The organism is Streptomyces yokosukanensis, assembly GCF_001514035.1.
Lineage (GTDB): Bacteria > Actinomycetota > Actinomycetes > Streptomycetales > Streptomycetaceae > Streptomyces > Streptomyces yokosukanensis.
Window position 1 is genome coordinate 114,634 of the sequence record NZ_KQ948217.1, and the last position, 212,069, is coordinate 326,702.

Here is a 212,069-nt window from a genome sequence, read left to right on the forward strand (position 1 = left end):
CGCGGGCTGGATGTCATTGAGGAAACGCACGTGCTGCACATCCCAGTCGTTCAGAGGCGACCCCCGGACAGGTGTGCCAGGGGGAAAGAGCACGTACTTCATTCTCCCATGTCCGCGCCGTTGTCACGCCCCCACGGAACCTCCAGGGTGACCGCCGATCTTCTAGGATGATCCTCCAAGGCGCGAACCGCCCAGGGCCAGCACGACGGCCAGCGCGGGTGTCCGGTCCACCGCTTCTGCGAACACGTCCTGGGCCGTCCGCCACTCGCCGGGCCGCGCCTCGCTGTACGGCTGCCAGCCGCGGACGACGATCAACAGGCCTTGTTCGACGGCTCCCTCGGGCCAGACGGTGTGGTCGCAGAGGGAGTCGACCAGCGCGTCCCAGTTGCGCCCGAACCAGTCGGGCAGCGCCAGCGCCCGGGCGGCCCGGTCCATCAGCCCGGCCTTGTCGGTGACACCGTCGAGGTCCAGGGTGACGACGAGCCGCCCCGTCAGGTCGGTCGGGTCTTCGCTCATCTCAGCACCGCCCGGAACGAGTTGTAGTGATCATCGGTGTAGTAGATCTCCCCGCCCTGCCCGGTGACGATGCGCCGGGCCCCACGATCGCGCGAGCCGGGCGTCTTGACGGTGTACTCGTGGTAGTAGCCGCGCCGGTGCCCCGGCAGACGGCCCTCGTAGTTCCCGAAGACGACGCCGTCCTTGGCGTACGGGAAGGGGCCGCCCCTGTCGATGCGGGCGAGCGCGGTGCGGGCCTCGGCCGGGAGCCGGGACTCCCTGACCGTGCCCATCCCGTGCGCCCACGCCGGTGCGGACGCGCTGGTGCCGGCCGGACGCGGACCCGTGGCCGTCCCGGCGCCGGAGCCCGGCCCCGACCCGGACGAGCACCCCGCGAGCAAGGCGGCGAGAACGACGGCCAGGAGTCCGACGAGCGCACGGGGCACCGTCAGGGACCGTCCGGGAGCGAGGGGCGGCATCAGAGGCCGTCCTGCCCTGTGGGGCCGTGGGAGAGGGATGAACCGCAGCGACATGCCGACGATGCTGCCACGCCCGTCCGGCCGCGACGGCTCCGCGACCCACCGCGACCGTCCTCACCACAGCCTCCCCCGCGCCCCGCTGCAGCGGCTTGCCCCGCCCCCCTGAACCCCACGAACCCGCCATGGGACACGCCCCATGACGGGCCGCGCGGGCCTGTCAGATGCCGTCCGGGTCGGCCCGGCCGAGCGTCGGCTTCGGCGTCGGACCCGCCGTCATCAGATAGTCCGCGGCGGAGGTGTCCGTCACCAGGCTGGTGACCAGCCCCGACCGCAGCACCGCGTCGATCGCGGACGCCTTGCGCTGCCCACCGGCGATCGCCACGACCTCCGGGATACGGCGCAGCTGGTCGGCCTTGACCGTGATGCACCGCTCCCCCAGGTCCCGCCCGATCCGGCGCCCGTCGGCGTCGAAGAGGTGCGCGGCCATCTCGGCGGCCACGCCGAGCGAGGCGTAGTGCGCCCGCTCCTCGTCGCTGAGCATGTCGTGCACCGTCGAGATGCCCGGCTCCCAGGAACCGATGGAGACACAGGCGACCGTGACCTTGTCGAAGTACTCGAAGGCCCGGGCGATCCCGGTCTGGTTGCGCAGGGCCGCAGCGGTGGCGGCGTCCGGCAGCAGCATCGGCGCGTAGATCGGGTGGGCGTCGCCGCCCGACACCTGGGCGGCGCGGCGGACGGCCTCGACCGAGCCGCGCTCCGAGGTCCCGGCGTCGTACACGCCCGTCAGCTGCACGACCGTGCACGGCGGCAGCCGGTCGAGCGCCGCCGCCATGTGGATGGTGGACCGGCCCCAGGCCAGCCCGAGCACGTCTCCCTCGTCGACGAGCTCGCCGAGCAGGTCGGCGGCGACCTCGCCGAGGTTCTCGGGGTCGGGAGTCTCCTCGGCCTCGGCCGGGGACTCGACCACCACGGCGTGCCTCAGGCCGTAGCGGGCGCGGAGCGCGTCGGAGCGCTCGGCGTCCAGCTCGGCCGGGACACGGATCTCGATGCGTACGAGATCCCGTTCGAGAGCCGTCTCCAGGACCCGGGCCACCTTGAAGCGGCTGACGCCGAACTCCTCCGCGATCTGGATCTTGGACTTGCCCTCGAGGTAGAAGCGGCGGGCCATGGCCGCCGCCTGCACCAGCTCTGCGGGTCCCATCCGCATGGCTGACCGGCCCGCCGACATACCCGACACGGCGATCTCCTCACTGCTGTTCACACTCTGGATTCGCCGTTCATCCTTGCAGATTCGGCGCTACGGATCTGCCCTGATCGGGGCCGTTCCCTTAACCGTTCACGTAGCCGTGGCTCAGTGGTCGCATGCCCACGAGGCCTTGGCGGTGGCCGCTGCCGCCTGACTGCGCAGGGCACGGACCGCCTCCGCCGGGTCCTGCGCGCCGTACACGGCCGAGCCGGCGACGAACACGTCCGCTCCCGCGTCCGCGCACCGCTCGATCGTCGAGGCCGAGACACCGCCGTCCACCTGGAGCCACAGCTGCAGGCCGTGCTTGCCGATCAGCTCACGGGTGCGGCGGATCTTGGGCAGCATGATGTCGAGGAACGCCTGGCCGCCGAAGCCGGGCTCGACCGTCATGATCAGCAGCATGTCGAGTTCCGGGAGGAGGTCCTCGTACGGCTCGATCGGCGTCGCCGGCTTCAGCGCCATGGAGGCGCGGGCGCCCTTGGCGCGGATCTCCCGGGCGAGCCGCACGGGTGCGGCGGCCGCCTCCACGTGGAAGGTGACGGAGGAGGCGCCCGCCTCGACGTACTGGGGTGCCCAGCGGTCGGGGTCCTCGATCATCAGGTGGCAGTCCAGCGGGGTGTCCGTCGCACGGGCCAGGGACTCCACCACCGGCACACCGAGCGTGAGGTTCGGGACGAAGTGGTTGTCCATGACGTCGACATGGAGCCAGTCGGCGCCTTGGACCGCCTTGGCCTCCTCCGCGAGGCGGGCGAAGTCGGCGGACAGGATGCTGGGGTTGATCTGCACGGCCATGCCCCAAGACTGCCATGTCCGGGGCACGAATGTTCGCGCCGGTCCACAGGCGATACCGATCATCGTACTTTCATGGCCGCCTGTGGATGACGCTCGACGCGTCCGCGGCCTCAGGCGGTACGGCGGATGAGCGCCAGATACATCGCGTCGGTGCCGTGCACATGGGGCCAGAGCTGCACGTCCGGCCCGTCGCCGAGCGCCGGGACACCGGGCAGCATCGGACGGGCGTCGATCAGCTCGCAGCCCGGGCGCTGCTTGAGCACGTCGGCGACGACCGCGCGGGTCTCGGCCAGGTGCGGTGAGCAGGTCGCGTAGCCGACGATCCCGCCGACGCGCACCGAGTCGAGCGCGGTGCGCAGCAGGGCACGCTGCAGCGGCGCGAAGTTGTCCAGGTCCTCCGGGCGGCGCCGCCAGCGGGCCTCGGGGCGCCGGCGCAGCGCGCCGAGCCCGGTGCACGGCACGTCCATCAGCACCCGGTCGAAGGTGCCGGGCTGCCACGGCGGCCGGGTCCCGTCGGCCGCGATGACCTGGTACGGCCCCGGGTTGCCGGCCAGCGCCTTGGCGACCAGCCCCGCCCGGTGCGGCTGCTTCTCGGAGGCGAGCAGCGTGGCGCCCCGCTCGGCGGCGAGGGCGGCCAGCAGCGCGGCCTTGCCGCCGGGCCCCGCGCACCCGTCCAGCCACCTGGTGTCGGACCCCTCGACGGGCGCGCCCGCGAGCGCCAGGGCGACCAACTGGCTGCCCTCGTCCTGCACGCCGGCCCGGCCCTCGCGGACGGCCTGCACCGCGCCCGGCTCACCGCCCTCGGCGAGCCGCACCGCGTACGGCGACCAGCGCCCCGGTACGGCCGCCTCCTCGCGCAGCAGTTCCTCGGTGGTGGCCCGGCCCGGCCGCGCGACCAGGGTCACCTCGGGCCGCTCGTTGTCGGCCTCCAGCAGGTCCTCGATACCGGCGCGCCCGCCGCCGAGGGAGTCCCAGAGCGCGGAGACGACCCAGCGGGGGTGCGAGTGGACGACGGCCAGGTGGTCCTCGGCGTCCTCGTCGTACGGCGGCGCGACCTTCTCCAGCCATCCGTCGAGGTCGTGCTGCGCGACCTTGCGCAGTACTGCGTTGACGAACTTGGCCCGCCCGTCGCCGAGCACCACCCGCGCCAGCTCGACCGAGGCGGACACGGCGGCGTGCGTCGGAATCCGCGTCCCGAGCAGCTGGTGCGCACCGAGGCTGAGCACGTCGAGCACCGGCGGGTCGACCTCGCGCAGCGGCCGGTCGACGCAGGCGGCGATCACCGCGTCGTACGTGCCCTGCCGCCGCAGCGTGCCGTACACCAGCTCGGTGGCGAGGGCCGCGTCCCGCGCGTCGAAGTTCTCCGGCCCCTCCTTCTCACGCGCCTTGCGCAGCAGCGGAGGCAGCACGAGGTTGGCGTACGCGTCCCGCTCGTCGACCGCGCGCAGCGCCTCGAAGGCCAGGATGCGGACGGGGTCCTTCTGCGGACGGCGGTAGGGCTTGGCGGGCCTGCGCGGCCGCCGGGACTGCTCGCTCACGAAAAAGGTGCTCCGGATGTATCAGGAAGGGGTGCGCATCCCAGCCTACGTCGATGCACCGTCAGACCCTTCGACCGGGCCCTCAGCCGCCGAGCGCCTCGCTCTCGGTGATGCGCACGCCGCGGGCCCAGTCGGCGGCCCGCATCGGCTTCTTGCCCTGCGCCTGCACCCAGAGCAGCTCGACGGCGTACGAGCCGGTGCCCACGTGCACGCTGTTCTTGCCGATCGCCATCCGCCCCGGCGCGAGGTCGGTGCGCTCGGGCACGGGCGTGACGTGGATGAGCTTGAGGCGCTCGCCGCGCAAGGTGGTCCAGGCGCCGGGCGCCGGGGTGCAGCCGCGCACGACCCGGTCGACGCGCAGCGCGGGCGCGGCCCAGTCGACCCTGGCGTCCTCGACGGTGATCTTCGGCGCGACGGTGATGCCCTCGGCCGGCTGCGGTACGGCCTTCAGCGAGCCGTCCTCGATGCCGTCCATGGTCGCGGCGAGCAGCCCGGCGCCGGCGAAGGCGAGCCGGGTGAGCAGATCGCCGCTGGTGTCGGTGGCCCTGACCTCCTCGGTCACGGTGCCGTAGACGGGCCCGGAGTCCAGTCCCTCCTCGATGAGGAAGGTGGAGGCGCCGGTGATCTCGTCACCCGCCATGATCGCGTGCTGCACCGGAGCCGCCCCGCGCCAGGCGGGCAGCAGCGAGAAGTGCAGGTTGACCCAGCCGTGGGCCGGTACGTCGAGGGCGACCCTCGGCAGCAGGGCGCCGTAGGCGACGACCGGGCAGCAGTCCGGGCCGATCTCCTTCAGCCGCTCCAGGAACTCGGGATCCCGCGGCTTGAGGGGCTTGAGGACCTCGATCCCGGCCTCCTCGGCCCGCTCGGCCACGGGCGACGCGACCAGCCTGCGCCCGCGCCCGGCCGGCGCGTCGGGCCGCGTGACGACGGCGGCCACCTCGTGCCGCCCGGAGGCGATCAGAGCGTCCAGAGCGGGAACGGCGACCTCGGGGGTACCGGCGAAGACGAGCTTCATGGGCGGGATCGGGCCTCTCGGGCGGGGGTGGGACGGGCAGCGCACCAGTCTATGGCCCCGAGGGGACAGACGGGTGAGGACCGCGTACGCGTGGCCGTCAGCGGCGCGGAACCGCCGCCGGTCGTCCGGCCCTTGCGGCCGACGGGAACCGGGGGGTGCGCGGACGCCGCAGCACCCCGGGCGCACGCCCGGACGACCGGCGTACGCATATGCCGGTACGCCCCCACCCCGTGACCAGCGGAGCGCGCACGCGTTGGTCAAGAAAGAGTTGACCACCTGGGGCCGCTGTGGCGGCCCAATTCCTTTCAACGCCGGTTCGAGAGGCTTGTTCATGGCCGACCACGCAACCCACGACGCCCAGGCCCGGGCCAGCCTGCACTTGCTGGTGCGGGACATCGAACGGGTCCGCCGGCAGGTGGACGCGCTGCGCACGCTCACCGCCCAGCTGGGAAATGTCTACCGTCCGCGCCGCTCCGGCCCGTCCACGGGCTTCGTCGTCTACGGACGCGCCCCCGCCCCGACGGTGCGCCTTGCCCAGGAACTCCGGGACAGTGTCGAAACCCTGGTCACGGCCGCCGTGGACTTCGACCGCTCACTCGGCTTCTCGTGGGACGCGGTGGGCTCGGCGCTCGGAGTCACCAAGCAGGCGGTGCACCGCCGTTACGGCGCCCGCCGCGCCGCGACCCAGGCGGCTGCCGAGGCCGAGCGCGGCCCGGAGCCCTCCGGGACCCGCACGCTCAATGCGAACACCGCGCTGCCCACGGTCCCGACGGTCCCCGCGGCCCGTTCGATGCCCACGCAGCCGACGGCGGGCAGCTCCGCCCTGCGCGACGACGCCCGTCCGACGGCCTTCCCCGGCCCGCGCAACGGCTGACACCTCGCGCCGCCCTCCCGGGGACACCGCACATCCGGGAGGGCCAGACGTCCGCGCCGACACGGCGCCCCGGACATCCGACGCCGTCCGCCTCGCTCCGCGCGGCTCCCGGCAGGGCCCGGCTTGCTTCGACGGCCGCCCTCAGCCGATGTCCGCCGGATCGATCCGCACCCGCACCGCCTCCCCGCTCCCCCGTGCCATGCGCGCGGCCTGAGCGGCCTTCAGCGCGGCGGCCAACGCGGCCCCGCTGCCCGGCGGTACCCGCACCAGTGCCCGGTCCCAGTGCTCGCCCGGCGGCGGCGCTCCGGGCCTGCGAGGCCGTCCGGGCGGCGACGGCGGTACGGGCACCGGTCCCAACACTTCCGCGTCCGAGGGCAGTTCGACCGAGGCCAGGAACTCGGCGAGGGCCTCCGGTGTCCCGGAGACGGCCGCCATCCGCGACACCGGCGGGAAGCCCAGCTCGGCCCGCTCGGCCAGTTCCCGCACCGCGTGCCCGACGGGGTCCCACCGCACCAGGGCCTGCACGGGCCGCAGCGTCGGCTCGGCCACCACGACCACCGTGCCCCCCTCGCTCTGCGGCCGTACCAGCGCGCCCGCCGCGATCCAGCGGCGCAACGCGTCCTCACCGGCCCGCAGGTCCGGTCGTACGAGCATCGCCCATCCGTCCAGCAGCAGGGCCGCCGCATAGCCGCCCTCCGCGACGGGTTCGGCGCCCGGGGTGCTCACGACCAGGGCGGGCGTCTCCGGCACCGTGTCCAGCACATGCTCCCGCCCCGAGGTGCGCACCGGGACGGCGGGAAAGGCGCGCCCCAGTTCCTCGGCCGTCCGCCGCGCCCCCACGATCTGGGCCCGCAGCCGGAAGCCGCCGCATTCCGGGCAGTGCCACGCGCTCTCCTCGCGCCCGCACCAGCCGCACCGCAGCACCCCCGCGTCCTGGCCCTGGAGCGGCCCGGAGCAGTGCCGGCAGCGGGCGGGCGCCCGGCACTGGGCGCAGGCCATGCGGGGCGCGTAACCGCGCCGGGGCACCTGCACCAGCACCGGCCCGTGCCGCAGCCCCTCGCGGGCCGTCTGCCAGGCGAGGGTCGGCAGCCGGGCGGCGCGGGCCGCCTCGTCGCGTGCGAGGTCGTCGTCCCCGACCGTCCTGACCAGCGGCGCGGCCCGGCGGACCTGCTCCCGGCCGGCGATCAGCGGCCGGGCCCAGCCGCTCTCCACGAGCTGGGCGGCCTCGACGGTGCAGCCGAATCCGCCGAGCAGGAAGGCGCACTGGTCCAGCGCGGCGCGCAGCAGCAGCACATCGCGCGCGTGCGGCTGCGGGGCGTGCTGCTCGCTGTGGCTGTCGTCGCCGTCGTCCCAGACGGCGACGAGCCCGAGGTCCTGCACGGGCGCGAACATGGCCGCCCGCGTACCGACCACGGCGCGTACGGAGCCCCGGCGCACCGCGAGCCACTGCGCGTACCGCTTCTCGGGCCCGGCGTCGGCCGTGAGCAGCGCATGCCGCCCGGTGCCGAGCAGCGCGGTGAGCGCGGCATCGACCCGCGCGGCGGCCCGTCCGTCCGGTACGACGACGAGGGCGCCGCGTCCCGAGGCGAGGGTGGCGGCGACGGCGCGGGCCAGCTCCTCGCTCCACAGCGGGCCCGGCAGCGCGTTCCAGACAGCCCTGGGCGATCCGCCGCAGGCCAGCGCGTCCAGGAACGCGCCGCCGTGCTCGTACCTCCCGAAGGAAGCCGTCTCCGGCGCCGTCGGCGGGGGCAGCGGCGCGGGCGACGGCCGCTGCTCGGCGCGCGCGTTGCGCGGCGGTACGGCCAGCTGGAGCACATCGGCGAGGCTTCCGGCGTACCGGTCGGCGACGGCTCGCGCGAGGCACAGCAGTTCCTCGCTCAGCACCGGCTCCGGCGAGACGACCTGGGCGAGGGCGGCCAGCGGTCCGCTGTAGTCGGACTCGGCCCGCCGCTCGACGAGGAACCCGTCGATGAGCCCGCCGCCCTCGCGGCGCCCCTCGCGCACCCGGTGCCGCCCGGCCCCGAACCGCACCCGCACCCGCACGCCGGGCTGTGCCTGCGCGTCCAGCTCCTCGGGCACCGCGTAGTCGAAGTACCGGTCGAGGTGCAGGACGCCCTTGTCGACCAGCACCCGCGCGACGGGCAGGTCCTTCGCAAGCGCGGCGCCCCGCCAGGTCCGCGGCTTGGCGCGGGGTGTCTTCGCCTTGCGCACGCTCTCCCGGATGAGCGCGAGCTGCTCCGGCGGCGCCTGTGCGGCCCCGCCGTCCCCCTCTGCCCCGGGATCCCCGTTCTCGCTGCTCACGCTTGCATTCTTACCAAACAGCACTGACACCCGGCGTCCGTCCACCGGTACCCGCCCGGCGCCGCCCGGCTCACCGAGGCGTGCTGATGCCACCGAGGCCCGGCCCCCGAAGGGAGGCCGGGCCTCGGTGGTGAGCCGGTTCGCCGGCCCTGGGGCTTACAGGCCCACGGCGTTGCGCAGGGCGTCCACGCGGTCCGTGCGCTCCCAGGTGAAGTCCGGCAGCTCGCGGCCGAAGTGGCCGTAGGCAGCCGTCTGGGAGTAGATCGGGCGCAGCAGGTCCAGGTCGCGGATGATCGCGGCCGGACGGAGGTCGAAGACCTCGTCGATCGCCTTCTCGATCTTCTCGGTCTCGACCTTGTTCGTGCCGAAGGTCTCCACGAACAGACCGACCGGCTCGGCCTTGCCGATCGCGTACGCGACCTGCACCTCGCAGCGCGAGGCGAGCCCGGCCGCGACGACGTTCTTGGCGACCCAGCGCATCGCGTAGGCGGCCGAGCGGTCCACCTTGGACGGGTCCTTGCCGGAGAAGGCGCCGCCGCCGTGGCGGGCCATGCCGCCGTAGGTGTCGATGATGATCTTGCGGCCGGTCAGACCGGCGTCGCCCATCGGGCCGCCGATCTCGAAGCGGCCGGTCGGGTTGACCAGCAGGCGGTAGCCCTCGGTGTCCAGCTTGATGCCCTCGTCCAGCAGGGCCTTCAGCTCCGGCTCCACCACGAACTCGCGGATGTCGGGCGCCAGCAGCGACTCCAGGTCGATGTCGCTCGCGTGCTGGGAGGAGACGACCACGGTGTCCAGGCGTACGGCCTTGTCGCCGTCGTACTCGATGGTGACCTGCGTCTTGCCGTCCGGGCGCAGGTAGGGGATGGTGCCGTTCTTGCGGACCTCGGACAGCCGCTTCGACAGGCGGTGCGCCAGGAAGATCGGCAGCGGCATCAGGGTCGGCGTCTCGTCGGACGCGTAGCCGAACATCAGGCCCTGGTCGCCCGCGCCCTGCTGGTCCAGCTCGTCGCGTTCGTCACTGCCGGCAGCACCCACGACCCGGGACTCGTACGCCGTGTCGACGCCCTGCGCGATGTCCGGGGACTGCGCGCCGATCGACACCGACACACCGCAGGAAGCGCCGTCGAAGCCCTTCTTGGAGGAGTCGTAACCGATCTCCAGGATCTTGCTGCGGACCAGGGTCGCGATGTCCGCGTACGCCTTGGTCGTCACCTCGCCGGCCACGTGCACCAGGCCGGTGGTGATGAGCGTTTCGACGGCGACCCGGGAGGTCGGGTCCTCGCGCAGAAGCGCGTCGAGAATGGTGTCGCTGATCTGGTCAGCGATCTTGTCGGGGTGACCCTCGGTCACGGACTCCGAGGTGAACAGGCGACGGGACACAACGCTCCCTGTGGTTGCAGCGGCTGCTGGCTGATCATTTGCGGACGACGCACGGGGCTGCGCCTGGCGTCGCCGTGAACAGTTTATCGGTCGCACTCGGCCGATGGGCCACCCGTCTCGCCTCTCGGGAACGCTGTGACCTGCGGCACGGGCATTCTGCACAATGCCGGGCGGCCTTGGCCAGGGCCGCCACACCCGATTTGATCGGTCATCGAGCCCGACGTCAACGGGCCCTCACGATCTCACCGGCACGCGCCGGGGGCGCGCGGGGCTCAGCCGAGCCGCCCCACGACCAGGTCCCAGACGGTGTCGGCCAGCGCTTCCTTGGGGCCGTGCGGCACCGGTGTCTCGCTGCCGTCGGCGCCCAGCACCACGGCCTCGTTCTCCTCGGAACCGAAGGTCTTGCGCTCCCCCACCTCGTTGACGACGAGCAGGTCGCAGCCTTTTCGGGCGAGCTTGGTGCGGCCGTTGGCGAGGACGTCGTCGGTCTCGGCGGCGAAGCCGACGACCACCTGGCCGGGGCGGGCCCGGTCGGCCGAGATCTCCGCGAGGATGTCCGGATTTCGCACCAGGACGATCGGGTCGGGGTCGCGACCGTCCTTCTTCTTGATCTTGCCGGTGGCGTAGCTCTCCGGCCGGAAGTCGGCGACTGCGGCCGCCATGACGACCGCGTCGGCGTCCGCCGCCGCCTTCAGGACGGCCTCGCGCAGCTGGACGGCCGTGCCGACCGGTACGACGTCCACGCCCGCCGGGTCGGGCAGCCCGGCGTTGGCCGCGATGAGCGTGACCCGGGCGCCGCGGGCGGCGGCGGTGCGGGCGAGGGCGTAGCCCTGCTTTCCGGAGGAGCGGTTGCCGAGGAAGCGGACCGGGTCGAGGGGCTCGCGGGTGCCGCCGGCGGAGACGACGACATGCCGCCCCTTGAGGTCGGGCTCGGCGACGCCCCGCGCCAGCACCCGGCGGCAGACCTCGAAGATCTCCGCCGGGTCGGGCAGCCGGCCCTTGCCGGTGTCGACGCCGGTGAGCCGGCCGACGGCGGGCTCGATGACGACGGCGCCGCGGCGGCGCAGCGTGGCCACATTCTCCTGGGTGGCCGGGTGCTCCCACATCTCCGTGTGCATCGCGGGCGCGAAGACCACCGGGCAGCGGGCGGTCAGGAGCGTGTTGGTCAGCAGGTCGTCGGCGAGGCCGTGGGCGGCCTTGGCGAGCATGTCGGCCGTGGCGGGTGCGACGACCACCAGGTCGGCGTGCTGGCCGATGCGGACGTGCGGGACCTCGTGGACGTCGTCCCAGACCTCCGTCGAGACGGGGTTGCCGGACAGGGCGGACCAGGTGGCGGCGCCGACGAAGTGCAACGCGGAGGCGGTGGGCACCACGCGAACGTCGTGACCCGACTCCGTGAACCTTCTCAGCAGCTCACAGGCCTTGTACGCGGCGATGCCGCCACTGACCCCCAGAACGACCTTGGGCTTGTCCACCGTCTCTCCCCGGCTCGGCAACGTACGAGACCATCACACACCACAGGCCCGGCAATGTGCTGCCGGGCCTGTGGACAAGTCGATTCGCAGTCTGAAAGTACTACTGCGAGTACTGCTGCATGTACTACTGCGCGGGGCCCTCGATGGCCTCGGACGTCAGCAGCCCCGCGTTGATCTCGCGCAGCGCGATCGAGAGCGGCTTCTCGTGGACGTGGGTGTCGACGAGCGGACCGACGTACTCGAGGAGGCCCTCGCCGAGCTGGGAGTAGTACGCGTTGATCTGACGCGCGCGCTTGGCGGCGTAGATCACAAGGCTGTACTTGGAGTCGGTGGCCTCAAGCAACTCGTCGATCGGCGGGTTGATGATGCCCTCGGGCGCGGTGATGGAAGAGGACACGCTCTACCTTCCGAAAGAGGGAAAAAGATCAGTCACGATCACACAACGTCCACCAAGGCTAGCAGCTCGCGCGCCACGTCCTCGACGGAGGTGTTGACCAGGGTCGTATCGAACTCCGGCTCGGCCGCCAGCTCGGTCCTGGCCGCCTCGAGCCGGCGCTCGATGACCTCGGGCGGCTCGGTGCCCCGGCCGGTCAGCCTGCGCACCAGCTCCTCCCAGGAGGGCGGAGCCAGGAACACCAGCTGAGCGTCGGACATCGACTCCCGCACCTGCCGGGCGCCCTGGAGGTCGATCTCCAGCAGGACCGGCTCGCCGTTGTCCAGCCGCTCCAGGACGGCCGCGCGAGGCGTGCCGTAGCGGTTGCCGGCGAACTCGGCCCACTCCAGCAGCTCGCCGTTGGCGATCAGCTTGTCCATCTCCTCGTCGGTGACGAAGAAGTAGTGGACTCCGTGCCGCTCACCGGGGCGCGGCTTACGGGTGGTGGCCGACACCGAGAGCCAGACCTCGGGGTGTTCCTTGCGCATATGGGCGACGACCGTGCTCTTGCCGACCCCCGAGGGGCCGGAGAGCACGGTCAGCCGCGGACGTTCACTCATGCAGCGATTATTCCAGCAATCCCGGGGTGCCCGGGACTCCCTGTCCGACTCCCCGGCTGCCGGGGAGGGGACTCAGGAGCCGGTGCTGCCGAACTCACGCTCCAGAGAAGCGATCTGGTTGGAACCGAGACCGCGCACGCGGCGGCTCTCGGAGATGCCCAGACGCTCCATGATCTGCTTGGCGCGGACCTTGCCCACGCCCGGCAGGGACTCGAGCAGTGCGGAGACCTTCATCTTGCCGATGACGTCGTTCTCCTGACCCTGCTTGATGACCTCGTGCAGGGAGGCGCCGGAGTGCTTGAGTCGATTCTTGACCTCGGCCCGCTCCCGGCGAGCCGCGGCGGCCTTTTCGAGCGCGGCTGCGCGCTGTTCGGGGGTAAGGGGCGGAAGAGCCACGCCTACGTCACCTCGGATGTCGAACTGTCGGATACGGACCGGTGAGGAACCTAGTCGCCCCACACCTGGCGAGCCACGAGCAACACGCTTCGCCCGTTCACTCTGCTCGGAGACTAGCGGTCAAGTCCGCCAGAGTCAGCGAGAACAGCGGAAAAGTCCTGGTCAGCCTCCGCCAGGCCGGATATTTCAGACATAATGCCCCCGATTTGAGGATGTATTCACAATCAAGTCGCCGGTCCGCCGCTCACCAGGGACGTACGTCGGAGGACTCAGGCGCCCCCGACGGCGACCTGGATCTCCTGCGCGAAGCGCTCGGCGGACGCGCGCAGCGCCCCGGTGTCCGGGCCGTGCCGGAGCACACCCCGGCTGACGTTCGGAACCACGTTGTGCAGCGCCGCTCCGAACACCTTCGGAAGGTCGGCCGGCGTCGCGCCCTGCGCGCCGACACCGGGCGCGAGGAGCGGGCCGTTGATGGCGAGGTCGTAGGACGACAGGTCGCCGACGGTGGCGCCGACGACGGCGCCGAAGGAGCCGAGCGGCTCCTCCCCCGCGTTCTCGGCGGCCAGGTGGGCCAGCATGGTCGCGCCGACGGTGCGGCCGTCCGCGCGAACCGCGTGCTGCACCTCGGGACCCTCCGGGTTCGAGGTCAGCGCCAGCACGAACAGGCCGGCGCCGGTCTCCCGGGCCAGCGCCACGGCCGGGCTGAGCGAGCCGTAGCCGAGGTAGGGCGAGACGGTCAGGGCGTCGCAGAACAGCGGGGCGTCCTTGTGCAGGAAGGCCTCGGCGTACCCGGCCATGGTCGAGCCGATGTCGCCGCGCTTGGCGTCCATCACGACGAGGGTGCCGGCCGCGCGTGCCTCCTGGACCACCTTCTCCAGGACGGCGACGCCGCGCGAGCCGAACCGCTCGAAGAAGGCGCTCTGCGGCTTCATCACGGCGACCCGGTCGGCCACGGCCTCGACGACCGTGCGGCTGAACCGCTCCAGACCGGCCACGTCGTCGTCGAGACCCCACTCGGCGAGCAGGGAGGCGTGCGGGTCGATGCCGACGCACAGCGGGCCGCGCTCGTCCATGGCGCGGCGCAGCCGGGCGCCGAAGGGCTCGTAAGACGTCATGCGGACTTCCTCACGTCGGCGCCGACCGCGTCGGCGAGGGTGGCGTACGGGCTGGTGCGCAGGCGGGCGGCAAGGCCCTTGTGGATCGTGCGGGACCAGAAGGGGCCCTCGTAGATGAAGGCGCTGTACCCCTGGATCAGCGTGGCACCGGCCAGGATGCGCTGCCAGGCGTCCTCGGCGGTCTCGATGCCGCCGACGCCCACCAGCGTGATCCGGTCGCCCACGCGCGCGTACAGACGGCGCAGGACCTCCAGGGAGCGCGCCTTGAGCGGGGCGCCGGACAGGCCTCCGGTCTCCTTCACCAGCGCGGGGTCGCAGGTCAGGCCGAGGCTCTCGCGCGCGATGGTGGTGTTGGTGGCGATGATGCCGTCCAGGCCCAGCTCCACGGCCAGGTCGGCGACGGCGTCGACGTCCTCGTCGGCGAGGTCCGGGGCGATCTTCACGAGCAGCGGGACGCGCCGGCCCGCGACCGTACGGTCGGCTGCCTCGCGCACGGCGGTCAGCAGCGGGCGCAGCGCCTCGGTGGCCTGGAGGTTGCGCAGGCCGGGCGTGTTCGGCGAGGAGACGTTGACGACCAGGTAGTCGGCGTACGGCGCGAGGCGCTCGGCGGACTTCACGTAGTCGGCGACGGCCTCCGCCTCCGGGACGACCTTCGTCTTGCCGATGTTGACGCCCACGACCGTCCTGAAGACCGGCCGGCGCGTGGCGAGGCGGGCCGCCACGGCCAGCGAGCCGTCGTTGTTGAAGCCCATGCGGTTGATGAGCGCCCGGTCCGCGACGAGGCGGAAGAGCCGCTTCTTGGGGTTGCCGGGCTGCGGCTCGCCGGTGACCGTGCCGATCTCGACGTGGTCGAAGCCGAGCATCGACATGCCGTCGATCGCGACGGCGTTCTTGTCGAAGCCGGCGGCGAGCCCGAAGGGGCCGTGCATGCGCAGCCCGAAGGCCTCCGTACGCAGCTCCTTGCGGCGGGGCGCGAGGGCGGCCGCGGCGAAGGTGCGCAGCACGGGGATGCGGGCGGCGCAGCGGATCCAGCGGAAGGCCAGGTGGTGGGCCTGCTCGGGGTCCATGTGCTTGAAAACGAGGTTGAAAAAGATCTTGTACATGGTGTCCTCATGAAGAGGGGGACACCGTTTCCGGTGTCCCCCTCGGGGCTGCTAGGGGGTGTCGTTTGGATCATCCCGGCGTCGCGGGGTCCGGCACGCACATCTGCCGCGTTGTCGTCACTCGCCGACGCTCCCCCACGCTCGACCGTGCTCGCGCGGGGGGACCCCCACCGTCGACTCCCTCCTCCGCCGTGCAACTGCACGCACCAGACCCCGCTCGGGTCGGCCGGTCCGCACCGTTCGTCACGGCCGGCCTGATCCAAACAACGCCCCCTAGTCGCGGGCCGCGGTCAGGTGTTCCGCGTGTTCCTGGAGCGAACGGACGCCTACGTCCCCGTGGTTGAGGGCGTCGATGCCCTGGACCGCCGCGGCGAGCGCCTGGACCGTGGTCAGGCACGGCACGGAGCGGGCCACAGCGGCCGTACGGATGTCGTAGCCGTCGAGGCGGCCGCCGGTGCCGTACGGCGTGTTGACGATGAGGTCGACCTCGCCGTCGTGGATCAGCTGGACGATGGTCCGCTCGCCGCCCGGACCGGTGCCCTCGGACTGCTTGCGCACGACGGTGGCGTTGATGCCGTTGCGCTTGAGGACCTCGGCGGTGCCGGAGGTGGCGAGCAGCTCGAAGCCGTGCGCGACCAGCTCGCGGGCCGGGAAGATCATCGAGCGCTTGTCGCGGTTGGCGACCGAGATGAACGCGCGGCCCTTGGTGGGCAGCGGGCCGTAGGCACCCGCCTGCGACTTGGCGTACGCCGTGCCGAAGACGGAGTCGATGCCCATGACCTCGCCGGTGGAGCGCATCTCCGGGCCGAGGACGGTGTCGACGCCGCGGCCCTGGATGTCGCGGAAGCGCGACCACGGCATGACCGCCTCCTTCACCGAGATCGGTGCGTCCAGCGGCAGCTCACCGCCGTCGCCGGTCTGCGGCAGCAGGCCCTCGGCGCGCAGCTCGGCGATGGTGGCGCCCAGCGAGATCCGGGCGGCGGCCTTCGCGAGCGGCACCGCGGTCGCCTTCGAGGTGAAGGGGACGGTGCGGGAGGCGCGCGGATTGGCCTCGAGGACGTAGAGGATGTCGCCGGCCATGGCGAACTGGATGTTGATCAGGCCGCGGACCCCGACGCCCTTGGCGATGGCCTCGGTGGAGGCGCGCAGGCGCTTGATGTCGAAGCCGCCGAGGGTGATCGGGGGCAGGGCACAGGCGGAGTCGCCGGAGTGGATGCCGGCCTCCTCGATGTGCTCCATCACGCCGCCCAGGTACAGCTCCTCGCCGTCGTAGAGCGCGTCGACGTCGATCTCGATGGCGTCGTCCAGGAAGCGGTCGACGAGGACCGGCCGGGAGGGGCTGATCTCGGTCGACTCGGCGATGTAGGACGCGAGGCGGGTCTCGTCGTAGACGATCTCCATGCCCCGGCCGCCGAGCACGTACGACGGCCGGACGAGGACCGGGTAGCCGATCTCGTCGGCGATCGCCTTGGCTTCCGCGAAGGTCGTGGCGGTGCCGTGCTTCGGGGCGGGCAGGCCCGCCTCGGCCAGGACCCGGCCGAAGGCGCCCCGGTCCTCGGCGGCGTGGATGGCCTCCGGGGACGTGCCGACGATCGGCACGCCGTTGTCCTTCAGGGCCTGGGAGAGGCCCAGCGGGGTCTGGCCGCCCAGCTGCACGATGACGCCCGCGACCGGGCCGGCCTGCCGCTCGGCGTGGACGACCTCGAGGACGTCCTCCAGCGTCAGCGGCTCGAAGTACAGCCGGTCGGAGGTGTCGTAGTCGGTGGAGACGGTCTCCGGGTTGCAGTTGACCATCACCGTCTCGTAGCCCGCGTCGCTCAGTGCGAAGGAGGCGTGGACACAGGAGTAGTCGAACTCGATGCCCTGGCCGATGCGGTTCGGGCCGGAGCCGAGGATGATGACGGCCGGCTTCTCGCGGCTCGCGACCTCGGACTCCTCGTCGTAGGCGGAGTAGAAGTACGGCGTCTTCGCGGCGAACTCGGCGGCGCAGGTGTCGACCGTCTTGTAGACCGGGCGGATGCCGAGGGCGTGCCGGACCTCGCGGACGACGTCCTCGCGCAGGCCCCGGATCTCGGCGATCTGGCTGTCGGAGAAGCCGTGCCGCTTGGCCTCGGCGAGCAGCTCGGCGGTCAGCTCGGGTGCCTCGGCCAGCTCGTCCGCGATCTCCTTGATCAGGAAGAGCTGGTCCACGAACCACGGGTCGATCTTCGTGTAGGAGAAGATCTCCTCCGGGGTGGCGCCCGCGCGGATGGCCTGCATGACCGTGTTGATGCGGCCGTCGGTCGGGCGTACGGCCTCGCGCAGCAGCGTGTCCTTGTCGCCGGTCTCGCCGACGAAGGTGAACTGGCTGCCCTTCTTCTCCAGCGAGCGCAGCGCCTTCTGGAAGGCCTCGGGGAAGTTGCGGCCGATGGCCATGGCCTCGCCGACCGACTTCATGGTGGTGGTCAGCGTGGAGTCGGCCTGAGGGAACTTCTCGAACGCGAAGCGCGGGGCCTTCACGACCACGTAGTCGAGCGTCGGCTCGAAGGAGGCCGGGGTCTCCTGCGTGATGTCGTTGGGGATCTCGTCCAGCGTGTAGCCGACGGCCAGCTTGGCGGCGATCTTCGCGATCGGGAAGCCGGTCGCCTTGGAGGCGAGCGCCGAGGACCGCGACACGCGCGGGTTCATCTCGATGACGATCACACGACCGTCCTCGGGGTCGACCGCGAACTGGATGTTGCAGCCGCCGGTGTCGACACCGACCTCGCGGATGACGGCGATGCCGATGTCGCGCAGGATCTGGTACTCGCGGTCGGTCAGCGTCATCGCGGGCGCGACGGTGATCGAGTCACCGGTGTGCACGCCCATCGGGTCGAAGTTCTCGATGGAGCAGACGACCACGACGTTGTCGTGCTTGTCGCGCATCAGCTCCAGCTCGTACTCCTTCCAGCCGAGGATGGACTCCTCCAGGAGCACCTCGGTCGTCGGCGAGAGGGTGAGGCCCTGGCCGGCGATGCGGCGCAGCTCGTCCTCGTCGTGCGCGAAACCGGAGCCGGCGCCGCCCATGGTGAAGGACGGGCGGACGACGACCGGGTAGCCGCCGAGGGTCTCGACGCCCGCGAGGACGTCGTCCATGGAGTGGCAGATCACCGAGCGGGCGGACTCGCCGTGCCCGGTCTTGCGCCGGACCTCCTCCACGACGTCCTTGAACAGGTCGCGGTCCTCGCCCTTGTGGATGGCCTCGGGCTTGGCGCCGATCAGCTCGACGCCGTACTTCTCCAGCACGCCGTTGTCGTGCAGGGAGATCGCGGTGTTCAGGGCCGTCTGACCGCCCAGGGTGGGCAGCAGGGCGTCGGGGCGCTCCTTGGCGATGATCTTCTCGACGAACTCCGGGGTGATCGGCTCGACGTACGTGGCGTCGGCGATCTCCGGGTCGGTCATGATCGTCGCCGGGTTGGAGTTGACCAGGACGACGCGCAGGCCCTCGGCCTTGAGGACACGGCACGCCTGCGTGCCGGAGTAGTCGAACTCGGCGGCCTGACCGATGACGATCGGGCCGGAGCCGATGACCAGGACGGACTGGATATCGGTGCGCTTAGGCACGCTGGCCCTCCATCAGGGAAACGAAGCGGTCGAACAGGTAGGCGGCGTCATGCGGGCCCGCTGCCGCTTCGGGGTGGTACTGGACGGAGAAGGCCGGCTGGTCGAGCAGCTGCAGCCCCTCCACGACGTCGTCGTTGAGACAGACGTGCGAGACCTCGGCGCGGCCGAACGCGGTCTCGCTGACCCGGTCGAGCGGCGCGTCCACGGCGAAGCCGTGGTTGTGCGCGGTGACCTCGACCTTGCCGGTCGTACGGTCCTGGACCGGCTGGTTGATGCCGCGGTGGCCGTACTTCAGCTTGTAGGTGCCGAAGCCGAGCGCGCGGCCGAGGATCTGGTTGCCGAAGCAGATGCCGAACAGCGGCGTCCTGCGCTCCAGGACGGCGGTCATCAGCGCGACCGGGCCGTCGGCCGTGGCCGGGTCGCCGGGACCGTTGGAGAAGAACACGCCGTCCGGGCCGACGGCGTAGATGTCGTCGGCCGTGGCGGTGGCGGGCAGGACGTGCACCTCGATGCCGCGCTCGGCCATGCGGTGCGGGGTCATGCCCTTGATGCCGAGGTCGATCGCGGCGACGGTGAACTTCTTCTCGCCGATCGCCGGGACGACGTACGCCTCCTTGGTCGCGACCTCCTCGTAGAGGCTCGCGCCCTTCATGTGCGGCTGGGCCTGCACGCGCGTGAGCAGCTCGGCCTCGGCGGCGATCGTCTCGCCGGAGAAGATGCCGGCGCGCATGGAGCCGCGCTCCCGCAGATGGCGGGTGAGGGCGCGGGTGTCGATCCCGGAGATGCCGACCACGCCCTGCGCGACCAGCTCGTCGTCCAGGGAGCGCTTGGCGCGCCAGTTGGACGGCACGCGCGCGGGGTCGCGCACGACGTAGCCGGAGACCCAGATGCGGCTCGACTCGTCGTCCTCGTCGTTCCAGCCCGTGTTGCCGATCTGCGGGGCCGTCGCGACGACGATCTGGCGGTCGTAGGACGGGTCGGTCAGGGTTTCCTGGTAGCCGGTCATACCGGTGGAGAACACGGCCTCGCCGAAGGTCTCCCCCACGGCCCCGTAGGCACGGCCGCGGAAGATGCGGCCGTCCTCCAGGACGAGTACGGCGGGAACCTTGGCGGCTCCCCTGGTGGAGGTCGTCATCGTGCGCCTTCCGTGTCGTTGATCATCTGGTTCAGGGTGTCGACCCATTCGGTGTGCTCGGCCGCGTGGTCGGAGCGGAAGCCGGAGTCGATCAGCTTGTCGCCGAGCGCCCAGGTCACCACCAGCAGGCCGCCCTCGGTGAGGACCTTGCCGGCGATGCCCTTGTCCAGCCGGGCCCCGCGCAGTGCGGCGGTGGGGACGAAGAAGTCGTTCGCTCCGGGGCGCTCGACCTCCAGGCCCGCCTCCGTCAGGGTGAGCTGGGCCCGGCTGCGGGTGCCGAGGCCATGGGCCACGATGCGGTCCAGCCACTGCCCGGCGGTGGTGGAGCCGTGGTAGCGGCCGCTCAGCTCAAGTTTCGCCGGGCCGGTCTCCTCCGGCGCGCTGGGCGGCGCGGGCAGGTCGCTCTGCAGGGTGCCGCGCCACTTCCAGCCCTCGCGCATCAGCCAGTAGACGAGCGCGATGAACAGGACGAGTCCGACGAGCCAGCCGATACGGGCCGGCCAGTCGGTGACGGCGGCCGACTTCTTGGCCTCCGCGAGCAGGATTACAGGTGTCACGTCAGCTTCCCGTCGACGAGCGTGGCCTTGCCCCGCAGCCACGTGTGCGTCACACGGCCCGGCAGCTCACGCCCCTGGTAGGGGGTGTTGCGGCTGCGCGAGGCGAAGCCCGCGGGGTCCACCTGGCCACGGTATTCCGTGTCGACCAGGGTGAGGTTGGCGGGCTCACCGGCCGAGACGGGACGGCCGTGCCCGGTGGCCTGTCCGATCTGCGCGGGCTTGACGGACATACGGTCGGCGACGCCGGCCCAGTCCAGCAGGCCCGTGTCGACCATGGTCTCCTGGACCACTGACAGCGCGGTCTCCAGCCCCACCATCCCCATGGCGGCCGCGGCCCACTCGCAGTCCTTGTCCTCGTGCGGGTGCGGGGCGTGGTCGGTGGCGACGATGTCGATCGTGCCGTCGGCGAGCGCCTCGCGCAGGGCGTGCACGTCCCGCTCGGTGCGCAGCGGCGGGTTGACCTTGTAGACGGGGTTGTACGTGCGCACCAGCTCGTCGGTGAGGAGCAGGTGGTGCGGGGTGACCTCGGCGGTGACGGCGATGCCGCGGGACTTGGCCCAGCGGACGATCTCCACCGAGCCGGCGGTCGACAGGTGGCAGATGTGGACGCGGGAGCCGACGTGCTCGGCGAGCAGGACGTCCCGGGCGATGATCGATTCTTCGGCCACCGCCGGCCAGCCGCCGAGCCCCAGCTCGGCGGAGACGATGCCCTCGTTCATCTGGGCGCCCTCGGTGAGGCGCGGCTCCTGGGCGTGCTGGGCGACGACACCGCCGAAGGCCTTCACGTACTCCAGCGCGCGCCGCATGATCACCGCGTCGTCCACGCACTTGCCGTCGTCGGAGAAGACGGTGACGCCGGCGGCGGACTCGTGCATGGCGCCCAGCTCGGCGAGCTTCCTGCCCTCCAGGCCGACGGTGACGGCACCGATGGGCTGTACGTCGCAGTAGCCGTGCTCCTGGCCGAGCCGGTAGACCTGCTCGACGACACCGGCGGTGTCGGCGACCGGGAAGGTGTTGGCCATGGCGAAGACGGCGGTGTAGCCGCCGGAGGCGGCCGCGCGGGTGCCGGTCAGGACCGTCTCGGAGTCCTCACGGCCCGGCTCGCGCAGGTGGGTGTGCAGGTCGACGAGGCCGGGGAGCAGCACCTTGCCGGCGGCCTCGACGACCTCGGCGCCCTCGGCGGACAGGCCCGTGCCGACGGCCTCGATGACCTCGCCGTCGATCAGGACGTCCTGCGGCTCGCCGCCGAGCACCTTCGCACCACGGATCAGGATCTTGCTCATGGGTCTTACTTCTCCTCGTTGGTGCGGGCGTTGGTGACGGCGGGCTCGTTGCCGCCGAGCAGCAGGTACAGCACGGCCATGCGGATGGAGACGCCGTTGGCGACCTGCTCGACGACGGTGCAGCGGTCGGAGTCGGCGACCTCGGCGGTGATCTCCATGCCGCGGACCATCGGGCCGGGGTGCATCACGATGGCGTGCCCGGGCATCTTCGCCATGCGCTCGCCGTCGAGGCCGTAGCGGCGCGAGTACTCGCGCTCGGTCGGGAAGAACGCGGCGTTCATCCGCTCGCGCTGGACCCGGAGCATCATCACCGCGTCGGACTTGGGCAGCACGCTGTCGAGGTCGTACGACACCTCGCACGGCCAGGTCCCGACGCCGACCGGCACCAGGGTGGGCGGGGCGACCAGGGTGACCTCGGCGCCGAGGGTGTGCAGCAGGTCGACGTTGGAGCGGGCGACCCGGCTGTGCAGGACGTCGCCGACGATGGTGATCCGCTTGCCGGACAGGTCCTGGCCGAGCCCGGCGTCCCGGCCGATCAGCCGGCGGCGCATGGTGAACGCGTCCAGCAGGGCCTGGGTGGGGTGCTGGTGGGTGCCGTCGCCGGCGTTGATGACGGCCGCGTCGATCCAGCCGGAGTTCGCGAGGCGGTACGGGGCTCCGGAGGCGCCGTGCCGGATGACGACGGCGTCGACCCCCATGGCCTCCAGGGTCTGGGCGGTGTCCTTCAGGGACTCGCCCTTGGAGACGCTCGACCCCTTGGCGGTGAAGTTGATGACGTCGGCGGACAGGCGCTTCTCGGCGGCCTCGAAGGAGATCCGCGTGCGCGTGGAGTCCTCGAAGAAGAGGTTGACGATCGTGCGGCCGCGCAGGGTCGGCAGTTTCTTGATCGGCCGGTCGGCTACCCGGGCCATCTCCTCGGCGGTGTCGAGGATCAGGACGGCGTCGTCGCGGGTGAGGTCGGCGGCCGAGATGAGATGACGCTGCATCTGTCAGGCTCCGTAAGGCAGTTCAATGGGGAGATTCGGGGCAAACGGGCGCGTGTGCGGGTACGCCGAAGCGGCCTTGCGCGCCTGGCTTGCTACTGGTCGGTCTGCTTCACACCGAGCAGCACGGTGTCGCGACCGTCCTCCTCGGCGAGCTGGACCTTGACCGTCTCCCGCAGCGACGTGGGGAGGTTCTTGCCGACGTAGTCGGCGCGGATCGGCAGTTCGCGGTGGCCTCTGTCGACCAGGACCGCGAGCTGGACCGCGCGGGGGCGCCCGATGTCGTTCAGGGCGTCGAGGGCGGCGCGGATGGTGCGGCCGGAGAAGAGCACGTCGTCGACGAGGACGACCAGCTTGCCGTCGATGCCGTCACCGGGGATCTCGGTGCGGGCCAGCGCACGCGGCGGGTGCATGCGCAGGTCGTCGCGGTACATGGTGATGTCGAGCGAGCCGACCGGGATCTTGCGGTCGGTGATCTGCGCCAGCTTGACGGCGAGCCGCTGGGCGAGGAAGACGCCCCGCGTGGGAATGCCGAGAAGCACCACGTCGTCGGCGCCCTTGGCGCGCTCGACGATCTCGTGCGCGATACGGGTCAGCACCCGCGCGATGTCGGGGCCTTCGAGAACGGGCCGCGCATCGGACGCGTGCGCAGTTGCGTGCGATTCCTGCTTGTCCATACGAAACGGACCTCCTTCTCCGCCTCACGGGACGGACCTTAAAGGACGTCGGATTTGCGCCATCCACGGTAGCAGGTCATGGGGAGGCCTCGATCACCGCTCCCTCACCCGGTTGGCCTAATCGGCTGCCACTACCACGGAAGAGTCGGTGTGGACCATCCGGCTTGACGCAGAAGAGTCACGCTGCGTAACCTCACAGTGAGTTACCAGCCGCGCGGCGGGAACACCCTCCGGCCGCGTCGACACAGTGTCCGGGGAGCTATATGTCCAGCGAATACGCCAAACAGCTCGGGGCCAAGCTCCGGGCCATCCGCACCCAGCAGGGCCTTTCCCTCCACGGTGTCGAAGAGAAGTCCCAGGGGCGCTGGAAGGCCGTGGTCGTGGGGTCGTACGAGCGTGGCGACCGCGCGGTGACCGTACAGCGCCTGGCCGAGCTGGCCGATTTCTATGGCGTTCCCGTACAGGAGCTGCTGCCGGGCACCACGCCGGGCGGGGCCGCCGAGCCGCCGCCGAAGCTGGTCCTGGACCTGGAGCGCCTTGCCACCGTGCCGGCCGAGAAGGCGGGCCCCCTGCAGCGCTACGCGGCCACGATCCAGTCCCAGCGCGGTGACTACAACGGCAAGGTGCTCTCCATCCGCCAGGACGACCTGCGCACCCTGGCCGTGATCTACGACCAGTCCCCCTCGGTCCTCACCGAGCAGCTGATCAGCTGGGGCGTCCTGGACGCGGACGCCCGTCGCGCGGTGGCCACTCACGAAGAGGCCTGAGCCGCTCGACATCTGAGCAGAAACGTGCCGCCGGGGTGGCCGGAACTCTATGGTTCCGGCCACCCCGGCGGCGTTTTCACGACCGTTGCGGCGCCGCTGTCACGGCCGCATGCGGCCCTGCTGCGGCGCCGGGGTCGAGACATGGCGAAGGGGCGCGGCGAACCGCGGGCCCGGCCACGGACAACCCGCAACGGCCGTGCCACCGCAGTTCCGCGGCGCCCCTCTTTCCGCCTAGGCCCGGCGAAGCGAAGGCTTGAGCTCCTTCAGCCGGCCGAGCAGGCCGTTCACGAAGGCCGGCGACTCGTCGGTCGAGAACTCCTTCGCCAACTGCACCATCTCGTCCAGGACGACGGCGTCCGGGGTCTCGTCGACCCAGATCAGCTCGTACGCGCCCAGCCGCAGGATGTTGCGGTCCACGACCGGCATCCGGTCGAGCGTCCAGCCGACCGCGTACTGGGCGATCAGCTCGTCGATCCGCTTCGCGTATGCGGCGTAGCCCTCGACCAGCTGCATCGTGTACTCGCTGACCGGCGGCTGCCGGGTGTCGGACCGGGACAGCCGGATCCAGTCCGCGAGGACCGTCAGGACGTCGGTGCCGCGCTGGTCGCCCTCGAAGAGGATCTGGAAGGCGCGCTTGCGGGCCGTGTTGCGGGCAGCCACGGTTAGCTGTTCACCCGGCCGAGGTAGTCGCTGGTGCGGGTGTCGACCTTGATCTTCTCGCCGGTGGTGATGAAGAGCGGGACCTGGATCTGGTAGCCGGTCTCCAGGATGGCGGGCTTGGTGCCACCGGTGGAGCGGTCGCCCTGGACGCCCGGCTCGGTCTCCTGGATGGTCAGCTCGACGGCCGCGGGCAGCTCGACGAAGAGCACCTCGCCCTCGTGCGTGGCGACGGTGGCGGTGAAGCCCTCGATCAGGAAGTTGGCGGCGTCGCCGACGGCCTTCCGGTCGATCATGAGCTGGTCGTAGGTCTCCATGTCCATGAAGACGAAGTACTCGCCATCCATGTACGAGAACTGCATGTCGCGCTTGTCGACGGTGGCCGTCTCGACCTTGACGCCGGCGTTGAAGGTCTTGTCGACAACCTTGCCGGACAGCACGTTCTTCAGCTTGGTGCGCACGAAGGCCGGGCCCTTGCCGGGCTTGACGTGCTGGAACTCGACGACGGACCAGAGCTGGCCGCCTTCGAGCTTGAGCACCAGGCCGTTCTTGAGGTCGTTCGTGGAAGCCACGGTTGCGGAATCTCCTGGACTGACGTACGACCCCGGGTCACGCGCTACAGCGCGAGCAGCTCCTTGGTCGTGATGGTGAGTAGCTCGGGTCCGCCGTCCGCCTCGGGGCGTACGACGAGCGTGTCATCGATCCGGACACCGCCCCGGCCCGGGAGGTGGACCCCCGGTTCGACGGTGACCGGCACGCAAGCGTCCAGTTTACCCATGGACGCGGGCGCCAACTGCGGGTCCTCGTCGATTTCGAGTCCCACACCGTGTCCGGTCAGCGGTGGCAGGGCCTCCGCATAGCCTGCGGAGTCCAGTACGTGGCGTGCCGCGCGGTCCACGTCACGGTAGGCCGCGCCCGGTGCCAGGGACTCGCGTCCGGCGCGCTGGGCGGCGAAGACGAGGTCGTACAGCTCGATCTGCCAGTCGGCTGGCGAGGTGCCGATGACGAAGGTGCGGCCGATCTCGCAGCGGTAGCCGCGGTAGGCCGCGCCCAGGCACACGGTGAGGAAATCGCCCTCCTCCACCCGCCGGTCGGTGGGGCGGTGAGCGGGGCGGCCGGAGTTCGGCCCCGTGGCGACGGAGGTGGCGAAGGCTGGTCCGTCGGCGCCGTGGTCGACCAGGCGGCGCTCCAGCTCCAGCGCCAGGTGCCGCTCGGTGCGGCCGACCAGGATCGACTCCAGCAGCTCGCCGAGTGCCTGGTCGGCGATCTCGGCGCCGATGCGGAGGCAGGAGATCTCCTCCTCGTCCTTGACCACCCGGAGCTGCTCCACGGCTCCGCCGAGGTCGCCGAGGCGCAGACCGGGGGCGACGGAGGCGACGGCTCTGTGCCGGGTGACCGTGAGGTGGTGTTCCTCGACGGCCATGGAGTCGGCGCCCTGGGCCACCGCCAGGTCCGCTGCCGCGACCGCGGCGTCGCCGCCGGCACCGGCGCCGGCGCCGTTCGGCGGGAGGACGAGCAGGCGCAGGTTCTCGTCCGGCCGGCCTTCGTAGGGACGGTCCTCGGGCGGGCCCGTGCAGACGAGGAGGTCCTCGCGCTTGCCGAGCAGCAGTGCGGAGCCCCGTGGGGCCGCGGCGGCGAGATAGCGCACGTTGGCCGGGCGGGTGACGAGCGCTGCCGTGGTGCCGGCCGCGCTGACGTGGTCTCTCAGCCGGGATCGGCGGGTCGCGTACACCTCTGACATGAGATGAGCGTAGGAGTTTTGTGGCGGTTATGCCGATTCGTGGGGGCCGAGTGGGGTGGAGGGGTGGTGCCGTGGTGTGCCGGGGGCGGGTGCGCGGGGCCGGTCGCGCCCGCGCCGCGCAGCCGCATGCCGAGACGGCCCCCGCACGCCTTGGGCGGGGCCCCTCACCCCGTGCTCACCAGGTCGGAGGGCTTGCTATCGCTCTCGCCAGCACCTCGTCCAGGACCCTGGCCGTGGCGGGGACGTCCAGCTGGGAGTTGTCGATGATCGGCAGGCCCGAGCCGTACCAGCCGGCCATCCGGCCGTGGATGCGGGCCACCTCCTCGTCGGTGAGGCGGCGGTTGCCGGTGCGTTCGGCGTTGCGGTCCAGGACGATGTCCAGGCCCGGCAGGAGGACGACCGGGAGCAGACCGGGGCCCACATGACGCTTCCAGCCGCCGAGGCCGACCACCGGGCGGTCCGGGAAGACGGCGTCGTCCAAAATGCAGGAGATGCCGTTGGCGAGGAAGTTGCGGGCGGCGAACCCGCAGGTGCGACGGGCCAGGCGGTACTGGGCCTCGGAGTTGTCGTTCCACCCCGACTGGGGGTCGGCGAAGCCCGAGCGGACCCATTCGCGTACGTCGTCCAGGCTGATGTGCGCGGTGGGCACGCGGCGGTGCTCCGCCCAGTATTTGGCGACGCTGGTCTTGCCCGCACCGGCCGGGCCGATCAGCAGGACGGCCAGGGTGGTGGTCACAGGATCGGGGACCGCGGCGGGAGCGGGGGGCGCCGTCGGCACGCCGACCGGGCCGCCGGGCGGCAGCGGTACATGGCCGGTGGTGTCGGGGGCGGGCGGGGCGACGGCGGGCTGCGGGGCAGGGGGCTGGGCGACGGGAGGCTGGGGCGCGGGGGATCGCGGCGGCGCCGGCGGGACGGCGCCGGTCGGCGGCGGGAAGCCCGGTGGCGGGGACACGGGGGCGGGCCCCTGGGCGGCACCCGGGTGGGGGCCCGGGTGGTGCGCGGCCGACGCCCAGCCGGCGTGCGGCACCTGCCCCGGCCGGTGGGGCGGCGGCAGCGGAGACCCCACTGCGTGCTGCATCCGTTGCCACTCCGTCTCGTCGTCTTCGGCTCGTTCGCCTCCGGGGCGCCGCGGTATTCCGATGTGCGGCTACCGCCGCCCGGCGGTGTCGACAGCCCGATCGTGCTCAGCCCTTCGGGCCTCCGCGCCCCCCCATGGCCTCCCGACACCGACGCGCCGCTCCGGCTCACTCGCGCGAGCAGTTCGTGCAGGCAGCGGAGCGGACCCCGCTGCCTACCGAACGGTACCGTCCCCCGCCGTCATTTGGTGAAACGGTCGGGGGCAGCCTGAAGTGCCCGTTCCGCAAAGGAAGTCGAGGTCAGGAATCGGGCGGACGGAACAGCCGCGGACTTACTGGCCCACTTCCCCGTACGCGGCGAGCAGGACGGCCGGGTCCGGTCCCTCCAGGACGGTCGGCTTGGCCAGGCCGTCGAGGACGATGAAGCGGAGCAGGTCGCCCCGGGACTTCTTGTCGATCTTCATCGTCTCCAGCAGCTTGGGCCACTGGTCGTAGCGGTAGTGCAGCGGGAGACCGACCGATTCGAGCACCGTACGGTGGCGGTCCGCCGTCGCGTCGTCCAACCGGCCCGCCAGCCGGCCCAGTTCGGCGGCGAAGTGCATGCCGACCGCGACCGCGGCGCCGTGCCGCCACTTGTAGCGCTCGTTCTGCTCGATGGCGTGGCCGAGCGTGTGGCCGTAGTTGAGGATCTCGCGCAGGCCCGACTCCTTCAGGTCCGACGAGACGACCTCCGCCTTCACCCGGATCGAGCGCTCGATCAGCTCGGCCGTGTGCGGACCCTGGGGGGTCCGCGCGGCCTCGGGGTCGGACTCGATCAGCTCCAGGATCACCGGGTCGGCGATGAAGCCGGCCTTGATGACCTCGGCGAGCCCGGAGACGTAGTCGTTGACCGGCAGGGAGTCCAGCGCGGCCAGGTCGCACAGGACGCCGGCCGGCGGGTGGAAGGCGCCGACGAGGTTCTTGCCCTCGGCGGTGTTGATGCCGGTCTTGCCGCCGACCGCCGCGTCCACCATGGCGAGCACGGTGGTCGGGACGGCGATCCAGCGCACGCCGCGCAGCCAGGTCGCGGCGACGAAACCGGCGAGGTCGGTGGTCGCGCCGCCGCCCACACCGACGACGGCGTCGGTGCGGGTGAACCCCGACTGGCCGAGCGCCTTCCAGCAGTAGGCGGCGACCTCGGCGGTCTTGGCCTCCTCGGCGTTCGGCACCTGGATGGCGATGGCCTCGTAACCCTGATCGGCCAGATCGGCCCGGAGCGCGTCACCGGTCTCGGCGAGCGCCTCCGGGTGGATCACGGCGACCCGCTTGGTCCTCGGACCGATCAACCCGGTCAGCTCGCCCAACAGTTGCCGGCCGATCAGCACCTCGTAGGGGTCGGTTCCCGCCGTACCGGCGACCTGGATCCGGGTGACTGCCTCGCTCATGCTTCCTTCAGCTCCAGTGCGTCAAGGGCGGCTTGGGTGACCTCTTCGGGGGTACGGCCGTCCGTCGCGACGACGGCCGTGGCGACCTCCTCGTACAGGTGCCGCCTGGCCTCCATCAGCTCGCGCCACTGCTTGCGCGGGTTGACCGCGAGAAGCGGCCGGGCCACGTTCAGCCCGGTGCGCTTGGCGGCCTCCTCCACGTCCATCGAGAGGTAGACCACCCGGCGCCCGGCGAGCAGGGCGCGCGTGTCGGGGTCCAGGACGGAGCCGCCGCCGAGCGCGAGGACGCCGTCGTGCTCGGCGAGCGCGCTGTGCACGGCCCTCTTCTCGATCGCCCGGAAGACGGGCTCGCCCTCGTCGACGAAGATCTCGGCGATGGTGCGGCCCTGGGCTGCGACGATGTCGTCGTCGGTGTCCCGGTAGCCGACCCCGAGCCGCTCGGCGAGCAGCCGGCCGACGGTGGACTTGCCGACACCCATCGGGCCGACCACGACGACCGCGGTCACGGCGTTCACCGGATCTGCAGGTTGTCGAGGTACGACCGCACGTTGCGGCGGGTCTCGGGCACGGAGTCGCCGCCGAACTTCTCCGCGACCGCGTCCGCGAGGACCAGCGCGACCATCGCCTCGGCGACGATGCCGGCGGCCGGCACGGCGGAGACGTCGGAGCGCTGGTGGTGGGCCTGGGTGGCCTCGCCGGTGGTCACGTCGACCGTCTTCAGGGCGCGCGGCACGGTCGCGATCGGCTTCATCGCGGCCCGCACCCGCAGCAGCTCACCCGTGGTCAGGCCGCCTTCGGTGCCGCCGGCGCGGCCGGAGACGCGCCGGATGCCCTCCGGCGTGTTGACGATCTCGTCGTGCGCCTGGGAGCCGGGCACCCGCGCCAGTTCGAAGCCGTCACCGATCTCGACGCCCTTGATCGCCTGGATGCCCATCAGGGCACCGGCGAGCCGGGCGTCCAGCTTGCGGTCCCAGTGCACGTGCGAGCCGAGGCCGACCGGAACGCCGTACGCCAGCACCTCGACGACGCCGCCGAGCGTGTCGCCGTCCTTGTGGGCCTGGTCGACCTCCGCGACCATCGCCTTCGACGCGTCCGCGTCCAGGCAGCGCAGCGGGTCGGCGTCCAGCTTGTCCACGTCGGCCGGCGTCGGGTACACACCCTGCGGAGCCTTCACGGAGCACAGCTCGACGACGTGCGAGACGATCTCGATGCCGGCCGTCTCCTTCAGGTACGACCGGGCGACGGCGCCCAGCGCCACCCGCGCCGCGGTCTCCCGCGCCGACGCGCGCTCCAGGATCGGCCGGGCCTCGTCGAAGCCGTACTTCTGCATGCCCGCCAGGTCGGCGTGACCGGGACGCGGCCGGGTCAGCGGGGCGTTGCGGGCAAGACCGGCGAGGATCTCGGGATCCACCGGGTCGGCGGCCATGACTTGGTCCCACTTGGGCCACTCGGTGTTGCCCACCATGATCGCCACCGGGGAGCCGAGGGTCAGTCCGTGCCGGACACCGCCGAGGAAGGTGACCTCGTCGCGCTCGAACTTCATGCGCGCACCGCGGCCATAACCGAGCCGCCGCCGCGCCAGATGGTCGGCGACCATCTCCGTCGTGATCGGCACGCCGGCGGGAAGACCCTCCAGCGTCGCGACAAGTGCGGGACCGTGGGACTCCCCCGCGGTCAGCCAACGCAGCCTGCTCAACGATGCTCCTCAGTGCTCGCGCCCTGGTACTACTGCCCTGCGTACGCGCGTCCTCGCGTACGGCGACGGCCCGACCGGGTGCGCGGCCCCGGTCCGCCACCTCCGATCCTCCCACGTCCGGGCCCCGAACCCGGCCGCCGGTCCAGTAGACGGACGCGGATATGTCAGGTCAGCGTTCGGCGAGCGCCTTCCCGCCGGCCCGGCGCATGGCGTCCAGCGGCGCCGGGGAGCGGCCGGTCATCTGCTCGACCTGGAGGACTGCCTGGTGCACCAGCAGATCCAGGCCGCTGACCACGGCACCGCCGAACATGGACCAGCGGGCCGCCAGCTCGGTGGGCCAGGGGTCGTAGAGGACGTCGAACAGGGCGGCGGGGCGCTCGGGTACGGCGGCGGCGAGGGCGTCGGTCGTACCGGCCGGCGTGGTGGCGATCACCAGTGGGGCGTCCAGCGCCTTTGCGGCGTCCGACCAGTCCGCCGTACGCACCTCCACGTCGAGCCGTTCGCCCCACCGGCGCATCTCGGCGGCGCGGGCCTCGCTGCGGACATAGGCGACGACCTCGCCGGTGCAGATCCGGGCGAGGGCACCGAGCGCGGAGGAGGCGGTGGCACCGGCGCCGAGGATCGCGGCGGAGTCGACCTGTTCGATGCCGTGCTCGCGCAGCGCGGCCACTATGCCCGGAATGTCGGTGTTGTCGCCGAGGCGACGGCCGTCCTCCGTGAAGACGACGGTGTTGACCGCGTCGACGGACGCGGCCGTCTCGCTGATCTCGTCCAGCAGGGGGATGACCGCCCGCTTCAGCGGCATGGTCAGCGACAGCCCCGCCCACTGCGGTCCGACCGTCTCCAAGAAGCCGGGCAGTGCGGCCTCGTCCACCTCGAAGCGGTCGTACGACCACTCGGTGAGCCCGAGGGCGTCGTACGCGGCCCGGTGCAGCACCGGCGAGAGGGAGTGGGCGATGGGCTTGCCGAGGACGGCTGCCCGGCGGGCGTCAGTTGCCCGAGTTGGCATTGAACTTTTCCTTGAGCTGCTGGAATTCGGCATTGGTCTTGGCGAATTCGGTGTCGTTCACACCGTCGGTCGCCACGAAATACATCCAGCCGTCGTGGGTCGGATTCAGTGCCGCCTTCAGCGCGTCCTCGCCGGGATTGCCGATCGGACCGGGCGGAAGTCCCTTGTGGGTGTAGGTGTTGTACGGGTTGCGGTTTCCATTGATCTCCTTCTCGGAGATATGGATGTTGCTCGTGCCCTTGAGGTAGTTGTACGTCGAGTCGAACTGCAGCAGCTGGTTCGTCTCGTGGTTCGTGGGTTTGAGACGGTTGTAGACCACTTCCGCCATCTTGCGGAAGTCGTCGTGCGTCTTGCCCTCCGCCTGCACCAGGCTCGCGACGATGACCAGCTGGAACGCATTGTTCAGGCCCAGCGCCTGCGCCTTCGCGGTGAGACCGTAGGAGTCGTACTTGGACTTGGCCTCCGCGACCATCTGCTTCAGGACGCTGTCCGGCTTCATGCCCTTGGCGGCCGGATAGGTGCCCGGGAAGAGGAAACCCTCGAGCGGGTCCTTGACCTCGCCGGTGTTCTGCGCCCAGGCCGGCACGCCGAAGGTCTTGTATTCCTTCTGAGCCGTCTTCTGGGTGGTGCCGTCGGCGAGTTCGAGTTTCTTGTCGATCGCCTCGTAGACGCCCACATTCCGCTCGCCCGGAGTCACCACGACATTGTTCTGGCTCTTCGGATCCAGCATCATCTTCACCGCGCTGGCGGCCGACATCTGTTTCCTGAGGAGGTACGCACCGGCCTGGATGCTGTTGCCGCCCTGGGTGTCGTTCTGCGCGTGCACGAAAGCCTCGGCGCTCTTGACGACACCGGCTTCCTTGAGACGGTTGCCGATGTCCCAGCCGCCCGCGCCCTTGGGGATCTCGACCGTCACCGCCTCGCCGGTGCCGCTGCCCGCGTAGTCCGGGGCCGGGGCGAAACGATTTTGGTAGAACTGGTAGCCGAAGTATCCGGCTCCGGCGAGGCCGCCGCCGAAGACCAGCACGACCACCATGCAGGCACAGCCTGTGCGCCCCTTCTTGCCCTTCTTGCCGGACTTCGTCCCCTTGCCGCGTCGGTCACGACGGCTCTGGAGTTCATACGCCTCGTCGTCGTCATCGCCGCCGCCGCCCGTGAAGAAGGGGTGCTGCTCCTCCTCGTCGGGCGCGAACTCCGGTTCCGGTTCCGCCTCGGGGCGTCGGCGGCCGGGGGGCTGCGGCGGTGGGTAGGCGTCCTCGGTGCCGTAGTGGTCGGGCTGCTCCCCGCCGTAGGCGCCGGGCTGCTGGCCGTAGGGGTCGCCAGGGTCGGGAGCGTAGGGCACCTGGCCGTGCGGGCCGGCCGCGTTCCAGGCGCCGGGCTGCTGGTACTGCTGCTGGGGGGCGTGGCCGGCGTACTGCTCACGGCCCTGTTCGTCGTAGTACGGATACTGCCCCTGGCCGTACCCGGACTGCTGACCCTGGGGCCAGTCGCCGTACTGCGGCTGCTGGGGATAGTGCGGCTGCGGGCCGCCCTGGGGGGACTGCTGACCGCCGTAAGGGGACTGCTGACCGCCGTGGGTCTGCTGCCCTCCCCATCCGCCGTCCCCGTACAACGGGTCCTCCGGATGCCACGGTTCGGGGTGTGGGCCCCGGCCATACTCAGTCATCGATCCCCTAGAGCCGCGAGGCCGAGCGGTCGCCGACCGGTGGGCCCGCTTCCGTTCCGCCTCTTGCTGTGCGCCGACTGTTCGAACACCGGCGCATCGCGCGGAACGTTACCGTATCGCGATCAGATGACCACTTCGACGCCCTCGCCGGGTGCTTTACCTGACACCCGTTCGGATTCCAGGGCCTGCTGGAGGATGATCACAGCGGCTGCCTGGTCGATGACGGCCCGCCCCTTCTTCGATTTCACCCCCGAGGCGCGCAGTCCCTGACTGGCCGTCACGGTCGTCATCCGCTCGTCCACCAGGCGCACCGGCACCGGTTTGATGCCGTTCGCCAACTCCTGGGCGAAGGCACGGACCTTGACCGCTGCCGGGCCCTCGCCCCCCTTGAGGGAGCGAGGGAGGCCGACGACGACCTCGATCGGTTCGTACTCCTCCACCAGTTGACGCAACCGGCGGTGGGCGGCGGGGATGTCCCGGCCGGGGACGGTCTCCACCGGGGTGGCGAGGATGCCGTCGGGGTCGCACGAGGCGACCCCGATCCGGGCGTCCCCGACGTCGATGGAGAGTCGACGTCCTCTACGCATTTTCCGACCGTTTCCTTACTCGTCGGTCACTTGGCGGTGTCGGCGACAAGGCGCTCGACGGCTTCGACGGCCTCGCCGACGGCGGCCGGGTTCTGGCCGCCGCCCTGGGCCACGTCCGGCTTGCCGCCACCGCCGCCGCCGAGGGTCTTGGCGGCGGTACGGACCAGGTCACCGGCCTTGAGGCCGCGCTCACGGGCGGCCTCGTTGGTGGCGATGACGGTCAGCGGCTTGCCGCCCATGACCGTGAAAAGGGCCACAACCGCGGCCCGGCCGCCCTGGATGCGACCGCGCACGTCGAGAACGAGCTTGCGCAGGTCGTCGGGGGTGGTGCCGTCCGGGACCCGGCCGGTGACGACGGCCACACCGCGCACGTCCTTGGCGGACTCGGCGAGACCGGCGGCGGCCTGCAGCACCTTCTCGGCGCGGAACTTCTCGATCTCCTTCTCGGCGTCCTTCAGCTTGCCGAGCATCGAGGAGACCTTCTCCGGCAGCTCCTCCGGGCGGCCCTTGAGCAGCTCGGTCAGCTGGTTGACGACCGTGTGCTCACGGGCGAGGAAGTTGTAGGCGTCCACGCCGACCAGGGCCTCGATACGACGGACACCCGAGCCGATGGAGGACTCGCCGAGCAGCTTCACCAGGCCCAGCTGGGCGGTGTTGTGCACGTGCGTGCCGCCGCACAGCTCCTTGGAGAAGTCGCCGATGGTCACGACACGGACCCGCTCGCCGTACTTCTCGCCGAACTCGGCGATGGCGCCCTGCTTCTTGGCCTCGTCGATGCCCATGACCTCGGCGTGCACGTCCAGGTCGCGGGCGAGCACCTCGTTGATCTTCTGCTCGACGTCGGTCATCACGGCCGTCGGCACGGCGGACGGCGAACCGAAGTCGAAGCGGAAGCGGCCGGGCTGGTTCTCGGAACCGGCCTGGGCGGCCGTCGGGCCGAGGGCGTCGCGCAGGGCCTGGTGGGTGAGGTGCGTGGCCGAGTGGGCGCGGGCGATGGCCTTGCGGCGGCGGGCGTCGATCGAGGCGTGGGCCTTGGCGCCGACGGTCACCTCGCCGACCTGGACGACGCCCTTGTGGACGTACACCCCCGGGACCGGCTTCTGGCAGTCGCGGATCTCGATGACGGCACCGGAGTCGACCTTGATCCGGCCGGTGTCGCCGATCTGGCCGCCGCCCTCGGCGTAGAACGGGGTGCGGTCGAGGACGATCTCGACCTCGTCGCCCTCGGCGGCGGCGGGGGACGAGGCGCCGTCGACCAGGATGCCGACGATCGTGGACTCGCCCTCGGTGTCGCCGTAGCCGATGAAGTCGGTCTCGCCGACCTTGTCGGCGATCTCCCGGTAGGCACCGGCACCGGCGTGCCCGGTCTTCTTGGCCTGGGCGTCGGCCTTGGCGCGCTCCCGCTGCTCCTTCATCAGGCGGCGGAAGCCGTCCTCGTCCACGGACAGGCCCTGCTCGGCGGCCATCTCCAGGGTGAGGTCGATCGGGAAGCCCCAGGTGTCGTGGAGCAGGAAGGCCTTGTCGCCGGAGAGGACCGTGCCACCGGACTGCTTGGTCTCGGTGACGGCGGTGTCGAGGATGTTGGTGCCGGCCTTCAGCGTCTTGAGGAAGGCGTTCTCCTCGGCGACGGCGACCTTCTCGATGCGCTCGCGGTCGGTGAGCAGCTCGGGGTACTGCTGGCCCATCATCCGGATCACGGTGTCGATCAGGTCGAGGACGACCGGGCCGGTGGCGCCCAGCAGGCGCATGTTGCGGATGGCGCGGCGCATGATGCGGCGCAGGACGTAGCCGCGGCCCTCGTTGCCCGGCGTGACGCCGTCGCCGATGAGCATCACGGACGTACGCATGTGGTCGGTGACCACGCGCAGGGAGACGTCCGAGTCGTGGGCCTCGCCGTAGCGGACGCCGGTCAGCTCGGTGGCCTTGTCGATGACGGCCATGGAGGTGTCGATCTCGTACATGTTCTGCACGCCCTGCAGAATCATGGCGAGCCGCTCGAGCCCCAGACCGGTGTCGATGTTCTTGCTCGGCAGCTCTCCGAGGATCTCGAAGTTGTCCTTGCCGATGCCCTCGCCGCGCTCGAACTGCATGAAGACGAGGTTCCAGATCTCCACGTACCGCTCGTCGTTGACGGCGGGGCCGCCCTCGACGCCGAACTCGGGGCCGCGGTCGTAGTTGATCTCGGAACAGGGGCCGCACGGGCCGGGCACGCCCATGGACCAGTAGTTGTCCTTCATGCCGAGGCGCTGGATGCGCTCCTTGGGCACGCCGACGACCTCGTGCCAGATGCGCTCGGCCTCGTCGTCGTCCTTGTAGACGGTGATCCACAGGCGCTCGGGGTCGAGGCCGTAACCGCCCTTGTCCTGGGCGCTGGTGAGCAGCTCCCAGGCGTGCTTGATGGCGCCTTCCTTGAAGTAGTCGCCGAAGGAGAAGTTGCCGCACATCTGGAAGAACGTGCCGTGGCGGGTGGTCTTGCCGACCTCTTCGATGTCGGGCGTGCGCACGCACTTCTGCACGCTGGTGGCGCGCGGGAACGGCGGCTTGACCTCGCCCAGGAAGTAGGGCTTGAAGGGCACCATGCCGGCGGGGACGAGGAGCAGAGTCGGGTCGTCCGCGATGAGCGACGCCGAAGGGACGACGGTGTGCCCGCGCTCCTCGAAGAAGCTCAGCCAGCGGCGGCGGATCTCAGCCGACTCCATCAGTGGTCCTCATTCCGGTTGTACGAGTACGTCGGGGCTTCGATGTACTTCGGTGTGCTGCGGTTGGTGCTGTGGTCGTTCTCGATGGCGGTGAAGCGCCGGGGCGCCGGGAGTTCGGGGTTCTCGTGGATCCCGAGGGCCTCCTCCAGCTCGGACTCCCGTTGGGCCATGTTGTCGCGGACGTCGAGGGCGAAGCCCACCGCGCGGTCCTTCAGTCGCTGACCGGTCTCCAGGGCCTTGTTCGCCGCGGTCGCGGCGAGGTTCTCCGGGGTCAGTTGCTTGAGCTTGCGGTTGACCTTGGTGGTGGCCCATACACCGGCGGCGACACCTGTGGTGAACCAGAACGTACGGCGGAACATCGCTCGGTCTCAGTCCCTCTCCCCGCGGCGGTTTCGCTTGCGTCGTGCGGCAGGGATCGTGCGGCCCACGATCACGGTACGCCGGGGCGCCTTCGCGGGCACGTCCTCCTTGCGGCCGCCCAGCGCCCGGCGCACGCCGTAGCCGAAGGCCGCGACCTTGACCAGGGGGCCGCCGAAGGTGGAGGCGACGGTGCTCGACAGCGCGGAGGCGTTCGACGCGACCTCCTGGACGTCGGAGGCGATCGCGTCGACGCGGTCGATCTGGGTCTGCGCGGAACGCACGGTGGCGGAGGCGTCGGCGAGCAACGGGACGGCCTGTTCGGTCACGTCCGCCACCAGCTTGGTGGTCGCCTTGAGCGTCTGGGCCAGCCTCGCGAGAGCCACCGCGAGGAAGGAGACCAGGATCGCCCAGAAGACGGCCACCAGGATCCCGGCCACCTCTCCACCGGACACTGCGCGCACCCGCTCCCTGAAACGTGCCTCACCATTGAAAAAGTCGTGTCCGAGCCTATCGCGCCGGGGCCGGGGCTCCGTACCGGATTACCGGGTGCGCGCGGGCGGAGTTGCGAGAAGCGATTGTACGCATTGAACACACTTCAGTACGCTCCGTGTCCCATGCGAGGTCCTCAGCGCCCAGATCCGTTCACCGACGGCGATCCGCCCCTGGAACTGACCACGTTCGTCGGGCGCTCGGCCGAACTCGCCGAGCTGACGGCCCTGCTCGGCCGGGCACGGCTGGTGACCGTGACCGGGGTCGGCGGCGTCGGCAAGTCCCGGCTGGCCGCGCGGGTCGCCGCCGGATGGGAGTCCGCCCGCGGGCGGGTGGAGCTGGCGCCGGTACGCGATCCGCAGTTCGTGGAGTACGCGGTGGCGGAGGCGCTGGGGCTGACCGACCACACCGCCCGGCTGCCCCGGGAGACGCTGCTGGAGCATCTCACCGGCCGTCCGGCCCTGTTGGTACTGGACGGCTTCGAGCATCTCGTCCAGGCCTGTGCCGAGCTGACGGCGGAGCTGCTGCGCAGGCTGCCGCAGCTGCGGGTGCTGGCCGTGGGGCGCCGTCCGCTGGGCCTGGCGGGCGAACGGCTGTCACCGCTGGCACCGCTCGGCGAGGACGAGGCGGTGGAACTGTTCACCGACCGGGCCCGGGAGCAGGGGCTGGAGGTGGCCGACAGTCCTCAGGTGCGCGAGCTGTGCCGACGGCTGGAGGGGCTCCCGCTGGCGCTGGAGCTGGCGGCCGGGCGGCTGCGGACGCTGTCCCCGGCGCAGTTGCTGGAGCGGCTGGACGACCGGTTCCGGCTGCTGAGCGCGGGCGGCCGGGACGGAGTGCCGCGCCCGGTCCCCGGCGGGCCCCCGTGCCGGCATCAGACGCTGCGCACGGCGATCGGCTGGAGCCACGAGCTGTGCACGCCGGCCGAGCGACTGCTGTGGGCCCGGCTCTCGGTGTTCGCGCAGACCTTCGACCTGGAGGCGGCCGAGTACACGTGCAGCGGGGACGGGCTGCCCGCCGAGGACGTGCTCGACGCGCTGTCGGAGCTGCTGGCCCAGTCGGTCGTCACCCGCGAGGAGACCCCGGCCGGCCCCCGCTACCGGATGCTGGACACCGTCCGCGCCTACGGCGCCGACTGGCTGGAGGGGATCGGGGACGCGGGCCGGCTGCGCCGGCGGCACCGGGACTGGTACCTGGGCCTTGCGACCTGGTGCGAGCTGGACTGGTTCTCGCCCCGGCAGGACGAGGTCGCCACCCGCGTCGAGGCGGAGCTGCCCAATCTGCGGGCGGCCCTGGAGTTCTGTCTGACGGAGCCGGAGGATGCCCATCTCGGGCAGTACCTCGCCGGATCGCTCTGGTTCTGCTGGGTCGGCTGCGGCCGGCTCGCGGAGGGCCGGCGCTGGCTGGCACGCTGCGTCGAGCTGGAGTCGGAGTACGAGCAGTCGCGGCTGAAGGCGCTGTGGGTGCTCGGCTATGTGGCGATCCTCCAGGGCGACACCGTGCCGGCGCTGGCGGCGCTGCGCGAGTGCCGGGAGCAGGCCGAGCGGGTCGACGATCCGACGGCGGTGGCCTACGCCGAGCACCGCACCGGCTGTCTGGCCCTGGTCACCGATGACATGGCCCGTGCGGAAACGCTGCTGCGGTCGGCGCTGGACCGCTATCAGCAGATCGGCGAACTCAACAGCAATGTGCTGATGGGCCAGGTGGAGCTGGCGATGGCGCGGGCCTTCCAGGGGGATCTGCCGGACGCGGTGCGGTTGTGCGAGGACGTGCGCCGGGTGTGCGAGGACCACGGGGAGCGCTGGGCCCGCAGTTACGCGCTGTATGTGCTGGCGTACGCGGCCTGGCTGGACGACGCACAGGACAGGGCCCGCGAGCTGCTCACGGAGTGTCTGCGCAACGCGCACGCCTTCCACGATCTGCTCGGCTCGGTGCTGTCGCTGGAACTGCTGGCCCTGGTGACGGCGGCCGACGGTGAGCCGGCCGAGGCGGCGCTGCTGCAGGGCGCGGCGGGCCGGATGTGGCCGTCGGTGGGGCTCCCGCTGTTCGGCTCGGCGTACTACAACGCCCCGCACGAGCGCTGCGCGGCGATGGCACGGCAGGCGCTGGGGGACGCCCGGTACGAGGAGTGCGTGCGTGAAGGTGGCCGACTCGACCGCGCCACGGCCGTGGCGCGTGGACTGGGGCGTGCGGGAGGACGGCCGCTGGACGCGCTGCCGGCGCCGCGCGAGGCGGTGCCGCAGGGCGGCCGGGGCGCGAACCGCGCTGAGGCCGCCGATGAACACGCGGCTGACTCCGCGCGCGGCTGACGCGCCGAGCGGCCGGCCCACGCCGACCGGTTTCGATGTCCGGAATGCACGAACCCGCCGCCTCGCCCGCCCGGCAGGGCCGGGTGGGGAGACGGCGGGCTGAGTCGCTGCGCCGGGGCTGGGATCAGCGGGCGTAGTACTCGACGACGAGCTGCTCGTCGCAGATCACCGGGATCTCCTTGCGGTTCGGCTCACGGTCCAGGCGGAACGCCAGGGCCTTGAGGTTCACCTGCAGGTAGCGCGGGGTCTCACCCTCGGGGGCGAAGCCACCCTCGCGGGCGATCTGGAAGAGCGTCTTGTCCTTGGAGCGGTCGCGGACCTGCACGACGTCGTCCGGACGCACGACGAAGGACGGCTTGTCGACCTTCTTGCCGTTGACCTGGATGTGGCCGTGGACGACCATCTGGCGGGCCTGGTAGATCGTGCGGGCGATGCCCGAACGCAGGATCAGCGCGTCGAGACGGCGCTCCAGCTCGATGATCAGGGCCTCGCCGGTCTTGCCCTGGACCTTGGAGGCACGCTCGTAGGCGCGGACGAGCTGGCGCTCGGACACGTCGTACTGCGCGCGCAGACGCTGCTTCTCGAGCAGACGGACCTTGTAGTCCGAGTTCTGCTTGCGGCCGCGGCCGTGCTCACCCGGCGGGTAGGGACGGGCCTCGAAGTACTTGACGGCCTTCGGGGTCAGCGCGATGCCGAGGGCACGCGACTTCTTGACCTTGGGACGGGACTGGTTCGCCACTGTCTCTGATCTCTTTCGTAGTTTCCGGCTTGTCAGAGTCGAGGGAGGTCGCCTCCGCAGCCGGGGAAACCCGCCGGGTCCGCCTGGGACCTGCCGGGCAGCCGCTCCCCTGGTCTGGGCACAACGTGCAGTACGCGAGAGGCCCACCGACCGTCCCGGGATCCCGGGTGGTGATGGGCTGCCCGCGACACCGTTCGACGGTGCGCGACGCTCCTGGAACCTCGCGTCCTCGCGGTCGTGGGGTTCCGGCTGGATGTCCCGCTCTGACTGCGCGGGACTCAGCACTTCGGGCAAGTCTACAGGGCGCTCAGGACCGCCTGCGACCAAGGTGTTTACGGGTCCACTCCACCGCGTCCGCGTATCGCGCCTCGGTGCCGTGGCGGGTCGGGGTGTAGTACTCGCGGTCCTTCAGGGCGTCCGGGGCGTACTGCTGCTGGGCGATGCCTTCGGGCAGGTCGTGCGGATACACGTACCCCTGGGCGTGGCCGAGTGCGGCGGCCCCCTTGTAGTGCCCGTCGCGCAGATGCGGTGGGACCGGTCCGGCGAGGCCCTTGCGCACGTCCTCCATGGCGGCGCCGATCGCGGTGGTCGCCGAGTTGGACTTGGGGGCGAGCGCGAGGGCGATGGTGGCGTGGCTGAGGGTGAGGGCGGCCTCGGGGAAGCCGATCATCGCGACGGCCTGGGCCGCGGCGACGGCGACGGGCAGGGCGTTCGGGTCGGCCAGGCCGATGTCCTCGCTGGCGGAGATCATCAGGCGGCGGGCGATGAAGCGGGGGTCCTCGCCGGCCTCGATCATGCGGGCCAGGTAGTGCAGGGCCGCGTCGACGTCGGAGCCTCTGATGGACTTGATGAGGGCGCTGGCGACGTCGTAGTGCTGGTCGCCGTCGCGGTCGTACTTCACCGCGGCGCGGTCGACGGTCTGCTCCAGCGTCGCGAGGCCGATCTCGCCCTCGCCCTGGTCGAGGGCGGCTCCGGCGGCGGCCTCCAGGGCGGTCAGGGCCCGGCGGGCGTCGCCGCCGGCGATGCGCAGCAGGTGCTCCTCGGTGTCCTCGGGAAGACCGACCGAGTCCTTCAGGCCGCGCTCGTCGGTCAGGGCGCGCCGCAGCAGCGCGCGGATGTCGCCGTCGGTGAGCGGTTCGAGCGTCAGCAGCAGCGAGCGGGACAGCAGGGGCGAGATCACCGAGAAGTACGGGTTCTCCGTGGTGGCCGCGATCAGGGTCACCCAGCGGTTCTCGACGGCCGGGAGCAGGGAGTCCTGCTGGGCCTTGCTGAAGCGGTGGATCTCGTCCAGGAAGAGGACGGTCTCTTTGCCGAAGCCACCGGTGGCGCGGCGGGCGCCGTCGATGACCGCGCGGACCTCCTTGACGCCCGCGGTGATCGCGGACAGCTCCACGAAGCGCTTGTTCGTCGCCTTGGAGACGACGTAGGCGAGCGTGGTCTTGCCGGTGCCTGGCGGGCCCCAGAGGATCACCGAGGACGGTCCGGCGGGGCCGCCGGAGCCCTCGCCGACCAGTCGGCGCAGCGGGGAGCCGGGCCCCAGCAGATGCTGCTGGCCCACGACCTCGTCGAGGGTGCGTGGGCGCATCCGCACCGCAAGCGGGCTGCCCGCCGGGTCCTTTTCCTGGCGTTCTTCTGCTGCGGCGGTGAACAGGTCGGGTTCCACGTCCAAAACCCTAAATCACCGCACTGACAACGCGGCCGGCCGGGCTCAGGCCCAGAGCTGGCTGCCCCAGCGGGTCAGGATCAGCATGGCGATGACACCGCAGTGGGTGACCGGGACGACCCAGGTGAACTCGCCGAGGAACCGCTTCAGCCAGCCCGGCGCGGGCAGGAAGTCGTTGCGGACGTTGAACGAGGTCACGTACCAGAACATGGTGATCGTGGCGACCCAGGCCAGCGAGCACCACAGGCACAGCGCGTTGATCCGGTACAGGGACTGGAACTGCAGCCAGGTGACGAAGCAGACACCGAAGAGCGTGCCGAAGTTGAAGGTCAGCCAGTACCAGCGCGGGAAGCGGGCGCGGGTCAGCAGGCTCATGCCGACGCAGATGACGATGCCGTAGCAGATCAGGCCGAGCATGGGGTTCGGGAAGCCGAAGACGGCCGCCTGCTTGCTCTCCATGACGCTGCCGCAGGACACGATCGGGTTGACGCTGCAGCCCGGCGTGAACGTCTTCCCGACGGCCTTCGCCTCGAGGATCTTGTTCTTGTCGATGGTGATGACCCAGGCGGCCAGCAGTCCGGCCGCCCCGGTGATCACCATCAGCAGGGCAAAGGCACGGCTGCCACCCACCGTGCGCGGGGTGTCGGCGGCACGTTCGGGACCCGACTCCGTGGAGGCGTCGTTGACTGTCGTCTTGCTCATCACGCCGATTCCGTCACTTGAGAGTTTGACCATCTTCGGGCACGGCTCATTGTGCCGCACGCATGCGTGTGTCCACCGTTCGCAGGACATAAGGACGTACGCACACAGGCCCCGGACCGTTCGGTTCCGGCCGATGTTCAAGGGCATGACAGCACACGCGAACGAACGGCGCCGTCACGTGCACCACAGTGGGGATCCTGCCGGGCCACCGGTCAGGGGCGTCGGCGCGGTCACGGTACTCGGCGCGGACCCGGCGACGGGCACACGCGTGTGACGGTTCGGTACGGGAATCGTCCGGCAGGACGAATCGGCGCCCGCCGAGTTGACGGTGCGCGAGAGGGGACGGCATCTCGCCCGCTCCCACCCGCGCCGGCACGGAAAAGGGCGCCGGACGAGTCCGGCGCCCTGCCCGTCGTCAGCCGAGCCGCGATTCCAGTTCCGCGACGATCTCGTCGACCCCGACGGCCGTCTGCTCTCCGGACTCCATGTCCTTCAGCTGGACGACGCCGTCGGCGAGGTCGCGCTCGCCGGCCACGATCGCATAGCGGGCCCCGCTGCGGTTGGCGTTCTTCATGGCGCCCTTCAGGCCCTTGCCGCCGTACGCGAAGTCCGCCGCGACGCCCACCTTGCGCAGCTCGGTGATCTTCGCGAACAGCACGCGGCGGGCCTCCTCGCCGAGCGGCACGGCATAGACCGACGTCGTGGACGGCAGGTCCAGCTCGATGCCCTCCGCCTCCAGGGCGAGGACCGTGCGGTCGACGCCGAGGGCCCAGCCGACGGACGGCAGCGCCGGGCCGCCGATCATCTCGGACAGGCCGTCGTAGCGACCGCCGCCGCCCACCGCGGACTGCGCGCCCAGACCGTCGTGCACGAACTCGAAGGTGGTGCGGGTGTAGTAGTCCAGGCCGCGCACCAGCTTCGGGTCGTCCTCGAAGGCCACGCCCGCCGCGGTGATCAGCTCGCGGACCTCCTCGTGGTACGCCTTGCACGCGTCGCACAGGTAGTCACGCAGCAGCGGCGCGCCGGTGAGCTGCTTCTGGACCGACTCGCGCTTGTCGTCGAGGACGCGCAGCGGGTTGATCTCCGCGCGGCGCAGGGTGTCCTCGTCCAGGTCCAGGCCGTGCAGGAAGTCCTGCAGCGCGGCCCGGTACACCGGCCGGCATTCCTTGTCGCCGAGGCTGTTCAGCAGGATGCGGAAGCCACGCAGGCCCAGCGAGCGGTACGCCTGGTCGGCCAGGATGATCAGCTCGGCGTCCAGCGCCGGGTCCTCCGCGCCGATCGCCTCGGCACCGACCTGCGAGAAGTGCCTGTAACGGCCCTTCTGGGGGCGCTCGTAGCGATACTGCGACCCTGAATACCAGACCTTCACCGGGAGGTTGCCGCTCTTGTAGAGGTTGGCCTCCAGCACCGCCCGCAGGACGGGCGCCGTGGTCTCCGGGCGCAGGGCGAGCCTGTCGCCGCCCTTGGTCTCGAAGACGTACATCTCCTTGGTCACGATGTCGGTGGACTCACCGACACCGCGCGCGAACAGTTCGACGTTCTCGAAGCCGGGCGTCTCGATGTAGCCGTAGCCGGAGTTGCGCAGCGGAGCGGCGATGGCCTCGCGGACGGCCAGGTACGCGGCGGAGTCCGGCGGGATCAGGTCGTACGTGCCCTTGGGGGCCTGGAAGGTACTCACGAAAGCTCTCTCGTCACATTCCTCGTCGGGGAGCCCCGGGGGCTCCCTGGCCGGCCGCCACCTGCCGCAGATAGGGGTTGGTGGCGCGCTCCTGGCCGATGGTCGTCTGGGGGCCGTGGCCGGACAGGACCACGGTGGAGTCGTCGAGCGGCAGGCACACCCGGGCCAGCGACTCGAGCATGTCCGCCATGGATCCGCCCGGCATGTCGGTGCGTCCGATGGAGCCGGCGAACAGCAGATCCCCGGAGAAGAAGACCGACGGGATGTCGGTGTTCTCGGGCATCCGGAACGTCACCGACCCCTTGGTATGGCCCGGCGCGTGCGCGACGGAGAACGAGAGGCCCGCCAGCTCGAGCGTGGTGCCGTGCGTCAGCTCCCGGACGTCGTCCGGCTCCCCCACGGTCAGCTCGCCCAACAGCGGCATGCCGATCGACCGCCCGAGCGCCTTCTCGGGGTCGCTCATCATGTAGCGGTCCTCGGGGTGGATCCAGGCCGGTACGTCGTGCGCACCGCAGACCGGGACGACCGAGGCCACATGGTCGATGTGGCCGTGGGTCAGGACGACGGCGACGGGCTTGAGCCGATGCTTCTTCAGCGCTTCCTCGACGCCTCCGGCGGCCTGGTGGCCGGGGTCGATGATCACGCACTCCTCACCGGCGGCGGGGGCGACGAGATAACAGTTCGTCCCCCAGGCCCCGGCGGGGAACCCGGCAATGAGCACGATCGTCCTTCGTAGTGTCGATTACTGGCGGCTTCAGCCGCAGTCAGAGACTACCGGCGCTGCCGTTTCCTCAGCGAACCCATATACGGTACGGGGCTACACACAGCGGTCGGCTCACGAGAACGCACGCGTACCGGTCGACACACGACACGCATGAGGAGAGAACCCGGTGGTCAGCCAGGAGCAGCGGCGGCGTCAGCTCGCCCGGGAGAAGTTCTTGCGGCAGCAGCAGCGGCGCACCCAGGCGCGTCGCAAGGCGCGCATGCGCAACTCCGTGATCGCGTCGGTACTGGGCGTGATCGTGATCGGCAGTGTGGCGCTCTACACGACCGGCGTGCTGAAGGACGGCGGCGACGACAAGAAGAACACCGCCGCCGACGTCAGCCCCAGCGCCTCGCCGACCAGCAAGGCCCCGGACCCGTGCGCGAAGCCGGCGGCCGGCTCGGCGAAGAAGCTGACCTGGAAGAAGGAGCCGGCGACGACGATCGACACGTCGGCGAAGTACTCGATGAAGCTCGCCACGACGTGCGGTGACATCGACATCGACCTGAAGACGGCGGCGGCCCCGCACACGGTGAACTCGTTCGCCTTCCTCGCGGGCAAGGGCTTCTTCGACCACACGAAGTGCCACCGTCTGGTGACGAGCGGGATCTACGTGCTCCAGTGCGGCGACCCGCAGGGCACCGGGATGGGCGGTCCGGGTTACACGCTCCCGGACGAGAACCTGAAGGACAAGAGCCTGAAGGGCAACACCTACCCAGCGGGCACGGTGGCGTTGGCCAACACCGGCCAGAAGCACACCGGTGGCAGCCAGTTCTTCCTGGTCTACAAGGACAGCCCGCTGCCGCCCCAGTACACCCCGTTCGGCACGATCTCGGACGCGGGCATGAAGGTGCTGAAGAAGATCGCCGCCGCCGGCGCGCAGCCGGCCGACCCGACGTCGGGCAACACCGCCCCGAATGCGACCGTAGTGATCAACAAGGCGACGGTGACGAAGTCCTGACGCCTTCCTGAAGTTCAAGACGGCCAACTGCGGAATTTCGGTCGCGCTGGATGCGGACAGGCAACCCGCTGGTCGCCTATGTTGGCCGTGACGAAACTGTGGACGATGCCCGGGGCGCCGAAACCCCCCACGGGCATCATGTGGAGGAGGCGCTGTGAGCAGCGACCCGTGGGGCCGCGTCGACGAGACGGGGACCGTGTACGTGCGTACGGCCGACGGCGAGCAGGTCGTCGGATCCTGGGCGGCCGGCTCCCCCGAGGAGGCGCTGACCTACTTCGAGCGCAAGTACGAGGGCCTGGTTGTCGAGATCGGCCTCCTCGAGAAGCGAGTGCAGACCACCGATCTGTCGGCGAAGGACGCCCAGACCGCGATCGGCCATCTGCGCGAGCAGGTCGACGCGCACCACGCGGTCGGCGACCTGGACGCGCTGCGGGGCCGGCTGGACAAGCTCGTGGCGAGCGTCGAGGAGCGGCGCGAGGAGCGCAAGCAGCAGCGGGCCAAGCAGTCCGACGAGGCCCGCAAGTCCAAGGAGGACCTGGTCACCGAGGCGGAGCAGCTGGCGCAGTCCGACCAGTGGCGGGCCGCCGGTGAACGGCTCAGGGCGCTGGTGGACACCTGGAAGGGTCTGCCGCGGCTGGACCGCAAGTCCGACGACGAGTTGTGGCATCGCTTCTCGCATGCCCGCTCGGCGTTCTCCAAGCGGCGCAAGGCGCACTTCGCGCAGCTGGACGCGCAGCGCGAGGAGGCCCGCCGGACCAAGGAGCGGCTGGTCGCCGAGGCCGAGTCGCTCTCGGGCTCGACAGACTGGGGTCCGACGGCGGCCCGCTACCGCGAGCTGATGACGCAGTGGAAGTCTGCGGGCCGTGCCCAGCGCGAGCACGAGGACGACCTGTGGAACCGCTTCCGCGGTGCCCAGGACGTGTTCTTCGCCGCCCGCAGCTCGGTGTTCGCCGAGCGGGACGCGGAGCAGTCCGAGAACCTGAAGCTGAAGGAGGAACTGGCCGAGGAGGCCGAGAAGATCCTCCCGGTCACGGATCTCAAGACCTCCCGGGCCGCCTTCCGTTCGATCAACGAGCGCTGGGAGGCCATCGGACACGTCCCGCGGGACGCGCGTGCGAAGGTCGAGGGCCGGATGCACGCCGTGGAGCGGGCGATCCAGGAGGCCGAGGAGGCCGAGTGGCGCCGGACGAACCCGGAGGCACGCGCGCGTGCCGAGGGTCTGACCGGCCAGCTGCAGGCCGCCGTGGACAAGCTGAGGGCGCAGATCGACCAGGCCCGCGCCCAGGGCAACAGCTCCAAGGCCGACAAGCTGGAGCGCGAGCTGGAGGGCCGCCAGGCGCTCCTGGACCAGGCGCTGAAGGGCTTGCAGGAGTTCGGCGGCTGACACCTGCCTGGAGTGGCCGTGTCGGCGGCTGAGCAGCCGACGGACGGCCTTCTGTCCCGGCCCGAGGCGGCCCGGTGGTGTTGTACCCCGGGCCGCCTCGGCCGTTTCCGGCGGCTCCTCGGGGGGTTTGGGGGGCTGAGCGGATCGGCGACGACGGTGCAGTGCCGTGCGGGCAGCCCCCACACGGTCGGGTCGCACAGCTCCGCCGCGCGATCCACCACTTTCGCCTCGACCGCGGGCAGCTGGGGCAGTTGGCGGCAGGAGGCGGTGCCGACGAGGACGGCCTGCGATCGCGCCGGGTCAGGCAGTAGCGCCATCGCCTCCGGGCTCCTCGGGACCCGGGGGCGGGAGGATGCCGTGCGGCCGGGTGCCGTCGAGCAGCTCGACGACGTGTCTGGCTCTCCCGCCCGTGGACGCCCCTACGACCGGCTGCGTCCCGAGGTCACACGGTAGACGTCGTACACGCCTTCCACGCCCCGTACGGCCTTCAGGACGTGGCCGAGGTGCTTCGGGTCGCCCATCTCGAAGGTGAAGCGGGAGGTGGCCACGCGGTCGCGGGAGGTCTGGACAGCCGCGGAGAGGATGTTGACGTGCTGGTCGGACAGGACGCGGGTGACGTCCGAGAGCAGCCGCGAGCGGTCCAGCGCCTCGACCTGGATGGCGACCAGGAAGACCGACGACTGGGTGGGCGCCCACTCGACGTCGAGGATGCGCTCGGGCTCGCGCGACAGTGACTCGACGTTGACGCAGTCGCTGCGGTGAACCGATACGCCGCTACCGCGCGTGACGAATCCGATGATGGGGTCGCCGGGTACGGGCGTGCAGCAGCGGGCCAGCTTGACCCACACGTCGTCCACACCCTTGACGACGACACCCGGGTCGGCGCTGGAGCGGCGCTTGCGGCTGCGGGTGCGCGACGGCGGGACCGCCTCGTCGATCTCCTCGGTGGCCGCCTCCTCGCCGCCGAGCGCCTGGACGAGCTTCTGCACGATGTTCTGTGCGGAGACATGGCCCTCGCCGATCGCCGCGTACAGCGCGGAGATGTCCGAGTACCGCATCTCGTGCGCGAGCGTGACGAGGGAGTCGCCGGTGAGGATCCGCTGGATCGGCAGGTTCTGCTTGCGCATCGCCCGGACGATCGCGTCCTTGCCCTGCTCGATCGCCTCGTCCCGGCGCTCCTTGGAGAACCAGGCCCGGATCTTGTTGCGCGCCCGCGGCGACTTGACGAAGCCCAGCCAGTCGCGGGACGGCCCGGCGCCGGCGGCCTTGGAGGTGAAGACCTCCACCAAGTCGCCGTTGTCCAGGGTGGATTCGAGCGGTACGAGGCGGCCGTTGACCCGCGCCCCTATGGTGCGGTGGCCGACCTCGGTGTGGACGGCGTACGCGAAGTCGACGGGCGTGGCCCCCGCGGGCAGGGCGATGACATCGCCCTTGGGGGTGAAGACGAAGACCTCGTTGCGGGACAGGTCGAAGCGCAGGGACTCCAGGAACTCGCCGGGGTCCTCGGTCTCCTTCTGCCAGTCCAGCAACTGCCGCAGCCACGCCATGTCGTTGATGGCGTCCTTGTCCTTGCCGGAGGCCTTGGGCACGTCCGTGCGCACCTTGGAGGCGCCGGCGACGGCCTCCTGCTTGTACTTCCAGTGCGCGGCGATGCCGTACTCGGCGCGGCGGTGCATGTCGAAGGTGCGGATCTGCAGTTCGACCGGCTTGCCGTTGGGCCCGATGACCGTCGTGTGCAGCGACTGGTACATGTTGAACTTGGGCATCGCGATGTAGTCCTTGAACCGGCCGGGGACCGGGTTCCATCGCGCGTGCACGGTGCCGAGGGCGGCGTAGCAGTCCCTGACCGTGTCGACCAGGACACGGATGCCCACCAGGTCGTAGATCTCCGCGAAGTCACGGCCGCGGACGATCATCTTCTGGTAGACGCTGTAGTAGTGCTTCGGGCGGCCGGTGACGGTCGCCTTGATGCGGGCGGCGCGCAGGTCGGCCTGGACCTCGTCGGTCACTATGGCCAGGTACTCGTCACGCTTCGGCGCCCTTTCGGCCACCAGCCGTACGATCTCGTCGTACATCTTGGGGTAGAGGATCGCGAAGGCGAGGTCCTCCAGCTCCCACTTGATGGTGTTCATGCCGAGGCGGTGGGCGAGGGGCGCGTAGATCTCCAGGGTCTCGCGCGCCTTCTTCTCCTGCTTCTCGCGCTTCAGGTAGCGCATGGTGCGCATGTTGTGCAGGCGGTCGGCGAGCTTGATGACCAGGACGCGCGGGTCCTTGGCCATCGCCACGACCATCTTGCGCACGGTCTCGGCCTGCGCCGCCTCGCCGAACTTGACCTTGTCCAACTTGGTGACGCCGTCCACCAGCAGGGCCACGGTGTCGCCGAAGTCGCGGCGCAGCTGGTCGAGGCCGTACTCGGTGTCCTCGACGGTGTCGTGCAGCAGCCCCGCCATGAGAGTGGCCGGATCCATGCCCAGCTCGGCGAGGATCGTGGTGACGGCGAGCGGGTGTGTGATGTACGGGTCGCCGCTCTTGCGCTTCTGGCCGCGGTGCCAGCGCTCGGCGACCTGGTAGGCGCGCTCGATCTGGCGCAGCGTGGAGTTCTCGATCTTGGGGTCGTTGCTGCGCACTATGCGCAGCAGGGGCTCCAGGACCGGGTTGTACGGGTTGGCCCGCTGCACGCCGAGACGGGCGAGGCGGGCGCGGACGCGGTTGGAGGAGCCGGTGCGGGTGGGCTGCACTGCGGGCTGACGCACCACGGGCGGCTGCACCGGCCGCTCGGCCGAGGCGGGTCCCTTGGCTCGACCGGCGTCGAGCGTGGGGGACGGCTTGGGACGTGTGGCCTCGGCAGCCTTCTCGACGGGCGCGGACTGGGCGTGCTCGATCGGCCCGCGGGTGTCGTTCTTCGCGTCGGACGCGTGCGGCGCGGGCTTGGCCGCGGGCGCCGAGGCGGACTCGGGCTTGGCGGCGGTCAGTGGCTGGGCCTCGTCTGGCAAGAGGGCTCCTCGTGCGCGATCCGGGTCCCCCGGTCAGGCTCCGGAGACCCCATGGTAGCGATCCTGCGGCTGGTCATCGCCTTCAGGCGGAAGTGAGGACCGTTCACTGCTGAAACACGGGAGGCCTCCGACGGATTCCGCGAGGTGGATTCCGGGTGTTCAGAGGGCATGCGAGGGGTGTCCCGCACGTGGCGGTCGTCGATGCCCGCCGCATGCGTACGGCCGCCCCGGTGCGGTACCGGGACGGCCGTACGACGAACAGGACGGGGCGGATCAGACCTGGAGCAGTGCCTCCAGCGGGGCCCCGCCGAGGGCCGGCTCCAGGCGGGCACGGCCGGCGAGGAAGCCCAGCTCCATCAGGACCGCCAGGCCCGCGATCTCGGCGCCGGCGCGCTGGATCAGCTGGATCGCGGCCTCGGCGGTGCCTCCCGTGGCCAGGACGTCGTCCACGATCAGGACGCGGTCGCTCGCGACCAGGTCCTCCGCGTGCACCTCGATCTCGGCCGAGCCGTACTCCAGGTCGTACGCCTGCCGCAGCGTGGCTCCGGGCAGCTTGCCGGCCTTGCGGACCGGGATGAACCCGAGGCCCGCGCGGACGGCGACGGGGGCGCCGAGGATGAAGCCCCGGGCCTCCAGACCGACGATCTTGGTCGCGCCGGCGTTCGTGGCGATCTCGGCCAGCGCGTCGGTGAGCGCCGTGAACGCGGCCGGGTCCGCCAGCAGCGGCGTGATGTCCTTGAACATCACGCCCGGCTCGGGGTAGTCGGCGACGTCTCGGATACGGCTGAGGAGCAGTTCCTCGATGTCGGTCATCGGCGCTTCCCGGAAGGTCGGCCGCGGCCGCGGCCGCGGGACGCGGGCTGATTGCGGGGGCCCACGACGGCGGCGGCGGAGTCGTCGGAGTCGTCGTCCGCCGCGGCGCGGTCGGCCACGAGGTCCTCCTCGGCGGCGGCCTGGGCGCGCTTGGCCAGGACCCGCTTGCGCAGCGCCTTCATCGCCGGCTCGCGCTCCTTGAGGTCGGCGACGAGCGGCGTGGCGATGAAGATCGAGGAGTACGCGCCGGCCGCGAGGCCGACGAACAGCGACAGCGAGATGTCGTTCAGCGTGCCGGCGCCGAGGAAGCCGCCGCCGATGAACAGCAGGCCGGCCACCGGCAGCAGCGCGACGACCGTGGTGTTGATCGACCGGACCAGGGTGCCGTTGATCGACTGGTTGGCGATGTCGCTGTAGGTGAGGCGGTTCTGCTTGGTGATGTCCTTCGTCTGCTCCTTGAGGGAGTCGAAGACGACGACCGTGTCGTAGAGCGAGTAACCGAGGATGGTCAGCAGACCGATGACCGTACCGGGCGTGACCTCGAAGCCGACCAGGGCGTAGATACCGGTCGTGATGGTGATGTCGTGGATCAGCGCGACCAGGGCCGCCACGGCCATGCGCCATTCGAAGGCGATGGCCAGGTAGATCACCACGAGCACCATGAAGATCGCCAGGCCCTCCCAGGCCTTGTTGGCGATCTGCTGGCCCCAGCTCGGGCCGACCAGGTCGGCGGCGAGCTTCTCGGGGTTGAGGTTCAGGTCCTTGGCCAGCTCCTGCTTGATCCTGTCGGACTGGCCGGTGTCGATACCGGCGATCTGGATGCGCAGGCTGCCGTTGCCGAGCTTCTGCACGATCGCCTCGTGGCCGGAGGCGTCCTTGGCGTAGTTCTCCGCCTGGGCCACCGAGGTGCTCATCTTGGTCGGCGTCGTGAAGACGGCACCGCCCTTGAACTCGATGCCCATGTTCAGGCCGCGCACCGCCAGGCCGACGATGGCCGTGATGGTGATCAGGATGGAGACGCCGTACCAGATCTTGCGCTTGCCGACGAAGTCGTACGAGATCTCGCCGCGGTGCAGTCGAGCGCCGAGGTTACCGAGTTTCGACATCGCTCAGGCCTCCTTCGGGTCGACAGAGCCGGCGCCAGGACCGGCGGGACGGCGGGTGCGGCGCAGCGGCGCCTTGGCCCCCAGGCTCTTCGGGTCGAGGCCGGACCACTTGTGTCCGTTCGCGAAGAACGTGCGGCGGGCGAGCAGCGTCATCAGCGGCTTGGTGAAGAAGAAGACGACCACCACGTCGAGCACGGTGGTCAGGCCGAGCGTGAACGCGAAGCCCTGGACCTTGCCGACGGTCACGACGAACAGGACGGCGGCGGCGAGGAACGACACGAAGTCGGAGACCAGGATGGTGCGCCGGGCGCGCGGCCAGGCCCGCTCGACGGCGGGGCGCAGGGAGCGGCCCTCGCGGATCTCGTCCCGGATGCGTTCGAAGTACACGATGAACGAGTCCGCGGTGATACCGATCGCGACGATGGCACCACAGACGGCCGGCAGGTTCAGCGCGAAGTGGATGGCCGGGCCGAGCAGCGACATGATCACGTAGGTAAGGATCGCCGAGACCAGCAGCGAGGCCATGGCGACGAGCGACAGACCCCGGTAGTAGACCACCAGATAGAGCACGACGAGCGCGAGGCCGATGGCGCCGGCGACCAGACCGGCGTGCAGCTGCTCACCGCCGAGCGCGGCGGTCACGGTGGTGACGGACTGCTCCTGGAAGGAGAGCGGCAGGGCGCCGTACGACAGCATGTTGGCGAGGCTCTGGGCCTCCTGCTGGGTGAAGCTGCCGGAGATCTCCGCCTGACCACCGGTGATGGCCTGCTTCACGAACGGGCTGGAGACGACCTCGCCGTCGAGGACGATGCCGAACTCGTTCTGCGGTTCCTGCTTCTGGGCCAGCTCGCCGGTGATGTCCGCGAACTTCTTGGAGCCGCTGGAGGTGAAGTTCATGACGACCTGCCAGCCGGCGGCGCCCTGGGTGTCGAAGCGGGCCGCGGCGTTCTTGACCTCGGTGCCGTCGACGGCGGCCGGGCCGAGCACGTACTTGTACCAGGTGTTCTTGATCTGGCCGCAGGCCACCGTGGGATCGCTCGGCTTGGCGGCGCCGCCCACCTTGGCCCGCTGGTCGGGCTTCGTGCAGTCCAGGGCGGCGTACTGGGCCTGGAGCTTGGCTGCGGCCGCGGCGGCGCCGCTGGCCGAGGGAGTGGGCGACGGCTTGCCACTGCCGGAGGCGGAGCCGCTCGGCGTGGGGGTCGGGCCGGCCTTCAGGGCGTCGGTGACGGCGCGGCCCTGGGAGGTCGCCGAGGCCGTGGGGGACGCGGTGGAGGACGAGGACGCCTTCTCCTTGGAGGAGGCGCTGCCGGAGGGGCTCGCGCCCGGCTTCGGCGCGGAGCTGCCGCTGGAGGAGGCGCTCGGCGACGGGCTCTGCCCGGCGCCGCTGGGCTCGGTGGCCAGGACCGGGCGGAAGTACAGCTTGGCAGTGGTGCCGACCTGCTGCTGGGCCTCCTTGGAGTTGGTGCCCTTGGGGATGTTGACGATGATGTTGTCGTTCCCCTGGGTCTGCACCTCCGCCTCGGAGACGCCGAGACCGTTGACACGGCGGTTCATGATGTCGACCGCGGTGTCCATGTTGGCCTTGTTGATCGCGGACCCCTGGTCGGCCTTCGCCTTGAGCGTGATGCTCGTGCCACCGGCGAGGTCGATGCCGAGACGCGGAGTGGTGTTCCCGGAGAGGAACATGCCTCCGGTGAGCGCCACGATGGCGATCAGGATGAGGGCCAGCGAGCGCCCTGGCTTGCTCTGGGCGCTCGCACTCCGGCCCCTCTTAGGTGCTGCCACCTTCTCGTACTCCCTCTCGGGCCGCTCCGCGCCTGGTCGGCGCGGTCGGCCATGACATGGTGTCGGGCTGCTCCGTACGGGAAACAGACGCCCGGTGGTGCGCGGGGCGGATTATGCCGCGCGACGCACCACCGGGGCGTGACTACTTCGCGTCGGAATCGCCGTCGGTCTTCTTCGGCTCGTCCTCCGCCTTGGCCTCGGCGGCCTCGGCCGCGTCGGTGCTGTCCTCGCCAGCATCCTTCTTACCCAGGTCGACGGCCTTGTCGTCGGAGGCGGCGGCAGCGGGCGAGTCGGACTCGTCGGTCTCGGTGAGGGAGGACGCGTCGTCCGGGACGATGTCGGCGTCGGACTTCAGGTCGTGCTCGATGCCGTGGACGATGCGGTTGTACTCGTCGTCGCTGAGGACGGCGCCGATCGCGTTCTTGGCGAAGAGGAGCTCGACGCCGGGCCCGGCGTCGAGGAGGACCGTCTCCTCGTGGACCTCCTTGACCGTCGCGTACACCCCCCCGATCGTGCGGACACCGGAGCCGGGCTGCATCTCGTTCCGCATGTTCGCGGCCTGCTGCTGCTTCTTCTTGGCCGAACGCGTCATCAGGAACATGGCCGCGATGAGCACGATGAACGGGAGAAGGGTATAGGCATTCACGGGACGGAATTTCCTTCGCGCGACCGCGCGGGTGAGCGGCCTGTTTGATGGGGGCTGGTCGGCACCGCCCGCAAAGGCGGCATCGGCGGAGTCTAAGCGAGTCCGCGCGCATGGAACAACGCTCAGCATGGCACCTGGGTTCCTGCTCGGGCCAATGCCTTCGCCGTCACGGAGACATCACGGAGACATCACGGGCACCACCGCGCCGTCAGGTGCCGAACAGGTCCTGTTGTCCGTTTCCCCCGGTCGCCTGGCGGGGCGGAGTCAGGCCGAGGTGCGCCCAGGCAGCGGGCGTCGCGACCCGGCCGCGCGGGGTGCGGGCGAGCAGTCCCTCGCGGACGAGGAAGGGCTCGGCGACCTCCTCGACGGTCTCGCGCTCCTCCCCCACCGCGACGGCGAGCGTGGACAGGCCGACCGGGCCGCCGCCGAACAGTTTCAGCAGGGCATTCAGCACCGCGCGGTCGAGGCGGTCGAGGCCGCGCGCGTCGACCTCGTACACGGCGAGCGCGGCCTCGGCGATCTCCCGGGTGATCAGGCCGTCCGCCTTGACCTGCGCATAGTCGCGGACGCGGCGCAGCAGGCGGTTGGCGATACGGGGTGTGCCGCGGGAACGGCCGGCGATCTCGGCGGCGCCGTCCGGATCGATCTCGACGTCCAGCAGATTCGCCGAGCGGTGCACGACGCGCTCCAGTTCGCGCGGCTCGTAGAACTCCATGTGCGCGGTGAAGCCGAAGCGGTCGCGCAGCGGGGGCGGCAGCAGGCCCGCGCGCGTGGTCGCGCCGACCAGCGTGAACGGCGGCAGCTCCAGCGGGATGGCGGTGGCGCCGGGGCCCTTGCCGACGATGACGTCGACGCGGAAGTCCTCCATCGCCATGTACAGCATCTCCTCGGCGGGCCGGGACATGCGGTGGATCTCGTCGAGGAAGAGGACCTCGCCCTCCTGGAGGGAGGAGAGGATCGCGGCGAGGTCGCCCGCGTGCTGGATGGCCGGGCCGGAGGTGATGCGGATGGGGGCGCCCATCTCGGCCGCGATGATCATCGACAGGGTCGTCTTGCCCAGCCCGGGGGCGCCCGAGAGCAGCACATGGTCGGCCGTGGCCCCGCGCGCGCGTGCGGCCCGCAGGACGAGGTCGAGCTGTTCGCGGACCTTCTCCTGGCCGATGAACTCGCCGAGGTCCTTGGGGCGCAGGGCGGCCTCGACGGCCTGGTCCTCCCCGTCGGCGGACGCACCGACGAGCCGCTCGGAGGCGGGGGTGTCGATGGAATCGTCCCAGTTCATATGAGTGTGCCTCGATCGTCGTGGGTCAGCGTCGCAGGGGTCAGCGCGCGCGGTTCAGGGTCTGCAGGGCGGCCTTCAGCAGCTGGCCCACCTGGGGCGGCACGCCCGCGGCCTCGGCCTGGGGGGCCACGGCGGCGACCGCCTCGTCGGCCTCGCGGGTGGCGTAGCCGAGGCCGATGAGGGCCGCGTGCAGCTGGTCGCGCCAGCCCTGGGTGACCGGCGCGCCGATCGCGGGGGCCGTACCGACGGGCTCGCCGAGCCTGTCCTTCAGCTCCAGCAGCAGCTTCTGCGCGCCCTTCTTGCCGATGCCGGGGACGGCGGTGAGCGCCTTCTCGTCGCTGGTGGCGACGGCGCGGCGCAGCGCGTCCGGATGGTGCACGGCGAGCATGGCCTGGGCCAGTCGCGGGCCGACGCCGCTCGCGGTCTGCAGCAGCTCGAAGACCTGGCGCTCGTCGTCGTCGCAGAAGCCGTACAGGGTCAGCGAGTCCTCGCGGACCACGAGTGAGGTGTGCAGCTTGGCGGGCCGGCCGACGCGGAGCGCGGAGAGTGTGTTCGGCGTGCACTGGACGGCCATGCCGACGCCGCCGACCTCGACGACCGCGGCATCGGGAGCGAGTGCGGCGACCGTGCCGCTGACGAAGGCGATCATGCCGTACGGCCTTTCGTTGCGTTGAGTGTGTGGCGGGCGACGGCCTGCTGGAGCCGGTTCTGGGCGGGGGCGCGCCAGATGTGGCAGATGGCGAGCGCGAGGGCGTCGGCGGCGTCGGCCGGCTTGGGCGGTGCGGAGAGCCGCAGCAGCCGGGTGACCATGGCGCCGACCTGTGCCTTGTCGGCGCGTCCGCTGCCGGTGACGGCGGCCTTGACCTCGCTCGGGGTGTGCAGGGCGACGGGGATCCCGCGCCGGGCGGCGCACAGCATGGCCACGGCGCTGGCCTGGGCGGTGCCCATCACGGTGCGTACGTTGTGCTGGCTGAAGACGCGCTCGACGGCGACGAACTCGGGCCGGTGCTCGTCCAGCCACTCCTCCATGCCCTGCTCGATCGCGACGAGGCGGTGGCTGAGGTCGGCGTCCGCGGGTGTGCGGACGACACCGACGCCGAGCATGGTGAGCGGGCGGCCCGCGACGCCCTCGACGACACCGACACCGCACCGGGTCAGCCCGGGGTCCACCCCCAGTACGCGCACCGCGCCCCCTCCCCTCGATCGCCTGTTTGTGCAGGCTATCGGTTGCCGCTGACAACGCCGTGCACCGGCGCCCGGCACGGCGACGGGCCGACGGGTTGTCCCGTCGGCCCGTGAGACCTGCGCAGCTCGTGGCGGTGTTACGCGTCGACCTTCTCCATGATCTCGTCGCTGACGTCGAAGTTCGCGAAGACGTTCTGCACATCGTCGCTGTCCTCGATGGCGTCGATCAGCTTGAAGATCTTCTTGGCGCCCTCCTCGTCCAGCTCGACCTGCATGGTCGGGACGAAGTTGGCCTCGGCGGAGTCGTAGTCGATGCCGGACTCCTGGAGGGCGGTGCGGACCGCGACCAGGTCGGTGGCCTCGCTGAGCACCTCGAAGGACTCGCCGAGGTCGTTGACCTCCTCGGCGCCCGCCTCCAGGACGGCACCGAGGACGTCGTCCTCGGTCAGCTCGCCCTTGGGGACGATGACGACGCCCTTGCGGTTGAAGAGGTACGACACCGAACCCGGGTCGGCCATGGAGCCGCCGTTGCGGGTCATGGCGACACGGACGTCGGAGGCGGCGCGGTTGCGGTTGTCGGTGAGGCACTCGATGAGCACGGCGACACCGTTGGGGCCGTAGCCCTCGTACATGATCGTCTCGTAGTCGGCGCCGCCGGCCTCGAGACCGCCACCGCGCTTGATCGCGGAGTCGATGTTCTTGTTCGGCACCGACTGCTTCTTGGCCTTCTGGACGGCGTCGTAGAGCGTCGGGTTGCCCTCGAGGTCGACGCCGCCCATACGCGCCGCGACCTCGATGTTCTTGATCAGCTTCGCGAAGAGCTTGCCGCGCTTGGCGTCGATCACGGCCTTCTTGTGCTTCGTCGTAGCCCATTTAGAGTGGCCGGACATCTGCCTGTCTCCTTCGCGTAACCCATCTCTGCAACGAACTCCAGAGATCCTACAAGGACTCCGGTGTCCGGTTGGCGCGCACCATGTCGACGAACAGCGCGTGCACGCGGTGATCGCCGGTCAGTTCCGGGTGGAACGACGTGGCGAGCGCGTTGCCCTGGCGGACGGCGACGATGTGGCCGCCGTGCTCGGCGAGCACCTCGGCCCCGGCGCCCACGGACTCCACCCAGGGGGCGCGGATGAAGACGCCCTCCACAGGATCGCCCGCGATGCCCCGCACGTCGACCGCGGCCTCGAACGACTCGTTCTGCCGCCCGAAGGCGTTGCGGCGCACGATCATGTCGATGCCGCCGATGGTCTCCTGGCCCGAGCGCGGGTCGAGGATCTTGTCGGCGAGCATGATCATTCCGGCGCAGGTGCCGTAGACGGGCATGCCGGCCTGCACGCGCGCGCGGAGGGGCTCCATCACACCGAAGAGGACAGCGAGTTTGGAGATGGTGGTGGACTCGCCGCCGGGCAGGACGAGACCGTCGACCTCGGCGAGTTCCTCGGGGCGCCGCACCGGCCTGGCCACGGCGTCGGCCGCGGCCAGGGCGATGAGGTGCTCCCGTACGTCGCCCTGGAGGGCCAGGACGCCTATGACGGGGGTGTTCATGTGTGTCAGTGCCTTACCAGCCGCGGTTGGCGTAGCGCTCGGCCTCGGGAAGGGTGTCGCAGTTGATGCCGACCATGGCCTCGCCCAGGTTGCGGGACGCGTCCGCGATGATCTTCGGGTCGTCGTAGAAGGTGGTGGCCTTCACGATGGCGGCGGCGCGCTTGGCCGGGTCGCCGGACTTGAAGATGCCGGAGCCCACGAAGACACCCTCGGCGCCGAGCTGGCGCATCAGGGCCGCGTCGGCCGGGGTGGCGACGCCACCGGCGGAGAACAGCACGACCGGGAGCTTGCCCAGCTCGGCGACCTCCTTGACCAGCTCGTACGGGGCGCGCAGCTCCTTGGCGGCGGCGTACAGCTCGTGGTTGTCGAAGCCGCGCAGGCGGGCGATCTCGTTCTTGATCTGGCGCAGGTGCCGGACGGCCTCGACGACGTTGCCGGTGCCGGCCTCGCCCTTGGAGCGGATCATCGCGGCGCCCTCGGCGATGCGGCGCAGGGCCTCGCCCAGGTTGGTGGCGCCGCAGACGAACGGCGTGGTGAAGGACCACTTGTCGGAGTGGTTGACCTCGTCGGCCGGGGTGAGGACCTCGGACTCGTCGATGTAGTCGACACCGAGGGACTGCAGCACCTGGGCCTCGACGAAGTGGCCGATGCGGGACTTGGCCATGACCGGGATCGAGACGGCGTCGATGATGCCCTCGATCATGTCCGGGTCGGACATACGGGCCACGCCGCCGTCCTTGCGGATGTCGGCCGGGACCCGCTCCAGGGCCATGACGGCGACGGCACCCGCGTCCTCGGCGATCTTCGCCTGCTCCGGGGTGACGACGTCCATGATCACGCCGCCCTTGAGCTGCTCGGCCATACCGCGCTTCACTCGGGCGGTGCCGGTCTCGGGAGCCTGGTTCTCGGTGGTGGACACGGGTGACCTCGCTGATGTGAAAGAGGGCTTCTGCTGTCACGAGGAAACGCGAGTGGACCAGGCCACAGCAAGGGCCAATGGCAAGCCGGTGGATCCTTTTCGTCCACCGGGGGTTCAGCCGGCCCGCCACCTGGGGTTCAGACAGCCCTCCGTCCGGGGCCCGGCCTGCTCCCGGTGCGGGTCAGGCGGCCCTCTCCACCAGAGCCGCGGGGGGCTCGTCGTCCATCTCGAAGGCCAGCGGGAACGGGGCGTGGCCGGCCAGCCGGAACCAGCGGACCTTGCGGTGCTCGCGCAGCCTGCGGGCGGCCCCCACGGCGTCGTTGTGGAACCGGCGGGCCATCGGGACCCGGCGCACCGCCTCGGCCAGCTCACCGGCCGCCTGCTCGCCGCCCGGAGCCTCCCGCACGGCCTCCACCTGGGCCGGGTCCTCGAACACCGCGCGCAGCGCCTGGCTCAGCTCGCTCTCGGCGACCTCCCGCTGCTCCTCCTCGGCCTGCCGGGCCGCGTGCGCGGCCTCGTACAGCACGATCGAGGCGGCCGGGTCCAGCACCCCCGAGGTCGCGAGCTCCTGCGCGACGGAAGCCCGGCGCAGCAGCTGTGCGTCGAGCGCGGCCCGTGCGGCGTCCATGCGCACGTGCAGCCGGTCCAGCCGCCCGGCCGTCCAGCTCAGGTACACGCCGATCGCGACGAGTGCGACGAGGATCCAGATGAGGGTTGCGGTCACCGCCGAAGGCTACCGGCTGCCGGCGGGCGCCCTTGCGGGCCGTCCCGCACCGGCCCCGGGCACCGTGTGACTGCCCGGCACCGCCCCGAACGCTCCCGCGGTCGGTCCCACGCCGCCCGAGACGCTCCCCCGACGGTGCGGCGCCGCCCCGGACACTCCCGCCGTCAGTCCCGCACCGCCCCGGACACTCCCGCCGTCAGTCGCGCGCCAGTCCGAACCGGGCCCGCAGGCCCGTCGCGCGCTCGTCCGCCGCGACCGCCGCCGCTCCGGCGGTCACCGTCTCGTACACGGACAGGATGTCCGCGCCGACCGTCGACCAGTCGAACCGCCGCACATGGGCGCTGCCGCGGTCGCGCAGCTCGGCGCGCCGGGCCGGGTCCGCCAGCAGCCGCACGGCCGCCTCGGCGAGCGCGTCGGCGTCCTCGTTGGCGAAGACCTCGCCCGCCTCGCCCTGGTCGAGGACCTGTACGAAGGCGTCCAGGTCGGAGGCGAGCACGGGCGCGCCCGCCGACATCGCCTCGACCAGGATGATGCCGAAGCTCTCGCCGCCGGTGTTGGGCGCGACGTACAGGTCGATGCTGCGCAGGAAGCGCGCCTTGTCCTCGTCGCTGATCATGCCGAGGAACTCCACCCGCGAGCGCAGTTCCTTCGGCAGGTCCTCGACCGCCGCCTCCTCGTCCCCGCGGCCGGCGACCAGCAGCCGGGCCCCCGGGCGGGCGGCCAGGATCTTCGGCAGGGCCTCCATCAGCACCGGCAGGCCCTTGCGGGGCTCGTCGATCCGGCCGATGAAGCCGATCGTCTCCCCCTGCCACTCCGGCTTCGGCTCGGCCTCGGCGAAGAAGTCCACGTCGACGCCGTTGGGGATGACCACCGCGTCCCCGCCGAGGTGCTCGACCAGGGTGCGGCGGGCGTACTCGCTGACCGCGATCCGCGCGCTGATCTTCTCCAGGGCCGCCTGGAGGATGGAGTACGCGGCGATCATGGCGCGCGAGCGCGGGTTGGAGGTGTGGAAGGTGGCCACGATCGGGCCGGAGGCCGCCCAGCAGGTCAGCAGGCCCAGCGAGGGCGAGGTCGGCTCGTGGATGTGGACCACGTCGAAGGCGCCCTCGTGCAGCCAGCGACGCACCCGCGCGGCGGACAGGAAACCGAAGTTCAGCCGGGCCACCGAGCCGTTGTACGGCACCGGGACCGCGCGGCCGGCCGAGACGACGTACGGCGGCAGCGGTGTGTCGTCGTCGGCCGGGGCGAGGACGGACACGTCGTGGCCGAGGCGGATGAAGTACTCGGCGAGGTCGCGGATGTGGAACTGGACGCCGCCGGGCACGTCCCAGGAGTACGGGCAGACGATCCCGATTCTCACGAGGGTCCCTTCGCGGGGTCGAGGTCGGCGAGCCACAGCCGCTGCAGCATGTGCCAGTCCTCCGGATGGTCGGCGATCCCGGTGGCGAAGGCGTCGGCCAGCGCCTGCGTCATGACAGACGTCTTCTCGGCCCGCGTACCTGACTCGGGCACCTCGACCGGGGGATGCACCTGGCCGCGCATGATCGGCGAGTCGTCGTACCAGAGGGTGACCGGCAGCAGCAGGGCGCCGGTCTGCTGGGCGAGCAGCGCCGGGCCCGCGGGCATCCGGGTGGTCTCGCCGAAGAAGTCGACCTCCACGCCGGAGGCGGACAGGTCCCGGTCGGCGACCAGGCAGACCAGTCCGCCCTCGCGCAGCCGCCGGGCCAGGGTGCCGAAGGCGGAGCCGCCGCTGTGCGGCAGGACCTCCATCCCGAGGCCCTCGCGGTAGGCGACGAAACGGTCGTACAGCGTCTCCGGCTTGAGCCGTTCGGCGACCGTCGTGAACGGCGTCTCCAGCTTGGTGGTGACCCAGGCGCCGGCCAGGTCGTAGTTGGCCATGTGCGGCAGCGCGAGGATCACGCCCTGCCCGGAGGCCAGCCCGTCGGTGAGGAAGTGGATGTCCTTGGGGTCGAAGCCGCTCTTCACGCGCGCGGTGCTCCAGGCCGGCAGCCGGAAGGACTCCATCCAGTAGCGCAGGTACGAGCGCATGCCCGCGCGCGACAGCTCGGCGAGGCGCTCGGGCGTGGCGCCTCGCACCACGCGCGCGTAGTTGGACTCGAGGCGCTCCACGCCCTTGCCGCGCTGCTTCCAGGCGAGGTCGGCGATCGTCCGGCCGAGGCGGACCGCGACGGGTTCGGGGAGCTTCTTGACGGTGCTCCAGCCGAGCCCGTACAGCCCGTCGGTGAGACGTTCGGCGGCGCTCACTTCGCGGCCTCGCCGGCGCTCTGCCGGGCCGCCTCCTCCGCCTCGGCGGACTCGCGGCGGACGGTGACGACACGCTGGACCAGCGTGATGAGGCTGCCGACGGCGACGATCCACAGGGCGATCGGCAGCAGCCACTGGATGCCCGGCACACCGAACGTGTGCAGGCCCGCGAAACCTGCCGCGACCAGCGAGATCACCAGCCGCTCGGCACGCTCGACGAGCCCGTTCACGGCGACCGGCAGCCCGATCGACTCGCCCCGCGCCTTGGTGTACGACACCACCTGGCCGCTGGCCAGGCAGAAGATCGAGACGGCGCACAGGACGTTGTCGTTCCCGTTGCCCGCGTACCAGAGCGCGAAGCCGCCGAAGATCGCGCCGTCGGCCACCCGGTCGAGAGTGGAGTCCAGGAAGGCACCCCAGCGGCTGGAGCGGCCCAGCTGGCGGGCCATGTTGCCGTCGACCAGGTCGGAGAAGACGAACAGGGTGATCACGACCGTGCCCCAGAAGAACTCGCCCCGGGGGTAGAAGACCAGCGCGCCCGCCACCACACCGGCGGTGCCGATGAGCGTGACCGTGTCGGGGCTCACCCCCCGCCGGATGAGAAACGCGGCGAACGGTGTGAGGACACGCGTGAAAAATGCACGCGCGTACTTGTTCAGCATGGCCTTCCCGACGGTCGTGTCGCCGCGGCCCCTGGTGGCCCCCGGCTGGCCCATCGTAGCCAGGCGCGCGCGTACGTGACGGGCGGGCACCCGCAGCCCGTGGCGCGAACCGGCGTACGCCGCCGTGCGCGGGGCGCGCGAGGTGCGCTCGGTGCCCGTGGCTGTCGTTCGTATGGACGCAGCGTGACGGGAGTGGAAAGCTCGTATAACCGCGGGCGTCGCCGGAGCCGCCACACCACGCGGGTCCCGCGCGTCCGCGCCCACAGTGACCTCACCGTGCACGGGAGGCAGGATCATGGGCGACAAGGCACAGACACACCACCCCGGGGCCGCCGGCAGGGCTCTGGAGGCCGACCAGCCCGCGTCTGTACGGAATGTGGTGCTGGTCGGCCACTCCGGTTCGGGCAAGACGACTCTGGTGGAGGCCCTCGCGCTGAGTGCGGGGGCGGTGAACCGGGCGGGCCGCGTGGAGGACGGCGGCACCGTCTCGGACTACGACGAGATCGAGCACCGGCAGCAGCGCTCCGTACAGCTGTCCCTGGTGCCGGTCGAATGGGAGGGCATCAAGATCAACCTCCTCGACACTCCCGGATACGCCGACTTCGTCGGGGAGCTGAGGGCCGGTCTGCGCGCCGCGGACGCGGCCCTCTTCATCGTCTCGGCCTCCGACGGCGTGGACGGCTCGACCCGGATGGTGTGGGAGGAGTGCGCGGCCGTCGGCATGCCGCGCGCGATCGTGATCACGCACCTGGAGGCCGCGCGGGCGGACTTCGAGGAGATGACCCGCCGCTGCGCGGAGGCGTTCGGCGGGGACGACCCGGACGCCGTGCTCCCGCTGTACCTGCCGTTGCGCGCCCCCGAGGGCCCCGACGGGCACGCGCCCGTGACCGGGCTGGTCGGGCTGCTGTCGCGGAAGCTGTTCGACTACTCCACCGGGGAGCGCAAGGAGTCCGAGCCCGGCGCGGAGCAGCTGCCGGGCATCGAGGAGGCCCGCAACCGGCTGATCGAGGGGATCATCGCCGAGAGCGAGGACGAGACCCTCATGGACCGCTATCTCGGCGGTGAGCAGGTCGACGTCGGGACGCTGATCGAGGACCTGGAGCGGGCGGTGGCCCGCGGCTCCTTCTTCCCGGTCCTGGCCGCCGCCCCCGCGGCCGAGGGCGCGCGGCAGGGGCTCGGCACGGTCGAGCTGCTGGAGCTGGTCACCGGCGGATTCCCGACCCCGTTCGAGCACCCGCTGCCGGGCATCAGCACCATCGACGGCAAGCCGCGCGAGCTGAAGCCCTGCGACACCGGCGGTCCGCTGGTCGCCGAGGTCGTGAAGACCGCCTCCGACCCCTACGTCGGCCGCGTCTCCCTGGTCCGCATCTTCTCCGGCACCCTGCGCCCCGACCAGACGGTGCACGTCTCCGGGCACGGGCTGGAGGACCGCGGCCACGAGGACCATGACGTCGACGAGAAGATCGGCGCCCTGGCCATGCCCTTCGGCAAGCAGCAGCGCCCGGTGACGCACGCCGTCGCCGGCGACCTGGTGTGCGTGGCCAAGCTCGGGCGCGCCGAGACCGGGGACACGCTCTCCGCGAAGGACGACCCGCTGCTGATGGAGCCCTGGCGGATGCCCGACCCGCTGCTGCCGCTCGCGATCCAGGCGCACAGCAAGGCCGACGAGGACAAGCTCTCGCAGGGCCTGTCCCGCCTGGTGGCCGAGGACCCGACGATGCGTCTGGAGCAGAACCCGGACACCCACCAGGTGGTCCTGTGGTGCCTGGGCGAGGCGCACGCGGACGTCGCCATGGAACGGCTGCGCAGCCGCTACGGCGTCCAGGTCGACGTCGTCCCGCACCGGGTCTCCCTGCGTGAGACGTTCGCGCACAAGGCCACCGGGCGCGGGCGGCATGTGAAGCAGTCCGGCGGGCACGGGCAGTACGCCATCTGCGAGATCGAGGTGGAGCCGCTGCCGGGCGGCTCGGGCGTCGAGTTCGTGGACAAGGTGGTCGGCGGCGCCGTACCGCGCCAGTTCATCCCGTCCGTGGAGAAGGGCATACGGGCTCAGGCCGCCAAGGGCGTCGCCGCCGGCTATCAGCTGGTGGACGTGCGGGTCACGCTGCTGGACGGCAAGGCGCACTCGGTGGACTCCTCCGACGCCGCCTTCCAGACCGCGGGCGCGCTCGCGCTGCGCGAGGCCGCGGCGGACGCGAAGATCCATCTGCTGGAGCCGGTGGCCGAGGTGTCCGTGCTGGTCGGCGACGACTACGTGGGCGCGGTGATGAGCGACCTGTCCGGCAGGCGCGGCCGGGTGCTCGGCACCGAGCAGGTGGGCTCGGAGCGGACCCTGATCCGGGCGGAGGTGCCCGAGTTCGAGATCGGCCGGTACGCGGTCGACCTGCGCTCGCTGTCGCACGGCACGGCGCGCTTCGACCGCGCCTACGCCCGGCACGAGCCGATGCCGGCGCAGATCGCCGAGCGGATCCGCGAACAGGCGGGCGAGAACGCCTAGTCCACGGCGCTCGGCAGGGAGCGCGGGCGGGCGGCTTCGGCCGTCCGCCCGCGGGTTGTCGGTGGCGGCGGATACGCTGATCACCTGATCACGTCATGCCGAAGTCGTCCGGTCATGACGGGCGATCGGCACGACAGCCTGTTCAACAGGTGTGCGGAGCAAGGAAGTCGGGAAGGCCGCAGAGACGACGCCGGCGGCCGAGGGGGCGGGAATGTCGTTGGGAACGGAGTGGGACGGGCCCCAGGTGCCCGTCCTGGGCGACGAGGGCCAGGCGGCGACCTCCGCGCTGGCCTCCGCCGCCTACCGGGACAGCCTGATCGAGGAGATCAAGAAGGCCGACAACGAATGGCATCAGTCGACGGTCAAGGCCGGCCGGATCGCACTGCTGCGCCCCAATCTGGGTGAGGCCTTCTCCCGGGCCGTGGTCGCCCGGATGCTCGCTCCCGGCCGCAAGCCGCTCATCCAGTCCTTCGGCTCCGAGCCCCAGTTCGTCGTCGAGCACTGCCTCGCGGCCAACAACATCCGCCGGGAGCGCGACAACCGCCTCACCGCCGTGACGCTCGTGTGCGGCGTGCTCTTCCTGCCCGGACTGATCGCCTGGCTGCTGGTCTTCCAGCTGCGCACGTACATCGCCAAGCGCGACGACAAGCGGGCCGGGACGCTCGCCACCGTCCTGCTGCTCGTCGTCGGAGTGCTCGCCGCGCTGTTCCTGATCAAGATGCCGTTCCACGGCTTCTGGGCCTGGTACGCCCGCGCGTGCGTCGCCCTCCCCGTCCTCGGCTGGTTCTGGGCCAAGCGGATCTGCGAGGGCACGGCCAAGGACCTGCGGGCCCGCTGGGACGGCCTGCTCTCGGGCACCAGCGTCGGCGCCAAGGTCCCCGAGGCCGTGCCGCGGGGACCCGACCAGACCGCGGCCGAGGAGCTGCGCCAGTCGCTGGCCCGGCTCACCGCCGAGCAGCAGTCCAACTCGGTCTTCTACGCCGGCCCCAAGGGCATACTCGGCATGGGCACCCGCTGGGGCGCCTGGCAGCTCGCCGAGGACCTGGTGCCCGCCGACCCGACCCGGGAGATCCACCCCTTCCGCAGCTGGGACGTCGTACGCGCGATCCACGACCAGCTCGCCCGGCTGGAGCGCGGCCCGCTGAACACCGGCGGCTTCCCCAAGCCGTCCGTCAAGCACTGGATCGTCACGCCGATCGGCGAGAAGGCCGGCGCGGTGTCCCGGCCCGAGGGCACCGACGTCGAGGCCTTCCAGGTCAAGCCGCACGCGATACAGGACATCTGCAACAAGCAGCAGTTCGGCAGCGGCGACCGGCACTACCTGGGCGTGCAGTGGACGCTGTGGGACGGGCAGCTGATCCTCACCATGCTGATCACGGTGACGGTGCTGCACGAGACGCTGCGGATCGAGGTGACGGGACATGCGCTCGGACCGGTGAACTCGCTGTTCACCTCCAAGCCGGAGGCACCGACCAAGGAGGTCTCCAAGTCCCTCAAGCCCTGGGAGACCCGCACGGTCAAGCTGCCGCTGGTGGGCACCGACGAGGTGGTGCGCCTCGCCACGCGCGCCCCGCTGACCTGGTACCCGCCGCTGCTCAACTGGCTCGGCGGCTCGCTGGCCCTGCCCGAACCGTTCGGTCTGCGGCACGCCTGGGCCGACCAGCCGTGGCGGCACCGCTTCATGGCCGACGACGCGCTGCGCGCCGCCACTCCGGTGCTGCGCGTGGTCCACTCGGCGGCGATCAGGGTGCTGCGGGAGAACGGCGTGGACACGGACAAGTTCGGCACGCGCTCGGGCATGCTCAGCGGCCTGGTCCAGGACCCGACGCCGAGGAAGGCGGACCTGTACGACGCGTGAGGGGTGCCCTCCGCGCAGAGGGCACCGCCTGGCCTCAGGCCGACCAGGCCTCCGCCAGCATCTTCCGCGTGTCGGCCAGCAGCTGCGGCAGCACCTTGGTGTGGCCGACGACCGGCATGAAGTTCGTGTCGCCGCCCCAGCGCGGGACGATGTGCTGGTGCAGATGGGCGGCGATGCCGGCGCCCGCGACCGTGCCCTGGTTCATGCCGATGTTGAAGCCGTGCGCACCGGACGCGGTGCGCAGCGCGGTCATGGCCTGCTTCGTCAGCTCGGCCAGCTCGGCGGTCTCCGGCCCGGTCAGCTCGGTGTAGTCGGCGACGTGCCGGTAGGGCACGGTCATCAGATGGCCGCCGTTGTACGGGTAGAGGTTGAGGACGGCGTACACATGGTCGCCGCGCCGGACGATCAGTCCGTCCTCGTCGGACTTGGCCGGGATCGAGCAGAAGGGACAGCCGTCGTCGGCCCCCGGACCGCTCGGCTTGTTCTCGCCCTGGATGTAGGCCATCCGGTGGGGCGTCCACAGGCGCTGGAACGCGTCCTGCGTCCCCACTCCGATCTGCTGTTCCGGCTCACTCGTCATGCTAGGCAGCATATGGCTTCGCCCGTTCCCGGCGTGTCGCCGGGGCGGCCGGAAGCCGGTGTCCGGCCAAGCTTGGCCGGTGGACGACGACAGCCGAGCGGCGCGCTGGGAGCAGCGCGCCGAGATCCCCCTCTTCCTGGCGGCGCTGGTCTACCTGGCCGCGTACGCCACGCATGTCCTGGCCACGGACATGCCCGCCTTCTGGCACGTCGTGTGCCTGTCCGTGATCCTCGGCCTCTGGCTGCTGTTCGCCGCGGACTACGTGGTGCGCTGGCGGCTCAGCGGCCAGGGCCTGCGGTTCGTCCCCGCGCACGTCCTGGACACGGCGGTGGTCCTCCTGCCGCTGCTGCGCCCGCTGCGGATCGTCCCGCTGTACGACGCCGTTCAGCGGAAGGCCGGGGAGCCCCGGCTCTCCCTGCACGCGCGGGTGATCTCCTACGCCGGCCTGTCCACCGTGCTGCTCGGCTTCGTCGGCGCGCTCGCGGTCTACCAGGCGGAACGCGGGGCGCCCGACGCCACCATGCGTACGTTCGGGGACGCCGTCTGGTGGGCCGCCTCGACGCTCACGACGGTCGGCTACGGCGACATCACACCGGTCACCGCGCTCGGCCGGGTGATCGCGTGCGCCATGATGGCCGCCGGCCTCGCCCTGCTCGGCGCGGTGACGGGCTCGTTCTCGTCCTGGCTGATGCGGACCTTCTACCGGGAGGGCGACGAAAGGCCCCCGGGGAGGTGATCCCCGGGGGCCTTCGGCTCAGCCGGTTCAGACCTGGACCCGCTCCTGAACGACCTGGGCGATCTTCGCGATGGCCTCGTCGAACGGGATGCCGTTCTCCTGCGAGCCGTCGCGGTAGCGGAACGACACGGAGCCGTTCGACATGTCCTCGTCGCCGGCGATGACCATGAAGGGCACCTTCTGCTTCTGTGCGTTGCGGATCTTCTTCTGCATCCGGTCCGAGGAGGAGTCCACCTCGACGCGCAGGCCCTTCTTCCGGGCCGCCGCCGCGAACTTCTCCAGGTACTCGACGTGGCCGTCGCCGATCGGGATGCCGAGCGCCTGGACCGGGGCCAGCCACGCCGGGAACGCGCCCGCGTAGTGCTCCAGGAGCACCGCGAAGAACCGCTCGATCGAGCCGAACAGCGCGCGGTGGATCATGACCGGGCGCTGCTTGGAGCCGTCCGGGCCGGTGTACTCCAGGTTGAAGCGCTCGGGCAGGTTGAAGTCGAGCTGGATGGTCGACATCTGCCAGGTCCGGCCGATGGCGTCCTTGGTCTGCACGGAGATCTTCGGGCCGTAGAAGGCGGCGCCGCCCGGGTCCGGGACGAGGGGCAGGCCCTGCTTCTCGGCGACCTGGCGCAGCGTCTCGGTCGCTTCCTCCCAGACCTCGTCGGAGCCGACGAACTTCTCCGGGTCCTTGGTGGACAGCTCCAGGTAGAAGTCGGTCAGGCCGTAGTCGCGCAGCAGACCGAGGACGAAGGTGAGCGTCTTGTCCAGTTCCTCGGACATCTGCTCACGGGTGCAGTAGATGTGCGCGTCGTCCTGGGTGAAGCCGCGGGCACGGGTGAGGCCGTGCACGACGCCCGACTTCTCGTACCGGTACACGGTCCCGAACTCGAAGAGGCGCAGCGGCAGTTCGCGGTACGAGCGGCCGCGCGCGTCGAAGATCAGGTTGTGCATCGGGCAGTTCATGGGCTTGAGGTAGTAGTCCACGCCCTCGTCGAGCTGCATGGGCGGGTACATGCCCTCGGCGTACCAGTCCAGGTGCCCGGACGTCTCGAAGAGCTTCCCCTTCGTCGCGTGCGGGGTGTAGACGAACTCGTAGCCCTCTTCCTCGTGGCGGCGGCGCGAGTAGTCCTCCATGACCCGGCGGATGATGCCGCCCTTGGGATGGAAGACCGCGAGGCCGGAGCCGATCTGCTCCGGGATGGAGAACAGGTCCAGCTCGGTGCCGAGCTTGCGGTGGTCGCGCTTCTCGGCCTCGGCGAGGAAGTCCAGGTACCCCTTCAGCTCGTCCTTGGACGGCCAGGCGGTGCCGTAGATGCGCTGGAGCATCGGGTTCTTCTCGCTGCCGCGCCAGTAGGCGGCGGCGTTGCGCATCAGCTTGAACGCCGGGATGAGGCGGGTGGAGGGCAGGTGCGGACCGCGGCAGAGGTCCTTCCAGCACAGCTCGCCGGTCTTGGCGTCCAGGTTGTCGTAGATCGTCAGCTCGCCGGCGCCGACCTCGACGTCCGCGCCGTCGTCGCTGGAGGCGGAGCCCTTGAGGCCGATCAGCTCCAGCTTGTACGGCTCGTCCGCCAGCTCCTCGCGGGCCGCCTCGTCGGTGACGACGCGGCGGGAGAAGCGCTGGCCGCGCTTCTGGATCTCCTGCATCTTCTTCTCGATGGCCTTGAGGTCCTCGGGCGTGAACGGCTTCTCGACGTCGAAGTCGTAGTAGAAGCCGTCCTTGACCGGCGGGCCGATGCCCAGCTTGGCCTCGGGGAAGATCTCCTGCACGGCCTGGGCCATGACGTGCGCGGTGGAGTGGCGCAGGATGTTCAGGCCGTCCTCGGACGAGATCTCGACGCCCTCGACGGTCTCGCCGTCCTTGATCTCGTAGTTGAGGTCCTTCAGCTCGCCGCCCACACGCGCGGCGACGATCGAACGCTCGCCCGCGAAGAGGTCGGCGGCCGTGGTGCCCGTCGTCACCACGCGCTCGTCCCGCTCGGAATCGCGTTGGATGATCACACGGACGTCTGACACCGGTCTCTCCTGACTGAAGGTGGGGTGCGGCGTCGTACCAGGAACGCGCGCACAGGCGATCGTACCGACCCGACGGCACCCACCGCGAAACGGTCACCCACAGTCCGCGCGCACCCACGCCGCATCCGCGCCGCACGCGCGCCCTCAGCCCTGGTCCTCGTAGGCCTCCCCGCACGCCTCCTCGAAGAAGTCCAGGTTCTCCTGGAGGGCCTTCATCAGCCGGTCCCGCTCGGCCTCGTCGACCTGCACGGGCACGACCCCAGTGGCGCCGGTGAGCCGGCGGAAGCCGCCCCGGCGCTCCAGCCGGCCGTGCACCCGCACGGGAACTCCGACGAGGTGGGCGTGGCCGGCGATGCGGTAGTCCTCCTCGTCCAGGGTGACGCGGATGTGCGGCACCTCGGCGCCCGCGAGGACGCGCAGCCGTACGGTGCCCTCGCCGCCGGGCCCGGAGCGGCGCATACGGACGACGGCGCCGGTGATGCGGACCGGCACGGAGGGTTCCTCGCGCAGATAGCGGGCGGCGGCCTCGCGCAGGACGGGCAGGTCGCCGGGGGAGAACTCGACGGGTTCCGCGGAGGGGGCGCACCCCTCGGGAACGCCGGCGCCGGGTGCCCAGGCGACGGCGATCCGGGCGCCCTCGGTGCCCCGGACGAGCGCGGCCAGCGCCTCGGTCAGCTCGCGGCTGACGCCGGCCTCGACGGCGCCGTCGAAGGCGTCCATGCCGCCGGTGGCCCGCTGGTAGTCGATGGCCTCGCGGGCGGCGCACAGGGCCTGGTGGAGGCGGACGGCGAGGGGCCGGCCGGTGGGCACGGGCGCGAAGGCGGTGAGGTGGCGGCCCTCCGCGGCGGGGCCGACGAGGACGTCCTCCAGGAGCGCGGCGGCGGCGCGGCGGTGCCGGGCGCCGTAGTACCCGGCACGCGCGCGGGTGGACAGCGCGGCGGCGAGGAGCATCTGCCGGGCGGCGCCGCGCAGTTGCTCGTCGGCCGTCCAGGGCGCGGCGCCGACCGGTCCGCTCGGGGTGTCGCGCCACCAGCGGATCTCGTCGCTGGGCACGGCGAGGGAGATCAGCACCTCGCGGGCGGCCGGCGTCTCGCTGCGGGCGAGGGCGTCGAGGGCCTCGCCCAGCAGGTCGTCGCTGTCGGGGAAGGCACGGCTCTCCGGCACCAGCAGGCTGGTGCCGCCGCCGCCCGGCCCCGGTGGGGTCCAGCGGCCGTAGCGTCCCGGGGCTCCGCCGCGCCGCTGCCAGCCGTGCCGGTGCAGCAGGGCACCGAGCACGGTGGGGTCGACCTGGGCGGGGTCGGGGGGCCGGTGCCAGGCGAGGTCGTCCGGATGCGGCCGGACCTGGCGTGGCAGCTCCTCCTGCGGGCGGATCCTCATGGCCTGCCTCCCGTCCCGACCCGCGTCATGATCTCGCAGAGCGCCCGGTCGTCGAAGATGCGCGAGGTCGGTATCCGCACGGTGGTCCGGTGCCGGCCGGTGATGGGGTGGCCGGCGAGGTTGACCCAGTAGCAGCAGTGCCTGAGGTCGAGCCGGTCGTGGCTGGCGCGCAGCCAGTCGTCCTGCGAGCGCGGGACGAGCATGACGACCAGGATCTTGTGCACCGAGACCGGGGTGCGGGCGAGCTTGCGCAGATGGTCGTTGTCGAGGGTGAAGGAGAAGGAGCGCCCCGGAGGGTTGGGCGCGACCTGGTACGTGGCCTTCAGCTGCACCTTGATGGTGACCTCGTCGTCGACCGTGTGCCCCGGTGCGCTGTGGCTGACGTGCCAGTCGATGCCGTTGTCCGGGAAGGGCTGGGACAGCGAGCATCCCGCTGCGGCGGCGACCGCGTGCAGATAGCCGACCTGCAGTGTCTCCATGCACGCCGTGGTGGCGAGCGTGCCGCGGACGGTGCCCGGGCGATCGGGCAGCAGCCCGCCCCGCTCGGGCTGCGCTATGGCCATGACCAACAGCCTTCCAAGCAATGAGTGTCCCCGCTGCGGGCTGCTGAACTGCAAAGACCCGTACTCCTGTTGTCTCCTGCCGGCGTACGGCGCAAACGGCCCGGGTATCACCAAACGGGCAGAAGACGGAACGTCATCTGCGGTGGGTGAACGAGGAGTTGGGTTCAGATGACGACCTGGTACGAGGGGCCGCTGGCCGCCTTCGACACGGAGACGACGGGCGTGGACGTCGAGACCGACCGGATCGTGTCGGCCGCCGTCGTCGTCCAGGACGCGCCGGGGACCCGGCCACGGGTCTGCCGCTGGCTGGTCGACCCGGGTGTGCCGGTGCCGGAGGCGGCGACGGCGGTGCACGGGCTGACGGAGGAACACCTGCAGCACAACGGCCGCTGGCCGGCGCCGGTCATGTACGAGATAGCCGAACAGCTGGCGGAGCACGCGGCGATGGGCCGCCCGCTGGTGGTGATGAACGCGCCGTTCGATCTGACGCTGCTGGACCGGGAGTTGCGCCGGCACCGGGCGTCGTCGCTGGACCGCTGGTTCGAGTCGGTGCCGCTGCTGGTGCTGGACCCGCGGGTGCTGGACAAGCACCTGGACCGCTATCGCAAGGGCCGCCGCACACTGACCGACCTGTGCGCGCACTACGGCGTGACGCTGCAGGGCGCGCACGAGGCCGCGGCGGACGCGCTGGCCTCCCTGGACGTCGTACGGGCCCTGGGCCGCCGTTTCGCGACCCGGCTGGAGCGCCTGACCCCCGCCGAGTTGCACACGCTTCAGGCCAACTGGCACGCGGCGCAGGCCCGCGGGCTGCAGGCCTGGTTCGCGCGCAGCGGCTCGGAGGAGATCGTCAGCACGGACTGGCCGCTGCGCCCGGAACTGCCGGCAGCGGCGTGAACACGCGGAAGGCCGGCCCGCAGATGCGGACCGGCCTTCTCCGGGTGGGCGATACTGGGTTCGAACCAGTGACCTCTTCGGTGTGAACGAAGCGCTCTCCCACTGAGCTAATCGCCCGGGAACGCACTGAACAATACAGGCCCGGACGCCGATCCTTCAAACCGCTTCCAGGTGGCGGAGCAGCCCGCGCCGCCCGGCGGCCATCATCAGCCGGTGGTTGAGGCGGAAGACCGGCCGTCCCGGCACGGCGAACCACCTGAGCAGGGGCTTGCGTACGTGCACGACCTGGTCGTAGCGGGCGAGGGTGCCGCAGCCGTCGGCGGTGACCGTCCAGCGGGCCCAGCCGTCGATGTCCCCGGACATGGCGATCCGAAGGATCCCGGCGTCCGGGTCGCGGTCCGTCTCGTGTGCGGTGAAGGTCACGGCGTACGGCAGGACCGACCGGATGGTCAGCACGCCGGTGGAGTCGTCCAGCCGGGTCACCGCCCGCACCTGCGGCCACCAGCGGGGATAGTCCTCGGGCCGCTCCAGCACGGCGTACACGGCCGCCGGCGGGGCGGGCAGGGACCACAGGCTGAGGAAGCGGTAACGGTTGCAGTCCATGGGGTGAGTCTGCCCGTACGGACCCGGACAAGGCCGCATAAATCTGAGTACGCGTACTCATGCGCGGTGCCGTGAGCCGGGCCACACTCGGGCGGGGCGAGCGCCGCCGCCCGTGCGACGGCGCTCCCTCCCGGCCCGACGGACGCGCTGAGCGAGGAGATCGCGCAGGCCTGTACGCCGCGTACTGCCCGGTGCTCGCGAGGGCGCCCCGGCCGCGGCGTGGGGGCCGACGGGAATTCCGAGCTGTTTTCGATCGGCATCGCCGACCTTCGGCACAGCGTCCGGGAAGTGATCCGGAGTCAGATTACCTGCCTGAATCCACGACGTGAGATCGAGTAGAATTCCTCGCTTGTCGTACTTCCGAAGAAAGGTGACGGCATTTCGGAAAAAGTCCGCGGGGATTTCCGCCGGGGGCCTGGGTCCGGAACTTCTCACAGAACGATTGATACGTCTGAAAGTCGGTCTTGACCGACGGTCCGGTCGATCTTCCGGGCCCACCCCTCGCCGCCCCACCCCACCAAGAGTGACGGATCGTCACCGACCCACCTTCGGAAGCGCCTTCGCCCGGTCCCGGTCCATGTTCCGGTAGCGGTTCAGCGCCCCGCTCATGCCGGTCCGCTCGAACTCCCCGGCCAGGACGTCGAGGTCGCCCTCGCCCAGCCAGGCCGGGAGCTGATCGGCGGGGAAGCGCTCCCGCCCAGTGTGCCGCCGCGACCGACGAAGTGCGGGTCGGGGGCGCCGGGCGCGGGCAGGGTGTCGGCGGACAGGGGCGCACAGAAGCCCGCGAGCCAGCCGCGCACATCGGGCTCGATCTCCGCCTCGGCCCGGCCCGGCCCGGCCCGGCTGCTGGAAGTACGAGACGTAGAACTCCTCGTCGCCGCCCATGCGGGCGAAGACCTCGCTGGGTCGCGGGCCGCCGGGCGGGCTGTACTGCACGCCCGGCAGGCCCACGGCGCGAAACACGTCGGGCCTGGTCAGCGCCGAGGTGGCGGCGATCGTCGCGCCCCAGTCGTGCCCGACCAGCACCGCCGGCCGTGGCCCCGGACGTCCACGGCCACGGCACGGTGGCCGGCGGCGGCCAGGACCGGCGGCTGGTGCCGCCAGGAGTACCAGGACTCCGGGAACCCGTGCACCAGCAGCACGAGCGGACCACGTCCCTGCTCCACCAGATGCACCCGCCCGGCCGGAGACGGCACGACGCGGTGGACGGCGGGGACCGCGGATGCGGGGGGACTGGGGGCGGAAAGGCCGGTGGCGGCGCTCTCACAGACGGTGTTGGCAATGGTGAGGCGGCCGGGACCGCTGCGGTCACAGCCGGTGTTGACCATGGTGCGTCGGGCGGCGAGGCGGGCACGAGGGATGTTGCCGGTTCGGCAAAAGGCGGGGGCGGGAGGCGGCAGCCCGGAGCGCACCTCGCGCTCGGCGGTGGCCGCCGAGAGGGCGCGCAGGGCCGGATTGGGCGCGGACACGCCAACGGCCCACCTGCTGATTCGCAGATGGGCTGTTGGTCCGGGTGGGCGATACTGGGTTCGAACCAGTGACCTCTTCGGTGTGAACGAAGCGCTCTCCCACTGAGCTAATCGCCCGGGCGCAGGAAGAACATTACCCCATGTCAGGGGGTGGTTCCGACCAGAGGTCGAGGCGCCGGGCGACCAGGCCGCGCGGTCGGATCACTGATCGTTGATCTTCCACGGCATCACGAGGCCGAACTTCCACAGGTAGATCCCGAGCAGCACACCCACGATCACCAGCCCGATCACGGTCAGTGTGATGTTGCGGCGGCGCACCTTGGGGTCGAGAGCCCGCTGGGCGGCCTCGGTGACCTTGCGCTTGGTCCACCGGAGCACGAGCTGCGCCCAGACGAACTCGGTCGCCCAGATCGCCATGCCGCCGAAGATCACCACCCAGCCGGGTCCCGGCAGCGGCAGCATGACGATGCCCGCGCCGACGACGGCGAGGCCGATCACGAAGACGCCGACCTGCCAGCTGAGATGCAGCAGCCGACGGGCCTTGACGAACTGCGGCGCCCGGGAGCCGAGCCCGTCGCCGCCAGCGGTCCTGTCCTCGGTCCTGGCCTCCCGCACGGCCTCCTGCCGGTCCGCCTTCGCCCTGTCCGTCGCCACGGCGGCCTCGCCCGGCTCGTCACTCCCCGTATTCATACAGACAAACCCTACCGGAGTGAATCCAGTCACCGGAATGGTCGTAGATCTCGTACGAGTTCTCGGCCGGAAGAGTTACGTAAACACACGCAAAACCCTCAGAGGGGTTTACAACGGCATCGTAGGTGGCATGTCGATTTCGCCGACGTGCGAATCCCCGAGCGCACACTGAGCGAAAGGCCCTGGCGCTTATGAACACCACGGTCAGCTGCGAGCTGCACCTGCGCCTCGTTGTGTCGAGCGAGTCCTCCCTGCCTGTCCCCGCAGGCCTGCGGTACGACACGGCCGACCCCTACGCCGTGCACGCCACCTTCCACACCGGAGCCGAGGAGACCGTCGAGTGGGTGTTCGCCCGCGACCTCCTCGCCGAGGGGCTTCATCGGCCCACCGGCACCGGCGACGTCCGAGTCTGGCCGTCGCGCAGCCATGGTCAGGGCGTCGTCTGCATCGCCCTCAGCTCTCCGGAGGGGGAGGCACTGCTCGAGGCCCCGGCGCGGGCCCTGGAGTCCTTCCTGAAGCGAACCGACGCCGCCGTGCCGCCCGGCACGGAACACCGGCACTTCGATCTGGATCAGGAGCTCTCGCACATCCTGGCGGAAAGCTAGGTCGCGCCCATCGAAAGCAGCCCGGCGCCGTCCACTCGGGGAGACGGCTCGGGCCAGGACAACCGCAAACGGCACAGCAGAGCGCCGTCACCGTGAGCGCCTCACGGGACGGCGCCGAGCTGTGCGCGCCCGGCTCCGCCCCGAAGGCGTGACCCGCCCCCGCCGCAGCGGCGCGGGAACCGCTGCGGGCGTCCCGGCGTTGTACCGGCAGTCGAGGTCGGGCGGAGCACGGTGCGGCGGGCGGGGTTGTCGCTACCATCGGCCAGCATCGGCGGGCGTCCGCCCGACCCCCAGGCCAGGGAGCGAAACGTGCTGATCACCCACGACACCCGGTGTGCCCTCGACACCGTGGTGGATCTGGTGAACACCGCGCCGGAGGACGACGCGGCGGCCGACGGACTGCCCGACGTCCCCGCTCTCGCGGATTTCGTACGAAACCACGAGATCAGCGACGTCGGCGTGCTGTCGGATTTCGATCTCTCGGCGGTGCGCCGGATCCGGGGGCGCTTCGCGGCGATCTTCGCCGCGCCGGACGCCCGCGGCGCCGCAGTACTGATCAACGAGCTGGTCGCCGCGGCGGGCACCACCCCGCGCCTGACGGACCACGACGGCTACGACTGGCATGTGCACTACTTCGCACCCGGCGCCTCGGTCGCCGATCATGTCGCCGCCGACTGCGGGATGGCCCTGGCCTTCTTCGTGGTCGCCGGGGAGCAGGAGCGGCTGCGGCGCTGTGAGGCACCGGACTGCCGGCGCGCCTTCGTCGATCTCTCCCGCAACCGCTCGCGCCGCTACTGCGACAGCCGCACCTGCGGCAACCGGCTGCACGTGGCCGCCTACCGGGCCCGCCGAAAGGAAGCGACCGGCTGACGGACCGGCGACGGGCGAAGCCGCGACGGACCGGACACACCGCGGCCGGGGCGGGTACGGACAGGCGGGCGAGGCGGGCGACGTCGGTCCCGGCGGGTGGCGCCGGGACGGACGTGTACGGCTCACAGCAACAGCAGGTCGTGCAGCGCAGCCATGAGGAGCAGACACCCGATCACCGCAAGGAAGATCATCAGCGGTGGCTGGGATAGGGCGAAAAGGCACCCGCGCGGCTCGTCCTTCGGCGGCGCGGCCTCGCTCTCGGTCGTGTCCAGCATCTCGCGGAGATCATGACCCACGCAGGGCCCTGAGCGCGATCAACACACCACCGATATGCGGGAGTTGCCGTATATCGCGCCGTCTCGTCCGACTTGCTTCGGGTTGTGAACGGTTCCGGACGTGCGCGCGACCCTCTGTGTCGTTTCGGTCCGAGCCGGTCCGAGCGGGTCGTCAGGGCTGCGGGACGACCGCGCCGCTATGCGCGCGTCATATGCCGTGCTTCTTGAGGATGGCCTCGATGTCGCTGAAGTCCTCGCCGGAGCCGGTGGCGCGCGGGGCGGTGGCCGACCCGGTGGCGGGGCGCTTGCCCGCGCCCAGGGAGGGTGCGGAGGCCCTCGGGGCCACGGCCTCGGCCTGATCGCCGCGGGCCGCTCTGCGCTCTGCGCGGGTGCCACCGCGCCGGCGTTCGACCGCGCGTGTGCCCGCGAACAGGAGCCAGGCCGCGCCCAGCACCCCGAAGCCGGCCCAGGCGGTGGGGCTGAAGGCGGTGTCGGCGAGCCAGCCGACGACCCCGGTCATCACCAGGCCGACCGGCACCAGCGAGTAGGCCGCGATGCGGGTCGCCGCGAGGAAGCGCTTGCGGTAAGCCGTGACCACCGCGATGCCCAGGCCCGCCGCGGACGCGGCGGAGCAGACGGTCTCGGCAATCATCCGGTCCTCCTGGCGGGCTCGGTCGGGTGGCGGGGCACTCGACGAACGCGGCGCACCGACACGACGTACCGCCTCCGTCCCCTCCATCCTGCACCGCCTCGTCCTCCCGATGCCACGGTCCCGCAGGACATCAGGGACATCTCCGGGTCGTCTCCTCCCGGGGTGCCGGTGGCGCCGTACCCCTCCTCCGCCGCCGTCCCCGCCAGCGCCCCCGCGCGGCCGCCTCCTCCGTGAACGCCGCCCCGGTCCGACGACGGCCGCCGTACCGTCCCGGTTGGGTCGCCCGCGTCCGGCCTGGAAGACTGGTCGGCATGAGCGACTCCTCCCCCGAACGCGCCGACGTCGTCGTTCTCGACGTCTGGTGCGAACTGCAGTGCCCCGACTGCCGCACCGCCCTGGACGACGTCCGCGCCCTGCGCGCCCGCTACGGCGACCGGCTGGAGCTGCGGCTGCGGCACTTCCCGCTGGAGAAGCACAAGCACGCCTTCGCCGCCGCACAGGCCGCCGAGGAGGCACTGGAGCAGGGCGAGGGCTGGCCGTACGTGGAGGCCGTGCTGGCGCGGGTCGAAGAGCTGGACGGGAAGGGGGAACCCTTCCTGGTCGAGGTGGCTCGGGAACTGGGCCTGGACGCCGAGGAGTTCGACACCGCGCTGATCGACGGCCGGCACATCCTGATCGTGGACGCCGACCAGGCCGAGGGCAAGGCAATCGGCGTGACCGGCACCCCGACGTACGTCATCGGCGGCGAACGCCTCGACGGCGGCAAGAGCCAGGAGGGTCTGCGCGAGCGCGTCGAGGAGATCGCCGACCGGCTGCTGGGCGGCGAGGAGGCCTGAACCCCGCGCGAGGTTCGCCTCGTGGCGCCCCGTCGTCCTCGCCCGCGTCCGCGACGCGCGGCCATCAGGCCGCGCCGCGCCTACAGCAGGGGCTTGGCGAGAGCGTGGGCCGTCGTCTCGTAGCCGAGTGACTCGTACAGCCGCTCGGCCGGGGTGTTGCCCGCGTGCACATTGAGGCCGAGGACCGGCCGGCCGGCCTCGACGGCCTGGCGTTCGGCCAGCAGCATGAGCGTACGGCCGTGGCCCCGGCCGCGGTGGGCCGCGTCGGACTCGACGTCGAACACGAACGCCCCGCCCTCCTGCAGTGCCAGCCACAGCGTGCCCACCCGGGCGCCTTCGTGCTCCAGGACGGTGAAGAGCATGCCGTCGGTCGCGAGCCCGCGCGGCAGCAGTTGTTCGTGGTCGCTGCGGGCCTTGTCGCGGGCCGCGGCCTCGGGGACACCGCGCTCGATCCACATGCGCGCGTAGTCCTCGCGCGCATGCTCCTCCCAAGCGTCGAATTCGGCTTCGGTCATGGACCGCGCGCTGCTGCCCGTCGGCAGGTCGGGCGGCGTGGCGCCGAGGCGCTTCTCCATGCGGCGGCTGCGTGGTGTGTAGCCGAGGGCGCCGAACAGCCGCAGGGCCGTGTCCGCCGAGGCGGGGACGGTCGTCTCGATCTGCGTGCAGCCCCAGCCGCGTGCCACCTCCTCGGCGGCGAGCGCGGCCACCGTGCCACGGCCGCGCCGTCGGTCGGGCTCGGCTATGCGCAGGTCGCTGACGCGTGCCATCGCCGGGCCGAAGGACGGCGAGGTGCCGAGGTGGATCTCGCCGACAGGACGGCTGTTCACGCATACCTGGTAGCGCCGGGAGCGGGTGCCGTCGGGGTTCTTCTGGAGCGGCTCGAGCGGCCGCAGGGTCGTGGTCATCACTGGTGTTCTACCCGCGGCCGACCGCCGAGTCAGCCCGTTTTCCCGGGCCGCGGCCGCCGGACGGGCCGTGCCCGGCTCAGGGGTCCAGGTCGTGCCCGGACCGCTCGTCGAAGATCCGCATGGCCTTGGCGGTGACCGGGCCCGGGGTGCCGGGCAGCTCGCGGTCGTCGATCCGGTGCACGGCCTGGACGTCCCGCAGGGTCGAGGTGAGGAAGACCTCGTCGGCGCGGCGCAGCACGTCGAGCGGCAGGTCGGTCTCCTTGGCGCCCGTCCACTCCACGGCCAGCGCGCGGGTGATGCCGGGGAGGCAGCCCGAGGCGACGGGTGGGGTGTGGATCTCGCCGTCCAGGACGACGAAGACGTTCGACCCGGTGCCCTCGCAGAGCTGACCGACCGTGTTCCCGAACAGCGCCTCGGAGGCCCCGTGTTCATGGGCGCGGGCGAGGGCGACGACGTTCTCGGCGTAGGAGGTGGTCTTCAGGCCGGTGAGGGCGCCGCGCTCGTTGCGGGTCCACGGGACGGTGATCACGGCGGTGGTGTCGGGACGGCGGGTGGTCGCGCCGACGGCGACGACGAGGGTGGGACCGTGCTCGCCGCGGTCGGAGCCGAGCGGGCCGTGGCCGCCGGTGTAGGTGATCCGCAGCCGGCCGAGCGGCATCGGGTTCGCCTCCAGGACCGCCGCGCAGGCCTCACGGACCTCGTCGTGGTCGGGGTCGGGCAGGCCGAGGCCGCGGGCCGAGCGGGTCAGCCGGTCCAGGTGCCGGGTGAGGGCGAAGGGCGTGCCCCAGGCCGCCTTCACCGTCTCGAAGATGCCGTCGCCGACGGTCAGCCCGTGATCGAAGACGGAGACGCGGGCGGAGTCCTGGTCCCGCAGCTCGCCGTCCAGCCAGATCCTCATGCGATCACCTCTCCGCTCGCCTCGTACACTCCCGACGCTATCGCGAGCAGCCGGGACGCCTTCAGCTCGGTCTCCTGCCACTCCCCCTCGGGGTCCGACCCCCAGGTGATGCCGGCACCGGTGCCGAAGCGCAGGGCGCCCTCGGCGCGGTCGATCCAGAAGGTGCGGATGCCCACGGCCAGCTCGCCGACGCCCCGGTCGGCGTCGACCCAGCCGATGCCGCCGCAGTACGGCCCGCGCGGGGCGGTCTCCAGGGCCTCGATGATCCGCAGGGCGCTCGACTTCGGCGCACCCGTCACCGAGCCGGGCGGAAAGGCGGCCGCGAGCAGCTCCGGCCAGCCGGCCCCGGCCCGCAGCTCACCGCGGACCATGGAGACCAGGTGCACCAGACCCGGATGCTTCTCGACGGCGCACAGGTCGGGAACGGTCACGGTGCCTGCCGTGCTGACGCGCCCGATGTCGTTGCGGACCAGGTCCACGATCATCACGTTCTCGGCGTAGTCCTTCTCCAGAAGGTCCGCCTCCGTGCGTCCGGTGCCCTTGATCGGTCCGGACTCCACGACACGGCCGTCCCGGCGCAGGAACAGCTCGGGCGAGGCGGTGGCGATCTCCACCCCGTGCTCCGGCAGCCGGATCGTCCCGGCGTACGGCGCCGGGTTGCCGCGGGCCAGCAGCGCGGCCAGGGCGTCCACGTCGGCGTCCGGGGCGACCGGCGCGCTGACCACCCGGCAGAGGTTGGCCTGGTAGACCTCGCCGGCCGCGATGTGCGCGCGGATCCGGCGGACGGCCGCCGTGTACGCGGCCCGGTCCAGGGAGGAGGTCCAGTCCTGCGCCGCCGGGCCCCGCCAGCCGCCCGGCACCGGCGCGGGCACCGGCTCCGCACGGACGTCGGCGAAGCGTGCGCAGGTCAGCCGCCCCTCGAAGTCCGCGCAGACGGCCCAGAAGCCTGTGGAGTCCAGGGCGGCGGGGTCACTGGTGACGTCCAGGAGCCGGGTGGCGACGCGGTCGCCGAAGCGGGCCAGAGCGGGGAGCTGGGGAGGGTGCTGGAACACGTGGACGAGTCTAGGCGGGTGTCCGAAAGGTGGCGCCGGGATGACCCCGAGGGGGCCCTGACCACGTCGTCCTCAGGACGCGACGCGGACACCCTGCGCAAACGCGTTTTTGTGCTGGCCCGGGAATCCGCTAGAGTTCAACACGTCGCCGGGACGCGCAAGCGGACCGAAACGACAGGCGGACGTAGCTCAGTTGGTAGAGCGCAACCTTGCCAAGGTTGAGGTCGCGAGTTCGAGCCTCGTCGTCCGCTCGAAGGAAGAAGGGGTCATCCCGATCCCCTACACTCCTGGTGGAGTGGCCGAGAGGCGAGGCAACGGCCTGCAAAGCCGTCTACACGGGTTCAAATCCCGTCTCCACCTCCAAGGACGATTAGCTCAGCGGGAGAGCGCTTCCCTGACACGGAAGAGGTCACTGGTTCAATCCCAGTATCGTCCACTGGATCTTCTCGCAAGATCCACGGGTCTTCTCGAAGGTCCCCACCCGCGCGATTAGCTCAGCGGGAGAGCGCTTCCCTGACACGGAAGAGGTCACTGGTTCAATCCCAGTATCGCGCACCGACTGTGACCCCAGGGTCACGTCTCGCGGACGATTAGCTCAGCGGGAGAGCGCTTCCCTGACACGGAAGAGGTCACTGGTTCAATCCCAGTATCGTCCACACATCAAGAAGCCCCCGGCCGTCTCGGCCGGGGGCTTCTTCGTGGGCTCAGCTGGAGAAGAGCATGTGGGCCCAGCTCTTGTGGCCGTGGTGACCATGGTGGCCGTACTGCCCGTGGCCACCGCCGTGGTGACCGCCGTGCGGGGCACCCCAGGCGGGCGCGGGCGGGGCCGGGTACGCCTGCGGGGCGGGCGGCGCCGGCGGGACGGACTTGGACCACTGGGCCTCCAGCTGGGTCAGCGCCTCCAGCTCGCCGTAGTCCAGGAAGATGCCGCGACAGCCGCTGCACTGCTCGATCTGGACGCCATTGCGGTTGTAGGTGTGCATCGGCGCATGGCACTTCGGACACTGCATGGTCGGCTCAACTCCTCGCCGGTCGGTACTGCTTCGCGCTTCCCCAGGACAGACTCCGTCCAGTCCCGGGCGGTTGCAGCTTAGCCCGTGTGTTCGGATACCAACTGGTGTGGAATCGGGGCCATTCGGACACATGCCCCGACGAGCTGCTGTTCCACTTCGTCCAGCTCGCGGCCGGCCGCGAGGGCCTTGGCGAGGGCGAGGGCGGCCGTCTGCACGGTCAGCGCGCGGGCCGGGACGTCCAGGACGGGCCAGGGGTCGCCGGCCATGGGCACGGCGGGGCCGCCGGCCCGCTGGTACGCGCCGAGGAAACGGGTCCACTCGTCGGGCGGGAGAAGCCCGCAGGCGTACCAGGCGGCGGGGCGGGCGAGGTCCCAGGCCGGGACGCCGACCCCCAGGTCGTCGACGTCGATCAGGCGCCAGGGGCCGTCCGGCGCGGGGTGGCGGACGAGCTGGCCGAGGTGCAGGTCACCGTGGCAGAGGGTGGGGGTGCCGGGCATGGGAGCCTCCGCACGGGCCCAGGCGGGCAGGGCGGCCCAGGCCTGCAGGACGGGACCGGCCGCCGGATGGGGCGCGCCCCGCAGGGCGGTCCGCAGCCGGCTTATGGCCCGGGCGGCCTTGGCGGGGCCGCGCATCGGGGGCAGCCCGTCGAGCGGGGCCGCGCGGTGCAGGTGGGCGAGGAGGGCGCCGGTGGCCTCCCAGGGGGCCGCCTCCGGGGTGTCGGGGTCCACCGGGGCGCCGTACGGCCAGAAGGTCACCAGGCGGTCCCCCAGCGGGGCGGGCGCCAGGTCGAGCGGGGGCAGGAGGGCGTCGGGGAGGCGGGCGGCCATGGCCAGGCGGAGGCTCAGCTCGGCGGGGTCCGTCCCCGGGGCATGGGCCTTCGCGACGGTGTCGGCGTGCCGTACGACGGTGGCGTCCGGGCGTTCGGCAAGCGCACCGCCGCCGCAGGGGCAGGGGGCGTCACCGGTGCTGCCCGGGTGGGCCGCGGCTCTGACCTTCGCGGTGAGCGCGGGGAGGAGGGTCAAGGGGGGCCTCTGCGGTCGGGGGGTGAGGGTGAGCGTACGACGGTTTCGGGGGCGCGGGCTCACGGGTGCCCTGCGCCGCAGCCGCGACCGGGAGGGGTGCGGCCTTCCACGGCACGCGCGGGTGCCGCGGTTGCGGGTGCAGTGGCCGCGGACGTCTGGGGGGGGCGGGAAACTGCGCGACCGACGACGACTGCGCCGTCGGCCGACTGCTCCTGAGCCGTCGACGGCCCACGGCCGACTCGGCGAGCGGCCACAACTGTCTCGCCGACCGGCCACGACGACTGCCTCGTCGACCGGCCACGACAACTGCCTCGTTGATCAGTCACGGCCGACTCCGCGACCGGCCACGACAACTGCCTCGTCGATCACCCACGACCGGCTCGGCGACCGGCCACGACGGGCCTGCGGCCGCACGCGGTCTCGAACGGCCCGGCGGGTGGGCGCGCGCCCTCCGAACGGCGCAATGCCGGCGCAGCTCCCCAGCTGCGCCGGCATTCGTGCCGTCCGCCGCACCCCCGTCCCCACGGGGTTTCCTGGATGGATGTCCCCACCCGGACCGCTCTTCCGGGCCTGGGGTCGCCGCTCAGCGCCCCAGCATCGCACCCACGGACGACGCCTGTGTGGCCACCGTCTCCCAGCCGTCGAAGACGAGCAGGAGCAGGGCCGCCAGGGGAAGGGCCATGAGCGTCGCCACCAAGGGGTGGCGGCGACCCGTCCGGCGGGATGCGAACGTCGTGCGTCGCGGTGCCGTGTGGGCCATGGTCCCTCTCCTGACCGTGTCGGTTGTCATCGGCAGCGGCGGGTGTCTGACCTCGGGGGACGAGTGCTGCACCCGCCGCTTGACCTCAAATCTAGGCGCGGGGCGGGCACCGGGCGTCATGCCTTCGTACCGATTGCCGGGCCTCCCGGAGGATGAGCCATGACCTGGGAAGTACTCCCCTGGGTGGAGAAGCCGTACGGGGTCTCGGGGTCTTCCCGGAGGGGGCGCCCGCTGTGTCCGATCATGTCCGACGCACCGGTGGGCCCGAAGGACCCGTGCTCGGCCCTGCCCGAGGCGCCCGACAGGCCGGGAGGAGTGACTTCGATCACTTGGAGTCGAGATGGGACATATGCTGTGTCGGGCTCGTGATCCACCCCGCGCCCGGGTCTTCCGACGACCCCCACCGCCCGTCCGGCGGGTGCCCGACCCGTCGTCACCCGCCGTCCCGCCACATCAACACCCTTGGCACCAGGATCGGTTGAAGGAACCGATGCCCCAATGCCCCACAAGCCGCCGACTTCCTGACCGTGTTTCATCTTCAACGGGACACCGGCACAATCCACCCGGCCCGGAGGGCGCGGCCTCTGCGCGCCGACGGCCATGGAAACGTAAGCTGTGCCACGTCACAGGGACCGGGCAGCGGGGATGAACATGGCGATGATGCGCCTGAGGCGCGAGGACCCGCGCGTCGTCGGCTCGTTCAGGCTTCACCGACGGCTCGGCGCGGGCGGGATGGGCGTGGTCTACCTCGGCTCCGACAAGAAGGGGCAGCGGGTCGCGCTGAAGGTGATCCGGCCCGATCTGGCGGAGGATCAGGAGTTCCGGTCGCGGTTCGCCCGTGAGGTCTCGGCGGCTCGGCGGATCAGGGGCGGCTGCACGGCCCGGCTGGTCGCCGCGGACCTGGAGGCCGAGCGGCCCTGGTTCGCCACGCAGTACGTGCCCGGCCCCTCCCTGCACGACAAGGTCGCCGACGAGGGCCCGCTCGGCGCGGCCGACACCGCGGCGATCGGCGCGGCGCTCTCCGAGGGCCTGGTCGCCGTGCACGAGGCCGGTGTGGTCCACCGGGACCTCAAGCCCTCCAACATCCTGCTGTCCCCGAAGGGGCCGCGGATCATCGACTTCGGCATCGCCTGGGCCACCGGCGCCTCCACCCTCACCCACGTCGGCACGGCGGTCGGCTCCCCCGGCTTCCTCGCACCCGAGCAGGTGCGCGGCGCGGCCGTCACCCCGGCGACCGACGTCTTCTCGCTCGGCGCGACGCTCGCGTACTCCTCCACCGGCGACTCGCCCTTCGGACACGGCAGTTCCGAGGTGATGCTGTACCGGGTGGTGCACGAGGAGGCGCAGCTGCACGGCGTACCGGACGCGCTCGCCCCGCTGCTCCGGGCCTGCCTGGCGAAGGACCCCGACGAACGGCCCAGCACGCTGCAGCTGTCGCTGCGGCTCAAGGAGATCGCCACCCGGGAGGCGCAGGGCCTGGCCGACGTACGGCCGCCCGCGCCGCGCGCCGCGGAGGCGGACCGGCCCACCGGGCGGCTCGTGGACACCTACCCCGACCAGCAGCGCACCCAGCGCCGCACCTCCCCGACCACGCCGGTGCCGCGCGGTGGAGCCCCCTCCCGTGGCGCCGTACCGGCGCGCGGTCCGGCGCCCTCGCGGGGCGGCGGGCCGCGCGCCGGCGGTACGGGTGCCCCGGCACGGCCGGGCTCGGCGCGCCCGGCTCCTCCGGCGCCGCGCAGCGCCGGGGGGCGGTCGGGTGGCGGCCGTCCCGCCGCGCGCGGCGGTTCGGGGCGGTCCGCGCCACGGACGACGAGCACCGGGCGGCGGCCGGCCAATCCCCGGCTGCTGCGCCAGCGGCTGTTCGTCTTCGTGGTGGTGACGCTGCTCGTGGCGCTCGGCATCGCGGTGGCGCAGGGCTGCCAGGGTCCCGCGCGCGGGCTCGGCGACGACAACGGCCGGCGCCCGGAGCGCGCGCAGCAGGGCTATCCGTCGGCGGACACCGACCCGTCGGCCGACGCCGACCCTGCGACCGACACGGTCCCCTCGACCGACGCGGCCCCCTCGCCCGGCACCGGCCGACCGGTGCCGGACAGGCACACCTCGCCGGTGCCGGACAGGCACCCCTCGCCGATGCCGCGCGGGCACACGCCACCGGTGCCCAGCCGCGAGGAGTCGACGCAGAACCGGGACTTCGGGAGGTAGCCGACGGCCCCGAGGACCGGTCGGCCGAGGCGCGAGCGGCAGGCGGCAGGCGGCAATCCGGCGAGGCGGGTCAGGACTCCGGTCGGCCGGTGGCCACCGCGTAGAAGGCGACCGCCGCGGCCGCGCCCACGTTGAGCGAGTCGACGCCGTGGGACATCGGGATGCGGACCCATTCGTCGGCGGCGACCAGGGCCTGGGTGGACAGTCCGTCGCCCTCGGCGCCGAGCATCAGGGCGACCCGGTCCATCTTGTGCGGGGCGGCCTCGTCGAGGGGGCGGGCCTTCTCGTCCGGGGTGAGCGCGAGCAGCGTGAAGCCGGCCTCGCGAACCGACTCCAGGCCCTTGGGCCAGGTCTCCAGACGGGCGTACGGCACCGAGAACACCGCGCCCATGGACACCTTGACGCTACGGCGGTACAGCGGGTCGGCGCAGTCGGGCGACAGCAGGACCGCGTCCATGCCGAGGGCTGCCGCCGAGCGGAAGATCGCACCGCCCATCTTCGGTTTGGGTCTACAACGGGGCCGTCCTGAAGCACCCTGTCCTCTCCGGACAGTGACACGAAAGGAACGCTCACACTTCCGTTCGATCCACTGTGATGAGCTTGGCCTTACGGGCTTCCGAGGCTTGTGACGGGGTCTGCGCTTGCCTTCAGGTAGCACTCGCAGCCGTGACCTTTCGATCCTCGATGACCACTTGCTCGGCCAAGGGCATAGGATCGCGACGCTTCCGGCCGCGCGGCACGAGAGCCACCTCCAACAGGGCCTCCACGAGGTTCCGCTGACGCTCCAGGGGCAGTTCGACCCACTGCCCCTTGACCCTTGAGGTTCCAAGGTCTAGCCCGATGAGCAAGTCGCCTCCAGCAACTTTCTTGAGTGGAAGCTCGGCCTCCTTCAGCTTCTCTCGGGCCGCCGTGGTCGCTGTAGTGAACTGCTCGACCGTCATCAGGTCAGCGGCGAGAAGCTTGGCGAGTTGATCGAGCTTGGCCCTCTGCCTCTCGGCTTCCGCCTTGGCCGCGTCGACCTCGTCGATCCCTGAGGGTACCAGCAGGCCAAGTGCATCCGGACGAGACAGCCGATCAATCATGTCGCCGTGCGTACGCATTTCGGCATACTCGCGGTTCGTATGGACGTGCGACATCCGACACGAGTACGTCAGCTCCCCCCGGTTCGAGGCTGCCCGCACCGTCTCCCCGCACTTCTGGCACCGCGCAATGCCTGTAAGAAGGGATTGAGGCTTGCGCCCGCTGCGCCCGGCGTTCTCGCCCTTCTTCCGCCTTGGATCCCCGAGCAGCTGGACCAGCGCGAGATACTCCTCCAGCTCCAGGATCTTCTGCCAGACTCCCGTGCCTACCTCGTCGCCGTTGTAGACGCGGATACCGGCGTACCGGGGGTTCACGAGGACGTTCTTCACCCCACGCGCAGACCAGCCAGCCTTCGGCTTGCGCTTCCCCTTCTCCCAGCCGATCTCCGCGCGCGACGAGATGAGCCCCGCGGCACTCCACTCGCGTGCAACCTCGGCCAGCGCCTTACCGGCGAGTACGTCGCCTGCAGCCTTGCGTATGGCGTCAGCTTCCCTCGGTATGACAGTGATCCGGTCGTTCTCGTAGCCGAAGGGGCGGACTCCCCCGAAGTGGACATCGCCTTCAGCGGCTCGTGCAGCGTTGGCCAGCCTCTGCCGCGCTGCCTTCCGCTCGACCTCGGCACGGGCGACCGCCGCTAGGATGCGCGCCACCATTCGGCCTACATCCGTGGTCAGGTCGATGTCGCCCGAGGCGGTCGCAACGCCAACGCCAGCGTCCTCGGCGAGGAGGATGAGCTCCTCCAAGTCAAGCATCGAGCGAGTCATACGGTCGATGTGCCAGGCGACGATGATGTCCACCGCGCGGGCCTCGACCATGGCCAGAACCGACTTCCAAGCCGGCCGCTCCTTGCCGGTTGAGGCCGAGATCGAATTGTCGACCTGCTCGTCCACCACGGTCCATCCGCGCAGCTCACAGAGCCTTCGGCAGGCTTCGAGTTGCCGCTCGACCGAGCGTCTCTCCCCAGTGACATCTAGGGAAACGCGCGCGTAGATTGCTACGCGCTTGCTTCGGAAAGTCTCGGGCGCTTCCACCGGTAATCCTCAATCTGGCGTCAGGCCGCCAGTGTGTGTTTCTTTCGGGTGGGGGCGAGCAGCGTGCGTATAAGGCGGCATTGCTCGCTGGTGAGCGGTGGGGGCGGGTCAGTTTCCCTACGGCGCCTCGCGATCTCGATCGCCTCATCCAGAGAGAGCTTCACAGTGCCGCTCGGCCGTCCATGGGCCATGGGCCCCACTTCGTGGGCAGCGGCGCGGAGGGGTGTTCCTCTGGTTTCTCGGCGCACATCTCGATCTCCGTAGGTGGACCCCACTTTTCGCGTCTCGTCAGAGACCTCGTCGATCGTCAGCTTTTGCCCATTTCGAACCTCTAGCGCCATGACGTCACCTCGCGATTCCGGATAGACGCGGAGTCGGCGAGCAAGTCAGAAGCAGCGGCCAGCTCGGGGTGAAAGAGGGCAGGGGGTATCGCGGATCGGCACATGAGGTGGTGTTCCTTACGGAGGAGGAGCGCGGGGCGAAAGACCGGAATCAACGACGCCGGGAACCCACGTCAGCTCGGCACAGGTACCGCTGGGCGGCTGAGGATTTCAAGCCAGTAGCAGGCAGCAGCCGCTCATTACCTCCTGTCGCCTATGCGGCACTCCCTACGGCGTCCGCTACGGCTCCACCGCCAAGCACAACCGCTGCGAACACTCTCAATGGTCTTCACGAACGACCATTTGCCCAACCACCGATCTTCGGCTATATTCCGCGCCCGCGCAGGCAGGCTCGCGAACTCCTTCCGGCATACGAAGCTCAGAAAGTCGGCCGCTAGGACCGAAGCGCAGGGGTCTCGTCATCAGCGACGAGACCCAGCAGGTGGTCGGCAGTAAGGCGGTCAAGGTTTTGGGCTACAGCTCGCTCGGAGATGCCCACGGCTCTGGCAACGTGACGAGTTGATCCGCCGGGATGCCTCGCGATGTGCGCGATGACTTCGCGGTCGCGGCGGTAGCCGCCTTGCAGCAGATCCTCGCTAAACAGCCCGGCCGCAGCGCAGTGGACAGGGATCCGTAGTCCTGCGTCTGCTGGGCGGTCCATGCGTTCGTGGCGCCGAGCGCCAGCAGGACAGGTGCAGTGAAGCGGGCGGATCGGAAGGTTCGAGACAGGTGGACCTCCATGAGACAGGGGTTTGGCTGCGAGTCCGAGTGGCGCAGGCCGTGGGCTTTCGAGGCGGCCAGCCGACAAGCCGTCCGCTCCAGGAGCCCGCATCCCTTCACTGACCTGGTGTTTTCGGGGACGTTGTACGTTGACATGGTTCCGGAGGAGGTTCCAGTCCCTAGGGGCTCTTTCTCGTCTGCCGTGGGCGGATGTGTCCTTTGACATTGAAGTCAGTCGCTTTGTCATCCAATCGAGGCGTTTGACAACGAACCCAGTCGTTTCGGCTTTTGTGACAGTGAACCTAGTCGTGTGGAGTGAGCACGCTGGGGGTGTTGTATGGCCGTACCGGCTGGGGCGGACGGGGCCGTGCCGTACGTCGAGGTGTCGTGTGTGGAAGGCAAGCGCGATCGTCGGCGGCGTCCGCTGTTGGACTGCGTGTCGGTCAGGTTCGAGTACGCGAGGCCGGTACGGCCGTTTCGGTGGCCGCCGGGTGGGCGCTGGTTCCCGGGCTGGTACTGGGCGGCGACGACCGGGCAGCTTGTCGGTTTCGAGTCGTGGCTGGAGCGGGACCGTCTCATGCTCATGGACTTCGATCCCGCGGTGGTGGGTGTCGCTTCCCAGCCGTTCTGGCTGTACTGGCACGACGGTACGCGTGAGCGTCGGCATGCCCCGGACTTCTTCGTGCGCCGTGCGGATGGCTCGGCCGTGGTCGTCGACGTCCGCGCCGACGACTGCATCGCACCGCGCGATGCCGAGGCGTTCGAGGTGACGCGCAGGGCCTGCGCGGAAGCCGGGTGGGGCTTCGAGCGGGTGGGGACGCCGGAGGCGGTGCTGCTGGCGAACGTGCGGTGGCTGTCGCGTTACCGTCACCCCCGCTGTCGGCAGGGTCCGGTCGCGGCCCGGCTGATGGAGGTCTTCTCGCAGCCGGGGCCGCTGTTGTCCGGGGCCGACAGGGCCGGCGACCGGCTGGCGACGCTGCCCGTGTTGTTCCACCTGCTGTGGAGGCAGGAGCTGTCCGCCGAGGCGATGGCGGTCGAACTGCTGAGCCCGCGCACGGTGGTGCACCTGGCCGACGGGGGTGCCCGATGAAGGAGGAAAGGCAACGGGTTCCGCCGACCGCCCGGATTGCCGAGTTCCCCAAGAAGGCTGCTGACCAGGCTCGTTGGTGGGAGGGGCATATTTTGGAGGTGCTGCACGGTCTGCCGCCGGATGCCCCCCAGGGGGCGGTGCCACGACCGGAGTTCGACCCCAGGCTGCACTCGCTGGCCGAACGCGAACGCGCCAAGGCTGCCGAGCTGAGGGCGGCGGGCCACCGGGTGACGGCCAGTGGCCTCAAGCAGCGGCGTCATCGCTATCGACGCGACGGGCTGGTCGGGCTGGCCGACGGCCGGACGGCCAAGCAGATGCCTCCCTTCGGCCGAATTTCCCCGGTGGTGATCGACGGGATGCGGCAGGCGATTGCCGAGACGGCTGACGCCTCCTCGCGGACGATCGGATTCATCATCTGGCGGACCAGGCAGATCGTGGCGTCCCGCGAGGATGGCGACGGCATCGAGTGGCCCCACGAGCGCACGCTTTATCGGCTGTTCGACAAACTGGCGGCCGGGACGCATGCGACCGGCTCGGCGACTACGCGCCGCTCGCTGCGTGCGCGTCCGGCCGGCCCGTTCGGGGAGGTGCCGGCCATCGCTCCGGGCGAGTTGATGCAGATCGACTCCAGTCCGCTGGATGTCCTGGTGCGCCTCGACGACGGCATCGCGGAGAAGGTCGAGTTGACTGCGCTAGTCGATATCGCGTCCAGGTCGATCACTGCTGCGGTGCTGCGGCCGACGACGAAGGCGGCCGACGCCTCCGCCCTGGTGGCCCGCAGCATCACGCCGGAGATGATGCGTCCGGGCTGGCCGGAGTCGCTGCGCATGTCCCGGTCGGTGCTGCCGCACCGCCGGCTGCTGGCCTTGGACGAACGGCTGGAGCATGCGGCGGCGAGGCCGGTGATCGTTCCGGAGACGGTCGTCTGCGACCACGGCAAGGTGTTCATCTCGAACAACTTCCGGGCTTCCTGCCGCTTCTTGGGCATCACGCTGCAGCCGACGCACAAGGCGTCGCCCTTCGAGAAGGGAGTGATCGAGAAGACCCTGGGGTCGGTGGCGACGCTGTTCGCGCAGTTCGTCACGGGCTACACCGGCCGGTCGGTGGACCGCCGCGGCCGGCACCTGGAGGACGGGCCGTTGTGGTCGCTGCCCGAGCTGCAGGACCTGCTGGACGAGTGGATCGTCGCGGTCTGGCAGAACCGGCCGCATGACGCCCTGCGCGACCCGGACGCGCCGAAGCGGGCTTTCTCGCCGAACGAGAGGTACGCGATGCTGCTGGAGTCGAGCGGCTACGTTGCGGCCCCGATGAGCGGTGAGGACTACGTCGAGCTGCTGCCGGAACGGTGGCAGGCGATCAACGCCTACGGCATCATGATCAACCACCGCACTTACGACAGCCCGGCGTTGAACCCGCTGCGCCGTCAGCGCTCCGGCGTCGCGGAGAAGAACGGCTTGTGGGAGATCCACCACGATCCCTACGACGTCTCCCGGATCTGGGTACGCGACCGACGCGGCGAGGGGGACCGGTGGATCACCGTGTTCTGGCGGCACCTGCACCGCGTCGGCGTCCCGTTCGGCGAAATGGCCTGGGACCACGCCCGCCGACAGGCCCCGGAGCATTGGAACGAGGCACAGATCGCGGACGCGGCAGCCGCCCTGCTCCAGCGCGCCCACGATGGCCCCCGGGATGAGAAGGACGCCCCGGCTAGACAGTCTCAGAAAGATCGCCGGGTCGCCGCCCGCACCCGGGCGACCGCCCCAGGCCGGGAGACCCCCGATCCGCCAACTGACAGCGCCCCGGTGGATGAGGACACAGACACCGCGTCGGCGAAGGTCACCCCGCTCGGTCTGTTCGACCCGCTCGCCAACCCCTGGAGGCGCCCGTGACCCCATCCATGCCGGCAGCCCGGCGCCCCGCATTGCGGGAGGCCGACGCCGAGGCCGGCCGACAGCTGAACACCCTGACCGGATGGCGCAGATTCATCGACGGGCCACCCGCACCCCCGGCCCTGTCATCCCGAAGCGCTTGGCAGCGGATGTCAGCGTCCGAGCGGAACCTCTACGACGAAGACCGCCTGGACCATCACGCCCGCATGCTGACGATCGCCACCTCGTTCGTCGAGAAGACGGCGATCTGTGGCCGCCGCCTGGTCCTGCTCAACCGCCACGCGATCAGCGCCCGCCGCGGGCTGATCGTTTCCGGCCCCGCAGGCACCGGCAAGACCATCGCCATCACCCAGCTGGGACACTCCCACGAACTCCTCGACCAGGCCCGGCACCCCCACCTCACCGACCGCATCCCGGTCGTCTATGTCACCGTGCCGCCTGCCGCGACCGCCCGCATGATCGCAACCGAGTTCGCCCGATTCCTGGGCCTGCCGGTGCGGGCCCGCTCGAACATGACCGACATCATCGAGGCCGTCGTCGGTGTCTGCACCGACACGCGCACCGGCCTGGTACTGGTCGACGAACTCCACAACATCTCACTCACCAGCCGCCACGGCGCCGAAGTCGCCGACACGCTCAAGTACTTCTCCGAGCGCCTGCCCGCCACCTTCATCTACGCCGGCATCGACATCGCCGAATCCAGCCTGCTGTCCGGGACACGCGGCGCCCAGATCTCCGGCCGCTTCACCCTCATCCCCTCCCGCCCCTTCCCCTACAACAGCGAATGGAAGGGCCTGGTCGCCACCATGGAGGACACCCTGCGGCTGCACCACCACCGCCCAGGCACGCTCACCGGCCTGGACCGCTTCCTGCACGACCACACCGGCGGCATGATCGGATCACTCTCCCACGCCATCCGCGGAGCCGCGCTCGACGCCATCCTCACCGGCACCGAGAAGATCACCAAGAAGAGCCTCCAGGACATTCCGCTCGACCACACCGCCCACACCACGGCGTCGCTGGCCACGAAGACTGCAACATGCCGATGAAGAGCGAACTACCACCCCGGGTTGCACCGCTGCCGGTCCGGCTGCGCCCCTGCCTGGGGGAATCCGCGAACTCCTACATCCGGCGCCTGGCGCGCGCCAACCATCTCAAGCCGAGCTTCCTGCACTGCTATCTCTGCGGCCCACCGCAGTGGTTCGGCAAGCCGCTCCTCGAGCACCTCGCTACGGCCGCAGGCCACCCGCCCGAAGCACTCGAACGCGCCCTTGCTGACGCCAACGCCCTCGGCGGCACGAACCGACCACGTCGGCGCCTCCCCAGGAAGAATCCCTTCACCGGGCACCGGGACCTGGCCGACCGCATCGCTCAGGAAGCCCTGAACGGCACGCCGATCCGCACGCTCGCAAAGCGCCACAACCTCAGCTGCTGGGACATCCGCTTCGCCCTGGAGATCCCACGCCTGACCACCACACTGATGGGTCCGCTGACCGACCCGATCACAGGCGCACTCGCCGACCTGATCGAGAACATGATCAGAAAGAACCTCAGCGGACGGCAGATCTGGATGGAACTCATGGACCACCACGACTACGTGGTCACCTACGACAGCATCCACCACTACATCCGGCACACCCGATCCCGTGACAGCGAGCAACGCAACAGGGCACTGGATCGTGAGTACGCAACCGGAGCGCCAACGGCCCTGTCGCACACAGGAAACAGAAGCACCAGGCCAGAGTAGGTCTACCCACATCCGGAAGGCCGCTCTACTCTACGCTTCGAGCAGGACAGCATCACTCGCCCAACGCTGTCCTCCCGGAAGCGAACACGGCCGGGAAAGACTCCCGCGTCGTCCCGGCCACCGGCGAGGACACCCCGCGCGAGGCTCGTTGAGGGAGGGGCTCAGGCACTCGCGCACACGGCCGTCGCCGGACCGCCGACAACAGACCGGCGGCGGCCGCCACAGTGAGCCCAGCAGGGTCTCGGCCAAGAGCACGGTGTCCAGGGCGCCTACCCCAAACGGAAACCCCCATGCCATCATCATGCGCCACTTGACGCATCCCCCCTCGATGCACCACAACGGGCCATATGGCAGGGAAGTACAACTCGACTGACTCGCAGGAGCGGCTGTCCATCCAGGACGCGTCCACCAGCGACCATCACGTCCTGCTGCGGCTCGCCGGCGACTTGGACTACGCCACCATCCCCGCTCTCTGCGACACGGTCGTGGACATCATGTCCGACGGCAAACGGCACCTCGTCCTGGACCTCTCCAAGATCACCTGGTGCGACAACGCCAGCCTCTACACCCTGCTCGGCATCCGCAGCGCGCTCCAGCACGCCGACGGAAGCCTCGCCCTCACGGCGGCAAGCCCCGCCATCCACCAGGCACTCGAACGCACCAGCCTCAATCCCCGCCTGCCCCTCGCCACCGGGATCGACCGTGTCCCGCCACAAGCAGGCGGGCCCCCAACCAGCGAATGAATGGTCAGCCTCCCCCCTTGACATCCAACCCAGTCGCCCCAGGTCAGCGCACTGCACGCGACTATCTTCGATGTCAAAGGACAGGATGCCGGGCGGCGAAGGTGCGTTCGGGGCAGTCCCGTTGGGCACCGTCCAGCCGGGGGCGTTCAGGATTCGACGGTGGCGGCGAGCTATGAGAAGGGCTCGTGCGGGACTGCCGGCTCCAACACAAGGGCGGCCGTGGCGAGCACACCCGGGTCATCACCTTCGGCCTGACCGGGCTGCTGTCGCATCCACGCTTCCTAGCCGAGTGTCGCGGATGCTGCGGCCTGGTGCGTCGGCTGGCTCAGATGACCATCGTGCCAGCGACGGCTGGCCCGAGGTGCTCGAGCTAGACGACACCTCGCCGCGCCAGACCGGCCCCGCCATACACGGGCTCGCCCGGCTCAGGGACGCTCTCCACGAACTCGGACCGGGCCTCACCCTCCGCGGCGGGGTCGACGCCACCAGCCTGCTGGAACGAGCCGAGCCGCTGTCGGAGCACGGCTTTCACTGTCTGCTCTACCACCGTCGGCCCAGCGGCAGCTGGGGGTGGCGCACCTACGTCGTGACCGATCCGAGCCCGAGCAAGACCGCGCTGTGCCTGCTGGCACTCTCCACGGTCGCCTCCGGGACCGGCCCCGGAGGCGAACCCGCGTACCACGACATGCTCCTGGACACGGGAGGGGTCTACGGCCAGGTACAGAAGAAGGGGCTGCCCGAAGCGGTGGCGGAGGCCAGGCAGTGGCTGCGCAACCACCACCGCTTGCGGCCGGGGCCCGCGAGCACCGACGGTTCCCGAAATGCTAGGTACAGCACCGCCAGAGCCGAGCCGCGGGACGGAGCACGGGTTCAGGCTAAGAGGAAACCCAGCTCAGCTTGCGCGGACGCGCTCGAGAAGGTCGTTGACGCCGTCGGCTCCGGCGTACCTCTTGAATCCAGGCGTAAGGTCGCGTACCAGGGCCACGCAGCGCGGGGCGCCGATCTTCTTGGCCAAGGTGAGCGACTGCATCGCGGCAGCTGCGGCCTGGTCGGCGTCGCCCGCCCGAAGAAGGCTGCCCGCCTCGTAGCTGAGGAACACAGCCCGCGTTTTGTCGCGGGCGCCAGGAAGCAGAGCTGTGCCCTCCTCGATCAGCTCGCGGGCGCGCTCCGGTTCGCCGAGGTCGAGCAGGCATTGCCCCGAATCCACCAACAGATCGGCGGGAGACATCCACGAGCACCATGCCGGCGGTTCACCTGCAGTCCTCGCCAGCTCCTGTTCGGCTGTGGCCAGGGAGCGGCGGCAAGTGTATGCCTCGCCAAGCGCAGCCTGGGCGCGTGCGAGGCGAAGGTGCAGCAGCGAGCGGGCGGTGGGGTGTTCCGTGCGCAGGACGGCGCTATCGAGGATCTGCGCGGCAGTCTTCGGATCCTTCAGCCAGGTGGCCTGGTAGGCGAGGTCCGACATGATGCCGGCGCCGAGGTCGCGGTCGCCGGAGGCGTGGGCGCTGTGCAGGGCTCCGTGCCAGAAGCGGCTGGCTGCGGCGTGCTTGCCCTGGTCGAAGCGGTGCCAGCCGACGGTGGAGGACATACGCGCGGCCAGGGTGTGGAGGCGCTGACCGACGGGTTGGGTGTAGTTGCCGCCTTCGATCAGGTCGGTCACGGTCGTCAGGTGGGCGTCGAGGAGCGTGCGCGTATGCTGGCGCTGCTCGGTGATGAGACCGGTGAGCTTCTGCCCGGTGGCTTCCAGCAGGTCGACGAGTTCGGCATCGACGGGTTTGCCGTCCAGCGCGGCTGCCAGGGTTTGGGGCTCGGTGCTGGCCCACTGGTGGGCGAGGCCGACCAGGGCTGCGGAGCTGTAGGTCAGGAACGTGCGGCGGTCCATGGAGGTTCGCAGGGCCTCTCGAAGAGCAGGAACGGTGCTGTTGGGCCCGAGGGGTATGGAGCTGTCGCGGCCGGGCAGCCAGTGAGGCCAGCCGAGCGTGGTAGCGAGGCTCTGGTCGATCTCGAACACATCGGCGAGGAGCATCTGGGAGTCGTCATCGGGGGTGGCCCGGTTGTTCTCCCAGTTCCAGATCCGCTGCCGGTCCACGCCGGACCGAAATCCTCGCCGTAGCGCGGCCCGCCGGACCCGGCGGGCGAGTTCGGGCTGGGACCATCCACGCTCGATCCGGGCGTGGGCGATCGGGTGGCGGATCAGGTCGTCCACGGGAGCCATCCCATCATCCTGCGTGACCAGAAGCGTACTGCGCGTGGCGCGGGACTACACCGGAACTACGCCCAACTCCTGTCCTGGGTCGAACTGTTGAGCTGTACTCCCAGAAGATCCCCGCTGCCGGGGCGGGGCGGAAACCCCGGAGAGGAGGTACGGCATGAGCGAGTCGAAGAAGACCGCGACGCCGAAGGTGACCGCCGAGGCGGTGCGGACCCTGCAGCGTCGTGTGAAGGCGTTCGCCGCGACCGGTGCCACCAGCCACGCGCCGACCACGTACCACCGGTGACGCGCACCTGCTGGTGAGTAGACGGCGGCCGGGGACGCCGTAACCGTCCCCGGCCGCTCCTGCCCGCACGTTCCACGACCACGCAAGAGGAGAAGCACAATGGCCGCTCCCGCCGGGCTGGAGCTGACGTTCCTGGGCCACCAGACGTGGCACATTACCGACGGCCTGTCCACGGTACTACTCGACCCGATCCTGGCCGAAGCCTTCGGTGCAGGGAACCTGCAATTCCCCATCTGGCCGCCCCGCAGCGTCGACGTCGCAGCGATGCCGCTGCCGGACGCGGTGATCCTCAGCCACGAGCACCTGGACCACTTCCACCTGCCCTCTCTGAACCTGCTACCGAAGACCGTCCCGGTGTACACCGGCATAACGACGCCGGCCGCCGTCACCGACGCCATCGAGGTACTCGGCTTCACCGTGCACCGCCTCAACCACACCACGCCCCTGACCGTCGGCGACATCGAGATCACCCTCTATCCAGCTGGCGCCCGCACCCTGTTCTGGGAGCAGCGCGTCGCCCAGCCCCTGGTCCGGCTCGCCGGCTCCACGGGCAACGACGTGTTCATCGGCGTCGATGCCGACGTCTCGGACCTCTACATCGAGCAGCTGGCCGACGGGACGCTGGCGCCCCCGCGCCTGGCGATCGTGTCCAACAACGCGCAGACCGTCCCGTACGGGGCGCTCGGCGCGGACAACAACCTGCTGCCCGGCATGGACGGCCCACGCAACCGCAAGACCGGCATCAGCATCCTGAACGGCCTGCTGATCGACTACTGCAAACCGCTCGACGGCGTGGCGGACGTCGCGCTCTGCGGCAACGGGTTCACAGCCCCGCGCAGCCCCCACGGCCCGTTCCTCTACGCGGACCACGCCGCACTCGCCGATGCCGCCAATGCCCTCCAGCACCTCTTCCGCGTGCACGGCCCGCGCCCCGGGGACCGGCTCACCGTTTCGCGCGGCGCCGGCCCCATCACCACCTCCCGCGCCGCGTGGGTCCAGCTCGACCAGGCCGCCGAGGCCCGTGCCGCGGAAGAGCAGCGGTCCTTCCTCGCCGACCCGAAGGAGGTGGAGCCCACCCCGATCACCGCGCCCCTGCCGGAAGAGGAATGGGAGACGGCACAGACTCTGCTCGCGGAGGAACTGCCGCGAATGGCCCGAGAGTTGATCGCGACCCGGATGGGTGCCCTGGCCTCGGGCATCCACGACTACCTCCACGGCCCGGTCGGCTCCCGCCGCGCCGTGCTGCGGCTGCTCGACCCGCCCGGCGTCGAGGGCAGCATCGAGTCCTACGCCTGGAACATCACCGGGCCCGCCTGGGAGCTGGTGTCGTCCACCAGCCGCGAAGAGGCCATGGCGGCCTATCCGTTCGGCATCGAGATCTTCTACCAGGACCTGATCGCCGTTTTCCAGGGCCGCGCTCAGATCTGGGACGTCGTCGGCGGCTCGTACCAGGGCTGGCACATCGGCGAACCGCTCGACTCCCCGGTGTACGCCCTGTTCGCCGTCTACGGCGAGCACCAACGCCCCGACCTGGCCGCCCGCTGCTACGAACACAGCCTCACCGCGCTCGGCTACATCCAGGGCGCCACAGCATGAGCACCCCCCTGGCCGGGCCACTCGCCGGCGCCGCCCGCGTGCGGCCCGACGGGTGGCTCGCCACCGCGCTCACCACCGACCCTGACCAGGCGGAGGCCCAAGCCCGCTCCCTGATCTACCGCCATCACCCGGCCGCACCCGGGCCGGTGCGCTGCCTGACCGCCCGCTACCGCACCGCGACCTTCACCCTCGGTGCCCCGCCCCGCCAGCTCCTCAAGCGCCACGGCGACGAGGCCGCCTACCTCGGCGAGGTCCTCGCCTACCAACTCCTTGAGGGCGAACAGGTCCTGCCTGAGCTGCACAGCTCCAGCGACACCTGCCGCACCCTGATGGTCGACTTCCTCGAGGAGATAGCGGACATCGACCACGAGGACGGATTCGAGGAGTTGATCGCCGCCGTCGCGGCCATCCACACCGCCCCTGCCCGATGGCCCGAGCACATCGCCCAGACCATGAGCCCCTGGCGCCTGGCCAGTACAACCGCCTCGCCGGTCCCGGCATGGATCCGTGATCCAGCAGCGTGGCAGGATCTGCTGCAGCTGACGGCCAGCGCGCACGGCGAAGGCCATGTGCCTCTGGGCCATCTCGACCTCAAGGCCGACCACTGCCGGCGTCGCCCCGACGGACGCCTTGCTCTGGTCGACGCCGAGACCTTGCGCCCGGACCTGACGGGACTACCGGACCTGATCACCCTCGCCTACCTCGGACAGGTGGAAGGGCGCACGCTGGCCCCGCGCTGGGCCCGCCAGGCATACCGTCGTCACACCAACGATCTCGGCGCCCAGTGGACCGACGCCGGCCTCGTGCGCGCGCTGACCGCGTTCGCCACGGCCACCGGCCTCACCTCACTGCACGGCGTCGACCAGTGACCGACGGAGGCACCCGTGTTCAACGGCATCCGCGCCATCATGATCTTCGCCGAAGACCCCGAGAAGTCCGCCCGCTGGTGGAGCAACATCCTCGGCTCCGAAGTCCACCTCGACGTCGACGGCGATGCCGTCTACGCCTGGCTCGACGTCGCCGGCGTCGAGTTCGGCTTCCACCCCCTGGACGAGAAGCGCAACCGGCGCGGCGGCAGCCCCGTGCCGTACTGGGCTGTCGACGACGTCGACGCCGTACGACAGCGCCTTCTCGACGCCGGCTGCACCCACCACCGCGGCCCCCTCGACGTCGGCGACGGCACCGGCCGAAAGATTGCACAGCTCACCGACCCATTCGGCAACGTGATCGGCATCGACGGATTCTGACACCCCACGGAGGGCACCCATGCGCCACTGGCCGCTCACCCGGCTCACGCTCACCACCCCTGACCTGGTCTTGCGCGTCCCCGACGACGAGCAGCTCGACGAACTCGCACAGGTGGCGGCCGACGGCGTTGTCCCACCCGGCGCCGTGTACTTCCCACAGCCCTGGGCCTCCGGCACCCCCGAGCAGACCGCCCGCAACATCGTCCAGAACCACTGGTGGGCCCGCGGCGACTGGCGCGAGGACAACTGGCGCCTCCTCCTCGCTGTCTTCCGCGACGGCCGGGTCATCGGGCAGCAGAACCTCTCCGCCCGCGACTTCCGCATCACGCGCGAGGCCCGCACCGGCTTCTGGCTCGGCCTCCGTTTCCAGGGCCGCGGCTTCGGCACCCAGATGCGCGCCGCCGCCCTCCACCTCGCCTTCGCCTACCTCGGCGCCGAGCGGGTCACCTCCACCGCCTTCGCGGACAACGCCGCCTCCCGCCGCGTCTCCGAGAAGTTCGGATACGAGCCCAACGGTGTGCGACGCCTCGCCGTCGACCAGCACCTAGTCGAGGCCCACGAAGCCGTCCTCACCGTCGAACGGTGGCACGGGCAGCCCCAACAGCCCACCCTGGTCGAAGGCTTCGACGAATGCCAGCACGTGTTCGGAGTCCCTACAGCGCCCGAACCCATCGACGTCGTTCTGCACCTGTAACGCAGGCGATGCTGTGCTCCCATCTGCAGCACCCGGAGACTTAGCTCCAGACAGCGGCGACACCGCGTTGAGCAAGGTGGCCACCACGCCAAGGCCAGCCAGCGGAGCGTCGGCCAAGTAGATGAAGCACACCCCGGGCAAGGACGGCGACCCATACGCTGGTCAGATGGATGCAGCCGGCGACAAAGTCAGCGCCCGCACGCGCAACCGAATGCGAGAACTCAGCTCGGCGATCAAACTGGCCGATCTCGACGCTTGCTGGGCCGCAGGTGGGTTCACCCGAGTTCCGGTCCCCGAAGGCAGGTCCGGCGGTGCACGCAAGGCCCTGTTCGACTCCTACGCCGACGGTGTCTCCTGGGGCGACGAGGAAGAGGTCCAGCGGGCACTGGGCGTGTTCGAGGCGATGCTCCGCCGCCACCGCCCCGACGAGCCCTCCCCGTACTGGGAGAAGACCCTGGCAGAGATCGCTGAGGAGTTCGCCCACGACGGCTATGAAATCAGTCCGTCTCTCAAGATCCTCGGCATAGGAGACTGGCGCCCCGAGCATGCACGAGAAGACGACCTTGCGTACAAGGAAGCGCTCCGCCTCCTTCGCGGAGCCCGCAACCAGATGGAGCGACTGCATCGCCTAACGAAGGGCATGGTCGAAGAGCGGCTGCGCGACATCCTGCTCGTGGCCCTGAACGCCTACTTCGAAGGCCGCGGTACCGGCGAGACCTACAACGGCGACGGCAAGAACGACATCTTGGTCAGAGTTGGGGAGCGCAACATACTGATCGCGGAGTGCAAGATCTGGGACGGGGCAAAGTCGATCTCCGACGCCTTGGACCAACTGTTCCGGTACGTGGACAACGGCGCCACACGCACAGCGCTGATCGTCTTCTTCCGCACAAATGACCCCGGGCCACTCATCGCGAGGGCAGTCGACGCCATCGAGAACCACCCGAACCATGAGTCCACCGACCGAACCCTGGTCGAACACCACCAGCAGTGGTCCTTCAAGAACCACGGGAACGGCAATCCCGGCACTGCCACTCGCGCAACAGTTGCATTCATCCCCTTCGTCATCGCCTGACCCAAAGGGCAAGGCAGCAAGCCCAGACCTCAGGGGCGTGCTCGGGACATCGCCATGCCGAGCTTCCTCCAGGCTCAGCAGACTCCATGTACAGATCCGACAGTGGAAGCACCATGCTGTCCGACGCACCCGCCGTGGTGGACTCGTTCTCCCTCCCTCACAGCGCCCCAGCCTCCGAGACCACCGAGGCGACGTGAAACAACCCGCCCACGTGGGACAACTGGAAGAAGAAGTGACCACCGCCGGCGACTCTCCCGCCCCGGGGGCGCCGCCGGCCCCGCACAGGCCCACCTCGCTGGAAGGCATCACGATGGCAACCCGCACGATCCGCCGCACGAGCGTCACCCTGCCCTCGCTGGACGAGCCCGGCCTGTACCTGTCCAACGTGACGTCACTCGAAGGCGGCCGTGGCCGAGTCGCGGAGTTCCACTACGGCGACGCGACCCTGCGTGCCCTCGACCTAGCCGACGCGCAGCTGATCGACGGACGCATCTCCGCGCTCAAGATCCAGCGCGCCCGGTTCGAGAAGCTCCGCGTCGACTCGGTGGAATTCACCGGCTGCGACCTGTCCTCCCTGCACTGGTCCGACAGCAAGATCACCCGCGTCGTCTTCCGGGACTGCAAACTGATGGGCGCCACCTTGGAGGACATCACCCTCGACGAGGTGCTGTTCGAGAACTGCAAGCTCGACTACAGCACCCTCCGCCTCCGTGCCACCGGTCCGGTGATCTTCTCCCAGTGCTCCCTGCGGGAGACTACATTCCACACGGCCGACCTGAGGACCGCAGCGTTCGACGACTGCGATCTGCGGCTCGCCGAGTTCAACGGCGGCACGTACCGCGGCATGGATCTGCGCGGCAACAACCTCGCACAGCTCCGCGGCATCGCCTCGCTCAAGCAGGTGACTATCGACCGAGCCCAGACGCTACAACTTGCCGAGGCACTTGCCGCGGAGTGGGACGTCACCTACGGCGAAGACCTCGACGACAAGTAGCCACACCCGCCCTCGGGAGGCTGGCCATGGGGCCACGGCTCGCATTCGAAACGTTCGACGACATGCGCAGCAGGTGCGAAACAGCAACAGTGCGACAAATCCATGGCGAGCCCGGCTACGACTACGGCGCCGTCCTTCCCACTAGCGACTGGGAACCCGTCACCACCCGCGAGGCCGAACGGCTCCGCCCCGACAGCGCAACGCCAACCAGCGTCCTGGTCGAACTCGTCCACCAACCACTGCCTGACCTCGACCCGGACGACCTGGCGGGCCGCCTCGAAACAGCCGCACGCCTCGACCCACTTGATGGCCGCTGGCCCACCAAACTCCTGGGCTGCACGTCCAGCCCCGGCAACTGGACCACCACCACCGAGGATTCCGCCATCGGCCGCCGCATCGGCCTGCACGTCGACAACTTCGACCGGCTGCCCTACGCCAGGCGCCACGAGGGCCGCCGGCGGCTCTGCCTCAACCTCGGCCCCGGTACGCGCTACCTGCTCATCGGCGACCACGACGTACAGCACATTTGCCGCACACTCCACGCGGATCTGGATCGGCACTACCCCCACACCGAGGACATACGCCGGTACGTCACCGCGGGGCACCCTCTGCACTGCCTGCGCGTCCGCCTCGAACCGGGCGACGGGTACATCGCTGCCACAGAACTCCTGCCCCACGACGGCTCCACCGCCGGAACCGCCCAGCCCTCCATCGCTGCCTTCTGGCTCGGACATCCACCACACGCGAAGTGACTGAGCAACCGCCTCCTCGACCCGTGTTCCAGGAGGCCGGCCTGCGGACTCGACGCTCGTCCGCCGACCTGTCACCCCACAGCCTGCCACCGCCACGGACGTGACCCTTGCAGGCCCCGAACACACGCGATGCGATAGCGAGCTTGGTCGAGCGCGTCCGGGGCGTGGTCCGCGATCTGGACTGCGAAGGTCACGAGGCGCAGCTCTCTGATGCCGCGAAGCGTCGGATAGCCGGCCCAGGTCCTGACGTCATAACCGTAGAGCTCGCAATAGGCTGTATACCGCTCCTCTGAGAGTGTGCCGAAGGTGTCATATGCGACGGCGGTCGACGTCAGGTCCCACTCGGGCGGGCCAAGCGAGGTGCGTTCGAAGTCCATGAGGAGCGCCGCCTCGTCGGTCACAGCGCAATTGCCGCCCCAAGCGTCGCCGTGGATCACACAATGTGGCCGTCCAGCGGGGAGCTGGCCCCACTGGTGCTGGAGTTCGTCGAGCCGGTTGAGGAGCCACTTCCGGTCGTCGTCACTCACCGAGCGTGCCGCGGCGAGACGGTCGGCGACACGGACAAAGGGCTGAAGCCGACCTATGGGAAAAGACGGCGCAGGCAACTCGTGCATCCGGCGCAGGAGTGGCGCAAGGTCGGCCTCGGTGCCGTGTCGGTGCGGCGGGAGAAGTTCCCAGAACGTCGCCGCGCGTCCGTCGGCATGAACGGGTTGTTCCCATGGCATGGGCCGCACTGCAGGGACGTTGTTCTCGGCGAGCCATCGCGCCACAGCCACTTCGCGCGCTGCTGCTGATTCCTGACCAGCTCGGGCGATGCGAACCACTACTCCGCCGGGGATCTTCCAGAGGTCGTTCTCGGCCAGCCGGATCGGCTCGGCGCCCTCTGGGGACAGCCCGGCGGCGGCCGTCACATCTTGGAGCACAAGGAATGACTCTTCGGTCCGCGTCGGCGTCATACGAGGACCGTAGTGGTGATCCGCTCCCGCAATTCGGCCACCTCTGACTTCCGGGCGTATCTGGCAGACGCCTTGGCCAAGTCCTGGACATCGGAAACAGCGCGGTTGGAGCGAAGTCGCCCCACTTCATCCATGGCTCGGTGCGCGACAGCCACAGCACGCTGTGGGTCGCCAGTGGCCATAATCAGCGTGGCGAGCTTGGTGCCCGAGAGAGCACGCGAGCGAACATATTCGTCCGTGTGTCCCTCGATGGCAGCCCTCAACCGACGTGCTGCCATCGCAGGGGACTGCCCTGGCAGCAAAGCGATGTCGAACAACGCATGCCCGGAGTCCCCGTAGTGCTGGGCTTCGTCGTAGTACGCCATCCACGCGGCGTCCTCACCATTCCGCGCGCCTGCGAACACGTCGTCTGACTGGCCGATGGCGGCCAAGGTCTCGGTCGGGTTCTGCATCTTCGCCCAGGCTCTGGCCCTGGCGTTGTGGAGCATGGCCTGTTCGCGGTGCGTGAGTCGATCGGAGCGCACGAGACCGTTCTCAGCATGGGTGAGGCCCGCGTCGGGTCGGCCGCACCAGATTTCGTGGCGTGCCTGCCAGTTGAGCGCATTGGCCCGAAGGTGCCAGTTGCCGGCTTGCTCGGCGCACCACGTTCCGAACTGGAGCAGGTGCGTCGCGTCCTCGTGCTCGTAGGCGTCGAATGCCGAGGCGCCCATCACGATCGAGAGGCGGCCGACTGCGGTGTACAGGTCTGCATCCAGTTCCGGCGGGCGCTTCAAGGTGAGCAGGTCCTTGGCCCAGATGAACAGCCCGATTGAGGACCTGCGGGCGATCCCGCCTCCGCCATAGAGGTTGTCCCATCCGGCGAGGGTGTTGGCGGCGGTTCGTACCTGTTCAATGTCCTCCGGCCGGACGACCGTGGGGAGTGCCTTTGGTCCTGTCTTGGGGAGAAGGTCGGTGAACATTCCGGGGCCAAGGGCGGCTATGCCAGTGAGGGCGAAGAGGGAACGGCGCTCCACGGGTGAAAGACTCCGATCCGGAAGGACGGGCAGGTGCTCTCCAAGGATGCCCTTGGCCAATCCACCGAAGCCGTCGAGCAAGGGTTCGGTTTTCGGTTTGTCCGCATCAACCCGCTGCGCACCCGCTTCCTCTTCGACCAGACGCCACAGCCGCACGAGTGCGCCTCCCGCGTCTAAGGCATCATCCAGCAACCTGGCCAGGGCAGCGTCGCACGGGCGCTCGTTCTTCTCGATGCGCTCGATCGAAGTGCCGCTGAGGTGCACTTTTGCCCCCAGCGCCTTGGACGACAGGCCCCGGGCCCTCCGCCAGTTTCGTAGCTCCTTGCCCCACCAATCTCGCGCCGACAGCGTCTCATCCAGGGGCCTGGGCTTTTGCGGCACGGCTATCCCCCTTCGACGCCCTGATGCGGACAACGTTCTGCGTTCCCATTGTCCGCATCAGCAATCCCTCGCACAGACTTTTCTTCGGACTGAGCCACCAGTGCTCCCTGTGGATTTCCCACCCATCTAGGGGGATTGACGGAATCGCCGTGTGTTGGTGCAGGTGCGGCCCGGAGCCAGGGGCTCCGGGCCGCACGACCGTGTCGTAACGTCAGCCGTGCGGAAGAGCCTCGTGCCGCCGCAGGCTCGTCGTGAAGGCGCCCCACACTTCAGTCGCGAAGGCGACGTGCGGGGCGTTCGGCTTCTTGGAGTCTCGGACCCAAGCGCCGTCGGGCATGTCAGCGAGCTCCACGCATTCGGCGTTGGGGCTGCCGCTGTAACTGCTCTTGCGCCACATGGGTTCTTGGGGCTGCTCGGCCACGGATGTATCCCTCGTTACTTCTGGTTTCGCAGGTGCTTCTTACGGGCCTCGGCGATCAGCTCGGCCGAGGAGTCAGGGTCCAGCGCCTCCTGGCGCAGGAAGGTACGGACGTTGTCGTACTGCTGGCGTGCTCCCCCCTCTTCGAGGAACAGCGACCCGACCGCGGTCTCGACGAAGATGACGTCGAGCGAAGGCTCGGCTCCGCCGTAGACGATGAAGCTGGTCAGCGCCGCGCTGTACGCGCCTTGGTCGAACGGGAGCACCTGAATGGTGACGTTCCGCTCCTGCCTCCGGTCGAGCAGGAGATCCAACTGGTCGGCCATGACGTCCGGCCCACCGACCTTGCGGCAGAGCACGCTCTCGTCCAGGACTACGTGATACGCCGGCGGAGAGTCACGCGTGAGGATCTTCTGCCGCTGCATCCTCATGTCGAGGAACTCCGTGATGGCCTCGGGTTCCAGACTGTTTCCCGGCGTGGCCTTGATCGCCTCGGCGTACTGCTTGGTCTGCAGGAGACCGGGGACCACTCCGGTTGTGAACTGCCAGATCGAAGGGGCTTCGTTCTCTATGGGCAGCAGGATCCGCATGGGGTCGGAGAGCTTGCCGGCGAGCGGGACCCACCACCCGTCGGTGATCTTGCTGTTCTTTGCCAGGTCAATCAGCTCAAGCGTCTCCTCCTCCGAGGCGCGGTACACCTCGGCCAGCGCCTTGACCTGGTTCCAGCGTACGTTCCCTTTGCCCTGCTCGTAGCGGCTGACCGTGGCCTTCGACACTCCGGCCTGTTCGCCTGCCACCTCGGCTGACAGGCCGCTCGCCCTTCTGAGCGCAAGGAGGCGGAACCCCAGTGTGCGCCGACGCTGGGTTGGTCCCGCGCCGGACTGCCCAGGTGCCTCGTCTGACACTGCCGACTGGTTCGTCATGCTGGCGCTCCTCTTGTGCGAGTGCAGCCAGTGTCCTTGCTGGCGTGTAGCAGCCACAAGGACGTTACACGGCGGAACAGCCGTTGGTTACGGCTTACTGAGGGCTCGTAGGGGCCATGCGGACACTTGCACCGCGAGCGTTACATGGAGAGAGATCCCGAGCCATACTCCAATCCGATCGCCACGGAAGGCAGTTGGCTCAGAGCCCTGAGTGACCTCGCCGTGGGGGCCGTCGCCCACAGGGTGACGGCTCCTCGCGAGGGCACTTTCCCAACGGCCCTCTCCACACCCCCGCGAAAGCCCAGCCGGGGGTTGGTCGATCGCTGCCGATCTGCGTCAGCGAGGTGAGCGTATGGCAAGCATGAGCGACAACGGCGCGGGCGCGGAGCCGACGGGGGCTCGCACCGGAATGTGCAGAGAGATGGCTCCGGGTTTGGAAAACGAGCACAGGAAGATCCCGCGCCCCCGCCCGGCCTCAGTCGTTACGCTCTGCGACTGGAGCCTTGACGCGTCGGTGACGGTGGAGGCGGCTGAGGGGCAAGCAGTGATGCCCTCGGTCGGGGGGCGGCGGCTACTCGGCTGCGATGCAGCGGAATCCGGTGTCGTTGTCCTTCATAGTGGAGTTGGCGGCGTTCTCAAGTGCTGGCGCGGCCCGCTGGAACGGGCTGCTGAACGCCGACCCCTTCAACTGGTACCGGTCCGGGCCGTCGGTACCTGGTGTCGAGCACCACTCCCACACGTTGCCACACATGTCGAACGCCCCGTACGGGCTAACGCCGGACTGGTACCGGAACACGGGCGTCGTCGCGTCTATACCGGTCTCGGCGACGTTCGCCTTGGCGGCCGTGGGCTCGTTGCCCCACGGGTAGATGCGCCCGCGCGGTCCGCGGGCTGCTTTCTCCCACTGCCGGGCGCTGGGCAGCGCCTTGCCCGCCCAGCGGGCGTAGGCAGCCGCGTCGCGCCAGGTCACCCACACAACTGGGTGGGTGACCAAGGTGACGGGGCAGCGGCCTCCGGGCCAGTGCTGTGGTGGCCGGTACCCGGTGGCCAGCACAAACCTCGCGTAGTCCTCGTTCGTCGTCGGATAGACGTCGATGAGGTACGGCTCCAGCCACACCGACCGCTTGTCCGGGCCGGAGAGGTAGATGCCTTCTTCGACGGGGACCATCAACTTCCCGTCAACGGAGTGGCGGCGGGTGCGCGAGTCAGCCCTAAGCAGTTCCTCGGCTCGCTCGTCGTGCTCGGCTGCGGCCCGCTCGGTGAGCAGCGCAGCGAACCGCTGCTGCACCGCAAGGTCGGCCTGGGCAAGAAGCGTGTCGAGGGCCGCCTGGTTGCCGAGTTCAAGCTCGATGGTCTCGCCCCGGCGCTTCCATCGTGGGACCTGGCGAGGGTTCACCCCGACCAGCTCGGCGAAGTCCTTGCCCTTCTTCCGCATGGCCTGGCGCAGCAGTTCGGCTTCCCGGCCGGTCCACCTGGTCACCCCCGTCATGTCCTTGTCCTACAGGGTCTCGCCGGGGATGGACAGGTACGTCTCCTGAAGCTGGCTCAAGACCGGGTGTTCAGTGGGGAGATCGGTGTTGTCGATCGCAGACAGCGGCCGTACACCGATGCTCGTGTTCGTCGCGAAGGCAGCTGCCATACCCTTGGCTTGGTCCAGCGTGACAGTGGCCACGCGGTATTTGGCGTGCTCCTGGAGCAGGGCCATGGTGACGCCGGGCAGTACGGGGGCCTGCGGCCACACGACGTTACCGTCCTGATCGATGAACCCCACGTTCCAGGTGCCGCCCTCGGACACAAGTCCGTCGCGGCCGACGAACAGGGCGTCGCCGAAGCCAGCGAGTTGCGCCGTACGGCGGGCGTGCAGGGCACCAAAGAGGCCGCAGTGCTTCACCTCGGGCAGATCACGCTCGTACGGCACAGTCATGGCACGCAACGGTGCCGGAGGCAGCGCGCCGGCGCCGCGCACGGACACCATGATGTGCGGCTCGTCCGCGTCCGCGGGGTGCCCCATCTCCACCTTCGGGTCGTAGATCGTGACGCGGACAACACACGGAGCCGTCCACTCCTCCAAGCCCTGATGGACGTACTCACGGACACGTCCAGTGTCCAGGCCCGTGCCCCACACGATCCTGCTGTCCCGCACGAGGCGTTCCATGTGCAGCGTCAGACCGCGGATCGTGCCGTCCTCGCTTACACGCATGGACGTGAAGTGCCCGACGTTGGTCAGGGCCAGGGGGAACACTTCGTCTGCGGATACGGGCTTTCCGTCAAGAGTCACCATGCGCCCCAGCATGTCAGGACCATCCGCTGCGGCGGCACCCCGAGCGCAGTTACTGACGGGTCAACGTCATCTGAAAGTCATTCCCAAGCCCTTGCCGCACGGTGTTCGCTTGTCACCGCGCGAACACGCCCGGTGATCATCGAGACGGGCGTGCCACGCGACTCTGCGGCGTCGCTTGCCGCACGCTCCCCCACACCGCCCGTCTGGGAGGCCCCGATGAGCCCCGCCACAACCGTCGCGCCCGCCGCCGCGAAGCCACCGGTGCCGCAGACGTTGCGCGTCTTCGAGATGGCCTTCAAGTCGGCGGTCTGTGTCGGGCGGCGCGGCGAGCACAAAATTCAGATGACCGTCGCGTCGCTGCGGCCTGACGCGACGACACGGTGGCCCGAACCGCCGACCGACGGCCTGGTGCCTGAACGAGGGGCCTTGTTCACCAGCCCGGCCCCGCCGGCCCGCTGTCTGACCGAAGCCTGCACCATCCTCGCGCCCAGCCCGGAACGGACCCCCTTGTCCAAGGCCGCGTCCGCTGTCCGGTCGGTCCTGCGCTCCCCCCAGAGGACGTGATGACGACGACAGCCGTACGGACGCCTCGCGCGGTTCTCCGCCGCGACGGGGACGTGATGAATGAGAGATTCCCCGTCACTCCACGCCGGCGGGGCGAGCCGCCCCGACCCGAGGACGCATCCCGAGTAGGCATCATGCGCCGAATCACCAAGGCTCGGCTCAAATACTGCGGCCTCGGGGCAATGACCGAGGACGTGTTGGTGCTTGTCTCCGAACTGGTCACCAACTCGATCCTGCACAGCGGCACCACGGAGATCAGCCTGAAGGTGACCCTCCAAGAAGGCCGCTTGCGCATCAACGTCCACGACGGCATAGAGGGCAGCATCAAGCCCAAGCAGCCAAATGACAGCGCCGAGTCGGGGCGGGGCCTCGCGCTCGTCAGCGCCCTGGTCCAGGAGAACGGCGGAGAATGGGGCGTCAGCGAAGACGGCACCACCGTCTGGTGTCTCCTCCTCGCAAGGGAGGAACGCAAGTGACCTCCACTGCCCTCACCCGCCGCGGCAGCGACGGTGCGCCTGGCTGGGACCACCCCGTGGAGCCCGCCAGGCTGCCGGAAGAAGCCGCCATGCACAAAGCCCTTGCGAAGATCCGCGCCTGGACCCCGTACGACGGCGACGCCGTCCTGGACGACGTGGCGGACGCCCTCGACACCGTCGCGACGCCCGACGACAGGGTCGAGGAACTGGGGCTGCGCCTCCGCGGACACCTCATGCATCTCGTAGGCGCCGCCCTCAACTACGTCGCCGAGGAGAAAGACCAGCCCGAACCGCGCATTAAGCAGGCGCGCTACTTGCGCGAGCAGGAGATTCCGGGCGACTACCAGCAGGCCCTCGGCCACCTGCGCCAAATGGGTTGGGCCGTGAACGAGCTGCTGGACCTCCTGGTCGAGCACGAGATCATGAAGACGCCGGACTCCCTGAAGGATGGCTCGCTACCGGTGTTCGCCGAGGCACAGCCCCTCGTGGCACCCGGCACCAAGACAGGGCTGGCCGTGGCCAGTGCGTCCATCGTGGTCCTTGACCAGACGCAGGGGGGCCGGCCATGACGGTTCTCGTACGCCCCGAACTACCGGCGGGTGCCGGCCCTCTGTCTGCGCCAGAACGGCGTGCACTCGCTCTGGCCGCGCTGGGTCACGACGGCTCAGAGATCACGGGGAAGCTGGCCGAGGAGAAGTACCGAATTTCTGCGGCCGGCCTGGGACCGATCTGGGCCACGGCGGCAAAGAAACTCGGCGCCGAACGCGTCCGGCCGCAGGGCCGGCAGCCAGAACTCGTCTTTCGCGCGCGTGTCCATGGCGTCCTTGACCTTCCGGACCCAGAGAACGCCGACTGGCTGCCCCCCGACGTCCTCGGCTACGTCCAAGCGCTGGCTCGCGGCAGGACCCTGAAGCAGTACGCAGAGGACGACCTGCACACGGCAGTCTGGGACGTGGAGGAGATCGCCAAGCAGGCGCGGAAGATGCTCGGTGGAGCACCCACTCAGGCAAGTCTGGTCTACCGGGCGCTGCCACAGCTGCTCCGCACCGTGCAGCCGCCGGTCGAGCACGCAGGGACAGATCTCCTGCCCGCTGTGCGGTCATCGCCGATCGCCGCCAGCCTCCAGACTGACCTGCCCAGCGACGAAATCCGCGCCGTGAGGGTGGGCCGGGTATGGATTCGTGCCATGCTTCCGGCGCTCGGCTGGATGGGTTCTACTCTCCAAGCCGCTGAGGTGGTCGCGCGGTTGGTTTCCAACGGAGTACGCCACGGCTTACCTGATCACGCGACGACGCACACGCTCCTCCTGCGCGCCGCCGTAGACGAGACAGGCAATCTCCTCATCGACGTGACCGATCTCAACCGGTCATTCCCCGACTTCGAGGCCGCAGTTCGAGGAGAACGGGGCCGCGGCCTTCGGCAGATCACGCAACTGGGCGCCACAGTATCCAGGTTCCTGCACCACGAAGGCCCCGGGAAAACCGTTCGTGCCGTACTCTCCCTCGGGCCGGTGGACCACTGATGCCAACACAGCACCAATGGAACGGCAAGCACCTGCACGGTCCCGGTGATCGCATGGCTGCCCTGGCCCCCTCCGTTGCCGATGTCTCCGAGGCCCTGGCGAACGTCGAAACGGTGCTCGCCTGGGACCTCCAGGGCCCCGGCCTCCGGACCAACTGGCAACGCCGCGATGGACGGCGTCGAGGAATCCACCGAGTACGGCCGGATTGTCGCCGACGACCTGAGTACCCAGTGCCTCAACGTCGCCGCCGGCCGACGCCGGGCACCCTCCTCCTCTCCATCGTCACCTGCGCACTCCTGGCCGTCCTTCTCCGGCCCAGGAGCGGACGGCAGCCGACTCCAGCCATGCAGCAGCTCGCAGCTGAGGAAGATCAGCGGTTCGCGCCGCTGTGCTGGCAAATCACCCATGCACGCAAAGGAGTTCTGACGTGAGCGCGACCGCCAGCATGTCCCAGAGCAGCGCCCTGCCACGATGCGCGGGCGAAGGAGCCCTGATGGCGGAGCGGCTGGCAGATCCGGCGCTCGTCGAGGCGGCCGTGGAGATCAAGCTAGGCAACGGCGAATCCTGTGACACCTGCCTGGCTGTCCCGCTGGGCGGCCGACGGGTGGCCGGGGAAATCACCGTGACCGGCTGGAGCCAGGCTCTGATCGTCTTGCTGGCCCTGGAGGGCAAGCAAGGGTTCCCGGATCTGAGGGACGGCAGTTACAGCAGCGCGATCGACGCGCCGCGCACCATCCGCTGGGGTCTGCGTACCCACGCTGAGGGGCCGCGGCAACGGGCCAGGATGTGGGGCTACCACGACGCAGGTGTACAGGCATACGTGGCCGAGCAGACCCGCGACGACCCCCGGATCCCCGTCACACCGCTGCCCGCGCTCCCCGCGGCCCCCAGCGTGGCACGGATCTACGATCTGCTCCTCGGCCGCCGTGGGGACAGCTACATGGCCGACAGAGCGTTCCTCCGCTCGCTCGCGCCGGCCGACGCCGAGGCCCTGTCCACAGCTGCTGTCGTCAACCGCACGCACCTGCCCGCCGTGGTCAGCCACCTCACCGCCCTCGGTATCGACCAGTTCCTCGACCTGGGGTCCGGACTGCCGGCTGCCACCGACTTCCGGCCCAGCGACAACCCCCTGCATGCCCCGCTCCACGCCATCGTGGCCCGGCACCGCGACACGGCGCGTGTGGTCTACGCCGACCACGATCGCACCCTCTTCGGCTTCAGCCGCGCGGTGCTGTCAGAGCACCCGATGAAGCCGCAGTGCGTCCAGGGCGACATCCGGTACATGCGTCGGTTTCTCACCTCGGGCCGGGTGCAGCACCTGCTGGACTGGAGCCGTCCGATCGCGGTGCTGGTGCACGACGTCCTGCCCTGGATCGGCACCGACACGATCGTGAAGAGATTGCTGGCCGTACTCAGGGAGCAACTTCCGCCGGGCAGCGCGGTGTCCATCACCCATGCCGCTGATCTCGGCGAGAACCGCATGAGCCGGTTCACCAAGGCGTTCCGCGCGGCGGGAATCGCCTACAAGCCGCGTGATCACGCCTTCGTCGAGGCACTGTTCGGGGGCTGGCCCCTGGAGTCGCCGGGACTCGTACCCACCAACCGTTGGCACCCCGGTCACCCGCACGCCGCTCTCGCCCCCCACGAGGCTGGCGCGCTCGCCGGGCTCGCTTTCAAACCGGAGCCGATCGCCGGGGAGACGAAGTCCGCCGTCGTTCGGCCGGGCGTCGCCTCGTCGACGCAGTCCAGTGCGGAGTCTGACCATGGCCAAGCGCTCACAGCGGCCCGACATCGCCAGCATCCTTCTTGACCGCGCGGAAGCACAAGTCCTGCCGGTCAGGACGGCGCTCGCCACAACTCGAGCGACGCCAGCGCTGTGGCTGGAAGAGCGGCAGATCGCTGCCCAGATCTTGTTCGTCGCCACCGTCGCCATCGGAAATCAGGCCCTGCTGTTGTATGCCCACCACTGAGAGGACGCACGATGCCCCACCTGCCGCCGCGCGAGCCCGGCGCTGCCCTTCGCGTTGTAGAGGACAAGGCCCCGCCCACGCCGGGCATGACCCTGTTCGGCGTCCAGTCTGGTGAGGTCCTGGCCAGTAACCCGAGCAGGCTGGCCAGGCTGTGGGAGGGACAAGCCGGGGTCCGAGGCCCGGAGCCGGCCGCATGAACACGGTGAGCACCCTGAGCGTGGTGCATGAGCGGCAGACGCCGGAGTACTGGGACGCGATGTACGCCAAGGGCTACCGGGTACCCGATCCGTCGCCGTTCGAGCGTCAGATGTTCCGGAATTACGCGGCCGTGAAGTCCGGGCAGCGCGTCGTCGACGTCGGCTGCGGCCAGGGCCGTATGGCCGCGCACATGGCCACCTGGGGCCTGACCGTGAGGGCCTTCGACTTCAGCAGCGTGGCCATCGAGCACGCGCAGGCCAGCCACCAGGACCACGGGGACTTGCTGATGTTCGCCCGCCACGACTTCAACGCCGACGCAACCCCGGGCGCGCTGGAGCCGGGCTCCGTCGACATCATGGTGTGCCGGCACAGCCTGGAGTTCCTGGACCAGCCCCGCTTCCTCACCGACGTGCGACGCTGGCTGACCCGCTCGGGCGTGCTGCAGATCACGACGCACCGCGCAGAGCTGATGCCGCCGACTGCCCCACACCGTGGCCTGACCGAGCGGCAGATCGAAACACTGCGTTCTGGCTGGCAGTTCATGACGACCTACGGCCTGGACGGCAGCGGCAGCCTGATCGGAATCGTGCTGCGCGGTCCTTGCTGAAGACTCCCGCTTCCTGGCTTCCTGTCGGGCGTCACGCCAGCCAGGAAGCGGGGCTGATCGGCCGGCACGGGGAGCCCTCCCACCCCGCCTGGCGCTCCGTGCCGGCCCCTGACCACTGACCCAACCCGACGCGGGCGGGCGCACGCCGCACCTGGACGGCGCAGCCCGCCCGTCCCCACCGAGGAGGAACAAGCAGTGAAAAGGCCGGACCTGGCAAATGAGTTGAAGGAGCGCCAGGAGCGAGACCAGACGGCCAGGCATCGCATGCTGGAGTCACGGCTCCCGGAGGACTCCGCGGCGGTGAGGGCCATCGACATGGACAACACAGCTTGGCTGAAGGCCGTCGTGTCGGCGCACGGCTGGCCGGGCGTGGACCTCGTCGGTGAGGAAGGCGCCGATGCCGCGTGGCTGATCACGCAGCACGCCGACCACGACACCCAGTTCCAGCGCCGCGCGCTGGAACTGCTGACCCACGCAGCGCTCGCCGGTGATGTGCCGGCCCGGCACTTCGCCCTTCTCACCGACCGGGTCCGGGTCGCCGACGGACCGCAGGTGTACGGCACGCAGTACGAACAGGACGGCGCCGGCAACGTTGTAGGGGCTTACCTGGTCGAGGACCCGGAGCGCCTGGACGAACGGCGGATGGCGCTCGGCCTGGAGCCGCAGGACGTGTATGACCGGCAACTCCGCGCGGTGCATGAGCGGAACTGACCACCAGCCCCGGACGGGTGCCTGGACCTGACACGCAGGTGCCCGCCCGTTCCATCCCTGGAAGAAGCTTTTGTCGATCATCGACAGCAAGAGCAGTCTCGGTAGCGGATGACGGCCCGTCGGCTCCAGGGGCTGATCAGCGCCGGGAAGCCTCATACGTCACACAGATTTCAGCCGTCAGCCATTCGACCAAGTCTCGCCGCTCGAGGACGGCCACAACCCAGCGCCCACGCGTTCGAGCCTTGCCATGCAACAACCGATCTTCATAACACTCCTGTCAGGGTTTGGGATTCACGCCCAGCAAACCCTGACATCGAGTCTTCTCCATGTTCTTGCTGACCAGAGAGAGAGGCCGGAAGGCTGTGCACGTGAATGTCAGCGATGTCCGAGGGATGGGTGACATGCGCAAACCGCAGTTACGGGTGACCGTGAACTCCCGTTGCAAGAGGAGCTGCTACTACTGCCGACCCTCGGGCGAGGCAGTAGCCACCGAGTCGGGAACCGATCTGGCCCCCGACCACCTGGTCGCCGTAGCCGCCGCCGCGAAGAGCCAGGGCGTCGATGCCATCAAGCTGACCGGTGGAGACCCGGCCCTCTACGAGCCGCTCGTCGACACCGTGTCCCGCCTTCGGCAGGAGGCCGGCATGAGCGAGGTCGAGGTCATCTCCCGGCACCCGCGGATCGGCGAACTCGCACCGGCCCTGGCCGAGGCAGGGGTGACCCTCTTCAACGTCTCCCTGGACACCCTGGACGCGCAGCTCCACAGGGAGATCTGCGGCGTCGACGACCACGCCGAAGTGCTCGCCGCGATCAGGGCGTGCGTCGCCACTGGCGTCCCGGTGAAGGTGAACGTGGTGGTGATGTCCGGTATCAACACCCCGGAGATCGAGGCCCTGATCGAGTTCTGTGAGGACGCCGGCGTCCACAGTGTGAAGCTGCTCGACATCATCAAAGATCTCAACGAGTCCAGCGAGAGCTTCGCCCGGCGTCTGGAGATCAAGCGACAGCTCCGGCTTCCGGACCTGTACGTGCCGCTGGAGGAGCTGGCCGGCGATCTGCGGGTGCGGGCCATCGACGAGGAAGTCCTCCAGCAGGGCGGCCTCGGGCACCCCATGACCGTGTTCACGATGCCCTCGGGCACCAAGGTCGTGATCAAGGACTCCAACGCCGGCGCCTGGTACGGATCGGTCTGCCGGGGCTGTCCTCTGTTCCCCTGCCACGACGCGCTGATGGCCCTGCGGCTGACGGCCGATGCCCGACTGCAGTTCTGCCTGCTGCGCGAGGACGTGACCGTCGACCTCGCCGCGCTGCTGGACAAGGGCGACAGTGAGGGCCTGGCCGCGCAGCTGGAGGCGGCCTTCGAGATGTATGCCGCCTCCTATTTCCGTCCCGGCGACGCGACCCCCCAGCATCTGGTCGAGGCCGGCCGATGAGCGTCTACATGGGGCTGCCAGGCGGCCTGACTCAGTCCCCGGTCATCCCTCCCCGGCAGGAGACGACCGGCCGGCCCACCGTCATCCTCGCCTACCCGAAGATCGACCATGAGAAGGACTACGTCTACCACTGGATGCCGTTCTCGCTACTCACTCTAGCCAAGCCGCTGATGGCCAGTGGCCTGGTCGACGTGGTGCTGTTCGACGGCAACCAGCAGGACGCGGCGGCATGGGAGCGCCTCCTGGACGAGCACCTTGAGCGCGCCGTGTGCATCGGGGTGAGCATCATGACCGGCGGTGGGCAGATCGGGCACGCCCTGGACATGGTGCGCGCGGCGAAGCAACACCCGTTCTGTCCCCCGGTCGTCTTCGGCGGCCCGCACGTGAATGTGCAGCCCGAGCAGACTGCGGCGCATCCACTGGTCGACGCCGTCCTCCAGGGGCCCGGCGAGAACTCCATGGTCGAGTACGTGAAGGCGCTGCTCGGCCGCACCCCGCGTCGCCTGGTCCCGGGCCTGCGCATTGACGAGGGTGGGTGCGTGGTGTGCGGGACGGTCAACCCGCCGCGGACGGGGAACCTCGGCGCCTACCCGTGGTCGCTGCTGGACGTCGCCCAGTACATCCGTGACGACCCGACGGTGGCCTCCCGAACGCTGAACTACGTGTCCAGCAAGGGGTGCGTGTACAGGTGCAAGTTCTGCTTCGAACTGACCTACCAACGTAAGTACTCGGCGATGGCCGCCCAGGACCTCCTCGACGACATCGCCGCGCTGCAGGCCGCCTACGACATCAACGGCGTGAAATTCTACGACGCGGACTGGTTCGTGAACCTGCGCCGGGCGATCGGGTTCTGCGACGGTCTGATCGACCGCGGCCTGGACCTGCGCTGGGCGGCCAGCATCAACCCCAACGACATCCGCAAAGCCCGCCGGGCAAAACTCCCTCTGCTGGAGCGGATCGCCGAGAGCGGCTGCTCCCGGCTGCTGATGGGAGTGGAGTCCGGCAACGACCGGGTCCTGAACGAGGTGGTGCACAAGGAGATCACCCGCGCGCAGATCCTCGATGTGGCCGGCCACATCGCGCGGCACGGCATCCTCGGCTCCTACACGTTCATCGTCGGGTTCCCCGACGAGACCGAGGCCGAGATGGAGGACACCTACTCCCTGATGCAGGAACTGCGGCAGCTGGACCCGGTACCCGAGACGCGTGTACACCTGTTCGCCCCCTATCCGGGCACACCGCTGTGGGAGCAGGCCATTCAGCACGGCTTCACCGCTCCCGCGTCCCTGGAGCAGTGGTCGACGTTCGACTACTACACCTCGCTGACTCCCTGGACCAGCGAGGCGACCGCCGCCCGGGCCAGGCAGGAAACCCGTATGCGGCTGGCCCCCGCACGCTAGCCCCCCTACTGTCACCCCATGCACTCGGGTCACCACCGATCGTGCGCGGGTTGCCCAAGCTCACCGTTAAGGAGAGAACTCCGTTGAGCACCGCCCGACTTCTGCCCGCGCCCCTCGCCAAGGGCGGCCGTATCGGCATCGTCACCGTGTCCGCGCCCGAACCGGCCGCACATCCGGAGATCTTCGACCGCGGCGTGGAGCGGCTGCGTGGCCGCGGCTACGAACCCGTCATCGCTGCCCATGCTGCGACCCGCGATGGCTATCGCGCCGGCAGCGAGGCGCAGCTCGTAGACGACCTGCATGCCTTCATGTCCGACCCCGGCATCGACGCGGTGGTATGCGCAGGTGGCGGGAAGAACGCCAACCGGCTTCTGCGCGGCCTGGATTACGGGCTGATCGCCGCTCACCCCAAGCCGATCGTGGGCGTGAGCGACCCGAGCCTGCTGCTGAACGCGATCACCGCCCGCACCGGCATGCCGACCTTCCACGGCCCCGCCGTGCTGTGGGATTTCGGTTCCGCCGACGCCCCCGCCGCCACGGGCGACCACTTCGCCTCGGTCCTCGCCGGGGACGCCACGGCCGCGCGGATCGAGGGGCCACTCGCCTGGGCTCGCACCGGCTCCGCCCAGGGGCACCTGGTCGCCGGCTGCCTGTCCTCCCTGCGCTGCCTGCTGGGCACGGTATGGGAGCCGGACTGGAACGGCGCTGTCCTGGCCTGGGAGGACGCGTTCAAGCCCGTCGAGCTGCTGGACCAGACCCTCACCCACTTCCGCGACCGGGGCGTCCTCGACCAGATCGCCGGCATGGTCGTCGGCGAGCTGGTGAACTGCGAGCCCTCCGGCGGACTGGGGGCTCACGAGATGGTCATGGACCTGTGCGCCGATTACACCTTCCCCATCGCCTTCGGGCTGCCGTTCGGCCACACCCCGCTCAAGAACACCCTGCCGATCGGCGCCGAGGTCCTCCTCAACAGCGACGCCGAACACGCCCTGACCATCACCTCCCCCTGGACAGCCCGGGGAGGCGAGCAGGGATGACCATCCCGAAGCAGGAACGGCGCCTGTACGGCACGCTGCTCAAGGAGCACCCCGACGAGCGGAACCTGCTGCTGACCAAGGCGGATCTGCTGGGCGCTGTGCGAGCCTGGCTGCACGAGGCGGGCTACACCGAAGCAGCCACACCGGTGCTGTGCGCGGCGAGGGAGAGCGCGCCGATTCCGCAGTTCTCCACCCGCCACCCGTTCACCGGGGAGAGCTTCCACCTCAAGCACTCGGCTGAGGAACACCTACGGCGCCTGGTCGTCAGCGTCGACCGCGTCTACGACCTCGGCAAGGCGATCCGGGCCGAACGAACGGACGACAGCCACGCGATCGAGTTCACCATGCTGCAGACAGCTGCACGGGACCTCACTCTGTCTGACGGCATCAGGCTGGTCACCGAGCTGGTCCAGGACGCCGTCCAGACAGCGTTTGCCACGCTGCAGCCCCCCGGCGGCATCGACTTCTCCGCGATCACCACCCGCACGGTCGATGACGCGATCGCCGAGGCACTGAACCTGCCGAAAGCTCCGGTAGGTCCTGAACTCGTCACGGCGGCCCGGAAGTGGCTGGCCGGCCACGGCCTGACGGCAGGCGAATCCGACTGGGCGGTCATGGAGGACTTCGTCAAGCACGCCGTCGAGGAGGCCGTTACCGCCCCGGTCGTCCTGTACGGGTTCCCCTACGAGTTGCGGCACAACTCCCGCGTGGACGCCTCCGGCCGGGCGCAGCGGTTCTCCCTGATAGCTGCCGGGACCGAGATCTGCGATGGCGGTGTGAAGCTCCGCACGGCCGACGACTACCGGCCGATGGTGGAGAACAACATCGCCCTGCGTACCCAGCTGCACGGCGTTCCGGCCGACGAGGGACCGACCGACTTCTTCGCCGACATCGGCTGCGACCCGCTCGACGTCTTCACCTTCGGCCTCGGCATCGAGCGGCTGCTCGCGCTGTGCACCGGCCGGACCGTGTTCGAGACCCTCACCTTCCCCTACCACTAGACCGAGAGGACCCTGTCCAACGTGGCCAGCCCAACCTTGCGCGCCGTGGTGATCACCGAAAGCCTTGCCAGCGGCTCGCTCCCAGCAGCGTTCTCCGGCATGGAAGACCGCCGCTACCCGCATCTGCTGGACGAGCACACCCCGATCGAGATCACCGAGGTGACGGTGCCGGCCGAGCGGGCCGCGGCACTCGCGCTGGAGCTGGCCGCCGCGCTGAAGCCACGGCTGTACTACGCGCACCTGCTGGACGAGGAGCGCATGCTGGTCGCCTTCCCGCACACGGTGGTCGACATCCCCCGCGGCGACACCGGCGCCATCGCCCACGCCCGCAGCATCGGGGCGCTCTTCGACATCCCCGACGAGCAGATGCGGTTCGGTGAGATGTGGGATACGGACCATCCCGACGCACCCGCGCAGCCGGAGGCCGGCACCCGGTGACCCCGCCCCCGTCCACCAGTGCCCCGCTAGCTGTCATCACCGGCGCCAGCGGGGCGCTGGGCGCCGCGATCCACAACCGGCTCAGCGAGGCAGGCTGGCGGATCGTCGCCACCTACAACACCCATGCCCCCGGGCTCGTTCGGCAAGGCGGGGACAGCACCTGGGTGCACTTCGACGCCGCCGCCGACGCGTCAACCGAGGCGCTGCGGCAGGCGGTCGACACGCAGTCCGGTCGGCTGCACGCGGTCTTCGCCTGCGTCGGGGCACCCTCCAGCAAGCGGCCGGTGGCCCAGACCGCAATCGGCGAGTTCCAGAGCGTCCACGAGGCCAACGCCCTCAGTTTCGTCCGCACCTGGCACGCCGTGGCCCACCGGGCTCGGTCCGACAAAACGTCGATCCTGGCCATCGGGTCAGACGCCGGGCAGGCCGCTCGCGCGAACAACGGCCCCTACACCGCGGCAAAGGCCGCTCTCGAATCGCTCGTCGTCACGGTGGCCAAAGAGGAGGAGCAACACGGCGTCCGGGTCAACCTGCTCGCCCCCTCGCTCATCGATTCGCCCCTTGCTCACCACGTCATGTCACTCAAGGGCGTCACCGACCCCGACGGATATTTCGCCCAACTGCCCTGGGGCCGGCCCCTGACGCTGGACGAGGTCTCCGCCGCGTGCATCGAGCTGGCCACCGCCGCGCACTGGTCATACACCACGGGCCAGATCTACCCCCTGGGAGCAGTGCGCTGATGGTCGACGCCGCACGGGCCCGACAGCTGAACATCGTGCACCTGCTCCGCAGCCGGACCAACGTGCCCGCGCCGGAGATCGCGGCCCGCTTCGGCGTCACCGAACGCACCGTGTACCGCGACATGGCCGCCCTCACCGCCGCCGGCATCCCCGTTCAAGCCACCCCCGGCAAAACCGGCGGCTACCGGCTGGCCGCCGACACCGCGCTGGACCCGCTCACCATCGACTCCGATCACGCCCTGCGGCTCTACGTCCTCGGCTTCCTCGACTCTCCCAACCCGGACGCAGAAGCAGAGGGCCGGGCCCGTATGGCGGGCGTCAGCGACACGGTCCAGGACGTCATCCGGCGCCTGGCCCAGCGCATCCACTTCGACACCGCCGACTGGTACTGGCGCGACGAAGGCTCCGGCCACCTGCCAGTCCTGCGCACCGCCATGCTCACCGCGACGGCGCTTGAGACGACCTGGCGCACCAAGGACGGCTATCAGGAAACGGCCCTGCTCAAGCCCTACGGGGCGGTCTGGAAGGCAGGCGAGTGGCACATGGTCGCCGCCCGCACCACGGGCAACCCCACCCGCTTCCGGCTCAACCTGGTCAACCGGCTCCACCCCACCGACCTCACCTTCGCCTATCCCGAAGACTTCTCCGTCCGAGACTGGTGGGCCCAGACCATGGAGGACTACGGCAAGGGCGATATCCGCGTGACCCTCCGAGTGGCCCCCGGCGCTCGGGACGAGCTGCTACGCCTGAGCCTGAAGTCCACCTCGCGCATCCGCCAACACGACGACGGATTCTTGTCGATCGTGCTGTTCGTCGACCGCTGGGAATGGCTCATTCCGCTAGTCACCAGCTACGGGCCCCACGTCGAAGTCGTCGAGCCCACCGATCTGCGAACGGCCCTCATCCAGCATCTGCGCCGCACCCTCGCTCTCTACGACCACGCCACGACCGGCGGCCCCGCCCCGCCCGATGGCCCACCCCACGACGACTCCCGCCTCCGATCGACCCACGGCCGCCACCCAGGAGCTTGACGTGACCCCCCGCACCCTCGACCACACCGACACCCTCGAACTCCCCGTCACCGGCGACGGGGAGTTCAACGCCCTGCACACCTTCTGGAAGCCGTCCCACTACGCCACCGGCCTCGAAGCCCACACCCAAGCCCACAGCTGGCGTACCTTCCGCATCGACAACCTCGTCGTCGGTGTACGGCTGCGGGCCGAGGGTCGCACGGTCATCGCCGATGTCTACGCTGACGGGGATTTCAAGCCCGACCAGCGTCAGCAGCTCGCCCGCCGGCTGGTCTCCTCATACGGCCTGGACGAAGACCAGGCAGCGTTCACGGAACTCGCGACACGCGTGCCCGCGATGCGCCAGGCGCTCACAGACTTGGGCGGGATGCGGCAGTCCTGCCCCGAGGACCACTTCGAGATCGCCGTGATCGCCCTGCTGCTGCAGAACGTCACGATCGCCCGCACCACCCAGATGACCCGCAACCTGCTGATCCACTACGGCCGTCTCGTCCGCTTCGACGGGATCACGCTGCGGGCCTGGTTCACCCCAAACGAGATCGCCCATGTCCCGCCCGAGACGCTGAAGGAACAGGACCGGCTGGGCTTTCGCGCCAAGAGCATGCCGCACTACGCGGCCTACTTCCGCGACCACAGCACCGAGGACCTCCAGGCCGCCGGAAACCTCATGGAGGCCGTCCAGGAAATCAAGGGAGTCGGGCCCTACACCGCCGCGGTCATCGCCTCCCACGCCTCGCGCGACCCAGCCGTCTTCGGCATCGACGTATGGAACCGCAAGATCCTCGCCCACTGCCTCCTCAACGCCGACGACGCCGAACCGCAGACCGTGATGGCCCGCCTCAATGAGCTGTTCCCTGGCTACGCCGGCACCGCGGGCCTCTACCTCGTCGAGCACAGCTACCTCAGCCGACCCGTCGCTCCACTGCTCGCCCCAGACCAACACGCCCTCGCCCGTTGGAGCGCTTCCCTGGAGCAGGAGGCTTCTGCGTAAGCCGGCACACCCCACACAAAGACCCGTTCGCGCTTCACGAGCCGTGGCCACTTGGCGCCGCGGCCTGCCCCCGCCATGCCCCGGCACTCCCCTCGTGCATGCACCGGGCCGCTCCATCCCAGCTTTGCGGCACCTATTGGACACGGAGGCACGCCGCCGGCCGGGCTCAGAAGCCCTCTGCGCGGCACGCCGCACAAAGGGCCGCGCAATCACCGGATCGTGTTCGGTTCACACTCGGACGCCCACCAACGTGGTCGAACAGGCGCCGCTTCCAGTCACCTCTAGCCCGGGACACCAAATCCGCACATTCGCTCGAAGAATTCGCCCGCACCACCCCCGAACGCGTTCCTTCCGAGGCCGTTAGTCCGAGCATCTGTCCGAGCTTCACGTCAACGAGGAGGCGCAATGCATCCCGGCATGCGACGCACCGACGTTCCGCGGGACTTCGAACAGAACGGGCACCTGCGGCCTCCGGGACCTGGCGCACCGGGGCCCCAGCGCGCGGCGGAGAGCCCCCGCGTCGCCCCCTGCAAGGGGGCTCACATGACTGACCGCTACAAGAGCATCGTCGACGTACTTGTCCTCCTACACCGACAGGACGGCCGCGTGCTATTGCTCCGCCGAGCCGAGCCCCGGTACACCGGGCAACTCACCATCGTCGGCGGCCATCTCGACCGCGACGAGTGGTTCGAGGACGGGGCGTGCCGCGAGGTCCGTGAGGAAGTCGGGGTGCACGTCGATCCCGAGGATCTGTGGCTGTGCTGTACCGCGCATCTGATCTCTCCCGATGGGGAGCGCCGGCTCGCCTTGTTGTTCACCACCCAGACCTGGAGCGGTGAGCCGTTCAACGCCGAGCCGGACAGGCACACCGAGCTGGTGTGGGCCGAACCGGGTGAACCTCCCCTCGACGCTCACCCCTTCACCGGAGCCCTGCTGGAGCACTTCGTCACAGGGAGCCCCCGCGCCAATATCCGCATGCCCGCCACCGGCGAGGAGGCAATCCGTGACCGCTCCGTCTCCTGTCCCCCCGTGACGCCACCGAAGGAGTCCTGACCGCACCGCACCCGCGCCCGCCGATTCGCCCTGCTCGTTGGAGGTCCGCATGCACCACATCACCCCTGCCGCTCCCCACACCGCGCCACCTCCTCCCCTGCCCGAGGAGGACCCCCGGGCCTGGCGGGCACGCCAGGAAATGGTCGCCCGGCTGGAAGCCGACCAGCCCCTGGTCCCGGTCGTGCGCGAGGTTCTGCTCGCCCTGCGTCTGGACGTACTGATCCCGCGAGCGTACGTACGCCAGGTACCCGACGGTGTCGAGCCGGGAGTGTGGAAGCTGCTGGACGGGGCGCATCCCGAGGACCGCGAAGAGTGGATCAAGGTTCTCTACAGCGGCGACAGCGTCCGCGTCCAGCACGATGGTGAACGCCTGGACGGGCAGCGGCGGGGAGTGGTGACCGGCGGGCGCATCACGTCCATGTCCAGCGTGCTGTCGATGACCGCCGCGTTCCTCGGCGAACTCCAGCCGCAGAGGGGGCAGTCCTTCCTTGACTTGGGCAGCGGCCCCGGGGTCACCGGGGCGGCGGCGTGCCTGATCTGCGGACCGGAGCGGGTGACACTCGTGGACCGCGACCCGCATCTGGTGGAAGCGGTCCTGGAGCGCCTGGCCCCGCTCGGCTTCCGCCCCCGCGCCGTCACCGGAGACGGATATGCCGGAGCGCCTGCCTTCGGTCCGTACGACCGGGTGCTGTCCGGCTTCGCGGTCGAGGCCGTCCCGCCGCACTGGCTTGATCAACTGGCCGATGGTGGTCGGCTGTTGACAACTATCACGACCCGGTCGCCGAGCTGGCCGGGACGTGCCGTTGTGGAGAAGACCGCGCGGGGGCGTGTGGAGGCCACGTTGCGCGGGGTGCGCAGTGGTCATCGCCCTGCGCACGGGCTGGAATGGCTCACCGTGCTCGCCCATCGCGAGCGGATCGCCGCCGAGCCCGGCTCGCGCCGGCATACATCGTTGGCGCCACCGGACGAGAGTGCGTACGGCCTGTGGCTCGCCCTCGATCATCTGGCCCCTGGGCTGGTGCGGGACTACCGGGCCGAGCACCTGACGCTCGTCGCCCCTGACGAGGACTCGTGGGTCGTCGTGCGCCCTGCGGCAGACGGCAGCTGGATGGCCGAGTCCGTCGGCGAACGGCCCGTCTGGGCCGAAGTCGAGGAGGTGCACGCGCGCTGGCTGGCGGCCGGCGAGCCGACCTCCTACCGCTTGGAGGTCGCCGCCGACGGATCCCAGCACGTCACATCCGCCACCGGACCAGCACCTCTGGAGTGGGCGCTGTCCGCCCCGGCCGCACCGGGCATTCCCGCCCCGGCACAGGAGCGGTCATGAGCGAAGACACGGCTCCGCAGCCCGATGCGGAGGAAGCTGAGAAATCGGTGTCGGCATCGGAGATGCTGCTGTTCGGCGGTCAGTTGGAGTACGACGTGGGCTGGAACGCCCACCACGGGGCGTGGCTGGGGTTGTCCTTGTGGTCGATGGCCCGGCAGCTTCCCCGTTTGGTGGCTACGTCGGTGCGGCTGGCGCATTGGGCGGACCGGCGGGCGCTGCGCACGGTGGCCGTGGCCGAGATCGGTTCGGGAGTCACCCAGGCGGTCGGCCTGGTGGCCGTCAATTCGGTGCTGAGCCATCTACTGGGTGCGGGGACGATCACGGAGCGGATCACCCATGCGTTTCCCGTCCTGATGGCCGTGTCGGTGATGGGAGTTGTCGGGGCACTGTGTGCGGCGGCGTCGACCGCCGCGACGGGGGCCTTGGAGCCCAAAGTCCAGCGAGTGGCCACGGAGCGGTACCTGACGCTGGTCTCGCGGGTTGAGCTGAAAGCGGTCGAGGACGACGAATTCCACCGGCTGCTGGACTCAGCGTCCTGGGGCGCGGAGTCGGCCCGCCGGATGGTGAAGTACACCACGACCGTGGTCAACGCGCTGATCTCTTTGATCGCCGCAGCCGGGGTTCTCACCGTGCTGCACTGGGCCTTGCTGCCGCTGCTGGCCGCGATGACGCTGCCCAGCGCGTGGGGTGCAATGGCCAAGGCTCGCCGCCGGTACGTCAGTTTCCACCAGTTCGTGCAGCACGCCCGCGCTGCGCAGCTGCTGACCCGGCTGTTGATCAGCCAGGAGGCCGCCGCCGAGATCCGCCTGTATGCGATGGGCCCGTTCCTGCTGGAGCACTTCCGGGGCATGGCCGACACCAGCGAGCGGGAGCAGTCCCGGCTGGCCCGGCTCGATGCCCGTACCGGTCTGCTGTCCTCCGCCGCGACCGGCGCCGCCACCGCCGCCACGTACGGAATGCTCGGTGTGCTGCTGTGGACCGGGTCAATGCAGCTGTCCGTCGCCGGGACCGCGGTGCTGGCCATCCGCTCCGGCTCCTCGGCCCTGCGCCGATGCGTCCTGCAGATCTCCGACGTCCACCAGGAGAGCTTGTTCGTCGGGGACTTCGAGCGGCTGTGCACGGAAGCCGACCGCCGCGCCATCCCGGACGGTGGCCAGGACCTCCCCGAACACGTAGAGGAGATTCGCTTCGAGAAGGTGACCTTCACTTACCCGGGCAAGGAGAATCCGGCGCTGTCCGAAGTGGACCTGGTACTGCCTGCGGGCAAGACGATCGCACTGGTGGGCAGCAACGGTTCCGGCAAGTCGACCCTCGTCAAGCTGCTGTGCGGGCTCTACGCGCCCGACGAGGGACACATCTGGTGGGACAGCGTGGATGCGGTCCGCGCCGACCGCGCACAGGTCTTCGACCGCGTCGCCGCCGTGAACCAGGACTTCTATCGGTGGCCCTTCACCGCCCGGGTGAACATCGGCATCGGCCGCCCCCGCCGCCCGTTCGACGACGAGCCGATCATGGAGGCGGCCACGTACTCGGGTGCCGACACGGTCATCGACGAGCTGCCCCGCGGGCTCGGCACGCTCCTGCAGCGCGGCTACAAAGGCGGGCAGAACATCTCCGGCGGACAGTGGCAGAAGATCGGCATCGCCCGCGGGCGGTTCCGCTCAGGCCAGGTACTCGTGGTGGACGAACCCACCAGCGCCCTCGACCCGGCCGCCGAGCAGCGCGTGTTCGACCAGATCCGCGCCCTGGCCGGCCAAGGTCAAACCGTCGTCCTGGTCACCCACCGCCTGCACAGCGTCCGGCACGCCGACACCATCGTCGTCCTCGACCACGGCCGCGTCGTCGAGCAGGGCGCCTTCGACCAGCTCATGGACCCCCACACCGGCACGGGAGCCTTCCGCGACGCCTATCTGCTCCAGTCCCACGCCTTCAACCAGACCGTCCCGGACCAGACCACGGCACCGGACCCCACCACGCCCGCCTCGGAGCCAGCATGAGCGCTTCCGCCCCCACACCGGCACAGCCGCCCGCAGCGACGCCACCGCCGGCAGCCAGTGAACGCTTCGCCGCGCCCATCGACGTACACGCGGTCCTCCTACGCCCCGGCGCGACCGAATGGGAAGTCCTGCTCACCCGCCGGACCGGGGACGTCTACGCCACCGGTCTGTGGCACATGCCCTCGGGCCACATCGACGGTGCCCACGAGGACGCCGTCGAGGCCCTCGTCCGCGAGGCCGCCGAGGAAATCGGCGTCGCCATCGCCCCTGGCGATGTTCAGATCGCCGCTGTCGTCCATCACCGCAGCCCCACTGGCTCTGCGCGCGTGGGTGTCTTCGGCGCCGTCCGGTCCTGGACGGGTGAGCCGCACATCCGCGAGCCCCATCTGTGCAGCGAGATGGCCTGGTACGCCCTCGACCGCCTCCCGCCGGACATGGTCGCCTACCCCCGCGCCGGGCTGGAGGCCCTGCGCGCCGGACGTCACTTCGCCATCCATTTCCAGCAGCCCGACGATCCGATCGCCTACACCACGGCCTGCCCGAACCGGCTGCAATTGCTGTCCGAGACCAACTCCCGTGATCTGGCTGGCCCTTCGCAGGCACTCTGGAGGTTCGCCGAGCAGGCCGTCGGCCCGCTCGCGGCAATCGAGGACGCCTCATGGAGCCGTACCACCAGCCGAGTCTGGAAGATGACCGGAAGGTCGGGCGGCACCTGGTACCTCAAGCAGCACCCGAGCGAGAAGTTCTACTCGCGTGAGGTGTTCGCATACCGGGAGTGGGTGCGCGCTCTCGGCGAACGCGCCCCGCGCCTGGTCGCCTCGGACGACCGGCTCCTGGCGGTCGTCCTGACCCAACTACCCGGCCGTAACCTCCACGGCCTCACCCTGGCATCCACCGACGAGCGCCGTGTGCACCAGCAGCTCGGTGAGATCGCGCGGGCCTTCCACGACAGCGCCCCTGGCCACCCGGCCGAGCAACCGCCGGTCTCCCGCACCCAGAAGGTGGACCGTCACCTTCAGGCAGCCCGGCCGCTGCTGTCCTCCGCCGACGAGGACCTGGTACGCCGGCTGACCACGCGCTACGACAGCCTGCCGCCCGGCGAGCGTGTCCCTACCCTGGGCGACTTGCAGCTGCGCAACGCCTTGCTCACCGACGCCGGCCTGGTCGGCGTCTTCGACTTTGAGCGAGCCGAGCAACGGCAACGGGGCCACGACTTCGTACGCCTGGCCGACCTCTGGGACGGCCGCGAAGACCTGCGCGCTGCCTTCTTCACCGGGTACGGCAGGCCCCTGACACCGCTCGAAGCCGAGCACATGGAGTGTGAGGAGGCCCTCGACGCCCTCAGCGGCATCGCCTACGGCCTCACCCACGACGACCCCGAGGTCGTCGAGCGCAGCCGCCGGACCCTGCGCCGCCTCCATCGCACCCAGAGCGCCTGACCAACCCACTTCGACCGTAAGGAGCAGCCTCGGTGGGATACACGCAGCAGGGCGAATGGCACGGCCACTACGCCCGCGGCGAGAGTTTCCGGGCCCTGACCGACGCCGAACGTGCCGTACTGGATTCCGCCTTGCGCCCGCAGGGCTCCGCCGTCGCGCTGGACGTGGGCTGCGGCCTGGGCGAACTCGCCCTTCATCTCCACGAGCTGGGGTACGTGGTCGATGCCGTCGACTATGCGGAGTCGGCCATCGAACGAGCCGCCGCTCAGGCCCCGGACGGCGTCGCCGTGCGCTTTCTGAAACACGACATCGAACACGACAACCTCGCCGCCCTGCCTCACGCCGCGTACGACCTGATCATCTTCCGCATGAGCTATGCCTTCCTCGGCAACCGCACCTGGCTGTCGAACCGCCTGCGTGAGCATCTCCGCCCCGGCGGCACGGTCTGCATCATCACGCCGCTCGCGAGCGGTGTCCCTGCAGACCGGCGCGACATTGCCCTCGACGAAGAGGAGATCGCGCTGGTCACGAGCGGATGGGCCATGGCCGACCGGTTCGACGCCGATGGAATGGCCGTGCTGGTGCTCCAGGAGCCCACCACAGCCCCCGTGGCCGTCGCCGACAAGCGGCGCCCTACGCCGCAGGGCCTCATCGGCGCGGGTGTCGTGGTCACCGACGAGCAGGGCCGCGTGCTGCTGGGCCGGTCCGTACGCGGCGTCTGGGAACTTCCCGGCGGCAAGCCCAGCCCTGGCGAGTCCTTCGAGCAGGCAGCCGTACGCGAGCTGGCCGAGGAAACCAGCCTGCACGCCTCGGCGGACGACGCCCAGGTGCTCGCTGTCCTGATGGACGCCACGCACGACATCCCGCGCCTCACGGCCGCCGTCCGCGTCACAGCGCACCAGGGCACCCCGACCGTGACCGAACCCCACCTGTTCCACCGTTGGGAATGGCACTGGCCCGCCGACATCCCTGCCCTCGCCGGCACACTGTTCACGCCGAGCGCGCACGTCCTGGACGTCGCCTGGCCCGGCCTCCTCCAGGACCTGCCGCCCGTACACCGCACCCTCGCCCGCCAGCCTGTGGCGCCTGAGTCCCCCGAGCGGGCACGCGAGAGCCAGCAGCTGCGCCAGAAGATGACCGACCAACTGATCGACCAGGGCTACATCAACGACGCCTCCGTCGAGACGGCCTTCCGGCGTGTACGCCGCCACCTCTTCCTCCCCGGCGTCGACCTGGAGACCGTGTACGCCGCGGCCGACGCAGTCGTCCCCACCAAGCGCGACCGCAACGGCAAGGCCACCAGCACGGTTTCGGCGCCTTGGCTGCAGGCCGTCATGCTCCGTGAGGCCGCCCTCCGCGCGGGCGACACCGCGCTGGAGATCGGCTCCAACGGCCCCAACGCAGCCCTCATGCAGGAAGTTGTCGGCCCGGGTGGGCGGATCATCACGATGGACATCGATCCGTTCGTCGTCGAGCGCACGGCACGGTTCCTGCCCGCCGCCGGGTACGACCGGGTGTGTGTCGTGCTGGGCGACGGCGAGCACGGTGCTCCCGGCTTCACCGACACCGGCTCCCTCGACGCGATCATCGTGACCACCCAGGCCCCCGACATCCCGCCGGCCTGGATCACCTCGCTCGTTGAGGGCGGGCGCCTCGTGGTCCCACTGACCATCCACGGGTACAGCTGGGCCATCGCCTTCGAGAAGCGCGGCCATGAGCTGGTCAGCCGCTCCTACACGGTGTGCGGGTTCGTCCCTATGCAAGGCGCCGGAGCGCAGGTGGAAGACGTCGTGTCTCTGCGTGGCGGGGAAATCCGCGTGCGGTTCCCAGAGGGCGGAACGGCGGACGCCGAGCAGCTCACCTGGGCCCTAGAGGCACGGCGGCTCGAACGCCGGACCGGTGTCACGATGCCCGGCAACACCCCTTTCGACAAGCTCATGCTGTGGCTCGCCACCACGATGGAAGGCTTCTGCCGCCTGGCCGTCGACCCGGACCTCGACACCGGGGTCGTCGAGCGCGCCAAGGGCTGGGACGCGGCAGCAGTGGTCCGAGACAGCTCCCTTGCCCTCCTGCTCCTCCAGCAGACCGGCCCTTCCACATGGGAGTGGTGCATCCACGCCTACGGACCGGCCGCCAAACAACTGACTGAGGAGATGACGCAGCAGGTCATCGTCTGGGACCGCGACCACCACATCCGCGACGCTCCCCGCTTGACGGTCCGTTCCCGCCTCGGCGGCGACACCAAAGAGAAGGGCGCCCGCACCCTCATGAAGCGGCACGCCCGCCTCGACTTCGACTGGACGCGCCCGCACCGCACAAGCCTCTAATGCTGAAGCCATCCCCGCGTACGAGCCTGTGGCGGCATCGCGAACCCCGTCCGTCAAGGAGATCCGTTTGAACGTCATCCTGATGCCCGGCCCGCGCGTGGCCGCCACCCCTGTCGAGGAGTGCGGCGAACCACTCATCGACGTCCGGGCCTATCAAGACCTGCTGGTCGGCGGCTTCAAGTCCGAGCCGGCCGGTCACTTCGCGTACCTACGTCAGGGCGTCGTGGAACGCCTCGTTCATGCCCAATCGCAGCTTCCTGCCGGGCTCCGGCTGTTGTTCTTCGAGGGATACCGGCCACCCCAGCTCCAGCGGTCGTACTTCGAGGAATACGCGGGGGCTGCGGGCCGGCAATCCGAGCTGGTCCGAAGAACAGATCCGCTCCCCGGCCCGCGCCGAACACACGCCCGCCCACCGTCGAGGAAGGCAGAGTCAATGACCACTCCCGTCTCACGTTCGGATCATGTTGCACCGCGTGCCGCCGGGTCCGCAGGGCAGCAGGCCGCCTCCCGGCACGCGGTGTGGGTCGGCGCCGCCGCGCTCGTCACTGACCAGGTCGGCCGTGTCCTGCTCGTTCACCCCACCTACCGCGAGGACGACCGGTGGCTGCTGCCCGGAGGAGTCGTCGAACCCGGCGAACACCCGCACGTCACCTGCCGGCGCGAGATCACCGAGGAGCTGGGCCTGGCGAACCTGCTGCTGTCGGGCGTTCTCGCCGTCCACTCCCTCTCCCCGCAGCACCCCGACGGCCAGCCCGGCACGCCTTTCCCCGGGGAGATCCGGTTCGTCTTCGATGGGGGAACCCTCACTCCCGACCAGGTGGAGGCGATCCGCCTGCCGCGCGAGGAGCTGTCCGAGTTCGCCTTCCTGGAGACCCGGGACGCGGTGCAGCGGCTGCGGCCGGTGGACGGGCAGATCATGCTCGCTGCTTACCGTGCCCGGCTCGGGAACACCGCCACTGCCCACCTCGCCGACGGCCGGCACATCCTCGACGTCCCGGCGCTGGACCGCAATGACGTGCACGTCCGCTACCGGCCTCTGTGGGACAGCCCCCTCAACCGCGGTCCCGTTCCCGAGCGGCTCCCCGTGCAGCAAGCCTGGGCGTGGTGCTTCGTCCCCGACGGCCGGGTCGTCCTCGTTGCCGACCCCGGCCCCCGGGGCGCGCTGCCTATGCTGCCCGGCGGCACCGTGGAGAAGACCGACCCAACGCCCGAGGACACCCTCCACCGCGAAGCCGCCGAGGAGGCCCAGGTCACCCTCACCGATCCGGTGCGACTGGGCTGGGTGCTGGACGAGACCGGCGAGGTCTACGGCTCAGTGGGACCCAACGCCCGGCTCCGCCTGGCCGCCCGGGTCACCGACATCGGACCGGCGGCCGTCGACCCCGCTACTGGACGCCCCTTCGCACGTCTGCTCGCCACCCCCGCCCAGGCAGCCGCCCTTCTGGGATGGGGCCCGCCAGGAGCGCGGCAAGCCCTACTCGCCGCGGAGACGGCCCTCAAGCGGTGGGGCCTTCCCACCGCTCGCCCCGCGGCCATCGAGGAAGTGCCTGCGGAGGGGATGCGGCTGAGCTGACACGAACGACCATCCCGCCTTGACTCGATCCGCCCTGCGTCCTTCTGAGGTAGCCCTATGCCGCTGTCGCACGACCACATCCGCACCACCGTCGAGACCTACCTCGCTCGCCATCCTCACGAGCGCACGCAACTCTGCGGCCTCCTGGAAGCCCTCGACCGTCCCACCGACATCGCCAGTCGTTCCACCTTCTCCGGCCACGTCACCTGCGGCGCAATCGTCGTCGATCCGCTCGGCCGCGTCCTGCACGTGCTGCACCTCGCGAGCGGGAAGGTCCTACCTCCCGGCGGACACACCGAGCCCGAAGACGACTCCCTGGCAGGGGCGGCCCTTCGGGAGCTGCACGAGGAGACCGGCATCCTTCCCCAGGCCGTGACACCGTGGCCCGGCCACGAGGCCGTGCCGTTCGACATCGACATCCACGACATGGACGCCCGTCCAGGCAAGGGGGAACCGGGCCACCAGCACTTCGACCTGCGATTCCTCTTCCGCCTGAGCACGGCGGCGGACGTGCCGTTCGTGCTGCAGGTGGAAGAGGTCGGCGGCATCGAGTGGCGGCCCGTGGACAGGGTGTTCTCCCCCTCCCTGCGCGAGAAGCTGCTCAAGCTCACGCCCGAAGCCGAACCGGAGACCGTCAACGCCTCCGCCCTGATCTACAACGACCGCGGCGAGTACCTGCTCCACCTGCGCGACTACTACCCCGGCCGGATCTGGGAGCCGGGCATGTGGTCACTGCTGGGCGGCGGCCGAGAGCCCCAGGACGCCACCCTGGAACACACCGTGCGGCGCGAACTGGACGAGGAAGCCAGCCTCCACATCGCCGACCTGACCCCGTTCGGCATCGAGGAAGCAACCGACGACGCCGGTGCAACCATGCCCATCGCCATCTACGCCGGCCGCTGGAACGGCGATCCCCGCGAACTCCACCTGACAGAAGGGGTGATGCTCGCCTGGTTCGCCCCCCACGACCTCCACCGCCTGCGCATCGCAGACACCACCAGCGACCTCGTACGGCGTCACGCGGCCAGCCGCACGGCCAGCCCATCCAGCACCGCGCCGCAGACCGGGGCCGCCTCGGACGAGGAGCCCCGCCCGGCCTCCCCACCCGGCACGGTCCCCAACGTCATCGGCGTCCACCTCTACCTGGAGCGGCCCGACGGAACGGTGCTGCTCGGACTACGCCACCCCGACTCCGCGTTCGCGCCCTCCACCTGGCACGTACTGGCCGGCCACTGCGAGCAGGAGAGCGCCATCACCTGCCTGATCAGAGAGACACAGGAAGAGGCCGGCCTGCAGATCCAGCCGAAGGACATCGAACTCGTCCACGTCGTCCACCACATCGACCGCACCGGGGACCGGCCCCGCATGGGCCTCTTCTTCCGCGCCCGGACCTGGACCGGCGAGCCCGAACTGCGCGAGCCGGACAAGTGCACCCGGTGGAACTTTTGGGACCCGGCCGCGCTCCCCGACGACCTCGTCCCCTACACCCGAGCTGCCATCGAGGGCATCCGCGCCGGCCGCCTCTACTCCGAAACGGGATGGGCATGAGCGCCGTCACCTCCATGCACCCGGAACTCCCGCCCGAGGAAGTGCGCCAGCCCGCCGAGCAGACCGTGGGGCGCGTCGCCACCTGCACGGAGCAACGCCGGTGCAACCTCCACGGGCCACAGACCTCAACCGGCCACACCGCATCCACCGGAGGCACGCGTGCCTGAAGACACCCAACAGGCGGTCCCGGCCGTCCCGAGTCCGGCGACCGGAGACGCACCGCAAGAACACCACATGCACCTGCTCCCGCGGTACTACCGCCAAGTGGAAGCAGGCCGCAAGACCATCGAAGTGAGGGTGGCCACCCCACAAAAGCGGGCCGTCACAGTCGGCGACACGGTCGTCTTCCACGACCGGGACACCGGCAAGGAACTCGACGTCATCGTGCACCGGATCACCCCATACGCCTCCTTCGAGGATCTACTCAACTCCGAGGACCCCGCGCGCATCGACCCGGACGGACCACCCGGAGAACTGCTCGCGAACCTCCAGAGCATCTATCCGCCGGCCAAGGAAACGCTCGGCGTCCTCGCCTTCGCATTCGACCACCGCCCGGCCCGCCCGGGCCGCCCCATGCCGATGACGCCCACGCAGTACGCGCAGACCGTCCCCCACCACACGGTGTACGGCTGCCTGTACATCCGTGATGAACACGACCGGCCGGTCCAACTACGCTCGGTCTACGGCTCGCGGCTCTGGCAGCTCCCGGGCGGCAACCTCGACGCGCAAGGAGAGGACCCGCTGCAGACCGCCCAGCGCGAAGCGATCGAAGAGACCGGCCTCGAACTCGGCCTGGAAACGCCGAGACTGCTCCTGACGCACTTCCTGCACGCCGGACCCCGATTGCCCCTGAACAAGATGGGGCTCATCTTCGACGGAGGCCGGCTCAGCGCGGACCAGCTCTGCCGGATCCGCCTCGACCCCGCCGAGCACGACATGTGGGCCATCCACGACATCTCCACCTGGCAGGAGTTGATGACGCCCCGGGCCTTCGCCCGTCTCGACGCCATCGAACGAGCCCGGCTCGGCGAAGGCCCCGCCTACCTCATCTCGCACACCTGATCCACGCCGCTGCCCGCCAAGGAGGCACCGTGCCCGTCGAGGACATCAACACCCAAGCCTGGAACGTCTACGGCCAGCGCCAGCTGGCCCGCGCCCACATGGCACCGGGCCTGGTCCGGGACTTCCAGGCCGACACCATGACCATCGTCGCCCCGGATGACGACTCCTGGGCGGTCGCCGACCCAGACGGCACCACGGTACGCGCCCACGGACCAAGGGATGTGTGGGCCGAGCTTGAGGACGTTCACGCCCACTGGGTCCGGGCCGGCCGCCCGAGCGCGTTCCGGGTTGACGTTCCGGAGGACGGTGGGACGCAGAACGTCACCTGCGGCGCCGGGCCCAGCGCCCTGGACTGGGCCCTGCCCACCCTGTCGCCCGCGCCCTGGCAATCCGCCTGACCCATCTCCCCTCATAAAAGGAGCACTGTGAGTCTGTTCGAGTCGGCGGCCTCCGACTACGCCCGCCACCGTCCCGGGATTCCCGAAGAAGTGGTCCGTCTGTTGGCCAAAGTCCTGAAGGGCATCGACCAGCCGGTGCTGCTCGACCTGGGCGCCGGCACCGGCCAGGTTCCGGCCGCTTTGATTCCCGCAGTCCCTCACATCGTCCGGGTGGACCTCGTGGATCCGGACGAGGCCATGCTCCACGAGGCCGCCGCCCGGCTTCCGTCGCTGCCCAGCGGGGGAACCATCGCTTTCCACGCCATGCCGGCCGAGGAGTTCACCGCCCCCTACGGTGGCTACCGCGCGCATCTGGTCACCTGCGCACGGGCCTTCCACTGGATGTCCAGGCCCGCAGTTCTGGCGATTGCCGACCGGGTCACGGCTCCGGCCGCGACGTTCGCGCTGATCGGGGACGGCAGTCTGTGGACCCACCCGGCGTCATGGGCAGCCGATCTCAAGCAGCTCGTCCAGTCCTACCTCGGCAAGGAGCGGCGGGCCGGCACGACAGGTGTGTACACCGAACCAGGCCGCCGCTACCAGGACGACCTCGCCGAGTCCGCGTTCAGCGACATTGCCGAGCACCAGTTCCCCGTCCGCCGCACGTGGACACCGACGGCAGTGGTCGGCTACCTGCGCAGCACGAGCTTCGCCCGCCCGGCACTGTTCGGCGACAGGCATGCACGATTCGAGCAGGAGGCCCGCTCACTGCTGGAGGAGCACGCCCTCGGCGAAGGGCTCGTCGAGGACGCGGTGTTCACCGTGCTGCTCGCGCGCCGCCCGGGTTGTGGCCGGTGAGCGGCGGGCGGCACACCGAGCCGCTGGACGTGCACCTGATCGCAATCCGCGAGGGCCAGACCGGCCCCGAGGTGTTGCTGTCCCGGCGGGCCGGCGACGTGTACGCGGCAGGCCACTGGCACGCTCCAAGTGGGCACCTTGATGCCGGAGAGGACGTCGTCACCGCGCTCGTGAGGGAGACCCTGGAGGAGACAGGCGTCCTCGTCGACCCTCCTGATGTCTGCGCGGCGGTCACCGTGCACCACCGCTCCCCCAGCGGCGGTGCACGCGTCGGATTCTTCTTCGAGGTCCGGCGCTGGAGCGGCACGCCGCGTGTCATAGAGCCGGACGTGTGCGACGCCATGGGCTGGTTTCCGCTCGACGCGCTGCCTGAGCCGATGGTCGCCTATTGCCGGGCCGGGCTGGACGCCTACCGGGCCGGGGCCCGGATCGCCCTGCACTTCCAGGAGTCCGACGATCCGATCGCCTACGACCGGGCCGTCGACCGGATGAGCCTCGTACCCGACGCCGGTTCTGGTGGCGCGATGCCCGAGCATGCGGTGCGCAAGTTCGCCGAGTCGGCGGTCGGCCGGATCACCGGCTGGTCGGATGTCTCCTGGGCACGGGAGGCCAGCCAGGTGTGGCGGGCGCGCGGCGCCGAGGACGGAATGTGGTTCGTCAAAATCCACCAGAACGACCACTTCCACCAGCGTGAGGTGGCCGCATTCCGAGGCTGGGTCTCACGCCTGGGCGCGGCAGCGCCCCGCCTGGTAGCTACCGATGAGTCACTGCGGGCCGTTGTGATCACCGCGGTTCCGGGCCGCTCTCTGCATGGCATCATCCACCCGCCCGAGGAGGAACGGCGGATCTTCCACAGCATCGGGCAGCTCGCGGCCACCATCCACCGCAGCGCCCCGACCCAGCCGGCAACCGGCAGCACCTTGCCGCTCGGGAAGCTGCAACGCCACCTCGACGCCGCGCGCGCCCACCTTGAGCCAGGAGACGAGGCGTTCATCCGCGCGACCGCCGAGAAGGCTGCGGTCCTGCCCGCCCTGGAGACGGTGCCCACGCACGGCGACTTCCAGCGGCGCAACCTCCGCTGGGACCAGTCCACCGGCACCTTGTACGTGATCGATTTCGAGCGCAGTGAAGACGGCCCGGCCGTGCGGGACTTCGTGCGCCTGTCCGACGCCTGGGACGGGCGCCCGGACCTGTACAAGGCCGTCATGGACGGCTACGGGCGGCCGTTCACCCCGGCCGAAGAGGAGCACCTGGGCGTCCTCTCGGTTCTCGATGCGGTATCCGCCATCCAATACGGCGTCGCCCATGGCGACCTGGAACTCCTCGAACGAGGCCGCCGCACCCTGGCCCGGCTGCGCGCCACGGGGCGCACGTGAACAATCCGCCCACCACATCGGAGCAGGTAAGGAGCAGCACTGTGGGATACGTCGCCCGCGATCAGTGGCACCAGCACTATGCAGGCGGGAAAGGGTTCCGGCAGCTCGGTGAGCGCGAGCTGGCGCTGCTCGCCGAGCACACACCCGTGCCGGACGACGGCGGGCGGGCACTCGATGTGGGCTGTGGCACAGGAGACCTGGCCGCCTACCTTGCGTCCCTCGGCTACGCGGTGGACGCCGTCGACTTCGCCGACAGCGCCCTCGCCCGGGCCCGTGCCGAACACGCGGGCACGGAAGGGGTGCGCTGGGTCTGCCTGGACATCGAGCGCGACGATCCAGCAGAGCTGCACGAAGACGGCTACAACCTGATCACCATGCGGCTGACGTACCCGTTTCTACGTGACCGCAGCCGCGTCCTGCACGGGCTCGGTGAGCGGCTGCGGGCCGGCGGCGCGCTCGTGGTCATCACCCCCGTAGTCGAGCACACCCCGGCCGAGCGACGCGACATCGCCCTCGACGAAGAGGAGATCCGCCTGCTCACCGAAGGATGGGAGTCCATCGAGCGGCTGGAAGCGGACCAGTTCGCCGTCCTGGTCCTGCGCGGCCCCTGCCACGCCGACACCCAGGCAGTGGAGAAACGTCCGCCTACCGGCCACGCACTGACCGGGGCTCTTGCCGTCGTCACCGACGAAGCCGGGCGGGTCCTGCTCGGCCACTCGCGCCGGGGCATGTGGGAACTCCCAGGTGGCAAGACCAGTGGTGCGGAGTCCTTCGAAGCTGCGGCGGTACGGGAACTCGCAGAGGAGACTGGCCTGACCGCCTCGGCCACGGACGCGCATGTAGTCACGATGCTGGCCGACGACAGCCACGGCGTGCCTCGGCTCACCGCGGTCATCCGTGTCACCGCGTGGTCCGGCACCCTCACCAACCCTGAGCACAAGTTGTTCGACCGGTGGGAGTGGCATGATCTGCACGCCCTTTCCAGCGTCGGCCCCGTGTTCACCCCGGCCGCGCAGGCCCTGGACGCGATCTGGCCCGGGGTCATCCCCGGCCTTGCGCCGGTCCACGCCTACCCACTCGCCATCGACCAGCTGCCGGTGCCCGGCGAACCGGCCGAAGCTGCCCGGCTACGCCACCAGATGACCAAGACGGTCATCAATGGCGGCTGGGCTCCCTCTGATCGGGTCCAGCAAGCACTGCGCACCGTGCCCCGACACCGCTTCGTCCCTGAGCAGGACCTGAAGACCGCGTACGACAGCAGCGACCGGGCCGTCATCACCCGCCGCGACGACACTGGGAAGTCGACAAGTTCCGCGGCCTGGCTCCAGGCCGACATGATCGAAAACCTCTGCCTGACGCCGGGAGCGAGCGTGTTCGAGGCGGGATCCGGCGGCTACAACGCCGAGCTGATCGCCCACGTCACGGGCCCTGCGGGGCGGGTCGTCACCGTCGACATCGACCCCTACGTGGTGCACCGCACCCGCCGGTTCACCGCGGAGGCCGGCAGCGGACGCGTCACAGCCCTCCAGGGCGACGCATCCCTCGGCGCTCCCCCACAACACGTGCCGAAGGGCGGCTTCGACGCGAGTGTGATCACCTACAACACCTGGGACATCGCCCCGGCTTGGCGGGAACAGGCCGCTCAGGGCGGGCGCCTGGTCCTGCCGTTGGAGATCGGCGGCTACACCCGGGCCATCGCCTTCGAGCGGATCGGTGATGTCTTGCACGCCCAAAAGTTCACGCACTGCGGGTTCATCCGTGACCGGGGCGAGCACACCCGTACCACCCCGGTCCTCGACCTCCTCGGAGATGAGCTGCAACTCCGTTTCGAAGACAGCGTCCCCGCTCCCACGGAGGGGCTGGAGGAAGCGCTGCGGGGACCGCGGCATGAGGTCGCCACCGGGGTAATCATGAAGGCGGATTTCTACTTCGGCTCGCTTCAGCTCTATGCAGCTACGACGCTGCCGGGCTTCTGCCGGCTGGCCGCCCGCAAAGAGAAGGGCACCGGCGTCACCCAGATCGCGAAGAACAACAACGCGCCGGCGATCCTCGGCGACGCCTCACTCGCCTACCTCATTCACGTCCAGACCCAGCACGGTGACACCCCCGACAAGCGGACGTGGGAATGGGTCGTCCACGCCTTCGGCCAGCAAGGCCCACAACTCGCCGAGCAACTGGCAGCCACAGTGAGGACCTGGAACCGCAACGTACGCAGCGACGACGGCAACGGAACCGACCCGGCCCTGACCATCCACCCCGCCGGCACCCCCGATCGCCTTCTCCCCGCCGGGGATGTACTGGACAAGCCCCGCTGCCGCCTCGTGTTCCAGTGGCCGGGCCGCAACGGACACCTCCCGGCATCTGTTGAGAGCGCCGAAGCAGCCACCTCAGCCGTGGAGGACTCATGAACGTCTGGCTCAACGTGTCCTTCGGCAGGAGCACGACCACCCTCGTCGCCGAGCCACGCCACGCTCTGCCCCTTCCCACGCCCGCCGCACCCCTGAGCCGTCCCTTCTCTTCCACGGAGCCCCGAGCATGACCGCCCCCACCATGACCAGGCCCGTACGGCTGGGTACCCGCCCCAGCCCCATGGCCATGGAGCAGACCGGCCGCTTCGCCACAGCCTTCCGGGCCCGGTATCCCGACGTCACCCTGGACATCGTCAAGATCACCTCGGAAGGTGACCGCCACAACGGCCCCCTGGCGCAGATCGGCGGCAAGGGAGCCTTCACCCGCCGCGCCGACGAGCAACTCCTGGACGGCCGGGTCGACGCCACCATCGCCTGCGCCAAGGACCTCCCCAGCCCGCACGACCGGATCCCCGGAATCTGCGTCGGAGCGGTGCTGCCCCGCGAGGACGTACGCGATGTCCTGGTCCTGCCAGCCAGCCACGCTCCCGCAACCCTGGCCGAGCTGCCGCCCGGTACCCGCGTCGGCACCAGCGCACCCCGCCGTGCCGCCCTCCTAGCCGCGCTGTATCCAATGCTGGTGCCGGTGCCGATCCGCGGCAACGCCGACACCCGCCTCGCCGCCCTCGACGCCGACACGCTCGGCGCCGATGTGATGATTGCCGCCCTGTCCGGACTGCGCCGCCTCGGCCTGGCCGACCGCGCCGCACAGATCCTCGACCCGAGCGTATGGCTGCCCGCCACCGGTGCCGGGATCGTCGTCATCGAGCACCGCAGCGACGACCACACCACCCAACGACTTCTCGCTCCGCTCTCCCACACCGCCACCCACACTCTCCTGGACGCCGAGCGCGCCGCCCTCGCCTGTCTGCACGGCAGCTGCCTGACCGCCGCATCCGCCTACGCCACCCTCGACGAGGCGGCCGATGCCATCACCATGCATGCGGCCGTCCTCGACCCGGCTGGCGGCACGCCAATCCGCACCGCCCGCACCGGCCCCGGCGACCAGCCCGAGTCCGTAGGACGGCAAGCCGCCGAACAGTTGCTCGCCGCAGGGGCCACCCGGCTCCTGGGAACCCAGCCGTGACCTCCCAAGGCGGCACCCGCCCGTGAGACGGCCGTGGTCGCGTCATCCGGGGAAGACGCAGACCACTTCAGAGGAAGGAGCTGCCCGCTGTCCAGCCCCGGAGAGCGTACGAAATCCCTTGGTTCAACCGTGATCACCACCCCTGTCCACGAACTACGCAAGGGAGTACTCGTCCATGACGGAGTCGACGGTCGAACTCAGGATGGTTGCATGGAATGTCCTCACCGGAGGCATCGACAACAAGGGCACGGAGAGGGAAACGGAAGAGCGTCGCCTTCGGCAACTCGACTTCCTCTCATCCATGGACGGCCTCGACATGCTGTGGATCATGGAGGCCACCTGGTGGGATGAGGACAAGGGCGCGCGCCTCCGTGGCATCTGCGATGCCACGACGCTGACCGCGCTTCCTCTGGTGACCTCCCGCGTCGGGGACGGGAGCAATCACTCCTGCATGTACTACAACGCCCAAGCGCTCAAGCTCTATACGCCGGCGAGCGAGCTCGCGCGGGGGTCGTTTCATCACGGTGTCTGCAGAGCAGCCTTCGACGCTGACGGCATTCCCCTGCTTGTGTTCGGGGCCCATCTGGCGTACTCCGGCGGGCGCGCACGGCATCTGGAGGCACACCATCTCGCCGACTACGGAACGCAGTTCGGCGGCTGGCCGGAGGACGGCGTGCTGCTCATGGATGCCAATGCGCCAGATGAAAGCGATCCCGAGTTGTCCGACGAGGAATGGAAGCGGCGGGTACCGCGAGGGCTATGGCACCGTTACCGGAAGATTCGCGATGACGGCTCCTTCGGCGGATTCGATCGTGGCGCCCGACGGCTGCTCCTGGAGTCCGGATGGCGAGACCCACAGGCTGACGTACGTCAGCTGCGGGAGCCGACGGTCGGTTACTGGTACGAGAACGAGCGAGTACCGCTCCGCCTCGACCAGGCGCTCGTCACCGGCCCGCGCATTGAGGTTGTCGACTACCGCACCCTCAACCCCAAGCGCCCGGCCCTGAAAAATCTCTCCGATCACCTGCCCATCCGGCTAGACATCCGCCTTCACCGAAGTCCGGTCGCCCGCACCGCCGTGTGATGACTCCGAAGGGATCGGCGCCTGACCGGACGGCACGCAGCCGGTCCACCAGCACACGATCGCATCACTGACCAGATACTGAGGAGACGCACCGTGGCATTGACCGTGATGAGCCAGAACGCACAGTACGGAGCCGACAAGGACGGGCGCTGGGAGAGCATGATCGAGGTCATCGGCAGGGTCGGTCCGCATCTGCTCTTCCTGCAGGAGGTCGACTGGCTGGCCGACCCTGACAAGGCCGATGCCGCAGAGAAGGCCCTGGGCCTGAGGCTGGTCGTTGCGCCGTCCCGGAACCTGAATACCGCAGTCGCCTGGAACCCCAGGGTGCTGGAACTGCTGGACACGGAGACCAAGTACTCCGTCAGCGAGATGCACCATGGTTACTGCGCGCCCCGTTTCAAGCCCCTGGGCCTGGCCCGGGAACTGCCGGCGTCGCTGGTCGCGATCAGTACGCACCTGACCCCGTACTCCGCTGAAGTCGCCGCACAGGAGACCCAGTTGCTGTGCGCGCGGGCCTACCGGTACGGCGGGATCGCCATCGTGGCCGGCGATATCAACCACTGCCCGCTGGACGACCCGGAGATCGAATGGGAGCGCGTCCAGCCGTACAACCGCACCTCCCGGTGCCTGCCGCGCGCCAGCAAGGACGAGCCCTGGCGCGGAAACCGCATCGTGGGCCAGAAATTCCGGGACGGCGAGTTCACCGACGTGGGCGCCCACTTCGAGGATCGCCAGGCAACCGGCAAGGCCGGATTGCTGCGGGTCGACCAGGCCCACGTCACCCCTGCGCTGCGTCCGGCGCTGCGCTCGTACCAGAGGGTGGACCCTGGCCCGGCCAGTGACCACTACGGCATCAGCTGGGAACTGGACCTCGCAGCGACCGACACCACGTGCATCCGCGCCTACACCTGAGCCCAGCCCACGGCGCGGCGGCCCGACGCCAGCCGCCCGCCTCCGCAATCGACAGCCGGCCTGGGCGCACCCGCCGGTGCGCCCAGGCATCCACTCCCACCGGAGGAAGACATTGGAAAGCTTCTTCGAATCGGTCCAGGGCCGGTGGCCGGCCGGACGGGTCGACTACCACTGGCACATCCTGCCGGACCCCGCGATCACCCGAGCCGCGCTCGTTGCCCCCTACCGGGAGCTGACACACCGCCCGGGCATCGCCCCCGTCCCGCCCGAATTCCTCCACATCACCTTGCTCCACTCCGCACCAGTCACCGAGATCACCGGCACGGAGATCACCGAGATCACCGACCGGGTACGCGAGCGCTGCGCCGCGGTGGCGCCGTTCGAGCTGACGCTGGACCGTCCGTCGGTGGGCAGGGTGGCCGTTGAGTGCCTGGGCCGGCCGGGCCGACCGGTCGAACGCCTGTGGGAGATCACCGCAGGCGAGTCCGAGGCCGTGCTCGGTGGCCGCTACCCTGCGGTGCCGTCGGTCCACTACACGCACAGCTCCCTCGGATACGCGACCGGTCACGTGGATCAGCGCCCGATGCGTGCCTGGCTCACCGACAACGATGTTCCGCCGGTGACGGTCCCTGTCACAAGGATCGCCCTGGTGGCGCAGAGCCACGACGGCCAGTACATCACCTGGAAGCACCTCGACGACATCGAGCTGGCCGGCACCCGCTGACGGCCCTGGGTTGCCGATGCCGTCGGGGAAGGGGAAGCCCCTCCCCGACGGCCGGACCAGAGCGGCTTGCAACACCATCAACTTCAGCAGGGAGAAGACGAACCGTGAACCAGTCGAACACTCTGTACGGCCGGGCCGGCCGGGCGCTCACCGCAGGGCACTTCGCCGAGGCCGCGGACCTGTACGAACAAGCAGTCGCTGGCCTCGAAGCCGAGCGAGGCCCTGACTCCGACGCCACCCTCCAGGCCCTTCTGGAATGGGGCCTGGCGCTCTACAACCTGCAACGTTACGACGAGGCCGAGATCCATCAACGCCGTGCCCTGGAGGGGCGGGTACGGACCATCGGGGCTGACCACGGTGACACCCTTAACGCACGGGTCAGGCTCGCCGAGTCGATCGGCGCTCAGGGACGGTGGCAGGAGGCCGAGGCTCTCGCACGCGAGACGGTCGAACTCGGAGAGGCACGCGGCTGGTCCCTCCACGAGAGCGTCATCTCCGGCCGTCTCGCCATCGCGTGGATCCGTCGCCGTCAAGAACGCTGGGAAGAAGCGACAGAACTGGGCCGCACGGTCATCGACCAGTTCCACACCATCCGCGACGACGACCACCCCTTCGCCATAGCCGCCCGCCACCTGCTTGTCGAATGCCTCCTCCATACCGGAGACCTGGCAGACGCCGAAGAACAAGCCAGACGCGTACGCCAGGCGCGCACCGCGACACTCGGCGCGGACCACCCCTACACGATCATCATCAGCTGTGACCTCGCCCGCGTTCTCGCCGCCGCCGGCCGGGCCAAGGAAGCCCGGCCCCTCGCCGCCCAGGTCCTGCCCACCGCGGTGCGCGTCCTCGGAGACGACAACACCCACACCCAACGGCTGCGTGAACTCAACGCTGCCTAGCACGATACGACCCAGGATCTCGTGCTGTTGGAGAGCCGCGCCCCAAGGCCCAGGAGCCGCTGCGTGCGTGGATCGTTGCACGCGGTAGTTCGGGCGCGTGGGGCAGAGCCGCCGGCGCGGAGTCGGCCTGGCCAGAGCCGCCTCCCGCTGCGCAGCAGACCGCCCCTCCTCCGGCAGTACGTCCTCAACACACCGGTACGGTCCGCGCTGTGGACTGGTGGCGTGGCAAGCCCCAGCCCTACGTTGACCGTCAGGCAGCACGAGGGAGCGTCCGTATGGAGAAGGTCCACATCATTCCCGGCCTCACGGTGGACCGCGAGATGTACGAAAGCGCCCTTGCCGGCCTCGCCGAGCACGCTCATGAGCAGACGCTCACCTGGGCGAGGTTCACGAGCGAGGACGCATGGACGCTCGTCCCGGACCCAGACGGCTTCGGTTACAAGGCGGAGCTGGTCCTGCGGCGCTCCGCGGACGTCACCATCAAGGTCAACCTGTGGAGAGGACCAGACCTGCGTGACGGTGAACGGCCTACCCCCCATGGGCACCCCTGGCCGTTCACCGCGCACGTCCTGCTCGGTGGCTATGACGAACAGCGCTACGGACTGTTGGACGGCAAGGTCAGTACCACCACGATGACGCACCGGGCGGGCGGCGCCAATCACCTGCCGCTACACGTGTTCCACGAAGTGACCCGAATCCACGAACCGGGCCGCACCGTGACGTTGATGATCTGCGGCAAGGGCACCAAGGGCGACTGGGGTTACCTCGATCCCGAGACCGGCACCATCACGCCTAACCAGGACGTATCCGGCCCGACGTTCAGGCAGCGCATGGTGGCAATCAACCCCCGCATGCAGAAGATCCAGTGAATCCACGGCTCGGGAGCATCGGCCAGCCGAAGTCCTCAGCTGAAGCTTCCTGTTGGAGGCCGCTTACCTCGCTTTGTGCAAGGGCGGCTTCGGGCGCGCCGACGATTTGTACTCCACGGTGCTCGCCGAGATGGAAAGCGGCCTGTCCGCCGGCGGCCTGTGGCACCTGCAGACCGTGCGTGACCACGTACTCGTCGTCTACGGACGGGGGCGCCCAGCAGAAGGCGAAGGTCCGGCTGCAGCGCGTCCTTGCGAGCAGGGAGAAGCCAGCCGGACGGGACACGGCCACCGTAATCGACACTCTGGCGCGGCTGGCCGAGGCCATCGGCGAGCTACGCAGGCCGTGCTCCGATGGGCCCGAGGGCCGACCCCCGCGCAGCGACAGTCAGCGGCGGCTACGGCATGCTGTCCCGCATGCGGGATCTGACGCGGCAACTCGAGGATGTGGCCCGGCTCTTGGACGAGGTCGGACCGCTGCCCCCACTCAAAATCACTTTCACCCACGATCCAGACGATGGCCCGTACGTCATCGTCGCCACTCCGCATCAACTGAAGCTTGCGGACCAGCGTCTGGCGGTCGATCGGATCGCGGCCCGGGTCCAGGCGGTGACCAAGGTCGGTGAGGTATTTAGGGGCCACTACGGTGCCTCAGCCCATGGGTGGTGGGCGGACACCCTCATCGTCGCCGTCACGAACGCTGCCCCGCAGATGCCTGGCATGCCTGCCCTCCCGCAGCAGCGGACGACTACGACCTGTGAGACGGCAGGTGTGCTTCGGTCACTGACCACGTGGGCCCAGAAGGCAGAGCCATACATGGACGAGCTGGAGGTCAGAGACCACAGCCTGCGGCACTCGGTACACGTCTTCGTCACCGCCGATCAGGCCGCGCAAAGCGTGATGGAGGGCTTGGTGCCCGACACAGACTCGATCTGGCACCGGCCAGGCCGTCGTTATCGTGCGTTGCTGCCCACTGGCCAGTCTCTGTCCGTCAGCGTTGATTCCATGCGGTAGCCACACAAGCTATTCGGGATTAGGGCTGCCTTGGCCGTTGGCCGCTGCGTCCCACTCGGCGTCCAAGCGGTCGAGGAGGCCGAGATGGGTACGGTTCAAGATTCCACGTTCGCGGTTGCGGTGCTGCCGCACCAGCCACTTGTGGAGCCTGGATCCGCGCGGGGGCCGGAGGTGGCCGTTGCGCTCCATGAAAACGACGGCTTCGTCGTAGCGGTTGTCCCAATGCTCCGCGTAGGGGTCCCACGGGAAACCGATTCTGTCGAGAAGTTTGATCTTCTCCTTGGACAGTTTTCCTTGATTGCGCTGGGTTCGCTGGTTGTTCTTCCACGCCGCCAGAAGTGTTCCGTCGATGGTCCGGTATTCCTCGGGTACCTGAAAATGTCCCTCTTCTTTATGGAAGGCGGCGAGTTCGTCGTAGGCGCTCTGCCACATCGTCCAGACCTGGTCGGCTGTCACCCCCAGGGCTTCAAGCATGGCCCGGCGTTCGGAGTCCAGCCGGTTCTTGCGGTAGGCCACGGCCTGGTTGTCGAGCCAGATCCGCTCGGGTGAGCCAGCGGGCAGGCTGCGGGGGCTCTTGACGTCGCCCATCTCGGCAGACACCTCGTGGTAGCGGCGAATCCAGCGATCGCGTTCGAGATCCCACGGGAAGTCGATGCTGTCGAGGAGGCGCTGGCGTTCCTCGGAGAGATTCCCGCTCGCCCGCACGGTCCGCTGGGTCCCCGCCCACTTGTAGAGGTTGATGCCCGATGACGACATGAAATCCTGGGCCATGTCCAGGTTGCCGTTCTCCTCGCGGTAGGCGCACAGATCACGGTAGGCGACTCTCCACGTGTCGTCGGGCACCGCCCAGGCCATCCCAATGGCATTCAGCTTGTCGATGCGTTTCTGGGGCAGCCGGTCCTGCGCACGGGCCTTGCGTTGATCAGCGATCCAGCCGCCGAGTTTGTATCCGGACGGGGACACGTATTTCGCGTGGACGCGTAGATCCTTGTACCGGTCCTTGTACATGCGAGCCTCGGCCAGACCCCGCTCCCACTTCGCCTCCAGCGGGTCCCAGACGACGCCCAGGACCTCCAAGGCACGGATCTTGACCTCGGGTAGCCGCTCTTCCCGGCGGGCCCTGCGCTGGTTGGCAATCCAGGTGCCCAGCCGGAACCCGTCGGAGGTGACGTACGTACTCGGCACGTCGAGATGGCCCTGGCGCTCCCGGTACGCACAGGCATGCTGGTACGCCTGCTGCCAGGCGTCGTCCAGCGGCCTCCAGACCATGCCGATCTCATCGAGCAACACGATCTGCTCGGTGGACAACCTGCCCGCCTCATAGTCCTTGCGTTGCCTTGCGATCCAGGTCCCGAGGCTGCAACCGGACGACGCGGTGTGCGAGCCCGGGACGAGGAGGTCGCCGCGCTCGTCGTAGTACGCCTGAGCCTCGCCGTAGTTGTCCTGCCAGGCGGTCAGGGCTTTGTCCCACACCATTCCCAGCTGGTCGAGGGCGGCGATACGGTCGGCGGACAGCTTCCCCTGGCGGTAGGCCATGCGCTGCCAGCCGATCCACTGGCCGATCCGGTAGCCGTCCTCGGCACGTTCGTCCTGGCGGATGTCGAGGTGACCGTGCTGCGCGTGGAACTTCTGTACGTGTCCCAGCGCGGTCGTCCAGACATCGTCGTTGACGTCCCACACGATATGGACGGCATCGAGTGCGGCTTCACGCTCGACGCTCAACCGGCCTTGCCGCCGTGCCTTGCGCTGCTCAAGGATCCACTGGCCGGCCTTCAGCCCACCGGGACTGACCCACCTGCCCGGGATGTTGGCGTGTCCGTGCAGGTAGGCGTACGCGCGTGCGGCGCCGTAGAACTCGTCCCAGCTCGGTGAACTGGCGCGCAGCGCACGGATCGTGATGGCCTGGGCGAACTCCGTGGGGATGTCCACGCCTTGGGCGTGCAGCCAGGGCGGCAGCTTCGCCTCCCGCTCTCCGTCCTCGAACAGGGTGCCTTCACCGAGCTGGGCGCGCTTGACGCGCAGGAAATCCTCCAGCCGGTCGTCGTGATCGCGCAGCGCCCGGATCACCTGCCACACCGACTCCCATGCACTGCCCTCCAGCGCGGCCTCGGGGCTCTCCCCGGCCGCCAGGAGCAGCGGCACGACGATCGTGGCGACCTTGTCGCTGCGGCCCCCGGTGCGCAGTGCCCGCCCGACGGCCTGAACCGTGTCCACCGCGGAGTCCCGGGGCCGGGTGAACACCACGGCGTCGACGGCCGGGACGTCCACACCCTCCCCTAGCACCTTGGCGTTGGAGACCACGACGGTGTCCCCGCCCGGGTCGGCCAGCCGCTCGATGACGCGCCTGCGCAGGTGCGGCGCCTGCATCCCGGACACATGGCCGGCCCACAACTCGATGCCGCCCGGTAGCAGCGCTGCCGCCGCCGGCAGCGTCTGCGCCCACTTCTTCGCTTCGGCCACGCGATGGTGATACGAGATCGCCCTCCGTACCCCGAATTCCTTCATCGTGCGCAGCACCGCGATCTGCCCCGCCAGCGCGCCCGGGGACAGCTTGGCTCCACCCAGGCGCATCTCCAGCGTCTCGTCGGCGGCGAGCCGGTGCACTTCTTCGTCCGTCACGACCGGGACCACAACCCGGTAATCGGCCAAAAGCCCCATTTCGATCGCTTTGGAGAACGGCAGCCGGTAGGACACCTCTCCGAAAATGGCGGTGTCGTGCATCGACACCACGGTCTCTCCCCCGGTTTCCGAGATCCGGGGGGTGGCCGTCATGTATAGGCGCCGCCGGGCCGGCACCAGCTCGTCGCGGTGCACGGTCTTCCACGGGCCGTCGGCTCGGCCGGTGGTCCGATGCGCCTCGTCGATGACGGCCAGGTCCCAGCCCGGGAGATCGTGGCGGCTGTGCGCCTCCGCGATCACCGGCAGGGAAGAGTAGGTCGACAGCGCGGTGACGCATTCCTCGTCGCGGACGGAGTCCGCCAGTACGGCCGGGGTGGTCGTGACGAGGATGTCGGGTTCGCCGTGCAGGAGTTCCAGTTCCGCGACGCTGGGGTCCGAGCAGACCGCGGCCACCGTGCCCAGGCCACCGTCGCCGGCATCACGGTAGGCCCTCAGGGTTTGAACGAGCAGTTCGATCGTGGGCAGCACGACCAGCACCCGCCGGACGGTGTCCAAGCGGGCCGCAGCCGCGCGGCCGATCCGGGTCTTGCCAGTACCGCACGCGGCGATCAGGCTCGTACGACCGCCACGGCCGATGGCCCGCGTGACCGACTCAACCGCCTCGGCCTGATGCGGCCACAACTCTCCTGACGCCATCCCCACCCGCAAACCGAACGCTGCACACGATGTCGAACCAAGCACTCACGGAATGCGCATTCTTCCTGGTTCAAGCTTGCGCATCAATGGCCGGCCGAGGCGACGGAGATCGTCCGCGCGGCAGTTGGCCGCAGGTACCTTGCTACAGGTCCAGGCCGCCGTCGCCGGAGTACGACTCCCCGCCCTCCTACGACGGCGGATCCGGCCAGGTGGTGAGTTCGAAGTCGCTCAGCCGCACGACGAAGCGGCGCCCGTTCTCGACCAGGTCAAGACGCTCGGGCGGCAACGGAACGTTGACCCGCGAGGCAGGCCGCCGGCGGTGCTGTTCCATGGCCTGCTCGATCCACGTGGCGAGTTGTCCGACGTAGTCGTCCGCATGACCGCGCTTCGGGGGCGGCGGCATCTCCGGGCCGTCGCGCAGCGCGTTGACCTGTCGGCGCCACCACGACAGCCAGCAGTACAGGAGCGCCGGAAACAGCTCCACCGGAGCGCCGGCCGTCTCGCCCGTCATGGTGAGCAGGACACCATCTCCGCTGCCCAACTGAAACTGCTCAGACGCCGACCGCAGCCCCACACGGCAGGTCCGATCATCGATCAGGGGTCCTGCGGTGCTCGCCACGACCAGGTTCGACATGAGCCTGTCCACGACCAGTTCCGCCGGCTCGTCCTCGCCCACCCACGCTGCGACTGCCGACGATGTCTGAGACCCGCGTTGGAACCCGGCTGTCCTGCCCGAATCTTCGTACACGCCAGCATCGACGGCGGTGAGGAACATGGTCAACAGCGTCTCATCGAATTCAGGCTCTGGCCCTGGGTCGTGACGGCTGAGATGGACGGTCAGCACCGATCCTGGCTCGGTCCCGCCGCTAGCGCGAGCGGCAATGCGGGCGAAGCCGCCCCACGGCAAGCCACCCTCATGTGCCGGTTGCACGCAAAGCCCTCCTGTCACTCGTCGACACGCCCTGACACGGCGCCCCGACCGCACGTTCTGCCACGGCTGGAGACCACCGTCCTGACAACTCTTTGCGGTGGTGAGGCGCCCGTGAAGCGCCGCACCTCTCCGTCACGCAGACTGGTCTGGTCAGCCGGCCGCTCTGGTGAGCCAGTCGCATCCCGAGTACGGGGTGAGCGCTTCGTGGACCTGATCGAGGAGGGGCGCCACGGCGATCGCCGCGCTGATCGCGGTCTCCTCGTGGTCCCACCCTTCAAGCAGGAAGCCACCGAAGTCCATGTCCATGCCCAGCGCGCTGTCCAGCTCCTCCTCCGAGAGACGACGGCCCTCCAGAGGAGAGGTGAGGTGGGCGATCCACACCGGGCGCAATTCGAGCAGCGGTTCGAGCAAACGGCGGGCCTGGTTCACGACCTCGGTGAGCTCTGAGGGGGGCACGCATTCGCTGACAGCACGCAGCGCCTCGTCGATCTGTTGGCTGCCCGCGAGCAGGGGGCCGGTGATCGTGCGGGGTGCGTCCCGGACGTCTGCTCCGTGCCGGCGGGCGCTCTGGGGCTCCTTCCAGGCCGCCGTCCAGGCCATGTGACCCGTATTGGCAACGATGGCCAACTGAGCCCGGTATGCGGCCGCGCGTAGCTCGTCGTCCCGTTTCCTGCCAAGCCAACGCATCGTCGCCGCCCCCTCCTGGTGTCCGTGCGCCATCAGCGTACGCCCGGTGTCATGGCTCCTGCGGCCCCTGCCCGGGCGGGATCATCCGGCCGACGAGTTCGTACCATTGCGCGATCGGGCACACGATGGTCGTGGCACGGTCGGAGGACATCCGCAGCATCACCTCATCGCCGCCGGGCAGGAGCGCGACCTCGAGACGTTCGACCTCACGCGTTCCCCAGGCGTAGAACCAATCCAGCCCACCGTCGTCCTTGGCGGTCGCGACGACTCGGGCATCGACAGCTGCGGCGAACGCATCCAGGGCGGCCTTCGGGATCCGCACGGTGGCAATCTCGGGCTCAGGAATCTCAGTCACGTCGCATCAAGCCTTCCTCGGCGGTGCTCACGATGAGCCCTTGTCGATCTCCGATGCCCTCCCAACAGGCGCCGCACGGCATGAGCCGACCGATGCGCGGCTTCAGGCACCGATCGCCTGCACCTGCCCGGTGAGGTCGAGGAGGACATCGAGGCAGGAGCCGATCGACTCCGGGGCGGCGAGCCGGTCATTGCCGGACTGCAGCGCGGGCAGGACGCACCCGGCAGCCAGGGCGCGCAACTCCGTGTGCAGGCAGGTCGCCGCATCCGTGGCGTCGGGCAAGCCGAGCCGCTCGACGAGCGGCAACGCCTCTTCGAGAGCCGTCAGCGCCAGCGCGAGATCGGCCAGGGCCGCCCGGTGGTTGTCCTTCTCGCACGCGTGGGCCGCGTGCCACGCGCGATCGGCGGCGTTGCGCACGGCCAGAGCCGCGCCGGTGAAGTCGAGCAGTGGCCGACCGCGCTCGGCGGCTGCCCGCAGACGGCTTCGGCGGGTGAGAGGGTAGGCAAGCTCCAGATCGGCAACGAAGTGCGCCGTGCCCCACAGCAGGACCAACATCGCTAGTCCAGCCGCTATCGAAAGGTGGAGGGACAGTCCGGCGACGGTAGCCAGCGCGGTCAGGACCACCCCGCAGGCCGTCATCACGGCACGCCTGTAGCGTGCGGCTGTATCTGTTCCTCACCACCCGACTTTCCTCTCCCATGTGGCCGGCCCTGGCGAGCAGGTACCTCCTCCCCCGGACCGTGGATGGAAACGGGGATCGCCACGATCATGCTGGGATTCGGCGTGAGGTGCCATACCCGCCCGCGAATCCGCACAACTGGACGAACGACAAGAACCGCACGGTGACGCGCCGGCCGCCGCCCGGCTACGAGGTAGTCCTGTCGGTCCCGAGGCAGGCGTTCGGGCTCCGGCGAGCGGTGATGTCTACCCTGGAAGATGAAATCCGGCTCGAGACGTCAGGGCCGCTCGGCGAGCACTGGATCATTCGGGCGGAGGACCTGCGCCCCGAGGAACCTGCCTCCGCCTCTCAGCGATCGTCGCCCCACACTTCGGCAAGTTGGTCGAGCTGGCGTCGCTGGTGCTCGCCGAGAAGGACGTCTCCGATCGTGCTACCGCGCTCCCAGTACGGGCCGTCAGGCCGCGCGTCAGGGTGGCGGGGGCCACTGTGACGCGCATGAGTGCTTCTGGCGACGGCGTCCACGACGGACAGGGCGGCCGTACGGACCCGGTCCCACAGCAGTCGGTCGTCAGGGTGGGACGAGAGCGCGCTTCGCCTCAACAGCGCCCGCGAGGCACTCCCTTGGCCTTCGAGTTCGGGGCTGAGTTCGAGCGCGTTGTACGCCGACCGTCGCAGCGTGCCGGTTACCCCCTCTTCCTGGGGGGCAGCGAGTGGTACGAACACGGCGTCGGCGAACGAAAGTTCCATTAGCACGATCCGCTCATGCAGGGCCGCCGCGATCAGGATGGACACCAGGGGCTGGTCCGCCCCGATGTACAAGGCGGTCTCTTCCTCGGAAAACTTGAAGAGTTGGCCATGGCGTGACTGCTCCAGCACTTCCACGTGGAGGCGGATCAGCAGGTCCGACCAGACCAGGCAGCACTCCCACATTGTCTGGGGCGAGGTCTCCGCCGTTGGCGGTTCCGCGGGTGTCATGAGCATCCCTCTCGCATCCAGGACGTATGGAAGTTGTCGTACACGAAATGGTCCAGCCAATGAAGCCGTCGCGAGGAAGAGAACTCGCCCGCATGACCGGGATGGGGAGCTGAGTCGGCCAGGCCAATGTACCTGGGCTGGCCCGAGCTGCTGACGAATGCCTGGAAGCACACGCCATGCGACTGCGAGCTGCTGGTGCGCGAGACGCCGGACGGCGTGCTGGTCGAGGTCACCGACTTCGCGGACGCGCTTCCGGCGCTGAAGGAACCCGCCGACGACGCGGAAGGCGGCCGGGGCCTGTACCTGCTGTCCGCCCTCGTCGAAGAGCTGGAATCCCAGCCACTCTTACGCGGGAAGCAGGTCTGATTCCGGCTCAGCCATACCGCTGCCGGTGCCGTCGAGGAGGGCCGGTGTTGACCACCCTGAGACAGTCCGACCCATCCTCATCTTCCAGTCCCCGCAAGCCAGTTCGACCATTCTCGGGTTGTCGGGACGCCCGGTCGCAACGCCTACACTCAAGGCCGTTTGCCCGGCGTCAGCTGCCCGCCACCTGGGGGTGCACGCAGCTGTGCGCCATACCCTCAGGCGCCGAGCGCGCGTCCGGTTCCGGCGAATGAAGAGGGGTATTCCCGTGCCCGAGAAGATCACCAAGGACAAGGTGCTGTGCTACGCGAACCGCGCATGAGAGCGCCTAAAAACCCGAGACCTCGCGACCCCGAGGCCGTCGGCCAAGGACGTCACCGCCGAGCGGGCGGCACGGGCCGGCCGGCTCATCAACGAATTCCCCGGGGACCGGGCAGCTCCACGACGGCCACGCACTTGCCCTAGGACGCCGAGGCCGGGCCGCGGCACATCGCCCAACGCATGCCCGCGCTACGCCGGAGCGCTTGGAGCGGGCCGGGGGTGAGGAGCACGGGCCTGCCCCAACGCTCGTTCGATCGAGATCCGGATGACCACCCGCTCGGGGTCGGGGGTCGGCGTTCGCCCATATCGCTCTCCGTAGCAGGCGACGGCCTCCTCTACCGCCGCAGCATCTGTGCAGATCTTGGCCGTACCTTCGAGCGTGGCCCAACGACCTCCGTCAACCTGGCACACCGCCACACGGGCCGCGCCACCGCCCATGAGGACGTTGGCGACCTTCCTACTGGATTTGCGGGTGATAACTCTGGCTATTCCCGCGTCGGCATCGATCGTCACTCCGACGGGCACAACATGCGGTCGACCATCGGGGCGCAATGTCGTCAATGTGCACAGATGGTACTCGCCCCAGAACTCTAGGTATTCATCGGACTGACTCAGTAGCGCGTTCGACATGGCCGAAAGCCTAACTGCGCCCATCACCCGAACCATCCCGAAGTGACCGCGCCCACACCTGCCCCAAGCGGGGACTTTGACCCAATTCGTCGACGTACGCCGCAAGGCAACGATGTCGAGATATCTCAGATCGATAACACACTCGACATCAAGCATTATATCTTGATGCGTTCACATCAAATCACAAAGACGCAGCTCAGCGAAGTCACCCGTAGGCAATCTAGGCCGATTTGAAACATTTTGGGGATCTTGATCAACTCCGGATCCATGCGAACCGATCATGCATTTCAAGCCATGGCTCGTGTGAATATCTACTTGCCGCCCAAGAGGTTCCCGGCGGCTCCATCGAAGCGGCTCACGCGCACTCACATCCTTGTTTGCTGCAGTGACATCGGCGTGCTGAGGCGAGCTGAGGGTCAGGCATGCGGCCATCGGTGCCTGCAGTCGCTTCCGGCGCTGGGAATCAGGACGTCATCAACGCGGGCGCTGCGTCGCCCCGGCTCGGGGGAGCCTTCTGCACGTTTGAAAGGGTTACTCAATGTGGTCGGGAATCAGTGGTCGCGACGCGGCTGATCCCAGCGCGCCTGCTCAGCGCCAGCCTCGCTCTCGCCGGCTCGGACGCTGGCGCGCAGCCTCGAACCGGACGGTAGAGCGCGATCTCCACCGCCGGCTACGGCGGGAGCTGCGTGACCTCGGCATCCGTCCCCCTCTGGATGTGGAGGAGCTGGTCAGGGCGCTTGGCGAGCGGCGGGGACGCCTGATCACCCTGCGCCCCTACCCGCTGGAGAAGCCCGGGCCGTCAGGTTTGTGGGTCGAAACGCCCGAGATGGACATCATCTTCTACCAGCAGGAGACGACGCATCTGCACCAGCGGCAGATCATCCTGCACGAAATTCTTCACATCCTCGTCGCCGAGTGGGAGGAAAGCCCGGAGGAAGTCCCGGAGAAGCCTGCGGACGACTTCGTCGAGGGCTGGGCCGCTCTCATCCCCGCGCTCGGTCCCAAACTGATCCGTCGAGTGGCCTACCGCTGCTCGTACGCGGACGAGAAGGAGTGCTCGGTCGAGCTCGCGGCGACGATCATCATGGAGTGGTCCTCGGTGGTCGACGCGCTCCCGCCTTTGTCGGAGGACCCGGAGGTCCGTCGGGTGCAGGCAGCCCTGGGCGACCGGCGGGGGTGGCTGTAGACCGTGGCGAAGTACTTTCTGCTGATCATCGCCGTTGCCGTTGTGTGGAGACTGTATCTGTGGTCGCGTGCCCCCCATGACGCTCCCACCCGGTCGGTGGCCCTCGCCTTCTTGAGTCTGGGTCTGTCGTATCCGGTGGCCATGCCGGCGGGCACCGCCGGCATCGAGACCGTGGCCGGAGACGACATGGCGAAGCTGGTCCAGAACCTGCTGGTGCTGTTGACGTGCTACTTCCTCATGTGCTTCTACCTGTACTCGGCCGACGGACGAGCAACGCGTCGTCGCGCCCGGCGGGAAGCCGTCGTCGTGGCTGTGATCGCGGCAGCGATCGCTGTGGCTGCCGCGACCGAACCTGACCGGGCGCTCGCCAACTCGTTCAGCAAGGCGGACATGACCATCTCCCAGGTCGCCGCCTTCTACCTCATCGCCGGCCTGTACATGATGTACGCGATCGGGGCGGCCGGATGGTGGTCCGCCCGGTATGCCCGTATGTCGCGACGCCCTCACGCCACCGGGCTGTGGATGACCGCGATCGGCCTCAGTGCGATGGCGGTGGCCTGCGCCGTCCGCGCGGTCTTCGTCGCCGTCCGCTTCAGCGGGGGTCTTGTGCCGCAATGGCTCACGACCTCGGCGGCGATCCTGCTCGTGGTGTCGAGCCTGCTCTTCGCCGTGGGTGTCACCTATTCGGGCGTCAGCGCGAGGATCACCGCCACACGGCTGTGGCTGCGCCGGCGCCGGGATCACCGTCGTCTGACCCCGCTGTGGCAGCTGTTGATCGAGGTCTACCCGGGCAACGAACTGAGAGCCGCGTCCCGCATGCCGTGGGATCGATGGCGGGCTCGTGGCGTGCACCGCCGATATCACCGGCGGATAGTGGAATGCCGGGATGGACTGGTCGACATCAGCCCCTACCTGGTGGATGGGCAGGATGAAACCGACCTGCTCCGCCTGGAGCCGGTCGAGCTGGCCAGACGGCTCCGGCGTGCCTCCGCCGCAATCCGGCAGGGCGTCCAGGTCCCACCAAGGGCGGTTCCTCTGGCAGTGCCGCAGGGGGACGACCGGGACTCGGATGTCGAGCAGCTGATCGCGGTGTCGGAGGCACTGCGGCTGACCGCGTGACCGTTGAAGAACAAGGGAGGCGAGAGGCGACATGCTGATCACCGCCGGCCGGGTCCTGACCGGCTCCGGGACGTACGTGGAGGACGGCGCCGTCCTCATCGAAGGTGACTCGATCACCGCCGTCGGGCCGCGCACGCAGTTCGCGGACCACAACGGTGCGCACGACCTCGCGTTTCCCGATGCCACGGTCGTGCCTGGGCTCATCGACTCCCACGTGCACCTCGTGTTCGACGGCAGCGCCGACCCGGTGGCCGCCCTCGAATCGAGCGACGAAGAGCTGCTGCATGACATGCGCCAACGCGCGCAGCAGCTCCTGTCGAGCGGCGTGACAACGGTACGTGACCTGGGAGACCGCAACGGCCTGGCCCTGCGCCTGCGGGAGGAGATCAGCCGGGGCGTCGCTCCCGGCCCCCGCATCGTGGCTGCGGGCACACCGCTCACCACGCCCGGAGGCCACTGCTATTTCTTGGGCGGCGAGGTCTCCGGCGAGGCCGCGGTCCGTGATCTCGTAAGGCGCAACCTGGCGGCGGGGGCCGGGGTGATCAAGGTGATGGCGACCGGGGGCGGTCTGACGAAGGACGGGCCGAGGAGCTGGCAGAGCCAGTTCTCCGCGGAAGAACTCCAGGCTCTGGTGGACGAGGCGCATCAGGCCGGCGTACCGGTGGCCGCGCACGCACACGGGGCGGACGGCATCGCGGCGGTCGTGGATGCCGGCGTGGACACCATCGAGCACTGCACGTGGATGACGGACGGCGGGGGCTTCGGCCTGCGCCGGGATGTCCTGGAGAAGATCGTCGAGCGGGGCATCGCGGTGTGCCCGGCCGTCAGCCCGCACTGGCACATGGCGGCCCGCTTCTTCGGCGAGGAGCGGACGCAGATCCTGTTCGGGCAGGTCCGAGAAATGGCCGAGGCCGGTGTCCAGCTCATCGTCGGCACCGACGCCGGAGTGCAGCGGACCGGGTTCGACGGGTCGCTCACCGGGGCACTCAGCTTCTACGCGCACCTGGGCATGCCGACCGACAGGGTTATCGACATGGCGACCGCCCACTCGGCCGACGCGCTCGGACTCGGCGGGTCAACCGGACGCATCGCACCGGGGCTCCGCGCGGACCTGCTCGTCGTCGGCGGAGATCCGCTGGCCGACCTCGGAGCGTTCAAGGAGATCCGTGCCGTGATCGCGGCAGGCCGCGTGCACGAGCCGGGATCACCGGCAGAGCAGAAGCGTTAGCCACGCCTCCGGCCCGTGGCAGACAGACCACGGGCCGGGCTACTGCCCGGCCTCCGCCTCCTTCTGCGCCATCTCCACCACCAGCTCGTTGACCAGCGCCAGCATCTTGGGCGGCAGGCCCCCGGGTCCCAGACCTCGGGCCCTCACCCTGCCGACAGCCCCTTGTTTTGCGGCGGCCAGCAGCTGGAGCCCCTCGTAGACCTGGGCGGCGACAGCCTCATCGGACTCGAAGTACAGCGGTGACACGCCGACGACTGCGGCCAGGGCAGGCAGCACTGCGGGCAGTGCCGTGTCTGTGACACCGGTCCGGAGATCGCGGAAGTAATCTTCGGTGAGGATCTCCGCCCCCATCTGAGCGTTCACCTGGGCCGCCATCTCAGCGTCCAATGGGGGGCCCTGGGGCCCCGGGTACGAACACTGAAGGATCAGCGTGATCTTCTCGGCGAGTGAGCCCGGCGGCCTGCTCAAGGCCGACGCTTCGGCTCCCCTGCGGGCTCCTGCCTCCCCCGCTGCCGCGATGGAACGGTCCTCGGCCCGGCGCAGCTCTTCCTCACTCACCCCGTATCGCGCGGCCAGGGCCTCGACATACCGGTCTTTGAGCCGGCGCTCGCCGCGCTCGGCTCCCGCGACCGGGCCGGCGCTTTTGGTCCCGATCACGTCGGCCGTCTCCTTTTGGTAGAGACCGGCATCGCAGCGCAGATCGGCCAGGTCGGGAAGTCCGGTACGCGGGAACAGATCGTCCAAGGGGCTCTTGAGCGCCGTCGCGAGGGCAGGCAGCTTCTCCGGATCCGGTGACGACTGGCCCGACTCCCAGTTCGCGACCGCGGTATTGGACACGCCCAGCTCTGCGGCCACGTCGCTCTGCTTGATCTCGGCAGCTCGCCGTACCGCGCGTGCACGGTGTCGGTCGAAGTGACGGGCAGGCATCAGGACCTCATTTTTCTCCAAGATGAACCAGATTCATCTCGTTGACTTTTCGTATGAGTGGGAATAGGTTCAGCTTAGCGAAAGTCGGGCGGCTTCGTACAGGGCTGCTCCGGCTTCGGCCTCTTCAGCGGCCCCGCGGGTTGCTGGAGAGGCTCCGCACCCGCGCGAGAGGTTCCCTCTCCGGGGTGCGGCGCGTTCCACCCACGGGTCCGGGACTGGCAGTCGCGCCTCGGGCTCATGGTGGGCGTCCTCCCCCTGCTCCCCCGTCCGGAAGTCCGAGCCATGCCACAGCAGCGCCGATTAGCCAGATGGCCGGCCCGCTCGGCACGCATGGCGTGACACGCGCCTCACGCGCTCCTTCGCCCTGCTGGGCACCCCCACCCCCGCCGGTCCGGTGGGGACAGGCCGCCGCTCGGCGAGTTGTACAGGGTTTGTGAGTCAAGTCTGGACCTTGACACCGGGTCGTGCGTATGTTCGTCGTCCCCCGGGCACCCTGCCCGGGGGCCCGACATAAGGAGCGCGTCCGGTAGCGACGACGGATGAGTCCACATAAAGCGACGGCGCCCGAGAGCGGCTACTCCCGAACGCCGAACGCTCAAACGGCACACGCCGCCCCGGCTAGGGCGGAGATTGCCCACCATCACCACGCTGATCCCTTCCACGGGGCGCGTCAGCGTGGCAACACCAAAGGGGATTGTTACATGCCTCCTGCCCTGCGCGAAAGGTCCACTGGCCTGGCCTGCGCGGCAGCCGCTTCCACCTCGGCGCCTTCCCACCCCGAAGCGGAGCACACCACCACGGCTTCGGCGAACCGCCTCGCGTCCGGGAGCGGCCGATGAGCAGCGACGCCCGCGAGTGGGTGTGGGAGCACAGCACCAGTAAGGGAGCCGCGCGTCTGGTCCTGCTGTCGATCGCCGACCGAGTGGCCGACGACCAGTGCGTCTCCTGGGCCTCGCTGTCGAGTCTGGCCAAGCGCACGCGTGCCTCGGCCTCCACGGTGCGCGAAGCCGTCGATCGCCTCGTCGACGCTGGTGAGCTGGAGCAGCTCGACGACCTCATGGGCCCCCAGCGCAGCACGGTCTACCGCCTGCCTCTCGCCGCCGTAGCGGTCGCGCAGACCCTGCAAGAGCAGCAGGAGGAGGACAGCGACGCGGCAGCGTCGGACGAGCCCGCTGCCACTCCGAAACTCCGGCTCTCGGCACTGCGGCGGTACGGAATCCGCCCGCGTGAGGTGCCGGAATCCCCCGCGAGGGTCCGGAAACCGGCAGTACCGGAAACCGGCAGGTCGAAGCGGAAACCGGCACAGCGACGTACCGGCCACCGGCACAACGATGTACCGGCCACCGGCACACAGAACCGTAGTGAACCTGATTTGAACCGGAGGTACAGCAGTGGTGGTGCTGCCGTCACCTCGGCTGCCGACTGGCAGGTCGACCCAGCCAGCCACACCTGGGCCCGCCAGCAAGGACACCTCGACCGCCTCGGCGAGGAGGGCCTGCGGACGGCCGACGCGAAGTGGCGCGCCCACCGCGCCGGGTTCAACCCCCGAACGGCGGCTGCCTGGGCTGCCGACTGGCGCTCCTGGATCGCCCGAGAGCACGCCCCGACCCGCCCGAGCCTGTACGCCCTGCCCGGCGGCGGGCCCGCCCCGACGGGCGGCATGACCCGCGCCGAGGCCCACACTGCCGCCCTCCTCGCCGCCCTCGGCGAGCCGACCGGAACGGAGTAGCCATGGACCGCCGCGAAACCGCCGCCCTGCTGGCCTACATCGGCCGGCTCGACCCCCGCACCATCCGTACCGACCAGGGCGAGGCTGGCGACCAGCTCGCCCAGTGGCACGAGCTGCTCGGCAACGTGCCGATGGCCACGCCGCACGGCTGGGACGCACGCATCGCGGCCCGCCAGCACATCCGGGTCTCGCCGTACCCGATCGTGCCCGCAGACATCGGCCGCCCGTGGGAGAGCTACCGGCGCGACCGCCTGCACCGGCACACCGACCCGACACCGTCAGCCGACCCGGACGACCAGGCGGCCTGGACCGCCGAACTGGTCGGCAACCGGCACGCCGTCGCCGCCGGAACCGCGCAGCCCGGGCACTACCGGCAGCTCGAAGGGCGCCCGGTCGACCCGAAGCTGAAGGCGCGGCTGCGGGCGATCGGTTCCTGCATCCCGCAGGAGGCCCGGGCCGCCCTCGCGCCCTACCGGCCCGCCCGTGCGGCACGCGAGGCGGCCGTCGCCCAGGGCGCGCCCGACGCGCTCTCGGTCCCGTGCCAGTGGTGCGAGGCTCGGGTCGGCGAGCCGTGCCGCCGTCGGCGCATCGACCTCAACGGCGCCGCGCGCGGCAACGTACCGCGCGTCACCCCGCACCCCGGCCGCCTGGACCTCGCCGCCCGGCAGGCCCAGCAGGTCCGGCCGCCGGCGATGGTCTGACCTCCCGCCCAGTGGTGCACCACGCTCGGTGCACCCCGCGCAACACCACCGTCCCGTCCCCTGCTGCGGCGCCCCTGCCCCGGGCCGCAGCAGGCACCCGACGCCGCGCCATCCCACCGCCGGCCCTCCGGCCGGCCGACGCGGCAGCACACCGGAGACCCCTCTTGCGCAACATCACCACCCACGACGCACCGGCCACCGGCCTGCGCGGCATCGGCGACACCAGCTGGCACGCCCACGCCGCGTGCCACGGCATGGACCCCAAGGACGCCGACGCCGCCTTCCACCCGCTGCCCCGGGACAAACAGGCCATCGACAAGGCGAAGGCGCTGTGCGGCCTGTGCCCGGTCCGCCGCGACTGCCTCAATCACGCCCTGGAGAACGATCTCAAAGAAGGCGTCTGGGGCGGGGTCACCGCGGCCGACCGTCGCAAGCTGCACAAGGGACTGCCCGCACGCCTCGACTACGGCCGCATCGCCGCCTTCCTCAACAACAACCGCGACGTGCACCTGACCGAGGCCGAGCGTGAAATCGTCATCGACCACGCCTACGCGCGGGCCTGGCGTACCGACCGGCTCGCCAGTGCCCTGAAGATCGGCTACAAGCACGCCCAAGAACTGCTGCGGCAGGCTGCCGACAGAGTCGTCAAACACGACCAGATCCTCGATGGGCCGCCGAATCCGTACAAGAAGAACGAGCAGGCGAGGCAGACCGACCCGGCAAGCAGCCAAACCGCAGCGGCCCAGCCCGCCGCGAAGCAGCCGGTTCCCCGCCCAGCGACGCCGGGTTCAGCGGCTCCGGAAACGGCCAGCGGTCCCACCCCTCCGGCGGACGCCGGCCCCGCCACGGGTGTGCACAGGCCGGTTCCAGCACGTTCCGGCCCCGCCTCCCGGCCAGAGCAGCCGCCGCAGAAGCGACGCCGCTCCTCACCCCCGGTCAAGGCCATCGACCGCGCAGCTGGGCCTGGAGACACACGGCCCGAAGGCTGGCACCAACTCTCCTTCCTGGAAGCGGCGTTGGCTCACACCCCTGTTGGAAAGGCTGCATGACACACCTCATCCCGGTGCCCTTCGGTACGGCCCCACGTCCGTCCCTGCTCGTCGGCATCGGCACCGCTGTTGCCGTGTTCGCCCTGGCCCTGACCGTCTGGGCGATCCGGCGCCGGGCCACGCGTACACAGAAACGTCTCGGCAACCCAGCCGTGCTGGTTGCAGCACTTGCCGCACTGGGCTGCACCGTCTACAGCGCGGAAACCAGCTGGCGCTTCGCTGCCGACTACCTCGACATTGCAGGCACCGCCGAGCGAGTCTCCATGTTCGCCGCTGCGGAACTGGCACTCTTCGCAACCGCGCTGATGGCCCGGCAGAACCTGACCACCCAGGGGGCCCCCGGGGTGCCGGGCACCCTGGTGTGGGTCATCACCGGCGTGCAGGTGATCCCCGCCTACGCCGAGAGCGGACCCATCGGCGGCACCGTACGCGCCTTCGCTGGCCCTGTCCTGGCCGCGGTGCTCTGGCACCTCGCCATGGGCATCGAACTACGCCTGCGCACCCCGGGCGCCGCCTCGCACGGCCTGATCGCCACCCTCGGGCGCGAAGCACGCGAGCGTCTGCTGTCCCGGCTCGGCATCGCCGTCCGGGACCGAGACGCCGCGCAGATCACCCGCGACCGCGCCACCGCCCGCGCCGTCGCCCTCGCGGCCCTTCTCGCCGAGCGCACACCCGAGCAGCAGCGGAACCGTCGCGGGCGACGGCTCACGCGAAAGCTGTCGAAGACGATCGGCCGGGCCGCGGTCGGCACCGACTCCGTCCAGCGCGCGGCACTGCTCGACCAGCTCGCCGCCCGCCGGCACGCCCTCGCGCTCGCCACGATCTCTCTGCCCTCGCCCTGGTCCCCCCGAAAAGACAACACGGCAGCCGCCGTGGTCCCCGCACCGACGGTCCCGAACACCACGGTCCCCGTAGGCGGTCCCCGCATTGACGACGAAACGATCGGGGACCTGGGACCGCACGGTGAAAGGGAAATGGTCCCGAGGACCGGGGACCGTGACGCAGGGACCGAAGACGGAATCGGGGGGCCAGAGTCGGGGACCGGGGACGTCACACCGCCGTCCGCCCAGGAGGCAGAAGGATGCGAGGGGACGGCCTCCGCTTCGGCCGAAGTGCCTGCTCAGGCCCCTGAATCGCACCGGGGACCGAAGGACGCCAAGTCGGGGACCGAACCCACCGGGGACCGGGGACCGAGCACCACCAACACGGGGACCGAACCCACCGGGGACCGGGGACCGAGCACCACCAACACGGGGACCGAACCCACCGGGGACCGGGGACCGAGCACCACCAACACGGGGACCGAACCCACCGGGGACCGGGGACGCCCGGTCCCCCTCCGGCGGGCGCCGAGCACGAAGTCCAAGAAGGTCAAGCGCGGTAGTCGGCCCCGTAACCGGCAAGCACAGCATCTGCCGCACGAGGTACAGGAGTCCGTGGACCAGCTCGCCGGGCAGGTCCGGCCCCACGTCCCAGCCCTGCTCGCACGGGACGGCAACGAGACCGTCACCCGGGTTCAGCTGCGCGAGATCCTCCGACAAGAGGGCCTCAAGGGCATCCGGAACGACCGGCTGAGCCTCGTCCTCCAGCAACTGCGGAGCGAGGAAGGCGTCACTACGGCGAGGAGCACGACCCCATGAAGACCTGCCGCCGATTCGACGTCTGCCGAGAGGAGTTCGAACGGGAGATCCTCTTCCTGAGCACACACGCCCAGCGGCATGCAGACAGGCCGTCCGGGAAGGCCAGTGCGCTGTACGCCTCGTCGGCGAAGAGACGGATGGCACGGGCACTCAGCAATCACATCAACCGCTGCCTTGAATGCGGTTGAACCGGAAGCACAGCAGCTCAGAGCCTCGATCCGACTTGGGGTCCCGGCTGTGCCGGGACCCCGCCCCTTACCGGAAGGCACCCTGTGACCCACCTCCCCGCTCGCTCATCCACCCCCACGGCCGCCGAAGCCGGCGCTTGGGCGGACGTCCTGGTCCGCCGGCGGCTCCTGCACGCAGCGGTCCGCGCCCCGAACGGCCAGTGGCTCGTCCAGCACGCGGCCGACAGCCCTGTCCACGTCCTCGCGGGACCGGCCGACCTTGTCGAGCTGGCTGCCGCCATTCAGTACCGCATCCACTCCACGAGGCCCGATACCCTGTGACGAACCCGAACGAGAACCGCAACGCCCCGGAACCTGCTCCCGACCTCAACTCGATCCCGGGGCGAGCAAGTTGGGGCGGAAGCTACGCTTCCGCCAAACCCGCCCCCGAGAGGGCGGGCCAGGACCTGCACCGGGGGGCGCAGGTCCTTCAGGCTTCGACCGGGGGCGGATCGAAGCCGGGGCAGGAGGAGGAGCAGACCGACCGCCGCGCTCGCCGACAGCGTGTTCCTCGCGCCCGTCAGCGTCCGCGCCAGCCGCCCGAGAAGAAGCGTCTGCACCAGCCCAACACACGTTTCAATTCAGAAGAGTTCGCCCTGATCAAGTCCGCCGCCGCCCAGTGCAATCTGTCCGTCGCAGGCTTCCTCGCCCGCTCCGCGCTCGCCGCCGCCCGCGACCTCGACCGCACCAGTACCGAGATCGCCGACGAACGCGAAGTGATCACCGCCCTGTTCGACAGCAGGCGTCGGCTCGGCTGGGCCGGCAGCAACCTCAACCAGGCAGTCAAGGCGCTCAACTCCGGTGCCGAGGCTCCCCAGCTCGAAGCGGCCGTCGCCGCTGTACGGCGTGCCGCCGACACCGCGCACGAAGCCGCCACACGGCTGATCGAGCGCCACGGCTCATGATCCCCAGCGTCAACCCGTCCGGGTCAGACACCAGAGGTCTCCTCTACTACCTCTACGAGACCGGCAAGTACGAGGACCATACCGACCCCCATCTCGTCGCCTCCTTCGACGGCATGTCCCCCGACCCCGGCCGCGACCCGAACGCCACCCTCAAGGACCTCCAGCAGCTCCTGGACCAGCCCGTGATGGCCCTCGCCAAGCACGCCCGCCCGGCCAAGCACGTATGGCACACCTCCGTCCGCGCCGACCCCGGCGACCGGATCCTGTCAGACGAGGAGTGGGCCGACATCGCCCGCCGCATCGTCGCCGCCACCGGCATCGACCCTGGCGACGGACAGTCGGGCTGCCGCTGGGCCGCCGTACGCCATGCCGACGACCACATCCACATCGTCGCCACCCTCGTCACCGAGGACGGCCACCGCCCCGACGACTTCCGCTCCGGCGCCCGCGCCCAGGCAGAAGCCCGGCTCATCGAGAAGGAACTCGGCCTCCACCAGGTCGCGCCGGGCGACGGCACCGCCGCCCAGCGGCCCACCAGCGCCGAACGCCACAAGGCCGAACGCCTGGGCCGCGAGCGCACCGCGCGGGAGGAACTGCGTGAGACCGTACGACGCGCGGTGGCTGGCGCGACCAGTGAGGAAGAGTTCTTCGACCGGCTGGCTGCCGCCGGCCTCCTCATCCGCAAGCGGGCCGCCCCGTCCGGGGACCTGCTCGGCTACAAGGTGGCCCTGCCCGACGACCTCAACAAGGACGGCGAGCCGGTGTTCTACCCCGGGGCACGTCTCGCGCCCGACCTGTCCCTGCCCCGGATCCGGGAACGCTGGTCCGCCGCCCCCGACGGCCAGGACGCCGAACCGGCCGATCCGCTGCCGCGCACGGCACCAAAGAGTCCGGCCGCCGCCCGTCGTCGCACCGCCTCCGCAGCGTGGCAGGCCGTGCTCGTCCTCGAGCACGGCAACGACGCGGTCGCAGCCGCCCACATCGCCTCGGCCGGTGAGGTCCTGGACGCGCTCGCCAAGACCTCCGCCGCCCACACCCGAGCGGAACTGCGAGAAGCAGCCTGGGCATTCGAGCGGGCCTCACGCTCGCATGTCCGGGCCGAACGCGGGCACGACAGGGCACTGCGGCAGGCCGCCCGCGACCTCATCCACAGCGGCCCCGCCCTCGGCCGTGGCGAAGACGGCGCCACGACGGCCATGGCGATCGACATGCTCTTCTTCCTCATCACCGCCGCCATCCACTGGCACGCGAAGAAGGGCCACGCCCAGCAGGCCGCCGCCGCCCGCCAGGCCGCCGAGCACCTGCGTGCCGCCTACCAGGCCGCCGCAGCACAACCCCTCGGCGTCCTCTACCAGCGCGGCCGGCGCCTTCACCGCCCCCTGCTCAACCGGCACACGACAGTGCTGCGCGAGGCCCTGCCGGAGCTGGCCGACCAAATCCTCGCCGAGCCCGGCTGGTACGCGCTCGCCGCCACCCTCGCCGACGCCGAGGCCGCCGGCCACGACCCGGCCACCCTCCTGGTCGATGCCGCCAGGCGACGGGAACTGAAGACGGCAGAGTCCGCCAGCGACGTCCTGGTATGGCGCCTGCGCCGCACCGCCGGCCTGCCCGCCGACACCAGCGACACGGTGACCGGCCCCCACGCCGCCCAGCAGTCGGCATCCCGAACCGGGCAGCGGACACCGGGCCAGCCCGGGCCGAGGCACAACCGGTCGTGACTGTGGACTTTGTGAGTTGAACTGGTCAGAGGTACTCGGGCACGATCATGACGCGTGCAGGACGAGACGAGGAGGATGTCCGGAGTGTTTGACCGAATACGCCGCCGCCGTGCGGCGGAGCCCAGCGAGATACAGCGCCGGCACTTCGAGATGTGGGCACAGCTGGAGGGCCAGGTCCCGCCGGAGGTCGAACGCATGCAGGCCGCGATACAGCCGGCAGCGGTGGTGGACGACTTCCTCCCGCCGGAGCTGCGCATACCGAGCCACGACCAGCTCGACGGCCGGATGATGCCCTGGTCGTGGCCGATCGTCCTCGACGACGACGTCGTCGCCTGCGCCGAGTGCGGCGCCTACCGGGACTGGATCATCCTCTCCACCCACGACCAGATCTTGCTGCGCTGCCGCGCCGGCCACCAGCAGCACGAGACGCGTCTCGACACCGCCTGGTACAACCGGCACGCAGGCCCCGCGGACTCGACGCACGCCACCTTCGAGGACTGCCTGCGCCACCTCGGCCACTGACCCCCACTCCTACCACCCCACCGGGCCCCAGGGCTCGCACTGACCACTCGTCACCTAGCACCAAGGGGTCAGTTCCGCATGCGCGTTCGCATCACCACCAGCGTTCTTGGCGTCACCGCCGTCTCCGCCCTCGGCCTCACCGCTGTCGCGGTCCTCGCCCTGCCCGCCTGCTCCGCCCGTACCAGCAAGGCAAAGCCCTCAGCCACGGCCGCCACCCGCACCGGGAAGCCGGCCTTCGCCTCGCCGAAGGGCGCTCCCCTGTCATCGGCCGCGATGACGACGCGCCTGCTCGACGAGAACGACCTCGGCAGCGGCTACACCCGCAAACCCGAAAGCCCGTCCCAGCACGACGACGTCAACGTCCTCGGCTGCCCCGCCCTGAACGGCCTGGGCTCCGACGCGGCCACCGGTGGCCCGCTCGCCTTCCCGCACCAGGCGAAGGCCGACTTCACCTACACCGGCAGCAGCAACTCGGAGGTCTCCGAGGAGCTGTACAGCGACACCGCCGCCAGGCTGTCCGCCGGCACGAGCAGGATCTTCGACGCCATGACCGGCTGCCCGCACTACCAGCTCCTCGTCGGCGGCACCACCATCGAGGTCGCAACGCAGCGGCTGACCGCGCCCCGGCTCGGCGACGAGCAGTGGAGCCAGCTGCTGACGTTCTCCGCCGACGGGCGGGACACCGTGGTGAAGCAGACCGCAATCCGCGACGGAAGCGTACTGGTGGACGTCTCAGGCTCGCCGGCCCTCGTCGACCGTCATCTCGGCAAGGCCCTCGCCAAGGCGACTGCGGCGCACTGACCCCCGTACAACGCCATGGTGCCCCCTGACTCCGGCCAGGGGGCACCTGCCCCTCGTCACAGCTACGGGCTTGTACGGCAGTGAGGCCGCGTACGGAGCGGGTACGTCAGCCGAGGACCCATAGGTGGGCGGAGCGGTCGACGGGTTCTCTCGGAACGCCTTCAGGTATAGGCGAGCGGAACGGCTGGCTGCGGGCGCGGATCATGTGCTGCATGGGCTGCTGTTTCACAAAGCCAAGGGGCAACCCTCCGCCGCCGTCAATTATCGCCTGCGCACCTAGACGAGCACGTACGTCGCCGTTGCCGACGCCGCGCCCACCATCGGCATCGCGATGCCGGTCGAGGCCGAGGACCCGCTCTGTTTGTAAGCACTTCCGTGGGCTCCAGTGCGTGGCTGTGAAAACAGGTGCTTACAGACACCCGCTCGCCTGCCAGGGCGTCGAGGGCCTGACGGCTGTCCCTGTGCGGCAGATGGCCTGAAAGCGCTGGCGCGCGGGGATCCGTCACCGCGTTTTCAGGCGTGCGGCAGCCGGCGGTGGGGCACACTCGGGCCATGGCCTTTGACCCCGATGCTGTCCTGCCCCGCTTCGTCGGCCAGTACCAGGCTGCCCACAACGGCAGCGACCCCTACAGCGACGCGTGGCCATGGGCGGAAGCGATCGTCCGTTGGCACCAGGATCAGGATCCCCCGGTGCTGCCCGGCCGCGGCTTCTCCCTCGGGGACGCCCCGCAGGCCCGCGAGCATCTGGTCGCTGCGGTCGCGGAGTCCCTCCGGATCCTCATGGCATGGAGCGGCGCCGCCATCGGCGACCTGGACCTGTCCCACCTCGGCTCTGAACTGCGCATCCTGCTTGAGGCGGAAGACGACGACGGTGCCAGGCTCATGCCCGGCAGCAGCGGCTGGCCGGCACCCACCGGGCCGTACGCCGGCCGCTGGCACGCTCTGATGCACATGATCGGCAGCGACCCGGAGCAGTGGGCCCTGGTACGGCGCTCCGTGTCCCGCGCTTTCGACAGCCTGTTGTGGCATGCCCGCCACCTGCCCCACCTCGCCGACGGCGCCTACAACACGGTGCTGGACTACCGGCTGCGGCTGGCCCAGAGGCCCAGGGGCGACTACCGGTCGCTGGCGGAGGTCGCCCTCTCCCTGGGCATGTCGCCCGTTCCCGTCCGCGATCCCCGCTGGTATCAGGGATACGACCTCATGACGACGGCCGAGGCCAGCTGAGCGCCGGCCACACCTGCGCGGTCTACGCGTCCGGTGTCCCCCGGGTCGGCTCCACGGCAGTGAAGGCGAACTCCCGCCACGCTGTGCACAGCTCCTTGAACTCGGCCCGCAGGGCCGCCCGCCCCTCCTCGGGGACCACGGTGGCGGGGTTGAGGAGGTACACGTTGTCCTTGTAGAGGGTGAAGCCGACCTTCTCCCATGCTGCGGCGATCTGCGCAGTCACCCGGTTCCATTCGCCTTCATCGGGCTTCCAGCCGTTGTCGCGTTCGGAGATCCCCGGGGAACAGGTGACGGCGCGGCAGCCCGGAGCGAGTCGGTTGATGGCCTCGGCGGCGAGGACCGGGCCGAGACCGTGTCCTCTCCACTCTCGGTCGAGGGCCACACGGTCCATGACCAGGAGGTCGGTACCCACGTATTCGAGCTGCTGCTCCACTTCGTCGGTGAAGTAGCCGGTGTCCTGGTCGAGAAGCACCTCGGCGATCTCGTACAGCTCCTGGGACTGCTCCTCCATGGCCCACCAGGCGTTCATGCCCTGGTCGAGGCGGATGCGGTAGAAGGTCATGCGCCCGACCTCGACGCCCTGCTCCTCGAAGGCCGCGCAGTCCCCCTCGCAGTATTCGCCGGGGGAATCCGGGTCGTTGAGGACCGGGCAGTGCTTGTCGTCGTGCACCTCGTACCCGTGCCGGATGCTGATCTCCCACTCCTGCACGGTCTGCTCGTGCGGGTCGTCCTGCAGCCCGTGGTCGTAGATGTACTTCAAATGCAGCTGCGACGGGTCCCCCGGCAGGTGCTGAGCGCTCTTGGCCATGGCGCCGAGCCTAGTGCCGCTCCGCCCGCGTGTGCGCCGCCATCGCGCCGGTCTCGTCGGCCACGGCCACGTCGTTCAACGGCTCCGATCAGGCGATACTGCACCAGGACCTTGGTAACGGTCCTCCTTCTCGTTTCTCGCGGGGTGTGTTCACGGACCTTGCCATCAGCTGGCCGGGGCTCGCAGAAGCCGGTCCCGGGTGGTCTCGGGCAGCACCCGACGCAGGACCGGCGCGGTGGAGCTGAGGGAGCCGGCGAACGCGGCGACGAGGTCGTCGGGTGTGCTGGCGCTGAAGGAAGCGGCCCACAGGAACGGCGTTCCCAGCGCGGGCTGGGCCCACGCCTGCCACCCAGCCGGGCCCGCCCCGTCCGCCAAGTCGGCCAGGGCGCACGGGTCGGCGTCCTGGATGAGAGGCGGCGCCTCGCCGAGGCTGAGGTACGAGGTGAAGGACGGGTCCATGGCTCCCGCGCCGGGCTGGTCGATGTCGCGGATCCAACCGTGCGCCGTCACGGCGTCGAGGACCACCCCAGGCGCGCCGAGCGGCACGGCGGGCTGTGCGCTGGCGTCCAGTGCGTTGAGGAAGTCGGCGAGGACCTCCCCGGGAACGTCGGGGGTGAAGTAGGCGGACCACGTGGCGAGCGGGCTGCTGGTGTCCCCGCGGGCCGAGACCTGCCAGGCGATCGGCAGCTCCCCGAGATGGAACGGCTCGTCCGCCAGGACCCATTGGGCCCACCGCAGGGTGTCGGGGCTGATGTGCAGGACGGTGCTGCGCAGGACCTGCCGGTCCTCCGGCGCCTCGTCCGGCTCCTGCCGACCGCGGACGATCACCAGGCTCGTCCAGCCGAGACTCGACAGGACGTCGGCGACGGCGTCGTACAGACGTCCGTCGTCACCGGCCAGGTGCCGGGGACCGACCCAGTAGGCGTCCTGTGCCTTGTTCGGGGCGGACGGGAAGTCGGGGAGCAGGGGCGCCTCCAAGGTGGTGGTGGGGAATCTACTTGCGGTTGGCAATACGGCGTGGTCGGCGCGGGGGCGCCTGGACAGGGCCCTGCCAGGCGAGCCGGACCGCGACCTCAGGCGGCAGATGCCCGAGCTGGGTGTCCGCATCCCGCCCCTCGGCGAGATAGACGACCGTCTGCCCGGTCTCATCCGTGGCCTGGATGACCTGTTCGAGGCGGTGCGCCATCGGGAAGAACGGATTCATCGCCTGCCGCACCAGGGCGCTCCGGTCGCAGTCGGACAAGAGGTCGATCAGATCTGCGACGGTCATCTCTGAATGTTCCGCGCCTACCATGGGCGGCCTCCTAACGAAAGGGAACACGAGTACGACGGCAGGCCGTGAGCCCTCCGCCTGCGGGTGAAAAATCCCTGCGGCGGGGACTGCCATGCGGGCCTGATGAGGCGTCACAGGCGCCGGGATGTCTCCAACAGGCGTGCTACTGCGGCGGCGACGATATCGGCCGGCGTCTCCACGTCGAAGGAGATGTGGTAGCCGGGGACGGTGGCCGTACCGGTGACGGCGATCTTCCACCCCTCTCCGTCGGTGCCGGGGCGGCCGATCGGAAACCATCCCACGTACAAGCGGCCGTCCTTCGAGCTGACGTGCACATCGGCACGATCATCCACGACCAGGTTGAAGTCGTCCGTGGAGAACTGGTCCATGACGATTGCAGGCTGTCCCGGGCCGAGCTGCCACTCACGCAGCCGCAGAGCCCCGACAGTGGTGGAGAAACCAGGACTCACGGGAGTCACGGACAAGGAAATCACCTCTCTGACCTGGTGGTTTTCCGGGAAGGTCGTCTAGGTTGACATGTCCCGGCACGCTTGGCCAGTCATTCGCGGCTCAATCCTGTCTGCCCCGGGCGAACTTGCCCGATGCCATCGAACCCCTGGCATCCGCGATTCCGTGAGCAATTCCGCGTGACCATGAGCACCGATCGAGCATTTCCGTGGTTAGGTGAGCAATGGATCTCGTGACCTGCGACTCCTTCGCGGCTGCCGACCGCGAAGTCGGTTCCCATCGCACCAGATTGCTCATGATTCGGCGACGGACTCCGCCGTCAGCGCTGCTCACTGCCGACAACACCGCAGGTTAGGAGCTCGCGAGTGCTCGCCAGCCTGCGGAATCTGCACCATCAGAGTCCAGGGGGAGCTCGAATGCCGCCTGATGACGGGAGCAGGGAAGGCAGTCACCCTGCCTCGGCGCACCGCCCGAGCGGGGCGAACGGCTGGCGACCATAGCCTTGCGCGCCCCTCACGCAGGGAAGGGCTCCGGTCTGCATCCGCCCTTCGGGCGGTACGGACCGGAGCTGGCCGGGCGCGGCGGCTGTCAGGCGGTCGTCTGCCGCCAGGTGTCGAGGACGGCCTGGACGGCGCTGGAGACTTGAGCCTGCTGGCCGTTGTCCGCCCACAGGTGGGCATCATGCTCGCTGAGCTGCACCGTCCGCCCGGTGACGGTGGCGGCGAAGTTGTACTGGCGGGTGCGGCGGCCCGAGCCGGAGCGGTAGTCGAAGTGCCCCAGATAGGTGTCGACCTCGGTCACGGTCAGGCCGGTCTCCTCGGCGACTTCCCGCTCCAGGGCCTCGATCAGGCTCTCGCCGGTCTCGACACCGCCCGAGGGCAGCTCCCACAGCCCGCCGAGGTAGTCGTCGGCCGGCCGGTGCAGCAGCAGCACCTTGCCGTCCTCGCTGGCGATGACGCCGCCGACGACGGTCTTCTCGATGCCGTCGCGCGCGGCGGTGCGGGCGAGGTCGTCCAGAAGGTCGGGGGTGACGGTGGAGGAGGTCACGTCAGGTCCTTCGCGTGGGTTGCGACTTTGGCGATGGCGGTGGTGTAGGCGTCGACGAGGCGGACGTCGTCCGCGCCGCTCCAGACCGGCAGCTTCAGTGTCGTGGCGTGCACGTGCTCCGCTGCCGGGAAGCCGTCGGCGGGCTGGTGGTGGCCGTCAGCGTAGCCGGGCAGCAAGGATCCAGGGGCCTGGAAGAGCGGATGCGTGTGCAGCGGGCAGGTGGAGCCCGGCTGATCGGCTTCGGTGGCGCCTTCGGCGTGGAGGGCGTCGAGGAACCGCTCGATCGGCAGGCCGCCGAGTTCGGCGGGCTCGTAGCGGAGCGGCAGCGCGTACCACGACGCCCGCGCGGCGGCCGGTACGTCGGGGACGCGGATGCCGCGGACGCCGTCCAGGGCGGCGCACATCCGGGCCGCGATCGTCTGGCGCCCGGCGAGGTGGTCCTCCAAACGAGTGAGCTGGGTGCGGGCGAGGGCTGCGGCCAGGGGGTGGATGCGAAGTTTCAGTCCCATGCCGGTGACCGCATAGCGGGCGAGCGGGTGGGTGGCGGGGATCTCGCGACGGCACCGCTTGTTGTACTGGCCGTGGAGCAGCACCCGGTAGTACAGCTCAGTCTCGTCGGTGGCGACGAATCCGCCCTCGCCGGCGGACAGTGGCTTGGGCCCGTTGAGGCTGAACGCCGAGGCGGTGCCGAAGGTGCCGGCCATCTTGTGGTTCCAGGTGGCGCCGTGGGCGTGGGAGCCGTCCTCCAGCAGCATCAGCTCGTGTTCGTCGGCGAACGAGGTCAGCGCGTCCATGTCCTCCGGCAGCCCCCACAGGTGCACGGCCACCACCGCCTTCGTCCGGGCGGTGATGCGGCGTGCGGCGTCTTCCAGGTCGAGCTGGCCGCGGTCGTCGACGTCGACGAGGACGGGGTGGGCGCCGAGGTGGAAGAGCGGGGTGGCGGTGGCGTGGAAGGTGAGTGCTGGGACGATGACCTCGTCGCCGGGGCCGATGCCGGTTGCCGCGTACATCGAGTGCAGCGCGGCCGTCCCTGTGCAGGTGGTCACCACGTGCCGGACACCGAGGTAGGAGGCGAGCGCGTCCTCCAGATCGGCGATGACACCGGAGCGGTCCGGGATGGAGACGGCCGTCTCCATCTGGGCGGCCACGGCCTGGCGATCGGCCTCGGTGATCAGCGGCCACGTGAAGTGCGGGCCCGGCGCCGTGACGGCCGGGGTGCCGCCGAGCAGGGCCAGCGTGGAGTCATTCATGCCAGGTACTCCTTGGGGGCGGCGGGGCGGTTGGTGGTGGCGGAGGCGTAGGCGGCGGCCAGGAACGCGGCGTGCGGCAGGTGCTCGGCCGGGCCCGAGGGGTTGGTGGCGGTGCCGTCGAGGACGCGGCAGAAGCGGTCGATCAGCGCGGCGGGCAGGCAGGGCCAGGCCGGCTCGCGCAGCAGCGACTCGACAACCTGTCCGGCCGGGTCGAGAAGGCGCACGACGCCGCGATCGAGGGCGAGCGTGCCGTGGGGGCCGGTGATGGCCAGGCGCTCCGTCCTCGGCCCGGCCGAGCGGGAGACCAGCAGCGACCCGTACAGCCCGCGGTCGTAGGCGAGGTGCACGAGGGCGGTGTCCTCCGCGTCGTACTCAGCCTCCGGTGCTGCGGCGGCCGAGATGTCGGCGAGGACGCGGTCGGGCAGACCGAGGTACCACAGGAGCAGGTCGATGAGGTGGTAGCCCATGTCGGCCAGGCACCCGCCGCCGGCGAGCTTCGCACGGCCACGCCAGCCGGCGGCCGGGTCCGGACAGCGGAAGGTGTACCGGCCCTCGACCAGGTAGGGATCCCCGATGCGTTCCAGCAGGGTGAGCGTGGCCGCGTAGACGGGGTGGAAGCGGCGCTGGACGGTGACCATCAGCGTGATCCCCGCCTTCTCGCACAGCGCGGCCAGCTCGGCGGCCTCGTGCGGGTCGGTGGCGAACGGCTTCTCCTTCATCACGTGCACCCCCGACTTGGCGCACGCGGCAACCACTTCCCGGCCGACGTGGTGCGGCACCGCGACAACGACGAAGTCCGGCCGCACTTCCTGCAGCAGCTGGTCGACGTCGGTGAAGCCCGGGACCTGGTGCCTGTCGGCCACGGCGGAGACCCGGTCGGCGTCCACGTCGCAGACGCCAGCCAGCTCGGCGAGATGACACTGGGCAAGGCCGGGAAGGTGGTCGCCGGTGGCCTGGCCACCGAGCCCCACCACGGCGGCCCTCTTGCGTACGGTCATCCCTCACATCCCCTTTCAGATGCGCGGCGGCGACCCGCTGTCCGGGCCGCCTGCGCTTCGAGGACACTGCGACCAGCAGGGCGGCGGCAGGGGTGTTGCCGTGGGCCGCAAAGCCGTTTGCATCCGGTGCAAAGCCCCCTGTCCTCGGGCGGCCGGTGCCGCTACGGTGTGCAGCGGCGCACTCCCGGCGAGCGGGGGACGGGTATGGACGCGGTCACAGCACAGTCAGTGCCAGCGGCAGACGGCAGCCTGGGCGAGTTGATCCGGCGTGCCCGCAAGAAGCAGGGCCTGACCCTTGTTCAGCTCGGGAAGTTGACCGGCTACTCCGCTGCCCAGGTGTCCCGCTACGAACGGGGCGTCTCACCCTTGACGGACGTCACCGTGCTGCGACGCTTCGCCGACGCCCTCGACATCCCGCCGCAGGCCCTTGGTCTGACCGCCCCGCCGGAAGTCCGGCACGGGCGCAGAATCGGGCCAACTGCCGCCTACCCGCGCCTTCCGAGCCCTAGGCTGGCGGGGACAGCTCGTCCAGGAGACGGGGAGGATTCGGTGCGGCGCAGGAAGCTGCTGGCCAACCTTGCGGTCACGGCTGCCGCGGCCGTGGGCGCCCCGATCCTGCCCACCGGCAAGACACCCGCCGCCGAAGCCGCTGTCGGAGAGGTCTTGGTCGCGCGTGTCCGCGACGCCATGCTCGGCCTCCACGCCGACACCGCCGTGCCGCCGCCGACGGTCCTGCGCACCGACCTGGCCCGCGCCTTCACCGACTTCCATGCCTGCCAGTACAGCAGTCTCGCCATCCGACTGCCCCGACTCATGTACGCCGCTCACGCCCGCGCCGCCGGTGACGACGCCGTGGATGACGGGCTGCTGGCCCACAGCTACTTGCTGGCCACGCGCATGCTGATCAAGCTGGACGAGCAGCAGCTCGGGTGGATGGCCGCCGACCGTGCCCGCCAGGCGGCTGAAGCCGCCGGCGAGCCACTGCTGGTGGCGGAGGCCGCGCGGCAGCTCGCGGTCCTCGCCCGCAAGGCCGACTGGCACGAGCAGGCACTGTCCATCGCCCTGGCAGCCGCCGACCACCCCTCCCTCCACGGTGGGGATCCGGCGCTCGCGGCGCAGCGGGGGCTGCTGATCCAGTCCGCCGCTTACACCGCCGCCCGCGCTGGCGACGCGGTCGGCATGCGGGAGCTGACCGGCGAAGCCGCCGCGATCGCCAAGGAGCTCGGCCCAGCCGCCGTGCTGCGGGACCACGGCGGAGGATTCAGCCCCACGACCGTCCAACTGCACCTGGTCTCCGCCGAGAACTCCGCCGGCGACCCCACGGCGGCGCTTGCCGCAGCCAAGGCCGTGGCGCCCGGGAGCCTGCCCAGTACCGAGCGCCGCGCCCGCTACTACACCGACGTCGCCACCGCCTTCGCCCGCTCGGGCCGCCGGGACGAGTGCATCCGCGCGCTCCTGGCCGCCGAGCACCACGCCCCGGAAGAGACCCACGCCCGCCCGGCGGTGAAGTCCCTGGTCTCCGGACTACTGGTCTCCGGGCGGACGACCACCGAGCTGCGGGGCCTCGCCGCGCGGGTCGGCGTCCTGACATGACCCCCTGGCCGTAGGCAGGCGGTCCATCGCCTCGCTCAGCTGCACGAGCCGAAAGCCTGAGCAGGGAGGAAATGGTCTACTGCTTCCAGGAGATGGTGGTGGATGGCTCTCCGTCAGCCCCGGCGGCCACGAGCGCATGGTCTACGGAGTAGGTGATAAAGGCGCGGCGGGTTGCTGCGGGAAGCGCGTGGTCCCACTGGTGGCGGGCGTGGCCTGGTGAGACCGGCAGGGGCTGGTCTATCTCGATGCCTTCTGCGACCAGGACTTCCTGTGCGAGGGCGAGTTTGCGCAGTGATTCGGGGGTGAAGATGCGGTCGACGACGGCGTCGGCGACGCGGCTTTCCAGGATCTCCGAGGCGATGGTCACGCAGTTGTCAGGGCACTGGTAGTGATCATTGTTGGCGGTGAGGTCGAGGTTGCAGGCACCGCACCGGGCGATGCCGGCGAGGAGTGCTCCCTCGAATGTGGTGGCCGGTTGCTGTACTTGGGCAGTCGGCACTGGAGTAGAGCTGTGGGGCAGGGTGTGGGGGAGGAAGTCCACGGTGAGCAGGTCCGGGCGGCTGGCGGGGACCATGACGGCGCATTCCCAGATGGTGTAGGGCCCTTGTGCTGTGCGCCAGATGAGGCCCTGTCCGTCTGGCTGGCCGGCATCGGGGCAGGCCGTCTCCCACAGCTCTGAGGGGAGGTCCGCGCGCAGGGATTGCAGGTCCGGGTCCTCGGGGTCGGCGGTCAGTGCATCCCGCAAGGCAGCGGTGTAGGCGGCTGCGGCGTCCTCCCAGTTCGCCAGGCGCCGCCGGGCTCCCTCCTGGTGCAAGATCCATCGCAGCATGCTTGCCCCGGGAGCAGCGCATTCCGGCAGCTGGTCGGCGAAGAACCGGTTGCAGTCCACCACGCGCCAGGTGTGGTCCACCACGAGCGCGGGATAAGGCTTCCCGTGCAGGAGGGCACGCTCGATGCCGGACAGCGGGGTTCCCTGGACAGCGCAACGAGGGCGTTGGTCCTCCGGGACATTCAATGCGTCGAGAACGGCGGAGAGTGCGCGACTTCCCGGCCAGCCACGGCCCGATTCCAGCATGTCGTAGCGAAGTTCAGAGATCCCCGCGGCCTGTGCCACCTTCACAGCGGACAGTCCCGCTTTCATGCGGTACGCGAGGAGCACTTCTCTGATGCCGGTGGAGATCACGTCTAATCCTTCAAGAGGGGGGGCGGAAGGGGGCATCCCGGCGGCCAGGCCGCGGGACTCTTCGTGCGAGGGACGGGCTGTGGCGAGGCTCAGCCGACCTCGCTGTGCATGTCGGTGTAGCGGCGGAAGGCGAGGACGGCGTTGTGGCCGCCGAATCCGTAGGAGTTGCTGAGCACCAGATCCCCCTTCTCCGGCAGGGGGCGTGGCGCGTCAGCGACGATGTCGAGGTCAGCGCCTTCGTCCGGGTTGTCGCAGCCGATCGTCGGCGGGATCAGCCGGTGGTGCAGAGTCAGGACCGCGGCGACCGCCTCCACTCCGCCGGCGGCACCTTGGAGGTGTCCCAGGGCGCCCTTGGGCGCTGTGACCGGTATGGTCGCGCCGGCTCCGAACACCTCCTGCAAGGCGAGGGCCTCGGCGGCGTCACCGGCCGGGGTCGCGGTGGCGTGCGCGTTGACGTGAGCCACCTCATGCGGTTGCGCCCCGGCATCGGCCAGGGCCTTGTGCAGGGCATCGACGATGCCCGCTCCGTCGGGCCGTGGGGCGACCATGTGATGGGCGTCGGCCGACAGGCCCCAGCCGGCGGCCTCGCCGTAGATCCGGGCACCGCGGGCGCGGGCGTGTTCCTCCGCCTCGAGTACCACCACTCCGGCGCCTTCGCCGAGGACGAACCCGTCGCGCGCCTTGTCGAAGGGCCTCGATGCGGCCTCAGGTCCCTCCGTGCCGGGGGACAGGGCCCGCATGGCGGTGAAGGACGCCATCACCGACGGTGTGATCACCGCTTCCGTGCCGCCCGCGAGCACGATGTCCACGTGGCCGTCCCTGATCCGGTCGATGGCCTGCCCGATCGCCTCCGTTCCCGAGGCGCAGGCGGACACCACGGTCCGCGCCTCCCCGCGCGCGCCGAGGTCGAGAGCCACCTGAGCCGCTGCACTGTTCGGGACGACCATGGGCGCCGTGTGCGGGGAGACGAATCGCGCGCCCCGTGCCGAGAGGGTGTGCTCTGCCGCGACGAGCACCGGAGCCCCACCGACGATCGTGCCCATCGACACCCCGACCCTCCCCGCCGCAAGTACTTCGTTCCGGATGTCCTCCGTACCGAATCCGGCATCGCCCCATGCCTCACGGGCCGCGATCAACGCGAACTGCGCGCAGCGGCTCATGGTCCGCATCTCACGGCGCGACAGCAGCTCGGCCGGCTCGACGGCAACGGGAGCGGCGATGCGCACAGGAAGCCCGTCGAACTCCTCGTCGTGAAGCTGCCGGACTCCGCACCGGCCCTCCAGCAGCCCCTGCCACGTGCCGGCCACATCAGACCCCAGCGGAGTGATCGCCCCGACACCCGTCACGACCACACGACGCCGGCCTCCCGAGGGAGACTCCGCACTGGCTGGCGAAGGGGGGATTGCGAGGTTGGTGATGTCCGCCACTGCGTCTCTCTCGAGTTCCACGTCGTTACGCGTACGACGATAGACGAACAAGTACCTTGATCGTAAATTTGCCGAAATTTACCTTGTATTTACGTAGAGTGCGCTGATACCGGCGATATCGAGCTGGCGGCGACCGGGGCCAGCTGCACCCGCGAGTAAGCGACGTACGTCACAGCGAGCGGGGCATCCCGAGAGCTATGGACGAGCCGCACGAACTCCGCGCCGAGGACGAACCGGCCTGACCTCGTCCGGACACACCACGGCCCCGGGAGTCAGTGATGACAGTCCCGGGGCCCGTGGCGTGGGTAGGTTCGGTCAGTTGGTGTCGGCGCTCTCACTCTGCTCGGGCTTGGGCTTCGTGCAGCGGCGCGCGGCGACGAGCGTGCAGATGCCGCCGGCGAGCAGGAATCCGGCTCTGCCGAGAATCCACGGGGTGGCGTCGGCACCCGTGTGGGCGAGGGACCCGGCCGGGGTCTTCGGCGCCGCTGATTGCGCCGGGTCCGGAGACGGGACGAGCGAGGACTCGGTGTCCGGGGTGCCGGAGGCCATCGGGTTGGGCTTCGACCCGCCGGAGACGGTCGGCTTGTCCGTGGGCACCGGCGGGGTTCCGGTCGGCTCACCGGCGGGCTTCGGCGTGGCGGCGGTCTTGGTATTGGCGACGGTCACGGTGACCGGCGCGCCGGGACCGGCGGTGAAGAAGCTGCTCCCGGAGACGGGCCTGGCGAGGTACGCGTCCGGGCTCTGCTGGTATGCCTCGGCGAGGGCCGTGGTGAAGGCGGTGGCGAACTCGGTGGGGCAGCTGTCGTTCAGGCAGACTCCCCAGGCGGGCGGCCCGAAAGGGTCTCGGTAGGCGTTGATGCGCCACAACCCGTCGTCCTCGCCTTCCGGCAGGTAGCCGAGGCGGACCTTGCGGTCGGGCGCGTGTATGTAGACATTGCCGAGGTCGTCGTGCTCAAGGTCCCAGCCGAGAGCGAGCAGTGGCGCGAGGGCGGGATCGCCGGTCGCTGTGCCGGCGGCGAGGTAGCGCGGGAAGACGTAGACGTCTCCGTCGAGGGGGTGTGCATCGTCGTGGGGTGGCACGCGGCTCCTGGTGTGCGGGTCAGCGGGTGCGGGCGGCTGCCAAAGAGGGCGAGTGTGGAACGTCGCGTATTTCCCCAGCCGGAACTTCATGGAATGGGCCATGGACATCGTGGTGTCGCCGCCGACGTCTGCATGCGTACGACGGAGCCGCTCCTCGATTCCCACGGTCGCCAGGGTTCCCGGGCCGCCTGATAGCCGCCGATCATCAGGGCTGGTCAGGGCGGTCAAGGATGGGCGAATGCCCAGCGCGAAGCGCCGCCGAAGGCGTCCTTGAGGGCACTGTCCAGCCCCACACTCAGCAGTCGGGCGGCCCGTCACCGGCCGCAACCCGCTGGGGAATTACGTGGAGCCGAAGGTATCGCTGACGAGGAATTTCATGAACGCTCACAGGCAGAGGAGGCGGGGTCTTCCGGATGCCAGGCGTAGTGGCGGAGTAGCGGCGCAGAGCGGTGCGCACGACCCGTTCCTGTTCCTCGACGGGGCGCTGGTCGAGGAGGACCAGGCTCCGGGCGACGGCGGGGTCGAAAGGCGATCGGGTGCCGACGGCTATCTCGGCCGCTGCCACCGCTTCGAGCACCACGCCGAACTCGTCCGGGATGCCAAGCAGTTCGCCCGCGTGGAAGTCGTCGTCCAGGCAGTCGGCGACGATTTCGAGGAGCAGGTGGGTGGCGGACTCCAGCCGGGCGCGGAAGTCGGGGTCCACGAGCCAGAACCCGTTCGGCCCCGGTGCCGGCGGGCGGCCGGACAAGGCCAGTTGCTTCGCTGATCTCTTCGGCTGGGGCAGTGGCAGCGGGGAACCAGAGGGCGGTGTACTGGTCGATCGCTCGGCGCAGCTTTGTGGTCGCGGCCCCGTTCCACGGCGGTTCGCCGCGGTCGTTCCAGTCGCGGACGACGCCGTACCCGTCATCTCCGGGGTGCCGGTCGACGGCTGTGTCGCGGCTGCGGAAGGTGTCGTGGTCCGTGAAGGTGAGGATCGCGGTGTCCAGGACGCCGCCTTGCTCGGTGTGGAGGATCTGCAGTCGCAGGCCGTCGTATTCGCCGAGGCGGATGGCGCGGGAGAAACCGATCCGCAGGCGCAGCGGGGAGCCTGGGGTGGGGGTGGCGTAGTAGGTGTCACCGACGACGGCGCCCTCGGTGAGGTCGAGCTGCTGGGTGAAGAACTGCTCGGCGTGCAGGGACATGGCGCGCCCTTCGCTGTGTGGGGAGGGACGTAGGGCGGGGTGGTTCAGCGGCGGGGCCCGAGGCGGGCGCCTGCCGGGGCAACCGGCGCCGGCGTGCTGGTGGTCCAGCGGCGGACGCTGCGGGTGGCGGGAGCGGCTGCGGCTGGGCGCCGGGCTGCCGCGGCCTGCTTCAGGTCGAGCGGGGTCGGCGTGGCCGGGCGGGGCGGCTCGACGGGGGTGAGTTGGGCCCGCTCGGCAAGCCGCGGATGCAGGGAGTCCTTGTACCGCAGGACGGGGGTGGGGTCGACGAGGGCAGCGGCGGTGGCGGCGATCAAGTGCTTCGGGGTGCGCGCGGTGAAGATCGCTTCTGCGCGGGTTCCCCAGCCCGCCGGTCCGGCCCACAGGGTCACCAGTTCGGCGTTCTTGCCGGTGCTGACGACATTGATGCCCGCTCCGGCCAGCCCGTCCGGGGAGACGAACTCCAGGATGCCGTGCCGGAGAGGTTTTCGTTCCCAGCCCGCGTCGAGCAGGGGCTTGACCGTGTCGGTCCGGTCCCACGACCGTGACATCAGGAAGGTGTCGCTGTCTTCGGTCCATTCCGCGGCGAGGGCGCTGGTGAGAGCTTGGACGATCTCGGGCGGCGTGTTCTGGTTGATCCGTGCCGTCCAGCGGGGTTCGGACACGGGGTCCTCGGCCGCGCTGATCACCCATGTGTCGTAGTCGTCGCCGAACCAGCCGATGCGGATGCGGTGGTCCGGCGAGGTGATGACGAGCTGGCACGGCCCGGCGTCGAGGTGATGGTGGGGCCAGTGGGCAACCGGGGCGAAGCTCGGGTCGGCGTGCCCGGGCAGTCCGGCGAGGTAGCGCGGGGAGACGTAGACATCCCCTTCGGAGGCGGGCTGGGTTTGGTCGGGAGAGATGGTGGAGTCCTTGGGAGGCAAGCGATCGGGCAGAGGTCAGCCGGTGTGCTGCAGGAGGACGGCTTCCAGTTCGGCCGGTCGGCCGGTGTAGTGCAGCGTTTGCAGGCCCAGGCGGGCGGCGGCGTGGCAGTTGTCGGCCCGGTCGTCGATGAACAGCACGCGTGCGGGATCAACGGCGCCGAGGGCGGCCAGCGCCTGCTGGTAGGCGGCCGGTTCGGGCTTGCACACGCCGAGACGGGCCGAGTAGAGGGCGGCGGTCATCAGCTTGCGCCGCCAGCGGGTGGTGTCGAGAACGTCGCTGAGGGGGTGGGGCGCGTTGGAGAGCATCGCCATGGTCAGCCCGATACGGCGGGCCCGGCCAAGGACGGCGAGGACCTGGCTGTCGGTGTGTGTCCACATGGCGGTGTCGGTGGAGCGCAGTTGGCGCAGCATCCGCGGTCCGGGGTGGGAGCCGAGGACCTTGGCCCAGAAGGCCAGGTCGCTGAGCTGGCCGACGTCGTACGCGTCGCGGGACTTCCAGAACGCCGTCTGGAACGAGGCGATGTCGCCGGGCCATGCGGCTGTCCGGGCCAGGCGCTGCCACTGGGCGAGGCCGGGCTGCACGCCGATGACGCCGTTGTAGTCGATGAGGAGGGCGTCAATGCCGGTCGGGGAAGCGGGGATGGTCACGGGGTGGGGGTCTCCAGGGCTTTGCGGGACAGGACGGCGACGACGGCCGCGAGCAGGGCGGGCAGCAGCAGGGCGGTGGACAGGGAGGTGACGGTGGCGAGGGCGCCGATGAGGGCGGGGCCGGCGAGCAGTCCGGCGTAGCCGGTGACCGCGACGGCGGCGACCGCGCGGGGGCCGCCACATCCGGCGGCGGTGATCAGGCTGGGGATGGTGACAGACAGGCCCAGACCGAGTGCCGCCCATCCCGCCAGCGCCGCCGGGATGCCGGGCAGGACCAGGCCGGCGGTGAGCCCGGCCGCGGCGAGCACGGCTCCGGCACGCACCAGCGTCGGGGCGCCGAAGCGGGCGGTGAGGCGGTCGCCTGCGAGCCGTCCGGTGGCCATGCCCGCGCTGTAGAGGGCGAACGCGGCGGCGCTCAGGACGGTCGGGGCGTTCAGGCTGTGCAGGTGCACGGCGGCCCAGTCGGCAGCGGCCCCCTCCCCCAGCAGGCTCGCCGCGGCCAAGGCACCCAGCAGCCACAACCGTCCTCGCGGCAGACCCTGCGCATCCTTCGTATCCGCCTCACGCCCGGGGGCGGCCGGCGTCGGCTCGTCGAGCGCGTCCAGGCGGCGTGCGGCGGGAGCCATGGTGAGCGCCGCCGCGGCGACGCAGGAGGCGGTGATGGTGAACAGCCAGGTGTGGGAGGTGCGGGAGCTGAAGGCGGCGAGCGCAGCGCCGCCGAGCGCGCCAAGGCTGTAACTCGCGTGCAGGGACGCCATGATGGGGCGGCCGAGGCGGTCCTGGCAGCGGACCGCTGCGGCGTTGGCGGCCACGTCCAGCACCCCGTGCGCGATGCCGAAGGCGAACGCCCCCGCAGCGAGCGTGGCGGGCGTGCGGCAGACGCCGAGCACCACCAGGGCGGCGGCAAGGCCGACCGTGCCGCTGGTCAGCAGTAGCGGCTGCCGGGCCGCGGCAGCCAGGCGCCCGCCGGCCTGCAGGCCGGCGACCATACCGAGGGCGGCGGCGAGCAGGACCAGGGCGAGCGTTGCGGTACTCAGGTGGGCGGTCTGCTGCACGGCCGGCATTCGCGCGCCCCAGACGGCCATGACCACCCCGAGCCCGGCGAAGTAGCCGGTCAGCAGACGGCGGCCACACTCAGCGGGGGAAGTCGCCGCGCTCACTGGGGTATGCCCTGGGTGGGGGCGGTGGTCGGGTGGGGTGCAACCTGGACAGTGAGGTGGCGGTATGCCTCCCGCGAGCGGGCCTGGGCGAGGGCGGCGGTCGGACCGGTGGTGATGAGGAAGCCGACGCGGGCGGTGAACAGGTCACCGTCCGGCGGCAGGACCAGTTCGTCGGCGACGTCGTGCTGGAAGTCGATGCGCTCCAGCCACGGCGCCTGCTCGGCAAAGCCTTCGGTGAGGTGGCGTGCAGTGAGGATGCCTGGGTGGGCGGGGTAGATCATGCGGATCGCCGCCGCCCGGCTGCGGGTGCGGGTGAGGTCCGGGGCGCGGTTGCAGGCGATGTCCGCCGCGGCACGGGCGAGGTCGACGCCGGTGGCGAGGTGCACCAGGTGGCCGATCATGTCCCCGCCGAGGCGGGCGTTGACCTCGATCAGCCGGGGACGGCCGTCGACCAGTCGGAGTTCGACGTGGCTGACCCCGTCGGTGATACCGAGCGCCCGGACAGCTGCCTGCGCGGCTGGGGCGACGTCGGCGACCAGCGGATCGGCCGCGTCCACGACGTGCGCGATCTCCTCGAAGTACGGCGGCAGCCCCACCGTCTTGCGGGTGACGGCGACCACTGTGGTGGTGCCCTGGTAGGTGACGCATTCGACGCTCACCTCCGGCCCGTCGAGGTACTCCTCGACCAGCACCTGGGTGCTCTCCGCCCCGTGACCGGCTGCCTGGGCAGCGAAGGCGTAGGCGTCCGGCAGTTCCTCCGGTGTGTCGATGCGGATCACTCCGAGGCTTGCCGCTCGGGCGGCGGGCTTGAGGACGACGGGATAGCCGATGTGCCCGGCGGCGCGGGCCGCTTCCTCGAGGGTGCGCACGACGGTCGAGGCCGCGGAAGGAACGGCGTGCCGGGCGAACAGCACCCGGGAAGTGGCTTTGTTGCGGCAGCCCTGCATCACCTCCGGGCCGGGCGTGGGCAGGCCGAGCCGGCGGGCGAGGCGGGCCACGGGCACGAGGTACCACTCGGTCCAGGTCATCACCCCCGCCACCGGGTGCCGTTCGGCCAGGGCCAGGCCGGCTTCGGACAGGGCCGCCTGGTCCGTCGGGTCGGCCACCTCCCAGTCCAGGAGGAAGGGGCGCTCCCAGGTCGGTTCGGCATCGGTGATCAGGACGACGTCGTAATGGGCGGCAACGTTCTCAAGGCAGTACGCGCGGTATGACTCGGCTGCCATGTCAGCGGCGGCAACGACCAGGACGACGGGACGAAGCGGCAACACAAATGCTCCAACTCAAAGTACGGGCGGGGCGTGAGGGATGGTCTGGCGGGGCGTCGTCAGAGGCTGCGGCGGCGGCGCAGCTCGAACGCGAAGGCCCAGTGAGGGTGATCGGCGATCAGCTTGCGCGCGTACAGGGCCGTGAAGTTGTTGTTCAGCCCGCCCACGCCCTCGGGCAGACGCCAGCGCAGCGCCTCGAACAGGGCCTTCAGGCCGATGCGGGTAGCACCCGCCGCGAGCCGCTCGGCGGTCAGCTCCTCCAACACCGAGTAGACGTGCGGGTGTTCACGGTCGAATGCGTGGAACTGAGCGGTGATCGTGCCGGTCCGCGCCGAGGCGGCGTCGAAACGCGGCAGGAGGTCGTGCTCGGCGACGTGGGACGTGAGCATCAGGGGGCAGCCCTTCAGGACAGCGGACAGGGGCGGGACGAGTGCGGGGTGAAGGTCAGGCGGCCGGCAGGCGCAGCCCCGGGAGGGTGCGCAGCTTCGTGAAGGCGACGGCCAGGCCGAGCGCCTGCAGGGCGGCGCAGGCGCCGATCGCGTGGCCGAGCAGGCCGGGCGGAATGACGGCGACGAGCAGGCCGGCGGCAGGGAAGGGCAGCAGGAGCAGCAGGATCGTCACCGCCAGGGTGCTGCCGAACACCTGGGGCGGGATGAGACGGGAGCGCAGGGTGCGCAGCACGACGGTCAGACCGCCCTCACCGGCCATCAGGACGGCGATCAGCAGGATGTATCCGCCGTAGGTGTGGGCCTGGGCGACGGCGAGCGTGGCCGCCGCGGCGACGGCGCCAGCCACGCCGCCGACGGGCCACAGGCCCCACCGGTCGATCGCCCGGCGGCAGGTGGCAATCGCGAGGAGGGAGGCGACGGCCGCGGCGGACCAGATGAGTCCGGCATCCGCGCTGGAGCGCCCCATCTCGCTCACCACGATCACCGGCATGGCCGCCTGGAGCAAGGCGATGGCGGTGTTGGAGACGAGGAGGCCGCCGATCAGCCAGGCCAGGGCGGGAAGCGAGCGCAGCGTCCGCCAGCCCGCCTGCAGCCCGTTCTTCCCCATCGGCTCACCGCTCGGGTCAGTCCGCCAGCGGGAGCTGAGGGTGGCGGCGAGGAGGGAGAACGCGGCGAGCGTTGCGAGCATGACGGCCGGGCCGCCGTGCTGCAGCAGCAGGCCGCAGACCAGGGGACCGGCGAGCATGGCGCTCTGGTCGATGGCCAGCAGAACGGACTGCACCCGGTGCGCCCCCGCTCCGGCCGCCCGGCTCGCCTCGCCGCCGACGGTCTCGGCCGCGACATAACTGAACTCGGTGAGGAAGCCGGTCAGTGGGGCGAGCGCCATGACCGTCACCGCCCCGGGCACCCCAATACGAGGATCTGCCAGCAGGAGTGCCGCGGTCAGGACGACCAGGGCCCGCGCCGCGCACGCGGTACGAAAGACGCGGGCGGTTCCGTGGCGGTCGACCACGGTGCCGGCCACCGTGAACGCCGCCAGACGCGGCACCCATTCCAGCGTGAAGGCGAGTCCTGTCAGCGCCGCCGACCCGGTGACGGCCAGGACGAGCAGGGGGACGCCGTAGGTGGTCATGGCGAACGCGGCACCGTCGGCGGTGCGCGGCAGGTAGACGCCGCGCACCAGAGACGGGGCCGGCCGACGGGCGTGCCGGGCGATCCGTGCCCTCACGCGGCAAGCTCGGACTGCTCAGCGCTCCCGGCAAGTTGCGGGTTGGCCTCAAGCCACTGCTGAAGGAGGTCGTGCGGACGGGCCAGGTCCCTGGCAGCCTCCGCACTCGGCAGCAGCACGTCCGTGCGTGTCGTGACGCCGCGCTCCCCGGTCGCCACGGGTGCCGTGGCCAAGAGAGCGAGGGTGTGCCGGATCCGGCCGGTGAAGTCGCTGACCGGCGCCGGATAGGCGTGGCGGCGGGCCCAGCGGGCCAGCGTGTCGTAGACGTCGGCCAGCTCCTCGCCGGCCGTGGTCAGGCTGAGGCCGGCGCCGGGCCGGACACTGACGAGATCCCCAGCGCGCGCCATGTCCGTGGCCTGACGCAGGTCATCGACCGGCAGGTCGGCAAGGATGCGTGCCGTCTGGCGCACAGGGATCGGGCCGTTGTCGTCGATCTCGGTGATCAGGCGGATCAGGGCCGGGGAGGACAGCACCGTGCAGGCGTGCTGGAAGTCGGCCGGGTTGGTGGTCTTCATCGGCGCGGGCCTCCTGCCGTCAGCGCCTGCGGGCGGGGCGGGGTGGCGTGGGAGAACAGGTCGCCGCTCTGCCAGGCCAGGGACGGGGCGTGGACGGTCCTGTTCGGCGGGGGCACTGTGACCGGGGCCGGCAGCTGCGAGGGCGACTGATTGCTGACCCACCTCTGCGGAGCCGGGGCGGCCTTGAAACGGCCCCAGACCGGGTGCTGTGCTCCCTGCGGGAGGGGGGCTCCGGCTGCCCATGCGGACAGCGCGCCGAGGACAGGGCCGAGACCGGCACCGGAAGCGGACAGCCGGTAGGGCTGCCCCATACCGTCGGTGTCGACCAGGGCATCGGCGACGAGCTGCCGCAGCGGCGGGTAGACCGAGGTCACTTCGTTGCCAGGCATGACGAGCCGGGCCAGCGTCCGCCCGCCGGCCTCGCCACGGATCTTCAGCACCCACAGGATCGCGGCAGTGTGCCGCCCGCTCAAAAGCGCGAGGCTGTCCTCGATCTGCTCGATCGCCGACAAGGGCTGCTCCGGTTTGCCCAGGTAGCGCTCGGCCCAGGTGGCGACCAGCCGCAGCACTGTCATCAGTTCGGCCGCGCGGTCGGTATGGCCGTAGGTGACGTGCCGCGAGGAGTGCTCGTCGCGCTGGACGAGGCCGGCCTCGCACAGCTGCCGCAGCTTGGGACTGAGCTGGCCGCTCTGCAGCCAGGGCACCTCATGCACGATCTCCTGGTAGCGCAGCGGCTGCCCGGCCAGGGCTGACAAGATCCGCACGTTCCACCGCGGAGTGAGCATGGCGAGTGCCTCGGAGACCCGGGCGATGTCCGCCGAGGTGTCGGGATGCAGCATGATGGCCAATGGAGGAACTCCAGTGTGATTCAAGGGGCTTCAGGGGGTGCCCGCGCAGCGGGTCAGCGGCCCGGAGCAGCGCTGACGGCCGGAGCGGCGGGCGCGGGTGCGGCGGGCGTGGGAGCCGGTGAGGGCTCGGGCGGACAAGCGCGTCCCAGGCTCTGGACGACCGCCGCAGCCGCCGTGGTCTGCACGTCACGGACGGCGACTGCTTCGGCCAGTCGGCGGGCGCAGTCGAGAACGTGCGAGACCTCGTGCGCATTGATCTGCCGCTCGGGTTGGATCAGTTGGGCGAGCCGGTCGCGGTGGACAACGATGCTCCGCTCGGCGAGAACGAGGTCGTGGTGCATGCCGAGGAGCGCCGAGAGCATGCCGGGCGGCTGGTCCCGGACGTGAGCGTGGAGGCCGGCGAGCGGGGCGCCGTACAACTCCTCGATCCGTCGGGCTATCTCGGTGGACGTCGGGTGGGGCAATCAGGGGCTTTCACGGTCGAAGGACCCGCCCCGCCCCGGCACGCTGCGGTGCCGGAGCGGCGGCGGACGCCGGCAAACTCGTGCGGACCGTCGGCTGTACCGTGCGGACGGGCCAGGGCTGCCGGCCGGGAGGCGGCATGCTGCGCAGCAGCTCATCCAGCGCGGTGCGGTATCCGAGGCGAGCATCGAGCGCCGCTTGAAGCCACTGCGTGTCCATCCGCAGGTCTTCCGCGGACAGTTCACCCATGTCACGCTCAGGCGCCATGGCCTGGTGCACGCGGTCGCGGACACGGGCGACCTGCTCCTCGGCCAGGGCGAGGAAGGAACGCAGCTCCATGGCGCGGATCAGGGCGGCGGAGGCATCGGGGCCGACCGCCCTGTCGTACAGCTCGGCGACCGGGGCGCCGAAAACCTGGTGCAGTCGGCCGTCCGCGGTACTGGGCTTGGACTGGACACTCACCGCAGCACGCCCCTTCCCGCCCTCGGCGCCGCCGCGGGCACAGCGCCGGCCGGCACCGCCGGGCCCCGCTGTGTCCCGCTGAAGCGGGCCAGCCGCTCGGCGGCCAGGCCCGTCTTCCCTGGAGCGTTGGGGTCGAGAAGCCACCGCACGGCCATGGCCCGCCCGTCGCGTGCGGCCACGGCCGCATTGACGCGGTGGGCCAGGTCCATCGTCGGGGCGTCGACGACCTCGGCGCTCTGGGTCTGGAGCGCAGTGAGCAGCTCGTCCTCCGCGCGTTCGAGGACCGCCTGGGATGCGACGAGAAGCCGGTGCCAGCTGACGATTTCGGTTGCGGCCAGATGCACGGTCGGCGCTGCGGCGACCGCGGCCTTCAACGAGTCCATGCTCATGCCGAAATGGCCTTCGATCTGTGCCGTGAGCACGTCCACGACATCGTCCGTGCTGTCGGATATGTTGCCGGGCAAGGAAACTCCTCTTTCGTGGGGCCCAGCGGCCCCGCTATTTGGAGCGGGAAGCGAGCGCTCAACTCGCGGCGTTCACCGATGGGTTGCGTGCCGAGGGTCTTCTCAGTCGAGGCACATGCGGACGTCGCGGTAGACCCAGGTACCGGACACCCAGCCCGTTACGCCCGTCGTCCTGTCCGTGATGTAGTGCCAGTTGCCACTGGTCTTGTGGACGGTGAACTTGTGGCCGCGGTAGAGGATGCCGACGCTCGTGGACTTGGCCGACGCCTTGGAGCGGATGGTCACCGCGCTAGTGCCGATGACCCACGGACCGGGGTCGTTGCAGGACTGGGCGGCAAGCGCGCTGCTCGGCGCGGACGCCGGGGCGGCCACGGCTGTGGTCGCCGACGCGACCGGCAGAGCGAGCGCGGCGAGAGCCGCGGCGGATATCGCAATTCGGGTTGAGCGCATGCGGAATGAACCTCCGTACAGGAAAAGGGAATGCGTTCAAATGCCGCCGGGACTGCGTGTCCCGGCCGCTGCATCAAGAGTCCGGAGAATCGACCATTTGGCCAAATGCCGATCATCGGCTATGTTCCGCCGAGCCGACTGGATTCTGATTCTCAGCGGGAGCGGCCCGGCGGGCGCGGAACACCAGCTTTTGCGGGGAGAGTCTGCTGGATGGAAGACGTGGTCGGCCTGACGGGCGGAAGCGAGCCGGCCGTGCCGAAAAGCCGGTCCTGGCACCACTGAACGGCTTCTTCAGCCGTGGCGAAGCCGCCCTCGCGCAGGGTGTAGGTCCACGCCTTGGTGTCGAACTCGTCGACCACGACACGGAACGGGGATTGGGCACGTGCCTCGAGGGCGCGCAGGGCCACCACGGTGACGTAGTCGTCCAGGTCGTCGCGGGTGTAGGAGTACCCGAGGCCATAGTGGTCCCCGTCCCCCATCAGCCGCCGCTCAAGAGCCCGCGTCTCCTCGTCCGCCGGATCAGGGCCCAGCCGGGGATCACGCTCGATGGACTGGCGCGGGCAGCCCCGGTGAATGAGCCAGGACTGCGCCATCGCGGGCAGCGGCAAAACCTCATGCTCGAAACGGAACGTCCGCTCCTCGGGATTGCGGTGCAGGTGGAGAGCGACGTACTGAGGGACGCCCGGATGGTCGCCGGGCGCGGAGTCGTGCAGGACCCAGTAGCTGTGAACGCCATCGGCACTGTGGTGCTCGGCCAGCGGGACGAGCATGTCCGAGTTCACGCCGATCTCGCGGTAGAACGCATCGACGGCTTCCTCGTCGGCGTCGACACCGTCCAGCAGGACATCCGTGTCCGGAAGACACCGCCACCGCTCACCGGGCGGGGACGATTCGGCAGAAGACATAGAACCTTTCGGCAGAGGGTTCGGGACAGGTCAGCGCCGATGGGCTGAGGGCGAGGGCCACGCTCCCGGCCGTGGCGCGGGCTTCGCCGCCCCGGCCGGTTTGCGGGGGCGGGCCGTGGTCAGTGCGGCGCGTCCTGCTTCGGTCAGGGTGACCGGCTGGCCTGCCTGGGCGGAGTGGCTGGTATCGACGGCGACGAGGCCGGCACCTTCGAGCCGTTGCAGCTCGGCGTGGGGGATGCGGGTGCCGGAGGCGGCCGTCACCGAGAGCCGGCCGGTCAGGAGATTCTGGTAGAGCTTGGCGCCGCCGGCGATGGCGAGCAGCGCAGCCTGGTCGGCAGCCGAGATCGCCTCTCCGCCGGCAGGCGGTGCCGTCCGTGCGGCGGCCTCGACCAGCTCCAGTATGGCGAGCACCCGCCGTGCGGCGGCCTCGCGCTCCCCGGCGGCCTCCTCCAGCTGGTCCACGATGCGGCCGACGCGCGCGAACCACGCGCCGTCGACGGGGAACTCGCCGCTGGACAGGCGGTGGAGGTGGGTGCGGTAGAAGGTCACGGCGGTCTCGGCCTGGACCAGTTCGCGGTGCAGGTCGACCAGGCGGGTGTACGGCTCGTCGAGGATGCCGCGGTCGCGGTGGGCCCACAGAGCGTCGACGTCCCTTCCGGTGACGGCCTCGAGACGCTCATCGAGCGGGGAAACCGCACGCCGGACTGCCGTCGGCGCGGGATCAGGAGACATGGGCGGGGACTTTCATAGACTTCAGCGGGCATGGTGCTGAACCGTGTTCTGGGCGGGCCGGGGCAGGCCCGGCATCACGGACGGCAAAGGTCCCGGCCGGGACACGGCGGCACGAGGGGTGAGCTGCGGGGAGCGGGAGCGGGCCGCGTGTGTGTGGGCGCTCAGCGGCCGACGTGTCATCCCCAGGCGGCGTCCGACCTCGTCGTAGACGTCGTTGCCCGCCCGCGGCCGGATGGCGACGACATAGATCTCGCGACGGTGCGCGGACGTCTCGGGTGCCGCACGCACGCCGTAGACGACACGCCAGTCCTTGCGGGCGTCCACGAACAGCTTGCGGTAGCCCTCCAGGTCGCCGGTGAGCCGGAGCCCGCAGCGATCGGCGTTCACCACCTCCTGCAGGTAGGAGAGGGTGAGGTCGCGGATGTCGCTGGGGGCCTGGAGGAGGTCGGTCAGGGCACGGGGGTCGAAGCTCAGCCCGAACGCCGGCGGCTGCTGCCTGGCGCTCATGCAGCCAGCTCGTGCTCACCGGGCCCGGCCGCCGCCGGCCCGGTCTGCGGCGCCTTCTGCGCCCGCGCCGACCGAGGCGGCCCGGGAAGGATCCGGTGCGCGGGACGCTCCGGAGAGGTCATGCACGCCGACAACGGTCCGCCGGGGGCACGGATCGCTGCCATGGCATGGGTGAGGAAATCGCGGTGCCACACGAACATCCCGGACAGGCCCGCCTCGGGATCCTTGTGCTGCTGGTAGGCGAACCACAGGGCATGGAGCCAGGCCACGACGTCGTTGTGCTCCTGCCACTGCAGGCACCAGGGCGCCGCCGTGGTGACCTCCGCGCCGTAGACCGGCATGAACCAGTCGTCCACCCAGTCACTGAGCGCGTCGAGTTCGTCCTCGTACTCCTCACCCTCAAGTTCCAGAATGGGGCGCGGCTCCGGCGCCGCCGGGGGCGGCCCGCCGAACCCCGGCATGCCGAACGCCGCGAACGGCGACCCGCCGCGCGCGGGGGCGGAAGCGAGGTGGTCGAGCTGCTGGGCCTGCTGCGCCGACTGCTCCATCAGCCGCCGGACGCTGGCCTCGATCCCCTCCAAGTGGGCATCCGGTACACGAACCGGTTCCAACTCCCCCTCGGCCGGGGGTTCTACGGATTCAGGCATGAAAACAATGGCCTCCTACTAGCCGTGGACATGAACAGGAAGCGGACGCCGGAAACGAGCAGACCCAGTAGGTGGACGGGCAGCCCAGGCTGGATCGCGCACGGTGTCACCTTCCGCGCGTGGAATGCCGTTGTGGCGTCAGGCGGTCAGGACCAGATCGTCCTGAGTGAGGGTTTCGCGGAGCGTCTGCGTGAGCCGGTCGGCAGCGATGGACGCATAGTGCTGGGTCTTCTCCACGCCGATGAAGTCGTAGCCTTCGAGCAGGGCGGCGACGCCGGTTGAACCGGATCCGGCACAGAAATCGAGCACCGTGCCGCCAGGCGGGGCGATCTTGACCAGCTCGCGCATCACCTCGACGGGCTTTTGCGTGATGTGCTTGCGGTCCTTGCCCGAGGGCTGTGACGCACTGTAGAGACCCGGCAGATACACCGGATTACGCGAGGCGTCGATCTTGCCCTTGGCGCCCCACACGATGTACTCGCAGTCCTGGCGGAACTTGCCCTTCTGCGGCCTGGCCTGGGGCTTGTGCCAGGTCAGCACGCCCAGCCACAGCCACCCGGCCGCCTGGAACGCGTCGGTGGTGGCGGGCAGCTGACGCCAGTCGGTGAACAGCAGCGCCGTGCCGCCGATCTTGGTGGCGCGGTGCGCCTCGGTCATGATCTGCGTGAGCCACAGCGTGTAGGACCTCTGGTCCATGTTCTCGCCGATGAAGTCCGGCAGCGCATGCTGGGCGTCAGAAGAGGTGTACTTCTGCTTCGCGGAGCGGCTGGTGCGCTCCTTCGCCGTCCGCCCGCCCGAGTTGTACGGCGGGTCGGTGATCACGGAGTCGACGCAGTCGTCCGGCAGCGTGGCAAGGACACTGAGGGCGTCGCCCTGATGCAGGGAAAAAGGCAAAGAGGAACCCCGATTCGGGTGCGGAAAGTGCGGTGGGATACCCCTCGCGTGCTGGAACGTCCCCGCGGGCCGGAAAAATTGGGCATGCAGAAGCCCTGGCCGCAGACCGGGGAAGGCGAGGGGATTTCTATAACTGTAGGACCGGATCGGCAGACGACCAAGAAGTGCCCGCCGGAGGTGCCGGATTCCGGCACCTCACGCCGACTTTTTGGTCAACGGCCGATTCGGGCCTACTGTTTTTGTATCGCCCGGTGCACACCACCGCTGGCGCTCTCCCCCACCCTGCCTCGCGGAGGTTCCCCCTTGCCTGGGCACACCTAGCTCAACTTTTCGGCCCTGTACGGCGAGCGGCTACTCGCCTGCGCCGGCCGACACCCCGCCGATTCGCCCACCCCGGCCGCCGCGCTCCCTTTCCACACCGCCCTGCGCACGCGGCGCGCCGGACACCGCACCCGAAGGACCCCTGCATGACATCTCGTCACCCGCCTCTGTCCGAAGACCCTGACCTGCAAGCCGGTCGCACGGGTTGAAGGCGATCGCCGCCGGCATCGGCGTCGTCTTCCTCACCCCTCTTCTCCTCGGCGGCGGCGCCATGATGATGGCCGCCTCCAGCGAAGCCGCCCAGAACGCGACCTCATCCCTTGACTGCATGTCCGACGTGGACACGAGCAAGATCACCGAGCAGGTCACGAAGATCCTCGACGGCGCGGACGCCTCCCACGTCCACATCAAGGGCCTTGACCTGCCCGGCGAGCAGATCCCGAACGCCCAGACCATCGTCGCCACCGGCATCAGCCTCGGCGTCCCGATGCGCGGTCAGATCGTGGCGCTGGCCACCGCTCTTCAGGAGAGCCAGCTGCGCAACCTCGGCGGCGGCGACCGTGACTCTCTCGGCCTGTTCCAGCAACGGCCCAGCCAGGGCTGGGGAACCGCCGAGCAGATCCACGACCCCGTCTACGCCTCCGAGCAGTTCTACAAGGCGCTGCTCAAGGTCCACGGCTGGCAGCAGATGACCGTCACCCAAGCCGCGCAGGCCGTGCAGCAGTCCGGCTACCCGAACGCATACGCCCAGTGGGAGCCACTGGCGACCACGCTCCAGAAGGCCATCGCCGCCACCTTCCCCGGCACCGGCGAGAAGGAGACCGGCAAGAACACCCAGAAGCCGACCCCCACGACCGGCTGCGGCACCGCGAGCGATGGCTCATCCTTCGGCCCCATCCCGGAGGGCACCGTCCCGAAGGGCTACAAGATCCCCAAGGGCACCGACCCGCGCGCCCAGAAGGCGATCGTCTGGGCAATGCAGCAGCTCGGGACGATGTATCAATGGGGCGGGTCCTGCACCAATCCACACGGCCCCGACGCGATGGCCCGCTGCGACTGCAGCTCGCTGATGCAGCAGGCATACGCCCACGCTGGCATCGCCCTCACCCGCACCACCTACACGCAGGTCGGCGAGGGCAAGGCCGTGCCGATGAAGTCCCTCAAGCCCGGTGACCTGCTGTTCAGCCGCGGCACCGCGGCCCGCCCGGAGCACGTCGGCATGTACATCGGCGAGGGCCTGGTCATCGAAGCGCCCCGCACCGGCAAGCCCGTACGGATCACGCCGCTCAAGGACTGGGACGTCCTCGCCGCGCGCCGCGTCGCCTGACCCCGATCCACTTCAAGGTTCCGTCCGAGCACTGTGTCGGCATCGCCGGCATCGGGCCGCCGTGGGCGGTTCCTACCCCCGGCCATCGGCCCTGCTCTGGACTGGGCGTCTTCTGTTCCTCCGGCAGGTTGCCCCCGTCGGGGCCCGACACACCGGATTCCGGCCGGTCCCCTCTCTTCCGTGCCGGCGGCAAGTGGCCGGACGGCTCCCGGCGGGCTGCCTCTCCCGATCCGGGTCCAGCGCTCAGGAAGCGACAGACCAGCCGGATACATCCGCCGTCAGGCCGGCCGGACAGCCGCCCGAAGTTGCTGGGCAGCGCGTCGCCGGATGACCAGTCAGACCGGGACCCGCCCCTTCTCGCGCCGCTCGCGCGCTTCTCCCCTCTTCTTCAACTTCCGCTCTGCCAAGCCTTTTCGGCCTGCGCAGGCTAGGAGCCCGCCATACCCGTTTCACCTATCGCCAACCGATTCGTCCAGCTCGCCTACGACCCGGGCATTTCCCCCAAGGGGGGCGGCCTGCCGGGCCTGTCCGTCCTGAAGAACGTCGTCAACAGCATCAACCTGTTCGGCATCGTCGCCGTTGTCGGTGCCCTCGCCGTCAGCCTCGCTGTCTGGGCGTGGGGCCACCACACCGGTGGCCACCAGGCCGAGGCCAACGGCAAGAAGGGCGCCACCGTCGCCGCCGGCGCTGCCCTGGGCCTCGGCGCGGCCAACGGAATCGTCGCCTTCTTCTCCAGCCTGGGGTCGCAGGTCCACTGATGCAGAAGCCACCCTTCGCGTACGGCGTCGGCTGGTCACCGAACCGCCGCATCACCCTGGTCGCGATCGGCCTGGCATGCCTGCTGGCCATCGCCACCGCAACCGCCTACGTCACCGGCCACAGCAACCGGCAGCACACCGCCACCACACCGCCTCCGAAGCCCAGCTCCACGCCCGAGACCGGCAAGCCCTCCGCCGGGACCGGCTCGCTACCCCTGCCACCGCGAATCTCCGACCCTGTCGAGTTCGCCAAGGCCGCCACGAAGATGCTCTGGTCGTACGACACCCGTTCCACCGCTCAAGCCCAGCAGCTGGCCGGCATGAAGGCATGGATGACCAGGGAGAGTCAGTACGGCGACTGGGCTTCGGTCTCCGCGCAGATACCCGACCCCGTGCTGTGGTCTGAGATGGCGGACCAGAAGCAGCACGCCACCGCGGCCATCGCCGAGGGCCACTACCCGTCCGCCTTCAAACAGGCCCTGTCCGACGATCCCGCCGCGATCACCAAGGCGTACATCTACGCCGTGACCGTCACCGGCAAGCAGACCATCACCTGGGCCAAGGGCGGCAAGGGCGTGGAGGACCGCTCGATCACCCTCGCCGTGCAGTGCCGGCCCTCGGCCGACTGCACCCTCGTCGCCGTCGCCCCGCGCGTCGCGCCCTGACCGGAAGGAGCCCCCGTGGGGTTTTGTGATCTCCCCCTCGCGGACAAGGTCTGCGCGGTCGGCGACGCGGTCTCTTTCGCCTCCGATCCGGGCAAGGCGATCGGCGACTGGCTGGCCAAGAGTGCCGGCGACCTCGCCGCCGCGGCGGCCGACCTGGCGTCCAAGGCCGTCGACACCACCACCCGCGTCGACCTCAACGCCACCTGGTTCCGAGACAACTACGAGACCATCCTGCCGATCGGCCTGGTCCTGCTCGTCGCCACCTTCTGCGCCCAGCTCGTCCGCGCAGCGATCCGACGCGACGGCCAGGCGCTGACGCAGGCGTTCACCGGGACCGCTTCCGGCGTGATCTTCGCCTTCGCCGCCATCGCCCTGACCACCGTCGCCATCGAAGTCGTCGACGCCCTGTCCGCCGGCCTGTTCAAGGCCGCGAACATGGACATCGCCTCCGCGGTCCGCCGCATCGTCAAGGTCGGCTCACTTCCCGGCCTCGCCGGACTCGGCTGGCTCGTCGCCGTCTTCGCCGGCCTCGGAGCAGCCATCGGCGCCATCCTCTACTGGTGCGTCATGCTGGTCCGCAAGGTCGGCATCCTCGTCATGGTCACACTCGCCGTGTTCGCCGGAGCCGGCGGCGGCTGGGAAGTCGCCCGCCGCTGGCGCAAGGGCTGGATCGAAGCCACCGCCACCCTCGTGGTCTCCAAGCTGCTGATGACGATCATCTTCGTGCTCGGGATCGCCGCGATGAGCAAGACCGAGGCCAAGGACGGTCTCGCCGCCCTCGCTGACGTCCTCGCCGGCATCGTCATCATGATTCTCGTGCTGCTCTGCCCGTACGCGACCTTCAGGTTCGTGCACTGGGCGGCCGAAGGATCGGACGGAGAAACGTTGCACCGGGCCGGCGGCGCCGGCGCCCAGCTCGCCAAGCAGCACACCCAGCGCGTCGGGAAGAAGGCCGCCGCGATGGCGGCAACCGCCGGAACCGGCGGCGCCGCTGCCGGAGCCAGTGCCGCTCCGCAGGGCCCTGACTCGGTCCCTGGCCAGGGCGGCTTCCCCGGTGGCATCGCCTCCACCTCGCCTCAGGACAGTACCCAGAGCGCAGGTTCGAACGGCTCGTCCGACAACAACTCCAGCGCGTCCGGCCTGGAGAAGGCCGTCCAGCCGCCGCCGACCCGCATCGGCGACGACACCAGCGGCCGGATAGGCGGCAGCCCCGGCAGCAGCGCTGGCGCGAGCAGCGGCTTCGGACAGGGTGCCGCAGCAGGCAGCCAGGAGGGCGGATGGCAGTCCTCCCCGCCGACGACGACCCCGCCGCCGCAAGGCGCACCGCCCTCCTTGGGCACACAGCCCTCCGGCATGCAGAACTCGGGAACGAACGGGCCGGCCTCGCCGCCGCCTGCACCGACCGGACTCTGACCCCCTTGCCCAATGCCCGCTGACCTGGGGGCGGGAACGTTCCACGCCCACCCGCCCCCAGGCCCCTCGCTCCAGGACCGCACACCCTGTCCGACATCGCCATTTCCCCGGCCACCGTCAAGTTCCCGCACAGGAGCCGCCGAGGCATCCTGCTCGGCCTCACCCTCCCCCAGCTCCTCCTCGTCTCCGGCGCGCTGGCCCTGCTCCTGGTCACGGTCGTCACGACCGGACTGCTCGGCGCCGTCGCTCTGGCCCCGCTGTGGGCGACGGCCGCCGCGCTGGTCGCCATCCGCCGCCAGGGCCGCTCCCTGATCGACTGGGCGCCGATCGTCGCCCGCCACGCCTGGCGCCGCCGCACCGGGCAGGCCCTGTGGCTCGCCCGGCCCATCACCCGGCCCCGGCAGGACGGCATCCTCCACCTGCCCGGCAGCGCCGCCTCCCTCAAGGTCGTCACCCCCGGCGACTCCGCCAACCAGGCCGCCGCCGTACACGACCCGCACCGCCAAACCCTGACCGCCGTCGCCCGCGTCAGCAGCCGCGCGTTCGCCCTGCTCGACCCGGCCGCCCAGAGCCACAATGTCAACGGGTGGGGCCGCGCCCTCGCGGGCATCTCCCGCACCGGGCATGTCGCCACCGTGCAGGTCCTTGAGCGCACCGTGCCGGACTCCGGTGACACCCTGGCCCGGCACTGGGCCCAGCACGGCCGCCCCGAAGCTCCCGTCGCCGGGCAGGTCTACTCCGAACTGGTCGCCTCGGCCGGCCCGGCCGCCGCCCCGCACGAGACGTACCTGGCGATCTCCCTCGACCTCAGGGCCGCCAAACGCCTCATCAGCCAGGCCGGCGGGGGGCTGCCGGGTGCGTTCACCGTCATGGAGCAGGCCACCGCCTCGATCGCCCAGGCCGCGCGGAACGCCGGACTGATGATCACCGGGTGGCTGTCCGCCCGGGAGATCGCCGCGGTCGTCCGCACCGCCTACGACCCGGGGGCACTCGCTGCGCTCCAGCAGTGGTCCCCGACCGGCCGGGCGGAAGCCGACCCGGCCGCCGCCGGGCCGGTCGTCCAGGTCGAGGAGTACGACCGGATGGCCACCGACTCAGCCCGCCACGCCACCTACTGGGTGGAGAACTGGCCGCGCACCGAGATGGGCGCAGGCTTCCTGCACGGCATGATGTTCACCGCCGGGGTCCGCCGCACCCTCTCTCTCACCTACGTGCCGCAGGGGCTCGAGTCCGCGCTGCGCGACGTCCAGCGCAAGAAGGCCGCGATCATCGCCGACGCATCCGAGCGCGCCCGGCGCGGCCAGGTCGACAGTGAAGAGGACTCCGTCGAGTACGCCGACGTCAAATCCCGTGAACGGCAGCTGATCGCCGGGCACGCCGACGTCGCCCTGACCGGCCTGGTCACGATCACTGCCGACACCGACGCAGCTCTGGACGCGGCGTCGGCGCAGATCGAGACAGCCGCCGTCACCGCCGGCGTCGACCTGCGCCGCCTGTTCTTCCAGCAGCCCGACGCCTTCACCGTCGCCGCACTCCCCCTCGCCCGCACCACCCTGTAAGCCCTCCAGTTGCCTGGACACGCACTGACATCGATCACCGACCACGACCATCTGCTGCGCGAACTGCGGGACGTGCTCGCCTCCTGCCAGGAACTCATCGCCCGCCACCATGCCGCCCTCGCCGCATACCTCGACGCCGAAGGCGAGGTGATCGAGGAGAAGTATCCCGAGTACGACGACACACGGATCAGCACAGCCATAGAGGCAAGCGACCATCTCCACGACGTGATGATCCGCCTCGCAGTCCTCGTCGTCCCACCCACTCCGCGTGCCTTCACTCTCACGTTCGCCGGACACGAGCGACACATCGGTGAAGCCCCGACGAGTTTCGTCATCAACGCCACCAGCCTTGACGACGCCGCCCTCATCCTCGTCGGGCTCCCGAGCTGGCACGAGTGGTACCTGGCCGAGGCCGCGGGCGACGGCGGAGCGGACATCGTCTATCTCCCGGAGCAAAGCCATCCCGGTCTCCCAACGCTCGGCGAATTCGCCGACCTCCGGGCGGAACAGAGATCCGGCACGTCCCAACACGCCTCCGCGGTGCCCAACAGCCCCCGCTCCGCCGCCCCCGTCACCAGTCCCAGGCCGACCCCCGCTCCCGCCAACCCGGCGGCAAGGACACCTCATTGACCCAGCCCCACACCACCGCATCCGACGCGTTTCCCTACCTGCGGGCCGCCACCGCCGGAGTCCGCCACCACACCCGGGCCCTGAGCCGTTCGCCACAGCCGGAGCCGGTGGGCCGCTCGCACCTCGACACGCTCCACGCCCACTGCGTCGAACTGCACCGGCTCATGGACCAGTTGGCCGAGACCGTCCGGCCCCCGCATCCCGGAGCGGGCCGCCACCTCGCCGCCGCGCACACCCGGCTGTGGCAGGCCACGACCGAGATCCACGCGGCCTTCCACCTCCTGCCGGCCGCCTCCGAGCCGTCCACGCAATGCCGCCCCGAGCAGCTCCCGGAAGGACCGCCCTTCCTCACCATCTGCCAGCGCCACCTCGCCGCCTGCCACAGCGTCCGCCGCAAGACCACCCCCGCCGACCTCAACCGCCCGCACACCACCGCATGCATGCGATGACCAGCACCCGCCGAAACGAGGGCCTGCGATGAACCACCGGCCCGCCCGCCGCGCACGCCGAGCCTCCGCCAGCCCCCTGTTCACCCCGCACGGCAGCGACCGGGCCACCCGGCGTGCCGCCCGCCGCCAGCTCGCCGAAGCCGTCGCGAAAGCACGCACCGAGACAACCGCTCATCCGGCCGATGGCGCCGCACCGGCCGAACACGGCACGCCCCCGCCGCTGTACCCGCCGGGCGGACGGCCCGGGCGCGCATCCGCCCGCGGGAACCGGCTGAAGCTGCCCGCCCACCGCATGACCACCGCCGTCGCGGCCGGCGCCTACCCCTTCCTCGCCGAAGGCGGACTCGGCGCCGAGGGCATCTACATCGGTCAGGACGTCCACGCCCAAGCGAGCTTCGTCTTCGACCCGTTCGCCCTGTACGGCAAGGTCGAGGGCTTCACCAACCCGAACATCCTGCTGGCCGGGGTGATCGGCCAGGGCAAGTCAGCCTTGGCGAAGTCGTTCGCTCTGCGGTCCGTGGCGTTCGGGTACCGCGTGTACGTCCCCTGCGACCCGAAGGGTGAATGGACGCCGGCCGCACAAGCCCTCGGCGGCACCTGCGTCGCCCTCGGCCCCGGCCTGCCCGGCCGCCTCAATCCCCTGGACGCGGCCCCGCGCCCGCGGTCCATCTCCGAGGCGGACTGGAAGGGTGAGATCCGCAAGAGGCGCCTGCTCCTGCTCGGCTCCCTGGCCCGGACCGTTCTGGGCCGGGACCTGATGCCGATGGAGCACACCGCGCTCGACGTCGCCCTCGACATCGTGGTCACGAAAGCCGCTGATACCGGCCGCACTCCCCTCCTCGGCGACGTGGCCGCCACCCTCAACAACCCCGCCCAGCTCGCCGAAGCCGCCGGGATGATGTCCGGCCAGCTCGGCGACGCAGCCCGCGACCTCGCCCACGCCATGCGCCGCCTGGTCCACGGCGACCTGGCCGGCATGTTCGACGCCCCCTCCACCGTCCGCTTCGACCCAAGCGCGCCGATGCTCACCATCGACCTGTCCCGGCTCGGCGGCTCCGGCGACGACACCGCCCTCGTCCTCGCCATGACCTGCGCCTCTGCCTGGATGGAATCCGCCCTCAGCGACCCGCACGGCGGCCGACGGTGGATCGTCTACGACGAGGCATGGCGCCTGATGCGCCATGTCGGCCTGCTGCAGCGCATGCAGGCGCAGTGGAAGCTGAGCCGCGGACTCGGCATCGCCAACCTCATGGTGATCCACCGGCTGTCCGACCTGCTCACCGCCGGCGACGCCGGATCACAAGGCCGCGCACTGGCCGAGGGCCTCCTCGCGGACTGCTCCACCCGCATCATCTACCGGCAGGAAACCGACCAGCTTCACGCCGCCGCCTCCCTGCTCGGCCTGACCACCGTCGAAATGGACGCCATCGCCCACCTCAACCGCGGCCGTGGCCTGTGGAAAGTCGCAGGCAGGAGCTTCATCGTCCAACACCTGCTGCATGCATACGAGCTGGCGCTCTTCGACACAGACGCCCGCATGCACTGAAAAGGGTCTTCCCGCCAGTTCGCGAACACCTGCCCCAAGAGGGGCCCCTGGGCCGGAATCACCACCCGCTGAATCAAGAAGGAACTACCCCATGCAGCGTCCCCCGAACCTGACGGATGAGGAATGGGCCGACTACCGCCAGTGCCAAGCGGACGAAGACAGCGTGCTGGCCCAAGTCGCCGACCACGAAGCACAGATGGAAACGGGCCTGATCGACTCCTACGAGGAGTACGAATTCAACGGGGAGCCGCCCTCGCGCAGCAACCCGGAACCGTACGCACCGGCCGGACCGGCCCTGGCCACCGGCCGCCACCGTTCAACGCCCGCGAGCGGCCCCCTCCCCGGCCTCCCGCCGGGCCAGCCGCGCACACCCCCACGGCCCCTGCGCTGAGCACGGCGCACCGCACGCCTCCCACCCCCGCCCGCCCGGGCTCTACGGCCCGGCACCGGCTTTGCGCCGCCTCGCCGTTCGGGGGGTGCGCGTGCTGTACCTCGGTACTCCCTCGGGGGCTGACACACGGGCAGCGATGAGCGCAGGGCTGATGGGCTGTATGACCACTCCCGCACAGGGCAGCCGCATCCCGGACGGCGCCCTGTACGCCTGCGACAACTCGAAGTTCGGCAGCGACGGCAAGGGCCGCTACTGGCCCGGCACGGACGCGTGGTTCGCCTGGCTGAACCGGACTGTCGAGCGCTACGGGCCAGATCGCTGCCTGTGGGCGCTCGCCCCGGACCAGCCGTTCGACGCGGCAGGCACCCTCACCGAGTCCCTGCCGTGGCTGGCCCGCATCCGCGAACTAGGCATCCCGGCGGCCTACGCGGCGCAGGACGGGTGCGATGCGCCCGGGCTGCTGCCCTGGGACGCATTCGACGTCCTGTTCCTTGCCGGATCAACTGAGTGGAAGCTCGGCCCTATCGCCGAGCATCTGGCCCGCGAGGCGAAAGCACGCGGCAAGAGCGTGCACATGGGCCGGGTCAACTCCCGGACTCGACTCGGCATCGCCGAGTGGTTCGGATGCGACACCGCCGACGGCACTTATCTCGCGTACGGGCCCGACAAAAACCTGCCCAAGCTCCTCAGATGGCTCGACGAACTCGACGGCCGCCCCTCCCTCTTCAGCGGCACACAAGCATCCAGCTATCTCGACGGAACACCGAGAACCCCATCGCGTGGGAGTAACCCCCGACCTGACGCACTTCCCGGCCAGGGGGCCGCCTCACACGGCCCGGTCCCCGTCACACCCCGGAAATCCCCGCCCCATGCGAACCGACGGCCCTAGCGACAAAAGCAACGCCCCCGCCCGCGACGAACGAAAGAAGCTTCCCCTGCCCGCCTTCGCCCTTCGCCGGCCGCACCAAGCCCTGGTTTCCGCCGGCGCCATGCTTGCAGCCGCTGTCGTGATGACCGGCTGCGGCACCACCACCGGTCACACCGCCCACACCCCCACGGCAACCCGCACGCCGACGTCTCAGCCGACTCGCTCACAGCCGGTCCACGGGCTGGACGGGACATGGCGCCCGATCAACTCCGACAGCCCCATCACCTCGCTGACGATCTCCGGCACCACTGCCACCACCACGGGCCGTCTCGCCTGCCCCGGCACCCTCGCCCGGATTGCCACGGCCGCCCCCGTGCTCACCCTGCACTGCACATCCCCGGACCCGGACCGCACCCAGGGCACCATCACTCTCCGGCCGGACGGAACCGCTCTGGTCATCAACTGGGACGGCCCGAAGTGGGGCGGCGCTCTCGACAGCCTGCGCCGCGCCTGACCCGCACGAACCCATAGCGCAACGACAGCGGCCTCTGCGGCTGACCGCCCGACACACCCCATTCACTAGGAGCCTTTCATCCAGTTCCATCCGACCATCCTGCTCTTCCCCGCTCTCGACGAGGAGGACCTCAACGCCCTCGCCGACAACATCAAAGAAAAGGGCCTGATCCACCCCGTCGTCCTCGACCGCGACGGCCGCGTCATCGACGGACGCAACCGCCTGAAGGCATGCGAGATCGCCGGCGTCGAACCCGCGTACACCACATACGAAGGTGACGACCCTGACGGATACGTCCTGTCCGCGAACGCCCACCGGCGCAACCTCACCAAGGGGCAGCTGGCCATGATCACGGCGAAAGCCTGTCCACTCAGTGGACAGAGCGGGCGTCCACCGAGTGGACAGTCCTCTCGTTTCCTGAGTGGACAGTTGGGAATCTCGCGAGGCTTCGTCGGCAAGGCCAACGTCGTGCTCCAGCACGCACCCGATCTCGTGGACCCCGTGATCAGCGGCGCCACGGGACTCAACGAGGCGTATGCCACCGCCCAGGAGAACAAGGCCAAGGCCAACTCCGCCGAAGTGCAGCTCGCCCGCCTGCGGGAGGAGGACCCCGAACTGGCCGACCGGGTCGTCGAGGGCCACCTGACCCTGGCCGGCGCATGGGCCGAGCGCACCGAGCGCGTCGAGGAGGACAAGCGGCAGCGCCGCGTGGCCACCCGCTTGCTGGACGAGATCGTCCCGCCGCTCGCCCAGACCCGCGGAACGAGAACGTTCAGCCGGTACGACCCAGCGTTCGCCAGCGGCTCCCCCATCACCCGCGAGATCATCGCCCACGCCACGACCGCGCTGGCCGAGATGGACCAGATCTGGCAGGAGCGTGATCTCCCGTGACGACCCCCGCCGACATACGGCTGCGGCACATCGTCGAGCAGTGCGCCGTTGCTCTCACGGACGCCGACGGCCGGTTCCGCAAGAACGACCTCATCGAGGCGGTGGTCGAACATCTCGCGCACGAGGACCTCGACCCGCATCTCATGGCCGCTGCCCTGGCCAAGCTCGCTCAGAGCCACGTCACCGGGTGGGCCGAGGAACGCAACCCGCGCCGCTGGCAAAGCACCGGCCGCTTCTTCCACCCCCGGTCCGTGATGAAGCTGGGCAACGGAATCTGGGTATGGATGGGCCGCTCCACCGACTCCGACATGGTCCAGTGGAGTCGACTGTCGAGGAAGAACCGGGCACGCGTCGACCGGGCCGACGACGAGGTCCAGGACTACTCGGACGAAGTCCTCGACGCCTTCCGTGCCCATCGGGACATCGTCTGTCTCGAAGACCTGGAGCGCGTGGTCTTCGGCTGGAGCGAGGACCAGACGGATCAGGCCGCCCTCTTCTGACCGTGACCCGCGCGGAAAGCGAGGCCAGGGCATCCGTCCGGTCAGCAGCACACGAGCCGCAACACAAATCTCCGCCCGTACACGCCCGTAGGAGCCCATGCCCCCTCCCCACACGCGCGCCCGTCTGTCCGGCTTCGCCTCCGCACTCGCCGCACGACTGCCCGGCACCTGGCACAGCGAGATCGAGAGCTATCCCGCCTTCGAGGACCAGTTCCCCGTCGCCGAGCGGATCTGGGACTTCGGCCCCTCCCAGTCGGCGCCGCTGGACGTCCACCTCGAACACGCGGCTGTGCTCCACGGGTTCGACGGGCAGCAGCTGTACGTCATGGCCCGGCCCCGCTGCCCGCACCAGTTCCTCGTCGCCCCTCTCCAGCCCGACGGGTTCCGGCCGCACCACTTCGCCGGGGTGGACGAGCCGTGCGGCATCTCCGTGCCCCGTGATCCCGTACGTGCCGCGGCCGCGGTCACCCGCCGTGTTATGCCCCGCTTCCAGCGAGCTCTGGACGCGGTCCGGGACAACGCGCGCATCCGGCCCGAGCCGCCGCACCGCCCACCTGCGGCGAAGGCGGACCGCACCCTCACACTGGTCTGGTACCCCGACGGCGCCGTGGGGGCACCGTCCGCCTCGGTGCCCAAGGAGATGCGCGGCACGCTGTTCGGCTGCCGCTTTCAGTACGACCCGCACCAGGCGGCCTTCGTGCTCCCCACCTCCTACAGCCCCGCCGAGCGCGCCCTCCTCGTCCAACTCGCCACCCAGCGCCTGATGGCCGAGGGCATCGGGGTCAACTTCCGCCGGGCAGCCCCACCCGCGCCCCGGCCTCCCCGCCCGGCGGCGGCAACGCTCGGCGCACCGCCCTCCGCGGGACAGCCGTCCGCCCCGCGGCGGTAGAACCCGGGCGCTCCCGTGCAATCACTGTCGCTGTCCGAGCCCGATCAGCGGATGCTGCTGCACGACGTGGCCGACCGGATCAACACCGTGGCTGACCAGATCCCGCTCCCCGACCAGATCCGTCCCGAACCAGCGCTGGGCGAGATCCTGGACGACGAAGTGCGCCATCTGGCCCGGCTGTTGGGCTATCTGGCCGGGGAGAGCGCGTTCCGTCACCGGGCGGCTGCCCGTTACCCGGCCCAGGTCACGGTGTCCCAGCGCCGCGTCACGCTTGCCCTCGCCGGTGCCGCCGAGCCCGCCGGAGCCGCGCTCGCCGCGCTCGGCAGTGCCATCCACTGCCTCGGTGTTCTCGCCGACCTCACCCACCAGTCCCCCGGCCCCGCCCGCCATCGGGCAACCGCCGCCGCGCACCAGCAACTCGTGGACCATCTCGCCGAAAGCCGCACGCGCCTCGCACAGTCCGCGAAGTACCTGCGCCATGCCGCCGATACCCGATCCGCACCGTCCGCGCCGACCCCGGCCCCGCCGACGGCCTCCCCGGCCCGCATCCGCTGACCGTTCTCCCCCGGAGATTCCCATCCCTCTGCACACCTCCGCCCGCCGCACCACCTTCCTGCTCACCGCCGTGGCCGTCGCGCTGACCGCGTCCGCGTGCTCCGCCTCCAGCAGCCCGAAGCACGACACCACGGCCACCCGCACCGCGCACCCCACGCCGGCCCCTGAGCCGGCGCTGACGAAGCAGGAGGCCCTCACTCAGATCGCCCATTACTCCAAGATCAACAATGAGGCCAACGCCGATCGCAACCGTCAGCTCCTCGACACCGTGGAGGACGGCCCGCTGTACGCGATGTCGCTGGCCGACTTCAAGGAGGAGGCGGGTCTGCCGACGGCGGACCGCGAGCCGTACCGGCTGTGGTCGTACGACCTCGATGCGACCGACCTCTACATCCCGCGCCTCAAGCCGGGCCAGCAGCGGTGGTTCGCCGCCGTCACCCGCACCGGCAGCACCAAGCAGTACGCCCGCGTCCTGGTCATGGCCGAGAACGCGAAGGCGAAGCGCTGGGAGATGGTCGCCGCCGTCGACATCGACGACCCCCAGCAGCTCCCGAAGATCACACTCGACAAGGACGGCTACGCCACCGCACTCGACGCCTCCTCCACCTCGCTGTCCGCGCCGATCAGCGTGCTGCGCACGGCGGTTGGCGACAACTTCGCCACCGGAGGCGAGAAGACGGGCAAGCAAGTCTTCACCTCGACCGAAGCGTCCCGGCGGCAGATCAAGGTCCACGACCAGACGATCCACAAGTTCGGCACGCGCGGCACCACTCAGTTCACGCCCGCCGATCCGGAGTTCCCGCAGGCGTACGCGCTGAAGACGAACACCGGCGCGCTAGTGGTCTTCTCCCACACGCACACCCAGCACGACTCCGTCACCGCACCGGGCCTTGAGATCGTGCCGGACAAGCAGGACCGCGCCTGGCTCGACGGCCCAGGCCCCGCCTTCACCTACACGTTCACGTGCTCGGACATCGCCTCTGTCCCGTCCGCGCCGAAGCCGTCCAGCCTGCTGGGCTACGGCTGCCGCCGCACGGACGCCAAGGCCGCCGTCCCGGACTTCCACCTTT

Annotated in this window: 205 protein-coding genes, 7 tRNA genes and 3 pseudogenes (1 of these 215 running past the window's edge); 98 read left to right on the plus strand and 117 right to left on the minus strand. The window is 70.2% G+C overall.

The annotated features are described in order from the left end of the window. The 7 genes from AQI95_RS28155 to fmt all read right to left on the minus strand — a co-directional run. Positions 1-30, minus strand: partial view of a GuaB1 family IMP dehydrogenase-related protein gene (locus AQI95_RS28155; RefSeq protein ID WP_067130303.1) — the 5' portion only. 1,413 nt of this gene lie to the left of the window's left edge; the window shows 30 of its 1,443 coding nt (coding positions 1-30); the start codon lies at positions 28-30; the stop codon falls past the left edge of the window. A gap of 132 nt (positions 31-162) precedes the next feature. Beyond that, positions 163-516: a barstar family protein gene (locus AQI95_RS28160; protein ID WP_067129755.1), complete on the minus strand. Its 354-nt coding sequence runs from the start codon at positions 514-516 to the stop codon at positions 163-165. Then, positions 513-974, minus strand: coding sequence for a guanyl-specific ribonuclease (locus AQI95_RS28165; protein ID WP_067129757.1), 462 nt, complete (start codon positions 972-974; stop codon positions 513-515). Before AQI95_RS28165 ends, AQI95_RS28160 begins: the two co-directional genes overlap by 4 nt. Before the next feature lie 217 nt (positions 975-1,191). Then, positions 1,192-2,235: a sugar-binding transcriptional regulator gene (locus AQI95_RS28170; RefSeq protein ID WP_067129759.1), complete on the minus strand. Its 1,044-nt coding sequence runs from the start codon at positions 2,233-2,235 to the stop codon at positions 1,192-1,194. 90 nt (positions 2,236-2,325) lie between these two features. Continuing rightward, positions 2,326-3,012, minus strand: coding sequence for a ribulose-phosphate 3-epimerase (rpe, locus tag AQI95_RS28175; RefSeq protein ID WP_067129760.1), 687 nt, complete (start codon positions 3,010-3,012; stop codon positions 2,326-2,328). A 110-nt stretch (positions 3,013-3,122) separates the two neighbouring features. Next, positions 3,123-4,550, minus strand: coding sequence for an RsmB/NOP family class I SAM-dependent RNA methyltransferase (locus AQI95_RS28180; RefSeq protein ID WP_067129762.1), 1,428 nt, complete (start codon positions 4,548-4,550; stop codon positions 3,123-3,125). Between the two features lie 82 nt (positions 4,551-4,632). Continuing rightward, complete coding sequence (fmt, locus tag AQI95_RS28185; RefSeq protein WP_067129765.1) at positions 4,633-5,565, minus strand: methionyl-tRNA formyltransferase; 933 nt, start codon at positions 5,563-5,565, stop codon at positions 4,633-4,635. 331 nt (positions 5,566-5,896) lie between these two features. Between fmt and AQI95_RS28190 the strand changes: the two genes are divergently transcribed. Beyond that, positions 5,897-6,439, plus strand: a complete 543-nt coding sequence (locus tag AQI95_RS28190) for a hypothetical protein (protein WP_067129767.1) — start codon at positions 5,897-5,899, stop codon at positions 6,437-6,439. A gap of 141 nt (positions 6,440-6,580) precedes the next feature. On the opposite strand, the gene AQI95_RS28195 is transcribed toward AQI95_RS28190, so the two are convergent. From AQI95_RS28195 to pyrR, 14 genes are all read right to left on the minus strand, one after another. After that, positions 6,581-8,740, minus strand: a complete 2,160-nt coding sequence (locus AQI95_RS28195) for a primosomal protein N' (RefSeq protein WP_067129769.1) — start codon at positions 8,738-8,740, stop codon at positions 6,581-6,583. Positions 8,741-8,896: 156 nt separating this feature from the next. Further along, on the minus strand, positions 8,897-10,120 hold the full coding sequence (gene metK, locus AQI95_RS28200) for a methionine adenosyltransferase (RefSeq protein ID WP_067129771.1): 1,224 nt from the start codon (positions 10,118-10,120) through the stop codon (positions 8,897-8,899). A gap of 272 nt (positions 10,121-10,392) precedes the next feature. Further along, positions 10,393-11,595 carry a bifunctional phosphopantothenoylcysteine decarboxylase/phosphopantothenate--cysteine ligase CoaBC gene (gene coaBC, locus AQI95_RS28205; RefSeq protein WP_067129773.1) on the minus strand — a complete coding sequence of 401 codons (1,203 nt, stop codon included), beginning with the start codon at positions 11,593-11,595 and terminating at the stop codon, positions 10,393-10,395. Positions 11,596-11,719: 124 nt separating this feature from the next. Beyond that, positions 11,720-11,992: a DNA-directed RNA polymerase subunit omega gene (gene rpoZ, locus AQI95_RS28210; RefSeq protein WP_005319902.1), complete on the minus strand. Its 273-nt coding sequence runs from the start codon at positions 11,990-11,992 to the stop codon at positions 11,720-11,722. Between the two features lie 38 nt (positions 11,993-12,030). After that, a complete protein-coding gene (gmk, locus tag AQI95_RS28215; RefSeq protein WP_067129776.1) occupies positions 12,031-12,588 on the minus strand; it encodes a guanylate kinase in 558 nt (185 codons plus the stop codon). A 72-nt stretch (positions 12,589-12,660) separates the two neighbouring features. Further along, positions 12,661-12,984 (minus strand): integration host factor, encoded by a 324-nt coding sequence (locus AQI95_RS28220; RefSeq protein ID WP_003977346.1) that lies wholly within the window; start codon positions 12,982-12,984, stop codon positions 12,661-12,663. 269 nt (positions 12,985-13,253) lie between these two features. Beyond that, a complete protein-coding gene (gene pyrF / locus AQI95_RS28225) occupies positions 13,254-14,099 on the minus strand; it encodes an orotidine-5'-phosphate decarboxylase (protein ID WP_067129779.1) in 846 nt (281 codons plus the stop codon). After that, on the minus strand, positions 14,096-15,202 hold the full coding sequence (locus tag AQI95_RS28230) for a quinone-dependent dihydroorotate dehydrogenase (RefSeq protein WP_067129782.1): 1,107 nt from the start codon (positions 15,200-15,202) through the stop codon (positions 14,096-14,098). Before AQI95_RS28230 ends, pyrF begins: the two co-directional genes overlap by 4 nt. A gap of 273 nt (positions 15,203-15,475) precedes the next feature. Then, positions 15,476-18,784, minus strand: coding sequence for a carbamoyl-phosphate synthase large subunit (carB, locus tag AQI95_RS28235; RefSeq protein WP_067129785.1), 3,309 nt, complete (start codon positions 18,782-18,784; stop codon positions 15,476-15,478). Next, positions 18,777-19,919, minus strand: a complete 1,143-nt coding sequence (gene carA, locus AQI95_RS28240; protein ID WP_067129787.1) for a glutamine-hydrolyzing carbamoyl-phosphate synthase small subunit — start codon at positions 19,917-19,919, stop codon at positions 18,777-18,779. The genes carB and carA overlap by 8 nt, the downstream gene beginning before the upstream one ends. Next, on the minus strand, positions 19,916-20,476 hold the full coding sequence (locus tag AQI95_RS28245; RefSeq protein ID WP_067129789.1) for a PH-like domain-containing protein: 561 nt from the start codon (positions 20,474-20,476) through the stop codon (positions 19,916-19,918). The genes carA and AQI95_RS28245 overlap by 4 nt, the downstream gene beginning before the upstream one ends. Continuing rightward, positions 20,473-21,759, minus strand: coding sequence for a dihydroorotase (locus AQI95_RS28250; RefSeq protein ID WP_067129792.1), 1,287 nt, complete (start codon positions 21,757-21,759; stop codon positions 20,473-20,475). Before AQI95_RS28250 ends, AQI95_RS28245 begins: the two co-directional genes overlap by 4 nt. A gap of 5 nt (positions 21,760-21,764) precedes the next feature. Then, a complete protein-coding gene (locus AQI95_RS28255) occupies positions 21,765-22,745 on the minus strand; it encodes an aspartate carbamoyltransferase catalytic subunit (protein ID WP_067129795.1) in 981 nt (326 codons plus the stop codon). A gap of 92 nt (positions 22,746-22,837) precedes the next feature. Then, entirely contained in the window at positions 22,838-23,419 is a 582-nt protein-coding gene (pyrR, locus tag AQI95_RS28260) for a bifunctional pyr operon transcriptional regulator/uracil phosphoribosyltransferase PyrR (RefSeq protein WP_067129797.1), read from the minus strand. A gap of 263 nt (positions 23,420-23,682) precedes the next feature. Between pyrR and bldD the strand changes: the two genes are divergently transcribed. Next, the gene (gene bldD / locus AQI95_RS28265) at positions 23,683-24,186 is read left to right on the plus strand and encodes a transcriptional regulator BldD (protein ID WP_014671524.1); all 504 of its coding nucleotides are present in this window, start codon (positions 23,683-23,685) and stop codon (positions 24,184-24,186) included. A 231-nt stretch (positions 24,187-24,417) separates the two neighbouring features. Here the strand turns inward: bldD and nusB are convergent, their stop codons facing one another. The 13 genes from nusB to AQI95_RS28330 all read right to left on the minus strand — a co-directional run bounded on the left by nusB (position 24,418) and on the right by AQI95_RS28330 (position 37,553). Continuing rightward, positions 24,418-24,846 (minus strand): transcription antitermination factor NusB, encoded by a 429-nt coding sequence (nusB, locus tag AQI95_RS28270; RefSeq protein ID WP_067129800.1) that lies wholly within the window; start codon positions 24,844-24,846, stop codon positions 24,418-24,420. 2 nt (positions 24,847-24,848) lie between these two features. Then, positions 24,849-25,415 (minus strand): elongation factor P, encoded by a 567-nt coding sequence (gene efp, locus AQI95_RS28275; protein ID WP_067129803.1) that lies wholly within the window; start codon positions 25,413-25,415, stop codon positions 24,849-24,851. 44 nt (positions 25,416-25,459) lie between these two features. Further along, positions 25,460-26,584, minus strand: a complete 1,125-nt coding sequence (locus AQI95_RS28280) for an aminopeptidase P family protein (protein ID WP_067129806.1) — start codon at positions 26,582-26,584, stop codon at positions 25,460-25,462. A 175-nt stretch (positions 26,585-26,759) separates the two neighbouring features. After that, positions 26,760-27,662: a Pro-rich N-terminal domain-containing protein gene (locus tag AQI95_RS28285; RefSeq protein WP_067129809.1), complete on the minus strand. Its 903-nt coding sequence runs from the start codon at positions 27,660-27,662 to the stop codon at positions 26,760-26,762. Between the two features lie 330 nt (positions 27,663-27,992). Continuing rightward, positions 27,993-29,084: a 3-dehydroquinate synthase gene (aroB, locus tag AQI95_RS28290; protein ID WP_067129812.1), complete on the minus strand. Its 1,092-nt coding sequence runs from the start codon at positions 29,082-29,084 to the stop codon at positions 27,993-27,995. Next, complete coding sequence (locus AQI95_RS28295) at positions 29,081-29,563, minus strand: shikimate kinase (protein ID WP_425264927.1); 483 nt, start codon at positions 29,561-29,563, stop codon at positions 29,081-29,083. The genes aroB and AQI95_RS28295 overlap by 4 nt, the downstream gene beginning before the upstream one ends. A 32-nt stretch (positions 29,564-29,595) precedes the next feature. Further along, positions 29,596-30,780: a chorismate synthase gene (gene aroC / locus AQI95_RS28300; protein ID WP_067129818.1), complete on the minus strand. Its 1,185-nt coding sequence runs from the start codon at positions 30,778-30,780 to the stop codon at positions 29,596-29,598. A 169-nt stretch (positions 30,781-30,949) separates the two neighbouring features. Continuing rightward, positions 30,950-31,789, minus strand: coding sequence for a shikimate dehydrogenase (locus AQI95_RS28305; RefSeq protein ID WP_067129821.1), 840 nt, complete (start codon positions 31,787-31,789; stop codon positions 30,950-30,952). Beyond that, the gene (gene mltG, locus AQI95_RS28310) at positions 31,770-33,455 is read right to left on the minus strand and encodes an endolytic transglycosylase MltG (RefSeq protein ID WP_167361969.1); all 1,686 of its coding nucleotides are present in this window, start codon (positions 33,453-33,455) and stop codon (positions 31,770-31,772) included. The genes AQI95_RS28305 and mltG overlap by 20 nt, the downstream gene beginning before the upstream one ends. 122 nt (positions 33,456-33,577) lie before the next feature. Next, the gene (gene ruvX, locus AQI95_RS28315) at positions 33,578-34,042 is read right to left on the minus strand and encodes a Holliday junction resolvase RuvX (protein WP_067129826.1); all 465 of its coding nucleotides are present in this window, start codon (positions 34,040-34,042) and stop codon (positions 33,578-33,580) included. Between the two features lie 26 nt (positions 34,043-34,068). Further along, the gene (gene alaS, locus AQI95_RS28320) at positions 34,069-36,741 is read right to left on the minus strand and encodes an alanine--tRNA ligase (RefSeq protein ID WP_067129829.1); all 2,673 of its coding nucleotides are present in this window, start codon (positions 36,739-36,741) and stop codon (positions 34,069-34,071) included. Next, positions 36,741-37,100 (minus strand): hypothetical protein, encoded by a 360-nt coding sequence (locus AQI95_RS28325; RefSeq protein ID WP_067129832.1) that lies wholly within the window; start codon positions 37,098-37,100, stop codon positions 36,741-36,743. Before AQI95_RS28325 ends, alaS begins: the two co-directional genes overlap by 1 nt. A 9-nt stretch (positions 37,101-37,109) precedes the next feature. Next, the gene (locus tag AQI95_RS28330) at positions 37,110-37,553 is read right to left on the minus strand and encodes a DUF948 domain-containing protein (protein ID WP_067129835.1); all 444 of its coding nucleotides are present in this window, start codon (positions 37,551-37,553) and stop codon (positions 37,110-37,112) included. A 162-nt stretch (positions 37,554-37,715) separates the two neighbouring features. Here AQI95_RS28330 and AQI95_RS28335 point away from each other — a divergent pair, with 162 nt between their 5' ends. After that, positions 37,716-39,896 (plus strand): ATP-binding protein, encoded by a 2,181-nt coding sequence (locus AQI95_RS28335; RefSeq protein ID WP_067129838.1) that lies wholly within the window; start codon positions 37,716-37,718, stop codon positions 39,894-39,896. A gap of 124 nt (positions 39,897-40,020) precedes the next feature. Here the strand turns inward: AQI95_RS28335 and rpsD are convergent, their stop codons facing one another. From rpsD to AQI95_RS28360, 5 genes are all read right to left on the minus strand, one after another. Continuing rightward, positions 40,021-40,635 (minus strand): 30S ribosomal protein S4, encoded by a 615-nt coding sequence (gene rpsD, locus AQI95_RS28340; protein ID WP_067129842.1) that lies wholly within the window; start codon positions 40,633-40,635, stop codon positions 40,021-40,023. A gap of 307 nt (positions 40,636-40,942) precedes the next feature. Next, the gene (locus tag AQI95_RS28345; protein WP_067130306.1) at positions 40,943-42,298 is read right to left on the minus strand and encodes a replication-associated recombination protein A; all 1,356 of its coding nucleotides are present in this window, start codon (positions 42,296-42,298) and stop codon (positions 40,943-40,945) included. Positions 42,299-42,343: 45 nt separating this feature from the next. Next, positions 42,344-43,000, minus strand: coding sequence for a vitamin K epoxide reductase family protein (locus AQI95_RS28350; RefSeq protein ID WP_067130309.1), 657 nt, complete (start codon positions 42,998-43,000; stop codon positions 42,344-42,346). 415 nt (positions 43,001-43,415) lie between these two features. Continuing rightward, a complete protein-coding gene (gene hisS / locus AQI95_RS28355) occupies positions 43,416-44,678 on the minus strand; it encodes a histidine--tRNA ligase (RefSeq protein WP_067129845.1) in 1,263 nt (420 codons plus the stop codon). Between the two features lie 13 nt (positions 44,679-44,691). Then, a complete protein-coding gene (locus AQI95_RS28360; protein ID WP_067129847.1) occupies positions 44,692-45,399 on the minus strand; it encodes an MBL fold metallo-hydrolase in 708 nt (235 codons plus the stop codon). A 169-nt stretch (positions 45,400-45,568) separates the two neighbouring features. On the opposite strand from AQI95_RS28360, the gene AQI95_RS28365 reads away from it, so the two are divergent. Both AQI95_RS28365 and AQI95_RS28370 read left to right on the plus strand, forming a co-directional pair. Further along, positions 45,569-46,402, plus strand: coding sequence for a peptidylprolyl isomerase (locus AQI95_RS28365; protein ID WP_067129850.1), 834 nt, complete (start codon positions 45,569-45,571; stop codon positions 46,400-46,402). 154 nt (positions 46,403-46,556) lie between these two features. Further along, positions 46,557-47,786, plus strand: a complete 1,230-nt coding sequence (locus AQI95_RS28370) for a DUF349 domain-containing protein (protein WP_067129853.1) — start codon at positions 46,557-46,559, stop codon at positions 47,784-47,786. 419 nt (positions 47,787-48,205) lie between these two features. Here AQI95_RS28370 and AQI95_RS28380 read toward each other — a convergent pair whose 3' ends face one another. From AQI95_RS28380 to pgsA, 15 genes are all read right to left on the minus strand, one after another. Continuing rightward, entirely contained in the window at positions 48,206-50,779 is a 2,574-nt protein-coding gene (locus AQI95_RS28380; RefSeq protein WP_067129859.1) for a RelA/SpoT family protein, read from the minus strand. Positions 50,780-51,052: 273 nt separating this feature from the next. Then, positions 51,053-51,592, minus strand: a complete 540-nt coding sequence (locus AQI95_RS28385; protein WP_067129862.1) for an adenine phosphoribosyltransferase — start codon at positions 51,590-51,592, stop codon at positions 51,053-51,055. Next, a complete protein-coding gene (gene secF, locus AQI95_RS28390) occupies positions 51,589-52,698 on the minus strand; it encodes a protein translocase subunit SecF (RefSeq protein ID WP_067129866.1) in 1,110 nt (369 codons plus the stop codon). The genes AQI95_RS28385 and secF overlap by 4 nt, the downstream gene beginning before the upstream one ends. A gap of 3 nt (positions 52,699-52,701) precedes the next feature. Beyond that, a complete protein-coding gene (gene secD / locus AQI95_RS28395; protein ID WP_208614284.1) occupies positions 52,702-54,483 on the minus strand; it encodes a protein translocase subunit SecD in 1,782 nt (593 codons plus the stop codon). A 142-nt stretch (positions 54,484-54,625) separates the two neighbouring features. Beyond that, positions 54,626-55,129, minus strand: coding sequence for a preprotein translocase subunit YajC (gene yajC / locus AQI95_RS28400; protein ID WP_067129871.1), 504 nt, complete (start codon positions 55,127-55,129; stop codon positions 54,626-54,628). 208 nt (positions 55,130-55,337) lie between these two features. After that, entirely contained in the window at positions 55,338-56,408 is a 1,071-nt protein-coding gene (gene ruvB, locus AQI95_RS28405) for a Holliday junction branch migration DNA helicase RuvB (protein ID WP_067129874.1), read from the minus strand. A 40-nt stretch (positions 56,409-56,448) separates the two neighbouring features. Further along, entirely contained in the window at positions 56,449-57,057 is a 609-nt protein-coding gene (ruvA, locus tag AQI95_RS28410) for a Holliday junction branch migration protein RuvA (protein ID WP_067129876.1), read from the minus strand. Then, complete coding sequence (gene ruvC, locus AQI95_RS28415) at positions 57,054-57,593, minus strand: crossover junction endodeoxyribonuclease RuvC (RefSeq protein WP_067129879.1); 540 nt, start codon at positions 57,591-57,593, stop codon at positions 57,054-57,056. The genes ruvA and ruvC overlap by 4 nt, the downstream gene beginning before the upstream one ends. A 137-nt stretch (positions 57,594-57,730) precedes the next feature. Further along, positions 57,731-58,483, minus strand: coding sequence for a YebC/PmpR family DNA-binding transcriptional regulator (locus AQI95_RS28420; protein ID WP_067129882.1), 753 nt, complete (start codon positions 58,481-58,483; stop codon positions 57,731-57,733). A 49-nt stretch (positions 58,484-58,532) separates the two neighbouring features. Next, positions 58,533-59,138, minus strand: coding sequence for a pyridoxal 5'-phosphate synthase glutaminase subunit PdxT (gene pdxT, locus AQI95_RS28425; protein WP_067129885.1), 606 nt, complete (start codon positions 59,136-59,138; stop codon positions 58,533-58,535). 13 nt (positions 59,139-59,151) lie between these two features. After that, the gene (gene pdxS / locus AQI95_RS28430; protein ID WP_067129888.1) at positions 59,152-60,057 is read right to left on the minus strand and encodes a pyridoxal 5'-phosphate synthase lyase subunit PdxS; all 906 of its coding nucleotides are present in this window, start codon (positions 60,055-60,057) and stop codon (positions 59,152-59,154) included. Positions 60,058-60,238: 181 nt separating this feature from the next. Beyond that, positions 60,239-60,781, minus strand: a complete 543-nt coding sequence (locus AQI95_RS28435; protein ID WP_067129891.1) for a LemA family protein — start codon at positions 60,779-60,781, stop codon at positions 60,239-60,241. Between the two features lie 196 nt (positions 60,782-60,977). Beyond that, positions 60,978-62,141, minus strand: a complete 1,164-nt coding sequence (locus AQI95_RS28440; protein ID WP_067129894.1) for a glycosyltransferase family 4 protein — start codon at positions 62,139-62,141, stop codon at positions 60,978-60,980. Continuing rightward, entirely contained in the window at positions 62,138-63,046 is a 909-nt protein-coding gene (locus AQI95_RS28445) for a phosphatidylinositol mannoside acyltransferase (RefSeq protein WP_067129897.1), read from the minus strand. Before AQI95_RS28445 ends, AQI95_RS28440 begins: the two co-directional genes overlap by 4 nt. Next, positions 63,043-63,762, minus strand: coding sequence for a phosphatidylinositol phosphate synthase (gene pgsA, locus AQI95_RS28450; protein WP_067129900.1), 720 nt, complete (start codon positions 63,760-63,762; stop codon positions 63,043-63,045). The genes AQI95_RS28445 and pgsA overlap by 4 nt, the downstream gene beginning before the upstream one ends. A 241-nt stretch (positions 63,763-64,003) precedes the next feature. On the opposite strand from pgsA, the gene AQI95_RS28455 reads away from it, so the two are divergent. Next, positions 64,004-66,205 (plus strand): elongation factor G-like protein EF-G2, encoded by a 2,202-nt coding sequence (locus tag AQI95_RS28455; RefSeq protein WP_067129903.1) that lies wholly within the window; start codon positions 64,004-64,006, stop codon positions 66,203-66,205. A 211-nt stretch (positions 66,206-66,416) separates the two neighbouring features. After that, positions 66,417-68,063 (plus strand): hypothetical protein, encoded by a 1,647-nt coding sequence (locus tag AQI95_RS28460; RefSeq protein ID WP_067129905.1) that lies wholly within the window; start codon positions 66,417-66,419, stop codon positions 68,061-68,063. 34 nt (positions 68,064-68,097) lie between these two features. Here the strand turns inward: AQI95_RS28460 and AQI95_RS28465 are convergent, their stop codons facing one another. Then, positions 68,098-68,655 (minus strand): HIT family protein, encoded by a 558-nt coding sequence (locus AQI95_RS28465; RefSeq protein ID WP_067129907.1) that lies wholly within the window; start codon positions 68,653-68,655, stop codon positions 68,098-68,100. Between the two features lie 67 nt (positions 68,656-68,722). Here AQI95_RS28465 and AQI95_RS28470 point away from each other — a divergent pair, with 67 nt between their 5' ends. After that, complete coding sequence (locus tag AQI95_RS28470) at positions 68,723-69,379, plus strand: potassium channel family protein (protein ID WP_067129910.1); 657 nt, start codon at positions 68,723-68,725, stop codon at positions 69,377-69,379. Positions 69,380-69,406: 27 nt separating this feature from the next. Here the strand turns inward: AQI95_RS28470 and thrS are convergent, their stop codons facing one another. The 3 genes from thrS to AQI95_RS28485 all read right to left on the minus strand — a co-directional run bounded on the left by thrS (position 69,407) and on the right by AQI95_RS28485 (position 73,323). Further along, positions 69,407-71,383, minus strand: coding sequence for a threonine--tRNA ligase (gene thrS, locus AQI95_RS28475; protein WP_067129913.1), 1,977 nt, complete (start codon positions 71,381-71,383; stop codon positions 69,407-69,409). A gap of 144 nt (positions 71,384-71,527) precedes the next feature. Then, the gene (locus AQI95_RS28480) at positions 71,528-72,760 is read right to left on the minus strand and encodes a hypothetical protein (RefSeq protein WP_067129916.1); all 1,233 of its coding nucleotides are present in this window, start codon (positions 72,758-72,760) and stop codon (positions 71,528-71,530) included. Next, positions 72,757-73,323, minus strand: coding sequence for a DUF4365 domain-containing protein (locus AQI95_RS28485; protein ID WP_067129918.1), 567 nt, complete (start codon positions 73,321-73,323; stop codon positions 72,757-72,759). Before AQI95_RS28485 ends, AQI95_RS28480 begins: the two co-directional genes overlap by 4 nt. 168 nt (positions 73,324-73,491) lie before the next feature. Here AQI95_RS28485 and AQI95_RS28490 point away from each other — a divergent pair, with 168 nt between their 5' ends. Further along, complete coding sequence (locus AQI95_RS28490; protein ID WP_067129921.1) at positions 73,492-74,217, plus strand: 3'-5' exonuclease; 726 nt, start codon at positions 73,492-73,494, stop codon at positions 74,215-74,217. Between the two features lie 45 nt (positions 74,218-74,262). Here the strand turns inward: AQI95_RS28490 and AQI95_RS28495 are convergent. The 5 genes and pseudogenes from AQI95_RS28495 to AQI95_RS28515 all read right to left on the minus strand — a co-directional run bounded on the left by AQI95_RS28495 (position 74,263) and on the right by AQI95_RS28515 (position 76,979). After that, positions 74,263-74,334: transfer RNA gene (locus AQI95_RS28495), tRNA-Val, on the minus strand. Positions 74,335-74,373: 39 nt separating this feature from the next. Beyond that, entirely contained in the window at positions 74,374-74,820 is a 447-nt protein-coding gene (locus tag AQI95_RS28500) for an SRPBCC family protein (protein WP_208614285.1), read from the minus strand. A 567-nt stretch (positions 74,821-75,387) separates the two neighbouring features. Beyond that, positions 75,388-76,148: pseudogene (locus AQI95_RS28505) on the minus strand (alpha/beta fold hydrolase); the annotation flags it as partial. Between the two features lie 186 nt (positions 76,149-76,334). After that, positions 76,335-76,406, minus strand: a tRNA-Val gene (locus tag AQI95_RS28510). Between the two features lie 84 nt (positions 76,407-76,490). Next, positions 76,491-76,979, minus strand: coding sequence for a TIGR02611 family protein (locus tag AQI95_RS28515; protein ID WP_067129927.1), 489 nt, complete (start codon positions 76,977-76,979; stop codon positions 76,491-76,493). A gap of 191 nt (positions 76,980-77,170) precedes the next feature. Here AQI95_RS28515 and AQI95_RS28520 point away from each other — a divergent pair, with 191 nt between their 5' ends. Both AQI95_RS28520 and AQI95_RS28525 read left to right on the plus strand, forming a co-directional pair. After that, positions 77,171-77,584, plus strand: coding sequence for an SsgA family sporulation/cell division regulator (locus tag AQI95_RS28520; RefSeq protein ID WP_004002642.1), 414 nt, complete (start codon positions 77,171-77,173; stop codon positions 77,582-77,584). Positions 77,585-77,893: 309 nt separating this feature from the next. Further along, the gene (locus tag AQI95_RS28525) at positions 77,894-78,454 is read left to right on the plus strand and encodes a CGNR zinc finger domain-containing protein (protein WP_067129930.1); all 561 of its coding nucleotides are present in this window, start codon (positions 77,894-77,896) and stop codon (positions 78,452-78,454) included. 122 nt (positions 78,455-78,576) lie between these two features. Here the strand turns inward: AQI95_RS28525 and AQI95_RS48070 are convergent, their stop codons facing one another. Further along, positions 78,577-78,729: a hypothetical protein gene (locus AQI95_RS48070; protein ID WP_167361970.1), complete on the minus strand. Its 153-nt coding sequence runs from the start codon at positions 78,727-78,729 to the stop codon at positions 78,577-78,579. Between the two features lie 208 nt (positions 78,730-78,937). Beyond that, positions 78,938-79,381 (minus strand): hypothetical protein, encoded by a 444-nt coding sequence (locus AQI95_RS28530; protein ID WP_067129933.1) that lies wholly within the window; start codon positions 79,379-79,381, stop codon positions 78,938-78,940. Between the two features lie 311 nt (positions 79,382-79,692). Between AQI95_RS28530 and AQI95_RS28535 the strand changes: the two genes are divergently transcribed. Then, the gene (locus tag AQI95_RS28535) at positions 79,693-80,217 is read left to right on the plus strand and encodes a DsbA family protein (RefSeq protein ID WP_067129936.1); all 525 of its coding nucleotides are present in this window, start codon (positions 79,693-79,695) and stop codon (positions 80,215-80,217) included. 80 nt (positions 80,218-80,297) lie between these two features. Here the strand turns inward: AQI95_RS28535 and AQI95_RS28540 are convergent, their stop codons facing one another. From AQI95_RS28540 to AQI95_RS28550, 3 genes are all read right to left on the minus strand, one after another. Continuing rightward, positions 80,298-81,122, minus strand: coding sequence for a GNAT family N-acetyltransferase (locus AQI95_RS28540; protein ID WP_067129939.1), 825 nt, complete (start codon positions 81,120-81,122; stop codon positions 80,298-80,300). A 79-nt stretch (positions 81,123-81,201) separates the two neighbouring features. Next, positions 81,202-82,023, minus strand: a complete 822-nt coding sequence (locus tag AQI95_RS28545; protein WP_067129942.1) for an aminotransferase class IV — start codon at positions 82,021-82,023, stop codon at positions 81,202-81,204. Further along, complete coding sequence (locus AQI95_RS28550) at positions 82,020-83,075, minus strand: chorismate-binding protein (protein WP_067129945.1); 1,056 nt, start codon at positions 83,073-83,075, stop codon at positions 82,020-82,022. The genes AQI95_RS28545 and AQI95_RS28550 overlap by 4 nt, the downstream gene beginning before the upstream one ends. 178 nt (positions 83,076-83,253) lie before the next feature. Here AQI95_RS28550 and AQI95_RS28555 point away from each other — a divergent pair. The 5 genes from AQI95_RS28555 to AQI95_RS28575 all read left to right on the plus strand — a co-directional run bounded on the left by AQI95_RS28555 (position 83,254) and on the right by AQI95_RS28575 (position 83,731). Next, a tRNA-Gly gene (locus AQI95_RS28555) sits at positions 83,254-83,326 on the plus strand. Between the two features lie 38 nt (positions 83,327-83,364). Continuing rightward, positions 83,365-83,438: transfer RNA gene (locus AQI95_RS28560), tRNA-Cys, on the plus strand. A 1-nt stretch (position 83,439) separates the two neighbouring features. Then, a tRNA-Val gene (locus AQI95_RS28565) sits at positions 83,440-83,511 on the plus strand. A 47-nt stretch (positions 83,512-83,558) separates the two neighbouring features. Next, a tRNA-Val gene (locus AQI95_RS28570) sits at positions 83,559-83,630 on the plus strand. 29 nt (positions 83,631-83,659) lie between these two features. Continuing rightward, positions 83,660-83,731: transfer RNA gene (locus AQI95_RS28575), tRNA-Val, on the plus strand. Between the two features lie 48 nt (positions 83,732-83,779). On the opposite strand, the gene AQI95_RS28580 is transcribed toward AQI95_RS28575, so the two are convergent. The 3 genes from AQI95_RS28580 to AQI95_RS48075 form a co-directional block, all read right to left on the minus strand. Next, positions 83,780-84,085, minus strand: coding sequence for a TFIIB-type zinc ribbon-containing protein (locus AQI95_RS28580; protein WP_067129948.1), 306 nt, complete (start codon positions 84,083-84,085; stop codon positions 83,780-83,782). Positions 84,086-84,165: 80 nt separating this feature from the next. Continuing rightward, on the minus strand, positions 84,166-85,110 hold the full coding sequence (locus AQI95_RS28585; RefSeq protein ID WP_067129951.1) for a phosphotransferase family protein: 945 nt from the start codon (positions 85,108-85,110) through the stop codon (positions 84,166-84,168). A gap of 583 nt (positions 85,111-85,693) precedes the next feature. Continuing rightward, positions 85,694-85,870: a hypothetical protein gene (locus tag AQI95_RS48075; RefSeq protein WP_167361971.1), complete on the minus strand. Its 177-nt coding sequence runs from the start codon at positions 85,868-85,870 to the stop codon at positions 85,694-85,696. Positions 85,871-86,515: 645 nt separating this feature from the next. On the opposite strand from AQI95_RS48075, the gene AQI95_RS28590 reads away from it, so the two are divergent. Then, entirely contained in the window at positions 86,516-88,072 is a 1,557-nt protein-coding gene (locus tag AQI95_RS28590) for a serine/threonine-protein kinase (RefSeq protein WP_079071512.1), read from the plus strand. 70 nt (positions 88,073-88,142) lie between these two features. Here AQI95_RS28590 and AQI95_RS28595 read toward each other — a convergent pair. Next, a pseudogene (locus AQI95_RS28595) lies at positions 88,143-88,562 on the minus strand (TrmH family RNA methyltransferase); the annotation flags it as partial. Positions 88,563-88,719: 157 nt separating this feature from the next. Beyond that, positions 88,720-90,183: a recombinase family protein gene (locus tag AQI95_RS28600; protein ID WP_079071513.1), complete on the minus strand. Its 1,464-nt coding sequence runs from the start codon at positions 90,181-90,183 to the stop codon at positions 88,720-88,722. 1,437 nt (positions 90,184-91,620) lie between these two features. Between AQI95_RS28600 and AQI95_RS28605 the strand changes: the two genes are divergently transcribed. The 5 genes from AQI95_RS28605 (at position 91,621) to AQI95_RS28625 (ending at position 96,752) form a co-directional block, all read left to right on the plus strand. Next, positions 91,621-92,373 (plus strand): TnsA-like heteromeric transposase endonuclease subunit, encoded by a 753-nt coding sequence (locus tag AQI95_RS28605; protein WP_067129957.1) that lies wholly within the window; start codon positions 91,621-91,623, stop codon positions 92,371-92,373. Continuing rightward, positions 92,370-94,262, plus strand: a complete 1,893-nt coding sequence (locus tag AQI95_RS28610) for an integrase (protein WP_244188869.1) — start codon at positions 92,370-92,372, stop codon at positions 94,260-94,262. The genes AQI95_RS28605 and AQI95_RS28610 overlap by 4 nt, the downstream gene beginning before the upstream one ends. Beyond that, on the plus strand, positions 94,259-95,311 hold the full coding sequence (locus tag AQI95_RS28615) for a TniB family NTP-binding protein (RefSeq protein ID WP_107121769.1): 1,053 nt from the start codon (positions 94,259-94,261) through the stop codon (positions 95,309-95,311). The genes AQI95_RS28610 and AQI95_RS28615 overlap by 4 nt, the downstream gene beginning before the upstream one ends. Continuing rightward, a complete protein-coding gene (locus tag AQI95_RS28620) occupies positions 95,302-96,009 on the plus strand; it encodes a TniQ family protein (protein WP_067129963.1) in 708 nt (235 codons plus the stop codon). The genes AQI95_RS28615 and AQI95_RS28620 overlap by 10 nt, the downstream gene beginning before the upstream one ends. A 347-nt stretch (positions 96,010-96,356) precedes the next feature. Beyond that, on the plus strand, positions 96,357-96,752 hold the full coding sequence (locus AQI95_RS28625; protein WP_067129966.1) for an STAS domain-containing protein: 396 nt from the start codon (positions 96,357-96,359) through the stop codon (positions 96,750-96,752). A gap of 370 nt (positions 96,753-97,122) precedes the next feature. Here the strand turns inward: AQI95_RS28625 and AQI95_RS47470 are convergent, their stop codons facing one another. Both AQI95_RS47470 and AQI95_RS28630 read right to left on the minus strand, forming a co-directional pair. Continuing rightward, positions 97,123-97,275 (minus strand): hypothetical protein, encoded by a 153-nt coding sequence (locus AQI95_RS47470; RefSeq protein WP_159056591.1) that lies wholly within the window; start codon positions 97,273-97,275, stop codon positions 97,123-97,125. A gap of 369 nt (positions 97,276-97,644) precedes the next feature. Further along, a complete protein-coding gene (locus AQI95_RS28630; RefSeq protein ID WP_244188870.1) occupies positions 97,645-98,955 on the minus strand; it encodes an NsdA family TPR-like regulatory protein in 1,311 nt (436 codons plus the stop codon). Between the two features lie 163 nt (positions 98,956-99,118). On the opposite strand from AQI95_RS28630, the gene AQI95_RS49900 reads away from it, so the two are divergent. The 8 genes from AQI95_RS49900 (at position 99,119) to AQI95_RS28665 (ending at position 105,605) form a co-directional block, all read left to right on the plus strand. Beyond that, positions 99,119-99,247, plus strand: coding sequence for a hypothetical protein (locus tag AQI95_RS49900; protein WP_279617029.1), 129 nt, complete (start codon positions 99,119-99,121; stop codon positions 99,245-99,247). 99 nt (positions 99,248-99,346) lie between these two features. Next, entirely contained in the window at positions 99,347-100,843 is a 1,497-nt protein-coding gene (locus AQI95_RS28635; protein ID WP_067129972.1) for an MBL fold metallo-hydrolase, read from the plus strand. Next, a complete protein-coding gene (locus AQI95_RS28640) occupies positions 100,840-101,712 on the plus strand; it encodes a hypothetical protein (protein WP_067129975.1) in 873 nt (290 codons plus the stop codon). Before AQI95_RS28635 ends, AQI95_RS28640 begins: the two co-directional genes overlap by 4 nt. A 15-nt stretch (positions 101,713-101,727) precedes the next feature. Beyond that, positions 101,728-102,090 carry a VOC family protein gene (locus tag AQI95_RS28645; protein WP_067129978.1) on the plus strand — a complete coding sequence of 121 codons (363 nt, stop codon included), beginning with the start codon at positions 101,728-101,730 and terminating at the stop codon, positions 102,088-102,090. 19 nt (positions 102,091-102,109) lie between these two features. Next, a complete protein-coding gene (locus AQI95_RS28650; RefSeq protein WP_067129981.1) occupies positions 102,110-102,784 on the plus strand; it encodes a GNAT family N-acetyltransferase in 675 nt (224 codons plus the stop codon). Between the two features lie 166 nt (positions 102,785-102,950). Next, a complete protein-coding gene (locus AQI95_RS47475; RefSeq protein ID WP_067129983.1) occupies positions 102,951-103,859 on the plus strand; it encodes a hypothetical protein in 909 nt (302 codons plus the stop codon). 310 nt (positions 103,860-104,169) lie between these two features. Beyond that, positions 104,170-104,853, plus strand: a complete 684-nt coding sequence (locus AQI95_RS47480; protein ID WP_159056592.1) for a pentapeptide repeat-containing protein — start codon at positions 104,170-104,172, stop codon at positions 104,851-104,853. 89 nt (positions 104,854-104,942) lie between these two features. Further along, the gene (locus AQI95_RS28665) at positions 104,943-105,605 is read left to right on the plus strand and encodes a hypothetical protein (RefSeq protein ID WP_067129989.1); all 663 of its coding nucleotides are present in this window, start codon (positions 104,943-104,945) and stop codon (positions 105,603-105,605) included. A gap of 71 nt (positions 105,606-105,676) precedes the next feature. Here the strand turns inward: AQI95_RS28665 and AQI95_RS28670 are convergent, their stop codons facing one another. From AQI95_RS28670 to AQI95_RS28695, 6 genes are all read right to left on the minus strand, one after another. Continuing rightward, positions 105,677-106,561, minus strand: coding sequence for a phosphotransferase family protein (locus AQI95_RS28670; RefSeq protein WP_067129992.1), 885 nt, complete (start codon positions 106,559-106,561; stop codon positions 105,677-105,679). Beyond that, positions 106,558-107,955, minus strand: coding sequence for a helix-turn-helix domain-containing protein (locus AQI95_RS28675; RefSeq protein ID WP_079071515.1), 1,398 nt, complete (start codon positions 107,953-107,955; stop codon positions 106,558-106,560). Before AQI95_RS28675 ends, AQI95_RS28670 begins: the two co-directional genes overlap by 4 nt. 211 nt (positions 107,956-108,166) lie before the next feature. Beyond that, entirely contained in the window at positions 108,167-108,376 is a 210-nt protein-coding gene (locus AQI95_RS28680; RefSeq protein ID WP_244188871.1) for a DUF397 domain-containing protein, read from the minus strand. 14 nt (positions 108,377-108,390) lie between these two features. Next, on the minus strand, positions 108,391-109,296 hold the full coding sequence (locus tag AQI95_RS28685; RefSeq protein ID WP_067129998.1) for a helix-turn-helix domain-containing protein: 906 nt from the start codon (positions 109,294-109,296) through the stop codon (positions 108,391-108,393). A 571-nt stretch (positions 109,297-109,867) separates the two neighbouring features. Next, positions 109,868-110,785 carry a formylglycine-generating enzyme family protein gene (locus AQI95_RS28690; RefSeq protein WP_067130000.1) on the minus strand — a complete coding sequence of 306 codons (918 nt, stop codon included), beginning with the start codon at positions 110,783-110,785 and terminating at the stop codon, positions 109,868-109,870. 9 nt (positions 110,786-110,794) lie between these two features. Continuing rightward, positions 110,795-111,577 (minus strand): aminotransferase class IV family protein, encoded by a 783-nt coding sequence (locus AQI95_RS28695; RefSeq protein WP_067130320.1) that lies wholly within the window; start codon positions 111,575-111,577, stop codon positions 110,795-110,797. A 216-nt stretch (positions 111,578-111,793) separates the two neighbouring features. Between AQI95_RS28695 and AQI95_RS28700 the strand changes: the two genes are divergently transcribed. From AQI95_RS28700 to AQI95_RS28870, 35 genes are all read left to right on the plus strand, one after another. Further along, the gene (locus AQI95_RS28700; RefSeq protein ID WP_067130003.1) at positions 111,794-112,141 is read left to right on the plus strand and encodes a KH domain-containing protein; all 348 of its coding nucleotides are present in this window, start codon (positions 111,794-111,796) and stop codon (positions 112,139-112,141) included. 56 nt (positions 112,142-112,197) lie between these two features. Next, positions 112,198-112,617, plus strand: coding sequence for an ATP-binding protein (locus AQI95_RS28705; RefSeq protein ID WP_067130323.1), 420 nt, complete (start codon positions 112,198-112,200; stop codon positions 112,615-112,617). After that, positions 112,614-113,186, plus strand: a complete 573-nt coding sequence (locus AQI95_RS47485; RefSeq protein WP_067130006.1) for a DUF6415 family natural product biosynthesis protein — start codon at positions 112,614-112,616, stop codon at positions 113,184-113,186. Before AQI95_RS28705 ends, AQI95_RS47485 begins: the two co-directional genes overlap by 4 nt. Further along, positions 113,183-114,139, plus strand: a complete 957-nt coding sequence (locus tag AQI95_RS28715) for an ATP-binding protein (protein ID WP_067130009.1) — start codon at positions 113,183-113,185, stop codon at positions 114,137-114,139. Before AQI95_RS47485 ends, AQI95_RS28715 begins: the two co-directional genes overlap by 4 nt. 427 nt (positions 114,140-114,566) lie before the next feature. Next, positions 114,567-115,949: a DUF6302 family protein gene (locus tag AQI95_RS28720; RefSeq protein WP_079071518.1), complete on the plus strand. Its 1,383-nt coding sequence runs from the start codon at positions 114,567-114,569 to the stop codon at positions 115,947-115,949. Further along, on the plus strand, positions 115,903-116,109 hold the full coding sequence (locus tag AQI95_RS28725; protein WP_067130016.1) for a hypothetical protein: 207 nt from the start codon (positions 115,903-115,905) through the stop codon (positions 116,107-116,109). The genes AQI95_RS28720 and AQI95_RS28725 overlap by 47 nt, the downstream gene beginning before the upstream one ends. 193 nt (positions 116,110-116,302) lie before the next feature. Beyond that, positions 116,303-116,914 (plus strand): class I SAM-dependent methyltransferase, encoded by a 612-nt coding sequence (locus AQI95_RS28730; RefSeq protein ID WP_067130019.1) that lies wholly within the window; start codon positions 116,303-116,305, stop codon positions 116,912-116,914. Between the two features lie 195 nt (positions 116,915-117,109). Beyond that, complete coding sequence (locus AQI95_RS28735) at positions 117,110-117,625, plus strand: DUF6624 domain-containing protein (RefSeq protein ID WP_067130022.1); 516 nt, start codon at positions 117,110-117,112, stop codon at positions 117,623-117,625. 401 nt (positions 117,626-118,026) lie between these two features. Continuing rightward, positions 118,027-119,058 carry a radical SAM protein gene (locus tag AQI95_RS28740; RefSeq protein WP_159056594.1) on the plus strand — a complete coding sequence of 344 codons (1,032 nt, stop codon included), beginning with the start codon at positions 118,027-118,029 and terminating at the stop codon, positions 119,056-119,058. Beyond that, complete coding sequence (locus AQI95_RS28745; protein ID WP_067130028.1) at positions 119,055-120,458, plus strand: B12-binding domain-containing radical SAM protein; 1,404 nt, start codon at positions 119,055-119,057, stop codon at positions 120,456-120,458. Before AQI95_RS28740 ends, AQI95_RS28745 begins: the two co-directional genes overlap by 4 nt. 83 nt (positions 120,459-120,541) lie before the next feature. Next, on the plus strand, positions 120,542-121,495 hold the full coding sequence (locus AQI95_RS28750) for a S66 peptidase family protein (protein WP_067130032.1): 954 nt from the start codon (positions 120,542-120,544) through the stop codon (positions 121,493-121,495). After that, entirely contained in the window at positions 121,492-122,496 is a 1,005-nt protein-coding gene (locus tag AQI95_RS28755; protein WP_067130035.1) for an amino acid--tRNA ligase-related protein, read from the plus strand. The genes AQI95_RS28750 and AQI95_RS28755 overlap by 4 nt, the downstream gene beginning before the upstream one ends. A 21-nt stretch (positions 122,497-122,517) precedes the next feature. After that, positions 122,518-122,934: a hypothetical protein gene (locus AQI95_RS28760; RefSeq protein ID WP_159056595.1), complete on the plus strand. Its 417-nt coding sequence runs from the start codon at positions 122,518-122,520 to the stop codon at positions 122,932-122,934. Further along, positions 122,931-123,674: an SDR family NAD(P)-dependent oxidoreductase gene (locus tag AQI95_RS28765; protein ID WP_067130041.1), complete on the plus strand. Its 744-nt coding sequence runs from the start codon at positions 122,931-122,933 to the stop codon at positions 123,672-123,674. Before AQI95_RS28760 ends, AQI95_RS28765 begins: the two co-directional genes overlap by 4 nt. Further along, the gene (locus AQI95_RS49905) at positions 123,674-124,705 is read left to right on the plus strand and encodes a helix-turn-helix transcriptional regulator (RefSeq protein WP_067130044.1); all 1,032 of its coding nucleotides are present in this window, start codon (positions 123,674-123,676) and stop codon (positions 124,703-124,705) included. The genes AQI95_RS28765 and AQI95_RS49905 overlap by 1 nt, the downstream gene beginning before the upstream one ends. A gap of 1 nt (position 124,706) precedes the next feature. Next, complete coding sequence (locus tag AQI95_RS28775) at positions 124,707-125,696, plus strand: DNA glycosylase family protein (protein WP_067130047.1); 990 nt, start codon at positions 124,707-124,709, stop codon at positions 125,694-125,696. A 543-nt stretch (positions 125,697-126,239) separates the two neighbouring features. Further along, complete coding sequence (locus AQI95_RS28780; protein ID WP_067130050.1) at positions 126,240-126,749, plus strand: NUDIX domain-containing protein; 510 nt, start codon at positions 126,240-126,242, stop codon at positions 126,747-126,749. A 49-nt stretch (positions 126,750-126,798) separates the two neighbouring features. Continuing rightward, positions 126,799-128,073, plus strand: coding sequence for a hypothetical protein (locus AQI95_RS28785; protein WP_079071522.1), 1,275 nt, complete (start codon positions 126,799-126,801; stop codon positions 128,071-128,073). Continuing rightward, complete coding sequence (locus AQI95_RS28790) at positions 128,070-130,070, plus strand: ABC transporter ATP-binding protein (RefSeq protein ID WP_079071523.1); 2,001 nt, start codon at positions 128,070-128,072, stop codon at positions 130,068-130,070. Before AQI95_RS28785 ends, AQI95_RS28790 begins: the two co-directional genes overlap by 4 nt. After that, the gene (locus tag AQI95_RS28795) at positions 130,067-131,509 is read left to right on the plus strand and encodes a phosphotransferase (RefSeq protein ID WP_079071524.1); all 1,443 of its coding nucleotides are present in this window, start codon (positions 130,067-130,069) and stop codon (positions 131,507-131,509) included. Before AQI95_RS28790 ends, AQI95_RS28795 begins: the two co-directional genes overlap by 4 nt. A 32-nt stretch (positions 131,510-131,541) precedes the next feature. Then, a complete protein-coding gene (gene fxlM / locus AQI95_RS28800) occupies positions 131,542-133,836 on the plus strand; it encodes a methyltransferase, FxLD system (protein ID WP_067130059.1) in 2,295 nt (764 codons plus the stop codon). Between the two features lie 433 nt (positions 133,837-134,269). Beyond that, positions 134,270-135,409, plus strand: a complete 1,140-nt coding sequence (locus tag AQI95_RS28805; protein WP_067130062.1) for an NUDIX hydrolase — start codon at positions 134,270-134,272, stop codon at positions 135,407-135,409. Between the two features lie 57 nt (positions 135,410-135,466). Further along, a complete protein-coding gene (locus AQI95_RS28810) occupies positions 135,467-136,957 on the plus strand; it encodes an NUDIX domain-containing protein (RefSeq protein WP_067130064.1) in 1,491 nt (496 codons plus the stop codon). Positions 136,958-137,191: 234 nt separating this feature from the next. Next, a complete protein-coding gene (locus tag AQI95_RS28815) occupies positions 137,192-138,019 on the plus strand; it encodes an NUDIX domain-containing protein (RefSeq protein ID WP_067130067.1) in 828 nt (275 codons plus the stop codon). 29 nt (positions 138,020-138,048) lie between these two features. Next, complete coding sequence (locus AQI95_RS28820) at positions 138,049-138,417, plus strand: hypothetical protein (RefSeq protein ID WP_067130070.1); 369 nt, start codon at positions 138,049-138,051, stop codon at positions 138,415-138,417. A 27-nt stretch (positions 138,418-138,444) separates the two neighbouring features. Next, the gene (locus AQI95_RS28825; RefSeq protein WP_067130073.1) at positions 138,445-139,254 is read left to right on the plus strand and encodes a class I SAM-dependent methyltransferase; all 810 of its coding nucleotides are present in this window, start codon (positions 138,445-138,447) and stop codon (positions 139,252-139,254) included. Next, positions 139,251-140,630: a phosphotransferase gene (locus tag AQI95_RS28830; protein ID WP_107121772.1), complete on the plus strand. Its 1,380-nt coding sequence runs from the start codon at positions 139,251-139,253 to the stop codon at positions 140,628-140,630. The genes AQI95_RS28825 and AQI95_RS28830 overlap by 4 nt, the downstream gene beginning before the upstream one ends. A 41-nt stretch (positions 140,631-140,671) precedes the next feature. Further along, a complete protein-coding gene (fxlM, locus tag AQI95_RS28835) occupies positions 140,672-143,038 on the plus strand; it encodes a methyltransferase, FxLD system (RefSeq protein ID WP_079071525.1) in 2,367 nt (788 codons plus the stop codon). Positions 143,039-143,165: 127 nt separating this feature from the next. Next, complete coding sequence (gene hemC, locus AQI95_RS28840) at positions 143,166-144,125, plus strand: hydroxymethylbilane synthase (RefSeq protein WP_159056596.1); 960 nt, start codon at positions 143,166-143,168, stop codon at positions 144,123-144,125. Positions 144,126-144,300: 175 nt separating this feature from the next. Further along, complete coding sequence (locus AQI95_RS28845) at positions 144,301-145,209, plus strand: endonuclease/exonuclease/phosphatase family protein (protein ID WP_067130079.1); 909 nt, start codon at positions 144,301-144,303, stop codon at positions 145,207-145,209. Positions 145,210-145,302: 93 nt separating this feature from the next. After that, positions 145,303-146,121 carry an endonuclease/exonuclease/phosphatase family protein gene (locus AQI95_RS28850; RefSeq protein ID WP_159056597.1) on the plus strand — a complete coding sequence of 273 codons (819 nt, stop codon included), beginning with the start codon at positions 145,303-145,305 and terminating at the stop codon, positions 146,119-146,121. 112 nt (positions 146,122-146,233) lie between these two features. Then, on the plus strand, positions 146,234-146,845 hold the full coding sequence (locus tag AQI95_RS28855) for a 2'-5' RNA ligase family protein (RefSeq protein WP_067130088.1): 612 nt from the start codon (positions 146,234-146,236) through the stop codon (positions 146,843-146,845). A gap of 104 nt (positions 146,846-146,949) precedes the next feature. Next, a complete protein-coding gene (locus AQI95_RS47490; protein WP_067130092.1) occupies positions 146,950-147,744 on the plus strand; it encodes a tetratricopeptide repeat protein in 795 nt (264 codons plus the stop codon). A gap of 275 nt (positions 147,745-148,019) precedes the next feature. Continuing rightward, a complete protein-coding gene (locus AQI95_RS28865) occupies positions 148,020-148,613 on the plus strand; it encodes a hypothetical protein (RefSeq protein ID WP_067130095.1) in 594 nt (197 codons plus the stop codon). A 414-nt stretch (positions 148,614-149,027) separates the two neighbouring features. Continuing rightward, complete coding sequence (locus tag AQI95_RS28870; protein ID WP_159056598.1) at positions 149,028-149,624, plus strand: hypothetical protein; 597 nt, start codon at positions 149,028-149,030, stop codon at positions 149,622-149,624. 9 nt (positions 149,625-149,633) lie between these two features. Here the strand turns inward: AQI95_RS28870 and AQI95_RS28875 are convergent, their stop codons facing one another. The 6 genes from AQI95_RS28875 to AQI95_RS28900 form a co-directional block, all read right to left on the minus strand. After that, a complete protein-coding gene (locus tag AQI95_RS28875) occupies positions 149,634-152,939 on the minus strand; it encodes a DEAD/DEAH box helicase (protein WP_079071526.1) in 3,306 nt (1,101 codons plus the stop codon). Between the two features lie 187 nt (positions 152,940-153,126). After that, positions 153,127-153,714 (minus strand): hypothetical protein, encoded by a 588-nt coding sequence (locus tag AQI95_RS28880; RefSeq protein WP_159056599.1) that lies wholly within the window; start codon positions 153,712-153,714, stop codon positions 153,127-153,129. Positions 153,715-154,020: 306 nt separating this feature from the next. Next, positions 154,021-154,590 carry a hypothetical protein gene (locus AQI95_RS28885; protein WP_067130107.1) on the minus strand — a complete coding sequence of 190 codons (570 nt, stop codon included), beginning with the start codon at positions 154,588-154,590 and terminating at the stop codon, positions 154,021-154,023. Positions 154,591-154,606: 16 nt separating this feature from the next. Then, positions 154,607-154,912 (minus strand): hypothetical protein, encoded by a 306-nt coding sequence (locus tag AQI95_RS28890; protein ID WP_067130110.1) that lies wholly within the window; start codon positions 154,910-154,912, stop codon positions 154,607-154,609. Positions 154,913-155,014: 102 nt separating this feature from the next. Beyond that, the gene (locus AQI95_RS28895) at positions 155,015-155,554 is read right to left on the minus strand and encodes a hypothetical protein (RefSeq protein ID WP_159056600.1); all 540 of its coding nucleotides are present in this window, start codon (positions 155,552-155,554) and stop codon (positions 155,015-155,017) included. Between the two features lie 385 nt (positions 155,555-155,939). Beyond that, positions 155,940-156,566 (minus strand): hypothetical protein, encoded by a 627-nt coding sequence (locus AQI95_RS28900; RefSeq protein WP_159056601.1) that lies wholly within the window; start codon positions 156,564-156,566, stop codon positions 155,940-155,942. A 114-nt stretch (positions 156,567-156,680) separates the two neighbouring features. Here AQI95_RS28900 and AQI95_RS28905 point away from each other — a divergent pair. After that, a pseudogene (locus tag AQI95_RS28905) lies at positions 156,681-156,932 on the plus strand (ATP-binding protein); the annotation flags it as partial. Between the two features lie 507 nt (positions 156,933-157,439). Here AQI95_RS28905 and AQI95_RS45270 read toward each other — a convergent pair. Next, a complete protein-coding gene (locus AQI95_RS45270) occupies positions 157,440-158,036 on the minus strand; it encodes a pyridoxamine 5'-phosphate oxidase family protein (protein WP_341849484.1) in 597 nt (198 codons plus the stop codon). Positions 158,037-158,595: 559 nt separating this feature from the next. Between AQI95_RS45270 and AQI95_RS28910 the strand changes: the two genes are divergently transcribed. Genes AQI95_RS28910 through AQI95_RS28920 form a run of 3 tightly spaced genes read left to right on the plus strand, consistent with a single transcriptional unit; the run spans position 158,596 to position 161,413 of the window. Further along, entirely contained in the window at positions 158,596-159,066 is a 471-nt protein-coding gene (locus tag AQI95_RS28910) for a hypothetical protein (RefSeq protein WP_244188874.1), read from the plus strand. 3 nt (positions 159,067-159,069) lie between these two features. After that, positions 159,070-160,185 carry an MAB_1171c family putative transporter gene (locus AQI95_RS28915; protein ID WP_208614286.1) on the plus strand — a complete coding sequence of 372 codons (1,116 nt, stop codon included), beginning with the start codon at positions 159,070-159,072 and terminating at the stop codon, positions 160,183-160,185. 31 nt (positions 160,186-160,216) lie between these two features. Then, entirely contained in the window at positions 160,217-161,413 is a 1,197-nt protein-coding gene (locus AQI95_RS28920; RefSeq protein WP_067130124.1) for an amidohydrolase family protein, read from the plus strand. 39 nt (positions 161,414-161,452) lie between these two features. On the opposite strand, the gene AQI95_RS28925 is transcribed toward AQI95_RS28920, so the two are convergent. Next, entirely contained in the window at positions 161,453-162,340 is an 888-nt protein-coding gene (locus AQI95_RS28925; RefSeq protein WP_067130126.1) for a helix-turn-helix domain-containing protein, read from the minus strand. A gap of 835 nt (positions 162,341-163,175) precedes the next feature. Here AQI95_RS28925 and AQI95_RS28930 point away from each other — a divergent pair. The 10 genes from AQI95_RS28930 to AQI95_RS28975 all read left to right on the plus strand — a co-directional run bounded on the left by AQI95_RS28930 (position 163,176) and on the right by AQI95_RS28975 (position 172,859). Further along, positions 163,176-164,069 carry a helix-turn-helix domain-containing protein gene (locus AQI95_RS28930; RefSeq protein WP_067130129.1) on the plus strand — a complete coding sequence of 298 codons (894 nt, stop codon included), beginning with the start codon at positions 163,176-163,178 and terminating at the stop codon, positions 164,067-164,069. 2 nt (positions 164,070-164,071) lie between these two features. Then, entirely contained in the window at positions 164,072-164,770 is a 699-nt protein-coding gene (locus AQI95_RS28935) for a zinc finger domain-containing protein (RefSeq protein ID WP_067130132.1), read from the plus strand. Between the two features lie 164 nt (positions 164,771-164,934). After that, the gene (locus AQI95_RS28940; RefSeq protein WP_067130135.1) at positions 164,935-165,819 is read left to right on the plus strand and encodes a WhiB family transcriptional regulator; all 885 of its coding nucleotides are present in this window, start codon (positions 164,935-164,937) and stop codon (positions 165,817-165,819) included. Next, the gene (locus tag AQI95_RS28945; protein ID WP_067130138.1) at positions 165,816-167,459 is read left to right on the plus strand and encodes a hypothetical protein; all 1,644 of its coding nucleotides are present in this window, start codon (positions 165,816-165,818) and stop codon (positions 167,457-167,459) included. The genes AQI95_RS28940 and AQI95_RS28945 overlap by 4 nt, the downstream gene beginning before the upstream one ends. A 272-nt stretch (positions 167,460-167,731) precedes the next feature. Next, positions 167,732-167,968, plus strand: coding sequence for a hypothetical protein (locus tag AQI95_RS28950; protein WP_067130141.1), 237 nt, complete (start codon positions 167,732-167,734; stop codon positions 167,966-167,968). Then, positions 167,965-168,591 (plus strand): plasmid mobilization protein, encoded by a 627-nt coding sequence (locus tag AQI95_RS49190; protein ID WP_244188876.1) that lies wholly within the window; start codon positions 167,965-167,967, stop codon positions 168,589-168,591. The genes AQI95_RS28950 and AQI95_RS49190 overlap by 4 nt, the downstream gene beginning before the upstream one ends. Continuing rightward, positions 168,588-170,309: a relaxase/mobilization nuclease domain-containing protein gene (locus tag AQI95_RS28960; protein WP_067130144.1), complete on the plus strand. Its 1,722-nt coding sequence runs from the start codon at positions 168,588-168,590 to the stop codon at positions 170,307-170,309. Before AQI95_RS49190 ends, AQI95_RS28960 begins: the two co-directional genes overlap by 4 nt. 84 nt (positions 170,310-170,393) lie before the next feature. Continuing rightward, positions 170,394-170,831 (plus strand): hypothetical protein, encoded by a 438-nt coding sequence (locus AQI95_RS28965; RefSeq protein WP_067130147.1) that lies wholly within the window; start codon positions 170,394-170,396, stop codon positions 170,829-170,831. A gap of 78 nt (positions 170,832-170,909) precedes the next feature. After that, complete coding sequence (locus tag AQI95_RS28970) at positions 170,910-171,632, plus strand: hypothetical protein (RefSeq protein ID WP_067130149.1); 723 nt, start codon at positions 170,910-170,912, stop codon at positions 171,630-171,632. Between the two features lie 552 nt (positions 171,633-172,184). After that, positions 172,185-172,859 carry a hypothetical protein gene (locus AQI95_RS28975; RefSeq protein ID WP_067130152.1) on the plus strand — a complete coding sequence of 225 codons (675 nt, stop codon included), beginning with the start codon at positions 172,185-172,187 and terminating at the stop codon, positions 172,857-172,859. Between the two features lie 22 nt (positions 172,860-172,881). Here the strand turns inward: AQI95_RS28975 and AQI95_RS28980 are convergent, their stop codons facing one another. The 7 genes from AQI95_RS28980 to AQI95_RS29010 form a co-directional block, all read right to left on the minus strand. Continuing rightward, the gene (locus tag AQI95_RS28980; RefSeq protein ID WP_067130155.1) at positions 172,882-173,667 is read right to left on the minus strand and encodes an MBL fold metallo-hydrolase; all 786 of its coding nucleotides are present in this window, start codon (positions 173,665-173,667) and stop codon (positions 172,882-172,884) included. A 165-nt stretch (positions 173,668-173,832) separates the two neighbouring features. Next, on the minus strand, positions 173,833-174,645 hold the full coding sequence (locus AQI95_RS28985) for an SPDY domain-containing protein (protein WP_067130158.1): 813 nt from the start codon (positions 174,643-174,645) through the stop codon (positions 173,833-173,835). A 16-nt stretch (positions 174,646-174,661) separates the two neighbouring features. Further along, complete coding sequence (locus AQI95_RS28990; protein ID WP_208614287.1) at positions 174,662-174,937, minus strand: hypothetical protein; 276 nt, start codon at positions 174,935-174,937, stop codon at positions 174,662-174,664. Between the two features lie 134 nt (positions 174,938-175,071). Beyond that, positions 175,072-175,425 (minus strand): SPDY domain-containing protein, encoded by a 354-nt coding sequence (locus AQI95_RS28995; RefSeq protein ID WP_067130343.1) that lies wholly within the window; start codon positions 175,423-175,425, stop codon positions 175,072-175,074. A 571-nt stretch (positions 175,426-175,996) separates the two neighbouring features. Beyond that, complete coding sequence (locus AQI95_RS29000; RefSeq protein WP_067130165.1) at positions 175,997-176,455, minus strand: NUDIX hydrolase; 459 nt, start codon at positions 176,453-176,455, stop codon at positions 175,997-175,999. Further along, positions 176,452-177,705, minus strand: coding sequence for a DegT/DnrJ/EryC1/StrS family aminotransferase (locus AQI95_RS29005; RefSeq protein WP_067130168.1), 1,254 nt, complete (start codon positions 177,703-177,705; stop codon positions 176,452-176,454). The genes AQI95_RS29000 and AQI95_RS29005 overlap by 4 nt, the downstream gene beginning before the upstream one ends. Next, entirely contained in the window at positions 177,702-178,703 is a 1,002-nt protein-coding gene (locus AQI95_RS29010; protein ID WP_067130171.1) for a Gfo/Idh/MocA family protein, read from the minus strand. The genes AQI95_RS29005 and AQI95_RS29010 overlap by 4 nt, the downstream gene beginning before the upstream one ends. Before the next feature lie 228 nt (positions 178,704-178,931). On the opposite strand from AQI95_RS29010, the gene AQI95_RS29015 reads away from it, so the two are divergent. Then, positions 178,932-180,296: a helix-turn-helix domain-containing protein gene (locus AQI95_RS29015; protein WP_244188877.1), complete on the plus strand. Its 1,365-nt coding sequence runs from the start codon at positions 178,932-178,934 to the stop codon at positions 180,294-180,296. Between the two features lie 76 nt (positions 180,297-180,372). Here AQI95_RS29015 and AQI95_RS29020 read toward each other — a convergent pair whose 3' ends face one another. The 4 genes from AQI95_RS29020 to AQI95_RS29035 form a co-directional block, all read right to left on the minus strand. After that, positions 180,373-181,479: an MmyB family transcriptional regulator gene (locus tag AQI95_RS29020; RefSeq protein WP_067130177.1), complete on the minus strand. Its 1,107-nt coding sequence runs from the start codon at positions 181,477-181,479 to the stop codon at positions 180,373-180,375. 89 nt (positions 181,480-181,568) lie between these two features. Beyond that, positions 181,569-182,927, minus strand: a complete 1,359-nt coding sequence (locus AQI95_RS29025; protein WP_341849485.1) for a beta-ketoacyl-[acyl-carrier-protein] synthase family protein — start codon at positions 182,925-182,927, stop codon at positions 181,569-181,571. A 294-nt stretch (positions 182,928-183,221) separates the two neighbouring features. Beyond that, the gene (locus tag AQI95_RS49195; protein WP_244188879.1) at positions 183,222-183,986 is read right to left on the minus strand and encodes a DUF317 domain-containing protein; all 765 of its coding nucleotides are present in this window, start codon (positions 183,984-183,986) and stop codon (positions 183,222-183,224) included. A gap of 295 nt (positions 183,987-184,281) precedes the next feature. Further along, positions 184,282-184,689, minus strand: a complete 408-nt coding sequence (locus tag AQI95_RS29035) for a hypothetical protein (RefSeq protein WP_067130180.1) — start codon at positions 184,687-184,689, stop codon at positions 184,282-184,284. A 211-nt stretch (positions 184,690-184,900) separates the two neighbouring features. Between AQI95_RS29035 and AQI95_RS48375 the strand changes: the two genes are divergently transcribed. Next, on the plus strand, positions 184,901-185,200 hold the full coding sequence (locus AQI95_RS48375) for a hypothetical protein (protein ID WP_067130183.1): 300 nt from the start codon (positions 184,901-184,903) through the stop codon (positions 185,198-185,200). A gap of 11 nt (positions 185,201-185,211) precedes the next feature. On the opposite strand, the gene AQI95_RS29045 is transcribed toward AQI95_RS48375, so the two are convergent. The 17 genes from AQI95_RS29045 to AQI95_RS29125 form a co-directional block, all read right to left on the minus strand. Further along, on the minus strand, positions 185,212-186,087 hold the full coding sequence (locus AQI95_RS29045; RefSeq protein ID WP_244188880.1) for an SPDY domain-containing protein: 876 nt from the start codon (positions 186,085-186,087) through the stop codon (positions 185,212-185,214). A 15-nt stretch (positions 186,088-186,102) separates the two neighbouring features. Continuing rightward, positions 186,103-186,735: an HAD-IA family hydrolase gene (locus AQI95_RS29050; RefSeq protein WP_067130186.1), complete on the minus strand. Its 633-nt coding sequence runs from the start codon at positions 186,733-186,735 to the stop codon at positions 186,103-186,105. Continuing rightward, positions 186,732-187,895 carry an MFS transporter gene (locus AQI95_RS48380; RefSeq protein ID WP_067130189.1) on the minus strand — a complete coding sequence of 388 codons (1,164 nt, stop codon included), beginning with the start codon at positions 187,893-187,895 and terminating at the stop codon, positions 186,732-186,734. The genes AQI95_RS29050 and AQI95_RS48380 overlap by 4 nt, the downstream gene beginning before the upstream one ends. Further along, complete coding sequence (locus tag AQI95_RS29060) at positions 187,892-189,118, minus strand: ATP-grasp domain-containing protein (RefSeq protein ID WP_067130352.1); 1,227 nt, start codon at positions 189,116-189,118, stop codon at positions 187,892-187,894. Before AQI95_RS29060 ends, AQI95_RS48380 begins: the two co-directional genes overlap by 4 nt. 101 nt (positions 189,119-189,219) lie before the next feature. Continuing rightward, positions 189,220-189,549 carry a hypothetical protein gene (locus AQI95_RS29065; RefSeq protein WP_067130192.1) on the minus strand — a complete coding sequence of 110 codons (330 nt, stop codon included), beginning with the start codon at positions 189,547-189,549 and terminating at the stop codon, positions 189,220-189,222. A 55-nt stretch (positions 189,550-189,604) separates the two neighbouring features. Next, a complete protein-coding gene (locus tag AQI95_RS29070) occupies positions 189,605-190,837 on the minus strand; it encodes an MFS transporter (RefSeq protein ID WP_067130195.1) in 1,233 nt (410 codons plus the stop codon). Then, positions 190,834-191,352: a hypothetical protein gene (locus AQI95_RS29075; RefSeq protein ID WP_067130198.1), complete on the minus strand. Its 519-nt coding sequence runs from the start codon at positions 191,350-191,352 to the stop codon at positions 190,834-190,836. The genes AQI95_RS29070 and AQI95_RS29075 overlap by 4 nt, the downstream gene beginning before the upstream one ends. Beyond that, positions 191,349-192,191, minus strand: coding sequence for a winged helix-turn-helix transcriptional regulator (locus tag AQI95_RS29080; protein ID WP_425264926.1), 843 nt, complete (start codon positions 192,189-192,191; stop codon positions 191,349-191,351). Before AQI95_RS29080 ends, AQI95_RS29075 begins: the two co-directional genes overlap by 4 nt. Before the next feature lie 62 nt (positions 192,192-192,253). Continuing rightward, a complete protein-coding gene (locus AQI95_RS29085) occupies positions 192,254-192,664 on the minus strand; it encodes a hypothetical protein (protein WP_067130204.1) in 411 nt (136 codons plus the stop codon). A gap of 10 nt (positions 192,665-192,674) precedes the next feature. Continuing rightward, the gene (locus AQI95_RS29090) at positions 192,675-193,124 is read right to left on the minus strand and encodes a hypothetical protein (protein ID WP_067130206.1); all 450 of its coding nucleotides are present in this window, start codon (positions 193,122-193,124) and stop codon (positions 192,675-192,677) included. Then, positions 193,121-193,588: a hypothetical protein gene (locus tag AQI95_RS29095; protein WP_107121774.1), complete on the minus strand. Its 468-nt coding sequence runs from the start codon at positions 193,586-193,588 to the stop codon at positions 193,121-193,123. The genes AQI95_RS29090 and AQI95_RS29095 overlap by 4 nt, the downstream gene beginning before the upstream one ends. Before the next feature lie 102 nt (positions 193,589-193,690). Further along, positions 193,691-194,038 carry an SH3 domain-containing protein gene (locus AQI95_RS29100; RefSeq protein WP_067130210.1) on the minus strand — a complete coding sequence of 116 codons (348 nt, stop codon included), beginning with the start codon at positions 194,036-194,038 and terminating at the stop codon, positions 193,691-193,693. 152 nt (positions 194,039-194,190) lie between these two features. Further along, positions 194,191-194,943: a hypothetical protein gene (locus tag AQI95_RS29105; RefSeq protein ID WP_067130213.1), complete on the minus strand. Its 753-nt coding sequence runs from the start codon at positions 194,941-194,943 to the stop codon at positions 194,191-194,193. 30 nt (positions 194,944-194,973) lie between these two features. Further along, positions 194,974-195,675: a hypothetical protein gene (locus tag AQI95_RS29110; protein ID WP_067130216.1), complete on the minus strand. Its 702-nt coding sequence runs from the start codon at positions 195,673-195,675 to the stop codon at positions 194,974-194,976. Between the two features lie 21 nt (positions 195,676-195,696). After that, positions 195,697-196,182 carry a hypothetical protein gene (locus AQI95_RS29115; protein ID WP_067130219.1) on the minus strand — a complete coding sequence of 162 codons (486 nt, stop codon included), beginning with the start codon at positions 196,180-196,182 and terminating at the stop codon, positions 195,697-195,699. Beyond that, positions 196,179-196,730 carry a DUF4913 domain-containing protein gene (locus AQI95_RS29120; RefSeq protein WP_067130358.1) on the minus strand — a complete coding sequence of 184 codons (552 nt, stop codon included), beginning with the start codon at positions 196,728-196,730 and terminating at the stop codon, positions 196,179-196,181. Before AQI95_RS29120 ends, AQI95_RS29115 begins: the two co-directional genes overlap by 4 nt. 237 nt (positions 196,731-196,967) lie before the next feature. Further along, entirely contained in the window at positions 196,968-197,723 is a 756-nt protein-coding gene (locus tag AQI95_RS29125; RefSeq protein WP_067130223.1) for a DNA-methyltransferase, read from the minus strand. A gap of 526 nt (positions 197,724-198,249) precedes the next feature. On the opposite strand from AQI95_RS29125, the gene AQI95_RS29130 reads away from it, so the two are divergent. From AQI95_RS29130 to AQI95_RS29205, 16 genes are all read left to right on the plus strand, one after another. After that, entirely contained in the window at positions 198,250-199,371 is a 1,122-nt protein-coding gene (locus tag AQI95_RS29130; RefSeq protein WP_067130226.1) for a C40 family peptidase, read from the plus strand. 440 nt (positions 199,372-199,811) lie between these two features. Beyond that, positions 199,812-200,129 carry a DUF6112 family protein gene (locus AQI95_RS49200; RefSeq protein WP_079071537.1) on the plus strand — a complete coding sequence of 106 codons (318 nt, stop codon included), beginning with the start codon at positions 199,812-199,814 and terminating at the stop codon, positions 200,127-200,129. After that, the gene (locus AQI95_RS29140) at positions 200,129-200,794 is read left to right on the plus strand and encodes a hypothetical protein (protein ID WP_067130233.1); all 666 of its coding nucleotides are present in this window, start codon (positions 200,129-200,131) and stop codon (positions 200,792-200,794) included. The genes AQI95_RS49200 and AQI95_RS29140 overlap by 1 nt, the downstream gene beginning before the upstream one ends. A 15-nt stretch (positions 200,795-200,809) precedes the next feature. After that, a complete protein-coding gene (locus AQI95_RS29145; protein WP_067130236.1) occupies positions 200,810-202,207 on the plus strand; it encodes an SCO6881 family protein in 1,398 nt (465 codons plus the stop codon). An 86-nt stretch (positions 202,208-202,293) separates the two neighbouring features. Next, positions 202,294-203,766, plus strand: a complete 1,473-nt coding sequence (locus AQI95_RS29150; protein ID WP_067130239.1) for an SCO6880 family protein — start codon at positions 202,294-202,296, stop codon at positions 203,764-203,766. 9 nt (positions 203,767-203,775) lie between these two features. After that, entirely contained in the window at positions 203,776-204,396 is a 621-nt protein-coding gene (locus AQI95_RS29155; protein ID WP_067130242.1) for a hypothetical protein, read from the plus strand. Then, positions 204,393-204,845: a DUF6238 family protein gene (locus tag AQI95_RS29160; protein WP_067130245.1), complete on the plus strand. Its 453-nt coding sequence runs from the start codon at positions 204,393-204,395 to the stop codon at positions 204,843-204,845. Before AQI95_RS29155 ends, AQI95_RS29160 begins: the two co-directional genes overlap by 4 nt. Before the next feature lie 28 nt (positions 204,846-204,873). Beyond that, positions 204,874-206,391 carry a VirB4 family type IV secretion system protein gene (locus AQI95_RS29165; protein ID WP_067130248.1) on the plus strand — a complete coding sequence of 506 codons (1,518 nt, stop codon included), beginning with the start codon at positions 204,874-204,876 and terminating at the stop codon, positions 206,389-206,391. A gap of 91 nt (positions 206,392-206,482) precedes the next feature. After that, the gene (locus tag AQI95_RS29170) at positions 206,483-206,782 is read left to right on the plus strand and encodes a hypothetical protein (protein ID WP_067130251.1); all 300 of its coding nucleotides are present in this window, start codon (positions 206,483-206,485) and stop codon (positions 206,780-206,782) included. Between the two features lie 136 nt (positions 206,783-206,918). Further along, on the plus strand, positions 206,919-207,671 hold the full coding sequence (locus tag AQI95_RS29175) for a hypothetical protein (protein ID WP_067130254.1): 753 nt from the start codon (positions 206,919-206,921) through the stop codon (positions 207,669-207,671). Positions 207,672-207,771: 100 nt separating this feature from the next. Then, positions 207,772-208,164 (plus strand): hypothetical protein, encoded by a 393-nt coding sequence (locus AQI95_RS29180; protein WP_159056604.1) that lies wholly within the window; start codon positions 207,772-207,774, stop codon positions 208,162-208,164. Positions 208,165-208,593: 429 nt separating this feature from the next. Then, positions 208,594-209,055 carry a hypothetical protein gene (locus AQI95_RS49210; protein ID WP_244188881.1) on the plus strand — a complete coding sequence of 154 codons (462 nt, stop codon included), beginning with the start codon at positions 208,594-208,596 and terminating at the stop codon, positions 209,053-209,055. After that, entirely contained in the window at positions 209,052-209,555 is a 504-nt protein-coding gene (locus AQI95_RS29190; protein ID WP_067130264.1) for a hypothetical protein, read from the plus strand. The genes AQI95_RS49210 and AQI95_RS29190 overlap by 4 nt, the downstream gene beginning before the upstream one ends. 97 nt (positions 209,556-209,652) lie before the next feature. Next, entirely contained in the window at positions 209,653-210,444 is a 792-nt protein-coding gene (locus AQI95_RS29195) for a hypothetical protein (RefSeq protein WP_067130267.1), read from the plus strand. A 15-nt stretch (positions 210,445-210,459) separates the two neighbouring features. Next, positions 210,460-210,999: a hypothetical protein gene (locus AQI95_RS29200; protein ID WP_244188882.1), complete on the plus strand. Its 540-nt coding sequence runs from the start codon at positions 210,460-210,462 to the stop codon at positions 210,997-210,999. A gap of 70 nt (positions 211,000-211,069) precedes the next feature. Further along, positions 211,070-212,069: DUF8094 domain-containing protein (locus tag AQI95_RS29205; protein ID WP_208614288.1), on the plus strand; the 1,000-nt coding region annotated here is incomplete at its 3' end.

Excerpts from the sequence above, each read along its gene's own strand:
- AQI95_RS28160 (WP_067129755.1), bottom strand. The coding sequence starts at position 516 with ATGAGCGAAGACCCGACCGACCTGACGGGGCGGCTCGTCGTCACCCTG.
- AQI95_RS28165 (WP_067129757.1), bottom strand. The coding sequence starts at position 974 with ATGCCGCCCCTCGCTCCCGGACGGTCCCTGACGGTGCCCCGTGCGCTC.
- rpe (WP_067129760.1), bottom strand. The coding sequence starts at position 3,012 with ATGGCCGTGCAGATCAACCCCAGCATCCTGTCCGCCGACTTCGCCCGC.
- fmt (WP_067129765.1), bottom strand. The coding sequence starts at position 5,565 with ATGAAGCTCGTCTTCGCCGGTACCCCCGAGGTCGCCGTTCCCGCTCTG.
- AQI95_RS28190 (WP_067129767.1), top strand. The coding sequence starts at position 5,897 with ATGGCCGACCACGCAACCCACGACGCCCAGGCCCGGGCCAGCCTGCAC.
- gmk (WP_067129776.1), bottom strand. The coding sequence starts at position 12,588 with ATGAGTGAACGTCCGCGGCTGACCGTGCTCTCCGGCCCCTCGGGGGTC.
- pyrF (WP_067129779.1), bottom strand. The coding sequence starts at position 14,099 with ATGACGTCTTACGAGCCCTTCGGCGCCCGGCTGCGCCGCGCCATGGAC.
- AQI95_RS28230 (WP_067129782.1), bottom strand. The coding sequence starts at position 15,202 with ATGTACAAGATCTTTTTCAACCTCGTTTTCAAGCACATGGACCCCGAG.
- carA (WP_067129787.1), bottom strand. The coding sequence starts at position 19,919 with ATGACGACCTCCACCAGGGGAGCCGCCAAGGTTCCCGCCGTACTCGTC.
- AQI95_RS28250 (WP_067129792.1), bottom strand. The coding sequence starts at position 21,759 with ATGAGCAAGATCCTGATCCGTGGTGCGAAGGTGCTCGGCGGCGAGCCG.
- AQI95_RS28255 (WP_067129795.1), bottom strand. The coding sequence starts at position 22,745 with ATGCAGCGTCATCTCATCTCGGCCGCCGACCTCACCCGCGACGACGCC.
- pyrR (WP_067129797.1), bottom strand. The coding sequence starts at position 23,419 with ATGGACAAGCAGGAATCGCACGCAACTGCGCACGCGTCCGATGCGCGG.
- bldD (WP_014671524.1), top strand. The coding sequence starts at position 23,683 with ATGTCCAGCGAATACGCCAAACAGCTCGGGGCCAAGCTCCGGGCCATC.
- AQI95_RS28280 (WP_067129806.1), bottom strand. The coding sequence starts at position 26,584 with ATGTCAGAGGTGTACGCGACCCGCCGATCCCGGCTGAGAGACCACGTC.
- AQI95_RS28285 (WP_067129809.1), bottom strand. The coding sequence starts at position 27,662 with ATGCAGCACGCAGTGGGGTCTCCGCTGCCGCCGCCCCACCGGCCGGGG.
- aroB (WP_067129812.1), bottom strand. The coding sequence starts at position 29,084 with ATGAGCGAGGCAGTCACCCGGATCCAGGTCGCCGGTACGGCGGGAACC.
- AQI95_RS28295 (WP_425264927.1), bottom strand. The coding sequence starts at position 29,563 with ATGGGTGTCGGCAAGTCCACCGTCGGCCGGCTGCTCGCCGAGCGGCTC.
- AQI95_RS28305 (WP_067129821.1), bottom strand. The coding sequence starts at position 31,789 with ATGCCAACTCGGGCAACTGACGCCCGCCGGGCAGCCGTCCTCGGCAAG.
- mltG (WP_167361969.1), bottom strand. The coding sequence starts at position 33,455 with ATGACTGAGTATGGCCGGGGCCCACACCCCGAACCGTGGCATCCGGAG.
- ruvX (WP_067129826.1), bottom strand. The coding sequence starts at position 34,042 with ATGCGTAGAGGACGTCGACTCTCCATCGACGTCGGGGACGCCCGGATC.
- alaS (WP_067129829.1), bottom strand. The coding sequence starts at position 36,741 with ATGGAGTCGGCTGAGATCCGCCGCCGCTGGCTGAGCTTCTTCGAGGAG.
- AQI95_RS28325 (WP_067129832.1), bottom strand. The coding sequence starts at position 37,100 with ATGTTCCGCCGTACGTTCTGGTTCACCACAGGTGTCGCCGCCGGTGTA.
- AQI95_RS28335 (WP_067129838.1), top strand. The coding sequence starts at position 37,716 with ATGCGAGGTCCTCAGCGCCCAGATCCGTTCACCGACGGCGATCCGCCC.
- AQI95_RS28350 (WP_067130309.1), bottom strand. The coding sequence starts at position 43,000 with ATGAGCAAGACGACAGTCAACGACGCCTCCACGGAGTCGGGTCCCGAA.
- AQI95_RS28385 (WP_067129862.1), bottom strand. The coding sequence starts at position 51,592 with ATGACCGACATCGAGGAACTGCTCCTCAGCCGTATCCGAGACGTCGCC.
- secF (WP_067129866.1), bottom strand. The coding sequence starts at position 52,698 with ATGTCGAAACTCGGTAACCTCGGCGCTCGACTGCACCGCGGCGAGATC.
- ruvB (WP_067129874.1), bottom strand. The coding sequence starts at position 56,408 with ATGAACTGGGACGATTCCATCGACACCCCCGCCTCCGAGCGGCTCGTC.
- ruvA (WP_067129876.1), bottom strand. The coding sequence starts at position 57,057 with ATGATCGCCTTCGTCAGCGGCACGGTCGCCGCACTCGCTCCCGATGCC.
- AQI95_RS28420 (WP_067129882.1), bottom strand. The coding sequence starts at position 58,483 with ATGTCCGGCCACTCTAAATGGGCTACGACGAAGCACAAGAAGGCCGTG.
- pdxT (WP_067129885.1), bottom strand. The coding sequence starts at position 59,138 with ATGAACACCCCCGTCATAGGCGTCCTGGCCCTCCAGGGCGACGTACGG.
- pgsA (WP_067129900.1), bottom strand. The coding sequence starts at position 63,762 with ATGGGCCAGCCGGGGGCCACCAGGGGCCGCGGCGACACGACCGTCGGG.
- AQI95_RS28455 (WP_067129903.1), top strand. The coding sequence starts at position 64,004 with ATGGGCGACAAGGCACAGACACACCACCCCGGGGCCGCCGGCAGGGCT.
- AQI95_RS28460 (WP_067129905.1), top strand. The coding sequence starts at position 66,417 with ATGTCGTTGGGAACGGAGTGGGACGGGCCCCAGGTGCCCGTCCTGGGC.
- AQI95_RS28465 (WP_067129907.1), bottom strand. The coding sequence starts at position 68,655 with ATGCTGCCTAGCATGACGAGTGAGCCGGAACAGCAGATCGGAGTGGGG.
- AQI95_RS28480 (WP_067129916.1), bottom strand. The coding sequence starts at position 72,760 with ATGAGGATCCGCCCGCAGGAGGAGCTGCCACGCCAGGTCCGGCCGCAT.
- AQI95_RS28485 (WP_067129918.1), bottom strand. The coding sequence starts at position 73,323 with ATGGCCATAGCGCAGCCCGAGCGGGGCGGGCTGCTGCCCGATCGCCCG.
- AQI95_RS28490 (WP_067129921.1), top strand. The coding sequence starts at position 73,492 with ATGACGACCTGGTACGAGGGGCCGCTGGCCGCCTTCGACACGGAGACG.
- AQI95_RS28500 (WP_208614285.1), bottom strand. The coding sequence starts at position 74,820 with ATGGACTGCAACCGTTACCGCTTCCTCAGCCTGTGGTCCCTGCCCGCC.
- AQI95_RS28515 (WP_067129927.1), bottom strand. The coding sequence starts at position 76,979 with ATGAATACGGGGAGTGACGAGCCGGGCGAGGCCGCCGTGGCGACGGAC.
- AQI95_RS28520 (WP_004002642.1), top strand. The coding sequence starts at position 77,171 with ATGAACACCACGGTCAGCTGCGAGCTGCACCTGCGCCTCGTTGTGTCG.
- AQI95_RS48070 (WP_167361970.1), bottom strand. The coding sequence starts at position 78,729 with ATGCTGGACACGACCGAGAGCGAGGCCGCGCCGCCGAAGGACGAGCCG.
- AQI95_RS28530 (WP_067129933.1), bottom strand. The coding sequence starts at position 79,381 with ATGATTGCCGAGACCGTCTGCTCCGCCGCGTCCGCGGCGGGCCTGGGC.
- AQI95_RS28535 (WP_067129936.1), top strand. The coding sequence starts at position 79,693 with ATGAGCGACTCCTCCCCCGAACGCGCCGACGTCGTCGTTCTCGACGTC.
- AQI95_RS28540 (WP_067129939.1), bottom strand. The coding sequence starts at position 81,122 with ATGACCACGACCCTGCGGCCGCTCGAGCCGCTCCAGAAGAACCCCGAC.
- AQI95_RS28545 (WP_067129942.1), bottom strand. The coding sequence starts at position 82,023 with ATGAGGATCTGGCTGGACGGCGAGCTGCGGGACCAGGACTCCGCCCGC.
- AQI95_RS28580 (WP_067129948.1), bottom strand. The coding sequence starts at position 84,085 with ATGCAGTGTCCGAAGTGCCATGCGCCGATGCACACCTACAACCGCAAT.
- AQI95_RS48075 (WP_167361971.1), bottom strand. The coding sequence starts at position 85,870 with ATGGCCCACACGGCACCGCGACGCACGACGTTCGCATCCCGCCGGACG.
- AQI95_RS28590 (WP_079071512.1), top strand. The coding sequence starts at position 86,516 with ATGAACATGGCGATGATGCGCCTGAGGCGCGAGGACCCGCGCGTCGTC.
- AQI95_RS28605 (WP_067129957.1), top strand. The coding sequence starts at position 91,621 with ATGGCCGTACCGGCTGGGGCGGACGGGGCCGTGCCGTACGTCGAGGTG.
- AQI95_RS28610 (WP_244188869.1), top strand. The coding sequence starts at position 92,370 with ATGAAGGAGGAAAGGCAACGGGTTCCGCCGACCGCCCGGATTGCCGAG.
- AQI95_RS28620 (WP_067129963.1), top strand. The coding sequence starts at position 95,302 with ATGCCGATGAAGAGCGAACTACCACCCCGGGTTGCACCGCTGCCGGTC.
- AQI95_RS28625 (WP_067129966.1), top strand. The coding sequence starts at position 96,357 with ATGGCAGGGAAGTACAACTCGACTGACTCGCAGGAGCGGCTGTCCATC.
- AQI95_RS49900 (WP_279617029.1), top strand. The coding sequence starts at position 99,119 with ATGAGCGAGTCGAAGAAGACCGCGACGCCGAAGGTGACCGCCGAGGCG.
- AQI95_RS28635 (WP_067129972.1), top strand. The coding sequence starts at position 99,347 with ATGGCCGCTCCCGCCGGGCTGGAGCTGACGTTCCTGGGCCACCAGACG.
- AQI95_RS28640 (WP_067129975.1), top strand. The coding sequence starts at position 100,840 with ATGAGCACCCCCCTGGCCGGGCCACTCGCCGGCGCCGCCCGCGTGCGG.
- AQI95_RS28650 (WP_067129981.1), top strand. The coding sequence starts at position 102,110 with ATGCGCCACTGGCCGCTCACCCGGCTCACGCTCACCACCCCTGACCTG.
- AQI95_RS47475 (WP_067129983.1), top strand. The coding sequence starts at position 102,951 with ATGGATGCAGCCGGCGACAAAGTCAGCGCCCGCACGCGCAACCGAATG.
- AQI95_RS47480 (WP_159056592.1), top strand. The coding sequence starts at position 104,170 with ATGGCAACCCGCACGATCCGCCGCACGAGCGTCACCCTGCCCTCGCTG.
- AQI95_RS28670 (WP_067129992.1), bottom strand. The coding sequence starts at position 106,561 with ATGACGCCGACGCGGACCGAAGAGTCATTCCTTGTGCTCCAAGATGTG.
- AQI95_RS28685 (WP_067129998.1), bottom strand. The coding sequence starts at position 109,296 with ATGACGAACCAGTCGGCAGTGTCAGACGAGGCACCTGGGCAGTCCGGC.
- AQI95_RS28690 (WP_067130000.1), bottom strand. The coding sequence starts at position 110,785 with ATGACGGGGGTGACCAGGTGGACCGGCCGGGAAGCCGAACTGCTGCGC.
- AQI95_RS28695 (WP_067130320.1), bottom strand. The coding sequence starts at position 111,577 with ATGGTGACTCTTGACGGAAAGCCCGTATCCGCAGACGAAGTGTTCCCC.
- AQI95_RS28700 (WP_067130003.1), top strand. The coding sequence starts at position 111,794 with ATGAGCCCCGCCACAACCGTCGCGCCCGCCGCCGCGAAGCCACCGGTG.
- AQI95_RS28705 (WP_067130323.1), top strand. The coding sequence starts at position 112,198 with ATGAATGAGAGATTCCCCGTCACTCCACGCCGGCGGGGCGAGCCGCCC.
- AQI95_RS28715 (WP_067130009.1), top strand. The coding sequence starts at position 113,183 with ATGACGGTTCTCGTACGCCCCGAACTACCGGCGGGTGCCGGCCCTCTG.
- AQI95_RS28725 (WP_067130016.1), top strand. The coding sequence starts at position 115,903 with ATGGCCAAGCGCTCACAGCGGCCCGACATCGCCAGCATCCTTCTTGAC.
- AQI95_RS28730 (WP_067130019.1), top strand. The coding sequence starts at position 116,303 with ATGAACACGGTGAGCACCCTGAGCGTGGTGCATGAGCGGCAGACGCCG.
- AQI95_RS28740 (WP_159056594.1), top strand. The coding sequence starts at position 118,027 with ATGCGCAAACCGCAGTTACGGGTGACCGTGAACTCCCGTTGCAAGAGG.
- AQI95_RS28745 (WP_067130028.1), top strand. The coding sequence starts at position 119,055 with ATGAGCGTCTACATGGGGCTGCCAGGCGGCCTGACTCAGTCCCCGGTC.
- AQI95_RS28755 (WP_067130035.1), top strand. The coding sequence starts at position 121,492 with ATGACCATCCCGAAGCAGGAACGGCGCCTGTACGGCACGCTGCTCAAG.
- AQI95_RS49905 (WP_067130044.1), top strand. The coding sequence starts at position 123,674 with ATGGTCGACGCCGCACGGGCCCGACAGCTGAACATCGTGCACCTGCTC.
- AQI95_RS28780 (WP_067130050.1), top strand. The coding sequence starts at position 126,240 with ATGACTGACCGCTACAAGAGCATCGTCGACGTACTTGTCCTCCTACAC.
- AQI95_RS28785 (WP_079071522.1), top strand. The coding sequence starts at position 126,799 with ATGCACCACATCACCCCTGCCGCTCCCCACACCGCGCCACCTCCTCCC.
- AQI95_RS28790 (WP_079071523.1), top strand. The coding sequence starts at position 128,070 with ATGAGCGAAGACACGGCTCCGCAGCCCGATGCGGAGGAAGCTGAGAAA.
- AQI95_RS28795 (WP_079071524.1), top strand. The coding sequence starts at position 130,067 with ATGAGCGCTTCCGCCCCCACACCGGCACAGCCGCCCGCAGCGACGCCA.
- AQI95_RS28805 (WP_067130062.1), top strand. The coding sequence starts at position 134,270 with ATGACCACTCCCGTCTCACGTTCGGATCATGTTGCACCGCGTGCCGCC.
- AQI95_RS28810 (WP_067130064.1), top strand. The coding sequence starts at position 135,467 with ATGCCGCTGTCGCACGACCACATCCGCACCACCGTCGAGACCTACCTC.
- AQI95_RS28815 (WP_067130067.1), top strand. The coding sequence starts at position 137,192 with ATGCACCTGCTCCCGCGGTACTACCGCCAAGTGGAAGCAGGCCGCAAG.
- hemC (WP_159056596.1), top strand. The coding sequence starts at position 143,166 with ATGACCGCCCCCACCATGACCAGGCCCGTACGGCTGGGTACCCGCCCC.
- AQI95_RS28845 (WP_067130079.1), top strand. The coding sequence starts at position 144,301 with ATGACGGAGTCGACGGTCGAACTCAGGATGGTTGCATGGAATGTCCTC.
- AQI95_RS28865 (WP_067130095.1), top strand. The coding sequence starts at position 148,020 with ATGGAGAAGGTCCACATCATTCCCGGCCTCACGGTGGACCGCGAGATG.
- AQI95_RS28870 (WP_159056598.1), top strand. The coding sequence starts at position 149,028 with ATGCGGGATCTGACGCGGCAACTCGAGGATGTGGCCCGGCTCTTGGAC.
- AQI95_RS28875 (WP_079071526.1), bottom strand. The coding sequence starts at position 152,939 with ATGGCGTCAGGAGAGTTGTGGCCGCATCAGGCCGAGGCGGTTGAGTCG.
- AQI95_RS28880 (WP_159056599.1), bottom strand. The coding sequence starts at position 153,714 with ATGTTCCTCACCGCCGTCGATGCTGGCGTGTACGAAGATTCGGGCAGG.
- AQI95_RS28885 (WP_067130107.1), bottom strand. The coding sequence starts at position 154,590 with ATGGCGCACGGACACCAGGAGGGGGCGGCGACGATGCGTTGGCTTGGC.
- AQI95_RS28900 (WP_159056601.1), bottom strand. The coding sequence starts at position 156,566 with ATGACACCCGCGGAACCGCCAACGGCGGAGACCTCGCCCCAGACAATG.
- AQI95_RS45270 (WP_341849484.1), bottom strand. The coding sequence starts at position 158,036 with ATGCTTGATGTCGAGTGTGTTATCGATCTGAGATATCTCGACATCGTT.
- AQI95_RS28920 (WP_067130124.1), top strand. The coding sequence starts at position 160,217 with ATGCTGATCACCGCCGGCCGGGTCCTGACCGGCTCCGGGACGTACGTG.
- AQI95_RS28925 (WP_067130126.1), bottom strand. The coding sequence starts at position 162,340 with ATGCCTGCCCGTCACTTCGACCGACACCGTGCACGCGCGGTACGGCGA.
- AQI95_RS28930 (WP_067130129.1), top strand. The coding sequence starts at position 163,176 with ATGAGCAGCGACGCCCGCGAGTGGGTGTGGGAGCACAGCACCAGTAAG.
- AQI95_RS28935 (WP_067130132.1), top strand. The coding sequence starts at position 164,072 with ATGGACCGCCGCGAAACCGCCGCCCTGCTGGCCTACATCGGCCGGCTC.
- AQI95_RS28945 (WP_067130138.1), top strand. The coding sequence starts at position 165,816 with ATGACACACCTCATCCCGGTGCCCTTCGGTACGGCCCCACGTCCGTCC.
- AQI95_RS28960 (WP_067130144.1), top strand. The coding sequence starts at position 168,588 with ATGATCCCCAGCGTCAACCCGTCCGGGTCAGACACCAGAGGTCTCCTC.
- AQI95_RS28970 (WP_067130149.1), top strand. The coding sequence starts at position 170,910 with ATGCGCGTTCGCATCACCACCAGCGTTCTTGGCGTCACCGCCGTCTCC.
- AQI95_RS28975 (WP_067130152.1), top strand. The coding sequence starts at position 172,185 with ATGGCCTTTGACCCCGATGCTGTCCTGCCCCGCTTCGTCGGCCAGTAC.
- AQI95_RS28980 (WP_067130155.1), bottom strand. The coding sequence starts at position 173,667 with ATGGCCAAGAGCGCTCAGCACCTGCCGGGGGACCCGTCGCAGCTGCAT.
- AQI95_RS28990 (WP_208614287.1), bottom strand. The coding sequence starts at position 174,937 with ATGACCGTCGCAGATCTGATCGACCTCTTGTCCGACTGCGACCGGAGC.
- AQI95_RS29005 (WP_067130168.1), bottom strand. The coding sequence starts at position 177,705 with ATGAATGACTCCACGCTGGCCCTGCTCGGCGGCACCCCGGCCGTCACG.
- AQI95_RS29010 (WP_067130171.1), bottom strand. The coding sequence starts at position 178,703 with ATGACCGTACGCAAGAGGGCCGCCGTGGTGGGGCTCGGTGGCCAGGCC.
- AQI95_RS29060 (WP_067130352.1), bottom strand. The coding sequence starts at position 189,118 with ATGGCAGCCGAGTCATACCGCGCGTACTGCCTTGAGAACGTTGCCGCC.
- AQI95_RS29065 (WP_067130192.1), bottom strand. The coding sequence starts at position 189,549 with ATGCTCACGTCCCACGTCGCCGAGCACGACCTCCTGCCGCGTTTCGAC.
- AQI95_RS29075 (WP_067130198.1), bottom strand. The coding sequence starts at position 191,352 with ATGAAGACCACCAACCCGGCCGACTTCCAGCACGCCTGCACGGTGCTG.
- AQI95_RS29080 (WP_425264926.1), bottom strand. The coding sequence starts at position 192,191 with ATGCTGCATCCCGACACCTCGGCGGACATCGCCCGGGTCTCCGAGGCA.
- AQI95_RS29100 (WP_067130210.1), bottom strand. The coding sequence starts at position 194,038 with ATGCGCTCAACCCGAATTGCGATATCCGCCGCGGCTCTCGCCGCGCTC.
- AQI95_RS29105 (WP_067130213.1), bottom strand. The coding sequence starts at position 194,943 with ATGTCTTCTGCCGAATCGTCCCCGCCCGGTGAGCGGTGGCGGTGTCTT.
- AQI95_RS29110 (WP_067130216.1), bottom strand. The coding sequence starts at position 195,675 with ATGTCTCCTGATCCCGCGCCGACGGCAGTCCGGCGTGCGGTTTCCCCG.
- AQI95_RS29115 (WP_067130219.1), bottom strand. The coding sequence starts at position 196,182 with ATGAGCGCCAGGCAGCAGCCGCCGGCGTTCGGGCTGAGCTTCGACCCC.
- AQI95_RS29120 (WP_067130358.1), bottom strand. The coding sequence starts at position 196,730 with ATGGAGCAGTCGGCGCAGCAGGCCCAGCAGCTCGACCACCTCGCTTCC.
- AQI95_RS29140 (WP_067130233.1), top strand. The coding sequence starts at position 200,129 with ATGCAGAAGCCACCCTTCGCGTACGGCGTCGGCTGGTCACCGAACCGC.
- AQI95_RS29165 (WP_067130248.1), top strand. The coding sequence starts at position 204,874 with ATGAACCACCGGCCCGCCCGCCGCGCACGCCGAGCCTCCGCCAGCCCC.
- AQI95_RS29170 (WP_067130251.1), top strand. The coding sequence starts at position 206,483 with ATGCAGCGTCCCCCGAACCTGACGGATGAGGAATGGGCCGACTACCGC.
- AQI95_RS29175 (WP_067130254.1), top strand. The coding sequence starts at position 206,919 with ATGAGCGCAGGGCTGATGGGCTGTATGACCACTCCCGCACAGGGCAGC.
- AQI95_RS29180 (WP_159056604.1), top strand. The coding sequence starts at position 207,772 with ATGCTTGCAGCCGCTGTCGTGATGACCGGCTGCGGCACCACCACCGGT.
- AQI95_RS29195 (WP_067130267.1), top strand. The coding sequence starts at position 209,653 with ATGCCCCCTCCCCACACGCGCGCCCGTCTGTCCGGCTTCGCCTCCGCA.